The 230,686-nt window shown below is 71.0% G+C and carries 201 protein-coding genes, 2 tRNA genes, 1 other RNA gene and 1 pseudogene (1 of these 205 only partly in view); 80 read left to right on the top strand and 125 right to left on the bottom strand.

Features of this window, described 5'->3' with window-relative positions; genetic code table 11:
• Positions 1–61: 61 nt before the first annotated feature.
• Positions 62–1,063: a 2-hydroxyacid dehydrogenase gene (locus ACN26Z_RS06895; RefSeq protein ID WP_210939602.1), complete on the top strand. Its 1,002-nt coding sequence runs from the start codon at positions 62–64 to the stop codon at positions 1,061–1,063.
• Positions 1,064–1,072: 9 nt separating this feature from the next.
• Here the strand turns inward: ACN26Z_RS06895 and ACN26Z_RS06890 are convergent, their stop codons facing one another.
• A complete protein-coding gene (locus ACN26Z_RS06890) occupies positions 1,073–1,987 on the bottom strand; it encodes an AraC family transcriptional regulator (protein WP_421460279.1) in 915 nt (304 codons plus the stop codon).
• An 80-nt stretch (positions 1,988–2,067) separates the two neighbouring features.
• Here ACN26Z_RS06890 and ACN26Z_RS06885 point away from each other — a divergent pair, with 80 nt between their 5' ends.
• Positions 2,068–3,039 (top strand): SDR family NAD(P)-dependent oxidoreductase, encoded by a 972-nt coding sequence (locus tag ACN26Z_RS06885; RefSeq protein WP_282239922.1) that lies wholly within the window; start codon positions 2,068–2,070, stop codon positions 3,037–3,039.
• A 67-nt stretch (positions 3,040–3,106) separates the two neighbouring features.
• Here ACN26Z_RS06885 and ACN26Z_RS06880 read toward each other — a convergent pair whose 3' ends face one another.
• Positions 3,107–4,534 (bottom strand): aldehyde dehydrogenase family protein, encoded by a 1,428-nt coding sequence (locus ACN26Z_RS06880; protein ID WP_282239923.1) that lies wholly within the window; start codon positions 4,532–4,534, stop codon positions 3,107–3,109.
• A 207-nt stretch (positions 4,535–4,741) separates the two neighbouring features.
• Here ACN26Z_RS06880 and ACN26Z_RS06875 point away from each other — a divergent pair, with 207 nt between their 5' ends.
• From ACN26Z_RS06875 to ACN26Z_RS06850, 6 genes are all read left to right on the top strand, one after another.
• Positions 4,742–5,578 (top strand): helix-turn-helix transcriptional regulator, encoded by an 837-nt coding sequence (locus tag ACN26Z_RS06875; protein ID WP_421460278.1) that lies wholly within the window; start codon positions 4,742–4,744, stop codon positions 5,576–5,578.
• Between the two features lie 151 nt (positions 5,579–5,729).
• Positions 5,730–6,785 (top strand): trypsin-like serine peptidase, encoded by a 1,056-nt coding sequence (locus ACN26Z_RS06870; RefSeq protein WP_421460276.1) that lies wholly within the window; start codon positions 5,730–5,732, stop codon positions 6,783–6,785.
• A 111-nt stretch (positions 6,786–6,896) separates the two neighbouring features.
• Complete coding sequence (locus ACN26Z_RS06865) at positions 6,897–7,295, top strand: carboxypeptidase-like regulatory domain-containing protein (protein ID WP_282239926.1); 399 nt, start codon at positions 6,897–6,899, stop codon at positions 7,293–7,295.
• A gap of 230 nt (positions 7,296–7,525) precedes the next feature.
• Positions 7,526–11,455, top strand: a complete 3,930-nt coding sequence (locus ACN26Z_RS06860) for a ThuA domain-containing protein (RefSeq protein WP_421460274.1) — start codon at positions 7,526–7,528, stop codon at positions 11,453–11,455.
• Between the two features lie 174 nt (positions 11,456–11,629).
• A complete protein-coding gene (locus ACN26Z_RS06855; protein WP_421460272.1) occupies positions 11,630–12,220 on the top strand; it encodes a TetR/AcrR family transcriptional regulator in 591 nt (196 codons plus the stop codon).
• A 162-nt stretch (positions 12,221–12,382) separates the two neighbouring features.
• On the top strand, positions 12,383–15,541 hold the full coding sequence (locus tag ACN26Z_RS06850) for an AfsR/SARP family transcriptional regulator (RefSeq protein WP_421460270.1): 3,159 nt from the start codon (positions 12,383–12,385) through the stop codon (positions 15,539–15,541).
• 126 nt (positions 15,542–15,667) lie between these two features.
• Here ACN26Z_RS06850 and ACN26Z_RS06845 read toward each other — a convergent pair whose 3' ends face one another.
• The 3 genes from ACN26Z_RS06845 to ACN26Z_RS06835 all read right to left on the bottom strand — a co-directional run bounded on the left by ACN26Z_RS06845 (position 15,668) and on the right by ACN26Z_RS06835 (position 19,251).
• Positions 15,668–16,984, bottom strand: a complete 1,317-nt coding sequence (locus ACN26Z_RS06845; RefSeq protein WP_421460269.1) for an FG-GAP repeat domain-containing protein — start codon at positions 16,982–16,984, stop codon at positions 15,668–15,670.
• 1,514 nt (positions 16,985–18,498) lie between these two features.
• A tRNA-Ala gene (locus ACN26Z_RS06840) sits at positions 18,499–18,571 on the bottom strand.
• Between the two features lie 89 nt (positions 18,572–18,660).
• A complete protein-coding gene (locus ACN26Z_RS06835; protein WP_093406609.1) occupies positions 18,661–19,251 on the bottom strand; it encodes a YqgE/AlgH family protein in 591 nt (196 codons plus the stop codon).
• 280 nt (positions 19,252–19,531) lie between these two features.
• Here ACN26Z_RS06835 and mdlC point away from each other — a divergent pair, with 280 nt between their 5' ends.
• Entirely contained in the window at positions 19,532–21,127 is a 1,596-nt protein-coding gene (mdlC, locus tag ACN26Z_RS06830) for a benzoylformate decarboxylase (RefSeq protein WP_421460268.1), read from the top strand.
• Positions 21,128–21,195: 68 nt separating this feature from the next.
• Here the strand turns inward: mdlC and ACN26Z_RS06825 are convergent, their stop codons facing one another.
• The 8 genes from ACN26Z_RS06825 to pruA all read right to left on the bottom strand — a co-directional run bounded on the left by ACN26Z_RS06825 (position 21,196) and on the right by pruA (position 28,776).
• Complete coding sequence (locus tag ACN26Z_RS06825) at positions 21,196–22,143, bottom strand: hypothetical protein (protein WP_421460267.1); 948 nt, start codon at positions 22,141–22,143, stop codon at positions 21,196–21,198.
• 175 nt (positions 22,144–22,318) lie between these two features.
• Positions 22,319–22,694, bottom strand: a transfer-messenger RNA (tmRNA) gene (gene ssrA, locus ACN26Z_RS06820).
• A 106-nt stretch (positions 22,695–22,800) separates the two neighbouring features.
• Positions 22,801–23,280, bottom strand: coding sequence for an SsrA-binding protein SmpB (gene smpB / locus ACN26Z_RS06815; protein ID WP_093406601.1), 480 nt, complete (start codon positions 23,278–23,280; stop codon positions 22,801–22,803).
• Between the two features lie 131 nt (positions 23,281–23,411).
• Positions 23,412–24,287 (bottom strand): permease-like cell division protein FtsX, encoded by an 876-nt coding sequence (gene ftsX / locus ACN26Z_RS06810; protein WP_093406598.1) that lies wholly within the window; start codon positions 24,285–24,287, stop codon positions 23,412–23,414.
• 68 nt (positions 24,288–24,355) lie between these two features.
• Complete coding sequence (gene ftsE, locus ACN26Z_RS06805; protein ID WP_013731749.1) at positions 24,356–25,036, bottom strand: cell division ATP-binding protein FtsE; 681 nt, start codon at positions 25,034–25,036, stop codon at positions 24,356–24,358.
• A gap of 118 nt (positions 25,037–25,154) precedes the next feature.
• The gene (gene prfB, locus ACN26Z_RS06800; RefSeq protein ID WP_093406593.1) at positions 25,155–26,276 is read right to left on the bottom strand and encodes a peptide chain release factor 2; all 1,122 of its coding nucleotides are present in this window, start codon (positions 26,274–26,276) and stop codon (positions 25,155–25,157) included.
• 142 nt (positions 26,277–26,418) lie between these two features.
• Positions 26,419–26,934: a PadR family transcriptional regulator gene (locus ACN26Z_RS06795; RefSeq protein ID WP_093406591.1), complete on the bottom strand. Its 516-nt coding sequence runs from the start codon at positions 26,932–26,934 to the stop codon at positions 26,419–26,421.
• Between the two features lie 213 nt (positions 26,935–27,147).
• Entirely contained in the window at positions 27,148–28,776 is a 1,629-nt protein-coding gene (pruA, locus tag ACN26Z_RS06790; protein ID WP_421460266.1) for an L-glutamate gamma-semialdehyde dehydrogenase, read from the bottom strand.
• 283 nt (positions 28,777–29,059) lie between these two features.
• Between pruA and ACN26Z_RS06785 the strand changes: the two genes are divergently transcribed.
• Positions 29,060–30,097: a hypothetical protein gene (locus ACN26Z_RS06785; RefSeq protein ID WP_421460265.1), complete on the top strand. Its 1,038-nt coding sequence runs from the start codon at positions 29,060–29,062 to the stop codon at positions 30,095–30,097.
• A gap of 26 nt (positions 30,098–30,123) precedes the next feature.
• On the opposite strand, the gene ACN26Z_RS06780 is transcribed toward ACN26Z_RS06785, so the two are convergent.
• The gene (locus tag ACN26Z_RS06780) at positions 30,124–30,642 is read right to left on the bottom strand and encodes a DUF6912 family protein (protein ID WP_396886213.1); all 519 of its coding nucleotides are present in this window, start codon (positions 30,640–30,642) and stop codon (positions 30,124–30,126) included.
• A gap of 212 nt (positions 30,643–30,854) precedes the next feature.
• On the opposite strand from ACN26Z_RS06780, the gene ACN26Z_RS06775 reads away from it, so the two are divergent.
• Positions 30,855–31,088, top strand: coding sequence for a helix-turn-helix domain-containing protein (locus ACN26Z_RS06775; protein ID WP_210941021.1), 234 nt, complete (start codon positions 30,855–30,857; stop codon positions 31,086–31,088).
• Between the two features lie 103 nt (positions 31,089–31,191).
• The gene (locus ACN26Z_RS06770) at positions 31,192–31,872 is read left to right on the top strand and encodes an Rv3235 family protein (protein ID WP_421460264.1); all 681 of its coding nucleotides are present in this window, start codon (positions 31,192–31,194) and stop codon (positions 31,870–31,872) included.
• A 139-nt stretch (positions 31,873–32,011) separates the two neighbouring features.
• On the opposite strand, the gene secA is transcribed toward ACN26Z_RS06770, so the two are convergent.
• Positions 32,012–34,939: a preprotein translocase subunit SecA gene (gene secA, locus ACN26Z_RS06765; RefSeq protein WP_421460263.1), complete on the bottom strand. Its 2,928-nt coding sequence runs from the start codon at positions 34,937–34,939 to the stop codon at positions 32,012–32,014.
• Positions 34,940–35,108: 169 nt separating this feature from the next.
• Here secA and ACN26Z_RS06760 point away from each other — a divergent pair, with 169 nt between their 5' ends.
• On the top strand, positions 35,109–36,251 hold the full coding sequence (locus ACN26Z_RS06760) for a GNAT family N-acetyltransferase (protein WP_421460262.1): 1,143 nt from the start codon (positions 35,109–35,111) through the stop codon (positions 36,249–36,251).
• Entirely contained in the window at positions 36,251–37,378 is a 1,128-nt protein-coding gene (locus tag ACN26Z_RS06755) for a GNAT family N-acetyltransferase (RefSeq protein WP_421460260.1), read from the top strand. The genes ACN26Z_RS06760 and ACN26Z_RS06755 overlap by 1 nt, the downstream gene beginning before the upstream one ends.
• 73 nt (positions 37,379–37,451) lie before the next feature.
• On the opposite strand, the gene hpf is transcribed toward ACN26Z_RS06755, so the two are convergent.
• The 5 genes from hpf to mtrA form a co-directional block, all read right to left on the bottom strand.
• Positions 37,452–38,102 (bottom strand): ribosome hibernation-promoting factor, HPF/YfiA family, encoded by a 651-nt coding sequence (hpf, locus tag ACN26Z_RS06750; RefSeq protein WP_093406573.1) that lies wholly within the window; start codon positions 38,100–38,102, stop codon positions 37,452–37,454.
• Between the two features lie 248 nt (positions 38,103–38,350).
• Positions 38,351–39,013, bottom strand: coding sequence for a ComF family protein (locus ACN26Z_RS06745; protein WP_093406698.1), 663 nt, complete (start codon positions 39,011–39,013; stop codon positions 38,351–38,353).
• Between the two features lie 43 nt (positions 39,014–39,056).
• A complete protein-coding gene (locus ACN26Z_RS06740) occupies positions 39,057–40,856 on the bottom strand; it encodes an LpqB family beta-propeller domain-containing protein (protein WP_421460259.1) in 1,800 nt (599 codons plus the stop codon).
• Entirely contained in the window at positions 40,853–42,622 is a 1,770-nt protein-coding gene (mtrB, locus tag ACN26Z_RS06735) for an MtrAB system histidine kinase MtrB (RefSeq protein ID WP_170863483.1), read from the bottom strand. The genes ACN26Z_RS06740 and mtrB overlap by 4 nt, the downstream gene beginning before the upstream one ends.
• Before the next feature lie 13 nt (positions 42,623–42,635).
• Positions 42,636–43,325 carry an MtrAB system response regulator MtrA gene (gene mtrA / locus ACN26Z_RS06730; RefSeq protein ID WP_093406568.1) on the bottom strand — a complete coding sequence of 230 codons (690 nt, stop codon included), beginning with the start codon at positions 43,323–43,325 and terminating at the stop codon, positions 42,636–42,638.
• A 209-nt stretch (positions 43,326–43,534) separates the two neighbouring features.
• On the opposite strand from mtrA, the gene ACN26Z_RS06725 reads away from it, so the two are divergent.
• The 5 genes from ACN26Z_RS06725 to ACN26Z_RS06705 are packed head-to-tail and all read left to right on the top strand — an operon-like array spanning position 43,535 to position 48,612.
• A complete protein-coding gene (locus tag ACN26Z_RS06725; protein WP_093406566.1) occupies positions 43,535–44,377 on the top strand; it encodes a hypothetical protein in 843 nt (280 codons plus the stop codon).
• Positions 44,374–44,946, top strand: coding sequence for a DUF4129 domain-containing protein (locus ACN26Z_RS06720; RefSeq protein WP_232511308.1), 573 nt, complete (start codon positions 44,374–44,376; stop codon positions 44,944–44,946). The genes ACN26Z_RS06725 and ACN26Z_RS06720 overlap by 4 nt, the downstream gene beginning before the upstream one ends.
• Positions 44,943–46,322 carry a DUF4350 domain-containing protein gene (locus ACN26Z_RS06715; protein ID WP_421460258.1) on the top strand — a complete coding sequence of 460 codons (1,380 nt, stop codon included), beginning with the start codon at positions 44,943–44,945 and terminating at the stop codon, positions 46,320–46,322. Before ACN26Z_RS06720 ends, ACN26Z_RS06715 begins: the two co-directional genes overlap by 4 nt.
• Positions 46,319–47,305, top strand: a complete 987-nt coding sequence (locus ACN26Z_RS06710; RefSeq protein ID WP_170863482.1) for an AAA family ATPase — start codon at positions 46,319–46,321, stop codon at positions 47,303–47,305. The genes ACN26Z_RS06715 and ACN26Z_RS06710 overlap by 4 nt, the downstream gene beginning before the upstream one ends.
• A complete protein-coding gene (locus ACN26Z_RS06705; RefSeq protein ID WP_093406563.1) occupies positions 47,302–48,612 on the top strand; it encodes a DUF58 domain-containing protein in 1,311 nt (436 codons plus the stop codon). Before ACN26Z_RS06710 ends, ACN26Z_RS06705 begins: the two co-directional genes overlap by 4 nt.
• A gap of 38 nt (positions 48,613–48,650) precedes the next feature.
• On the opposite strand, the gene ACN26Z_RS06700 is transcribed toward ACN26Z_RS06705, so the two are convergent.
• Positions 48,651–49,634: a stage II sporulation protein M gene (locus ACN26Z_RS06700; RefSeq protein ID WP_093406561.1), complete on the bottom strand. Its 984-nt coding sequence runs from the start codon at positions 49,632–49,634 to the stop codon at positions 48,651–48,653.
• Between the two features lie 41 nt (positions 49,635–49,675).
• Here ACN26Z_RS06700 and ACN26Z_RS06695 point away from each other — a divergent pair, with 41 nt between their 5' ends.
• Together ACN26Z_RS06695 and ACN26Z_RS06690 are read left to right on the top strand one after the other, a co-directional pair.
• Complete coding sequence (locus ACN26Z_RS06695; RefSeq protein WP_232511307.1) at positions 49,676–50,569, top strand: RDD family protein; 894 nt, start codon at positions 49,676–49,678, stop codon at positions 50,567–50,569.
• Positions 50,566–50,718 (top strand): hypothetical protein, encoded by a 153-nt coding sequence (locus ACN26Z_RS06690; protein ID WP_282239948.1) that lies wholly within the window; start codon positions 50,566–50,568, stop codon positions 50,716–50,718. Before ACN26Z_RS06695 ends, ACN26Z_RS06690 begins: the two co-directional genes overlap by 4 nt.
• Before the next feature lie 120 nt (positions 50,719–50,838).
• Here the strand turns inward: ACN26Z_RS06690 and ahcY are convergent, their stop codons facing one another.
• The 8 genes from ahcY to ACN26Z_RS06650 all read right to left on the bottom strand — a co-directional run bounded on the left by ahcY (position 50,839) and on the right by ACN26Z_RS06650 (position 59,402).
• Entirely contained in the window at positions 50,839–52,338 is a 1,500-nt protein-coding gene (gene ahcY / locus ACN26Z_RS06685) for an adenosylhomocysteinase (RefSeq protein ID WP_093406556.1), read from the bottom strand.
• 292 nt (positions 52,339–52,630) lie between these two features.
• The gene (manA, locus tag ACN26Z_RS06680) at positions 52,631–53,788 is read right to left on the bottom strand and encodes a mannose-6-phosphate isomerase, class I (protein WP_421460256.1); all 1,158 of its coding nucleotides are present in this window, start codon (positions 53,786–53,788) and stop codon (positions 52,631–52,633) included.
• Positions 53,789–53,791: 3 nt separating this feature from the next.
• Positions 53,792–54,745 (bottom strand): cation diffusion facilitator family transporter, encoded by a 954-nt coding sequence (locus ACN26Z_RS06675; protein ID WP_093406550.1) that lies wholly within the window; start codon positions 54,743–54,745, stop codon positions 53,792–53,794.
• Positions 54,742–55,938, bottom strand: a complete 1,197-nt coding sequence (locus tag ACN26Z_RS06670) for an SIS domain-containing protein (protein ID WP_093406547.1) — start codon at positions 55,936–55,938, stop codon at positions 54,742–54,744. The genes ACN26Z_RS06675 and ACN26Z_RS06670 overlap by 4 nt, the downstream gene beginning before the upstream one ends.
• Positions 55,935–56,117, bottom strand: coding sequence for a Trm112 family protein (locus ACN26Z_RS06665; RefSeq protein WP_093406545.1), 183 nt, complete (start codon positions 56,115–56,117; stop codon positions 55,935–55,937). The genes ACN26Z_RS06670 and ACN26Z_RS06665 overlap by 4 nt, the downstream gene beginning before the upstream one ends.
• Before the next feature lie 62 nt (positions 56,118–56,179).
• A complete protein-coding gene (locus ACN26Z_RS06660) occupies positions 56,180–57,559 on the bottom strand; it encodes a phosphomannomutase/phosphoglucomutase (protein ID WP_093406688.1) in 1,380 nt (459 codons plus the stop codon).
• A gap of 69 nt (positions 57,560–57,628) precedes the next feature.
• Entirely contained in the window at positions 57,629–59,020 is a 1,392-nt protein-coding gene (locus ACN26Z_RS06655) for a hypothetical protein (RefSeq protein WP_421460253.1), read from the bottom strand.
• A gap of 124 nt (positions 59,021–59,144) precedes the next feature.
• Positions 59,145–59,402, bottom strand: a complete 258-nt coding sequence (locus ACN26Z_RS06650; RefSeq protein ID WP_421460252.1) for a hypothetical protein — start codon at positions 59,400–59,402, stop codon at positions 59,145–59,147.
• A gap of 145 nt (positions 59,403–59,547) precedes the next feature.
• On the opposite strand from ACN26Z_RS06650, the gene ACN26Z_RS06645 reads away from it, so the two are divergent.
• Positions 59,548–60,747 carry an SUKH-3 domain-containing protein gene (locus ACN26Z_RS06645; protein ID WP_093406540.1) on the top strand — a complete coding sequence of 400 codons (1,200 nt, stop codon included), beginning with the start codon at positions 59,548–59,550 and terminating at the stop codon, positions 60,745–60,747.
• A 76-nt stretch (positions 60,748–60,823) separates the two neighbouring features.
• On the opposite strand, the gene ACN26Z_RS06640 is transcribed toward ACN26Z_RS06645, so the two are convergent.
• The 15 genes from ACN26Z_RS06640 to ACN26Z_RS06570 form a co-directional block, all read right to left on the bottom strand.
• Positions 60,824–61,501, bottom strand: a complete 678-nt coding sequence (locus ACN26Z_RS06640) for a hypothetical protein (protein ID WP_093406537.1) — start codon at positions 61,499–61,501, stop codon at positions 60,824–60,826.
• A 120-nt stretch (positions 61,502–61,621) separates the two neighbouring features.
• Entirely contained in the window at positions 61,622–62,257 is a 636-nt protein-coding gene (locus tag ACN26Z_RS06635) for a M15 family metallopeptidase (protein WP_421460250.1), read from the bottom strand.
• Positions 62,254–63,378, bottom strand: coding sequence for a D-alanine--D-alanine ligase family protein (locus ACN26Z_RS06630; protein WP_421460249.1), 1,125 nt, complete (start codon positions 63,376–63,378; stop codon positions 62,254–62,256). Before ACN26Z_RS06630 ends, ACN26Z_RS06635 begins: the two co-directional genes overlap by 4 nt.
• Positions 63,375–64,409 carry a threonine ammonia-lyase gene (locus ACN26Z_RS06625; RefSeq protein WP_421460248.1) on the bottom strand — a complete coding sequence of 345 codons (1,035 nt, stop codon included), beginning with the start codon at positions 64,407–64,409 and terminating at the stop codon, positions 63,375–63,377. Before ACN26Z_RS06625 ends, ACN26Z_RS06630 begins: the two co-directional genes overlap by 4 nt.
• A 19-nt stretch (positions 64,410–64,428) precedes the next feature.
• Positions 64,429–65,604, bottom strand: a complete 1,176-nt coding sequence (locus ACN26Z_RS06620) for an acyltransferase family protein (RefSeq protein WP_421460246.1) — start codon at positions 65,602–65,604, stop codon at positions 64,429–64,431.
• A gap of 311 nt (positions 65,605–65,915) precedes the next feature.
• Positions 65,916–66,974, bottom strand: coding sequence for a sensor histidine kinase (locus ACN26Z_RS06615; protein ID WP_093406531.1), 1,059 nt, complete (start codon positions 66,972–66,974; stop codon positions 65,916–65,918).
• Positions 66,971–67,636: a response regulator transcription factor gene (locus tag ACN26Z_RS06610; RefSeq protein ID WP_093406528.1), complete on the bottom strand. Its 666-nt coding sequence runs from the start codon at positions 67,634–67,636 to the stop codon at positions 66,971–66,973. The genes ACN26Z_RS06615 and ACN26Z_RS06610 overlap by 4 nt, the downstream gene beginning before the upstream one ends.
• A 221-nt stretch (positions 67,637–67,857) precedes the next feature.
• Complete coding sequence (locus ACN26Z_RS06605; protein WP_282239961.1) at positions 67,858–68,703, bottom strand: DUF559 domain-containing protein; 846 nt, start codon at positions 68,701–68,703, stop codon at positions 67,858–67,860.
• A 214-nt stretch (positions 68,704–68,917) separates the two neighbouring features.
• Positions 68,918–69,700: an ABC transporter permease gene (locus tag ACN26Z_RS06600; RefSeq protein ID WP_421460245.1), complete on the bottom strand. Its 783-nt coding sequence runs from the start codon at positions 69,698–69,700 to the stop codon at positions 68,918–68,920.
• Entirely contained in the window at positions 69,697–70,596 is a 900-nt protein-coding gene (locus ACN26Z_RS06595; RefSeq protein ID WP_421460244.1) for an ABC transporter permease, read from the bottom strand. The genes ACN26Z_RS06600 and ACN26Z_RS06595 overlap by 4 nt, the downstream gene beginning before the upstream one ends.
• The gene (locus ACN26Z_RS06590) at positions 70,593–71,744 is read right to left on the bottom strand and encodes an ABC transporter ATP-binding protein (RefSeq protein WP_421460242.1); all 1,152 of its coding nucleotides are present in this window, start codon (positions 71,742–71,744) and stop codon (positions 70,593–70,595) included. The genes ACN26Z_RS06595 and ACN26Z_RS06590 overlap by 4 nt, the downstream gene beginning before the upstream one ends.
• A 1-nt stretch (position 71,745) precedes the next feature.
• Positions 71,746–72,930: a polyamine ABC transporter substrate-binding protein gene (locus tag ACN26Z_RS06585; RefSeq protein WP_421460241.1), complete on the bottom strand. Its 1,185-nt coding sequence runs from the start codon at positions 72,928–72,930 to the stop codon at positions 71,746–71,748.
• A gap of 415 nt (positions 72,931–73,345) precedes the next feature.
• Positions 73,346–73,540: a DUF397 domain-containing protein gene (locus ACN26Z_RS06580; protein WP_282239966.1), complete on the bottom strand. Its 195-nt coding sequence runs from the start codon at positions 73,538–73,540 to the stop codon at positions 73,346–73,348.
• The gene (locus ACN26Z_RS06575) at positions 73,531–74,319 is read right to left on the bottom strand and encodes a helix-turn-helix domain-containing protein (RefSeq protein WP_421460240.1); all 789 of its coding nucleotides are present in this window, start codon (positions 74,317–74,319) and stop codon (positions 73,531–73,533) included. The genes ACN26Z_RS06580 and ACN26Z_RS06575 overlap by 10 nt, the downstream gene beginning before the upstream one ends.
• A 320-nt stretch (positions 74,320–74,639) precedes the next feature.
• Complete coding sequence (locus ACN26Z_RS06570) at positions 74,640–75,017, bottom strand: DUF3499 domain-containing protein (protein ID WP_093406506.1); 378 nt, start codon at positions 75,015–75,017, stop codon at positions 74,640–74,642.
• A gap of 152 nt (positions 75,018–75,169) precedes the next feature.
• Between ACN26Z_RS06570 and ACN26Z_RS06565 the strand changes: the two genes are divergently transcribed.
• Positions 75,170–75,619 (top strand): metallopeptidase family protein, encoded by a 450-nt coding sequence (locus ACN26Z_RS06565; RefSeq protein WP_093406503.1) that lies wholly within the window; start codon positions 75,170–75,172, stop codon positions 75,617–75,619.
• Between the two features lie 91 nt (positions 75,620–75,710).
• Here ACN26Z_RS06565 and ACN26Z_RS06560 read toward each other — a convergent pair whose 3' ends face one another.
• The 6 genes from ACN26Z_RS06560 to ACN26Z_RS06535 all read right to left on the bottom strand — a co-directional run bounded on the left by ACN26Z_RS06560 (position 75,711) and on the right by ACN26Z_RS06535 (position 82,583).
• Positions 75,711–75,968 carry a WhiB family transcriptional regulator gene (locus ACN26Z_RS06560; protein ID WP_013731688.1) on the bottom strand — a complete coding sequence of 86 codons (258 nt, stop codon included), beginning with the start codon at positions 75,966–75,968 and terminating at the stop codon, positions 75,711–75,713.
• A 471-nt stretch (positions 75,969–76,439) separates the two neighbouring features.
• The gene (locus ACN26Z_RS06555) at positions 76,440–76,790 is read right to left on the bottom strand and encodes a phospholipase (protein ID WP_282239968.1); all 351 of its coding nucleotides are present in this window, start codon (positions 76,788–76,790) and stop codon (positions 76,440–76,442) included.
• A gap of 16 nt (positions 76,791–76,806) precedes the next feature.
• On the bottom strand, positions 76,807–78,201 hold the full coding sequence (locus ACN26Z_RS06550) for a DUF4331 domain-containing protein (protein WP_093406501.1): 1,395 nt from the start codon (positions 78,199–78,201) through the stop codon (positions 76,807–76,809).
• Between the two features lie 213 nt (positions 78,202–78,414).
• Positions 78,415–78,699: a hypothetical protein gene (locus ACN26Z_RS06545; RefSeq protein ID WP_282239969.1), complete on the bottom strand. Its 285-nt coding sequence runs from the start codon at positions 78,697–78,699 to the stop codon at positions 78,415–78,417.
• A gap of 156 nt (positions 78,700–78,855) precedes the next feature.
• A complete protein-coding gene (locus ACN26Z_RS06540) occupies positions 78,856–81,435 on the bottom strand; it encodes a bifunctional FO biosynthesis protein CofGH (RefSeq protein ID WP_421460238.1) in 2,580 nt (859 codons plus the stop codon).
• Between the two features lie 104 nt (positions 81,436–81,539).
• Positions 81,540–82,583 carry a hypothetical protein gene (locus ACN26Z_RS06535; protein WP_093406493.1) on the bottom strand — a complete coding sequence of 348 codons (1,044 nt, stop codon included), beginning with the start codon at positions 82,581–82,583 and terminating at the stop codon, positions 81,540–81,542.
• Positions 82,584–82,680: 97 nt separating this feature from the next.
• Between ACN26Z_RS06535 and cofD the strand changes: the two genes are divergently transcribed.
• The gene (gene cofD / locus ACN26Z_RS06530; protein ID WP_421460236.1) at positions 82,681–83,628 is read left to right on the top strand and encodes a 2-phospho-L-lactate transferase; all 948 of its coding nucleotides are present in this window, start codon (positions 82,681–82,683) and stop codon (positions 83,626–83,628) included.
• Positions 83,625–84,713, top strand: a complete 1,089-nt coding sequence (locus tag ACN26Z_RS06525; protein WP_421460234.1) for a coenzyme F420-0:L-glutamate ligase — start codon at positions 83,625–83,627, stop codon at positions 84,711–84,713. The genes cofD and ACN26Z_RS06525 overlap by 4 nt, the downstream gene beginning before the upstream one ends.
• Positions 84,714–84,738: 25 nt before the next feature.
• On the opposite strand, the gene ACN26Z_RS06520 is transcribed toward ACN26Z_RS06525, so the two are convergent.
• Positions 84,739–85,731: an ArsR/SmtB family transcription factor gene (locus tag ACN26Z_RS06520; RefSeq protein WP_093406486.1), complete on the bottom strand. Its 993-nt coding sequence runs from the start codon at positions 85,729–85,731 to the stop codon at positions 84,739–84,741.
• A gap of 353 nt (positions 85,732–86,084) precedes the next feature.
• On the opposite strand from ACN26Z_RS06520, the gene ACN26Z_RS06515 reads away from it, so the two are divergent.
• A complete protein-coding gene (locus tag ACN26Z_RS06515; protein WP_421464551.1) occupies positions 86,085–86,684 on the top strand; it encodes an NUDIX hydrolase in 600 nt (199 codons plus the stop codon).
• Here ACN26Z_RS06515 and ACN26Z_RS06510 read toward each other — a convergent pair.
• Together ACN26Z_RS06510 and ACN26Z_RS06505 are read right to left on the bottom strand one after the other, a co-directional pair.
• Positions 86,653–87,744 (bottom strand): mannose-1-phosphate guanylyltransferase, encoded by a 1,092-nt coding sequence (locus ACN26Z_RS06510; RefSeq protein ID WP_421460233.1) that lies wholly within the window; start codon positions 87,742–87,744, stop codon positions 86,653–86,655. The genes ACN26Z_RS06515 and ACN26Z_RS06510 overlap by 32 nt on opposite strands.
• Positions 87,745–87,793: 49 nt before the next feature.
• Entirely contained in the window at positions 87,794–88,939 is a 1,146-nt protein-coding gene (locus tag ACN26Z_RS06505) for a glycosyltransferase family 4 protein (protein ID WP_093406479.1), read from the bottom strand.
• A gap of 150 nt (positions 88,940–89,089) precedes the next feature.
• Between ACN26Z_RS06505 and ACN26Z_RS06500 the strand changes: the two genes are divergently transcribed.
• Positions 89,090–89,800, top strand: a complete 711-nt coding sequence (locus tag ACN26Z_RS06500) for a TIGR03089 family protein (protein ID WP_282239974.1) — start codon at positions 89,090–89,092, stop codon at positions 89,798–89,800.
• A 627-nt stretch (positions 89,801–90,427) separates the two neighbouring features.
• Here ACN26Z_RS06500 and ACN26Z_RS06495 read toward each other — a convergent pair.
• A complete protein-coding gene (locus tag ACN26Z_RS06495; protein WP_421460232.1) occupies positions 90,428–92,410 on the bottom strand; it encodes an acetoacetate--CoA ligase in 1,983 nt (660 codons plus the stop codon).
• A gap of 188 nt (positions 92,411–92,598) precedes the next feature.
• Positions 92,599–93,120, bottom strand: a complete 522-nt coding sequence (locus tag ACN26Z_RS06490) for an acyl-CoA thioesterase (RefSeq protein WP_164446051.1) — start codon at positions 93,118–93,120, stop codon at positions 92,599–92,601.
• 23 nt (positions 93,121–93,143) lie between these two features.
• Here ACN26Z_RS06490 and ACN26Z_RS06485 point away from each other — a divergent pair, with 23 nt between their 5' ends.
• The 4 genes from ACN26Z_RS06485 to ACN26Z_RS06470 all read left to right on the top strand — a co-directional run bounded on the left by ACN26Z_RS06485 (position 93,144) and on the right by ACN26Z_RS06470 (position 97,978).
• Positions 93,144–93,797, top strand: a complete 654-nt coding sequence (locus ACN26Z_RS06485) for a hypothetical protein (protein ID WP_421460230.1) — start codon at positions 93,144–93,146, stop codon at positions 93,795–93,797.
• 116 nt (positions 93,798–93,913) lie between these two features.
• Positions 93,914–94,777: a hypothetical protein gene (locus ACN26Z_RS06480; RefSeq protein ID WP_139233161.1), complete on the top strand. Its 864-nt coding sequence runs from the start codon at positions 93,914–93,916 to the stop codon at positions 94,775–94,777.
• 19 nt (positions 94,778–94,796) lie between these two features.
• Positions 94,797–95,708 carry a hypothetical protein gene (locus tag ACN26Z_RS06475; protein ID WP_421460229.1) on the top strand — a complete coding sequence of 304 codons (912 nt, stop codon included), beginning with the start codon at positions 94,797–94,799 and terminating at the stop codon, positions 95,706–95,708.
• On the top strand, positions 95,708–97,978 hold the full coding sequence (locus tag ACN26Z_RS06470) for a BREX system ATP-binding domain-containing protein (RefSeq protein ID WP_282239979.1): 2,271 nt from the start codon (positions 95,708–95,710) through the stop codon (positions 97,976–97,978). Before ACN26Z_RS06475 ends, ACN26Z_RS06470 begins: the two co-directional genes overlap by 1 nt.
• A 30-nt stretch (positions 97,979–98,008) precedes the next feature.
• Here ACN26Z_RS06470 and ACN26Z_RS06465 read toward each other — a convergent pair whose 3' ends face one another.
• The 4 genes from ACN26Z_RS06465 to ACN26Z_RS06450 are packed head-to-tail and all read right to left on the bottom strand — an operon-like array spanning position 98,009 to position 103,106.
• Positions 98,009–99,052: a hypothetical protein gene (locus tag ACN26Z_RS06465; protein WP_093406456.1), complete on the bottom strand. Its 1,044-nt coding sequence runs from the start codon at positions 99,050–99,052 to the stop codon at positions 98,009–98,011.
• Positions 99,049–99,669 (bottom strand): tetratricopeptide repeat protein, encoded by a 621-nt coding sequence (locus ACN26Z_RS06460; protein ID WP_421460227.1) that lies wholly within the window; start codon positions 99,667–99,669, stop codon positions 99,049–99,051. The genes ACN26Z_RS06465 and ACN26Z_RS06460 overlap by 4 nt, the downstream gene beginning before the upstream one ends.
• A gap of 30 nt (positions 99,670–99,699) precedes the next feature.
• Positions 99,700–102,822 carry an FxSxx-COOH system tetratricopeptide repeat protein gene (gene fxsT, locus ACN26Z_RS06455; RefSeq protein WP_421460224.1) on the bottom strand — a complete coding sequence of 1,041 codons (3,123 nt, stop codon included), beginning with the start codon at positions 102,820–102,822 and terminating at the stop codon, positions 99,700–99,702.
• A complete protein-coding gene (locus ACN26Z_RS06450; RefSeq protein ID WP_421460223.1) occupies positions 102,819–103,106 on the bottom strand; it encodes a hypothetical protein in 288 nt (95 codons plus the stop codon). Before ACN26Z_RS06450 ends, fxsT begins: the two co-directional genes overlap by 4 nt.
• 127 nt (positions 103,107–103,233) lie before the next feature.
• On the opposite strand from ACN26Z_RS06450, the gene ACN26Z_RS06445 reads away from it, so the two are divergent.
• Positions 103,234–104,556 carry an aKG-HExxH-type peptide beta-hydroxylase gene (locus ACN26Z_RS06445; protein WP_421460222.1) on the top strand — a complete coding sequence of 441 codons (1,323 nt, stop codon included), beginning with the start codon at positions 103,234–103,236 and terminating at the stop codon, positions 104,554–104,556.
• On the opposite strand, the gene ACN26Z_RS06440 is transcribed toward ACN26Z_RS06445, so the two are convergent.
• Complete coding sequence (locus tag ACN26Z_RS06440) at positions 104,546–105,709, bottom strand: acyl-CoA dehydrogenase family protein (RefSeq protein WP_282239983.1); 1,164 nt, start codon at positions 105,707–105,709, stop codon at positions 104,546–104,548. The genes ACN26Z_RS06445 and ACN26Z_RS06440 overlap by 11 nt on opposite strands.
• 253 nt (positions 105,710–105,962) lie before the next feature.
• On the opposite strand from ACN26Z_RS06440, the gene ACN26Z_RS06435 reads away from it, so the two are divergent.
• Positions 105,963–107,390: a UDP-glucose dehydrogenase family protein gene (locus ACN26Z_RS06435; protein WP_093406450.1), complete on the top strand. Its 1,428-nt coding sequence runs from the start codon at positions 105,963–105,965 to the stop codon at positions 107,388–107,390.
• A 110-nt stretch (positions 107,391–107,500) separates the two neighbouring features.
• A complete protein-coding gene (locus ACN26Z_RS06430; RefSeq protein WP_421460220.1) occupies positions 107,501–112,429 on the top strand; it encodes an SCO7613 C-terminal domain-containing membrane protein in 4,929 nt (1,642 codons plus the stop codon).
• Positions 112,430–112,437: 8 nt separating this feature from the next.
• Here ACN26Z_RS06430 and purE read toward each other — a convergent pair whose 3' ends face one another.
• The 6 genes from purE to mca all read right to left on the bottom strand — a co-directional run bounded on the left by purE (position 112,438) and on the right by mca (position 120,275).
• Complete coding sequence (purE, locus tag ACN26Z_RS06425; protein ID WP_093406682.1) at positions 112,438–112,929, bottom strand: 5-(carboxyamino)imidazole ribonucleotide mutase; 492 nt, start codon at positions 112,927–112,929, stop codon at positions 112,438–112,440.
• A gap of 5 nt (positions 112,930–112,934) precedes the next feature.
• Positions 112,935–114,122, bottom strand: a complete 1,188-nt coding sequence (locus tag ACN26Z_RS06420) for a 5-(carboxyamino)imidazole ribonucleotide synthase (protein ID WP_421460219.1) — start codon at positions 114,120–114,122, stop codon at positions 112,935–112,937.
• A gap of 51 nt (positions 114,123–114,173) precedes the next feature.
• A complete protein-coding gene (locus ACN26Z_RS06415; protein ID WP_421460218.1) occupies positions 114,174–116,213 on the bottom strand; it encodes a thioredoxin domain-containing protein in 2,040 nt (679 codons plus the stop codon).
• A 127-nt stretch (positions 116,214–116,340) separates the two neighbouring features.
• Positions 116,341–118,815, bottom strand: a complete 2,475-nt coding sequence (locus tag ACN26Z_RS06410) for a putative bifunctional diguanylate cyclase/phosphodiesterase (RefSeq protein WP_421464549.1) — start codon at positions 118,813–118,815, stop codon at positions 116,341–116,343.
• A 234-nt stretch (positions 118,816–119,049) separates the two neighbouring features.
• The gene (locus ACN26Z_RS06405; RefSeq protein WP_282239987.1) at positions 119,050–119,346 is read right to left on the bottom strand and encodes a hypothetical protein; all 297 of its coding nucleotides are present in this window, start codon (positions 119,344–119,346) and stop codon (positions 119,050–119,052) included.
• Positions 119,347–119,393: 47 nt separating this feature from the next.
• Positions 119,394–120,275, bottom strand: a complete 882-nt coding sequence (gene mca, locus ACN26Z_RS06400; protein ID WP_093406437.1) for a mycothiol conjugate amidase Mca — start codon at positions 120,273–120,275, stop codon at positions 119,394–119,396.
• 220 nt (positions 120,276–120,495) lie between these two features.
• Here mca and ACN26Z_RS06395 point away from each other — a divergent pair, with 220 nt between their 5' ends.
• Both ACN26Z_RS06395 and greA read left to right on the top strand, forming a co-directional pair.
• Positions 120,496–120,930 (top strand): DUF4307 domain-containing protein, encoded by a 435-nt coding sequence (locus tag ACN26Z_RS06395; RefSeq protein WP_093406434.1) that lies wholly within the window; start codon positions 120,496–120,498, stop codon positions 120,928–120,930.
• 111 nt (positions 120,931–121,041) lie between these two features.
• Positions 121,042–121,539: a transcription elongation factor GreA gene (greA, locus tag ACN26Z_RS06390; protein ID WP_164446063.1), complete on the top strand. Its 498-nt coding sequence runs from the start codon at positions 121,042–121,044 to the stop codon at positions 121,537–121,539.
• Between the two features lie 130 nt (positions 121,540–121,669).
• Here the strand turns inward: greA and ilvA are convergent, their stop codons facing one another.
• Genes ilvA through ACN26Z_RS06370 form a run of 4 tightly spaced genes read right to left on the bottom strand, consistent with a single transcriptional unit; the run spans position 121,670 to position 126,416 of the window.
• A complete protein-coding gene (gene ilvA, locus ACN26Z_RS06385) occupies positions 121,670–122,890 on the bottom strand; it encodes a threonine ammonia-lyase (RefSeq protein ID WP_421460217.1) in 1,221 nt (406 codons plus the stop codon).
• A 2-nt stretch (positions 122,891–122,892) separates the two neighbouring features.
• Positions 122,893–123,804 carry a DUF4328 domain-containing protein gene (locus tag ACN26Z_RS06380; RefSeq protein WP_421460215.1) on the bottom strand — a complete coding sequence of 304 codons (912 nt, stop codon included), beginning with the start codon at positions 123,802–123,804 and terminating at the stop codon, positions 122,893–122,895.
• A gap of 43 nt (positions 123,805–123,847) precedes the next feature.
• Entirely contained in the window at positions 123,848–125,257 is a 1,410-nt protein-coding gene (locus ACN26Z_RS06375; protein ID WP_421460214.1) for an amidase, read from the bottom strand.
• 16 nt (positions 125,258–125,273) lie between these two features.
• Positions 125,274–126,416, bottom strand: coding sequence for a cystathionine gamma-synthase (locus ACN26Z_RS06370; RefSeq protein WP_282239991.1), 1,143 nt, complete (start codon positions 126,414–126,416; stop codon positions 125,274–125,276).
• A 95-nt stretch (positions 126,417–126,511) separates the two neighbouring features.
• Between ACN26Z_RS06370 and ACN26Z_RS06365 the strand changes: the two genes are divergently transcribed.
• The 9 genes from ACN26Z_RS06365 (at position 126,512) to ACN26Z_RS06325 (ending at position 135,664) form a co-directional block, all read left to right on the top strand.
• The gene (locus tag ACN26Z_RS06365) at positions 126,512–126,841 is read left to right on the top strand and encodes a hypothetical protein (protein WP_282239992.1); all 330 of its coding nucleotides are present in this window, start codon (positions 126,512–126,514) and stop codon (positions 126,839–126,841) included.
• Entirely contained in the window at positions 126,841–127,533 is a 693-nt protein-coding gene (locus tag ACN26Z_RS06360; protein WP_396886264.1) for a nucleotidyl transferase AbiEii/AbiGii toxin family protein, read from the top strand. Before ACN26Z_RS06365 ends, ACN26Z_RS06360 begins: the two co-directional genes overlap by 1 nt.
• A 53-nt stretch (positions 127,534–127,586) precedes the next feature.
• Positions 127,587–128,003, top strand: a complete 417-nt coding sequence (locus ACN26Z_RS06355) for an HIT family protein (RefSeq protein WP_421460212.1) — start codon at positions 127,587–127,589, stop codon at positions 128,001–128,003.
• 74 nt (positions 128,004–128,077) lie between these two features.
• The gene (gene msrA / locus ACN26Z_RS06350) at positions 128,078–128,740 is read left to right on the top strand and encodes a peptide-methionine (S)-S-oxide reductase MsrA (RefSeq protein ID WP_421460211.1); all 663 of its coding nucleotides are present in this window, start codon (positions 128,078–128,080) and stop codon (positions 128,738–128,740) included.
• 301 nt (positions 128,741–129,041) lie between these two features.
• Entirely contained in the window at positions 129,042–130,826 is a 1,785-nt protein-coding gene (locus ACN26Z_RS06345; RefSeq protein WP_282239995.1) for an N-acetylglutaminylglutamine amidotransferase, read from the top strand.
• 2 nt (positions 130,827–130,828) lie between these two features.
• Entirely contained in the window at positions 130,829–132,721 is a 1,893-nt protein-coding gene (gene ngg, locus ACN26Z_RS06340; RefSeq protein WP_421460210.1) for an N-acetylglutaminylglutamine synthetase, read from the top strand.
• Complete coding sequence (locus tag ACN26Z_RS06335) at positions 132,718–133,911, top strand: osmoprotectant NAGGN system M42 family peptidase (protein WP_421460209.1); 1,194 nt, start codon at positions 132,718–132,720, stop codon at positions 133,909–133,911. Before ngg ends, ACN26Z_RS06335 begins: the two co-directional genes overlap by 4 nt.
• A 317-nt stretch (positions 133,912–134,228) precedes the next feature.
• Entirely contained in the window at positions 134,229–135,158 is a 930-nt protein-coding gene (locus ACN26Z_RS06330) for a ribonuclease Z (RefSeq protein ID WP_421460207.1), read from the top strand.
• Positions 135,155–135,664: a GNAT family N-acetyltransferase gene (locus tag ACN26Z_RS06325; RefSeq protein ID WP_093406399.1), complete on the top strand. Its 510-nt coding sequence runs from the start codon at positions 135,155–135,157 to the stop codon at positions 135,662–135,664. Before ACN26Z_RS06330 ends, ACN26Z_RS06325 begins: the two co-directional genes overlap by 4 nt.
• Before the next feature lie 85 nt (positions 135,665–135,749).
• Here ACN26Z_RS06325 and ACN26Z_RS06320 read toward each other — a convergent pair whose 3' ends face one another.
• Positions 135,750–137,120 carry a cystathionine beta-synthase gene (locus ACN26Z_RS06320; RefSeq protein WP_421460205.1) on the bottom strand — a complete coding sequence of 457 codons (1,371 nt, stop codon included), beginning with the start codon at positions 137,118–137,120 and terminating at the stop codon, positions 135,750–135,752.
• Between the two features lie 82 nt (positions 137,121–137,202).
• The gene (locus ACN26Z_RS06315; protein WP_093406678.1) at positions 137,203–137,559 is read right to left on the bottom strand and encodes a YkvA family protein; all 357 of its coding nucleotides are present in this window, start codon (positions 137,557–137,559) and stop codon (positions 137,203–137,205) included.
• Positions 137,560–137,698: 139 nt separating this feature from the next.
• Between ACN26Z_RS06315 and ACN26Z_RS06310 the strand changes: the two genes are divergently transcribed.
• The 3 genes from ACN26Z_RS06310 to ACN26Z_RS06300 all read left to right on the top strand — a co-directional run bounded on the left by ACN26Z_RS06310 (position 137,699) and on the right by ACN26Z_RS06300 (position 140,949).
• The gene (locus tag ACN26Z_RS06310; RefSeq protein ID WP_093406394.1) at positions 137,699–138,751 is read left to right on the top strand and encodes an SGNH/GDSL hydrolase family protein; all 1,053 of its coding nucleotides are present in this window, start codon (positions 137,699–137,701) and stop codon (positions 138,749–138,751) included.
• A gap of 46 nt (positions 138,752–138,797) precedes the next feature.
• Complete coding sequence (locus ACN26Z_RS06305) at positions 138,798–139,601, top strand: SGNH/GDSL hydrolase family protein (RefSeq protein WP_282239999.1); 804 nt, start codon at positions 138,798–138,800, stop codon at positions 139,599–139,601.
• A gap of 85 nt (positions 139,602–139,686) precedes the next feature.
• Positions 139,687–140,949 carry an acetyl-CoA C-acetyltransferase gene (locus ACN26Z_RS06300; protein ID WP_093406389.1) on the top strand — a complete coding sequence of 421 codons (1,263 nt, stop codon included), beginning with the start codon at positions 139,687–139,689 and terminating at the stop codon, positions 140,947–140,949.
• Between the two features lie 148 nt (positions 140,950–141,097).
• Here ACN26Z_RS06300 and ACN26Z_RS06295 read toward each other — a convergent pair whose 3' ends face one another.
• The 3 genes from ACN26Z_RS06295 to ACN26Z_RS06285 form a co-directional block, all read right to left on the bottom strand.
• Positions 141,098–141,427, bottom strand: a complete 330-nt coding sequence (locus ACN26Z_RS06295) for a hypothetical protein (RefSeq protein WP_282240608.1) — start codon at positions 141,425–141,427, stop codon at positions 141,098–141,100.
• A 204-nt stretch (positions 141,428–141,631) separates the two neighbouring features.
• Positions 141,632–142,465, bottom strand: coding sequence for a Bax inhibitor-1/YccA family protein (locus ACN26Z_RS06290; protein WP_093406384.1), 834 nt, complete (start codon positions 142,463–142,465; stop codon positions 141,632–141,634).
• A gap of 214 nt (positions 142,466–142,679) precedes the next feature.
• A tRNA-Leu gene (locus ACN26Z_RS06285) sits at positions 142,680–142,763 on the bottom strand.
• A gap of 101 nt (positions 142,764–142,864) precedes the next feature.
• Here ACN26Z_RS06285 and ACN26Z_RS06280 point away from each other — a divergent pair.
• On the top strand, positions 142,865–144,721 hold the full coding sequence (locus tag ACN26Z_RS06280) for a hypothetical protein (protein WP_421460204.1): 1,857 nt from the start codon (positions 142,865–142,867) through the stop codon (positions 144,719–144,721).
• A gap of 33 nt (positions 144,722–144,754) precedes the next feature.
• Here the strand turns inward: ACN26Z_RS06280 and ACN26Z_RS06275 are convergent, their stop codons facing one another.
• The 13 genes from ACN26Z_RS06275 to eno form a co-directional block, all read right to left on the bottom strand.
• A complete protein-coding gene (locus ACN26Z_RS06275; RefSeq protein ID WP_093406382.1) occupies positions 144,755–146,080 on the bottom strand; it encodes an NAD(P)/FAD-dependent oxidoreductase in 1,326 nt (441 codons plus the stop codon).
• Between the two features lie 155 nt (positions 146,081–146,235).
• Entirely contained in the window at positions 146,236–146,799 is a 564-nt protein-coding gene (locus tag ACN26Z_RS06270; RefSeq protein ID WP_421460203.1) for a hypothetical protein, read from the bottom strand.
• Positions 146,799–148,190 (bottom strand): DUF58 domain-containing protein, encoded by a 1,392-nt coding sequence (locus ACN26Z_RS06265; RefSeq protein ID WP_421460201.1) that lies wholly within the window; start codon positions 148,188–148,190, stop codon positions 146,799–146,801. The genes ACN26Z_RS06270 and ACN26Z_RS06265 overlap by 1 nt, the downstream gene beginning before the upstream one ends.
• 6 nt (positions 148,191–148,196) lie before the next feature.
• Entirely contained in the window at positions 148,197–149,204 is a 1,008-nt protein-coding gene (locus tag ACN26Z_RS06260; RefSeq protein WP_093406374.1) for an AAA family ATPase, read from the bottom strand.
• Entirely contained in the window at positions 149,204–149,791 is a 588-nt protein-coding gene (locus ACN26Z_RS06255) for a hypothetical protein (protein WP_093406372.1), read from the bottom strand. Before ACN26Z_RS06255 ends, ACN26Z_RS06260 begins: the two co-directional genes overlap by 1 nt.
• Positions 149,788–150,516 carry a DUF4129 domain-containing protein gene (locus ACN26Z_RS06250; protein ID WP_282240003.1) on the bottom strand — a complete coding sequence of 243 codons (729 nt, stop codon included), beginning with the start codon at positions 150,514–150,516 and terminating at the stop codon, positions 149,788–149,790. Before ACN26Z_RS06250 ends, ACN26Z_RS06255 begins: the two co-directional genes overlap by 4 nt.
• A 75-nt stretch (positions 150,517–150,591) precedes the next feature.
• Positions 150,592–151,332 (bottom strand): uracil-DNA glycosylase, encoded by a 741-nt coding sequence (locus ACN26Z_RS06245; protein WP_093406367.1) that lies wholly within the window; start codon positions 151,330–151,332, stop codon positions 150,592–150,594.
• The gene (locus ACN26Z_RS06240) at positions 151,325–152,011 is read right to left on the bottom strand and encodes a dienelactone hydrolase family protein (RefSeq protein ID WP_093406364.1); all 687 of its coding nucleotides are present in this window, start codon (positions 152,009–152,011) and stop codon (positions 151,325–151,327) included. The genes ACN26Z_RS06245 and ACN26Z_RS06240 overlap by 8 nt, the downstream gene beginning before the upstream one ends.
• 127 nt (positions 152,012–152,138) lie before the next feature.
• Positions 152,139–153,092 carry a Ppx/GppA phosphatase family protein gene (locus ACN26Z_RS06235; RefSeq protein ID WP_282240609.1) on the bottom strand — a complete coding sequence of 318 codons (954 nt, stop codon included), beginning with the start codon at positions 153,090–153,092 and terminating at the stop codon, positions 152,139–152,141.
• Positions 153,093–153,431: 339 nt separating this feature from the next.
• A complete protein-coding gene (locus ACN26Z_RS06230) occupies positions 153,432–153,944 on the bottom strand; it encodes an amino-acid N-acetyltransferase (protein WP_282240004.1) in 513 nt (170 codons plus the stop codon).
• Entirely contained in the window at positions 153,941–154,498 is a 558-nt protein-coding gene (locus ACN26Z_RS06225) for a DUF501 domain-containing protein (RefSeq protein WP_421460200.1), read from the bottom strand. The genes ACN26Z_RS06230 and ACN26Z_RS06225 overlap by 4 nt, the downstream gene beginning before the upstream one ends.
• A gap of 22 nt (positions 154,499–154,520) precedes the next feature.
• Positions 154,521–155,141 (bottom strand): FtsB family cell division protein, encoded by a 621-nt coding sequence (locus tag ACN26Z_RS06220; RefSeq protein WP_282240005.1) that lies wholly within the window; start codon positions 155,139–155,141, stop codon positions 154,521–154,523.
• Positions 155,142–155,170: 29 nt separating this feature from the next.
• Complete coding sequence (eno, locus tag ACN26Z_RS06215; protein WP_093406354.1) at positions 155,171–156,454, bottom strand: phosphopyruvate hydratase; 1,284 nt, start codon at positions 156,452–156,454, stop codon at positions 155,171–155,173.
• Positions 156,455–156,675: 221 nt separating this feature from the next.
• On the opposite strand from eno, the gene ACN26Z_RS06210 reads away from it, so the two are divergent.
• Positions 156,676–157,368 carry a hypothetical protein gene (locus tag ACN26Z_RS06210; RefSeq protein WP_421460198.1) on the top strand — a complete coding sequence of 231 codons (693 nt, stop codon included), beginning with the start codon at positions 156,676–156,678 and terminating at the stop codon, positions 157,366–157,368.
• 31 nt (positions 157,369–157,399) lie between these two features.
• On the opposite strand, the gene ACN26Z_RS06205 is transcribed toward ACN26Z_RS06210, so the two are convergent.
• The 4 genes from ACN26Z_RS06205 to mfd all read right to left on the bottom strand — a co-directional run bounded on the left by ACN26Z_RS06205 (position 157,400) and on the right by mfd (position 164,608).
• Positions 157,400–159,019, bottom strand: coding sequence for a DUF885 domain-containing protein (locus tag ACN26Z_RS06205; RefSeq protein WP_421460197.1), 1,620 nt, complete (start codon positions 159,017–159,019; stop codon positions 157,400–157,402).
• A 90-nt stretch (positions 159,020–159,109) separates the two neighbouring features.
• The gene (locus ACN26Z_RS06200; protein WP_421460196.1) at positions 159,110–160,126 is read right to left on the bottom strand and encodes a nucleoside triphosphate pyrophosphohydrolase; all 1,017 of its coding nucleotides are present in this window, start codon (positions 160,124–160,126) and stop codon (positions 159,110–159,112) included.
• A gap of 2 nt (positions 160,127–160,128) precedes the next feature.
• On the bottom strand, positions 160,129–160,896 hold the full coding sequence (locus ACN26Z_RS06195; protein WP_093406344.1) for a hypothetical protein: 768 nt from the start codon (positions 160,894–160,896) through the stop codon (positions 160,129–160,131).
• A gap of 22 nt (positions 160,897–160,918) precedes the next feature.
• The gene (gene mfd / locus ACN26Z_RS06190; protein WP_421460194.1) at positions 160,919–164,608 is read right to left on the bottom strand and encodes a transcription-repair coupling factor; all 3,690 of its coding nucleotides are present in this window, start codon (positions 164,606–164,608) and stop codon (positions 160,919–160,921) included.
• A gap of 264 nt (positions 164,609–164,872) precedes the next feature.
• Here mfd and ACN26Z_RS06185 point away from each other — a divergent pair, with 264 nt between their 5' ends.
• The 4 genes from ACN26Z_RS06185 to ACN26Z_RS06170 all read left to right on the top strand — a co-directional run bounded on the left by ACN26Z_RS06185 (position 164,873) and on the right by ACN26Z_RS06170 (position 173,759).
• Positions 164,873–165,787, top strand: coding sequence for a cyclase family protein (locus ACN26Z_RS06185; RefSeq protein ID WP_421460193.1), 915 nt, complete (start codon positions 164,873–164,875; stop codon positions 165,785–165,787).
• A 403-nt stretch (positions 165,788–166,190) separates the two neighbouring features.
• A complete protein-coding gene (ppc, locus tag ACN26Z_RS06180; RefSeq protein WP_093406668.1) occupies positions 166,191–168,977 on the top strand; it encodes a phosphoenolpyruvate carboxylase in 2,787 nt (928 codons plus the stop codon).
• A 183-nt stretch (positions 168,978–169,160) separates the two neighbouring features.
• On the top strand, positions 169,161–170,330 hold the full coding sequence (locus ACN26Z_RS06175) for a DNA recombination protein RmuC (protein WP_421460192.1): 1,170 nt from the start codon (positions 169,161–169,163) through the stop codon (positions 170,328–170,330).
• A 162-nt stretch (positions 170,331–170,492) separates the two neighbouring features.
• Positions 170,493–173,759, top strand: coding sequence for a S8 family serine peptidase (locus ACN26Z_RS06170; protein ID WP_421460191.1), 3,267 nt, complete (start codon positions 170,493–170,495; stop codon positions 173,757–173,759).
• A gap of 76 nt (positions 173,760–173,835) precedes the next feature.
• Here the strand turns inward: ACN26Z_RS06170 and ACN26Z_RS06165 are convergent, their stop codons facing one another.
• From ACN26Z_RS06165 to ACN26Z_RS06155, 3 genes are all read right to left on the bottom strand, one after another.
• Positions 173,836–174,780: a hypothetical protein gene (locus ACN26Z_RS06165; RefSeq protein WP_421460190.1), complete on the bottom strand. Its 945-nt coding sequence runs from the start codon at positions 174,778–174,780 to the stop codon at positions 173,836–173,838.
• A 145-nt stretch (positions 174,781–174,925) separates the two neighbouring features.
• The gene (locus ACN26Z_RS06160; RefSeq protein ID WP_093406332.1) at positions 174,926–175,378 is read right to left on the bottom strand and encodes a hypothetical protein; all 453 of its coding nucleotides are present in this window, start codon (positions 175,376–175,378) and stop codon (positions 174,926–174,928) included.
• A 76-nt stretch (positions 175,379–175,454) separates the two neighbouring features.
• Positions 175,455–176,447 (bottom strand): 4-hydroxy-3-methylbut-2-enyl diphosphate reductase, encoded by a 993-nt coding sequence (locus tag ACN26Z_RS06155; protein WP_093406329.1) that lies wholly within the window; start codon positions 176,445–176,447, stop codon positions 175,455–175,457.
• A gap of 134 nt (positions 176,448–176,581) precedes the next feature.
• Between ACN26Z_RS06155 and xseA the strand changes: the two genes are divergently transcribed.
• Entirely contained in the window at positions 176,582–177,802 is a 1,221-nt protein-coding gene (xseA, locus tag ACN26Z_RS06150) for an exodeoxyribonuclease VII large subunit (RefSeq protein ID WP_282240610.1), read from the top strand.
• Between the two features lie 177 nt (positions 177,803–177,979).
• The gene (locus tag ACN26Z_RS06145) at positions 177,980–178,210 is read left to right on the top strand and encodes an exodeoxyribonuclease VII small subunit (RefSeq protein WP_373870664.1); all 231 of its coding nucleotides are present in this window, start codon (positions 177,980–177,982) and stop codon (positions 178,208–178,210) included.
• A gap of 156 nt (positions 178,211–178,366) precedes the next feature.
• On the opposite strand, the gene ACN26Z_RS06140 is transcribed toward ACN26Z_RS06145, so the two are convergent.
• From ACN26Z_RS06140 to ACN26Z_RS06130, 3 genes are all read right to left on the bottom strand, one after another.
• Positions 178,367–179,209, bottom strand: coding sequence for a hypothetical protein (locus ACN26Z_RS06140; protein ID WP_421460188.1), 843 nt, complete (start codon positions 179,207–179,209; stop codon positions 178,367–178,369).
• Positions 179,210–179,435: 226 nt separating this feature from the next.
• Positions 179,436–180,218, bottom strand: coding sequence for a hypothetical protein (locus ACN26Z_RS06135; RefSeq protein WP_421460187.1), 783 nt, complete (start codon positions 180,216–180,218; stop codon positions 179,436–179,438).
• Positions 180,219–180,413: 195 nt separating this feature from the next.
• Positions 180,414–180,989 carry a DUF4245 domain-containing protein gene (locus ACN26Z_RS06130; protein ID WP_093406319.1) on the bottom strand — a complete coding sequence of 192 codons (576 nt, stop codon included), beginning with the start codon at positions 180,987–180,989 and terminating at the stop codon, positions 180,414–180,416.
• Between the two features lie 144 nt (positions 180,990–181,133).
• Between ACN26Z_RS06130 and glpX the strand changes: the two genes are divergently transcribed.
• Both glpX and ACN26Z_RS06120 read left to right on the top strand, forming a co-directional pair.
• Entirely contained in the window at positions 181,134–182,165 is a 1,032-nt protein-coding gene (gene glpX / locus ACN26Z_RS06125) for a class II fructose-bisphosphatase (protein WP_093406317.1), read from the top strand.
• Positions 182,166–182,176: 11 nt separating this feature from the next.
• Positions 182,177–183,190, top strand: coding sequence for a DMT family transporter (locus tag ACN26Z_RS06120; RefSeq protein ID WP_421464546.1), 1,014 nt, complete (start codon positions 182,177–182,179; stop codon positions 183,188–183,190).
• On the opposite strand, the gene ACN26Z_RS06115 is transcribed toward ACN26Z_RS06120, so the two are convergent.
• The 5 genes from ACN26Z_RS06115 to ACN26Z_RS06095 all read right to left on the bottom strand — a co-directional run bounded on the left by ACN26Z_RS06115 (position 183,120) and on the right by ACN26Z_RS06095 (position 187,434).
• A complete protein-coding gene (locus ACN26Z_RS06115; protein WP_093406314.1) occupies positions 183,120–183,773 on the bottom strand; it encodes a rhomboid family intramembrane serine protease in 654 nt (217 codons plus the stop codon). The genes ACN26Z_RS06120 and ACN26Z_RS06115 overlap by 71 nt on opposite strands.
• 102 nt (positions 183,774–183,875) lie before the next feature.
• Positions 183,876–184,550, bottom strand: a complete 675-nt coding sequence (locus tag ACN26Z_RS06110) for a lytic transglycosylase domain-containing protein (protein ID WP_093406312.1) — start codon at positions 184,548–184,550, stop codon at positions 183,876–183,878.
• Between the two features lie 286 nt (positions 184,551–184,836).
• Positions 184,837–186,252 carry a PhoH family protein gene (locus ACN26Z_RS06105; RefSeq protein WP_093406309.1) on the bottom strand — a complete coding sequence of 472 codons (1,416 nt, stop codon included), beginning with the start codon at positions 186,250–186,252 and terminating at the stop codon, positions 184,837–184,839.
• Between the two features lie 380 nt (positions 186,253–186,632).
• Positions 186,633–187,061 carry a hypothetical protein gene (locus ACN26Z_RS06100; RefSeq protein WP_282240017.1) on the bottom strand — a complete coding sequence of 143 codons (429 nt, stop codon included), beginning with the start codon at positions 187,059–187,061 and terminating at the stop codon, positions 186,633–186,635.
• A 28-nt stretch (positions 187,062–187,089) separates the two neighbouring features.
• A complete protein-coding gene (locus ACN26Z_RS06095) occupies positions 187,090–187,434 on the bottom strand; it encodes a hypothetical protein (RefSeq protein WP_093406661.1) in 345 nt (114 codons plus the stop codon).
• A gap of 264 nt (positions 187,435–187,698) precedes the next feature.
• On the opposite strand from ACN26Z_RS06095, the gene ACN26Z_RS06090 reads away from it, so the two are divergent.
• The 3 genes from ACN26Z_RS06090 (at position 187,699) to otsB (ending at position 189,557) form a co-directional block, all read left to right on the top strand.
• Positions 187,699–188,139: a helix-turn-helix domain-containing protein gene (locus ACN26Z_RS06090; RefSeq protein WP_210941464.1), complete on the top strand. Its 441-nt coding sequence runs from the start codon at positions 187,699–187,701 to the stop codon at positions 188,137–188,139.
• A gap of 160 nt (positions 188,140–188,299) precedes the next feature.
• Positions 188,300–188,653, top strand: a complete 354-nt coding sequence (locus ACN26Z_RS06085) for a hypothetical protein (RefSeq protein WP_093406304.1) — start codon at positions 188,300–188,302, stop codon at positions 188,651–188,653.
• Between the two features lie 79 nt (positions 188,654–188,732).
• The gene (otsB, locus tag ACN26Z_RS06080) at positions 188,733–189,557 is read left to right on the top strand and encodes a trehalose-phosphatase (RefSeq protein ID WP_093406302.1); all 825 of its coding nucleotides are present in this window, start codon (positions 188,733–188,735) and stop codon (positions 189,555–189,557) included.
• 21 nt (positions 189,558–189,578) lie between these two features.
• Here otsB and ACN26Z_RS06075 read toward each other — a convergent pair whose 3' ends face one another.
• The 4 genes from ACN26Z_RS06075 to ACN26Z_RS06060 form a co-directional block, all read right to left on the bottom strand.
• Positions 189,579–190,349, bottom strand: a complete 771-nt coding sequence (locus tag ACN26Z_RS06075) for an isoprenyl transferase (RefSeq protein ID WP_093406300.1) — start codon at positions 190,347–190,349, stop codon at positions 189,579–189,581.
• Between the two features lie 31 nt (positions 190,350–190,380).
• On the bottom strand, positions 190,381–191,550 hold the full coding sequence (locus ACN26Z_RS06070) for an NAD(P)/FAD-dependent oxidoreductase (RefSeq protein WP_282240018.1): 1,170 nt from the start codon (positions 191,548–191,550) through the stop codon (positions 190,381–190,383).
• A 366-nt stretch (positions 191,551–191,916) separates the two neighbouring features.
• Positions 191,917–192,765 (bottom strand): hypothetical protein, encoded by an 849-nt coding sequence (locus ACN26Z_RS06065; RefSeq protein WP_421460185.1) that lies wholly within the window; start codon positions 192,763–192,765, stop codon positions 191,917–191,919.
• A 31-nt stretch (positions 192,766–192,796) separates the two neighbouring features.
• Positions 192,797–194,647, bottom strand: a complete 1,851-nt coding sequence (locus ACN26Z_RS06060; protein WP_093406294.1) for a phosphoenolpyruvate carboxykinase (GTP) — start codon at positions 194,645–194,647, stop codon at positions 192,797–192,799.
• A gap of 417 nt (positions 194,648–195,064) precedes the next feature.
• Here ACN26Z_RS06060 and ACN26Z_RS06055 point away from each other — a divergent pair, with 417 nt between their 5' ends.
• Positions 195,065–195,592 (top strand): GtrA family protein, encoded by a 528-nt coding sequence (locus tag ACN26Z_RS06055; protein ID WP_093406654.1) that lies wholly within the window; start codon positions 195,065–195,067, stop codon positions 195,590–195,592.
• A gap of 63 nt (positions 195,593–195,655) precedes the next feature.
• The gene (locus ACN26Z_RS06050) at positions 195,656–196,372 is read left to right on the top strand and encodes a GtrA family protein (protein ID WP_093406292.1); all 717 of its coding nucleotides are present in this window, start codon (positions 195,656–195,658) and stop codon (positions 196,370–196,372) included.
• A 38-nt stretch (positions 196,373–196,410) separates the two neighbouring features.
• Here the strand turns inward: ACN26Z_RS06050 and ACN26Z_RS06045 are convergent, their stop codons facing one another.
• Together ACN26Z_RS06045 and ACN26Z_RS06040 are read right to left on the bottom strand one after the other, a co-directional pair.
• Positions 196,411–196,968 carry a PH domain-containing protein gene (locus ACN26Z_RS06045; protein WP_093406289.1) on the bottom strand — a complete coding sequence of 186 codons (558 nt, stop codon included), beginning with the start codon at positions 196,966–196,968 and terminating at the stop codon, positions 196,411–196,413.
• Between the two features lie 111 nt (positions 196,969–197,079).
• Positions 197,080–197,955, bottom strand: a complete 876-nt coding sequence (locus ACN26Z_RS06040) for a biotin--[acetyl-CoA-carboxylase] ligase (RefSeq protein WP_282240022.1) — start codon at positions 197,953–197,955, stop codon at positions 197,080–197,082.
• A 75-nt stretch (positions 197,956–198,030) separates the two neighbouring features.
• Between ACN26Z_RS06040 and ACN26Z_RS06035 the strand changes: the two genes are divergently transcribed.
• Positions 198,031–199,614 (top strand): acyl-CoA carboxylase subunit beta, encoded by a 1,584-nt coding sequence (locus ACN26Z_RS06035; RefSeq protein WP_421460182.1) that lies wholly within the window; start codon positions 198,031–198,033, stop codon positions 199,612–199,614.
• A 50-nt stretch (positions 199,615–199,664) separates the two neighbouring features.
• Here the strand turns inward: ACN26Z_RS06035 and ACN26Z_RS06030 are convergent, their stop codons facing one another.
• From ACN26Z_RS06030 to ACN26Z_RS06020, 3 genes are all read right to left on the bottom strand, one after another.
• The gene (locus ACN26Z_RS06030; protein WP_421460181.1) at positions 199,665–200,516 is read right to left on the bottom strand and encodes a hypothetical protein; all 852 of its coding nucleotides are present in this window, start codon (positions 200,514–200,516) and stop codon (positions 199,665–199,667) included.
• Complete coding sequence (locus ACN26Z_RS06025) at positions 200,509–201,009, bottom strand: SigE family RNA polymerase sigma factor (protein WP_093406651.1); 501 nt, start codon at positions 201,007–201,009, stop codon at positions 200,509–200,511. The genes ACN26Z_RS06030 and ACN26Z_RS06025 overlap by 8 nt, the downstream gene beginning before the upstream one ends.
• Positions 201,010–201,079: 70 nt before the next feature.
• A complete protein-coding gene (locus tag ACN26Z_RS06020; protein WP_093406278.1) occupies positions 201,080–201,820 on the bottom strand; it encodes a M50 family metallopeptidase in 741 nt (246 codons plus the stop codon).
• Between the two features lie 132 nt (positions 201,821–201,952).
• Here ACN26Z_RS06020 and ACN26Z_RS06015 point away from each other — a divergent pair, with 132 nt between their 5' ends.
• A complete protein-coding gene (locus tag ACN26Z_RS06015; protein ID WP_232511302.1) occupies positions 201,953–202,504 on the top strand; it encodes a Uma2 family endonuclease in 552 nt (183 codons plus the stop codon).
• Positions 202,505–202,622: 118 nt separating this feature from the next.
• Positions 202,623–203,372 carry a GH25 family lysozyme gene (locus tag ACN26Z_RS06010; protein WP_204004703.1) on the top strand — a complete coding sequence of 250 codons (750 nt, stop codon included), beginning with the start codon at positions 202,623–202,625 and terminating at the stop codon, positions 203,370–203,372.
• A gap of 106 nt (positions 203,373–203,478) precedes the next feature.
• On the opposite strand, the gene ACN26Z_RS06005 is transcribed toward ACN26Z_RS06010, so the two are convergent.
• Positions 203,479–203,715, bottom strand: a complete 237-nt coding sequence (locus ACN26Z_RS06005; protein WP_282240026.1) for a hypothetical protein — start codon at positions 203,713–203,715, stop codon at positions 203,479–203,481.
• A gap of 922 nt (positions 203,716–204,637) precedes the next feature.
• Positions 204,638–206,164: pseudogene (locus tag ACN26Z_RS06000) on the bottom strand (serine/threonine-protein kinase); the annotation flags it as partial.
• A gap of 91 nt (positions 206,165–206,255) precedes the next feature.
• Here ACN26Z_RS06000 and ACN26Z_RS05995 point away from each other — a divergent pair.
• From ACN26Z_RS05995 to ACN26Z_RS05970, 6 genes are all read left to right on the top strand, one after another.
• A complete protein-coding gene (locus ACN26Z_RS05995) occupies positions 206,256–206,468 on the top strand; it encodes an acyl-CoA carboxylase subunit epsilon (protein ID WP_421460179.1) in 213 nt (70 codons plus the stop codon).
• A gap of 111 nt (positions 206,469–206,579) precedes the next feature.
• A complete protein-coding gene (locus ACN26Z_RS05990) occupies positions 206,580–207,086 on the top strand; it encodes a hypothetical protein (protein ID WP_421460178.1) in 507 nt (168 codons plus the stop codon).
• Complete coding sequence (locus tag ACN26Z_RS05985; protein WP_421460177.1) at positions 207,083–208,450, top strand: hypothetical protein; 1,368 nt, start codon at positions 207,083–207,085, stop codon at positions 208,448–208,450. The genes ACN26Z_RS05990 and ACN26Z_RS05985 overlap by 4 nt, the downstream gene beginning before the upstream one ends.
• Positions 208,451–208,491: 41 nt before the next feature.
• Positions 208,492–209,619, top strand: a complete 1,128-nt coding sequence (mycP, locus tag ACN26Z_RS05980; protein WP_421464544.1) for a type VII secretion-associated serine protease mycosin — start codon at positions 208,492–208,494, stop codon at positions 209,617–209,619.
• A 104-nt stretch (positions 209,620–209,723) separates the two neighbouring features.
• Complete coding sequence (locus ACN26Z_RS05975) at positions 209,724–210,380, top strand: Maf family protein (protein ID WP_421460175.1); 657 nt, start codon at positions 209,724–209,726, stop codon at positions 210,378–210,380.
• A 9-nt stretch (positions 210,381–210,389) separates the two neighbouring features.
• A complete protein-coding gene (locus tag ACN26Z_RS05970) occupies positions 210,390–211,043 on the top strand; it encodes an O-methyltransferase (RefSeq protein WP_093406257.1) in 654 nt (217 codons plus the stop codon).
• Positions 211,044–211,195: 152 nt separating this feature from the next.
• On the opposite strand, the gene ACN26Z_RS05965 is transcribed toward ACN26Z_RS05970, so the two are convergent.
• Together ACN26Z_RS05965 and ACN26Z_RS05960 are read right to left on the bottom strand one after the other, a co-directional pair.
• The gene (locus ACN26Z_RS05965) at positions 211,196–211,951 is read right to left on the bottom strand and encodes an ABC transporter permease (RefSeq protein ID WP_421460174.1); all 756 of its coding nucleotides are present in this window, start codon (positions 211,949–211,951) and stop codon (positions 211,196–211,198) included.
• Positions 211,952–211,968: 17 nt separating this feature from the next.
• Positions 211,969–212,928, bottom strand: coding sequence for an ATP-binding cassette domain-containing protein (locus ACN26Z_RS05960; RefSeq protein WP_421460172.1), 960 nt, complete (start codon positions 212,926–212,928; stop codon positions 211,969–211,971).
• 185 nt (positions 212,929–213,113) lie between these two features.
• Here ACN26Z_RS05960 and ACN26Z_RS05955 point away from each other — a divergent pair, with 185 nt between their 5' ends.
• Positions 213,114–214,865 carry an acetyl/propionyl/methylcrotonyl-CoA carboxylase subunit alpha gene (locus tag ACN26Z_RS05955; protein WP_282240031.1) on the top strand — a complete coding sequence of 584 codons (1,752 nt, stop codon included), beginning with the start codon at positions 213,114–213,116 and terminating at the stop codon, positions 214,863–214,865.
• 17 nt (positions 214,866–214,882) lie between these two features.
• On the opposite strand, the gene ACN26Z_RS05950 is transcribed toward ACN26Z_RS05955, so the two are convergent.
• The gene (locus ACN26Z_RS05950) at positions 214,883–215,779 is read right to left on the bottom strand and encodes a LysR family transcriptional regulator ArgP (RefSeq protein WP_282240032.1); all 897 of its coding nucleotides are present in this window, start codon (positions 215,777–215,779) and stop codon (positions 214,883–214,885) included.
• Positions 215,780–215,850: 71 nt separating this feature from the next.
• On the opposite strand from ACN26Z_RS05950, the gene ACN26Z_RS05945 reads away from it, so the two are divergent.
• Both ACN26Z_RS05945 and ACN26Z_RS05940 read left to right on the top strand, forming a co-directional pair.
• Positions 215,851–216,447 carry a LysE/ArgO family amino acid transporter gene (locus tag ACN26Z_RS05945; RefSeq protein ID WP_421460171.1) on the top strand — a complete coding sequence of 199 codons (597 nt, stop codon included), beginning with the start codon at positions 215,851–215,853 and terminating at the stop codon, positions 216,445–216,447.
• A 14-nt stretch (positions 216,448–216,461) separates the two neighbouring features.
• Positions 216,462–217,901, top strand: a complete 1,440-nt coding sequence (locus ACN26Z_RS05940) for a GuaB1 family IMP dehydrogenase-related protein (RefSeq protein WP_093406243.1) — start codon at positions 216,462–216,464, stop codon at positions 217,899–217,901.
• Between the two features lie 29 nt (positions 217,902–217,930).
• Here ACN26Z_RS05940 and ACN26Z_RS05935 read toward each other — a convergent pair whose 3' ends face one another.
• Entirely contained in the window at positions 217,931–218,515 is a 585-nt protein-coding gene (locus ACN26Z_RS05935; RefSeq protein WP_421460169.1) for a TetR/AcrR family transcriptional regulator, read from the bottom strand.
• A gap of 85 nt (positions 218,516–218,600) precedes the next feature.
• Here ACN26Z_RS05935 and ACN26Z_RS05930 point away from each other — a divergent pair, with 85 nt between their 5' ends.
• Positions 218,601–219,047: a DoxX family protein gene (locus ACN26Z_RS05930; RefSeq protein ID WP_421460168.1), complete on the top strand. Its 447-nt coding sequence runs from the start codon at positions 218,601–218,603 to the stop codon at positions 219,045–219,047.
• 73 nt (positions 219,048–219,120) lie between these two features.
• Here ACN26Z_RS05930 and thrS read toward each other — a convergent pair whose 3' ends face one another.
• Positions 219,121–220,341, bottom strand: a complete 1,221-nt coding sequence (gene thrS, locus ACN26Z_RS05925) for a threonine--tRNA ligase (protein ID WP_421460167.1) — start codon at positions 220,339–220,341, stop codon at positions 219,121–219,123.
• A gap of 485 nt (positions 220,342–220,826) precedes the next feature.
• Between thrS and ACN26Z_RS05920 the strand changes: the two genes are divergently transcribed.
• Both ACN26Z_RS05920 and ACN26Z_RS05915 read left to right on the top strand, forming a co-directional pair.
• The gene (locus tag ACN26Z_RS05920; RefSeq protein WP_282240037.1) at positions 220,827–221,441 is read left to right on the top strand and encodes a DedA family protein; all 615 of its coding nucleotides are present in this window, start codon (positions 220,827–220,829) and stop codon (positions 221,439–221,441) included.
• A 106-nt stretch (positions 221,442–221,547) separates the two neighbouring features.
• On the top strand, positions 221,548–222,234 hold the full coding sequence (locus ACN26Z_RS05915; protein WP_421460165.1) for a DUF998 domain-containing protein: 687 nt from the start codon (positions 221,548–221,550) through the stop codon (positions 222,232–222,234).
• On the opposite strand, the gene ACN26Z_RS05910 is transcribed toward ACN26Z_RS05915, so the two are convergent.
• A complete protein-coding gene (locus tag ACN26Z_RS05910; protein WP_282240612.1) occupies positions 222,168–223,571 on the bottom strand; it encodes an NAD(P)H-quinone dehydrogenase in 1,404 nt (467 codons plus the stop codon). The two genes, ACN26Z_RS05915 and ACN26Z_RS05910, sit on opposite strands and share 67 nt — an antisense overlap.
• Before the next feature lie 106 nt (positions 223,572–223,677).
• Here ACN26Z_RS05910 and ACN26Z_RS05905 point away from each other — a divergent pair, with 106 nt between their 5' ends.
• Positions 223,678–224,133, top strand: a complete 456-nt coding sequence (locus ACN26Z_RS05905; RefSeq protein ID WP_093406228.1) for a gamma-glutamylcyclotransferase — start codon at positions 223,678–223,680, stop codon at positions 224,131–224,133.
• A gap of 92 nt (positions 224,134–224,225) precedes the next feature.
• Here the strand turns inward: ACN26Z_RS05905 and ACN26Z_RS05900 are convergent, their stop codons facing one another.
• The 3 genes from ACN26Z_RS05900 to ACN26Z_RS05890 form a co-directional block, all read right to left on the bottom strand.
• Positions 224,226–224,963, bottom strand: coding sequence for an SCO6745 family protein (locus ACN26Z_RS05900; protein ID WP_421460164.1), 738 nt, complete (start codon positions 224,961–224,963; stop codon positions 224,226–224,228).
• Between the two features lie 86 nt (positions 224,964–225,049).
• Complete coding sequence (locus ACN26Z_RS05895) at positions 225,050–225,973, bottom strand: hypothetical protein (RefSeq protein WP_282240040.1); 924 nt, start codon at positions 225,971–225,973, stop codon at positions 225,050–225,052.
• Between the two features lie 4 nt (positions 225,974–225,977).
• Positions 225,978–226,610 carry an MBL fold metallo-hydrolase gene (locus ACN26Z_RS05890; protein ID WP_282240041.1) on the bottom strand — a complete coding sequence of 211 codons (633 nt, stop codon included), beginning with the start codon at positions 226,608–226,610 and terminating at the stop codon, positions 225,978–225,980.
• A 114-nt stretch (positions 226,611–226,724) separates the two neighbouring features.
• On the opposite strand from ACN26Z_RS05890, the gene ACN26Z_RS05885 reads away from it, so the two are divergent.
• Positions 226,725–227,711: a DUF4349 domain-containing protein gene (locus ACN26Z_RS05885; RefSeq protein ID WP_093406221.1), complete on the top strand. Its 987-nt coding sequence runs from the start codon at positions 226,725–226,727 to the stop codon at positions 227,709–227,711.
• Here the strand turns inward: ACN26Z_RS05885 and ACN26Z_RS05880 are convergent.
• A complete protein-coding gene (locus ACN26Z_RS05880) occupies positions 227,668–228,927 on the bottom strand; it encodes an amidohydrolase (protein ID WP_282240043.1) in 1,260 nt (419 codons plus the stop codon). The two genes, ACN26Z_RS05885 and ACN26Z_RS05880, sit on opposite strands and share 44 nt — an antisense overlap.
• 523 nt (positions 228,928–229,450) lie before the next feature.
• Positions 229,451–230,686, bottom strand: partial view of an acyl-CoA mutase large subunit family protein gene (locus ACN26Z_RS05875; RefSeq protein WP_093406216.1) — the 3' portion only. Its footprint extends 348 nt past the window's final position; the window shows 1,236 of its 1,584 coding nt (coding positions 349–1,584); its start codon lies off the right edge, out of view; it ends in the stop codon at positions 229,451–229,453.

Below are 230,686 nucleotides of genomic sequence, written 5' to 3'. Positions count from 1 at the left end.
GGTCGTCGGACCCTGTCCCTGGGCCGGTGTCCGGCCTTAGCGTGGACGGTGGAGGTGGCCCATGCGAGTGGCAGTGTTCAGCACCAAGCCGTACGACCGGACGTTCCTCACCGAGGCGAACGCCGCAGCCGGTCATGAGCTGACCTTCCTGGAGCCGAGGCTCACCGCACAGACCGCCCGGCTCGCCGAGGGGTCGGACGCGGTCTGCGCCTTCGTCAACGACGACCTCTGCGCCGAGGTGCTCGACCAGCTCGCCGAGGTCGGCGTCCGGGTGGTGGCGCTGCGCTCGGCCGGTTTCAACAACGTCGACGTGGTCACCGCCCGCAAACTGGGCCTGACCGTGGTGCGGGTGCCGGAGTACTCGCCGCACGCGGTGGCCGAGCACACCGCCGGCCTGATCCTCGCCCTGAACCGCAAGATCCACCGGGCCTACAACCGGGTACGCGAACACAACTTCGCCCTCGCCGGCCTGCTCGGCTTCGACCTGCACGGCCGTACGGTGGGCATCGTCGGCACCGGGCGGATCGGTGTCTGCGTCGCCCAGATCATGGCGGGTTTCGGTTGCCGGGTGCTGGCCAGCGACCCGTACCCGAACGACGCGGCCCGCGCCGCCGGCGTGGAGTACGTGCCGCTGGAGCAGTTGCTCGCCGAGTCGCACATCGTCACCCTGCACTGCCCGCTCACTCCGGACACCCGACACCTGATCGACGCCGAACGCATCGCCCTGCTCCGCGAGGGCGTCATGCTGATCAACACGGGCCGGGGCGCGCTGGTCGACACCCGGGCCGTGATCAACGGCCTCAAGAGCGGCCGGATCGGCTACCTCGGCCTCGACGTGTACGAGGAGGAGAGCGACCTGTTCTTCGAGGACCGCTCCGAACGGGTCCTCGGTGACGACGACTTCGCCCGTCTCACCACCTTCCCCAACGTGCTCATCACCGGGCACCAGGCGTTCTTCACCGAGGACGGCCTGCACAACATCGCCGAGACCACCCTCACCAACCTCTGCGCCGTCGAACAGGACGGCCCGGACGCCGTCCCCACCGCAGCTCGGGTCTGCTGACTCCCGGCGTCAGCGGGGCCGAGCGAGGCGGCGGTAGGCACGCGGCGGTTGGCCGGTGACGCGCTTGAAGGCGACGCTGAGGGCGCTCTCGGAGCCGTAGCCCACGAGTTGCGCGATGCGGGCCAGGGTGTCGTCGGTCCGGCGGAGCCGGTCGGCGGCGAGTTCCACCCGCCAATCGGTGAGGTACTCCAGCGGGGCTCGGCCGACCACCGCCCTGAACCGTGCCGCCAGGGTCGAGCGGGAGACCGAAGCGGCCCGGGCCAGCTCCGCCACCGTCCACTGGTGTGCCGGCCGCTGGTGCAGCTCCCGCAGCGCCACGGCGACCACCGGGTCACCGAGGCCGGCCAGCCAGCCGGTGGCCGATCCGGCGGCACCGGCGAGATGGTGGCGGAGCATCTGGATCAGCATGACGAGAGCGAGGTGCTCGGCGACGAGGCCGGCGGCGACCCGCTGCTGTCGTAGTTCCCGGTCGACCTGGTCGATGGCCCAGTGCAGGGTGGCGGCCTCGGCGGCCGTCCCGGGCACGTGGACCACCGGGGGCAGGGCGTCGAGCAGCAGCGGGCGGGCCCGTTCGCCGAAGTGGAACGCACCGCCGACGGCTGCGAAGTCGTCGCCCGTCCCGGCCCGGGCCACCCCGCCCGTCGCCGCCAGGAAGATCGGTCCCGCCGGCACCGGGACCGCCTCCGGGTCACTGAAGAGGGTGTACGGCCGGGCACGGGTCAGCAGGTAGCAGTCGCCGGCCACGAGGGGCAGCGAGTCGGCGGACCCGTCGAGGCGAAGCCAGCAACGCCCCCGGCGGACCGCGTTGAACTTGATTCCCGCAGGTGCCTCAAACTCGACCGCCCAGCTGCCGCCCGCCTCCATACTGGCGGAGAGGTGGCCGGTGGCGCCGACAAGAGTCAGCACGTCGTGCAGCGGGTCCACCCTACCCCCTGGACTTACACTAAAGATAACTGGACGTAAAACCATAGTACGTCCGACCTGGGGAACCTAACGTTGCCGTCATGGACGACAACACGAAGACCCGCTCCCGGGTCGTCACCCCGTTCGGGCCCCGGACGACAGCTGCGGAGGTACTGGACGGCGTCGACCTCACCGACCGCCGGATCATCGTCACCGGCGGCGCCTCCGGCCTCGGCACCGAGACCGTACGCGCCCTGGTCGGCGCCGGGGCGGAGGTGACCATCGCCATCCGTCGCCCCGCCGCCGCAGCCGACCTGGTCGAGGAGATCTCAGCCCGCTCGGGCTCGGCCCACGCCGCCCCGCTGGACCTGTCCGACCTGACCTCGGTCGCCGCCTTCGTGGCGGACTGGCAGGGACCCGTGGATGCCGTCATCGCCAACGCCGGGATCATGGCCGTGCCGAACCGTGAACTCACCGCTCAGGGCTGGGAGGCGCAACTCGCCACCAACCACCTCGGGCACTTCGCGCTCGTCACCGGCCTGCACGACAACCTCCGCGCCGCCGGTTCGGCCCGTGTCGTCCTGGTCAGTTCGGGTGCGCACCTGCGGGCACCCTTCGACTTCGCCGATCCGCACTTCGAGCAGCGCGCGTACGACCGTTGGTCGGCGTACGGCCAGTCGAAGACCGCGACGGTGCTGTTCGCCGTCGGCATCGCCAACCGTTGGGCGGACGACGGAATCGTCGCCAACGCCGCCAATCCCGGCTACATCCTGACCAACCTCCAGCGGCATCTCGACGACGAGACGATGCGAGCCTTCGGGGTGCTCGACGAGGCCGGCAACCGCGTGCCGTTGGACTACTACAAGACGCCCGAGCAGGGCGCCTCGACCTCGGTCCTGCTGGCCGCCTCGCCCCTCGTCGAGGGCGTCACCGGGCGGTACTTCGAGGACAACCAGGAGGCCGAGGTGACGCCGGTGCCGGAGGAGGCCGAGGCGGGGGTCGCCCCGCACGCCCTCGACCCGGCGGCGGCGGAGCGCCTGTGGAGGTACTCGGAGCAGGCCGTCGCCGCCTGAACCACCGTTGTCACCCTGTCGTGGCCGGGAGAAACACGACGTTCCTCCCGGCCACGGCGGCCCCCGGTCAGCGCTGGATGGACTTGGTCTCCAGGAACTCCTCCAGACCGGCCCGGCCGAACTCACGGCCGTTGCCGGACTGCTTGTAGCCACCGAACGGGGCGTACGGGTTCCAGTGGCCACCGTTGACGTCGACCTGACCGGCCCGCAGTCGACGGGCGACGGCGAGCGCGTGCCCGGGCTCGCCGAAGACGCCGGCAGTGAGGCCGTACATCGTGCCGTTGGCGATCTCCACGGCCTCGTCCTCGTCGGCGTACCCGATGATGGTCAGGACCGGGCCGAAGATCTCCTCCTGGGCGACGGTGGAGTTCGGGTCGACCTCGGCGAAGATGGTCGGCCGCACGTAGGCCCCCTGCTCCAGCCCGTCGGGCCGGCCGGGACCACCGAACACGAGTTTCGCCCCGTCGGCGACACCCCGCTCGATGTAGCTGTTGACCTTGCGCCGGTGGGCCTCGTACGCCATCGGGCCGATCCGGGTGGTCTCGTCGCGCGGATCCCCGACCGGGTACTGGGCCGCGGCAGCCACCGCCAGGCGCACGACCTCGTCCTGGCGCGACGCCGGCACCAGCATCCGTGGCCACGCGCCGCAGACCTGGCCGCCGTTGGCGAACGCCATCATCACCCCGGTCTCCACCGCCCGGGGCAGGTCGGCGTCGCCGAGGATCACGAGAGCACCCTTGCCACCGAGTTCGAGCGCGACCCGCTTGACGGTCTCGGCGGCGACGGCCGAGATGCGCCGCCCGGCCCTGGTGGAGCCGGTGAAGGAGATCATGTCGATGTCCGGATGCGCCGAGATCGCCTCACCGACGACGTCGCCCGTGCCGTAGACCACGTTGAACACGCCGGCCGGCAGACCCGCCTCGGCGGTCACCTCGGCGAGGATCCGCGCGGTCAGCGGCGCCACCTCCGACGGCTTGAACACCACCGTGTCGCCCGCGATCAGGGCGGGCGCCAGCTTCGACACGATCTGCTGCAACGGGAAGTTCCAGGGAGTGATCGCCCCCACCACACCGATCGGCTCGCGGACGATCAGCGAGTTGCCGACCTCCTCGGTCCACTCGAAGTCTCCGGCCAACGTGGCGAACGAATCGGCGACCGCGATCGGGAAGCCGACCTGGGCGGTCCGGGACATGCTCAGCGGCGAACCCATCTCGGCGGTGATCGCCGCGGCGATCTCCTCGCTCCGCTCGCGCAGGCCCGCGCTGATGCGTCGCAGCACGGCGGCGCGCTCGACGGGTGGGGTGGCCGACCAGCCGGGGAAGGCGGCCCGCGCTGCGGCGACCGCCCGGTCCACGTCTGCGGCGGTGCCGGCGGGCACCTCGGCGACGATCTCCCCGGTGGCGGGGTTGCTGACGGTGATGGTCTGGACGGATCCGGCGGAGGCCACCCCACCGTTGATCCAGTGTCCGGTGGGCGTGTGGGTGTTGGTCGTCATGGATCCGAGTCTTGGCTGGTCACCCGGGGCCAACCAGGCACAGCCGATCCGTGGCTGGCAGGTCGCCGGTCGGCTGCCCCGATCCCCGGACAACCAGCACCTGGCTGCCCCGTGCCAGCTCGTGCCAGCCTGGGAAACAGCCCCGGACCTGCGGTTGTTGGGCAGTTGGAGACCGCGCACCGGCGGTGGGAAGCAGAAGGAGCCGTCATGGACCGCGCTCGACTCGCCGAGTTCCTGCGGAGCCGACGCGAGGCACTACAGCCCGAGGACGTCGGGTTGCCCCGTGGGCACCGCCGACGGCGTACCGGCGGGCTTCGCCGCGAGGAGGTCGCCGCCCTCAGCGACATGTCGGCCGACTACTACAGCCGGATCGAGCAGCAGCGCGGCCCGCGCCCGTCGGAGCAGATGCTCGCCTCGATCGCCCGAGGACTGCGGCTGTCCGTGGCGGAACGGGATCACCTGTTCCGGCTCGGTGGATACCCCGCGCCGCAGCGGATCCGGCGCAACGACCACGTCAACCCCGGCATGATGCGCGTCTTCGACGGCCTCGGCGACGTCGCCGCCCAGGTGGTGAGCGACCTCGGTGAGACCCTGACACAGACCCGGCTGGCCAGCGCGCTGCTCGGCGACGAGACCCGGCACACCGGGCTGGCCCGCAGCCTGCACTACCGCTGGTTCACCGATCCGGACACCCGACGCCTCCACCCCGACCAGGATCATCCCGCGCAGAGCCGCACCATCGCCGCTGACCTGCATCGCGCGTACACCCGTGACGGTCGCGACTCGCGAGCCGGTGAGATCGTGCACGCCCTGCTCACCCGGAGCCCCGAGTTCGCCGAGCTGTGGCGCGCGCATCCCGTCGCCGGGGCGTACTGCGCGCCCAAGCGCATCCAGCACCCGGAGGTCGGGCTGCTCGAACTGCACTGCCAGGTCCTCGTCGACCCCGACCAGTCGCAGCTGTTGCAGGTCTTCACCGCCGTCCCGGGCAGCGAGAGCCACCACAAGCTCCGGCTCCTGTCGGTCGTCGCCGGCCAGTCGATCTGACTCGCCCGGCGGTGCGCCACGCCGGTACGTTGCGCAATCTGTCCGAAACTGAACGTAGCGGTGTCGACGGACAGACACACACGAGTGTGGATCAACCTGGTCGATATAGCTTGCCCATCGGAAGCGTCCAGCTTCGATGAGGAGGGCTCTCGTGACGTCCACACCGCCCAGCAGAACCCGACCGAGGAGCATCCTCGCGATCGGGATCACCGCCGTCCTGGCGTCGGCGCTCGCCGCCGCACCGGCCACCGCCGCGCCGACCGGCCAAGCCCCGACCGCAACCGCCCGCGCCGACGTGCACGGCGCGGTCGCCGACTCGGGCGCCGTACCCGCCGCCGTCGCGCTGCCCACCGTGCAGCGCGGCATCGATGGGGTACGGGGTTCCGGCGCCTCCGGATCGATCGGCACCGGCAAGGCCGGGCCGGGCGGCAGCCGGTTCGATGCCGGCGGCCGTCCCGCCGCGCCCGACGGGGACTCGATCGGCATCCAGAGCGTCATCGGCACCGACAACCGGGTCAGGGTCGACCCGACCACCGTCTTCCCGTCCAGCGCCATCGTGCAGATCGTCCGCACCACCAACGGCAGCACCTGGGGCTGCACCGGCTGGCTCTACGGCCCGAGCATCATCGCCACCGCCGGGCACTGCGTGCACCCGGGCGGCGGCCAGAACGGCGGCGGAGGCAACAACTTCTACCCACGCGGGGACTTCCAGATCATCCCGGGCCGCAACGGGGCGTCGACGCCGTACGGCACGTGCACCGCCACCCAGCTCCTCTCGGTCACCGGCTGGACCCAGAGCGGCGACGAGACGTACGACTACGGGGCCATCCGGCTGAGCTGCGCCGCCGGCAACAGCACCGGCTGGTTCGGCATGTGGTGGCAGAGCGCCTCGCTCACCGGCACCGCGACCACCGTCAGCGGCTACCCGTGCGACAAGACCTTCGGCCAGCAGTGGCGGCACGCCGGGCAGACCGTCGCGGTCACCCACGCTCGGCAGGTGTTCTACCAGAACGACACGTTCGGCTGCCAGAGCGGCAGTCCGGTCTACCAGACCCGGGCCGCCGGCAGTTCGTGGTGCGTCGGGCAGTGTGTGATGGCGATCCACGCGTACGGCCTGCACGGCTCCTCGCCACACTCCACAAACAACCACGGCACCCGCATCACGGAGAGCGTGTTCAACAATCTGATCACCTGGCGCAACAGCTGACCCGAATTGCCCGTGCGGGTGGGCCGGCGAGCAGCCGCCCACCCGCACGGAACCGTCACCACCTGGGGTGCGTCCCAGTTACTGTCCGTCATCGCCAGTGAGGAGGCAGTCATGAGCCGTAAGCGCCTCGGGGTGCTCGCACTGCTGATCGCCGCCCCGTTGCTGATCGGGGCGAGCCTGCTGGCGTTCGGCGGAGACGACCCGGTCTCCGACGACGGGCCACCGCCCCCGCCGGGTCGCACCAACCCGGCCGGCACCGTGACCGGCACCGTCACCACCCCGGCGGGTGACCCGGTGCGTCAAGCGTCCGTGCAGGTCACTCCCCTTGACGAGCCGGCACCGGCGATCCCCGAGATCGGCGTCCTGACCGGGGACGCCGGCCGCTACGAGTGGCGACTTCCGCCGGGCCGGTACGAGATCGTGGTCAGCAGCGGCGAGCAGCACAGCGCGCCACAGACCGCGACCGTGACCGCCGACCAGGTCACCCGCCTGGACTTCACCCTTCCCTGAACGGGCCCCGCGACGGGATTCGCCAGTCAGCCCTGACCTGCCGAGATAACGCTCTCACGAAGTTGGCTGGAGAGCTTGACGCGCCCGTGACGCAGCCGCAACGATGTATGTACATGCCTCACGCTCGCACCGGCGACGGCGCGTTGAGCGGGCCGCGAGCATGCTCGGCTCCACCACCTCCACCCCACCAGGCGTGATCGGCGCACGCCGTCCTCGAAAGGACGACCACCGTGCGCAGATCTCTGAGATCGTGGCTCGGCGCCGTACTGAGCGCGGTCCTCGTGGCCGGCGGCATCGTCGCGGTGCCACCCGCGGCCAGCGCCGCACCGTTCACCGTGCTGGTATTCAGCAAGACCGCCGGATTCCGGCACGGATCCATCGTCCCCGGCATCGCCGCCATCCAGCAGCTCGGCGCGGCCAACGGGTTCACCGTCGAGACCACCGAGGACGCGGCCCAGTTCACCGACGCCAACCTGGACCGGTTCGCCGCGGTGATCTGGCTGTCCACCACCGGTGACGTGCTCAACGCCAGCCAGCAGGCCGCGTTCGAGCGGTACATCCAGGGCGGCGGCGGGTACGTGGGCGTGCACGCGGCCGCCGACACCGAGTACGAGTGGCCCTGGTACGGCGGGCTGGTCGGGGCGTACTTCGCCTCGCATCCGGCCAACCAGACCGCGACCATCAAGGTCGCCGACCAGGTCCACCCGTCCACCGCCACGCTGCCGCAGCGCTGGACCCGGTTGGACGAGTGGTACAACTACCGCACCAACCCCCGCGGCAGCGTGCACGTGCTCGCCACCCTGGACGAGAGCACCTACACCGGCGGCGGCAACGGGTACGACCACCCGATCTCCTGGTGCCACAACTACTCCGGCGGCCGGGCCTGGTACACCGGCCTCGGGCACACCGACGAGTCGTACGCCGAACCGAACTTCCGTACCCACCTGCTCGGCGGCATCATGAGCGCGGCCGGCGCGGCCGAGGCCGACTGTGGCGGCACCGTGACCAGCAACTTCCAGCAGGTCGAGCTGGCAAAGGGCGCAGCCGAGACGGGCGAGCCGATGAGCCTCACCGTGCTGCCGGACCGGGGCGTGTTCCACACCTCCCGTAACGGCGTCATCCGGCACACCGACGCGGCCGGCAACACAAAGGTCGCCGCCACGCTGCCGGTCTATACCGGCGACGAGGAGGGCCTGCAGGGCATCAAGGTCGACCCGAACTTCGCCACCAACCGCTGGGTGTACGTCTTCTACGCGCCACCGCTGGACACCCCAGGTGGCGGGGCGCCGACCACCGGTACGCCAGCGGACTTCGCCCGGTGGGACGGCGTCAACCGGCTGTCCCGGTTCACCGCAAACGCGGACAACACCATCAACCTGGCCAGCGAGACCCTGATCCTGGACGTGCCGACCAGCCGGGGCATGTGCTGCCACGTCGGCGGCGACATGGACTTCGACGCGGCCGGCAACCTGTACCTGTCCACCGGCGACGACACCAACCCGTTCGAGTCGAGCGGCTTCACCCCGATCGACGAGCGGGCCGGCCGCAACCCGGCCTTCGACGCCCAACGCACCGCGGGCAACACCAACGACCTGCGCGGCAAGGTGCTGCGGATCAGGCCGAGTGCGGCCGGCGGGTACACCATCCCGGCCGGGAACATGTTCGCGCCGGGCACCGCGCGGACCCGCCCGGAGATCTACGCGATGGGCTTCCGGAACCCGTTCCGGATGAGCGTGGACAAGGAGACCGGCGTCGTCTACCTGGGCGACTACGGTCCGGACGCGGGAACCGCCGACCCGAACCGGGGCCCGGCGGGCAACGTGGAGTTCGCCCGGATCGACAAGCCCGGCTTCTACGGCTGGCCGTACTGCACCGCCCGCAACGACGCCTACAACGACTACACCTTCCCGTCCGGCCCGTCCGGCCCGAAGTTCGACTGCGCCAACGGGCCGGTGAACAACTCGCCGAACAACACAGGTCTCACCCAGTTGCCGCCGGCCGTCCCGGCCTGGCTGCCGTACGGCGGTTCCGGCTCCCCGCCGGAGTTCACCAGTGGCGGTCTGTCCCCCATGGGCGGCCCGGTGTACCGGTTCGACCCGGACAACACCTCCGACGTGGCGTTCCCGGAGTACTACGACGGGACGTACTTCGCCGGTGAGTTCGGCCGCCGCTGGATCAAGAACATCAAGCTCGACTCGGCCGGCCAGCCGTTGAAGATCAACCCGTTCCCGTGGACCGGCACCCAGGTCATGGACCTGGAGTTCGGCCCGGACGGCGCGCTCTACGTGCTCGACTACGGCACCGGCTGGTTCAACGGCGACGCCAACTCGGCCCTCTACCGGATCGAGTACGCCCGCGAGGGCAGAGCCCCACGGGCGATCGTCTCGGCCACCCCGACCAGCGGCGTCGCACCGCTGACCGTGCGGTTCTCGTCGGCCGGCACGCTCGACCCGGACGGCGACCCGTTCACCTACGCCTGGGACTTCGACAACAACGGCACCACCGACTCGACCACGGCGAACCCCACGTTCACCTACACCGCGAACGGCACCTTCCGACCGACCCTGACGGTTCGGGACAGCACCGGCAAGGTCGGTACCGCGAGCACCGTCATCACTGTCGGCAACAGCGCCCCGGTGGTCACCGTGAACACGCCGCTGAACGGGTCCACGTTCTCCTTCGGGGACGCCATACCGTTCTCCGTCACGGTCACCGACGCGCAGGACGGTCCGATCGACTGCGCCCGGGTGAAGGTGAACTACGTTCTCGGCCACGACTCACACGGCCACCAGATCAGCAGCGTGCAGGGCTGTTCCGGGGTCATCCAGACCTCGGTCGACGGCGAGCACGACACCGCGGCGAACATCTTCGGCATCATCGACGCCGAGTACACCGACCTCGGTGGCGCCGGTCAGCCACCGCTCACCACACACACCCAGGCCGTCCTCCAGCCCCGGGTGCGCCAGGCCGAGCACTTCGGCGATTCGTCCGGCATCCAGGTCGTCACCCCGGGCAGCGCCCACGGCGGCGCGGCGATCGGGTACATCGACAACAACGACTGGATCTCGTTCCACCCGTACAACCTGACCGGCATCCAGTCGTTCAGCGCCCGGGTCGGCGCCCCGGCGGACGGCGGCGGCACCCTCGAACTGCGGGTCGACTCCCCCACCGGACCGCTTGTCGGCCAAGCGACGGTGGTGCCGACCGGCGGGTACGCCACGTTCGCCACGATCACCGGCGGGATCACCGCCCCGACCGGTACCCGCACCCTCTTCCTGGTCTTCAAGGGCACCGGACCGTACTTCGACATCGACGAGTTCACCCTCTCGACCAGCCCCGGCGGCGGGCCCGGACCCGACCCGGAACCGGGCGCCAACCTGGCTCAGGGCAAGCCGGCCCGCGCCTCCAGCGTGCAGGACGCCTTCGTCGCCGCCAACGCGTTCGACGGCGCGCTCGGCACCCGGTGGTCAAGCGCGTTCAGCGACCCGCAGTGGATCGACGTGGACCTCGGTGCCACGTACGACATCAACCGGGTCAAGCTGACCTGGGAGGCGGCGTACGGCAGCGGGTACCAGATCCAGACCTCGCCGGACGGGGTCAACTTCACCACCATCCGCACCGTGACCGGCGGCGACGGTGGCGTGGACGACCTCACCGGGCTGACCGGTTCCGGCCGGTACGTCCGGCTCACCGGCACCACCCGGGGCACCGGCTGGGGCTACTCACTGTTCGAGTTCGAGGTGTACGGCGGCACCAGCGGGCCGCAGCCGGGCACCAACCTGCTGCTGAACAAACCGACGCTGACGTCCAGCAGCGAGGGGGCCGGCATGTCCGGCGCCCAGGCGGTGGACGGCAGCCTCACCACCCGCTGGTCGTCGGCGTTCTCCGACCCGCAGTGGATCCGGGTCGACCTCGGCAGCCCGACCGCGATCGGTCGGGTCAAGCTGAGCTGGGAGGCGGCGTACAGCAGTTCGTACCGCATCCAGACCTCGAACGACGGCACCACCTGGGTCGACGTGAAGACGGTGACCGGGGCCGACGGCGGCGTGGACGAGCACACCGCACTCGGCGCCAATGGCCGCTACCTACGGATCTACGGCACCGCCCGGGGCACCGCCTGGGGTCACTCGCTCTGGGAACTGGAGGCGTACGCCAGCTGAACCGAACCACCACCGACGTGGCCGGCACGGGGCAACCCGTGCCGGCCACGGCAGGTCCGGCCCCTGGGGCACAGCAGCTCGTCGTCACGATCGAGCAATCCACGCCGACCAAAATGCGACATCGGTGTCGCAGAAAGCAGTAGCATTGTCGCAGAAGCATGCTAGTGTCCGGATGTGCAGTCAGACCCCGATGTGCCATCACCGGCACGTCGCCGCACGCGTCAGACGATCATCGAGGCGGCAATCGCCGTGTGGATCCGCGACCGCGACGCCACCCTGAGCGAGATCGCCGACCGCGCGGAGACCCATCGGGCCACGCTGCACCGTCATTTCCCAGGCCGGGCCGATCTACTGGTTGCCGCGATCCGGCACAGCATCGGCGAGATCGTCAGTGCGACAGAGGCCGCCGCCATCACCCAGGGACCGCCGCTCGACGCCCTGAACCGACTCGTGGCCGCCTACCTGGCGGTCGGCGACCGCGTCAGGTTCCTGTTCGAGGACCACGCCGTCGCCAACCACCCCGCCGTCGCAGAGTTCGCCGCAGCCGACGGCCCGGTCATCGAGCTCATCCGTCGGGGCCAGGCGGACGGCACCATCGACCCTACCGCCCCATCGGCCTGGATCGAGCGATCGATTTGGGCGTTGGTCTACGCGGCCTCCGAGGCCGTCGATGACGGGACACTGGCGGCCCACGAAGCCTTGCCCGTGCTCCTGCGAACTGTCAGTGATGGTGTCGTCCGTCATCCTCGGCGCGATTCATCCTAGATCTTTGTATTGCCGGTCCTGGCGGCGCGGCCAATCGAAATGCGGCCATGACGGCTCTTTTGCTCGTGGCCGTCCGTGCACTGCTCCTCGCGGCGTAGACGCCAATGCAGGTCCTCCGGGGGAGTGTGCCTCAATGGAGTGGGTGTTCCCTTGCATGAATCTGTGGACGTCGGGGTGGACGGTGCGGCCGTACGGGCTCCCGCACACGAATTCCGCCTTCTGGGGCCGGTCGAGGTGGTCAAAGGCCACGAGCACGTCAAGGTTGGTGGCCCCCGCGAGCGGGGCATACTTGCGATGCTGCTGTTGAATGCCGGCCGCGTGGTCCAGATTGATCAGCTCGTGGAGGCAGTGTGGTTCGATCAGTCACCGCCGTCGACGGTACGTAAACAGGTACAGAACCGAGTGAGTTCGCTGCGGCGGATTCTTTGCTCCGCCGAGGCGGATGCCGGACGCATTGTGGCGAACGGCAGCGGATACGTCTTGCACGTTGATACTGCGCAGCTCGACCTGGCTCGATTTCGTGAGGGGCTTCGGCAGGCGGATTCACTCACCCGTCGGGGCGAGTATCGCACGGCAGCCGACAATCTACGGCAGGCGCTAGGGCTGTGGCGAGGGCGGGCGTTGGACGGCCTACGCGGCCCCTCGTTCCAGTTTCAGGCACGTCGGCTGGAGGAGATGCAGGCCCAGGCGCTTGAGCGACGACTCATCCTCGACATGACGCTCGGCCGGCACCGAGAGCTGATCCCGGAACTTGTCTCCGCGACCGCGACGGCACCATTCAACGAAAATCTGTATCAACTGCTGATTGTCGCCCTGTACCTCGCGGACCGAAAGGGCGAGGCGCTAGAGGTCTACCGGCGGGCACGGACGACGTTATCTCACGAGTTGGGGATCGAACCGGGCAAAGCCCTCCAGGAACTCCATCGCTGCGTCTTGGACGGTGCCGATGTGCTGGGCTGGTTCACCACCAGCCATGTTGTCTCCGGTACGGTTCCTCAACCTCGACACGGATCGACGAGCGCGGCCACAACCCAGTCTCCGGCACCCCGACAGTTGCCGCCGCCCGCTCCCGGATTCGTTGGCCGTGCGCACGAGATCCGCATTCTCGACGGCATGCTCAACGCGGCCACCGACCCGCCGGTCGTCGTGATTTGCGGAACGGCGGGTATCGGCAAGACTGCCCTGGCGCTGCACTGGTCCCACCATGTCGCCGACCGGTTTCCCGACGGCCACCTCTACCTCAACCTCCGCGGGCACCGCCCCTCGACGACAATGACCACAGTCGAGGCGCTAGGCCAGATGTTACGCTCGCTCGGCCTTTCACCGACCTCCGTGCCGGAAGATCTCGACGAGGCGGCTGCCCTCCTGCGGTCGATCCTCGCCGACCGACGGGCTCTGGTCGTCCTGGACGACGCCGCCTCGGTCGAGCAGGTACGGCCGCTGCTGCCCGGTGGCCCTGGCGCCTTCACGATCGTCACCAGCCGCATTCGGCTGGCCGGCCTCGTCGCGCGAGACGGCGCCAACCTCATGTCGATCGACATCCTCGCCGAGGACGAAGCGCAGTCACTCCTGGCGTCCACAATCGGCACGCAGGCTACCTACGAGCCCTCCGAGATGGCCCATCTGGCACGGCTGTGCGCCTATCTCCCGCTGGCCCTTCGCATCGCCGCCGCGAACATCGCCACCCGCCACGGCACCGTCGGCAGCTTCCTCGCCGCCCTGACCGATGGCAGCCCGCTGAGCGCGCTGGTCGTTGAGGGCGATCCGGACACCGCCGCACGTACCGCTTTCTCGTCCTCCTACCGGCTCGTGCCGGTCGCTGCCCAACGCATGTTCCGCCTGCTCGGAACCATGCCCGGCGACGACTACACCGTCGGCGCGGCTGCCGCCATCGCCGACGTCTCCGACGAGGAGTCCGCGCGCCTGCTCAACGTCCTGCACACCGCCAGCTTGGTCAACAAAGGCAGCCCGTCCCGGTACCGCCTCCATGACCTGTTACGACACTTCGCGACAGAGCTGGCGGCAGCCGACGAGAGCGACGCGGCCTTCGAGCGCCTCGCCACGTGGTACCTGTCCCGAGCCAGGGCAGCAGCCAGGGCACTCTATCCCCAACACACGCGCCTGCCACCATCCGCCGACGAGGTCGCTGACCAGAGCTTCACCTTCGCTGGCAACGCAGCCGCCCTGGCGTGGTTCCACATGGAGTGGGCGAACATCACCTCGGCGATATCGACCGCCGCGCAGCGCGGTCATCCCATCGCGTGGTACCTCGCCGACCCACTGCGGGGATACCTCGCCCGGCAACTCCATATCCCCCAGTGGCGGGCGATGTGCGAGACGGTCAGGCAAGCCGCCGCCCAGGCGGGTGACGTCGCGGCCCAGGCAATGGCTCACCTCGGGCTGTCTCACCTGCACCACTGCCTCGGGCGACCACGGCACGCTGTTCGTGAGCTGGAAGAGGCGGCGGCACTGGCAACTCGGGCCGGCTGGCGCGACGGGCTGGAAACCGCGCTGAACAACCTCGGCATCGTCCACGCCGAGTGGGGCAAGCTCGTCAAGTCCATCGAGTATCAGGTTGAGGCCGTCCGCCTGAGCGGGACCCGTCCCAACCGACCTCAGTACGCACGCGTTCTCAACAACCTCGGCGTCTCCCAGCGACTCCGAGGGCGGCCCGACCTTGCGATCCGGTATCTGCGACAGGCGGAAACCATCTACGGCCGCTTCGACGCCGAAGACGGGTTGGCGAACACGTTGGAAAGCCTGGGACGGTCCTTCCTGGACCTCGGCGACACCCATACAGCCGAGCAGGCGCTGCGCCGCGGGCTAACCAGCAGCCGGGCGTGCGGAAACCGACATCTCGACACCGACTGCCTCGTCGGCCTGGCGCTCGTACGACTGCAAACCGGCGACCTCGATCGTGCGGAGTCGCATGCAGCGGAGGCGCTAGGGATCGCGACCGAGTTGGCAGAACCAAAGCGGATCGCCGACACCTGCAACACTCTCGCCGCAGTGCTCCTGGCGCGGTCCGACCGGCACGGCGCACTGGCCCTGCACCAACGCGCGCTAAACATCGCTGTTCAGGCAGACGCCCGGTACCAGACGGTCGTCGCGATGGCCGGAATCGCGGCGACCCGACACGCGCTCGGCGAGATGGACGACGCCCGCGAGGAAGCGCTGAAAGCCCTCGCCGCAGCCACCGAGACGGGCTATGACGTCTTGCTCGGCCAGATCCGGGCTCAACTCGCCGCGTTCGACCACGTCCAAGCGCCTGCTCATCGCCGACCGTCCGCCGGCGACGCGACGAAATCGAGTGTCAGGTAGCCGTTGGGTGGCATCAATCTGCGGTGGTGCAGGCTGCGAGGGTCGATGCCGGAACAAGCGGCGGCTCCTCGGACCGGACGGCTCCGGGAGGCGTGGATCATCCCACGCCCCCCGGGGCTGGTGTGGTTAGAGGTAGATGCCGGTGAGGACCAGCCGGTTGTTGGACCAGGAGAAGTTGGGGTTCCCGCCCGAGTTCCAGAAGACGACGACGTTGCCGTTGTCGCGGACTTGGCTCACGTCGCCGAGGCCGTCGTTGTTGAAGTCACCGACGCCGATCTGTCGAGGACTGGGGATGCCAGTGAGAACCAACCGGTTGTTCGACCAGGAGAAGTTCGGATTCCCACCCGAGTTCCAGAACACCACCACGTCACCGTTGTCCCGGACCTGAAGCAGATCAGCAAGGCCATCGCCGTTGAAATCACCGACCCGAACCTGGCCGGCGTTTGTGATACCGGTGAGGACCAGCCGATTGTTGGACCAGGAGAAGTTGGGGTTCCCACCCGAGTTCCAGAACACCACCACGTCACCGTTGTCCCGGACCTGAAGCAGATCAGCGAGGCCATCGCCGTTGAAATCACCGACCCGAACCTGGCCGGCGTTTGTGATACCGGTGAGGACCAGCCGATTGTTGGACCAGGAGAAGTTGGGGTTCCCACCCGAGTTCCAGAACACCACCACGTCACCGTTGTCCCGGACCTGAAGCAGATCAGCGAGGCCATCGCCGTTGAAATCACCAACCCGAACCTGGTCGACGTTGGGGATACCGGTGAGGACCAACCGGTTGTTCGACCAGGAGAAGTTCGGGTTCCCACCCGAGTTCCAGAACACCACCACGTCACCGTTGTCCCGGACCTGAAGCAGATCAGCAAGGCCATCGCCGTTGAAGTCGCCGTATTGAATGCGATCCGCACCGATGCTGTGGCCGCCGCTCCACCAGGAGGTTTCCTTACGGGCACCCGGCCAGCTGAAGCTGAAGTGGATGTGATCGGTATGGCAATCGCTTGCATCACCGGGCGTGCAATCGTATGGCCGCCAGCCCTCAGATGCGCGACTGGCACTCCAGATCCGCTTGTTCCAGATCAGGTACATGATGCCGAAGCGCCGGGCGAGAGCGTGAGCGTTTCCGTGCCGGTCGGTAGCGAGTAGCCAGTTGAGGATCTCATTGGCGCGTGCGTTCTGGGTCGAGTTGTTCGCGTTCAGCGCGAAGTCGAGTGCCCGACCTTCCTTGTGCTCGCTGGTACCTCCCCAACTACACGGCCTGTCAATGTTCCAGTTGTGGTGGCCATAGTGTCCAACAAGCAGATCCTTGAAGCCCACCACACCTGGCTTCGCGGTCGGATCGCAGGTGGACTGGCTCACCAGTGGCGCTAATGGCTCGATGGCAGGTCCGAAGTCCGGGGTGGGCGGCGGTGCCGCCCACGCGGGCCCGCTGACACCGAGCAACGAACCCGTCGCGACAAGCACGGCTGCCAAACCGGTCAGCAGTACCTTGCGAGCCCCGCGACTACGAGTGCGAGATAACACGCTAGCTTTCTCCTTCTCTTCGGTGGCACGAGCGAATGACGGCAGACGTTGAGGACCCCGCCCGATTTCCGGACGACATCACCTGTTGTCACGGACTTGGCCGCCGTAGTTGAAGGAATTGCATACGGTCTGTCGCACGTCCACTTCGAAGCCTGGTCACGTGACGCCCTCGTCTGCTCGTTCGCCATGAAGGCGGTGCCGGTAGAGACACTCGCAGCCGCGATCCCTGGACCGTCACCGATCCGTCACCACTCCCATCACGAGAACGTCCCACGCCCGTCCGACGATCATGGGCCACTGGGCTTGGACCGAGGCCCTACCTCCGTGACTCGCTCTGGCCGACCGGCAGCCCACGTCGCTCACGGATTGCCTGCATCTCGTCCTTGAACCCACGGCGCTTCTCCTGCTCACGCGCGCCGTCCCCGCTCAGCTATGTCGGCGTGGCTGGGGAGCGCCGGGGCAAGGGCATCGAGGACCGTCTCACGGTCTACCACCGGGCAAGGCCGCCGTCAGCGGACTCGGCGAGGCAGCCCTCGACTGGGCCCTCGCTGACGTCGAGTGGCTACGTGAGCGAGTGGCTGAGGTAGAGGCGGGACACCCCCGGAGGGCGACCTCCTGGGCTCAAGAGGCCATCCATCACGCCGACCTTCACATCAGCTGGGCAACAACGCCTGACAGAGAAACCGCCGTCGCTGATCGTCGTCGACATCGAAGCCTTTACGTCCTCTACCCAGGCATGATTTGATGCTCGTGCCGAGCTGGTTACATCTTGAGTGAGCCCTTCACCGCACGACGCACTGGCGAGGACTGGCTGTTTCATCTGCTACCGCTCGGCCACACATCGGTTACTAGACCCTGGCGGAGTGGAAATGCGTCGCGCTGCAACGACACTGAGTGCTGCCCTGCTGATGTCGTTCGCTCTACTTGTTCCTTCATCCGCAGCACAAGCCGACCCCTGTGGGGCCAGCAGCTGGACTGTCGGAGAAACCCAGTACCTCACCTACCGGAACTGCGGCTCAAGTTATACGTGGCGCAAGGGCCACATCGCCGGCTCGTGGGGCAGCTGCTTTTACATTGCCCCTGGCACAACCGACTACCTCAAGATTAAATACGCGCCCGACGGAAAGCTCCAATCCTGGGGCGTCGCTTGGTGCTGACCGGCCAGCACGGACAACGATGCAGGACATCGCCTCACCGCCGACGCGAACTCCGTCAGTACGCTCGACAGGACCAAGTCGGTCCCGGCGAAACTGAGACCACAAGCGGAACGCCCGGCCGGCCCTGACGGACCGACCGGGCGTTCTCGCTGTCAGGAGCGGTGGCGGCGGGATTTGAACCCGCGGAGATAGCTGTGGCTACTGCTTGGCTACTCTCCTCTACCGGAACGACGAAGGGCGCCCGCCATGTCCGACGAACGCCCTGATCGTGAAGGGTGGAGCCGAGGGGACTCGAACCCCTGACCCCCACACTGCCAGTGTGGTGCGCTACCAGCTGCGCCACGGCCCCTTGCTGTCGCACCCGGCTGCCCGGGCACTGGGAGAACTATACACACGCCCGCCGGCATGGTCATCTCGCGGGGTGCCCGCAACGGCCGGTCAGTTCAACGCCACGTCCGGTGGGAAGTGCGCGACCGCGGCCATCATGCCGCCCTGTCGGCGCAGCACCATCGGCCACAGATCATCAGGTCTGTCGACGAACGCGTCACCGGGCAGCGCGTCCAGCACGAACCAGGACCCGTCCTCGATCTCCTGTTCCAGTTGGCCGGTACCCCAGCCCGCGTACCCGGCGAAGACCCGGATGCTCTGCACGTTCTCCCGTAGCCGCTGCGGGTCGACCGACAGGTCGAGCGTGCCCACCGCGCCGGAGACCTGGTGGAAGCCCTTGAGGCGGCGCACCGGCGGCCGCATGCGGGCCAGGCAGATCGCGGAGTCGGGCTGCACGGGGCCGCCCTCGAACAGCACCGCCGGGTGGCGTGCCAGGTCACCCCAGTCGCGCAGCACGTCGGCCACCGGCACCTCGGTGGCCCGGTTGAGCACCACACCGAGCGCGCCGCCGGGCTCGTGCGCGACCAGCAGCACGACGGTACGGTCGAAGTTCGGGTCTTTCAGCGCCGGTGTCGCCACCAGCAGCTTCCCGGTCATCGACTCCGTCGCCCGCCCGCCGATCGCCTGCCCCTCTCCCTGCATCACACGCACCCGTCAGTCGTGCACGGAAAGGCGGAACCGGTGACACTCGTCGACGGTGGGACCAACCGGTGACATCTGCGCTGTCATCGCCATGCCTGGCACCATAGCTTGCGCCCCCGATCCAGGCGAAGGTCTGACAGTCGGGTGATCGACAGACGGTCGGCTGGGCCGGGCGACGCGTCACCACCGAGGCGACCACGGCCAGTGCCGCCACGAAGCTGAGTCGCAGCAGCGGCGAAAAGCTCTTTACTCCCGAGTTGCCCCGATACATTCAGAAGTGATGGCAACGGTCCGCGACACCACCTACGACCTGCTCCGGGCCCTGGGCATGACCACCGTCTTCGGCAACCCCGGCTCCACCGAGGAGCCGTTCCTGCACGCCTTTCCCGACGACTTCCACTACGTGCTCGCGCTGCACGAGGCGTCGGCGGTGGGCATGGCCGATGGGTACGCGCAGGTCACCGGGGCGCCGGCGCACGTCAACCTGCACACGGCACCGGGTACCGGCAATGCCATGGGCAACATCGTCACCGCCTGGCACAACCGGACCCCACTGATCGTCACCGCCGGCCAGCAGACCCGGGAGATGCTGCTGCTCGAACCCCGACTCACCGCCCGCCATCCCACCGAGCTTCCCCAGCCCTACGTCAAGTGGGCCCACGAGCCGGTCCGGGCCCAGGACGTCCCGGCGGCGCTCATGCGGGCGTACGCGACCGCGATCCAGCCGCCGACCGGGCCCGTCTTCCTCTCGCTTCCGCTGGACGACTGGGCACAGCCCGCCGATCCGCCTCCGCAGGCCCGCACGGTGGCCACCCGGTTCGCTCCCGACCCGGAGCGGCTGCGCGAATTTGCCGCGGCACTGGCGACGAGCCGATCACCGGCCCTGGTGTTCGGAGCCGCCGTGGACCGGGCCGGCGCCTGGGCGGCCGGGGTTGCGCTCGCGGAGCGGCTGGTCGCCCCGGTCTGGTCGGCGCCCGCACCCGAGCGGACCGCCTTTCCCGAGAATCATCCGCATTTCCAGGGGGTGCTGCCCTTCGCGATCGGCCCGTTGGCCGAGCAGCTCCGGGGGCACGACACCGTACTGGTGGTCGGTGCCCCGGTGTTCCGGTACTACCCGCACGTGCCCGGTGAGACCTTGCCGGACGGTGCCCGGCTGCTGCACGTCACCGACGATCCCGAGGAGGCGGCCCGGGCACCGATCGGCGACAGCCTCCTCGGCGATGCCGGCCTCACCCTGGCCGCGCTTACCGAGCTCATGCCACCGGCGGACCGGCCGCCACCGCCCGCCCGGGCAGCACCGTCGCCGGTGGAGGATTCGGTTCCGCTCAGCGCCGACGCACTCTTCGCCGCACTGGCCCGGCACTGGCCTACGGACGGCGTGCTGGTGCAGGAGTCTCCGTCCAACCTGTCGGCGTTGCGTCGCCGGCTGCGGTTCGACACCCCCGGGTCGTACTTCACGATGGCCAGCGGAGGTCTCGGCTACGGCCTGCCGGCGGCCGTCGGCATCGCCTTGGCGCAGCGGGACACCGGCCGGCACCGGCCGGTGATCGCGGTGATCGGCGACGGCTCGTTCCACTACTCGGTCCAGGCGCTCTGGACCGCCAGCCAGTTGCGGTTGCCGCTGGTGGTAGTCGTACCGGTCAACCAGCAGTACGCGATCCTCAAGGCGTTCGCCGAACTCAAGCAGACGCCGGGGGTACCCGGGCTGGATCTGCCCGGCATCGACGTCACGGCGATAGCCCGCGGTTACGGGTGCGCCACCACGGTGGTCGACGGTCCCGATCAGCTCGGCGAGGCGCTGGCCATCGCGCTCCGGGCCGACGGGCCGACGGTGCTGCCGGCGCCGATCCGCACCGACGTGCCGCCGATCCTCTGAACCCGGGTGAGAGACGAGACAGCGTAGGCCGACGCCGTCCCGGGACCGGACGGCGTCGGCCGGCACGGTCAGCCAGCGGCGAAGCGCAGCGGCGTCGCGTTGACCACGTCGAGGACCGGACGGGCACCCAGTGGCGCTCGCAGTGTCACCGCGACCGGTTCCAGCCTGAGCATGTCGTCGCAGACGCCGGTGCTCCGCACCACCGTGCCGCCGACCACGACCACGTGGTCGTGTTCCTGTACCAGCGGGGTGATCCCGGTGTCGCAGCTACCGACACCGAGCCGGAAGTTCAGCGTCGTACCGTCGACCGATTCGATGTCCTGCGCGCTGACCAGGTCCTGCGGCGCGGGCGCGGACGGCGCGACCGGCTCGGGCAGTGCGCCGACGGCCTCGGGTGCGACCGCGACCCGGGCCACCACGGCGTCGATCTCCTCGATGGTGAACAGCCACGCTGGCACCTGCGCCTCACCCCGGCTGGTGTGCACCGGCGCGGAACCCAGTTCGACGTTGGTGACGGTGAGTGGGATGCAGGCGGCCTGTGGCTCGCTGCTCACCGGGGCGTCCGGCCCGTCCGGCGGGTTGGCCGGAGGCGGCGTACCCGGGTCCTTCGGCCGCCCGGCGCAGGGCGGCGGGTCGCCCTGGTCGAGCTGCCGGTACGCCTCGGCCGCGGTGATCAGTGGTACCCGCAGTTCGTCATCGGGGAAGCGGATGCTGCCGTCGTCTGGCCGCCGAGGTGGCAACGGCACCTGCTCCCGGTACCAGCCGGCATTGAAGGCGAGCTTGGTCTCGTCGGTGAACTCGGGGTCGCCGACGAGCACCGTGGGCTCCTGAAGCGGCACGTAGCCGGTGCTCCACGCCGCGCCCGGGCGCCATGCCTGCGCGACCGCCGTGGCGCGCTGCTCGAACACCTCGTGATGGTCGGTCGGTAGACCCGGGCCGGTCGGCTCGGTGCCCGCCTCGGCACAACCGGCCATCATCAGCAGTGGCAGACCCAACAGGGCGAGAACGCGACGCATACCGATTTGACGGCGTTGTCCCCCGGCTGGTTCCCGTGCCCCGCGATGCCGGCGGTCAACCTCGCCGGCCTCCGCGTCGCCCGGCGGGCCGTCCCGGGCACCGCCGACGCCGACCGACCGGGGTCGGGCACAACGACTGCGCGCCCCGGTCGAGTGACCGGGGCGCGCAGTCAGGTGGTGGAGGTGCCGGGAATCGAACCCGGGTCCTTCGCCGCCTTGTCAGGGCTTCTCCGAGCGCAGCTCGCTGTGCCTCTACTCGGCCCCTCCGATCACGCGAGCGAGTCGGTGTGACGGGCCCAGTCGCTGATTGATCTCGCCGCACGGACCCCGCGACCGGGTCCGGTTGGCCAGCCTTCTAGCTGATGCCGGCTAACTGGGTCGAAGGCGCTCCCAGGCCGACAGACTTGCTACTCGCCTCAGGCGGCGAGAGCGAAGTCAGCGCGATTGTTCTTGGCGCTTATTGGTTTCCGACGAACGATTCTCGAGACGACGTCGGCTTCCTCGGCTCGCTTCCCCTGCCGCAACGTACGAAGTCGAAACCAGTCACCCCCTCGGCAGGCCACCGATCTCCGGCGGCTCTGACAAGACTAACGCCTGCCGCAATCGGATTCATCCCGAGCCCGGAGCGGCGCGCCGGATGGGACAATCTGGGATAAATCAGTCGTTCATCCCCTTACCTCGCCGACCCACCGCCCGTTGAATCTCCCGGTCGGCGTCCCGCTTGGCGAGGTCCTGACGCTTGTCGTACGCCTTCTTACCCTTGGCGAGGCCGATCTCCACCTTGGCCCAGCCGTCGGAGAAGTAGACCTGGAGCGGCACCAGGGTCAGCCCGCTCTCCCGGAGCTTGCCGATCAGCCGGTCGATCTCCAGCCGCTTGAGCAGCAGTTTCCGGGTACGCCGGGGCTCATGGTTGGTCCAGGTGCCCTGCACGTACTCGGGGATGTGCATGCTGTGCAGGTAGAGTTCGCCGTCCCGTTCCTGAGCGAACGCGTCGACGAGTGAGGCCCGCCCGGCCCGCAGCGACTTCACTTCGGTGCCGGTCAGCGCCATGCCCGCCTCGTACGTGTCGAGGATGGCGTAGTCGTGACGCGCCTTCTTGTTGGAGGCGACGACCTTGCGCCCCTTTTCCCGTGGCATCGCCGCGCCACCTCCTTTCCTTGCCGCTCGTGGCCGACCTGGCCGGCCGCCGAGCGGAGATCATGCTACCCGAACGACAAGGGCCCTTCCGCGCCGTTTATTCCGGCGTGGAAGGGCCCCTGCCCGACGAGCTAGACCCGCAGGTAGAAGCGGAGCGTGACCCAGGCGGTGACCGCGCTGATCAGACCGCCGACGCCGGCCATCACCGGGAAGGTCAGGAACACCTCGCCCCAACTGACCGGCGCGAAGAGACCCTGTAGGGCGCTGAGCGCACCGTCGAAGAGGAATATCTTGAGCGCGATCAGCGCGCCGAGGCCCAGGATCGAGCCGATCAGGCCGGCGACCACCGCCTCCAGCACGAACGGCGCCTGGATGAACCAGTTCGACGCGCCGACCAGCTTCATGACCGCGACCTCACGCCGCTTGCTGTACGCGGCGACCTGGATGGTGTTGGCGACCAGCAGCAGCGCGGCGATCGCCATCGCGACCGCGGCGACCAGCGCGATGTTCTGCCCGGCGGTGAAGAGGTTGAAGATCTTGTCGAGCACCTGACTCTGGTCGACGACCTGGTCGACCCCCTCGACCGAGGTGTACTGGTCGGAGATGGTCTTGTACTCCTCCGGGTTCACCAGCTTGAGCCGGTACGACTCCGGCAGCTGGTCCGCCTTGACCGCGCTGAGCAGGTCCGGCGAGTCCCGGAACATCTCCTGGAAGCGCTGGAAGGCCTCGTCCTTGTTGACGTACGTGACCTGCGAGACCAGCGGATCGGACTCCAACTGCGTGGCGAGCGCGCTGCGCTGCTCGTCCGTCACCTCGGCGTCCAGGAAGATCGAGACCTCGATGTTCTCGAAGTACAGCTGCTTCATGTCGGCGACCTTGGTGTAGATCAGGCCGCTGGCACCGAGCATGGTCAGCGAGACCGCCATCGTGATGATCATCGCGATGGTCATGGTCACGTTGCGCCACAGTCCGACCAGTACCTCGGACATGACGTATTTCATCCGCATCGGGATTTCCTCCGGCTCTCCGGCGTGAGGTGTTCGTCGTCAGATCGGGGTGCGATGGGTAGGTACCGTCACCCGTAGACGCCGCGGGCCTGGTCGCGAACGATACGGCCGCTCTCGATCTCGATGACGCGGCGGCGCATCTGGTTCACGATGTTGGAGTCGTGCGTGACCATCACGACGGTGGTGCCGGTGCGGTTGATCCGGTCCAGCAGGCGCATGATCTCGATGGAGGTGTCCGGGTCCAGGTTTCCGGTCGGCTCGTCCGCCAGCAGGATCAGCGGACGGTTCACGAACGCCCGGGCCACCGCGACGCGCTGCTGCTCACCACCGGAGAGCTCGTGCGGGTAGCGGTGCTCCTTGCCACCGAGGCCGACCAGTTCCAGCACCTCCGGCACGACCCGGCGGGCCACCGCCTTGGTCTTGCCGATCACCTCCAGCGCGAAGGCCACGTTCTCGTACGCGGTGCGGTTGGGCAGCAGCCGGAAGTCCTGGAAGACACAGCCGATCGAGCGGCGGAAGTGCGGGCGCTTCCAGGACCGCATCGACGTGACGTCCTTGCCGTTGACGACGACGCGTCCCTTGTTGGGGGTCACCTCGTGCAGCAGCATCTTGATGATCGTGGACTTGCCGGAGCCGGATGGGCCGATGAAGAAGACGAACTCGCCCTTGTCGATCGACACGGACACGTTGTCGAGCGAAGGCCGCGACGCCTTCGGGTACGTCTTCGTCACTTGCTCAAGCTGAATCACGGGTGGTGAGTCTACGCCGTGTAACTGTCGTGCCAAGTCCCACGCCCCGCCGTTGCGCGGCAAGTCATCAAATCAGCACGTCAGGTGGAGATCGACGGCGCACTCCGCCCACGATCGATCACGCACGGTCGCCGGCCAGTTGCTGCTGCTTGCGCCACCGGATGCCCGCCTCGATGAAGGAGTCCAGGTCACCGTCGAAGACGGACGACGGGTTGCCGGTCTCCTGCTCGGTCCGCAGATCCTTCACCATCTGATAGGGGTGCAGCACGTACGAACGCATCTGGTCGCCCCAGGACCCGGCGGCGTCCGTCTTGAGCCCCTGAAGCTTGGCCTGCTCCTCCTGGCGCTTGCGCTCCAGCAGCCGGGCCTGGAGCACCCGCAGAGCGGAGGCCTTGTTCTGCAACTGCGACTTCTCGTTCTGGCAGGTCACCACGATGCCGGTCGGAATGTGGGTGATCCGCACCGCCGAGTCGGTGGTGTTGACGCTCTGCCCGCCCGGGCCCGAGGAGCGGTAGACGTCGACCCGCATCTCGTTCTCGGGGATGTCGATGTGGTCGGTCTGCTCCACCACCGGCAGCACCTCGACCCCGGCGAAGCTGGTCTGCCGCCGCCCCTGGTTGTCGAACGGGCTGATCCGCACCAGCCGGTGGGTGCCGGATTCCACGCTGAGCGTGCCGTACGCGTACGGGACCTTGACCGTGAAGGTGGCCGACTTCAGACCGGCCTCCTCGGCGTACGAGGTCTCGTATACCTCGGTCGGGTAGCCGTGCCGCTCCGCCCAGCGCAGGTACATCCGCAGCAGCATCTCGGCGAAGTCGGCCGCGTCCACGCCGCCGGCACCGGCCCGGATGGCCACCAGCGCCTCCCGGGAGTCGTACTCGCCGGACAGGAGCGTGCGGACCTCCATCTCCTGGATGGCCTTGGTCAGCCCGGCGATCTCGGTCTCGACCTCGGTGAGCACCCCCGAGTCGGACTCCGCCTCGGCCAGTTCCAGCAGCACATGCGCGTCGTCCAGCCGCGAGCGCAGGCTGCCGAGCTTGTCGATCTCGCCGTTGACGTACGACAGCTGCGAGGTCACCTGTTGGGCGCGGGCCTGGTCGTCCCAGAGATCCGGGGCGGACGCCTCCTGCTCCAGGCGGGCCTTGTCCGCGCGGAGACGGTCGAGGTCGAGCACCGCCTCGATGTTGCGCAGGGTGGCGTCGAGTTCCTTGAGCTGTTCGGCGAAGTCGGCAGCGGTCACGACAGACAAGGGTACTGCTCGGACGAGGAGTGAGCTTGCGAGCCCCGCAGTCCGATGCCAAACAAACCCAGCTCGGACGAGGAGTGAGCTTGCGAGCCCCGCACTCCGAGCCAAACAAACCCAGCTCGGGACCGGCCCAGGGTCAGCCGGTGGCGGCGCTCTTGAGCCAGGACAGGGCGGCCCGGTGGTACGCCACGGCGAACTCCAGCGCGCTCGCGTCGTACGTGTCGCCTTCCTTCTTGGCGTTCTTGACCTGCTCGCGGACCCGGGCCAACGCGTCGGTGTGGTACTCGTTGGCTGCTGCCTGGAGGTTCTTCAGCTGGCTCGGGGAGTGCAGGTTCCCGAAGGCGATGCGCAGGGCGATCGGGTTGCGGATGGTGTCCCGCCCCGGATCCTCGGCCAACCAGCGGGAAAATGTCCGTTTCCCGGCTGCCGTGATCGCGTACGGCTGACTCATCCGCGGCCCGGGCTTACCCAATCGGACGAAACCTCGCTCGGCCAACACCGGCAACTCGCGGTAGACCTGGCTTCGGGTCATCGACCAGTACGGCGCCAGCCGGCGCTCGGCGGCGGCCATCAACTGGCCACCTGTCATGGGGCCCTCATGGAGCAGCCCGAGCAGGGCCGCCGCAGTGGGGTTCACTCCGGATTCCGCCATGCCCCTTACGCTGCCACTTTGTCGGGCCAGCGTCCAGGATTTCCCCTTTTCGCCACCGATTGGGGTTTCCTATGTGCACTGTCGGCGCGCGACGGTCCACCGAAGCCACCCACCTGCCGGAGCGCGAGGAAGGATCCCCTCCTGTCCGCCAGGCGTCAGAAGGGGCCCCCTCCTACCCACGAGGCGTCGGGAGGGGCCCCTTCCGTTACATCTTCAGCCCATGTGGGGGTAGGTGTGGTCGGTCGGGGGGACGAAGGTTTCCTTGATCGTCCGGGGGGACATCCAGCGGACCAGGTTGTGCCAGGAGCCGGCCTTGTCGTTGGTGCCGCTGGCCCGGGCGCCGCCGAACGGCTGCTGACCGACGACGGCACCGGTCGGCTTGTCGTTGATGTAGAAGTTGCCGGCCGCGTACCGCATCTTCTCGGCCACCGCGTCGACCACCCGCCGGTCGGTGGCGAAGATCGACCCGGTGAGTGCGTACGGAGCGATGGCCTCGGCCTGCGTGACCACCTCGTCGAAGCGGGCGTCGTCGAATACGTGCACGCCGAGGATCGGGCCGAAGTACTCGGTGGTGAACGTCTCGTGTGCGGGGTCGCCACACTCGAAGATGGTCGGGCGGACGAACCAGCCGACCGAGTCGTCGGCGGTGCCACCGGCGATGATCCGGCAACTGTCGTCGGAGGAGATCAGCTCCAGTGCGGCGGTGTGCCGGGCGTACGCCTTGTCGTCGATGACCGCGCCGCCGAAGTTGCGGAAGTCGGTGACGTCGCCGTAGGCCAGCCCGTCGGCGGTCGCGGCGAGCCGGTCACGCAGGCCCCCCTCCCAGAGCGAGCGCGGGACGTACGCGCGGGAGGCCGCCGAGCACTTCTGCCCCTGGTACTCGAAGGCACCCCGGATCAGCGCCGTGTGCAGCGCGTCGACGTCGGCGCTGGTGTGCGCGACCACGAAGTCCTTGCCGCCGGTCTCGCCGACCAGCCTGGGGTAGCCCCGGTAGCCGGCGATGTTCTCCCCGACCGTGCGCCAGAGGTGCTGGAAGACCTTGGTGGACCCGGTGAAGTGGATACCGGCCAGGTCGGGGTCGGCCAGCACCACGTCGGAGACCTCTTCGCCCCGGCCGGTCACCATGTTGATCACGCCGGGCGGTAGGCCGGCCGCCTCGAACAGGCGCATTGTGAAGTGTGCGGCGAACTGCTGGGTCGGGCCCGGCTTCCAGACCACCGTGTTGCCCAGCAGGGCCGGCGCCGAGGGCAGGTTTCCGGCGATGGCGGTGAAGTTGAACGGGGTGACCGCGTAGACGAAACCCTCAAGCGGCCGGTGGTCGAAGCGGTTCCACACGCCGGGCGACGACATCGGCTGCTCGGCCAGCAGCTTGCGGGCGAAGTGCACGTTGAAGCGCAGGAAGTCGATGAACTCGCAGGCCGAGTCGATCTCGGCCTGCACGGCGGTCTTCGACTGGCCGAGCATGGTGGCCGCGTTCAGGGTGTCCCGCCACGGTCCGGAGAGCAGTTCGGCGGCGCGAAGGAAGATCGCGGCACGCTCTTCGAAGGGCAGCGTGCGCCAGCCCGGCGCGGCGTCCTTGGCGGCCTTGACGGCCGCCCGCGCGTCGTCGTGGGTGGCGTGCCCGGTCATCCCGAGCACGTGCGCGTGCCGATGCGGCTGCACCACCTGGATCGGGTCACCGCCGGCCATCCGCTGCTCGCCCGCGATGGTCATCGGCAGGTCGATGCGCTCGGCGGCCAGTTCGGTGAGCCTGCGCTGAAGACGTTCACGATCGGTGCTGCCCGGCTCGTAGCTGCGCACCGGTTCGTTACGTGGCTCGGGTACGGAGAACACGGCGTCCATCAGGGCTCCTGGCGATCTCGACGGCGGTGGCGAAACCGGCCCCGGGGTGGCGGGACCTGCGCCAATCCTCCCACGCCCAGCATCGGTCGAGCACACCCCGGCCACTCCCCGACCATTGATCACGAGGCAGTTCACGTTCCCCGGGATGGATTCGTACCCGAACGAGATATCTGACCGAAGAAATGCAGGCCGTGCAGGCTTCGGGCGCACGCCTGTTCCGGCCGCGTACGCTGGGTTGCCGTGACGTTCCGGCCCGGTCGGGCCCGGCGGCGAGAGGGAGACCATGAGCAACGAGCCCGGTGGGCCGACCGCTGCGCAGCCCGACCAGTCCGACGCCGTCGACCCGGGCGCGGACGACCGGTCCAAGGCCACCGGCCCCGACGCGGACGACCAGTCCGGAGCTGCCGGCAACCATCTCGATGCCGGCCGCCCGGCACCCGCACCGGCGACGACGGCGCTGGCGCTGTTGGCGACCGGTTGGCTGGCCGCGATGCTCTGGTCGACCCGGGAGGCGATCAGTTCGGCGACCGCCGGGGTCACCGCGGTCAGTCTCTCCGCCTTCGCGCTGCCCGGCGTGATCTCGGCCGCGTTGGTGGCCGGCGCCGCCGTCGGGTTGGCAGCCGGGGAGCCGGTTGCCCGCCGGACCGAACGGGTGACGCTGCGCTTCGCGGTGGCGATCGGCGCCGGCCTGCTCATCGGGCTGCTCGCCGCGCTCGCGATCGATCTCAGCTACGCGGGTGACGTCACCACCCGCACGATCGCCGGCACCACGGCCGCCGCGGCCGTCATCGGCGGCGCGCTCGCCGGGGCCCGCAACGGTGCCGTAGTGGGTGCCGTGGCCGCCGCCGCGCTGGGCACCCTGATCTTCGTGGTGGCCTTCAGCGTGGCCCGGGATCCGCTGTTCAACCTCTTCGGCGCCGGCGACAGCCAACAGTCGCTGGTCAACGCGGCCAGCTGGGTCTCCCGGACCGAGTCCCTGCTGGCCGGGCTCATCGCCGGTGGACTGGCCTTCGGCTACCTCACCTGGGCCCGGCGACGAGCCGTACGCGACGGCGGTGCGGCGGAACCGCGCTGGCCGGCGTACCTGGTGGCGGGTGCGGGACCGGGTCTCCTGCTCCTGCTCAGCGAAGTGATCATCCGGATCGGTGGACGGTCGCTGATCGACCTGGCCGCCGCACTCAGCGAGGCGGACGCGGTCGCGCAGACCTCACTCGGCACCTCACGGGTGGACAACGCCATCTGGGTGCTGTTCGTCGGCGCGCTGACCGCCGTGGTCAGTTTCGGCCGTACGCTCGGCGCGCCGGCCGACGACGAGGCGTAGCCGGGGCCGGGTGCCCCGGACAGCGGTCAGCCTTCCGTGGCCGTGGCGCGCAGCAGCGACTCCAGTTCGCTGGGGTCGTACCACTCCAGTTCATGGTCCTCGGCACCGTCGACGGTGAACTGGGCGTCGGGGTCGCCGGCCAACGCCTCCAGCACCACCTGGACGGCGGCGGCGACGTCGGTGGCGGCGTCCACCCCGTCCACGTGCACGGCCGCGACGGCCGCGACCGGCACCGGGGCCCGCAGCTCGACCACGCTGGAGCCAAGTTCTCCGTCGCCCCGGCCGATCGCCGTCGCGGGCAGGTCCGCCGAGACGACCACCCGTCGACGGGGTGCGGCCGGGTCGTGCCGGATCAGTTGCAGGGCGTCCTGGGCGGCGCGGGTGAAGGCGACGTACTCCAACTCCTCCTCGTCGCCTTCCGCATACCACTCGCGTAGCGTCGGGGTCACCGCGTGCGCCTGCGTCGCGGCGAGGCCGTGCTCCGGCAGCCTGGCCAGCATCGGCACGGTCGCCGGCACGTAGACCCGGACAAGCTCGTCGGTCACCGTGGTCTCCCCCGCTCTGCTCCGCCCGGCGACGACACGCCGGGCCCGGCGTCCGGCCCTGCCCGTCCGCCCTGACCGTCATACACCCCGCATCGCCTTCGTGGAAGTTCCGTCGACCGGCCGGTGTGTCCCGCCGGGTCGCCGGGCGGATTGGTCGGGAGGCGGCTGCCGGTGGCAAACTGAGGCGAACGACGTCAACCCGGGGAGTTTCGGTGGAACCGAGGTTCCTGCTCCTGTCCGACGTGGCCACCGAGCTGAACGTGTCGGACTCGCAGGTCTACCACATGGTACGCAGCGGCGAGCTGCCCGCGATCAAGATCGGCGGCCGGGGGCAGTGGCGCGTGGAGCGGGCCCGCCTGGAGGAGTACATCCAGCGCAAGTACGCCGAGACCGCCGAGTGGGTACGCGGCAACCCGTTGGCGGAACGCGACCCCGACGAACGGTAGGACAAGGGCACGGCATTGACCGCCGGCTCTGCCATGCCCGACAATCAAAGCTGTCGAAGGCAAACGAAGGCAAACGCAAGCTTTCATGGCAGGGGGCAGCGCGATGACCGACCTCCGGCGACCCGGGCCGGCGCGCCCACCCGTGCGGCTGCGGCCGGCGCCCGCCTTCGAGCCGCCCTCCGTCGACGAGGACACCACCGGTTGGCCCCGACCGACCGACGGCCAACTGGCCCTCGACCTCTTCGCCGCCGCCCGGCACTGGCCCGGTGGCCGTGGCCCGGACCGGCCACCGCCGCCGTGGGCGGCCTCGCGCTCCGGCAGCCGGCCGGTCGCGCCGGGGGTGCCGTGGTCGGCTGAGCCCGCCCTGCCCACCGGATCCGGGCCGGCCGGGCCCGGCCACGCGTCGGTCCGGCACCTACCGGCCGGGGCCCTGACCACAGCCACCCCGGCGGCCACCCGGGTCGCCCACCGCTTCGTCGCCACCTGCCTGGAGGTGTTCAACGGCTTCCGGCCGCCGGTGCAGCTACGGCGTCAGCTTGACCCGGCTCGGGTCGCCGTGCTGCTGCCCGAGCTGGCCCGGGCCACCGCTCACGGGGCACCGGCCCGACGGCGTTCCGCGCGACCCGGGATACGGCTGCGTCGACTGCGCGTCTGCGAGCCCCGCTCCAGCGCCATCGAGGCCGCCGCCGTGCTCACCGCTGCCGGTGGTCGCAGTTGGGCGATGGCGCTGCGCCTGGAGCAGCGGCGCGGCAACTGGCTCTGCACCGACCTGCGGGTTCTCTGAATGACCCGCCCCACGACCTGACCGTCGCGGACGGGAGGCCGGACGAGAACGCGCCCGATTCCCGAGCGAGTGGCCGTGTCCGCGGTGCGAGGCCACTCGATCAAGGATCGGGCGCGATCTTTCGGAGTCGGGTGGATTCCTAGCCGGCCGAGGTGCCACCGGGCGCGCCGTGGCAGCGCTTGTACTTACGACCCGAGCCGCAGGGGCACGGCGCGTTGCGGGACGGTCCGTTGCTGGCGGTCGCCTGCCCCGGTGCGGGCTGGCGGGAGTTGCCGACCGGTACCGCCGGACCGCGCAGACCACCGGCAGGACGCTGCGGCGCGGTCGGTGCCGTGCGCCCCGGTGCCGCCGGGGCGGCCTGGTCCGGACGGCCGATGCCGAGCGCGGGAGCCCGCTGCTCCTCACGCTGCACGGCGACGCCACCGGCACCGGCCTCACCGTCGATGGTGGGCGCGGAGTACTGAAGCCCCTGCTGCTGCGGCGCACGACCCAGGCCCTTGGCCCGGATCTCCACCGGCTTCTCCAGCAGCTGGACCTCCTCGGCCTCCGGCTCCGGCTCGTTGACCTGCACCTCAAGGTTGTAGAGGAAACCGACGGTCTCCTCCTTGATGCCGTCCATCATGGTGGCGAACATGTCGAAGCCCTCGCGCTGGTACTCCACCACGGGGTCGCGCTGGGCGTACGCCCGCAGCGAGATGCCCTCCTGGAGGTAGTCCATCTCGTAGAGGTGCTCACGCCACTTGCGGTCGATGACCTGGAGCAGCACCATCCGTTCCAGCTGCCGGGTGCCCTCGGCGCCGAGTTGCTCCTCACGCCTGTCGTACGCGGCGTTCGCGTCATCCTTGAGCCGGGCGAGCAGGAAGTCGGCGTCGATGCTGGCCCGGGACCCGCCAGCCTCTTCCTCCAACTCCTCGATGGTGATGCCCACCGGGTAGAGCTGCTTGAGGCTGGACCACAACTGCTCGAGATCCCAGTCCTCGGCGTAGCTGTCCGAGGTGGCCCCCCGGACATACGCCTCGATGGTGTCGTTGATCATGTTGCGTACCTGGTCGGAGAGATCCTCGCCGTTGAGTACGCGCAGCCGCTCGGCGTAGATCACCTGGCGCTGCTTGTTCATGACCTCGTCGTACTTGAGGACGTTCTTGCGGATCTCGGCGTTCTGCCCCTCGATCTGAGCCTGGGCGCTCTTGATCTGGCGGGTGACCATCTTCGACTCGATGGGCACGTCCTCCGGGATGTTGAAGCGGTCCATGACCGCCTCCACCGCACCGGAGCGGAACCGCTTCATCAGCTCGTCCTGCAGGGACAGGTAGAACCGCGACTCGCCCGGGTCGCCCTGCCGGCCGGACCGGCCACGCAGCTGGTTGTCGATCCGCCGGGACTCGTGCCGCTCGGTGCCGAGCACGTAGAGCCCACCGGCGGAGGCGACCTCCTCGGCCTCCGCGTCGCAGGCCTGCTTCCACTTCGGCAGGACCTCTTCGAGGGCCTTGTCGTACTCCTCGGCGTTCTCCAGTGGGTCCAGCCCGCGCTGGCGTAGCTCGTTGGCCGCGAGGAACTCGGGGTTGCCGCCGAGCAGGATGTCGGTGCCCCGGCCGGCCATGTTGGTGGCCACCGTGACCGCGCCCTTGCGACCGGCCTGGGCGACGATCTCCGCCTCCCGGGCGTGGAACTTCGCGTTCAGCACCGAGTGCGGGATGCCCCGGCGGCGCAGCAGCTGGGACAGGATCTCGGAATTCTCCACCGAGACCGTGCCGACCAGCACCGGCTGACCTGCCTGGTGCCGCTCGGCGATGTCCTCGATCACCGCGTTGAACTTGGCCTGCTCGGTCTTGTAGATGACGTCGGCCCGGTCCTCGCGGATCATCGGCCGGTGGGTCGGGATGGTCACCACGCCGACCTTGTAGACCTTGTTGAACTCGCCCGCCTCGGTCTGGGCGGTACCGGTCATGCCGGCGAGCTTGTCGTAGAGGCGGAAGTAGTTCTGCAGGGTGATGGTGGCCAGGGTCTGGTTCTCCTGCTTGATCTCCACCCCCTCCTTGGCCTCGATCGCCTGGTGCATGCCCTCGTTGTAGCGGCGACCGTGCAGGATGCGGCCGGTGAACTCGTCGACGATCAGGACCTCGCCGTCGCTGACGATGTAGTCCTTGTCGCGCTTGTACAGCTCCTTGGCCTTGATCGCGTTGTTCAGGTAGCCGACCAGCGGAGTGTTCACCGATTCGTAGAGGTTGTCGATGCCGAGCCGGTCCTCGACCTTCGCCACACCCCGCTCGGTGACCGCGATGGTGCGCTTGGCGTAGTCGACCTCGTAGTCGCCCTCGCCGTCCTTGCCCGACTGGAGACGCGCCACCACGGCGGCGAACTCGCCGTACCAGCGGGCGGAGTGCTCGGCCGGACCGGAGATGATCAACGGGGTCCGGGCCTCGTCGATCAGGATGGAGTCGACCTCGTCGACCACGGCGAAGTTGTGGCCGCGCTGGACCAGCTCGTCCTTCGACCAGGCCATGTTGTCGCGCAGGTAGTCGAAACCGAACTCGTTGTTCGTGCCGTAGGTGATGTCGCACTCGTACGCCGCGCGGTGCTCGGTCGCCGGCCGGTTGGGCAGCACCACACCGACGGTCAGACCGAGGAACTCGTGCACCCGCCCCATCCAGGCGGCGTCCCGCTGGGCCAGGTAGTCGTTGACCGTGACCACGTGCACGCCCTTGCCGGAGAGCGCGTTGAGATAGACCGGCATCACCGAGGTCAGGGTCTTGCCCTCACCGGTCTTCATCTCGGCGATGTTGCCGAAGTGCAACGCCGCGCCGCCCATCACCTGCACGTCGTACGGCCGCTGGCCGAGCACCCGGGCCGCCGCCTCCCGGCAGACCGCGAACGCCTCGGGCAGCAGGTCGTCCAGGGTCTCGCCGTCGGCGAGACGTTCCCTGAACTGCTCGGTCATGTCGCGCAGCTCATCATCGGTGAGGTTGACGTAGTCGTCCTCGATCGAGTTGACGGCGGCGGCGATCGCCTTGAGGCGGCGCACCATGCGCCCCTCGCCCGCACGGAGGACCTTTTCCAGAATCGACACGGATCAACGCTCCCCTAGACAGTCTCGAACCATCGTAGGCGTTCCATCGGGCCGATGGTCACTGGTGGCGGTGGTCGGCCGCCGCGAAACCGACATAACACTCCCCGCTCCCGTCCGCGTCCCGGTTATCCGGTTACGCCGTGCGCGAACGATCCGGCACGATGGCCCGGTGGAGCCCGTGGAGATCACCGAGGACGGCCTGCTGCTGCGGCCATGGCAGGCGACCGACGCCGACGCCGTCTACCGTGCCTGCCAGGATCCGGACATCCAGCGCTGGACCACCGTACCTCGCCCATACCGGCACGAACACGCGCAGAGCTTCGTCGCGGACCGGGCCCGCCAGTGGGAACTCGGCACCGGCGCGGCCTTCGCGGTCTGCGACGCCGCCAGCGGCGAGGTGCTCGGTGCCTGCGGGCTCAACACCATCGACCGCAACCACGAACTCAGCGAGATCGGGTACTGGACCGCGCCGTGGGCGCGGGGCCAGCGGGTCGCCGTCCGCGCCGTCCGGGCCGTCGCCCGGTGGTCCTTCGACGAGCTGAAACTGCGCCGACTGCTCTGGGGAGCCGAGGTGGGCAACCACGCCTCCCGGCTGGTCGCCCTGCGGTCCGGCATCCGGATCGAGGGACGGCTACGGGCCGCCGACCCGGCCGGCGGCACCCACGAGTGGTTCGGCACGTTGCTGCCCGGTGACGTACCGGCACCCGGCGAGGTCGGCCCGGCCGGTCCGGGCACCCTGGACGCCCGACGCGCGGCCGTCTTCGGCCGGCCCCAACCGACCCTGTTCGCCACCACCGGCACACACGAGCTGAGCCTGCGTCCCATGGACGAGCGCGACCTCGACGCGATCGTCACCACCTGCCAGGACCCGGATACGCTGCGCTGGACGACCGTGCCGGAGGGTTACACGCGGACGGACGCCGAGGATTTCCTACGGTTCGTGCGAGCCACCTGGGCCGCCGGCACCAGCGTCAACTTCGTCTTCACCGATGCTGCGGACCGGTACGCCGGCTCCATCGACCTGCGGCTGTCGGCCACCGACCCGCTGCTGGCCGACGTCGGCTTCATGACCGCGCCGCACGCCCGCGGACGGGGGTACCAGCCGGCTGCGTTGGCGGCCCTGTGCACCTGGGGCTTCACCACCCTGGGGCTGGCCCGGATCGAATGGCGGGCCAACGTAGGCAACGTCGCCTCCCGGCGAGCCGCCGAGAAAGCCGGTTTCGCGATGGAGGGCACCGCGCGCGGAGCCCTCCACCACCGTGGCACCCGGGTCGACGCCTGGGTCGGTGCACTCCTCGCCGAGGACCTGTGATGACCGCGCCGCACCGCAGCACGCAGCGGATCGAGGCGTACGGGGTGCGGCTTCGGCCGTTCCGCCTCGACGACGTCGAGGACGTCGCGGCCGGTTGCGCCGACCCGCTCACCCAGCACTTCCTCGACGGCCTGCCCGATCCGTACACCGAGGCCGATGCGCGCCTGTGGATCACGCAGGACGCGCCCGCTGCCTTCGCCGGTGGCGGCGCCGCTTACGCCGTCGCCGACCCGACGACCGACCGGCTGCTCGGCACCGTGGGTCTGAGCCATGTGGTGCCGCAGCGGGGCCAGGCCGAGATCGGCTACTGGGTGGCACCGTGGGCGCGCGGCCGAGGGGTGGCCACCGCCGCCACCCGCGCCCTCTCCGAGCACGCGTTCGCCACCGGCACCGCACGGTTGGAGTTGCTCACCCGGGTGGAGAACACGGCCAGCCAACGGGTCGCGCTGGCCGCCGGCTTCCGTCCCGAGGGGGTACGCCGAGCCGCGTTGGCAGTTCGAGGCGGCGGCCGGCGGGACCGGATGGTGTGGGTACGGCTCGCCGACGACCCGCCCGGACCGGCGGAGCGCCCGCTGCCGGACCTGCCCGACGGTCGACTCACCGACGGGCTGGTCGTGCTGCGTCGGCTCGGGCCGGACGACAACGAGCAGATGTACCGCCTGCACAGCGACCCGGAGGTGGTGGCCAGTCGGGTGCCCCCGGAGGCGCCGACCCGGGATGAGATCGAGCGACGCTGCCACGGTGCGGAGAGCCAGTGGCTGGTCGGCAGCGCCGCGGCGATGACCATCCTCGACGCCGCCTCCGGGGAGTTCGCCGGCAGCTGCATGCTCCTGCCCGACCAGCCCGCCAGCGGCCAGGCGATGCTCGGTTACAGCCTGCTGCCGGGATGGCGCGGACGCGGCTACGCCACCCGCGCGGTACGGCTACTCGCCCGGTGGGGGTTCGACCACGTCGGCCTGTCCCGGCTGTGGGCCGGCACTCTGCCGGAGAACGCCGCCTCCCAGCGGGTGCTGCAGAAGGCCGGATTCCGGCGAGAGGGGCTGTTGCGCGGTCGGCTACCCGGCGCGGCGGGTAGCCGGGCCGACTCGACGGTCTACGGCCTGCTGACGACGGATCCGTTGGGCTGATCCGGAGACCCGACGGCCCAGGTCCGCGACGGCGCCCGGGTCGGGTGGGTTCCGACCCGGGCCGCCGTCACGGTCAGATGTCCAGCGAGATGATGCCGTAGTCGTAGGCGTGCCGCCGGTAGACCACGCTCGGGCGGCCGGATTCCTTGTCCTGGAAGAGATAGAAGTCGTGGCCCACCAGTTCCATCTGGAACAGGGCGTCGTCGATGGTCATCGGCTCGGCGGGGTGCACCTTCTCCCGGGCGATGTGCCACGGCTGGTCGTCGGCGTACTCCTCCTCGGGCCGCTCGGCCAGCGCGGTGGCGGTGCTGGTCTCCGCGGCGGCGCTGCTGGTCTCCGCGGGGGCGGACAGCGCGGGAAGGTCGGTCACCGGCAGGCCGGCGGTCGCGGCCGCGACCGACAGCGGCGCGTGCCGGCCCCGGTGTACCCGACGCCGGTCGGCTGCGCGACGCAGCCGGGAGTCGAGCTTGGCGATCGCCGAGTCCAGAGCGCTGTAGAAGTCGCTGGTGCAGGCCTCGGCCCGAATCACCGGGCCACGTGAATAGCAGGTGATCTCCACCCGCTGGCAGTGATCGGCCTGGCGCGGATTGCGCTCGTGGAACAGTTCGACATCGACACGAATGAGCTTGTGGTCGTAGCGTTCGATCTTCGCAAGCTTGTCTGCTACGTGCACCCGGTAATGGTCCGGCACTTCGACGTTACGGCCCTTGACCACGATGTCCACGTGACCTCCCTCGTTCGGACGGTCTTCGATCCGGAACTCCGGTCGCGCCCGGGGGACGGCCCCATTCGGCGTCGACCGGTCAATACGGCTACGCCTCCTCTCACCGCCGGGAGCGGGTGGGATGGCCTTCCTACCCCCGACAGCCAAACGCTAACTCCTGTTAGCCCGACAGTCACCCCCGGTCGCCAAGACCGCCCGGAGAATTTCCACACCTCATACACGAAGGGGTGAAACGGAAACACGATCGGTCACTGTTGGTGCCTTTTCCGTGTCGCGGCCAGCACCGCCGCCCCGTACGGCGACAACCCGCGCACGGTCAGTACCCGGCTGACCGCCGCGAGGGTCGCCCCGGTGGTGACGATGTCGTCCAGCAGGACCACCCTCGCCCCCGCGATGGCCGGATCGCGGCTCGAACGGGCCCGGAAGGCAGCCGTGGCCGCCGCCGCCCGCCCGGCGCTGTCCAGCGTCACCGAGTCCGGTCGAGGTGCGGCACGTACCGCGTTGTGCACCCGGACCGGCCAGCCTGCCGCCCGCAGCCGGCGGGCGCAGTGCCGGGTCAACCGGCTCAGGTGATCGCCGTAGCGGGCCCGGGCCGCCGCCGGGGTGTCCGGCACCGGCACCAGCAGCACCGGCCCCACCGAACCGACCGCCGCAGCGACGACCTCGGCGAGCAGCGCACCGAGTGGCCGGGCAAGACCGTGCCGGCCGTGTTCCTTGTACGCCAGCAGCGTCTCCCGCAGCGGCCCGCCGTACGCACCCAGGGCGTGACAGGGCGGCAGACCCGGCGGGGCCGGGACAGGTCGCACCGGCCCCGGGCGCAGCGCCCGCAGGACGGTGACGCAGTCGGGGCAGACCCCGTGCCGCAGGCCGGGACGGCGTTCCCGACAGCCGGCGCACTCGGTGGGCAGCACCAGGTCGGCCAGGTCCGCCCAGAGCCCGCCCGTCACGGCCTGCTCAGTAGAGGAAGACGGGGGCGGTGGGGTTGCCCGGACGCACCCCCGCCGGCGGCGGTGTCACGTCCTGGACCTGGTCGCGGTTGATCCGGTCGAACGGGTTGCTGCGGTACGCCACCCCGTTCGCCTCGTACATGAACGAGCCGGCCAGCGGGGACCGCTCGGCGGTGGCCGGGTACGCGGCGAGGTGGTCGACCTGGCTGCCGGTGTCCTCCCGCAGCGGGGTCTCCAGGGCACCGTCGACGGTCACGTCGTAGATCGCCGGGCGACCCGCCGAGCCCGCCACCAGCAGGCGGTTCGCCGCCGACCAGTCCACTGCGGTGGCGTCGGTAAGCGAGCTGACCAGCCGTCGGGCCGGGCCCACTGTGGGTACGCCGCCCTCCCAGTTGATCGCGGCGACGTGCAGCGTGCCGTCGACGATCAGCGCCAGCCGGTGCCCGTCCAGGGCTGGGGCCACCGCGGTGACCCGGCCCGGCAGGCTGAGCTGCACCTGCCGCGTCGCCGCCTGGTCGTCGAAGCGGTAGAGCCGGCCGTCGGCGACCACCAGGCCGGTCGGGCGGGCGCCGTCGCTGCGAATCCAGACCGGGCGGCTCATCTCGGCGTACCTGCTGGGACCGGTGGTGAGGGTTTCCACCACGCCGCCGCTCCGCCCGACGGCCAGCCGCTGCCGCCCGTCCTCACCGGCCATCACGACGGCGACCAGGACGTCAGCGTCGACGCGACGCAGTCCGGCCGAGACGATGTCGTGGTTGACCTCGGGCGCCACCGGTACCGAGCCGGCGGCCTCGCCGGCAACCGTCAGCGAGTGGATCGCCCCCTCGTAGACGCAGTATCGCCGTGCGTTGACCTCGATCAGGTCCAGCGGGTTCAGCCGGCGCTGCTCCGCAAGGTCGATCACCTTACGGGACTGGTTGAGGATCTTCACCTCAACGGTGCCGTGCAGCTCCCGCAGGGACCACGCCAACTGGGTACCGAGCTGCTCCAGCCGCCGCTCGTCAGCGCCCGGCATGTCCAAGTTGACCTCCCACCGGCCGTCTGAACCGGTGGCATTGTTGATCATCTCGGTGCGGTCGGGCAGACCGGAGACACCGATCCGCAGCCAGTCCGACGGGCCGGCGGTCAACCACCGGACGACCTCGCTCACCCGCCGCTGCGGTGGTACGGCCGAGGAGAGGTACCGCTGGTCCGGCACGAGCTGGGTGCGGTCGGAGTTCCAGAAGTAGATCGCCTCCGCCTGGTAGTACCGGCGCAGCGCGTCGTCGCTGAGCAGCAGCACGTTCGGCGGGTCGCTGACGTAGTAGCCGGCGTCGTCCTCACCCACCGGGCCGGCACTGATCAGCCGGAACTCGTACGTCGACTCGGTGGCCACCGGCGGCACCAGCATCCCGTTGGCCCGCAGCAGCCCGACCTGCTGCACGCTGATGGTGACCTTCATGCTGTCCACGTCCGGTTCGATCACCGGATCGTCGGTGAGCCGCACCACCGACAGCGCCACCTCGCTGCCCTGCTTGTCCGGCAGCCCGTTGCGGTCCGCGGTCGCGATGAACCGCTTCACCCGCTCGTACGCCCGGTCGGGCTCGCCGGCCGCCGCGGCCAGGAAGTTGCGCACGAACGCCTCGGCGTCGCTGCCGCTGGCCTCCCGCGTCGGTGGCTCGGTACCGCGTCCCAACGACCAGTTCGTCTCCGCGGCCGGCCCACGCTGCTCGATCTGCACCTCGCTGCGGTCGGGGATCCCGCAGCCGGCGGCGACACCCAGCACCAGCACACCGGTGAGGACCCCGGTCAACAACCGTCGCCTCACGAGCCCACCTCCGCGCGCGGCTGTTCGGCCGGCGGCACCGCGTCCGGAGCCGGGCCGACGGCGAGCGCGCCGGCCGGGCCGGGCCCGATGGCCAGCAGCCCACCGGCAGGCGCGCCACCGAACGGCAGCGTGGCGTCGGCCGGCACCAGCCGCAGCGGCGAGGTGGTGAGCCGATCGCCGGCGCGCGCCGGCAGGGTGAGCCGGAACTGCGCGCCCTGCCCCGGTGCACCCCACGCTTCCAGCCAGCCGCCGTGCAGGCGGGCGTCCTCCAGGCTGATCGACAGGCCCAGGCCGGTCCCGCCGGTCTGCCGGGCCCGCGACGGATCAGCCCGCCAGAACCGGTTGAAGACCAGCTTCTCCTCGCCCGGCTTGAGCCCGACGCCGTGGTCGCGGACGGTAAGCGCGACGGCGGTCTCGTCCATGCCCAGTGTGATCCGCACCGGCCGACCCTCGCCGTGCTCGACAGCGTTGCCGACCAGGTTGCGCAGCACCCGTTCGACCCGTCGTGGGTCGATCTCGGCGATCACCGGGGCGGTCGGGACGTCAAGCTCGATGGCCACCCCGACCCGCTCGGCCAGCCCGGCCAGCCGGTCGGCCACCCGGTGGACCACCGGCACCAGATCGGTCGGCTCGGCGTCGAGCACCGCGAATCCCGCGTCGAACCGGCTGATCTCCAGCAGGTCTGTCAGCAGTTCCTCGAAGCGGTCCAGCTCGGCCTGGAGCAGCTCGGCGCTGCGTGCCACCGCCGGATCGAACTCGTCGCGTTCGGCGAAGATCAGATCAGCGGCCATCCGTACCGTGGTCAGCGGGGTCCGCAGTTCGTGCGACACGTCGGAGGTGAACCGACGTTGCAGTCGGGACATTTCCTCCAGTCGCAGGATCTGCCGTTGCAGGTTGGTGGCCATCTGGTTGAACGAAGCCGCGAGCAGCGCCAGGTCGTCCTCGCCGTTGACGGCCATCCGCTGGTCGAGCAGGCCGGCCGAGAGTCGCTGGGCGGTCCGGGCGGCGACCCGTACCGGGATCACCACCAGCCGGGTCACCAGGGCGGCGAGCAGCCCGAGCAGCAGCACCAGGGCGACTCCGGTGGCCACCACGGTGGCCCGCGCCTGCGCCGCCGTGGTGTCCTGCAGGGTCAGCGGCACGAAGTAGTAGAGCTCCACCTGGCCGAAGCGGGTCGGCACCGGCGAGCCGTAGACGAGGTACTTCGCCTCGGCGTCTCCGGTGAGCCGGCCGGTGCGGATCTGGTTGGCCACGTTCCCGTCGGCCACCGCGGCGCGCAGCTCGGGGCTGATCAGGGGCCGGACGTTCGCCGACGGTGAGGTGCGCGCCTCGATCACTCCGGGCCAGTTGTCCGCGGTCAGGGCCACCACCACGCCGCTGTTCTGCTGGGGGTCGCCACCGGCGAGGTAGTTGACCGTGCCGTCGATCGTCTCCTGGAGCTGCGCCTCCTGCGGCTGGCTGTAGAGGCTGAACTGCTTGGCCGCGTACTCCGCGCCGTTGAGCAGCCGCAACTGGACGTCGGTCTTGGCATTGTCCAGCAGAATGCTCGTGATCTTGTCGGCGATCAGGTAGGCGAACCCGCCGACCAGCAGGCTGGAGGTCACCAACGTGATGGTCACCACCCGCACCTGCAACGACCGGCGCCAGGTCTGGTGCAGCCTCGCCAGTGATCGGGCCAGTCGCCCGCTCACCCCACGCCACAACTCCCGCGCGGCACCGCGCCGGCGGGAGGTCGGGTCGAGATCGGGGATCGGGGAGGTGGTCACAGTGCGACCAAGGCTATCCGGTGCCCGCCTTGTAGCCCACGCCACGAACGGTGAGGATGATTTCGGGGCGCTCCGGATCCGGCTCGATCTTGGCTCGTAGCCGCTGCACGTGCACGTTGACCAGCCGGGTGTCCGCCGCGTGCCGGTATCCCCAGACCTGCTCGAGCAGCACCTCCCGGGTGAAGACCTGACGCGGTTTGCGGGCGAGCGCGACCAGCAGGTCGAACTCCAGCGGCGTCAGCTTCACCTCCTCGCCGTTGCGACTGACGGTGTGTGCCGGTACGTCTATGGCGATCTGGTTGCCGGGCGGGCCGATGGTGAGCAGCTCCGGCGCGGCGTCCTCGCCGCGACGCAACCGCGCCCGCATCCGGGCCACCAGTTCCTTCGGCTTGAACGGCTTGACCACGTAGTCGTCGGCACCCGACTCCAGACCGAGCACGACGTCGACCGTGTCGCTCTTGGCGGTCAGCATCACGATCGGCACTCCGGACTCGCCCCGGATCGCCCGCGCCACGTCGATACCGCTCATTCCGGGCAGCATCAGGTCAAGCAGGACGATGTCGGGCCGATTGTCGCGGAACGCGGCCAATGCCCGTTCCCCGTCCGCCACGAACGAGGGCATGAAGCCTTCGCTGCGCAGCACGATGCCGAGCATCTCGGCGAGCGCGGGGTCGTCGTCGACCACCAGTACCCGGGCTCTCATGGGGTTAATGGTTCCATCCCGTCAGTTCGGTGGGCTCGGCGTCACCCGCACGCTACTGCCGTCAGGTGGGCCGTGCCCAGCACCGCTCGGTTCTACCGCCCGCACGTGCCACCCCGGGGGGCGGGTCTGCACCCCGGGCGACCGCGCGTGTCAACATGATCCCCGGGTGCGCCGCAGCGCGCCACCATCACCGCCTCCCAGGAGTACGCGTGCCCGAAACAGGCCCGACCGTCGTACTCCCCGGTCGCCCGCTCACCAGCGGGGAACTGCTCGACTCCGCGGTGCTGCTGCTACGCGGCCAGGCAGCGGTCCTGCTGCCCCTCGCCGCCGTGCTGGCCGCCGGTGAACAACTCCTGCTGCTGCCCCTACGGACCGCCATGGGTGCCACCGGGCCGCTGTGGTGGCCGTCCGGCCTGAGCGAGTTCGGCATCTTCTGGTTCCTGCTCGCCCTCGGCGCGGCAACCGAAGCAATGATCATTCTGCTGCTCGGCAACCCCGCCGCCCACGCCGCCGCCGGCGCGCTGGTCGACGGGCGCTCCGCCGCCACGGACGCATGGGGGCCCGGCGGCCGCTGGGGCGCCACCGTCCTGCTCTGTCCCGCCGTCGGCGCGGTCATGCTGCTCGCGTCCCTGCTCGGCCCCGTCTGGTTCATCGGATTCGCTCTGTTGGGTGCGGTGGCACCGGCGCTGGTGGTCGACCGGGTCGCACCGGTACGCGCGATCAACCGCTCCGTCGCAATGGCGCTGCGCCTGACCGGGCGGGCCGCCGCGCTGCGGGTACTCGGCTACCTCGTCTGGTGGATCATCCGGGTCGGGCTCGGCTGGGGGTTGTTCACCGGGGTGACCGCACTCGATCTGGTCACCGAGGGCTGGGCCGATGCCGTGGCGATGCTGGTCTGGGCGGCCGTGAACACGGTCGCCTTCGCCGCCTTGGCCTGCCTGGACGCGGTCGTGCATCTGGAGACCCGGATCCGCACCGAGGGCCTGGACATCCGGCTCGCCCGGGTGCCCGCCGCACCGCGTACCAAGGACCTGCTGGCGGTCGGCGGATGAGCATCAGCCGCTGGTGGACCGAAACCACCGCAGCCCTCGGCGACCACCTGCCGCTGCCGCTGGCCACGCTGCTGCTGGTGCTGGCCACGGCGCTTACCGCGACGGCCTGGTACACCTTCCCCGCCTGGCTGCCCCGCCGGCTGCCCCGGCTGCACCGACGCCGCCGCACCGAGGGCACGGCGCGGAAGCCCGAGACCCCGCCGGTGACCGTCGCTTCACCGCCGTCGGCCGGCCCGGTCGGCACCGAAGTGATGGCCGACCGGCTGGCCGCCGAGGGCCGCTACGACGAGGCGGTCCGCGAGCGGTTGCGCGGCATGCTCCACCAGCTCACCGATCGGCGCGTGGTGCAGGTCCGGCCCGGTATGACCGTCGCCGAGGTGGTCACCGAGGCCGGTGCCCACCATCCACCGGCCGAACCGCCGCTGAGCGCCGCCGCCGCCATCTTCTCGGAGGTGTGGTACGCGCAGCGCCCGGCCACCGCCGAGCACGATCACCGGATGCGCGACCACGCCGGTCGGCTGGGAGACCTGCTCGCCGCGGCCCCGCCAGCGAAGGACGACGACCGGTGAGCGCACCCGGGCGCCGTCACCGGATCATCGTTCCGGTGCTGGTGGGGGTACTACTGATCGCCGTCACACTCGTCACCCGCGAAATCGACCAGCCGGACCAGACCGACCGGGGCTTCCTCTCCCCGGTGGTGACCGAGGACCACGGTGGCAGCCGGCTCGCCGCGATCCTGGGCGAGCGCGGGGTGACGGTGCACCGGGAGACCGACACCCTCCGGGCGTTGCTGGCCACCCGACCCGCCCCGACCACCCTGTTCGTTCCGGCGCCCGAGCTGCTGCACCCGCGCACCGTCGGCTACCTGGGTCTGTTGCCCGGAGGCACCCGGCTGGTACTGGTCGACCCGCCCCGGCGGGTGCTGGCCGCCGCCGGGCTGCCGCTGCGCCCGGCAGGCCGACGGTGGGCGACCCGGGCCGTGTCGCCGCACGGCGTCGACGGCTCCTGCCCACTGGCCGAGGTCACGCCCGCCGCCACCGCCGCCGTCGCCCGCCAGCGGTACGCATCGACCGGCGCTCCCGGCGGCGTCGATCTCTGCTACGCCGGCGGGCTGGCCCGCCTGCCCGGCGCTGCCGAGAGCGTGGTGGTGGGCGCCAGTGACCCGTTCCGCAACGGCCGGATCGACGAATGGGACAACCTCGTCTTCGCCACCGGGCTGCTCGGCACCTCCGGCCGGGTGGTCTGGCTCGACCTGGACGGCCCGGCGCCGCCGCCACCCGAACCCAGCCCGGCACCCACCCGGCCGCTGCCGGAGCGCGACGACGACATCGACGACCCAGGCGACCCGGAGGACCTGGACAGCGGGGAGAGCGGCGAGACGGCACCGGGTGGCCGTCCGGGCGGTGAGGCGTCCGGCCCCGGCTCACGGGGCTCCTCCGGGGAGCCCAACCCGCTCTGGTCGGCCTTCCCGCCGTGGTTCTGGGCGCTGCTGCTGCAACTCGGCCTGGCGGCGCTGCTGATCGCCATCGGCCGGGCCCGCCGGCTCGGCCCGCCCACGCCGGAACCGCTGCCGGTGTCCGTGCCCGCCGCCGAGACGGTCCTCGGCCGGGGTCGGCTCTACCAACGGGCGCGAGCCCGCGAGAGCACCGCCCGACTGCTCCGGACCGCGACGCTCGCCCGGCTGGCACGACGGGTGCACCTGCCCGCCGAGGCGCCGCCCGCCACGGTCGCCGCCACCGTCGCCGCCCGCACCGGCGACCGGCCCGACAGCATCCACGAGCTGCTCTACGGCGACGCGCCCCCAACCGACCGGGACCTGCTGGAGCTGGCCGGTGAGCTGGACCGCGTGACGCGTGCCGGCGGGCCGAGCCCCGCGCAGCCCGTCGCCGACCCGCCGGCCCCGCCCCGGCTGCCGAAGCCCCGATCCGAAGGAGACCACCGGTGACCCGACCCGCGACGACCGTGGACCAGCTCGCCGCCGATCCCACCCGGGCCGCGCTGCACCGGCTCCGCGCCGAGGTGGCCAAGGCGGTCGTGGGTCAGGAGGGCGTGGTCACGGGGCTGATCGTCGCCCTGCTCTGCCGTGGTCACGTGCTGCTGGAGGGCGTGCCGGGGGTAGCAAAGACGCTGCTGGTGCGTACCGTGGCCGCCGCACTGGACCTGACCTCGCGGCGGGTGCAGTTCACCCCTGACCTGATGCCCGGCGACGTCACCGGCTCGATGGTCTTCGACGCGCGGACCGCGGCGTTCACCTTCCGGGAGGGGCCGGTCTTCACCAACCTGCTGCTCGCCGACGAGATCAACCGCACGCCACCGAAGACCCAGTCCGCGCTGCTGGAGGTGATGGAGGAACGGCAGGTCACCGTCGAGGGCGAGCAACGCGTGCTGCCCGATCCGTTCATCGTCGCCGCCACCCAGAACCCGGTGGAGTACGAGGGCACCTATCCGCTGCCGGAAGCCCAGCTCGACCGGTTCCTGCTCAAACTCACCGTGCCGCTGCCCAGCCGGGACGAGGAACTGGGTGTGCTCCGGGCCCACCACGCCGGTTTCGATCCCAGGGATCTGACCGCAGCCGGCGTACGCCCGGTGGCGGACGCGGCCGACCTCGCCGCCGCACGTGCGGCGGTGGGCCGCGTGCACGTCGCCGAACCGCTGCTCGGCTACGTCGTCGACCTGTGCCGGGCCACCCGCGCCACCCCGGCGCTTGAGTTGGGCGCCTCGCCGCGCGGTGCGACGGCCCTGCTCGGCACCGCGAAGGCGTGGGCGTGGCTGAACGGACGCGATCACGTGGTGCCGGACGACGTCAAGGCGATGGCGCGACCGACCCTGCGGCACCGGCTGCGCCTGCGGCCGGAGGCCGAACTTGAGGGTGTCGGGGTGGATCCGGTCCTGGACACGGTGCTGGCCACCGTGCCGACTCCGCGATGACCTGGCGGGTGGCGGCGCTGCTGGCGGCAGGGGCGCTGACCCTGCCGGTGTGGCCGGCACCCTTCGTCGGGGTGGCGGTGATGGTCGGCGTGGTGCTGCTGCTGGTCGGGCTCGACCTTGCGCTCGCCGCGCCGCTGCGGGCGTTGACCGCCGAACGGACCGGTGAGCGGGCCGTACGGCTCGGTGGCACCGCCACGGTCACCCTGTACCTGCGCAACGCCTCCGGTCGGCTGCTGCGGGCCCGGGTCCGCGACGCCTGGGTGCCCTCGGCCGGGGCCCGGCCGGAGGTGCCGCCGACCCGGGTGGTGCGGGCCGCACCCGGTGAGGTGCTGACACTGCCCAGCCACCTCACCCCCACCCGTCGGGGCGACCGACCCGCCGTGGCCCTGACCGTCCGCTCGTTCGGGCCGCTCGGGCTGGCGTTCCGCCAGTGGGGTGGCCGGCCGGGCACGCCACCGTGGACCCTACGGGTGCTGCCCCGCTTCGACTCGCGCCGACACCTGCCGGAGCGGCTGTCGCGGCTGCGCGTCATCGACGGCACACAGGTCGGTCGGGGACGCGGACCGGGCACCGAGTTCGACGCGCTGCGGGAGTACGTGTCCGGCGACGACGTACGGTCCATCGACTGGCGAGCCAGCGCCCGGCGGGCCGAGGTGCTGGTCCGCACCTGGCGGCCGGAGCGGGACCGGCGGCTGGTCTGCGTGCTGGACACCGGGCGCACCTCGGCGGTGCGGGTGGGCGACGAGCCGCGCTTGGACGCCTCGATCGAGGCGGCGCTGCTACTCAGCGCGTTGGCGGCGCGGGCCGGTGACCGGGTGGACGTGCTCGCGGCGGACGCCGTACCCCGGGCCTCGGTCGGTGGTGCCGAACGGCCCGGGCAGTGGAACCGGCTGGCCCACGCGCTTGCTCCGTTGCAACCCACGCTTGTCGAGACCGACTTCCGGCTGATCGCCGGCGAGTTGCTCCGGCGGCACCGCCCGCGCAGCCTGGTGGTGCTGCTCACTGCCCTGGAACCCGGCGCGCTCGGCGACGGTCTGCTGCCGGTGCTGCCCCGGCTGGCCGCCCGGCACCGGGTGTTGGTGGCGGCGGCCCAGGATCCGGTGCTGACCCGACTCACCGCCGCGCCCCCGCGACGTCCGGCGGACGCGTACGCCGCAGCTGCCGCCTGGCGCACGCTCGCCGAACGCGACCGCCTCACCCAGGCACTCACCCGCCACAACGTCACAGTGGTGGACGCCCCCGCCACCCACCTGGCCCCCGCCCTGGCCGACACCTACCTGGCCCTGAAATCCCAAGCCCAACTCTGATCCACCCACCCCCGCTCCGCCCCGCGTTGATCACGAGGTTAGCGGGGAAGTTGATCTCCATGAATGCCGTCAACTTCATGATCAACGGGGTGGGTGCGGGGGCCGAGGAGGAGGACGTAGGTGAGGAAGGCGAGCCAGATGGTGGCGCCTGTGGCGATGCGTAGGGGGGTCGGCAGGGGGGCGGGGGTGATGAAGGCCTCGATCAGCGCTGCGACGGCGAAGAGGGCGACCAGGCCGACGGCGACCAGCACGCCGTCGCGTCCCGCCCGGGCCACCGCCTGCCCCCGGGTCAACTGCTCCGGCGGCGCGATCCACGCCCACCCGATGCGCAGGCCCACCCCGGCGGCGACGAACACGCCGGTCAGCTCCAGCAGGCCGTGCGGAGTGATCAGGCCGAAGAAGACGTCCGCCCGGCCGTAGGAGACCATCACCCCGCCGACCACGCCGATGTTTATCGCGTTCTGCCAGAGCAGGTAGCCGACGGGCACGATCAGCACCCCCGCCGCCAGACACTTCGCCGCCAACCAGGCGTTGTGCGTCCACAGGTGGAAGGCGAACGTCGGCGCGGAGAACTCCGTGTAGTAGCCGGCGAAGCCGGACTCGACCAGGTTGGCGGCCTCGTCGTCGCCGATGAATGCCGCCGCCGTCTCCGGGTTGTCCGCCACGAACCACATCAGGGTGAAGGTGAGCAGGGTGAAGGCGGTCGCCACCGCGCACCACCACGGCGCCGCCCGCCAGATCGCGCCCGGCAGGCCGACCAGCAGGAATCGCCGTACGGCCGACCAGGAGGGTCGGGGCCGACCGGTGAGCCGCGCCCGCGCCCGCAGCACCACCTGGGACAGCTCGCTGACCAGCGCCGGGTCCGGCGAGCGGCTACGCAGTACCGACAGTTGAGTGGTGGCCCGCTGGTAGAGCGCGACCAGTTCGTCGACCTCGGCCGGGTCGAGCCGCCGCTGACCACAGAGCTGATTCAGCCGGCGCCACTGCCCACCGTGCTCTGCCACGTACGCGTCGACATCCACCGGCCACCTCCGACCGCGCGATCATAGTGTTCACTGTCGGGGTGAGCACAGCGGCGCGAGCGTGGACCGCCCCGGGTTGGGGCGACGCCGGGCTGGTCAGCGGCGAGGCCGTCGAGTTGGACGTGCGGGCCGCGCGGGTCGGCTCCCGGGTGCTCGCACTCCTGCTCGACGTGCTGGTGCAACTGGTGGCCGGGCTGCTGCTCGCCGCGCTGGCCGGGCTGGCCCTGGCCGCCCTGCCGTACGGGATGCTCGACGCGGCGATGGAACGCGCCCTGCTCACCGTCGGGCTCGTCCTGCTCCTGGTCGGCTATCCGGTGCTCTGTGAACGGTTCAACGACGGCCGGACGCCGGGCAAGGCGGTGGTCGGGCTGCGGGTGGTGAGCCTCGACGGCGCTCCCGTCGGGTTCCGGCAGTCGCTGACCCGGGCGCTGGTCGGGGTCGCCGTGGAATGGCCGGGTCTGGTGCTGCCGCTGCTCTCCTGGGCGGTCGGGCTGACCGTGATGCTCAGCGACACTCGTGGCCGACGTCTCGGCGACCTGGCGGCGGGCACCCTGGTGGTGCACACCCGGCCCGCGACGAGGTGGCGGCCGGTTCCGGCGACGGTGCCGGAGCTGGCCGGTTGGGCGTACTCGCTGGATCTGAGCCGGCTGGACGCGGGGCTGGCGCTGGCCGTCCGGCAGTACCTTGCCCGGGCCCACGGGTTCAGCGAGCCGGCGCGCGGCGAGTTGGCCCGGCTGCTGTGGGGGCAGGTCGCCGCGGTTACCAGCCCGCCGCCACCGGCCGGGCGATCGGAGGTGGCCTGTCTGGCCGCCGTCATCGCCGAGCGGCACCGGCGGGCCCGTCGCCTCCTCGCCGGTGAACGCACGCTCACCGAGGCGCTGTGGCAGCAGTTCCGGGCCACTCCCACCGATGATCCACCTGGGCGGTCGGCATGAAGGGTTTCGGGCCTTGGCTCGCGGTGCTCGCGGTGGTGGTGCTACTCAGCGCACTGCGGCTGCGCACCCTGGCGGCACTGGTGTCGGTGGCCTGGCTGCTCTGGTGTGTATGGACGTGGATCCGCCCCACCCGCCGCCGTACCCGCTGACCACCGCTCACCGGCCCGGATGATCAGGCGGCAGGCCGTGACGTCGGCCGCCGCGCCGCGACCCGGACGGCCACCTCCGGGGTCGACCGGTGCGGTCGGCCCCGGAGGTGACGTCGATGCTCAGTAGCGGTAGTGGTCCGGCTTGAACGGGCCTTCCACGGCGACGCCGAGGTAGGCGGCCTGCTCCTTGGAGAGCGTGGTCAGCTTGGCGCCGAGCGCGTCCAGGTGCAGCCGGGCGACCTTCTCGTCGAGGTGCTTGGGCAGCACGTACACGCCGATCGGGTACTCGTCGGTCTTGGTGTACAGCTCGATCTGGGCGATCGTCTGGTTGGCGAACGAGTTCGACATGACGAAGCTGGGGTGGCCGGTGGCGTTGCCCAGGTTCAGCAGGCGACCCTCGGAGAGCACGATGATCGCGTGGCCGTCGTCGAACTTCCAGAGGTCGACCTGCGGCTTGATGTTCTCCCGGGTGACATCCGAGCGCTTCGCCAGGCCGGCCATGTCGATCTCGTTGTCGAAGTGGCCGATGTTGCCGACGATGGCCTGGTGCTTCATCCGGGCCATGTGCTCGTTGGTGATGACGTCATAGCAGCCGGTGGCGGTGATGAAGATGTCAGCCTGCTCGACCACGTCTTCCATGGTGGCCACCTGGTAGCCGTCCATCGCCGCCTGGAGCGCACAGATCGGGTCGACCTCGGTCACCACGACCCGGGCACCCTGGCCGCGCAGCGACTCAGCGCAGCCCTTGCCCACGTCGCCGTAGCCGAACACGACTGCCATCTTGCCGCCGATCAGCGTGTCGGTGGCCCGGTTGATGCCGTCGATGAGCGAGTGGCGGCAGCCGTACTTGTTGTCGAACTTGCTCTTGGTCACCGAGTCGTTGACGTTGATGGCCGGGAAGAGCAGCGTGCCGGCGCGGTGCATCTCGTAGAGCCGGTGCACGCCGGTGGTGGTCTCCTCGGTGACGCCCTTGATGCCGGCGGCGATCCGCGTCCACCGCTGGCCGCTCGCGGCCAGCGAGCGGTGCAGCAGGCCGAGGATGACCGCGTACTCCTCGGAGTCGGCGGACTCGACCGGCGGCACGGCGCCGGCCTTCTCGAACTCGGCACCCTTGTGGACGAGCAGCGTGGCGTCGCCACCGTCGTCCAGGATCATGTTCGGGCCGTCCCCGTCGGGCCAGTCGAGCACCTGCTCGGTGCACCACCAGTACTCCTCAAGGGTCTCGCCCTTCCAGGCGTACACCGGGACACCTGACGGCGCGTCGACGGTGCCCTCGGGGCCGACGACGATCGCGGCGGCGGCGTGGTCCTGGGTGGAGAAGATGTTGCAGGACGCCCAGCGGACCTGCGCGCCGAGCGCGACCAGGGTCTCGATCAGGACGGCGGTCTGGATCGTCATGTGCAGCGACCCGGTGATCCTCGCTCCCGCGAGCGGCTGCGCGTCGGCGAACTCACGCCGGATCGCCATCAGGCCGGGCATCTCGTGCTCGGCGAGGCGGATCTCCTTGCGCCCGAACTCGGCGAGCGACAGATCCGCCACCTTGTAGTCGCCCTCGGCGACAGTACGCGGCCGGACCTCGGACGACGTGCCAGTGGCGGACGCCGGGAGGGTGCTGGTCATGAAAGCTCCTGTCGGACGATGGTGCTGCGCAACCTCCCACCTTACGCGGGTTGACGGCGCGCGGTCGGGGTGGTTACGGACAGCGCACGGGGCGGCCGGTGTGGACGTGTGCCGCCCATCTCCGTCCGCCCCGTGCATCCCCCCGGTTTGGTTCCCCCGCGCGTTCTCGGACCATCGTCGCGATAACGCTACGCACCTATAGAGTCACACTGAGCAAGGGCCGAGTCAAGCTATTCCGGGAAAGTCGGACTTGTCGGTCGCCAGCTGACCTCACCCAAGAACCGAAGCCGACTCAGACCTGACCGGTGGAGGCGACGTACGTCTCACCCTCACCGGTGACCGTGAGTGAACTGCCAGCGGCTGGTCCCACCGCCGCCCGGCCGGAGCCGAGAGTCACTGGCGCCACCCCGTCGGTCACGGTGACCCGGCCGGCGGTGCAGAGCACCACCCGGGGGCCCGGCACCGCCAACGTCACCTCGGACCGACCGTCGCCGACGGTCACCCGGTGCAGCGCGAAGTCGTCCACCGGCACCGGCCAGGTGACCACCCCGTCGGCGACCTCCCGGGGCGCGACCACCGGCCGGTCGAGCACCTCGAAACGGAGCACCCGCAGCAGTTCGGCCACGTCAACGTGCTTCGGGGTCAACCCGCCCCGCAGCACGTTGTCGCTGGCGGCCATCACCTCCACCCCGGTGCCGCGCAGGTAGGCGTGCAGGTTGCCGGCCGGCATCCAGATCGCCTCACCGGCGGCCAGCCGCACCCGGTTGAGCAGCAGGGCCACCAGCACTCCGGGGTCGGCCGGGTACGCATCGGCCAGCAGGGCCACCAGGTCCGCGTCCGGGCCGTCCGCCGCCCGGGCCGCCGCCACCAGGTCGGCCCGCTCCGCCGTCGGCCACTCCAGGAGCCGGCGTACGGCCTCGGCCAGTCCCGCCGGCCCGGCGGCCAACGCGTCGAGCACCGGACGCAGCTGCGGTACGCCCAGCGCGGCGAGCGCCCGCGCCGAGGCGGCGGGATCCCGGAACCCGCACAGCGCCTCCATCGGCCCGAGCGCCACCAGCAACTCCGGCTTGTGGAACGGGTCGACATAGTTGCGGTGCCCACCGGAGCGGGCCTGCTCGGCGGCGTGACCGGCCCGCGCCTGTTCGGCGTCCGGATGGGCCTGAAGGCTCAGCGGGGCCGCTGCGGCCAGCACCTTGAGCAGAAACGGCAGCCGGGGCCCGAACCGGTCGAGCACCGGGCGGCCGAGCCACTGGACGGGCTCGGCGGCGAGTACCTCGGTGAGCGCGATCCGCCCGCCGTCACGCTCGACGGCGGCCGGCGCGCCCGGATGCGCACCGAGCCACAGCTCCGCCTCGGGTACCGCGCTGGGCGCCGGCCGTCCCTGAAGTTCGGCGATCGCCGAGCGGGAGCCCCAGGCGTAGTCCTTGATCGGCCCGTACAGCGGTTCCACCGGTCAGCTCCCAGCGTGCCCGGAGGTGGTGGATGACCCGGCCGGGAGCCGGTAGATGTCCGGTTCGAGGTAGATGACCCGAGCGACCGGCACGGCGGCCCGGATCCGCTCCTCCACCGCGTCGATGCCCTGGGCCACCTCCTCGGCGCTCTCGCACCGCGACACCGCGACCTTCGCGGCCACCATCAACTCCTCCGGACCGAGGTACAGCGTCTTCATGTGGATGATCCGCTCCACCTCGGGGCCGGCGGTGACCGCCTGCTCGATGGCCGAGATGTCCGCCGGCTCGGCCCCCTCCCCCAGCAGCAGGCTCTTGGTCTCCACGGCAAGCACGATCGCGATGGTCACCAACAGCAGGCCGATCATCGCGGTGCCGGCCGCGTCCCAGCGGCCGTTGCCGGTGGCCAGGGTCATGCCCACCCCGAGCAGGGCGAAGACCAGGCCGACAAGTGCGCCGAAATCCTCCAGCAGCACCACCGGCAGCTCCGGCGCCTTCGACCGGCGAATGAACCTGGTCCACGACTCACGGCCCCGGACCAGGTTCGACTCCCTGATCGCGGTGCGGAAGGAGAACGACTCCATCACGATCGCCGCGAGCAGCACGGTCACCGGCACCCACTGCCAACTGGTGATGCCGTGCGGATCGGACCACTTGTGCCACGCCTCGTAGAGCGCGAACAGACCGCCCAGGCTGAACAGCACGATCGCGACGATGAAGGCGTAGACGTAGCGCTCCCGCCCGTAGCCGAACGGGTGTTGCGGGGTGGCGGCCCGCCGGGCCCGCTTGCCGCCGAGCAGCAGCAAGGCCTGGTTGCCCGAGTCGGCGACCGAGTGGATGGACTCGGCGAGCATCGACGACGAGCTGGTCAACAGGAAGGCCACGAACTTCGTCACGGCGATGCCGACGTTGGCCAGCAGCGCCGCGATGATCGCCTTGCTGCCACCCTGGGTGCTCACTGGTTGGCCAGTTCCTTCATCTCGGTGATCGCCGGGACCGCCATCGGGTCCAGGCCGTGCGCCAACGCCAAATAGATCGACGCGAAGTCCGGCACCGCCACCAGGGAGGCGAGCCGCTCCAGCGCCGAACCGCCCTCGGCGGTGACCACGTCGCACCGTACGCCCCGCCGCTCGGCGAGGGTCTGCACCGCGTCCGCGCGCCGCTCCTCGACGGCCAGTGGCTCGTCGGCGTCGTCCTCGGCGTTCAGGCCACCGTCGCGCAACAGCACCAACCGCAGTCGGGTGCCCGCGCCGTCCGACTCGTCGGGATCGGCGAAGATGTCCCGCTCCCCCTCGGCCAGGCCACCGAAAACGCCGTCGAGCAGCCCGACCCGGCCCCGACCCGCCTCGCCGAGCGCACCGGTGACCACCGGGTACCGGGCGTTGGCCGACAGGGTGTCGCCGAAGCGACGCGCGGCGACCGCCGCCAGCGGAGACGAGCCCCACACGATCGGGATCGACCCGGCCAGCCCGAGGGCGAGAGATTTCGCCGGATTGACGAAGGATTCGGCGGTGGGGCGACTGCGGTCCGCGTCGGCGTCCAGCCGGGCCGCCGTCTCCGCCAGGTCCGCCTCGTTGACCTTGACCAGGCCCAGGGCCCGGGCGGCGAGCAGGACCGGCACGGTGAGGCCCCAGAGGCTGGCCCGGGCCGGTGCCCGCCGGGGTACCGGGATGAACGGGGCGCGGGCCCGCTCGGCGACCGAGTGCAGTTGCGAGTCCGCCGGACCCACCGCGACCAGCCGGGCACCCCGCCGGTGAGCGGCCTCGGCGGCACCCAGCGCCTCCGGGCTGCGGCCGGAGGCGCTGACCGCGATCACCACGTCCGCCGCGCCGACCCAGCCGGGCACGCCGGCAAGGCGGTGCGCGATTACCGGCACCGGGCAGCGCGGCCCGGCGACCGTGGCCAGCACGTCACCGGTCCGTCCGGCGGTGCCGATGCCGGCGATCACCACCGCCCGGGGACGTCCGTCGTCGGCGAGTACGGAGAGGTTCGCCTCGGCGGCCAGGGCGGCCGACTCGCGTACCTGTGCCCCCGCCGAGGCGGTGTGCCGCAGCATGCCCCCCGGATCGCGCTCGGCGAGCGCCTGCGGGTCGTCGAGCAGTCGTTCGTCGGCGTTGCGGTGCCCGCTGACGCCGGCGGTTCCGTCGATCACGATCCCTCCGCAGGGCCGCGCGCCTCGTCCAGCAGCAGCACCGGCACATCGTCGCGGACCTCGAAGATCCGGCCGCACTCGGTGCACGTCAGCGTCTGGACCTGCGCGTCGTAGGTCAGCGGGGCATGGTGTGTGTCCGGGCAGGCAAGGATTTCCAGCAACTGCGGGTCGAGGGCCACTGCGCGGCTCCTTCCACGTGTGCGGCTTCACCGGCCGGAGGTGCCGACCGGCGCGAGCGATCTTATCGGCGAACCAGGTCGAGCACCTCGTCGCGCAGTGCGGTCATCCGCTCGGCGGTCGGTGCCTCGACATTGAGCCGCAGCAGCGGCTCGGTGTTCGAGGCGCGCAGGTTGAACCACGCCCCATCGGCAAAGCGCAGGGTGAGACCGTCCATCTCGTCGGCTTCGGCCTCCGGGTACGCGGCACGCACCTCGGTGACCTTGGCCGCCTGGTCCGCCACCGTGGAGTTGATCTCACCCGAGGCGACGTACCGCTCGTACTCGGCGGCCAGCGTGGACAGCGGCAGCGGCTGCTCGCCGAGCGCCGCCAGGGTGTGCATCGCCGCCAGCATGCCGGTGTCGGCGAACCAGAAGTCCCGGAAGTAGTAGTGCGCCGAGTGCTCCCCACCGAAGACCGCGTTGGTACGCGCCATCTCGGCCTTGATGAACGAGTGACCCACCCGGGCCACCACCGGCTCACCGCCGTGCTCCCGAATGATCTCGGGCACCGCGCTGGAGGTGATCAGGTTGTGGATCACCGTCGAGCCAGGGTGCTTGGCCAACTCCCGAGCGGCCACCAACGCCGTGATAGCCGACGGGGAGACCGGCTCGCCGCGCTCGTCCACCACGAAGCAGCGGTCGGCGTCTCCGTCGAACGCCAGGCCGATGTCCGCGCCGTGCGCCACCACCGCGCGTTGCAGGTCGACCAGGTTGGCCGGATCCAACGGGTTGGCCTCGTGGTTGGGGAACGTCCCGTCCAGTTCGAAGTACAGCGGCACGATCCGCAACGGCAGGGCCGCCAGAGCGGCGTCGCCGAGCACGCTCGGCACCGTGTGCCCGCCCATCCCGTTGCCGGCGTCGACCACCACGGTCAGCGGCCGGATGCCGGAGAGGTCCACAAGCGTGCGCAGGTGTGCCGCGTAGTCGGGCAGCAGGTCGCGCCGCTGCGTCGGCGCGGTCGGCTCACCGATCGGCTCGTCCTTGTCGAGCAGGGCCTGCGCCCGGTCGCGGACCTCGGCCAACCCGCTGTCCTGCCCGACCGGGCGGGCGCCGGCGTGACAGAGCTTGATGCCGTTGTACTGCGCCGGATTGTGGCTGGCGGTGAACATCGCGCCGGGCAGTCCGAGCGAACCGGAGGCGTAGTAGACCATGTCGGTCGAGGCGAGCCCGATCTCGATGACCGGGCGGCCCTCGGCGCGTACCCCGGTGGCGAAGGCGGCGGCCAGCCCGGGCCCGGAGGCCCGCATGTCGTGCCCGATGAGCACCGCCTGCCCCGGCTCACCGGCGGCGTCGAGCATCTGGGCGAAGGCGACGCCGAGGGCACCGGCGACACGCTCGTCCCACTGGTCCGGCACCGTCCCACGGACGTCGTACGCCTTCACGATCCGGGACAGATCAGACACCGGTTCCACTCCTCGCCTGCGGGACGTCAACGAACCTGAGCGTATCGGAGCGGCGGCACCCGCCCCGGCTCAGCCGCCGAGCCCGCGTCCGTACTCCGGCTCGTCACCCGTCCCGGCACCCGGCGACCGGTCCGGGCGCCCCGACACCCCGCCCTGACCAGGCTCCACCGGCGGCACCGAGGTCGGCGCGGCCGGCGGGCCCGAGGTCGGCGCGGCCGGGCCCGGAGGCGGTACGGGTGACCGGCCCGGGGGCGGTACGGCCAGGCCGGGCGTCGACGGTGCCGGCGGGGCGGAGGTGGGCGGTACGATCCGCGCCGGTGACACCGCTGCACGGGCGGACGTGACGGGTGGGACCGGGCCGGTCGGCGCCACCGGTCCACCCGGCCGAGTCGCCTCGGTCGGGTCGGCCGGCCGGGCACCGTACACCCCGCCGGTCGGCCGGGGCGCTGCGGTGCCGCCGGTCGGCCTGGGCTCTGCCGTGCCGCCGTAGACCCGGGGCGTGCCGGGCCGACTCGCCCCGTACGCCTGACCGGGCGTTGCCGGCGGCACGTTGCCCAGGCCGGGCGGCGATGCCGGTGCGGCATTCGGGCCCGGTGGGACCGGCAGGGCACCCGGGACGGATGCGACCGGCGCGGCGCCTTGGCCGCCGGACCGGTACGTGGTGCCACCCGGGTTGCGCGACGGTGGAATCACGAACCCGTCGGCCGGTTGTCCGCGATCCCTGCGGTCCTTGCGGGAGCGGTGGATCAACAGCCCGATGAGCAGTGCGCCAGCGGCGACCATGGCGATACCGAAGTACATCACCGGCGACCCGCCGGAGGACTCACCGGCCGTCTGGGCGAGATCGTCCGTCGTCTCGGCGGCAAGCGCCACGGTGGGCGTGGCCTCGACGGTCGGTTCCTCGGCCACCTCCTCGCTGGGCGACGGCGACGGGGAGGGCGACGGGGAGGGCGACGCCGAGGCACGCCCGCCAACCACCCGCGACGACGCGGCGGCCCGGCCCAGCACGGCACCGCGCGCCGTGGTCGCCTCACCGGTCACCACCAGTCGGCCGCCGGGGGCATCCGCGGCGAAGGCGACGCGGTACCGCATCGCCAGACCCTTGCCCTTGCAGAGCTCGTCCCGGGCCGGGGCGACCGGCGCGGTGGTGACCAGCCCCGTCGCACCGGAGATCCCGACCGGCACCCAACGGCCTCCCACGTTGGCCTGCACCGCCACCTGGTCGGCTCGTACGTCGGGCAGGCTCAGACCCAGCGCGGTGCGCACCCGCACGCATCCGTCGGTGCGCTTGCGCACCTCGACGGTCACACCCTGGGCGGAACGGCCCGCGGTGAAGCTGCCTGCCGAACGCACCCGCACCCGGTCCTCGTCGGCGTGCGCGGGAGCGCCACCGAGCGCCACCAGGGCACCCAGGAACACGCAGACCGTCGCGAGTCGCGCCGTGTGCCGACGTACCGACATGATCAACCACCGTTCCTCCCCCGACGGGGGAACGCCGGTCAGGCTACTACCGGGGCCTGACCTCGGCTGGCCATCGAGCACCCCGCATGTGCGCCGCACCACGTCGCGACGGGCCGCTCGGCGGTCATGCCGGACGGTCCGGACCCTCCCCGGAGCCGGACCCGCCAGCGCCGCCCTCGCCGCCCTCGCCGCCCTCGCCGCTCGCGCCGTCCTCGCCACCCGTCGCGCCAAGTGCCAGCGCAAAGGCCACACCGAGGGCCACACCGACGCCGATGCCGGCAGCACCATCCAGGGCCGCCACCCCGATCACCATGCCGAGCAGGATGCCCGCCGGCCAGGCCCAGAGCCGCCGGTCACCGTCCTTCTTCTCCGGAGCTGCCATTCCGCGAGCGTATTGCCCCCCGTCGAGGCCCGCAGCGGGTGCCGCGCGGGCCGCTCGGCGCGGCAGAACGACCGCTCACCTCACGATGAGTAGGCTCCACCGCACACAAAGCCACGCAGCGACGTAGTCCGATAGGTTACCGGTTGTGATCGACCGCGAACAGGCAGAACAGCTCGCCGCGGTGTGGGCCCGCCGCGACTCGCTGCGCCTGGGGCACGAGTGCCGACCGACGGTCGTCGAGTTCGACCTCGGGTACGTCATCACCTCCACGGCAGCCACACAGGTCAGGCCACTTGCCGGCGATCTGCCCACGACCGTGGTCGACAAGCGGACCGGTGAGGTGAGCACCTGGCCGCGGGTCTCGCCCGACGTGGTGGCGCGGCTCTACCGTCGCAGCCGGGCCACCCGCCCATCGGCCCCGCGTACCGTGGATCCGGCCGGTCAGCTGCTACGCGAGATCCGCCGGTTGCCCGCACCGACCACCACCGCACGTCTCACCGTCGAGGGGCGGATCTTCACCGCCCAGGGCGCCAAGGGTGACGTGGAACTCAACCACCACCCGCTGATCCGCGCGTACCTCGACCGGCAGCCCGCCGGCCACCTGGTACGCGGCGGTTCCCGGCACGCGGAGTTCGTCGTGGTCTCCGACGTCCTGCACGAGTACGACCACCGCCGCACTGCCGAAGGCATCACCGCCATGAGCATGGGCGACGCGAAGGAGCTGCTGACGTCCGCCCGCATCGAGGTGTTTCAGGTCCGGGCGCCGGGCGATCCGCACGGCGGGCCAGCCGAACGACCCTGCGACTCCTGTCTGAACATGCTTGTCGAGTTCAGCGTTCTGCCCCCTGCTGAACGAGCCCACACCGAGCCCTGGCTTCCACAACCGGCTGCCGACCCGGCACCCGGCCGGTTTCCTGCAGAGGTGGCGCGGGCGCTGGTCGCCGCCGGTTGGCGGCCCGACGCCGACGCAGCGACCTCGGCAGGTCACCCGGTCGTCAGCAGCGGCAGGGCGCACGGGCACGCTGCCCTCAACGCCCTACCCCGACTGTTCAGCCGGCGGCGCGGCCCCGGTGAGCAGGTGTGGATCTCCCGCTTCGACATTCACCCCCGTGGGGTCGCCCAATCCGCCGAATCGCTGCATGACTTCGCGGCGGTGATCGGCACCCGGCTGATCCCGATCGGCACCGAGAGCCGGCACAGCATGATCGCAGCTGACGAACGGGGTCGGATATTCGCGCTGGACCAGGCCGGTGAGTGGTTCCTCGGGGCCGACTTCGACGCCGCGCTCATCACCCTGCTGCTCGGCCGCGCCCCGGCCCGGGTACGCGACGACGGCGGTTGGTGACACCGCCGATCGTCGCGCCGTCGCGCCGGGCGGCGTGCGTGACGGCCGCGACGTCTGGCGACAGTGGACCTGCGGCTCAGCCCAGCACCTCGACGATGTTGTTGCGTACCAGGTTCTTGCCTGGCTCCCGGACCTGCTCCATCGCGGCGGAGTTCAGCAGCACACAGCTGCCGGAAGGGCCGGTGACGGTGACCGTGGTCGCCCTGTTGTTGTCCAGGTTGGTCACCCGCAGCCGGGTACCGACCGGGAAGCGGTCACTCGTCGCGGCCGGTCCTGCGTCCTCCTCGAAGAAGGTGATCGCGCCCTGGCAGGCCGATCCGGCGACCGGGCGGGCCGCCGGCGGTGAGGCCGACCCCGGCCGGTCACCGATCACGCCCGGCTGTCCCGCGCCCGGCTGCGCGGCGGCACCGATACGCTCGACCACGTTGTTCCGGATCACGTTCTTGCCGGGCTCACGGACGAGTTCCATCGCGGTGGCGTTGAGCAGCACGCAACTGCCCGACGGACCGACCACGGTCACCTCCGCCGATTTGTCGTTGTCGAGGTTCGTCACCCGCAGCCGGGTACCGACCGGGAACTGGTTGCTGGTGGCGGCCGGTGCGCCCGCCTCGGCCGAGAACGTGATCGATCCCGCGCAGACGCTCTGCCGGCTCGGTGCGCTGTCAGCGAACCCCAGACCGGTGCCCACCGCCACCGTCGCCGCGGCGACCACCGCCACCCCCGCCGCCAGCACGTGCTTCCGCTGCAGCTTCACCTGTTTCTCCCGTCCTCACATCCTTGTGTTCGCGGGCTGGTACGGCGTGGGAGCGCTTTCCAGTTCATCGCCGTGACACTTATCGAAACAATGCTTCGAGTTAGCCGGTGAAGGCATCGGTCATACCGGCCCGTAACGGGTGTGTGGCACACCGGTCAGCAACGCCCAGTAGCGATCTCCGTACGACCAGTGCCACCACTCGGTGGGGTAGTTCACCAGGCCGGCCCCACGCAGGGCGGCAACCATGATCTGCCGGTGCCGGCGAGCGTCGGGGCCTATCGACGACGCGGCGGTGAAGCAGGCGTTGTCGCTCGCCTCCGGGGTGGCGTCCACAGCGGTGCCCATGTCCAGCTCGACGCCGTCCGCTGTGCACAACGTCAGGTCCACCGCGCCTCCGGTGCTGTGCGGCGCCACCTCCACCGGGGAGACGAACTTGGTGGTCTCCCGGTACAGCCGCTCCGGCGACCAGTCCGGGTGGGCCCGCCGCAGTTCCTCCTGGTAGCCGGTGAAGATGTCAAGCTGTGCCTGGTAGGGCCGGTACCCCTCGACGATCAGCAGGCGCAACCCGTCGGGCAGTGCGCGCTGCGCCGTCAGCAACCGGTCCACCACCGGCTGACGCAACCGGGCGTACGCGCCGGCCGGATCGGCCGCCCGAGAATCCAGCCGCAGCTCGGGGAGATCGCGCAGGTCGACGAGCGGCTCACCGTCGTCGACGCCGGGTACCGCCGCGACCCGCGGATCGCAGAGCAGGATCATCGCTCGTCTCCCCCGCGGGGCCGCTCGGCGTGCCGGGCGAAGGCCAGCGCGACGAGACGGTCCAGGATCTCCCGGTAGCCGACGCCGGCCGCCGCCCACACCTTCGGGTACATCGAGTGGGCGGTGAAGCCCGGCATCGTGTTCAACTCGTTGACGTACAACTCGCCCGCGGCCTCGTCGTAGAGGAAGTCGACCCGGGCCAGGCCCCAGCCACCGATCGCGGCGAACGCCCGCACCGACAGCTCCCTGATCCGCTCGCTCACCTCCCGCGACAGCGGAGCCGGGACGACCATCGGATCGGTGTCGCCGAAGTACTTCTGGCGGTAGTCGAACCAGCCACCGCTGACCCGTACCTCGCCGACCGCTGAAGCGTCCGGACGGGCACCGCCGAGCACCCCGCACTCCAGTTCCCGGCCGCTGACTCCCTGCTCCACCACGACCACCGTGTCGTGTCGCAGCGCCTCCTCGATCGCCGCCGCCAGATCGTCGCCCTCGGCCACCCGGGAGATGCCGATCGAGGAGCCCATCCGGGCCGGCTTGACGAACAGCGGGCGACGCAGCCCCAGCACCAGCTTCTCCGGATCCTCAATGGTCCGGTACGTGGTCGCGTCGAAGGAGACGTGCGGGGTGATCGGCACCCCCTCGGCCCGCAACGCCCGCTTCATCGCCACCTTGTCCATCCCGACGGCGGAGGCGAGGATGCCGCACCCGACGTACGGCACGCCCAGGGATTCGAGCACCCCCTGCACCACCCCGTCCTCACCGAACGGGCCGTGCAGCACCGGGAAGACCACGTCCAACTCGGCGTGCACCGCGCCGGGCGCGTCCATCGCGGTCACCACCGCCGTACCGGCACGCGGCCCGGCCCGCAGCTCCACGGCCGGCCCGATCACCGTCAGCCGGTCGTCGATGGCCCGCTCCGATGTGGTGCTGGCCAGAAATCCGGACAGCGCCGCGTCCGGGACGAGCCGCAGCCCACCGGCGCGAGTGACCCCGATGGCGACGATGCGGTAGCCGCCGCCGGCCAGCGCCCGGGCCACACCGAGCGCGGAGGCGCAGGACACGTCGTGTTCCGCCGACGGACCACCGAACAGAATTCCAATGCGTACGGGCGCACTCATGCCGCTGCCACCTCTTCCTCAAGTCGGGCGGCTGCCGCCAGTCGGGCGACCAGGTCCGCCTCCACGTTTCCGCCGGTCAGCACCACGCCGACCGTGCGCCGCCGCGCCCCGTCGTTGCCCAGCGCGCCAGCGGCGGCGAGCCGTAGCGCACCGGCCAGACCGGCCGCCCCCGACGGCTCGGCCAGCATCTTCAGCTCCAGCAGGAGCAGCCGGAACGCCTCGGCGATCTCGTCGTCGTCCACCCGGACCACGCCGCGCAGCCGGGTGCGCAGGATGGCGAAGGGCAGCTCACCGACACAGGTCGGGCGCAGTCCGTCGGCGATCGTCGGTGCCGGTGTGACCGGAACGGGCCGACCGGCCGCCAGGCTGCGAGCCAGCGAGTCGCAGCCATGCGGCTCCACCCCGTACACCTCGATCGGCCGACCGGCCGCGGCCAGGCAGGCACCGGCGGCACCGCCACCGCCACCGACCGGCACCACGAGGGCGTCGAGCGGGGTGCCGGCCCGTTCGGCCTCCTCGATCAGTTCGAGGCTGGCACTGCCCTGGCCGGCGATGACGTCCGGATGGTCGTACGCGTCGACGATCGGGTGGCCGGTCTCGTCACGCACCCGGCGGGCCACGGCCAGCCGCTCCTCGACCGTCGTACCGGCGAGCACCACCCGCGCTCCTGCCGCGCGGGCCCGAGCCACCTTCGTCGCTGCCGCGTCGACCGGAAGCACCACCGTGGCGGCCAGTTCGAACCGCCGAGCCGCGAGCGCCACCGCCACCGCGTGGTTACCGGTGCTCTGGGCGACCACCCCACCGTGCCCGGCCGCTGCCAGCCGGCTCACCGCGTAAAGCCCGCCGCGCATCTTGTACGAGCCACCGGCCTGAAGGTTCTCCGCCTTCAGCAGCACCCGGGCACCGGCCAACCGGTCGATGGCCGGTGCCCGCAGCACCGGGGTACGCAACACCCGGCCGGCCAGCCACCGGGCTGCCTCCGGCACGTCGATCGGAACCGGACCGGCTCCGGACGGATCAGTGTGTGACATGTCCTCTCCTTCAAATCGATCAGTGGGATGCCGTTTGTGCGAGCGGTTCTGCCGCCGACGGCGCGGACGGTCGTGAGGTCGGCCGCCGGGCGGCGTTGCCCCGGACCGGCAGGTCGAACAGCCACGACGCCCGGACCGCCAGCAACAGCCGGTGCAGGCCGAGGCTGATCGCCAGCACGGCGACGGTGAGCGAGAACGGGAAGCCGAGGGCCAACGCGAACCGGACAGGTTCGTCCAGACCAGCGATCGGCTCGGCGATCAGTCGATGCAGCAGCGCCAGCACCGGCATGTGGAGCACATAGATCGGCAGCGTCTGTCGGCCGAGGGCGGCGAGTGGCTCGCCCACCACCGGCCTTCGGGCCAGCCGGACCGCCACGGCGATGCCGAACAGCACCGCGAGGACGGAGACCAGCGGCGCCACGCCGGGCAGCCGAGCGGTGCCGGTCGCCGCCACGGCAGCCAGCGCGACGGCGTACGCCGCTCCGGCCAGCAGCAATCGTCGGCCGGTGACGGCGTCGGCGAACCGAAGGACGTGCCCGCGCAGGTGCAGCCCGGCCAGGAAGAACACCAGGTTCTGGTACAGACCACCCCGGTTGCCGGGGGTGTCGAGCAGCCCCGCCGCGGCTACGGCGCTCAGCGTGCCGGCGGCGACCAGCAGCACCGCCGGATGGCACCGTCGCAGTGCCTTCGCCAGTACGAAGTACAGCGCCAGCGCGTACAGGTACCAGAGGTTGGACGGGGTGACCGTCAGCTGTGCCAACAGGCCACCGAGGTCGCTCGCCCGGTCGGTCGGGAAGTCCGGGGCGAGAGCCAGAACGGCAGTGTGGATCATCAGCCAGACGCCGTACAGGTAGAGGAAGCGGGCGGCCCGAGGCCGGGCGACCGACCGCCAGGGCGGCTGCACGGCGGTCGCCGCGAGCATGCCGGAGATGGTGAAGAACAGCGGCATCCGCATGGGTAGCAGCAGTTCGCCGAAGGTCCCCCAGGCACCCAGGACCGGCACGTCCAGCCGCCAGTCGATCTGGAGATAGTCCTTGACGATCACGTGCCAGAGCAGGACCAGCAGGATGCAGCCGCCCTTGGCGACATCCACCCAGGTCAACCTGGTGCCGGCTGAGACCGGCCCGGTGCCGGCACCGCCGGGGACGGGCCGGCCGACGGCCGACTCGACCACGGCGTGTTCGCGGGTGGTCATGGGTCTCTCCTCTCCGTCTCTGTCAGGCCGCCAGGCGACTGGCACGCCGCTGCTGTCCGCTGGCCCGCGGCTCAGGTGAAGCTGCCGCCGACCCGTCGCTGGCTGCTCGGCCGGTCTCCGGCCCACCCAGCGAGGTCGCGCGCACGCCGGTCAGGTCACCGGCACGCGGGCCGGGTCGGTTCCCGGGCACGGCGGAAGCGCACGTCTTCCGGGCCTGCCGACGTCGTTTCGCGGGCACGCTGAGGGTCGGGGTGCCGCGGATGCGGCCCCGTACGTCGGGTGGTGGCTCGGCTGCCGGCGGGGCAGCCGGGTCAGGGTGCGGTGGGTAGTTGGACGTCCACCCGCAGCCCGCCGTACTCGGCCGGGCGGGCGGCGATCAGGCCGTCGTGGGCCTGCGTGATCGAGCGAGCGATGGCCAGGCCGAGGCCGGCGCCACCGCTGTGATTCGTCCGGTCCCGGGCCAGGCGCCGGAACGGTTCGAAGAGACCGGCGACCGCCTCGGCCGGCACCACCTGGCCCGTGTTGACCACCGTCAGGGCCGGGTTGCGACCGACCGCGACGGTGAGGGTGCCGCCCGGCCGGTTGTACTTGATCGCGTTTTCCACGAGGTTCGTCACCAGGCGCTCCAGCAGCACCCGCTCGCCCATCACCCTCCGGGGTTCCAGATGGCTCTGCACCGTCAACCCGGCCTCGGTGATCCGGTCCTGGTGCGCGGCCAGGACCCCGGTGACGATCTCGTCGAGCCGCTGGGGGGTACGGGATCGCAGTCCCTGGTCGCTCTCACTGAGCGCGAGCAGCCCCTCGATCAGCCGCTCGTTGCGTTCGTTGGTCTCCAGCAACTGCCCGGTCAGCAGTTCCAGCTGTTCACCGGTCAGCGAGCGGGCCATGCCGACCTCGATCAACGTCCGCTGCACCGCCAACGGCGTGCGCAGCTCGTGGGAGGCGTTCGCGGCGAACCGCCGCTGCCCCTCGTAGCCGGCGGCGATGCGCTCCATCATCTCGTCGATGGACCGGGCCAGCCGGGCAAGTTCGTCGCTGCCGCGCGGCCGGAGCCGGTGACCGAGATTCTGCGGCCCGACCTGCGCGATCGGCCCGGCCAGATCCCGCACCGGCCGCAGGCACCACAGCGCGGCAGCCCAGATCCCGGCGACCGAGAGCACGAGGAGCACCAGCCCGGTGAGCGGGACGGCCAGGCCGGCGAGGTCCCGCGCCGGCTGGCACACCAGACCCACGCCGGGCAGCCCGGTGTGGCAGAGCCTGCTGACACTCACCCACAACTCGCCGAGCACCGACGTCGTCAGGCCGGGCAGGGCGTACCCGACGAGCAGGGCGAGCACGCCGACCAGCACGACCCGCCAGCGCGGCGTCACTCGGCACCACCGATCCGGTACCCGGCCCGGGGCACCGTGTGAATGACCTGGGGCTCACCGAGCTTCTTCCGCAACGTCATCACGGTGACCCGGACCACGTTTGTGAACGGGTCGGCGAACTCGTCCCAAGCCTGTTCCAGCAGTTCCTCGGCGCTGACCACCCGGCCCTCGGCGCGGAGCAGCACGTGCAGCACGGCGAACTCCTTCGGGCTCAGGCTGACCGGCCGACCGCTGCGGGTGACGGTGTGCCGGGCCACGTCCAGGACGACGTCATGCGCCTCCAGCACCGGCGGGACGGCCGGGGCGGAGCGCCGACCCAACGCCTGCACCCGGGCGACCAGTTCGGCGAAGGCGAACGGCTTGGTCAGGTAGTCGTCGGCGCCCAGCCCCAGGCCCTCCACCCGGTCCCTGATACCGGCGGCAGCGGTGAGCAGCAGCACCCGCGTACCGGAGCCGGACGCCGCCAGGCTGCGGCACACCTCGTCGCCGGTATGTCCCGGCATGTCCCGGTCCAGCACCGCGACGTCGTACCGGTTCACCCCGACCCGCTCCAACGCTCCGTCACCGTCGTAGCAGACGTCCACCGCCATCGAGAGGCGACGCAGCCCCTCCGCGACGGTGTCCGCCAACAACCGCTCGTCGTCCGCCACCAGCACCCGCACGCTTCCGCTCCCCGTGGTCCTCGCTGTCGGGCCTACGTTCTCAGGCAGGAGTTAAGGGTTCTGTAAGTGCCCGCCGCAGCAATACTCCACGTAACCGCGCCAACTCCGCCCCCACCCCCGCCCGTCCACTCCCGCGATCTTGCGCTTTTGGTCGCCGAAATGTCCCTTAAAGCGCTTATGCACCGATAGGAATTGCAAGATCGCGGGAGCGGGTGCGGGCGTCAGGAGAGGGCGGTTCGGATGGTGGCGATGATGTGGTTGGGGCGACGGTAGAGGTCACGATCGGTGAAGTACCGCATCCGCCAGCCCTGGGCGTCGAGCCAGTTGACACGTTCCCGGTCGTACCTGAGGCTCTCGCGACTGAGATGGGAGACACCGTCGTACTCGATGCCGACCCTGCGTTCGCGGTAGCCGAGGTCTAGGCGATAACGCTGGAAGCCGTCGGCGTCATGCACCCAGAGTTGCGGCTCAGGTGGCGGTAGCCGCCCGTCGACCAGCACCAACCGCAACTGACTCTCCTGGCGGCATTCCGCCCGGCCGTCGGCCAGTGACACCAACTCGCGCGCCTGCCGCACCCCGCGCAATGCCCGATGCCTGCACACCTCAGCGATCAGATCGTCGGGGGTCACGACACCGGACCTGAGAGCGCAATCCAACACGGGAAGTGCGTCAAGCCGCCGCACCGTACGCGCCAGGTCGATCGCGCAGCGCGCCGCCGGCACACAGGGCAGCCCACCGACGAGGACCGGCTCCACTGGCAGCACGGACCGATGCACGACCAGCCCGGGTAGCCGGGGTTTCGGCGCGATGGCCGGTAGTTGGACGTGCACGAGGTCGTCACGCAGGACGCCGAAGCCATAGCGTCGCGCTGCCGTCTGTCGGGTCAGCATGGCGCCCTCCGGCAGACACAGCAGCAGTGCCCGCAGCTCGTCATCATCGTCGAGGGGTTGATCGGCATAGACACCCCTCCGCACGCGGCGCAGTTCCTCCCGGCCCAGCCGGGTACGAAGTCGTCGGGCGCTGAGCGTCCGCAGCAGAGTTTCCACTCGCCACAGTTGAGCAGTCATGCGGACACCCTCCCCGCCCGACGCCCACCGTTCCGTCCCACCAACTCTCCCTGTGGACAGCCTCCCCTCCTGTGGAAAACCACCCCCCACCCCCACCCTCGTGCTACCCACCCCGCCTCCTCCGCGATCTTGCACTTTTCGACGCCACATTTCGGATTCAAATCCTCATAACGGCGACCGAAACTGCAAGATCGCGGGGTGACAGCGCGTGGGGTCACGGGCGGGCGCGCAGCGAAGTGGCCAGCACCAGTAGCAGCGCGACTCCGAACATGGCCGTCCCTATGACGTTGACCTGCGGTGGGATGCCCCGCTGGGCGGCACCCCAGACATACATCGGGAACGTGACGGTGGTGCCCGAGTTGAAGTTCGTGACGATGAAGTCGTCGAAGCTGAGCGAGAACGCCAGGAGGGCGGCGGCCCCGATGCCGGGCAGCACCAGCGGCAGGGTGATCCGCCGGAACGTCTGCCACTCACCGGCGTACAGATCCATCGCGGCTTCCTCCAACCGCCTGTCCATCCCGGTCAACCGCGCCTTGACGGTCACCACCACGAACGACACGCAGAACATGACGTGGGCGACGACGATGGTCCAGAAGCCGAGCGGCACCCCGCCGGAGACGAAGAGGGCGAGCAGCGAGGTGCCCATCACCAGCTCCGGCGTCGCCATCGGCAGGAAGATCAGCACGTTGAGCCCGGACCGACCCCGGAACCGGTGCCGGGCCAGGGCGAAGGCCATCAGCGTCCCGAGCACGGTCGCCGCCACGGTGGCGAGGAACCCGATCTGTACGCTGCGCAGCACCGCGTCGCACATCTCCGAACTGGCGCACGGGTCACGCCAGTTGTCGAGGGTGAACTCGTTGAAGTCGTACGACAGCCGGTTGGACGGGCGGTTGAACGACAGCGCGGCGACCACGGCGATCGGCAGGAACAGGTAGCCGAGCACCAGCAGCGCCACGCCCAGCACCCAGTGCTCGGCGAACCAACGGGAGATCCTCACAGGATTTCCTCCGTGCCGGTGCGGCGCAGGTAGCCGAAGACCACTGCGAGGATCGCCGACATCAGCAGGAACGACAGCGCCGCACCCTGCGGGTAGTCGAGGCGGACCAGGAAAGCGGAGTCGATGACATTGCCGATCATGTACTCGTTCGGGGTGCCGAGCAGTTCGGCGTTGATGTAGTCGCCGGTCGCCGGGATGAAGAAGAGCAGGGTGCCGGCGATCAGCCCGGGCATCGACAGCGGCAGGGTGACCCGGCGGAACGTCGTCAGCGGGCTCGCGTACAGGTCGCTGGACGCCTCCAGCAGCCGACGGTCGAGCCGTTCCAGGCTCGCGTACAGCGGCAGCACCAGGAGCGGCAGGAAGTTGTACGTCAGGCCGAGCACCACCGCGACCGGGGTGGCCAGCAGTCGACCGTCCGGACCGAGCAGGTGCACGTCGCGCAGCAGCCCGACCAGCGCGCCGTTGTCCGACAGGATCGTCTTCCAGGCCAACGTACGCACCAGGAAGCTGGTGAACATCGGCGCGATCACGCAGACCAGCAGCAGGTTCTTCCAACGGCCGGCCTTCAACGCGATCGCGTACGCCAAGGGGTAGCCCATCAGCAGCGCCAGCACCAACGCGATGCCGGCGTACAGAAAGGACCGTCCGAACTGCGGCCAGTACGCCTGCAACGCCGTCGGATAGTTGCCGAAAGCCCAGGTCAGCGCGTACCCGGTGGAGAGCGAGCCGGTGGGGTCGTAGAGGCTGGCCGCGGCAAGCTGCGCCAACGGCACGACGAAGAAGAGGAACAGCCAGGCGGCACCCGGCAGCAACAGCAGGTACGGCAGGAGCCGGTACCGACCCGATCGGGCAGCCGGGGGCGATGCCGGCCGCCCGGCCTCGCCTCGCGGGCTCACGGGGACGCGCCGACCGGCTCGTTCCGGACCGGCATGGTGCCGTCCGCCTCGTCGGCGCGGCGGCCGAGCAGAAAGGCGTGCTGCGGATGCCAGTACGCCACGGCCCGCTCGCCGACCGCGAAGCGCTGCTGGGCGCCACTGTTGGCGACGAAGACGCTCAGCTCGGTGCCCCAGCCGGTACGCAGCAGGTACTGAGTGCTCACCCCGAGGTAGGAGGCGTCGATGATCGTTCCTTCCAGGTACTGGTTGCCGACGGGCACCTGCACGGCCGCCCCGGCCAGGTGCAGCTTCTCGGGACGTACGCCCAGAAAGACCGGACCCTGGTCGGTGCGGGACCGCGCCGACGGCACGGAGAACCGCGTGCCGTGCGCGGTGACCAGCAGGTCGTTCCCGCTGCCGCCGGATACGTCACCGGCGATCAGGTTGGACTGGCCGAGGAAGTCGGCCACGAAGGCGGTCGCCGGGAACTCGTAGATCTCGGCCGGCGCGCCGAGTTGCTCGATCCGGCCGGCATTCATCACCGCGACCGTGTCCGCCATGGTCATGGCTTCCTCTTGGTCGTGAGTGACGTGCACGAAGGTGATGCCCACCTCGGTCTGGATCCGCTTGAGTTCGATCTGCATCTGGCGACGCAGCTTGACGTCGAGCGCACCGAGCGGCTCGTCGAGCAGCAGCACCTGCGGGTGGTTGATCAGTGCCCGGGCCAACGCGACGCGCTGCTGCTGGCCGCCGGAGAGTTGGGCGGGGCGGTGCCGTTCGTACCCGTCGAGCTGCACCAAGGTCAGCATCTGCCGCACCGGGCCGGCGACCGAGCGGATGCCGCGCCGCCGCAGCCCGAAGGCGACGTTCTCGAAGACGTCCAGGTGCGGGAAGAGCGCGTAGCTCTGGAACACCGTGTTGACAGGTCGTTTGTACGGCCGCAACCGGGAGACGTCGCGGTCATTGAGCAGGACCTGCCCGCTGGTCGGCTCCTCCAGGCCGGCGACCATCCGCAGCGTGGTGGTCTTGCCGCAGCCCGACGCGCCGAGCAGAGCGAAGAACGAGCCCTGCGGAACGGTCAGACTGAGGTCGTCGACCGCGGTGAAGGTGCCGAAGGTCTTGGTGAGGTTGGCCAGCGTCAGGTCGCCGGCCGGAGTCTCCCGCGCCATCTCACGCCCCGATAACCTGCTGGAACTTGCTCTCGTACTCGCGCTCCTGCTGCTCGTCCAGCGCCATGAAGACCCGGGACCTGGCGAGCATGGTCTCGTCCGGGAAGATCAGCGGGTTCGCGGCCAGCTCCGGATCGATCTTCTCCATCTCTGCCTGCGCCCCCTGCACCGGGCAGATGTAGTTGACAGACGCGGCGAGCTGAGCGGCGACCGCCGGGTCGTAGTAGTAGTTGATCAGCTCTTCGGCGTTGGCCTTGTGGCTGGCCTGGTTCGGCACCAGCATGTTGTCCGACCAGAGCAGCACCCCGGAATCCGGCACCACGAACCTGATCCGTTCGTCTTCGAAGCCAAGTTGGATGATGTCGCCGGACCAGCCGACGCACGCCGCGATGTCGCCCTTGGCCAGGTCCGGGGCGTAGTCGTTGCCGGTGAACCGGCGGATCTGCCCGGAGTCCACGGCCCGCTTGAGCTTGTTTAGCGCGTCGTCGAACTGGGCGGCGGTGAAATCCGCCGGATCGTGGCCGTTGGACATCAGCAGCAGACCCATGGTGTCCCGCATCTCGCTGAGCGCGGTCACCTTGCCCTTGAGGTCGGGACGGGTGAGCAGTTCATCGACGGTACGGATCTCCCCGGTGACCCGGCCGTTGTAGGCCAGTCCGGCGAGGCCGGACTGCCACGGGACGGCGAACTGGTTCTCGGCGTCGAAGGGGCGGTTCCGCAGCGACGGCAGCAGGTTGGCCTCGACGTTCGGCAGCTTCGACCGGTCGAGCTTCTGGATCCAGCCGAGCCGGATCATCCGGGCGGCCATCCAGTCGGTGAGCACCATGATGTCCCGCCCGGTGCTCTGGCAGGCGGCGAGCTGATTCTGCACCTTGCCGAAGAACTCGTTGTTGTCGTTGATGTCCTCGGTATAGGTCACCTGGATGCCGGTCCTGCTGACGAACCCGTCCAGGCTGGGACGCTTCGACTCGTCGTCCTCGTCGACGTCCATGTACTGCGGCCAGTTGGAGAAAGCCAGCGTCTTCTCCGTGCCGGACAGATCCTCGCTGACGCATCCCTCCTCGGTCTGCTGCGCGGCGGGGGTGCCGCAGCCGGTGAGAGTGCCGCCGGCCGTGAGCAGCGCAGCCGAGCCGAGGGTGCCGGTGAGCAGGCCACGCCGGGTGAAGGGCCGGTGGGCACTACGCATGTGACCGTTCCTATCGATGATCGTCGGCGAGGCCGGGGGGTGGGCGTGCCGGCTGAGGTGTGAAAGTCAGCGGCGATGGACGAATGATCCTGACATGAGGCGCGGGTGCCAGCCACGCCCCGGGGCATCGCCTGACTCGCCCTGGCCCGCCACCGGCTGCCTGCTCCCCCAGGCCGCTTGCTCCACCCAGGCCGCTTCACCCACCAGGCCGCTCGACCACCAGGCCGCTTGATCACCCAGGCCGCCTGACCCGCTCAGGCCGCTTGATCCACTCGACATGCCGCATCCCGCGCCAACCAGGTCGCCTAAGACCGCAAGATGCCGCAACTCGGGACGACCGAGCCGGACGACCGAGCAGGGCGAGGCACAGGGCGACCGAGCAGGGGGCTGCCGGTAGGCCGAGCAGGCTGGTTGGTCAGACCGTACTGCGTACGGTGGTGTCGACGAAGGCGCGCCAGGCGGTCGGGGTGAAGGCCAGGGTGCCGCCGTTCCGATCCTTGCTGTCGCGCACCAGGACCCGGCCGGGCAGATTGTCGGCCACCTCGACACAGTCGCCGCCGTTGTTGCTGCTGCGGGTGGCGGTGCGCCAGCGGGCGTCGGTCAACTCCATGTCGTCGCCACTTCCCTGATCAGCTCGATGGACCGTCGGCGGGGCAGCGCCTCACCGGTGACGCTCTCCCACCTCGCGCCCAGGCTAGCAAGATCAGCACTGTCGGTCACCACCTGACCGCGCAGTTGATTGTCGAGATAGGCCGCCTCGGCGCCGTCCGGCATCCGGGCCAGCACGAACGGCCCGGCCAGGCCGGTGTGCCACGGGTTCTCCGCCGGAATCACCCGGACCTGCACGTGCTCCCGCTCACCCAGCGCGGCCAGCTGGGCCAACTGTCCCGCCATCACGCTCGGATCGTGGCCGACCGGTCGCCGCAGCACCACCTCGTCGATCACCGCGACGAACTGGAGCGGGGATTCCCGCTCCAGCACCCGCTGCCGCGCCAGCCGCGCCGCCACGATCTCGTCGACCTCCGTCGGCGACAGCAGGCCGCCGGTGGCCAGCACCGCCCGGGCGTACGCCTCGGTCTGGAGCAGCCCCGGCACGAGCAGTGGCTGGTACGACCGGATGGACCCGGCGTCCTGTTCCAGTTCCGCCCACGCCCGGAACCAGGGCAGGTCCCGTCGGCGGAACGGTTCCGGCCAGAGTTCGGCGGCCTTGCGCCCGAGGAGGTTGGCGACGGCGATCCGGGTCCGTGGATGCGGGATCCGCCCGTCCGCCATCCAGCGAGCCGCCGTCTTCGGGTCGACGCCCACCTTTCCGGCCAGGGACTCGGCAGTCTCGCCCTTGTCCGCCATCGCCACCCGCAACGCCTCGTTGCCCACTGCCTCGTTGCCCATCGCAGCCTCCCGACTCGCGTCACACTCCGGCGCACGCTAGTCACCGCAAGTGGCGATGTCCGCCGGCTGTCGGCGTGTTGCGGCCAGGACTGTTTCGCGCATCCGAAATGCGCCCCGAATGCCCCCGAGATGCCCTGCCGACCCCGCCCCCACGGCCCGCCTCCGGCGGCCACCCGCACCCCCACACCCGTCCCCGCGCCCGTCCCCGCCACCGTCCCCGCGATCAAGAGGTTTTGGTCGCCTCAGGGCTCGGATTGCGACCAAAACTTCTTGATCAACGCCAGCCTGCCAGCCCGGGTGGGGTGGGTGGGGTGGGTGGGTTAGTGGGTGGGGGGGATTACGCGGAGGTGGCCGCGGCGGGAGGTGGGGGAGCCAGCGGAAGGTGCGGGCGGGTGGTTCTGGTCGTCCTGGGGCGGGCGGGGGGCAGGGCGGGCGGCCTCGCGGACCGCCTCGGCCAACGCCACCAGGTCGTCTGTGGTGGGCGGCGGCGGCTCGAACTCGCCCTCGTGCCGGACCACCTCCCATCCGCGCGGAGCGGTCAGGCTGCGGGCGTGCGGCTCACAGAGGTCGTATGTGTGCGGCTCGGCGAAGGCGGCCAGCGGGCCCACCACGGCGGTCGACTCGTTGTAGACATAGGTCAGCGTGGCGACCGCTTGCCGGGGGCAGCCGTTGCGGGAGCAGCGCCGTGGTGACCTCACCGGCGCAGGGTATCTCCATTACCGGCTCCGGCGCACCGCTTCGCGTTACGACACGCCCGTCTTGGTGATCACATTTCTCGTCCGTGGCCGCAACGCGCCACGTGTTCGGCGCTGACGCGGCCAGCAGCGGGCTGGAAGCTACTCTTTGGCTCATGACGAGCCCGGAGAACCGCCGCCCCGGTACCGGCCGGCGGGCGCACCGCGACCGGCACGGCCGCGGTCTGCGTGGGCGGCTGGTGCCGGCCACCGTGCCGCTGGCACGGACCAAGGCGGAGATCTTCGATGATCTGGTGCTGGACACCGTCGAGACGCTGGAGCGTCGGTTCGCCAAGGAACTGGCCGGGGTGGAGTTCGCCGTCGAGGACGTCCCGCCCGACCTGAACGTCTACGACTCCGACGTGCTGGAGGATGGCGAGGTGCCGCTGGCCCGGCTGTTGCCCGGGCGACCCGGCCGCCAGGAGGTGCCGCCGCGGATCGTGCTGTACCGGCGACCGCTGGAATTCCGGGCGATGGACCGGGAGGATCTCGCCGACCTGGTCCACGACGTCATCATCGAACAGGTGGCGAACCTGCTCGGCGTCGACCCGGACGAGTTGGCCTGACCGCGTCCGGAGCCCCCGCCGACCTTATCCAGCGCCGGCAGGGCAGCCGCGCCGGGTGGGACGGCCCCCAACCGTCCCGCCCCACGTCGACCTAGGCCGCCCGGCGCTTGAGCTTGCGCCGCTCCCTTTCGGAGAGCCCACCCCAGATCCCGAACCGCTCGTCGTGGCCGAGAGCGTATTCGAGGCACTCCGTCTTGACCTCGCACCGCGAGCAGATGCGCTTCGCCTCGCGGGTCGAGCCGCCCTTCTCGGGGAAGAACGCCTCCGGGTCGGTCTGCGAGCACAGGGCCCGCTCCTGCCACTCCGGCGCGTTTCCGAGCAGGTCGGCCGCCTCGAGCTGGCCGTCCATTCAGTTGCCTCCTTGTCGCGCACCGGCGTCGTCGCCGCTGCAACCCCCCACGCGAAAGGCGTGCTTTTGTCCGTCCGGTCCGGTTATCGTGCGTTCCGTGCGAACAACCCCATTCAAATTACACGCGTGTAATGCGTGCGCCGTCAAGCCAAACTTGATAATGGAGTCACCCTCCCGACACGCGTCCCGGACGGCCGTCCGTACCACCCGGTCTCGCCCTGCCCTATCGATTCAGACCCCGGCCGAGTAACGCCCTCCCCGGCGAGTTGCCCGAGTTTTCTCCCGTGGCGCACCGAGCGCCGCCGAAGCGATAGGCCTTCGCGTCCACGCCGAGGAGGCCGCCATCAAGATCCGTTGATCTTGACGCGCAAGGTTATCCCGACTTCGCCAACCCTGCCCGCCGAGCGGGTGAACGACGACCGCGTCCCGCCCACAATGTGGACGGGACGCGGTGGGCGGAGGCGCCGGCGGTCAGTCGCTAGACGCGTCCAAGCTGGTCGGTAAGGCGAATTCGGCGACCACGCCGCCGGTCACGGTGACCGATCCGACGGGCGTTTCGCTGTCCCACCAAACGGTATAGACACCCGCCGGGAGGTCCGGGTAGACGGCGCTGTGGAAGGTGCCGTCCCGGACCCGCCGCTCCCGTACGGCGGAGTGCGTACGCGGGTCACCGTCCCGATCCGCACGGCTCACCTCGATCTCCCGACCAAGCAGTTGCCGTCCGGTGTAGATGATCAGGGCACCGGTGTCCCCGCCCAGGTCGAGGACAACCGTCCCGGTACCCGAGGGGCCGTACGTGTGGGCGTGCTCGTGTCCGCTCATCTGCCTCACCTTCGACTCAGGACTCCGTCGACGGGTTGTTGAACCCGTCGTAGGGCGTACCGAGGAACGGGAACTTGCGCAGGAACGGCGCGGTCACGTCCGCCGCGCTGAGCCCCGGCGTCACCGCTCCCGCCGCCTCGTCCGGCTGGAACTTCCGGTCCACCAACGGCACCGTCAGCCCCGCGATTGCGCGCAGCGCGATGGTCACCACGTCGTCGGTCACCCGCCGGCCGTTCGGGAAGCCCGCGAGATCGCCGCCGAGCACACCGAAGCGGTTGGGCCGACGGGCCGGCGGGATCGCCGTGTTCAGCCGGAGCATGTCCGCCTGGACGTCCCCGGTGGTGTTGGTGAAGCCGTCGATCAGGCCCTCCGGGATGCCGGTGAGCAGAATGGCGACCAGGTCAGCGCGGGCCTTCTTCGACCTGTTCAGTTTGTCCAGGTTGGGGAAGACATCGGGGTAGAGCACCGGCAGCAGGGCGGCCAGTTCGGGCCGCTCGACGAACTCGGCGAACCGCTTGTCCTCCGACGGGGGCAGGGTGTTCCACAGGTCCTTCTGCGCCATCGGCACGATGACCTCGTTGAACAACGGGTTGCCCAACCTGGACACCTGCGTGAACGGCCCGGCGTTGGTGTCGGCCGCCACCCGGTCGCCGAGCACTCGCACCTGCCGACGGGAGGCCGAGGTCCACACCCCGATGACCGAGGCGGGTTCCTGCCAGTGGTACCGGTCGGCGCGGCGGCGCAGCCGCTCCACCGGCACCTGCAACGCCAGGCTGTGCACGTTCAACCGGTCGGTGGCGTTGACCGGCTCACCGGCCTCCTTGAAGATCTTCTTACCGGCGACGTGCAACTGCTGGAACGGCCGAAGCGTACCGAGGTCGAAGATCGCGCCCAGGTCGACGAAGAAGCCGTCGGCCCGCTGACCGGCGAAGACCCTCTCGCCGGTGGAGAGCTTGAAGGTCGCCTGGCGGACCAGATCCCCGTAGTCCGGTGTGGACAGCGGGCCCACGTTGCACGGTGGGCAGGGCAGCTTGCGGGCCAGCCGCTGCTCCCGGCCGCCGACGATCCGGGTCAGGCTGTAGAACTGCCTGCGGTTCCAGTTCTCGCTGTCCAGCGCGTCGATCGGCCCGGTGTTGTAAAGAAAGCTGTTCGGATTGGTGATCTCGGTGGTGAATTCGAAGCGGTAGGTGACGTCCGGCTGTCCGTCACCGTCATTGTCGATGTGGATCTCGTACCGCACGTCGTCGCCGAACTCGAAGAAGTTGGGGCCGCCCGAGGGCAACTGCAACGGCACGTAGTTGGCGATCAGCGTCACCGTGTCCGGGCGGTCCGGGGTGACGAACGCGTACAGGTCAGATGAATCAGCGACCGGATCTTTGGCGATTTCCGGTGCCTCGCGATGTGAAGACATGACGGACCCACCTCACTGGGCGAAAGAGTCAATCGGGATGGTCGGCCGGCACCGGGCCTGCCGGGAACACCGCATCCGCGTACCGCGACGGGCGGCAGGAACGCTCAGCGTCGACGGCGAGGCACGACGCGCGGGTCGCCACGCCCGGTGCGGGTGTGCGGGTCGGTGACGGGCGAAGCGGCCGGCACGGCGCGCGGCCGGGTCGACCCGGGCTCAGCGCCGGGCGGCGGCGCGACGCAGCCGATCCGCCAGGCCACGGTCCCGAACCTCGATGCGGGACTGGCCGACGAAGACGTCCATGGTACCGGACCGGGCGTCCCGCAGGTGTACGACGATCGTCTCGTCGGGGCCGGCCGCCGTCTTGTCGTCGCCGTCACCGGCCAGGGAAAGCCCCGGTACCGCGAGCGCGGCGGCACCGAGGGTGGCACTGGCCGCGGCGGTGATTGTCTGCCGGCGGGTCAGTTTCGGCAAACGCCGCCTTCGCTTCTCAGTGATCATGACCAACCTTTCCGGCGGCGGCGCGCAGGCGCCCGCGGTGACGGACGGGGGTCACGACAAACCGCGCCGGGCCCCCGGGAGGGGTGCCGGCGGCGGTCCTCGCCGTGCCGCCGCCGGCATCGACAGGTACGTCCGGCGGCGGGCGAAGGTTCGACGCTAGGCCGCGATGTGACCGTACGCAGTCGTACGCCTACGCGCCGGCCGGCCGGCGGTCGCCGCGATGGCCCGCAACTGCTCCTCGGTACGCGCCGACCCGTTGCCGGACCCGGCCATCCGCGAGATGGTCTCCTCCATCAGCGTGCCGCCCAGGTCGTTGCAGCCGCTGCGCAGCAGCTCCGCGGTGCCGGCGTCGCCCAGCTTCACCCAGGAGCACTGGATGTTGTCGATCCGGCCGTGCAACAGCACCCGCGCCATCGCGTGCACCACCCGGTTCTCCCGCCACGTCGGACCGGGTCGGGCGATGCCGGCGAGGTAGATCGGGGCGTTCGTGTGCACGAACGGCAGCGCCACGAACTCGGTGAACCCGCCGGTGCGGTCCTGCACCCCGGCAAGCACCCGGAAGTGCGCCAGCCAGTGCGCGGGATGGTCGACGTGGCCGTACATCATCGTGGAGCTGGATCGGATGCCCAGCTCGTGGGCCGTGCTGACCACCTCCACCCAGGCGGCGGTCGGCAACTTGCCCTTGGTGAGCACCCAGCGCACCTCGTCGTCGAGGATCTCCGCCGCGGTGCCCGGGATGGTGTCAAGTCCCGCCTCGCGCAGCCCGGCCAACCACTCCCGCACCGACACACCGGCCTTGGCGGCGGCGGTGACGATCTCCATCGGCGAGAAGGCGTGCACGTGCATCTGCGGCACCCGGGCCTTGATCGCCCGGACCAGGTCGGCGTAGATCGTCACCGGCAGCTTCGGGTCGATGCCGCCCTGTAGGCAGACCTCGCCGGCTCCGGCCGCCCACGCCTCCTGCGCCCGGTCCGCGACCTGCTCCACCGAGAGCCGGTACGCGTCGGCGTCCCGTTCCCGCTGCGCGAAGGCACAGAACCGGCAGCCCACATAGCAGACGTTGGAGAAGTTGATGTTGCGGTTGACCACGTAGGTCACGTCGTCACCCACGGCGGAGCGGCGCAGCTCGTCGGCGATGCGGCACAACTCGTCCAGGGCCGGACCGTCCGCGCCGAACAGCGCCAGCGCGGCCTCGGCGTGCCGGGGCTCCAGCAGCGCCGCCGGATCCTCGGCGGCCAACCGCAACCCGGTCCGCAGGTCGGCGTCGCCCGAGCCGGCGGTGGCCTGCCGGCCGGCCCCGGCACGGTGCACCGCCTCGGGTGCCGGGCCAGCGTCGACACCGGCTCCTCCCGGCGGCACGGCCGCCTTCGCGGCGACCTCCGCCCAGTCGCCGTAGACGTGGTCGAAGTCGCCCCGGCGGTCGTCCGTACGCCCCGCGGTGTCGATTGTGGCGTGCAGGTCGGTCCGTCCGCCGAAGGTCTCGTCGGGCTCCTGCCACGGCCGGCCCACCGGGCGGGCCGCCTCGACCGCCAGCCCGGTCGTCGGGTCGGCAAGCGCGGTCACGTGCGGCAGCAGCCGGGCGTCCAGCCACGGCTCGCCGGCCTGGACGTACTCCGGGTAGACGGTCAACCGTTCCCGGAGCGTGAAGCCAGCCGCCGCGGTACGGGCCGCCAGTACGTCGAGTTGCGGCCAGGGACGCTCCGGGTTGACGTGGTCCGGGGTCACCGGTGAGACGCCGCCCCAGTCGTCGATACCCGCCCGCAGCAGCAGGTCGTACTCGCCGGCGATGAGGTTCGGTGGGGCCTGGATGCGGGCCTTCGGGCCCAACAGCACCCGGGCCACCGCCACGGTGGCCGCGAGATCGTGCAGCTCGGCGTCGGGCATGCCCCGCATCGCCGTGTCCGGCTTCGCCCGGAAATTCTGCACGATCACCTCCTGGAGGTGGCCGTATTCGCGGTGGGTACGCCGGATCGCGAAGATCGCGTCGACCCGTTCGGCGAGGGTCTCGCCGATGCCGATCAGGATGCCGGTGGTGAACGGAACGCCGACCCGCCCGGCGTCGTCGAGCACCCGCAACCGCACCGCCGGCTCCTTGTCCGGTGAGCCGTAGTGCGGACCGCCGGGCTCGGACCACAGCCGGGTGGCCGTGGTCTCCAGCATCATCCCCATGCTCGGCGCCACCGGCTTGAGCCGCTGCAGTTCCGCCCAGGAGAGCACGCCCGGGTTCAGGTGCGGCAGCAGGCCGGTCTCCTCCAGCACCGCGACGGCGCAGGCCCGTACGTAATCCAGAGTGGACCCGTAGCCGCGTTCGTCCAGCCACTGTCGGGCGGCCGGCCAACGCTCCTCCGGTCGGTCACCGAGGGTGAACAGGGCCTCCTTGCAGCCCTGTGCCGCACCGGCCCGGGCGATGGCCAGCACCTCGTCGCGGTCGAGGAAGGCCGCCGGCAGCCGGTGCGGCACCGTGGCGAACGTGCAGTAGTGGCAACGGTCCCGGCAGAGCCGGGTCAGCGGAATGAAGACCTTCTTCGAGTACGTCACCACGCCGGGCCGGCCGGCGTCCCGCAGACCCGCGTCACGGATCGCACCGGCGATGCCGAGCAGTTCCTCCAGGGCCGTGCCCCGGGCGGTCAGCAGGGTCGACGCCTCGTCGACGTCGAGCGCCCGCCCGGTGGCGGCGCGACGTAGTGCCCGCCGTACGCCCCCGTCACCCGACCCGGGCTCGCTCTGATCAACCATCCGCTCAGCCTATGCGCTGCGGCCCGGTCCGGCCCCGGCCCGTGGGCAACCGCACGTGGCCCCGAGGGCAGCGGGGCCTGGCGCGGCCCGATCCCTGCGGTCGCTCAGCCGGGCTGGTCGCCCGGGTCGATCCGCTGGGTGCGGTCGGCCTCTCCGTCGCCCGGCCGAGGAACCGACGGGCCGGCGTCACCGTCGCCCGGTCGCGGAATCGCCTGAGTCGGCTCGGCGCTCTGGTGCGGGATCGCCTGGGTCGGCTCGGCACCCTCGCGCGGGGAGTTTCCGGCCGGATCGCCCTGGCGCGGAATGCTCTGCGTCGGGTCGGCCGAGGCGGGCTGCCCGAACGGCGGTGCGGCCGGCGAGGACGGCGCGGCCGACTGCGGTGGCACCGCCGGCTGACCGTGCGGCGGCCAGGTGTGCGGGGACTCCGGCGGACCTCCGGCGGAGGGTGCCTGGCCAGCCATTGGCCAGCCCGGCTGGCCGGAGCCGGGGTAGCCGGCCGGATAGCCGGCGGGCCGTTCGGCACCCGGCCAACCACCCGACTGGCCGGGCGGCGTCCAACCACCGCCCTGGTGACCGGGCTGGCCACCGAACTGGCCCGGGCCGCCAGGCTGCGGCCAGCCCTGCTGCGGCGTGCCGTACAGGCCGGGCTCGGGCTTGGGCCGGGGCACGTGGTAGAGCCGCTGCCACACACTCCACACCACGTATGCGGCCGCCGCGAACAAGGCCACCCACGCGACCCGGGTGAGCAGGCCGGTCATCGCGTCGAAGAGCTGCGCTTCGGCCAGCCGACCGACCACCCAGATCAGCATGGTCAGACCGCCGAGCACGGCACTGACCGCGTACTCGATCAGCGCCACCTGCGTGATCAGTTTCGCCCGACCGACGGTCGGGGCGAGATGCGTGGCCAGCAGTACCGCCAGCACCGGAAGGACGACGGCCTCGACGCCGATGAAGGCGAAGAACGAGCTGGCGGCCCGGCCGGTCACCGTGCTGTAGGCGCCCTGCGGGGTGAGCAGCCGGATCAGCCCCACGAAGAGGAAGACGGCGTTCGCCCCCAGGAGCACGAGGGCGACGAGTTCACGCAGCGGCCCGGTCACCTGGCGGGCCGGGGTCGGGTCGGTGGGTGGGGGCTCGGCGGGGCTGGTCACGAACTCTCCCTGGGGCGAAAGCGGACAGATGCCGACGTGAGCCTAGTCTCCCGGGGCAGTCGCCTGCCGGAGGCATCACGTAGGCGAGGATGGGCGGATGCGCATCGTGGTTCTGACCGGCGGAATCGGCGGTGCCCGGTTCCTGCTGGGAGTGCGGGCGTACGCCCGCGAGGTGGGCGCCGAGGTGACCGCGGTGGTCAACGTCGGCGACGACCTGCGGCTGCACGGGCTCCGGATCTGCCCGGACCTGGACAGCGTGCTTTACACGCTCGGCGGCGGCGCCGACCCGCAGCGGGGCTGGGGGCGCGTCGACGAGAGCTGGACGGTCAAGGACGAGCTGGCGGCGTACGGTGCCGAGCCGAGCTGGTTCGGGCTGGGTGACCGGGACATCGCCACCCATCTGGTGCGCACCACCATGCTCGACGCCGGCTACCCGCTGCATCAGGTCACCGAGGCGCTGGCGGCACGCTGGCAGCCCGGCGTACGGCTGCTGCCGGCGACCGACGACCGCCTGGAGACGCATGCGGTCGTCGACGTCGGCGGTGGCCAGCGGGCGATCCACTTCCAGGAGTGGTGGGTACGGTACCGGGCGCAGATCCCGACTCACCGGTTCGTCTTCGTGGGGGCGGAGTCGGCGAAGCCGGCACCCGGCGTGACCGAGGCGGTCGCCGGCGCCGATGTAGTGCTCGTGGCACCGAGCAACCCGGTGGTCAGTATCGCGCCGATCCTGGCCGTACCGGGTCTGCGCGAGGCGGTGGCGGGCGCTTCCGCCCCGGTGGTGGGCGTGTCGCCGATCATCGGTGGCGCGCCGGTACGCGGCATGGCCGACCGTTGCCTGGCGGTCGTCGGCGTGGAGTGCACCGCTGGCGGCGTCGGCGGGCTGTACGGCGGCCGGGCCGGCGGCGGGCTGCTCGACGGTTGGTTGGTGGCCGAGGAAGACGCCGCGACGGTGGTGCCGGACGTGACGGTACGCGCGGTGCCGCTGCGGATGACCGACGAGGCGGCGACGGCGGCGATGGTCCGCGCTGCGGTGGAGTTGACGTGAGACTGGAGATCCTGCCGGTGCCCGGCATCGGGCACGTGACCGAGGGTGACGACCTGGCGGTCCTGATCGGAAGCGCGGCGCCCTGGCTACGCGACGGGGACGTGCTGGTGGTGACCAGCAAGATCATCTCGAAGGCCGAGGGTCGGCTGGTGGATGTACCCGCCGACGGCCCCGATCGGCAGGCCGTCCGCGACGAGGTGCTGGCGGCGGAGACGGTACGGGTGGTGGCATCGCGCGGCTCGACCCGGATCGTGCAGACCCGCCACGGCTTCGTGATGGCCGCCGCCGGGATCGACGCGTCGAACGTCGACAAGACCCGGCTGGTGCTGCTGCCCGAGGACCCGGACGCCTCGGCCCGCGCACTCCGCGCCGGCCTGCGCGACCGGTACGGCGTGGACGTCGCGGTCGTGGTCAGCGACACCATGGGTCGCCCCTGGCGCAACGGGCTGACCGATGTTGCCCTCGGCGTCGCGGGAATGGAGGCCATCCGCGACCACCGGGGCGAGGTCGACCCGTACGGCAACGAGCTTGTGCTGACGCAGATGGCGGTGATCGACGAGCTGGCCGCGGCGGGCGAACTGATCAAGGGCAAGTGCGATCAGATGCCGGTCGCGGTCATCCGCGGTTATCTGACGTCGCCGCTGTCAGGTGACGGCGACGGCGCCCGGGTCCTGGTCCGGGACGCCTCGATGGACCTGTTCTCGCTCGGCACGGCCGAGGCTAGGGCGGCCGGGTTGACGGCCGCCGCCACCCTGCCGGACCAGCCGGGCGAAGCCGCACCCGACCCGGCCGCTGTCGAGCTGGCGATCGCCTCGGTCGCCGATGTGATCGCGCCCGGCACGGTCTTCACCCAGGTCACCGACGATGAGGTACGCGCTGCGCTGATCCCCATCGTGCCGGGTTGGCCGGCCCACGCGACCGGCCTGGTGCTCTGTTCCCCACCCACCCCCGTGGGCCCGTTTCAGTTGGTCCGCTTCGGCACCGATGTGCAACGCCTGCGCACCGCCCTCGCGGCGGCAGACGTCCCCACCCGACTCCTCCCCCCACCCAACGGCACCACCGCCGCCGCCACCCTCGCCCTCTGACAGCCTGCCTCGCGGGTGGGCGAGGTCAGGGGTTGAGGACGGCGCGGCCGAGGGGGGTGAGGGTGTGCAGGACGGTGTTGCGGTCGCGGTGGCTGACCAGGAGGCCCGCGTTCCGCAGCACGGTGGTGTGCTGGCTGGCGGCAGCCGCCGAGATGTGCAGCCGACGGGCCAGCTCGCCGGTGGTGCAGCCGTCGTCACTGGCGGCGAGGACCGCCGCGCGGGTACGACCGAGCAACGCGGCAAGCGCCTCCCGGCCGGTGTCGCCCGCCCCGACCGCGTCCGCAGTCAACCCGCCCAGCTTGTCGACCGGATAGACCAGCACCGGCGGTAGTTCCGGGTCGAGCAGCGCGACAGGCGTGTTCGCACAGAAGAACGACGGCACCAGCAGCAGCCCTCGCCCCTCCAGGTGCAGTTCCCGGCTCCGCGGATAGGCGGGGATCTCCAACACCCCCGACTCCCAGCGCAGGCCCGGCCGCAGCGTGGTCAGCAACCCTTCGACACCGCCGTCGAGCATGGCCCGCGCCCGGCGGGCGCGGTCGGCCTCCACCGCCCCCTGAACCCGCGTCCAGTACGGGCCGAGGGCAAGCTCGCGGTAGCGGCCCATCGTCTCCGTCAGGTGGGTCAGGGCCTCCGGCTCGCCCCGGGCGATGGCGGCCACACCGACGGGCAGGTTCCGGTTGCTGTTGGCGAGCAGCGTCAGGTCGCGTTGCAACAACGCCACGGGGGTACGCCGCAACGCCTCCATTCCCGCCTCGAAACCGTGCACGCTCTCGTACGGGGTGAGGAAATCCGGAAAGTAGCCGCGCGGCGGGCTCAACGTGGACAGCAACCGCAGCGCCTCGGCATCCACCTGTCGACGCAACCCCCGGGAGACCTCGCGGCGCCAGCCGGCGAGCAACGGGTCACGGCTGCGCCCAGGCAGCAGGTGCAGGCTCAGCACCACTTCCCAGACCGGATCGGCCGCCGGAGCCACCCGGGTCCGGAGGATGTCCTCGCCGGAGAAATGGATCTTCAGCATGGGTACTCCCATCGCCCGGCGAAGGGGGCACCCGGCGACCTTCGAACTCTACCCGGCCACGTCAGCCTCGGGCAGTTAAGCCTGAGCTAAAAGACCTCGACGCCCGTCACATGAATCCGCCATGCTTCCCGTGCCACAGAGGGCGACGCACGTTCAACGTGTCGACCCCGCTGGGTGCCCGAGATCGGGCGGCCCCCTACGAGGGTCTGCGGCTCAGGTTCCGCAGGGGGTGCCGCCCGATCTCCCTGGCCCAGCTACGGCACACCCCCGGCTCCCACGCACCACACCGGCGCGTCCACCAGCACCCCGTACGCTGGCACGGACGAGAGGAGCGGCCGTTGTCGACGCCCCGAATGGTGGCCGAATCCCCGCGCGGCGACGCGGACGACTGGACGGCGCTGCATGCCGACGCGGTGGCGGTGCTCAGTGGCTGGGCACCGACCAGCCCGGACGCGGCGGCGGCCCGGTCCCGTACCCTCGGCCTGCTCGACGCCGGGCCGATCGCGATGGCCCGCGAGCATCGGGCCGGTCACGTCACCGCGAGTGCGTTGGTGTTCGACGCGACCGGCACCCAGGTGCTGCTCTGCCTGCACGGGAAGTTCCACAAGTGGGTGCAGTTGGGCGGGCACTGCGAGCCCGGCGACCGGACGCTGGCCGGCGCGGCGTTGCGGGAGGCCACCGAGGAGTCGGGCGTCACCGGTCTGCGGATCGATCCGACGCCGATCGACGTGGACGTGCATCCGGTGGCCTGCCAGGGCGGTTCGCTGCACCACGACGTGCGCTTCGCCGTGTTCGCCCCCGCAGGGGCCACGGAACGGGTCAGCGCGGAGTCCGAGGCGCTCGGCTGGTTCCCACCGGATCGCCTGCCGCATCCGCTGGCCGGCGGCACGGCCCGGCTCGTCACACCGGGCCTGGCAGCCTTCAGACGAGTTTGTCCTCACCCCGCCTCTTGAGCTCGTCCACGATCGACTTCACGTCCTGAGCGCGGTCGCGCGGGCAGACCAGCAACGCGTCCTCGGTGTCGACCACGATCAGGTCCCGTACGCCGACGGCGGCCACCAGCCGGCCGGCCTGCGGCGCCACCACCATGCCGCTGCTGTCGTGCAGCAGCACCTCGGGCTTGGCGTCGCCGGTGAGCACCACGTTGCCGTCGGTGTCCGCCGGCAGCACCTCGCCGAGGGTGTGGAAGTCGCCCACGTCGTTCCACCGGAAGTCACCGGGTACGGTCGCCACCCGACCGGCCGCGGCAGCGCCCTCCATCACCGCGTAGTCCACGGAGATCTTCGTCAGCGTGGGCCAGACCGCCCCGAGCACGTCGTCCTGCTCGTCAGTGCCCCACGCCGCCGCGATCGCGGTGACTCCGCCGTGCAGGTCGGGCTGCTGACGTGCCAGCTCGGTGAGGAACGCCGACACCCGCCAGACGAACATGCCGGCGTTCCAGAGGTAGTGGCCGGACCGCACGTACGTCTCGGCCACCTCCGCGCTCGGCTTCTCCTTGAACTCGACCACGGGGCGCATCGGGCCGCCCTCGACGGGCTCACCGGTCCGCAGGTACCCGTAGCCGGTCTCCGGCCGGGTCGGGGTGATCCCGACCGTCATCAGCAGCCCCTGCTCCGCACCTCGAACCGCTTCCCGGACGGTGTCCACCCAACGCTGCGGGTCGCCGATCAGGTGGTCGGCGGCGAACGATCCCATGACGGCGTCCGGATCCCGTACGGCGATGACCGCCGCGGCCAGCGCGATGGCGGCGCAGGAGTCCCGTGGCGACGGTTCGACCAGAATGTTCTCCTCTGGCAGACCGGTCAGTTGGCGGGCCACGGCCGCAGCGTGCGCGGCCCCGGTGACCACCATTGTGCGTTCGGGGGTGGTCAGCGGCCCCAGCCGATCGACCGTCGCCTGGAGCAGCGACGCGGACGTACCCGTGAACGGGTGGAGAAACTTGGGATGGCCGGCGCGGGACAGCGGCCACAACCTTGTGCCGCTGCCACCGGCCGGAATGACGACATAGATCACCAGGACATCATGCCCGAACCACCCGGACCGGGCGCCTCGGTTGCCGGGCTCAGGCCCGCGCCCTGGTCCACGCCGCGATGTGCACCTCGGCGCTGGACCCCCAGGTGAACTCCTTCGCCCGGTCGAAGCCGGCCTTGGCCAGCGACAACCGGCGCGGCTCGTCGTCGAGCAGCGCGGCCAGGTCGGTGGCGATCTGGTCCGGATCCTCGCTGGTGTACGCGACCGCGTCGCCGCCGACCTCGGGCAGCGACAGCCGGGGGGTGGTGAGCACCGGAGCTGCGCACGCCATCGCCTCCAGGATGGGCAACCCGAACCCCTCGCCGTAGGAGGGGTACGCGGCGACCAGGGCCCCGCCGAGGAAGCCCGGCAGGTCGCCGTAGCGCAGGTAGCCGGGACGCAGCAGCCGCAGATGTGAGGGCACCTCGGCCACCGCGCGGTCGATGTCGTCGTCGTGTCCCTGCCCGCCGGCTACCACCAGCGCCGGCGGATCCTGCCGGTCGGCGACCGCCCGGACCCAGCCCCGGATGAGGTTCGGCACGTTCTTGCGGGGCTCCTTGGCGCCGAGGAATGCCACGTAACTGCCGGCACCGAGCCCCAGGCGAGCACGGACCCTGGCCTTCTCCTCGTCGCCGGGCGCATGGAAGGCGTCATGGTCCACGCCGTGGTAGGCCACGTCGATCCGGGTCGGGTCGGCGTCCAGCAGCCGGATCAACTCGTCGCGGGTGGCCTTGCTCGGCACGATCACCCGGTCCGCCCGCCGCAGTGAGGTCTTGATGGCGCTGCGGAAGAACGTCCGGCGGGACTTGTCGTAGTGCTCAGGCTCGGTGAAGAACGTCGCATCGTGCACCGTCACGGTCACCGGACAGCCGGCCCGCAGCGGGCAGGTGTAGAAGGGCGAGTGCAGCACCTCGGCACCGACCTGTTGGGCGAGCAGCGGCAGACCGGTCTGCTCCCAGGCGAGCCGGGCCGGTCGGTGCGCCACCGCGGCCGGCGCCGGGATGATCTCCGCGCCGGGCAGCTTCCGGCGGTAACGATCCAGATCGGTGCGGAGGCTGACCACCACCAGGTCCACCGCCGATCCGCACACCTTGCCGAGGGCGCCGAGCAGGCCATCGACGTATCTACCGACGCCGCCGCGATCGGCGGGAACACTCGTGGCGTCGATGAGCACGCGGGGCGGGCGACCGGCGGTCACGGGGCGACTCCTTGCGGTGGCGGGACTGTGGGGAACGACACTCCGGCAAGCCTACGCCGGAGCCGGGCACGGACGCTGACTGCGACCCGACGGTACGCCGACTTGTCGCTGCCATCGAGTACGGCCGCCGGGCGCGTATCGTTCGCGCCGATGGCCGACAACATTGCCCGGGTCTTCGCCGACGCGATCGCGACCGACCCGAACCGCCCATTGCTGACCTGGTACGACGACGCGTCCGGCGAGCGCACCGAGCTTTCCGGAGCGACACTTGCGAACTGGGTGGCCAAGACCGCCAATTTGCTCGTCGACGAACTGGCGCTCGGGCCGGGCGGCACCGCTGCGGTGCTGCTGCCGCCGCACTGGCAGAGCGCTGCCGTGCTGCTCGGCTGCTGGTCGGCCGGGTTGACGGTGCGGCCGGCCGGATCGCCGGACACCGAGCCGCCGGGCGAGGTGGACGTGCTTTTCGCCGCCATCGACCGCGTCGCCGAGGCCGACGCCTGGTCGGCAACCGACCGGTACGCGCTGGCGTTGCACCCGTTCGCGCTGCCGCTACGCGAGGTGCCGGCCGGGTTCGCCGACTACGTCACCGAGGTACGCGCGCACGGCGACCACTTCACGGCGTACCCCCCGGGCGGCCCGGACCACACCACGCTGCGTGCCCGGGCCGCGACCCGCGCCGCAGAACTCGGCATCTCCCCGGGCGACCGGCTCCTCGTGGACGTCGACCGGTACCCGGACCCGCTCGACTGGCTGCTGGCCCCGCTCAGCGCGGGTGCCACCCTGGTGCTCTGCGCCCACCCGGACCAGGCCCGCCTGACCGACCGCCAATCGACGGAACGCATCACCCACACGCTGCCCTGACCTGCCCACCCGGCTCTCGCCGGGCCCGGCCCGGCTCGCCCCGCCCGGCCCGGCCCGGCTCGCCCCGCCCGGCCCGGCCCGGCTCGCCCCGCCCGGCCCGGCCCGGCTCGCCCCGCCCGGCCCGGCTCGCCCGGCCCGGCCCGGCTCGCCCGGCCCGGCCCGGCTCGCCCGAACCTTGCGAGGACGCTCCGCGAGGCGAGCGATCAATCCATCGAGCCGGTCCTCACCCTCTGCGTTGTTACCCTCCGTGGCTGCACCGGCGCCGGGAGATGTGACCCCCTCCCGCCCTTTGCTCTGCTTCAACCGACGCACAACCGCCTGACCTGCGACGACGCGGTAATGGTCCGGGGTCACTCAGGCTTCAGGCGCTACGGAAAGCAACTGTTGCGTGGGTTGAAGCAGAGCAAAGGATGGTGAAGGTATTGGTTGGTCGAGCTGCGAAAGCACGCTGAGTGAGGAAAGGTGCCAGCTCGTGTATCGCCCTTGACCGCTGAAGCGCGGCTGTGGCTACCAGCGCCCAGCCCGTACGCCCCAGCCCGAGCCCCCAGCCCGAGTCACAGCCGGAGCCGGCTGGGCGGTGCTGGGGGCTCGGGGTCGAGGGGTCGAGGGCCGGCGTCCGGGGTCGGGTCAGGCGGTGGGGCGGTCCGGGGTGCGATGTTGGGCCAGGGTGGCGAAGGCGGCCAGGGAGTCGGGGTTGGCCAGAGCGCCCTTGGCGGCGGCCTGGTCGACCGGGGTACCGGTGAGGATCTTCTTGACCGGCACCTCGAGCTTCTTCGCCGACAGGGTGCGTGGCACCGCGCGGACCTGGTGGATCTCGTCGGGCACGTGCCGGGGGGACAACGCGGTGCGCAACTCGCGGCAGATCGTCCGACGCAACTCGTCGTCCAGCGTCACCCCATCGGCGAGCACCACGAACAACAGCAGCTCACCGGCGCCGCCCTCGTCGTCCTCCAGGTGCACCACCACCGAGTCGACGACCTCGTCAAGCCCCTCCACGACGGAGTAGAACTCGGCGGTGCCGAGCCGTACGCCGCCCCGGTTCAGGGTGGCATCGGAGCGGCCGGTGATGACGCACCCACCCCGGGAGTTGATGGTGATCCAGTCCCCGTGCCGCCACACTCCGGGATAGACGTCGAAGTACGCCTCCCGGTAGCGGACCCCGTCCGGGTCGTTCCAGAAACCTACCGGCATGCTCGGCATCGGCTCGGTGATCACCAACTCGCCCAGTTCCCCGATTACCGGGGTGCCATCCGGAGAACGGGCCTCCACCTTGGCGCCCAAGGCCCGGCAGGCGATCTCACCGGCGTGCACCGGCAGCAGCGGTACGCCGCCGACGAAACCGGTGCAGACGTCAGTGCCGCCGGACAGCGACTGGAGCTGAAGATCGCTGCCGACCGTCTCGTACACCCAGGTGAAGCCCTCGGCGGGCAGTGGCGCACCGGTGGAGCCGAGGCCACGCAGCGCGGAGAGGTCGGCGATCTCGCGCGGGATCAGCCCGGCCTTGCGGCAGGCCAGCAGGAAGGGCGCGGAGGTGCCGAAGTACGTGGTGCCGGTCTGCTCGGCCAGCCGCCACATCGCGCCCAGGTCGGGGTGGCCGGGGTTGCCGTCGAACAGCACGATCGCCGCGCCCACCGCCGGCCCGGAGACCAGGAAGTTCCACATCATCCAGCCGGTGGTGGTGAACCAGAAGAACCGGTCGGCCGGACCGAGGTCGTGATGCAGGGCGAGCATCTTGAGGTGTTCCAGCAGGATGCCGCCGTGTCCGTGCACGATCGGCTTGGGCAGCCCGGTGGTGCCGGAGGAGTAGAGCACGTACAGCGGATGGTCGAACGGCACCGGGGTGAAGGCCAGCGGTTCGTCGGTCTCAGCCGCCAGCTCCGCCCAGGCCAGTGCCCCGTCCGCCGCCGAACCGTCGGGGTCGAGGTAGGGAATCGAGACGGTGTGCCGCAGCGACGGCAACGCGGCCCGGATCGCGGCCACCTCGGCGCGCCGGTCCACCGGCTTGTCGCCGTAGCGGTAGCCGTCCACGGCGACCAGGATCTTCGGCTCGATCTGCTGCCACCGGTCGGTGACGCTGCGGGTGCCGAACTCCGGCGCGCAGGAGGAGAAGATGGCACCGAGGCTGGCGGTGGCCAGCATCAGCACGTACGTCTCGGGGATGTTCGGTGCGTACGCGGCCACCCGGTCGCCGGTGGTGACGCCGAGCCGGCGCAGCCCGGCTGCGACCCGGCGGACCTGCTCGCGCAGTTGCCCGGCAGTCAGGGTGACCGGCGCCCGGGTCTGCCCGTGTGCCACGACCACCGGCTCGTCCTCGGCCCGGCCCGGCATCCGCAGCACGTTCTCGGCGTAGTTGAGGGTGGCGTCGGGAAACCACCGGGTGCCTGGCATGTCCCGGTCGGTCAGGGTGGCCGTCGGCGGGGTGTGCGCGACGACGCCGAAGTGGTCCCAGATCGACCGCCAGAACGCGTCAAGGTCGGTGACCGACCACCGCCACAGCGCGTCGTAGTCAGTGAACGTCAGCCCCCGGTGCTCGGCGAGCCAACGCAGGTAAGCCCCGATCCGTGACCGCTGGAGCACGTCCGCCGGTGGCGTCCACAGCACGTCCGTCACTGGTCCACTCCTCCCCTGGCCCGGCACGACGCTGTGCGGTGGGCCGTGGCGCCATCTTGCCCTACCTCGAAGCGCCATTCTCCGCACCCGCACCCTGCGGGCGCATGTACCCGCCCCACATCCCCCGGGCACGACAAGTGTGGCTACGGCGCACGTAGGGATGCCGCAGCGTGAGCCTGCCGAGGGCCTCAGGGTTCGCTGCGGGCCGCCTGGATGGCCTGGCGGCGGGCCAGTCGGTGGGCGCGGCGGATCTCCGCCTCCCGCCAGCGACGCTCGTCCTCCGGCGTCTCCGGCAACACCGGACGTACCGGCCGGGGCGCGCCACCAACCTCGACCCCGACAAAGACGAGGTACGCGGTGGCCACCCGCACCGGCACCTCATCGGCCGAGTCCCAGCGCTCCGCCATCACCCGTACGCCGACCTCCATCGAGGTCTGCCCGGTCCAGTTCACCTGGGCGTACGCGTGTACCAGGTCGCCCACCCGGACCGCCTCCGAGAAGACGATCTCGTCGATCGCGGCGGTCACCGCCGTACCGCCGCTGTGCCGCGCCGCCGCCGCGCCGGCCACGTCGTCGACGAACTTCATCAGCACCCCGCCGTGCACCGTTCCGTACAGGTTCACATCCACTGCGGTCATGATCCGACTCAGGGTTACCCGGGAGTACGAGGTCGGCTTGCCCGGCAGGGCGGTGGCGGGGTGCTCGGTCATGTCGGAAACGGTACGGTGCGCGGATGCGACATCTGTGGAGCTTCCTCGCAGGGCTGGTGGTGGTGCCGGTCACCTGGGTGCTGATCACCCTCGGTCAGGACGGGTCGGCCGGCACCGTCGACCGGTGGGTGGAAATCGGCACTTCCAACACGGCCAACCTCATCGAACCGGCCGTGTACCTCGCTGTCGGCGGCATCGTGCTGGGCCTGCTCGGCACGCTGCGCATCTCACCGCTCGGCCCGCTGGTGGCCGGGCTGCTGCTGGTGACCCCGTACATCGGGTTGTTCATCGCGCCCTTCCAGGTGCGCGAACGCATCCCGTCCGGCTGGGAGTTTCTCGGCGACCCGCTGCCGCTGGGGCTGCCGGTGGAGAACGGCACACTCTTCCTGATCGGCATGCTGCTGCTGGTCGCGACGTTCAGTGGGCAACGCTGGCGGCGGTGGCCAGCCCCGGTGCCGCAGCCAGCGTCGGCGACACCGGACGCGCCGGCAACGGACCCGACGTTGACCGACTGGTCACCGAACCCGTCGGCGGACCGGGACACCACGCCGCTGAGCCTGGGTTATCCGGATCCGGATTCGACGCCGACCGAGCCGCTACCCCGACGTACCGGAGGTGGGTCGCCCTGGTCGGCGCCGCCGGGCAACCTGCCCCGACGCGACGACGCCACCAGCTGACCGGAGCCCGGACGGCCACAAAGTCGTCAGCTGTGGCGCTCGATGGCCGTCCGGGCGGACATCCGCCCCATTCGTCCCTACCACCACCTCGACACCGGTCACTACAGTCAGCGGCTATGCGAGTGCGTCTCGTCACGCTTGCCCGCCTCGCGGTCGTGGCGGCGGTCGTCTTCCTGGTCGTCCTGCTCGTCACCGGCTGGCTGTGGCGCCGCTCCGGGGCCCGGCCCACCGTGGACGACGGGGCCGTGGTCCACTGTCTGGCCGCGGCACGTCGGCCCGCCCTGGTGGACGCGGCCCGCAGCCTCGGCCTGGTCTCGCCCGAATCGACTGTGGACACGCTACGTTGGCCCGGAGGCGAGGGTGACCTGGTGGCGTGGCGGTCGGCCCAACCGGCGGACTTCGACCGGACCTGCCTGGCCCTCATCGCCGCCGGCAAGCAGGGTGGCGCCGGGTCCGGTGGAACGTCGCCGTGGTCCACGCTCGCCCCCTCTCTGGTGGTAACGCTCGTCAGCGGCACCCTCGCCGTCGTCACCGGCGTGCTCGCGGCGTACTTCACCCGCCGGCTGGCCACCGCCGGCGCCCGGCGGATGGAGGCCGAACGGCTCCGCGACGCCATGCGGGCGTACCGTCTGGCGGTCGAGCAATTGCTGCGCGAGCTGGCGCAGCCCGGCCCTGGGCTGGCACCCGACGACGAGGCCGTCGTCGACCGGCGGTTGGAGCTGGCCGCCCGGCTGAACGCCGTAGCGGCGGCGCATCCCGCCTGGGACCTGCCGGTGCAGATCAGCACGGCACTGGACGCCGCGCCGCACGGCGAGTCGCTGGCCGCCGGCTGGCACGCCCAGCGCCCGCCGGACCGGCGGGGCTGGACGTCCGACGTCCGCGCAGCGCTACTGCGGTTGGAGTCCGACGTCGAACGGGTCGCCCAGGCGATCCAAGAACCGGGGCTGTTCCGGGACCGGCCGCCGGTGACCGCGCGATGACGACGGGGGGTCTTCACCGGTGACCACGGTGCCGGAAAATCCGTTCGCCTTACCGGGCGAGGTACGCGACAACGCTCCGCTGAATCCGCTGCGGCACGAGACCCACCTCGGGCTGTACGTGCCGGTGGACAACACCCAGGGGGCCTTCGAGGAGTTCTGCGATCGGTTCACCGATCCCGGGTACCTGCGCCTCGACGGGCGGCTGGTGGTGACCGCTGGTGGTCGAGGGTGTGGGAAGTCGTCGCTGATCAACCGTTGTGCGCACTGGCTGCAGGATCAGATGCGCACCGAGGCGCAACTGACCGCAGTGGTCGTCGACGTCACTCGGGGCAGTACCATCGCCGAGTCGATGGCTGCGCGCCGGGCCAGGGTCTACGCCGCGCTGCTCGACAAGCTGTACGCGAACAAGACGCTCATCCACGATCTCGCCTACCAGCAGCGGCACAGCCCGGACGAGGCGCTGCGGACGTTGCCGAACTGCCTCGACGAGCACTGCGCGCTTATCGTTCTGTTGCCGTCGACCGAACTGGTCGACGAACTCGTCCAGTACACCCAGGACGTCGGCCAGCGGATGGTCTTCTTCGCCGAGACGACCGCCGAGTTGTCCAACGACCACCGGTTGCGGATGGACCAGGCCGGCGCGATCCCGCCGGTACACCTACAGGTGGGCCGCCTCGATTCGGCCGATGCCGGAGTCTTCGCCAGCGAGCGCCTGCACCCGTTGCGGGACGTGCTGCCGCCGGTGGCGAAGACCGCGTTGGAGGAACTGATCAGTCGTCGGCTTGTCTCCATCGGCGAGGTGCAGCGGCTACTGTACGGCGTGTACGCGCAACTCCGCGTACAAAGTGTCCTTCCGAAGGAAGTCACCTATCAACACATCTCTGATCATTATGTGAAGCACGCCGCCGACCTGCTGGAGACGCGACCCTGATGGACGCCGAAGACCTGGATCTGACCGGTGAGGTGAACCCCTTCCCCTCAAGCGCGGTCGCGCAGATCGCCGACGGCGCTTCCACAGTGTTCACCATCGAGACACCGGCGATCCGCAGGGCCCTGCGGGCGATGGACACCTACCTCGCCGGCCGCGCCGATGACCCGCGGGTGCCCTCCGGGCAGGTGGTGGCAGTGGTCGGTGACTACGGCACCGGCAAGACCCACCTCGCGGCGCACCTGATCCGGTACGCCACCGAGCAACGCTCCGGCGGGGTGCAGTCGATGCACCTCAACGCGCCGCCGGACACCTTCATCTCGTTGTACCGGGCGTTCGCCGACCGGCTGGCCCAACGGCGGGAGTTGGTGCACGACCGGGTCCGCCGCTACTACGCCGAGATCGTCGCCGACGAGTTGCGGGCCTCCGAGGCGACCCTGCCGCTGGCGGAGAAGCTGGCCGCGGGTCACATCGACCCGGTCCGGGCCGTCGACCGGCTCAGCCTGTTCGAGAGCGAGTTCCTGCTTCAGCTGCGCGAACGACTGCGGCAGGTGACCGGGAACGCCGAGTTCTCTCAGGCACTCACCCTGCTGTTGCGAGGCGGTTTCGAGGACGCGGTGTGGGAGTGGTTCAGCGGCCGCCCCCCCGCCGACGTACTGCGCGAACGCGGCATCACCGGCACGATCACCAGCAGCGAGACGACCGCCCTTCAGGCGATGGGGGTGTTCGCCCTGTTGATCGGGCACGGCTCACATCCCTTCGTCGTGGTCATCGACGAGCTGGACCAGTTGCTCACCGCCGCCGGTCGGCACGAGGACGAGGCGCTCGACGCGTTCAAGGAGATGCTGCGGGTCTTCGCCGCGTCCAACACCTTTCTGCTCCTGGCCGGCCTGCCGGATCTGCTCAGCAACATGCGGCGTGACGTGCGGGACCGCATTGACGAGCAGATCGTCATGTCACCGCTCACCGCCGTCGAGGTGCAGGCGTACGTACGCAATCGGCAGCGCGGACGGCTGGCACCGTTCACCGAGCAGACCCTGGCGTACGTGGCCGAGCTGGCCAACGGGGTGCCGCGCGGCATCATCTCGCTGTGCCATCGGCTGTGGCGTCGTGCCCGTGACCAGCGTTCCACCGTCACCCATCCGATGGTGCGGCAGGAGGCTCGGGAGCTGTACGACTCGGACGGCACCGTCAACGTCCGGGACGAGATCCGCCAGGTCCTGGTGGCCTCGGGATACGACAACTACGTGCCCGGATACTTCGTGGGCGGTACGGAGGACACCCGGGTCGACTACTGGGTGCCGGTCGGGAGCCAGGGCGCTGGCTGCGGCGTCCTGCTCGCCGAGCCGATGCTCGACGAGTTCGACTTGGCGACGGTGCAGCAGCGGGGCCGGGCCGTCAGGTCCCAAACCGACTGCGAACTCCTGCTGGTCGTCCTCGGCCCGTTTCCAGACCGGTTCCGTGAGCAGTTGCTCGACGCCATCGGCCGGGAACCTTTGGCCTACCGGCAGCGGTCCTTTCCCGATCATTTCGCTGTCGAGTTCAAGGCGATGGCGGCCCGGCTGGAGGAGCGCTACACGGCGGAGGGCCCGCTCGCGACGCTGTCCCCGCAGTTGGCCCGGCTGGATCGCCGCCAGTCCGCGACTCAGCACATGATCACCCTGCTGACCGGTTCGCTCGACGACCTACGCGGACACTACGACCAGCAGCTCACCGCGATCCAGCGGGAGCTACACGAGATCCAGCGTGGTGGGATCGGAGACCGGCAGGGGCACGCCAGCGTGGTCACCACGCTGCCGCAGCCAGTGGTGCAACTCTTCGACGACGCGTTCGGCTCGGTGGACCTGATGACGTCCACACGGGAACTGCTGCGCCGTACGTTCCACGAGGGCGAGAGTGGCCGGACGGCCCGCCAATCGGTACGCGCTCGGATCGGCACCTCACAGGTGCAGGCCGCGACCGGCGTGACCGCCCTGCTGAACGCGCTGATCGAGGCGTTCGGTCACGCCCTGGTCGACTGGTATCGGACCGCGACGTCCACCACCGACGGCCGGCTGGCGATGTCTCATCGCGAGCGCCTCGATGACCTGTGCAAGGTCTTCGACGTCGTCTACGGCTACCTTCCGCTCTACGAGCTGCGCGCCTTGCGCGAGATGGTCGGCTATCCGGGCGTCGGCAGTCAGCAGCAGCAGGAGGCCGAGGAGGTCCTGAGCGACTTCAGCGCCCGGGTCCATCACGAGCTCCTGGCACCGTTCGGCACAGCCGAGCACTGACCGTCGTCGCCCGCTCTGCCGTGCGGCAGATCAGGGCAGCGCCCGCCGAAGCGCCAGGGCCTGCTTCTCGGCGGTCTGCACCCGATGCTGATCGAGGGTGACCGCGAGCAGGTACCGATCGACCGACAGCGGCAGACAGTAGATCTCGCCCTGCTCGACGTCGAGCACCAGCCGGTGCACCCGCGCGCCGAGCGCCGGGTGCGCGGCCCGGATCAGTGCCCGCAGCTGCACGTCGAGCCGCTGGCCGAACAGGGTGTAGAAGTCCCGGCGGGCCTCCGCCGAGGTGCCGTCGAAGAACCGCTCCAGCCGGGGGCTGTCAAGCACGTCCGCCGTGGCGAGCACCTCCCCTGGTCGGCAGACCGCGACGAAATGCAGACCGTCCACGCTCAAATGGCGGCGGCAGATGGTGGCCAGCGACTCCGCTGCGGCGGTACGCGCCCACACCCGGGCCGGCATTCCGTCCGCGTCGACCGAGGTGGCCTCGGACACCGCAGCGGCCCGAACGATCGAGGCCCGTTCCTCGTCGCTGAGTTCGAGCCAGCCGCCGTAGTCGGCAGGTCGCTGGCTGACGGCTCGGCGCAACTGGTTGGCCAGGCCCGACAGCTCCGCATCGACCTGGCGGACCGCTTCGGCGGCCTCCCCGGACACGCCGAGCGTCTCGTCCGGCCAGGTGAGCGCGACCAGGTACTGCTCCCGCAGGACGGCGAGACCGATCAGCGCACCGCGGTCCGTGTGCAGCAGCAGGCGCACCAGGTCACCGCTGCGGGCACCGCGCAACTGCGCGTCGAGACCGACCATCGCGTACACCACGTCGCGCCCGATCAGCTGACGCTGGGCCGGTGACGGACTCGCGCCGGCCAGGTCCACCGCGAAGTCCCCGGTGCCGGCGGTGTAGCGGGCCAGGTGCGCCAGCGCCGGCAACCGGGCGACCAGTTCCTCGCACAGCCGCATCGCTGGCGGTGGGCGGTCGCCGAGATGGGCACCCACCGTGACGGTTACCTGCGTCGTCGGGCTGCCTTTCGGTACCGCTGGGGTCGGCGATTGCGCCGCGTCGGCCGGGGTGTCCGCGCTCATGTCTCCGGCACCTCCACATCGATGAAGCCGAACGAGACCATGCCGGAGTCGGACGCGCCGCCGACCTCGCCTTGGCTGATCACCTCGGCCAACGTCCGGCGTGCGGCCCGCAGATAGGGGTGGTGGTGCCCCAGGAACGTGCGGCCCTGTTCCAGCGCGTCGCGCAGCAGTTGCTCCGCCGAGTCGGGCTCGCCTGCGACGGACAGGTTGCCGGCCTGGTTGATCAGCCCGGCGACCACCCACGGGTGGCCGGATCCCAGCGTGCTGTCCAGACCGGCCACTGCCTTGTTGCCTTCCACCACTGCCTCACCGGCCTGCGTCGGCCGCAGCAGCACCGACCGCAGGCTGCGGCAGACGTGGGTGAACGGGTGCGCCGCCCCCAGGTCACGCTCGTAGCCGGTGAGGCTCTGCTCGACGAGCCGCACCGCGTCGCCGATCTCACCGGTGAGGTGGTAGTCGACGGCGAGGCTCGCCCGGCAGCTGCGGGTCAGCGGGCCGTCCGCGCCCTGCATCCGGCGTAGCGCCACGTATGCCTGACCGTTGATCTCTTTTGCCCGGGTGAACCGGCGCTGCCGGCGCGCGGTCACCGCCAGGTTGCGGATGATGCGCAGCAGCAACTCGTCGTCGTCCCGGTGACCCAGGTCGTGCTAACGGCGCTGTTGTGCGTCCTGAAGCAACCGCCGGGCCTGGTCGACCTCACCCAACTCGCAAAGGTACCGGCCGATATCGTTGATCAGTCGGAGGGTGCTCGGATGGTGATTGCCGAGCAGCCGCTGCCGCCGCACGAGCGTGCGACGCGCTTCCGCCAGCGCTTCGTCGGCCCGACCGGCAAGGTAGAACGACAGGGTCAGGTTGTGTGCCGCGACCAGCGTCTCGGGATGGTCGTTGCCCAACTGGTCCCGGAAGCCGCGCCAGGTGGTCTGGTCCTCCACCAGCGCGGCCCGGAATTCACCCAACCCGCGCAGGTCCCCGGCGAGGCCGCGCCGGGTCACCAGGACCCGGGGATGCTCCGGTCCGAACAGCGCCAGCCCCTCCCGCAGCGTATCGACGCTGATCCGGTGCGCCTCGGCGTACCGACCGAGGATGCGGTGTCCGTCGGCCAGCCGGGTGGCGAGCCGCAGCGTCAACCGGTCACTCCAGCCGTAGGTGTCCAACCACCGCTGCAGCACCGGCTGCCAACTCCGCAGCGCCTCGGGCGTCTCGTGGCTGCCGCGCACCAGCAGGTGTTCGAGCTGTTCGACGATGAGCCGGCGGACCTCGTCCGGACCGTCCGCGTCGAGCCCTCCGGAGCTGTGCAGGTGCCGGTGCAACTCACGGCGCTCGGCCGATTCGGCGGCCACGGACGGCTGGGCGCTGTCGGCCAGGCCGCGCAGGAACTGGTCCCGCCGCTCCTCGCGCTCGGCCTCGGACATCTCGGCAAGCAGCACCCCCTGAACCACCGGGTGCATCCGCAGCCGGCCGCCCCGGCCCCAGTCGACGTCCAGCAGCCGGTACCGGGCGGCGGTCGCCAGCGCCCGGTCCATCTCCCAGCCGTCGAGTCGGAGCATCTCCGCGTCCGCGTCCGGCAACGCGGCGGCGAGTTGCACCCGCATCTCCCGCGACCGGGCCAGCCGCAGCGACATGCCCAAGGGGGAGGTGAAGGCGCAGGCCTGGGCCAGCACCACCGCCATCCGGCCGCTCAGCTCCTCACCCATCAGGGCCAGTGCGACCTGGACGATCCGGGTGGACGAACTGGCCGCTGGATCACGCTCGGCGAACGCCGCGCAGAACGCCGGTACGACGCTGTCGGCGGCCCGCGACTCCGCCGCGCCCTGCCGCTGATTGAGCAGGATGCCGGCCTGCCCGAGCAGGCCCGAGGTCAGTCGCAGATCCAGCGGAAGGCCACCGACGGTCTGCACCACGGTCGCCGCCGAGGCGGGGGACAGCCCCGGCACCCGGCTGGTCAGCAGTTGCGCAGCCTCATCGTCGGTAAGCTGGCCGAGCTGGACCACTGCGGCGGCCTGCTCGTCGTCGGCTCCGTTGCGGCGGGTGACCACCACGTGGCCGGTGCCCTCGGGCAGCAGCCCGGTGAGATCCTCCTCGTCGGCGCCGTCGTAGATCAGCAACCACTGCCCCGGGCGTCGACCAAGCTCCCGCAGTACCTCCTGAACCGGGTTGCCCTTCGGCTCCACCCCCAGATCGGCGGCGAGGTCGGTCAGCGAGCTGCGCACGTCGTAGCGGCTGTCGGCGGCGATCCAGGCGATCAGCTGATAGTCGTGGCGGAAGCGGTGGGCGTACTCACACAGGAGGCTGGTCTTGCCGACCGCAGCCGGCCCGCGCAGTTCCAGGACGTGTCCGGCCGGACCGGACAGCAGCAGATCGCGCAACTCCTCCAGGCTCCGGTCACGGCCGACGAACCGGCGTCGACGCCGGGGCAGCCGGAACATGGTCGCTGGCTCCCGAGTGCCGGGCAGAGCAGGGCTCCAGTCCCGGCCGTCGTCGTCCACCGGCGGCAGCCCGGCCAGCCCCAGCGCGCCAGCCAGGCGCCGCCGGGCCGTCTCCGGCGAACAGCCGGCGAGGTCGATCTGACCGGTCCGCCCGGCTGGTGGGCCACCCGTCGGCAGTTCGCCGGTACGCACCACCAGGATCTCCGCGCAGCCCGCCGCGCGAGCCTGATCGTCCTGCTCGGACAGCCAGTCGTCGGCGGAACCGTCCCACGGCACCACGGCCAGTAGCGTGGCCGGTGCCGGACCCGGCCCCTCCGGCCCGGGAGCCGGCCAGGGCCGCATCGTCACCCCCAGGCCGGCCAGTGCCGTCCGCAGCCAGTCAACCCAGGGCCGCTGCGCCACTGGATAGCTGACCGCGACCGGCCCGGGACCGTCGGGCAGCAGGTGGTTCAGCGCGTACTGGTAGCGCAGGCGGGCCGGCTCCGCTTCCTCCGGCACCGATCCCAGCCGGCCGTCGGTGACCGCCGACAGCAAGCCGCCGTACGCGTCGAGCAGCCTGGTCTGATGGGCGGAGCGGTCCAGCAACGGCACCAGGGCCGGCCCGCTGGCCACCGCCGGCAGCTCGACCGTGACCAGCTCATCGCTGCCGGCCGGCAGGGCGAGGGCCTCGGCGAAGCGGCTAGCCGCCGACCGGCGGTGCCGGGCAACTCCGTCCGGATCCCCCTCGGGCAGCCCGGTGGCCACCGAGACGACGCGCACCCCGGCCGGGGCCGCCCCGTGCACCTGGCGGCCCAGCTCCACCGCCTCGGTCAGCCCCGCCCGGTCGTACGGGAAACACACCGCCACCGTGTCGCAGAGCACCGCGACCCACTGGGCCACCCAGCCGGCGGCCACCCGGGGCACCAGCAAGACCGTGTCGTACTCGGTGAAGCGCAGTTGCCGGCGCAGCTCGCTGCGGGAGGCCTCCCCCGCCCCGTTCGGGTCGGAGGGAGTCGGGTCGGCGATCCAGACGACGTCCAGCCGGCCGGGTGTCGCCGCGTACCGCCGCAGGGCCGGCTCCGTACCGCTGGCCGCGGCCGGTGCGGCGAACAGCAACCGGGTGAGATCTGGCGGCAACTGCTCGGCGACCGGCCACTGCTCGACGTGGAACATCCGCAGGTGTTCGTGCACCCGGCCGGCACCGCGCCCGGCGTCGACCACAAGCACCCGCTGCCCGGCACGGGCCAGCATCCAACCCAGGTTGCTGACGATGCGCGTCCGTCCCACCTGGCCGGCGGGCGCCAGGAACGCCACCACCTGCGTGCCTGCGATGGTGGAATTCACCACCCGAACCGGCCCGGTCACCGGCGCTCCGGTCGGCCGTCGTCGTCCATGCCGCCTTCCCCCATCTCCGCCGTCCCAGCCTCCTCGGCCGGACGGCGGTCGCGCCGATCGAACCCCGGGTTGCCGGTGTTGACGTTGTCGAACCACAGGAAGTCGCCGGCCCACTCGTCGCGCTCGGACAGCAGCCGCCGCAGAGAGCGGTGGAGCAGACTTCGGGGCAGGGCTTCCAGCTCATTCTGCGTGAGACCGTCCACATCGATCAGCTCGGAGATCAGTGGTCGGGGCTCGCCTTCCATCCCCGGCATGGTCCGCCTCACCTTCGACCCCCGCCCAGGTAGCCCGACGAGCACAGCCAGCGCTTCGACAGTAACCTATCGTAGCCTTCACAGTTATTCATCGTCCCCGCCGTCGACCGACGTCAACGGAGGCACCATGCGCACCCCGCGGCATCGGATGCCGGCCGAGTCCTTCCTGGCGGTGGCGCGCGGTGGCGGCGGGTCGACCACCATCGACCGGTTGCTCGCCGCCCGACACAGCCGGAACCTGCTGAGCCTGCGCGCAGTGGTGGACCTGGCCGTCCGGCAGCGCCACCCGGACGCAGCCCCGGCCCTGCATGCCTGGCAGCAGCTGGGGGTTCTGCGGGCGGCTCACCCGGCGGCGGCGCGGCGAATCCTGCTCTATCCCACGGTCGGGGTCTGGCTCGCCGACACCTTCGCCGCGCTGCGTTCGACGGACCCGGCGCGCGCCCGGCCGGCGGCCCTGGCGCAAATCGCGGCTGCCGTCGCCATGGCAGCCGGGGCATCGGTGCGTGTCGAGTTCCCGACACGGTCCAGCATGCCGGGACGCCTCGCGCTGCCCGCACTGGGGCACGTCCTGCTGCCGCCGGCAACCAGCGCGATCCGGCTGGAGGTCGCCGCGGGGGCGGTGACTGTCGACGACGGGCCGGCGGACGGCACGTCCTGGTCGTCGTTGCCCCGGCTGCACGCTGGCGGCGGGCTCGACGTCCGCCTCGACCAGCTGTGGTCGCTGGTCGATCCGGCGCTCGCCGGGCCGGTCTCCCGCGCCGAGACCACGGCGCTGCACACGTCCCTCGCCGCCGCATGGCGGGTACTCACCACCAACCACCGGCGACACGCCCGAGCGTTGGCCGCCGCGATCACCATGATCATGCCGGTGCCGGCTCGATCACCCACAACCGACGACACGGACGGTTTGGTCAGCGGAACCCATCCGGACGGGGCGGGCTGTGTCGCGCTCTCCGCCGGTGGCGATCCACCCTCGGTGGCGGCGGCGCTGGTGCATGAACTTCAGCACAGCAAGCTCGCCGCCCTGGCCGATCTTTTCCCGCTCGTCCGGAGCGGGCACGACCTGCGCCTGCACGCCCCGTGGCGGCCGGATCCGCGTCCGTTGCCCGCCCTGGTGCAGGGTCTGTACGCGCACGCGGGCGTACTGGGCTTCTGGTACCGGCAGTGGCACCGCGAGCCGCACTCGCCGGGGGTCCTGCACGCTCAGGTCGAATTCGGTCGCCTGCGCTCGGCCTGCCGCCGGACGGCCGAAGCGCTGCTGGCCACCGACGGGCTCACCGTCCACGGACGGCTGCTGGTGACCGAGATCCGGCGGGCCGTCGCCCACTGGCAGCGGGTGCCGGTGCCACGGACCGCGCTGGCGATCGCACGGCGGGCGGGCGAACGGCCGGGCCCAGGCGGTCGCCCACCCGAGAGCCGGACGGGCGACCCGGTTCCGGTCAGTCCTTGAGCAGTTGGCGGGCCATCACGATGCGCTGCACCTGGTTGGTGCCCTCGTAGATCTGCGTGATCTTGGCGTCCCGCATCATCCGCTCGACCGGGTAGTCACGGGTGTAGCCGTAGCCGCCGAGCAGTTGCACCGCGTCGGTGGTGATCTCCATGGCCGCGTCCGAGGCGAAGCACTTGGCTGCCGCGCCGAAGTAGGTCAGGTCGGCGTCGCCGCGCTCGGAGCGGCCGGCCGCCGCGTACGTCAGCTGCCGGGCCGCCTCCAGCTTCATGCCCATGTCGGCGAGCATGAACTGCACGCCCTGGAACTCGGCGACCGCCTTGCCGAACTGCTTGCGCTCGGCGACGTACCCCTTGGCGTAGTCGAGCGCGCCCTGCGCGATGCCGACGGCCTGCGCGGCGATGGTGACCCGGGTGTGGTCCAGGGTCTTCATCGCGGTGGCGAAGCCGGTGCCCTCGGCGCCGATCATCCGGTCCGCCGGGATCCGGACGTTGTCCAGGTAGACCTCGCGGGTCGGGGAGCCCTTGATGCCCAGCTTCTTCTCGGGCGCGCCGAAGCTGACCCCCGGATCGGACTTCTCGACCACGAAGGCGGAAATGCCCCGGGAGCGGGCGGTGGGGTCGGTCGTCGCGAAGACGGTGTAGAACTCCGAGACACCGGCGTTTGTGATCCAGCGCTTCACACCGTTGAGCACCCAGTGATCGCCGTCACGTACCGCCCGGGTGGTCATCGCGGCCGCGTCGCTGCCCGCCTCCGGCTCGGAGAGGCAGTACGAGAACATCGCCTCGCCGCTGGCGACCGGCGTCAGGTAGCGGCGCTTGATCTCGTCGGAGCCGGCCAGCAGCAGTGGCATCGTGCCCAGCTTGTTCACCGCCGGGATCAGCGAGGACGAGGCGCAGGCCCGCGCGACCTCCTCGATCACGATCGCCGTGGCCAGCGCGTCCGCTCCGGCCCCGCCGTACTCGACCGGGATGTGCGGTGCGTGGAAGTCGGCGGCACGTAGCGCGTCGTACGACGCCTTCGGGAACTCACCTGTCTCATCGGCCTCGGCCGCGTGCGGAGCCACCTTGGCCGCACAGACCTCACGGACCGCTTCCCGGATCGCCTCGTGCTCCTCCGGCAGGCGGTACGCGTCGAACGACTGCTCTGCGGCCATGTCAGCCCCTCCCCTTCACCGCTATCATGCGCAGTCTGTAGCGTCACCTGGACACCCACCGCGCAGACTGAAGGATAACGACCACAGTTCAGGCGATGTTACCGGCGCGTAGGCTGGGGCAAGACGAAACCCTGAAGCCGCTCGGCGATGATGGAACCCAGCAGACGACCACCACCTCTCCGGCGCCCCGCCGTGGCGCCGCAAAGGAATGCGACGCAGCCACGCGGCGCCAGTGTGAGCGGAGAAGACAGGCGTGACCATCCCGTACCCGAACACCCAGCCGGTGCCCGCCATCGCGGCGGTCACGCCCCCCTCGGGTGCCTCCCGCCCTCGGGTGACCTTCCTGGGCACCGGCTACCTCGGCGCGACCTACGCCATCTGCTACGCCGAGCTCGGCTACGAGGTGCTCGGGTTCGACGTCGACGCGGACAAGATCGCCAAGCTGAACGCGGGTGAGGTGCCGATCCACGAACCCGGCCTGGACGAGCTGCTGCGGCGTAACCTGGCCGCCGGTCGGCTGCGGTTCAGCACCAACATCGCCGAGACCGCCGAGTTCGGTGACGTGCACTTCATCTGCGTGGGCACCCCCCAGCGGGCCGACGGGATGGGCGCCGACCTGTCCTACGTCGAGGCGTCGGTCACCGGCCTGGCCCAGCACCTGACCCGCAAGGCGCTGATCGTCGGCAAGTCCACCGTCCCGGTCGGCACCGCCGAATGGGTGGAGCAACTCGTCGGCAAACACACCCCCGCCGACCTCGGCGTCGAGGTGGCATGGAGCCCCGAGTTCCTTCAGGAGGGCTTCGCCGTCGACGACGTGCTGCGCCCCAACCGGATCGTCGTCGGGGTCAAGAGCGAGTGGGCCAACGGCATGCTCTACGCCGCCCACAAGGGCGTGTTCGACCTCGCCGCCACCGAGGACCGCGAAGTACCCCTGGTGGTCACCGACTTCGCCACCGCCGAACTGGTCAAGGTCGCCGCGAACGCCTTCCTCGCCACCAAGATCTCCTTCATCAACGCCATGGCCGAGGTCTGCGAAGCCTCCGGCGGCGACGTCACCCAACTCGCCAAGGCCATCGGCTACGACCCCCGCATCGGCAACCGCTTCCTCCAGGCCGGCCTCGGCTTCGGCGGCGCCTGCCTGCCCAAGGACATCCGCGCCTTCCAGGCCCGCGCCCAGGAACTCGGCGCCGGCGAGGCCCTACGCTTCCTGCACGAAGTCGACCTGATCAACCTGCGCCGCCGTACCCGCGTCCTGCAACTCGCCGCCGACCTGCTCGGCCGCCGCTCCGGCCCCGCCGGCCCCGACCTGTCCGGCACCCGCATCGCCGTGCTCGGCGCCACCTTCAAACCCAACACCGACGACGTACGCGACGCACCCGCCCTCGCCGTCGCCGCCCTGCTCCACAAGGCCGGCGCCAACGTCCACGTCTACGACCCCCAAGGCATGGAGAACGCCCGCCGGGCCGTACCGGAACTGACCTACGAGCCCGACATGGCCGAGGCGGTCACCGGCGCAGACCTGGTCTGCGTCCTCACCGAATGGGCCGACTTCCGCAACGCCGACCCCAGCCACCTCGGCGACCTCGTCGCCGGCCGCCGAATCGTCGACGCCCGCAACTGCCTCGACCCCGCACTGTGGACCCAGGCCGGCTGGGAGTACCGCGGCATGGGGCGACCGTGATCGCGCCTTTCGGTGATGTTGGCGCTTGACCCGCCGACAACTGTCGAATTCCCGGCCCGCTTTGGGCATGCTGCGACAGTGGGAATCCACAGTGCGGGTGGAGGGGTGTCGTGGCGAACTTTCAGTGCCCTTCGTGCGGCCGGGAGATCAAGCCGGCGGTTCGCTGCCCGCACTGCGGCGCGCACCAGCCACAATGGGCCGATCACCTGGCGGAGATCGAACGATCCATCGCGGAGCTGAAGGCCCGCGAGGCCGCCATCGCCCGCGAGCAACGGCAGCTCGCCGCGAAGATGCAGGCCGCGCTCTTTCAGCGGGACATCCTCTCGCACGCCGGCAGTCAGGGTGACGAGCGGCTCCGGCAGGCCACCCGCCCCCGCCGCGTACTCCGTCGTCGGCCGCCGCGGCGCCCCACGTCCGAGGATGCCTCGCCACCCCGCGACGGCGCGACTCCGCCGCCCCGGGTCCCCCGGCAGGGCGCCGGTACCCAGGGGCCACCGCCACCGACCGAACCCGTCTGGCTGGACGCCGACGACCCTGAGCATCCACCGGAAGCCTCCTCACGGGAGGTCCAGAACATCCCCCTCGGCCTCGGCGCGCTGCTGCTCGGCGTCGCCGCCGTGGTCTTCGCCGTGGTCGCCACCAGCTCGATGGACGCGTTGGCCCGACTCGGCATCCTGCTGCTCGCGACGGTACTGATGCTGCTCGCCCCGCCGGTACTGGTCCGGCGCGGGTTGACCTCCACGGCCGAGACCATCGCCGCGGTGGGTCTGCTCCTGGTGCCGCTCGCGGGGTACGCGTTGTGGGCCGTGGACCGGATCGGCAACGGCGGTGCCTCCGGTGCCGTCTTCGCTGGAGTGATCTTCGCGGTCACCGCTGCCGTCTCGGTCGGCTACGCCGGGTGGACCAGGCTGCGCGCACCCCGGTTCGCCACCGTGCTGGCCGCGCAGCCGGTGGTGCCGCTGCTGGCGTACGACCGGATCACCGGCCCGGCGGGCTGGGCGCTGGTGCTGACCGTGGTCGCGCTGCTCGACCTGTGGCTGGCCCGTTCACCGGTCACCGTGGAGCAGCCGCTCACCGATGGCGTGGCCGACTCCGGCGGGTCGGCAGCGCCCCGGCAGCGGTCGGCCGGGGAGAGCCAGGCCGACCGCAGGCCGGAGGCGGCGCCGGAGGAGGGCGGCGAACTGCTGGACCTCACCGTCGGCGGCACCGCGACCGGAGCGACCCGACCGGTGCCCGGGCTGCGCGGACTGACCTGGGTGCTGCACGGGGTGGCGGTCGCCGTCGCCCTGGCGTACGCGGTGACCGCCCTGCTGCGGACGACCACCGTGCCGGGCGCGACCGGCGCCGGCCTGGTGCTTCTCCTCGCCGCCGCGGTCTGCCTGGCCGGGACGCTGGTGCTCCGCCGACCGCCCCTGCCCGACCTGGGCGCGGGCGTGTTCACCCTCGCTGTCATCGGCGCACTGGGGCGGATCGCCTCGGTGGCGCTGCCCGGCCGGGCCCTGCTGCTGATCGCGGCGGTCATCACGGTCACCGGTCTGGCGGTCCGGGCGGTACCCGAGTCCGCCCGCCGGGGACCGCAGCTGGCCTCCGCGGTGGCGCTCACGGTCAGCGGGGTGGTGGTCGCCGGCAGTGCGCTGCGGGCCGGAATCGCCCCCGTCCAGGCGGCGCTGCCGGCCTGGGCCGCGGACCTCGACCGGTACCCGGTCGAACTGGCCGCCGCCGTGGGACCGGCCGCCTGGCAGCTCGCGGCCAGCGCCTTCCTGCTGACCGTGGCCGCTGTGCTGGCGCTGCCGCCGGAGATCCGCCGCGAGTTCGCGGTGACCGGTGCGGCGCTCACCGCGCTTGCCGTACCGGCCTCCTTCGGGCTGGCCTGGACGTTGGCGCCGTGGCCGATGGTGCTGGCCGCGATCGGCATCGGGGCAGCTGGCCTCTCCGCGCGTACGCCCCGCGCTGCGCTGGCGCACGCGGTGGCCGCCGCCGTGGTCGGGCTGGTCGGCGCGGGCGCGGCCCTCACCCGGCCGGCGTTGACCGCCGCCGTGCTGACCACCCTCGTCGTGGCCGGTGCGCTGATCGCCGCCGCTCCGCGGATCCGGCTCGCCCCGGCAGCCGCGGACACCGTCTCCGCCTGGGCCGCCGGAGGTGCCGCCTTCGCCCTGCCCGGAGCGGTGGCCGCCTTCGTGTCGGCCACCCTGCCGGTGGACACCACGCCGACCCCGGCGAGCCTGCGTGAAGCGACCGTACCGGTGCTCGCGGCCAGCTTCCTCGCCTGCTGCGTCACGCTCGGCTACGCCGCCGTCGTGCAGGTGTCGCAACGCCAGATCCCGGTGCCGCTGTCGGTGGGCACCGGTCTGGGCGCGTTGGTGGTCGCTGCGGCCGGTTTCGGCTCGCCAGGCGCCACCGTCGCGGACGCCTGGGTCGGCGCACTGCTGCTGGTCTCCGCGGTGCTGCTCTTCCTGGCTCCCTCGATCGACACCGGTCGCCGCTCCGATCTCACCCTGGACGGCTCCGACCTTGCGGCCGCTGCGGTGACCGCCACGCTTGTCGCCACCCTGCTACGGATCGGCACCGTGCTCGCGCCCAGCGGGCAGCTCGCCGTCGCCGCCGCGCTGGTCCTGGTGGTCGCCGTGGCGGCCCGGGCGATGCCCGAGGAGTGGCGACGCGGGCCGGTGCTCGGCCTCACGGTCGGTGGGTTGCTGATCGGGCTGCTGGCCGGCTGGATGGCGCTGCGCGGCGGCGTCGGCGTGCTGGCCACACCCGGCCCGATCTGGAACGGTGACCTGAGTGGTTGGCCGGCCGCGCCGACCGGCGGTACGACCTGGCAGGGACCGATCGCCCTGGTGCTGCTCGCGGTCGCGGCCGGCATCCTGCTGCCCCCGCCCTGGCGCTGGGACGTGGCCGGCGTGGCGGTGGTGCTCGCCACCATCGGCGCTCCCGCCGCGTTCGAGCTTCCCTGGTGGTCGCCGGTCCTGATCGGCGGCATGGTCGCCACCATCTTCGGGATGGCCGCGGTCGCCACGGTCGATCCCCGGGCGGCGCTGTCCCGGATCACCGTGGCCGGGGTGGTCGCGCTGCACGCGGCCGGCGCCGGGCTGGTGCGGCCGTGGACGACCGCGCTGGCCCTGGGCAGCATCGTCCTGATCGGCGCGGTGGTGGCCGCGCTGGCCCGGAACATGGCCGAGCCACTCGTCGAGGACATCGAGGCGGAGGGCATGCCGCCGCACCTGGCGCAGATCGGTGGCGCGGGTCTGTGCGCGGCACTGTTGGCGCTGCCGGGTGCCACCGCCGCCCTCGCCGTCGAGTTCGGTCACACCCCGCAGGTGGTGCTCACCGCTGGCCTGGCCGCATCCAGTCTCGGCCTGGCCGCGGTGGCCGCAGCCCGTCGGCAGGTTCCCCAGTACCTGCCCTGGGCCAGCGCCGGCGTGGTCGGCGGGGCGAGCGTGACCGCGCTCGCCGCCGTACCGATCGCCCTGCCCGTCGGGGTCTACGCCGCAGCGGCGGCGCTGCTCGGTGTGCTCGCCGAGCTCGTCCGAGGGGCGACGGAGCCGCCGGTCGGCGCGGCCCAACCGGTACGCCGTTGGACCGTGCTGCTCGACGGGGCGCTGCGCCGGCTGCCCGACGACAACCGGCGCCGATGGCGGGTGAACCCGGCCGCTGGCGCGCTGGCCGCCGCCGCCCTGCCGACCGTACTGGCCCTGGTCTCCATCGCCCCGGCGCTGATCGCGGCCCTCGTCGATCCGCATCGCACCGTCGGCCGAATCTGGCAGGGGCCACCGGCGGCCCTGCTCGACCCGCCGCCGGCAGCGGTCAACCCGACCCATGTGCTCACCGCGCTGCTGCTCACCGCTACGGCGGCCCTGGCCGCCACCGGGTTCAGCGGTGGCCGTCGGTCCCGGGCCGTGCCGGTGGTGCTGCCCGGCGCCGCAGTCACCCTGCTCATCGCCCCGATCGCGCTGGGCGGCGGCTGGCCGGCGAGCACCCTGTCGGCGCTGGCGGTGTTCACCATCTCGATGCTGGGGCTGGCGCTGACGCCGCCGCCGGCCCTGGTGGAACGGGCCCGCTCGTTGCGACTGGCCCGGGTCCTGGTCTTCGTGATCGGGCTGGCGGCCGGCGGGGCCGGCCTCGCCGGCAGTCTCGCCACCCGGGAGCTGACCCTGTTCACCCTCGGCGGTGCGGTCGGGGTCGGGCTGGTGGCCGCCCTCTACGGCCTCACTTCCCGGGCCCGTCTGCTCGGCTGGTTGTTCGCCTCGCTGATGGCGCAACTGTTCGTGCTCACCGCCGGCCTGGTGGCCGGGCTCGCCCCGGTCTGGTCGGCGTTCGGAGTGCTGGCGGTCGGTGCCGCGTTGCAGGTCTTCTCCGCCACTCTCCCCCGGCTCCGCCGTCCGGAGGCTCGTCGCGAGGCGGCGACCGTGGAGTGGAGCGGCCACGCCGCCGCGCTGATCGCGCTGGCGCTGGCCTTCGACTCGCCTCGGCACATCGCCGCACTGCTCGCCGCCTGGGGTGCGGTCCTCGGCCTCGCGGCGACCCGGCCCGGCCGCCGGCCGACGGAGCGACGGGTGCTGTTCTGGGCGGTGGTGCTCTGCGAGATCACCGCCTGGTGGATCCTGATGCGGGTCGCCGACGTGGCCCTGCCCGAGGCGTACACCCTGCCGTTCGCGGCGCTGGCCCTGCTGGTGGGGGTGCTGGAGCTGCGCCAGCGCAGCGACCTGAGCAGCTGGGTGGCGTACGGACCGGCGCTGCTCGCCGCCTTCGTGCCGACCCTGGCGATCGTGCTGGCCACCGATTCGAGCACGATGCGTCAGGTGCTGCTGCTGCTCGGCGCGGTCGCGGTGCTGGTCTTCGGCTCGATGACCCAGCAGCAGGCACCGGTCATCGTCGGTGCGGTGGTCACCGCCATCGCGGCCGTGCACGCGCTGTTCAGCCTCGGTCCGTGGCTGGCACTGATCCCGGTCGGCTTCCTGCTGCTCATCCTCGGTGCCAGCAACGAACGCCGACGCCGCGCCCAGGAACGCCTGCAGACCGCGCTACGCGGCATGCGGTGAGTGCGGCATTAGGCCAGGGAGGCGCGGAGCGCGGCGTCCTTCTCGGCGACCAGCTGCTCCAGGTCGGCCTGGTACGCCGACATCCGGTCGAGCAGGGCGCGGTCGGCGGTGGCGAGGATGCGGACGGCGAGCAGCCCGGCATTGCGGGCGTTGCCGATGGACACGGTCGCCACCGGCACGCCGGCCGGCATCTGCACGATGGACAACAGCGAGTCGATGCCGTCGAGGTGCTTCAACGGCACCGGTACGCCGATCACCGGCAACGGAGTCACCGACGCGACCATGCCGGGCAGCGCCGCCGCGCCACCGGCCCCGGCGATGATCACTTTGAGCCCACGGTCGGCGGCAGCCCGACCGTAGTCGATCATCTTGACCGGAGTGCGGTGCGCCGAGACCACCTCGACCTCGTACGGCACCTCGAACTCGGTGAGCACCTCGGCGGCGGCCTTCATCGTCGGCCAGTCCGAGTCGCTTCCCATGATCACACCGACCGTGCTCACGCTGCTCATTCCTCCGGTGTTCCGTCCCGCAGCCAGCGGGCGGCCCGGGCGGCCCGGGCGCGTACCTCGTCCAGATCGTCGCCGAGCACCGTGACATGACCGATCTTGCGCCCCGGCCGCACCTGCTTGCCGTACAGGTGGACCCGGGCGGCCGGCTCGGCGGCGAAGAGGTGGTGCAACCGCTCGTCGACCGACATGCCGCCGGGTTGACCACCGAGCACGTTCGCCATCACCACCACCGGAGCGGTCAACGAGGTGTCGCCCATCGGGTAGTCCAGCACGGCACGCAGGTGCTGCTCGAACTGCGACGTCCGGGCACCCTCGATGGTCCAGTGCCCCGAGTTGTGCGGGCGCATGGCCAGTTCGTTGACCACGAGCCGACCACCGCCCGGTGCCGCAGGGTCGGCCACCTCGAACAGTTCCACCGCCAGCAGGCCCACCACGCCAAGCGCGGTGGCCAGGTCGATGGCGAGCTGCTGCGCGGCGACCGCCAGTTCCTCGGCCAGGCCGGGCGCCGGCGCCAGCACCTCGACGCAGATCCCGTCACGCTGGACCGTCTCGACGACCGGGTAGACCGCTACCTGGCCGAACGGCGAGCGCGCCACCTGCACCGCCAACTCCCGGCGCAGCGTCACCCGCTCCTCGACGATCAGCTTCGTGCCGCCGGCGAGCAGCGTCTGCGCCAGGTCGGTCGCGGACGCCGGGTCGGTGGCCGGCCACACGCCCCGTCCGTCGTACCCACCACGGGCGGCCTTGAGCACGACCGGCCAGCCGACCTCGTCGCCGAAGGTGACCAGATCGGTGGGGGACGCGACCTGTCGCCAGCGCGGGTTCGGCGCGCCTAGGGTGCCGAGCCGTTCCCGCATCACCTGCTTGTCCTGGGCGTGCACCAGGGCGTCGGCGGGCGGGAACAGCTTCACCCCCTCGCCGGCCAGGGTGCGGATGTGTTCGGTCGGGACGTGCTCGTGGTCGAAGGTGACCACCTCACAGCCCTTGGCGAAGGTGCGCAGCGCGGCGAGGTCGGTGTGGTCGCCGTACTGGACGTCGGCGGCGACCAGGGCCGCCCCGTCATCCGGGGTGAGCGCGAGCACACGCAGTGACTGGCCGAGGGAGATGGCAGCCTGGTGGGTCATCCGGGCCAGCTGGCCGCCGCCCACCATGCCGACAACGGGCAGACCGGTACGGGAATCCATAGCGGCGTCAGCCTAACCGGGCCGGTCGCGGCACCGAGCGGCGGATCCGGCTCAACGCAGCTGCCCCACCAGCTCCTCGACCCCGGTCACCGGCCGCTGGCAGACGAAACCCCGACAGACGTACGCGGCGGCCCGCCCGTCGACCAGCGGACGGCCGGCCAGCAGCGGAACCCCCGGCTGGTCCGGGGCGCCCGCCACGATCACCGCACCGGGTGGAGCGTGCCGGTACGCCGCGGCCACCAGCGGGTCACCCGCCACGTCTCCGGTCGCCACCGCGATCTCGTACGGCCCGGAGAGGAGCGCCTCGCCGACGGTCGCCGCGTACCCGGTGAAGCGGGCGTGCCGCCCCACGATCGGCGCGACGGTGGACAGGGCCGCCTCGGCGGCCTCGCGGTAGCGGCTCTCCCCGGTCAGCGCCGCGTACGCGACCAGGCCGGCGACGATCGCGGACCGGCCGGAAGGGGTGGCATTGTCCGTCGGGTCGGCGGGCCGGGCGACAAGCTGCTCCGCGTCGTCTGCGGTGTCGTGGAACGCCCCACCCGGCGCGGCGAAATGTGCCAGCGCGACGTCGACCAGCTGACCGGCCAGTTCCAGCCAACGACCTTCACCGGTGACCTGGTGCATGGCGCAGAACGCCTCGGCCACGCAGCCGTAGTCCTCAAGCACTCCGGCCGGATCGCCGACCCGGCCGTCGCGGGAGGCACGGCGCAGCCGCCCGTCGACGACGTGCACCCGGGCGAGGTACTCGGCGGCGTCCCGCATCGCCCCGTCGGCGACGATGGTGACCCCCTCCAGCAGGTTCGCCTCACCCTCGGTGCCGATCCGGCCGGTGGTCTCGACCAGCCGGACGAACTCGGCCAGCGCGGTGATCGCCAGCCCGTTCCAGGCGGCCACCACCTTGTCGTCACGCGCGGGCTGGGGACGGGCGTCCCGGGCGGCCAGCAGTCGTCGGACCACCACCTGCCAGCGCTCCCGCACCGCCGGATCCGCGTCGTCGACGTCCCGAGCCAGCCGGAGCACGCTCGTGCCCTTCTCGAAGCTGCCGGCGTCGGTCACCGTGAACAGGTCGGCGGCCCAGCGGCCGTCCTCCTCGCCCAGCACCTCGACCAGCTGGGCCGGCGTCCAGACGTAGGTCAGGCCCTCGACGCCCTCGGTGTCCGCGTCCAGTGCGGAGGCGAAGCCCTGCCCGGGCCGGTGCAGTTCGTCGGCGAGGAACCGGGCGGTGTCCCGGGCCACCCGCAACGCCAACGCGTCACCGGTGAGCCGCCACAGCTGGGTGTAGACCCGCAGCAGCAGGGCGTTGTCGTACAGCATCTTCTCGAAGTGCGGCACGGTCCAGTGACCGTCCACCGAGTACCGGGCGAAGCCGCCGGCCAACTGGTCGTGGATGCCGCCGCGGGCCATCGCCTCGCAGGTGTGCCGGACGATCTCCAGGCTGCGCGCCGAGCCGGTGCGCTGGTGGTGCCGCAGCAGGAAAAGCAGGTTCATGTGCGGCGGGAACTTCGGTGCGCCGCCGAAACCACCGTTCACCTCGTCGTACTCGCTGGCAAGTTGGTCTGCGGCGGCGTCGAGCAGCTCGGCGGTGAGCGGGGCGGTGGGGCCGCCGACGGCCTGGGCCCCGCCGATCGCCTCCACCACCGCGGCGCCCTGGCGCAGCACGGCGTCGCGCTGCTCCCGCCAGGCGGTCCCGACCGACTCCAGCAGCCGGACGAAGTTCGGCCGGGGGAAGTACGTGCCGCAGAAGAACGGGGTGCCGTCCGGGGTGGCGAAGACCGTCATCGGCCAGCCGCCCTGACCGGTCATGGCCTGGGTGGCGGTCATGTAGACCGCGTCGACGTCGGGCCGCTCCTCGCGGTCCACCTTGATCGATACGAAGCCCTCGTTCAGCAGCTTGCCGACGCCGTCGTCCTCGAACGACTCGTGCGCCATCACGTGACACCAGTGGCAGGCCGAGTATCCGACCGAGATGAGCACCGGCACGTCCCGCCGTTTCGCCTCGGCGAACGCTTCCTCGCACCAGGGCCACCAGTCGACCGGGTTGTCGGCGTGCTGGAGCAGGTACGGGCTGGTCGCCTCCGCAAGTCGATTCACCCGACGACCATATCCAGCCGGGCCCACCCCGCCTGTGTTGACCAAGAGGTTTGCGTCGGCGGGAGCGTCCTCCTCCGACGCAAACCTCTTGATCAACCGGGTGGGGCCGGGGGTGGGGGGTGGGGTGTCAGGAGGCGCCGTCGGCGCGGAGGGGGAGGACGTTGTTGGGGGCGGTGTCGCGTAGTGAGCCGAGGACGGCGGCGATCTTGTCGGCGGGCATCGGCTTGAAGAAGTGGTAGCCCTGGGCGGCGGTGCAACCCAGCTCGGCCAGGGCGGAACGCTGCGCGGCCGTCTCCACCCCCTCGGCCACCACCCGCAGGCCCAACTGGTGGGCCAGCCCCACGGTGCTGCGTACGATGGCCGCCGCCTGCGGCGAATCCGCCATCTGGAGCACGAAGGAGCGGTCCACCTTCAGCTCGTCCACGGCGACCCGGGTGAGGAACGCAAGTGACGAGAAGCCGGTACCGAAGTCGTCCACGGCCAGCTGCACGCCCATCGACCGCAACGAGGTGAGCACCTGGTCGATGACTTCCAGCTCGCTCATCACCACCGTCTCGGTGATCTCCAGGACCAGCCGGTCGGCGGGCACCTGGTGCCGGCGCAGCGCGTCGGCGATCTCCGCCGGCAGTCTCGGATTCAGCAGGCTACGCGCGGACAGGTTGACCGAGATGGGTACGTCCAGGCCCTCCCGGGCCCAGTCGGCGGCCACGGCGAGCGCCTTGTCGAGCACGTAGCGGGTGAAGGCGCCGAGCTGCTCGCTGTTCTCCACCGGCCGGATGAAGTCGGACGGCCCCAACCAGCCGCGCCTCGGGTGCCGCCACCGGATCAACGCCTCCACACCGGTCGGCGCCCCGGTCACCAGGTCCACGGCCGGCTGCAACACGAGCACCAACTGGTCGTCGGCCTGCAACGCCTCCCGCAACTCTGCGAGCAGGGCCAGCTGGTCGGTGCTGGCCGCGTCACGTGAGGTGTCGTACGCGGCCACGCTGACGCCACCCGACTTGGCCTGGTACATCGCGATGTCGGCGCGGCGCAGCAGCTCGGTCAGGTCGGCGGTGCCGGCCGGGGCCACCACCACCCCGACGGAGACCTCGACGGACATCCGCACCCCGGCCACCTCGGTGGGCGCGGCCAGCCGCTCGGCGATGTCCCGGGCCTGACGCAGCGCGTACGCCATGGGCGCGGCGCGGTCACCGACCACCGGGACCGAACTCAGCAGCAGGGCGAACTCGTCACCACCGAGCCGGGCCAGCAGGTCGCCCGAGCGGGCCAGGGCACCCAGCCGGTTCGCGGTCAACCGCAGCAGCTGATCACCGGCGGCGTGCCCGAGCGTGTCGTTGACCTCCTTGAACTGGTCGATGTCCAGCAGCAGCAGGGCGACCGGATGGTCATGGGCCAACTGCCGCAACGCCTGGTCGCCCTTGCCGAGCATGGCCGCCCGGTTGGCCAGGCCGGTCAGCGGGTCGTGCACCGCCTCGTACGACGAGCGAGCCGTGACCAGGCGTAGCTCCCGGTGGGCGGCGGCATCGTGCAGCGCCGCGGCGAGGGCGTCGGCGAAGGCCGCGTGAGCGTCGCGTTCCCGGCCGGTGGCCGGCGCCGTACGGGGGAATCGCACCCGCAAGCGACCCACGCGGGTCTCACCGACCGACAGGTCGCGGACCAGTTCCCCCGGTCCGGGTTCGTCGTCGCCTGGCGGGGCGATCTCCCGGTCGACCACCTGACCGCCCGGGTCACCCCGGTAGCGACGCCACCGTCCGTCGCCCCGGGCCACCTCCACGTCGACCAGTTCCGCCTCGAACAGCGCCAGTGCCCCGGTGACTCCCGCCGTCGCCACGCCCCGCTCGTCGAGTTGGTTGAGCGCCTTCGTGGCCTCGGCGAATGATCGCCAGGTGCGCCGATCGCGGTCCTGGAGCAGCCGTTGCCGGTAGGTCTGCTGTAGCAGCCACAGCGGAGCGGGCAGCAACAGCAGCCAGCGTGGGTCGATCTCGATCAGCACCACCACCAGCAGGCCGACCACCACGTTGCCGACGATCATCAGCAGCTTGCCGCGTAGCGCGGCGAGCAACGGACGCCCGATGGGCATGCCGTGCCGCAGCGCCAGCATCACCCCGCCCAGCCAGGCGCTCGCCAGGAGGTAGGCGACGGCACCGGCGGCCACCGCAAGGGTGAGTGCGGGGGTCGGGACGGCAAGCGTCGGCTGCCCCAGGGCGGTGGTGACCGCCACCGCCAGCGCGGTGGCGGCGGTGTGCGCGCCCGCGACGCGGATCACGTCCCAGGTGGTGCGGCCGTCATCCACCACCGAGAGCGCCGTCCAGGCGAGTGTGACGCCGAGCAGCGCGGCCGCCGGCAGCCAACCGGGGGGTACGAGGTAGAGGCAGACGATCAAGGCAGCTTCGGCCCAGGTGACACTGACCACGCCGGCCGCAGCGCGGAACCGGAGCCGGGCCAACTGGGACAGGGCGAATAGGGCGACCGCGAAGCCGAAGCGGGCGGGCCCGCCAAGCGGGTCGTCGGCCGGCAGCCCCGCCGGCAGGCTCAGCCCCACCACTGCGGCAACCAGCGCGGTGGCCACGACGGCGGCGGTGAGCAGGTGCAGCCCCATCGGCGTACCACGGCCCGTGGGCCGGTCGAGCGGTTGACCGGCCCGGCCGGAGGTCACCGACCCCCTCCCGCCGACCTGAAAGAGGCCACGCGGCGGGCGGACATGACTGCGGTGGTCATCGGCGCCCCCTCCCGCGCAGCTTGAGGACTTTCGGTCCCCCCGGCGGAAGGCTAAGCCAAACCCGATGGTCGCAACAGGGGTCGACCATCCGGTTCGACGTGAATCATGCTCCGATCAGCCCTCGCGGCGCTGCTGGTGCCCGTTGGGAGCATCCGTGGATGAATCCTCCGTCACGATCCCACCTGTCGGATCACCGACCGAACGCTCCATCGACTCCGTGCCTGGTGCCGCCGGCCCCTCACCGGGGAACCGGTCCGGAAGCCGGCGCAGCCGGGCGTTCATGTTCCGGATCAGCAGCACGGTGGCGGCACCGAGGACGAGGATGAGGAACAGGCCCATCGGCCCGGCCAGCCCACCCGTGCGGGTGTCACCGAAGTTGTTCTGGGCGAGCACCTGAGCAGCGGTCAGCATGGGATTCCTCCGGTTCGCGGTGTGCGACCAGGGTAGCCGGTGCCCGCTCAGCGGGCATGGCCCGTGCCCCGCACCCCGGCGAACAGGTCGGACTCCGGCATGGGACTGTCGACCGACGACCGGACCAACTCGAAATCCTCCGTCGGCCAGGCACGCTGTTGCAGCTCCATCGGCACCTGGAACCAGAAGCCGTCCGGATCCACCTGGGTGGCGTGCGCCCGCAGCGCGTCGTCGCGGACCGGGAAGTAGTCGGCGCACGGCACCCGGGTGGTGATCCGAGGCCCCTTGTCCGGCCGGTCCTCCCAGCGGGTCAGCCACTCCGCGTACGGCGACTCGGCACCTGTCGCGAGGACGGCCTCGTGCAGCGCCAGGATCTTGCCCTTGGAGAAGCCGATGTCGTAGTAGAGCTTGAGCGGCTGCCACGGCTCGCCCAGTTCCGGGTAGCGCTCGGCGTCGCCGGCCGCGTCGAAGGCCGCCACGCTGATCTTGTGGCACATGATGTGGTCCGGGTGCGGGTAGCCACCCTCCTCGTCGTACGTGGTGACCACGTGCGGACGGAACTCGCGCATCAGTCGCACCAGCGGACCGGCGGCCACGTCCACGTCCTGAAGGGCGAAGCAGCCCTCGGGCAGCGGCGGCAGCGGGTCGCCCTCGGGCAGGCCGGAGTCGACGAAACCCAACCACGCCTGCTCGATGCCGAGGATGGCCCGCGCCGCGTCCATCTCGGCGCGACGGATCTCGCCGATGTTCGCCCAGACGTCGGGCCGGTCGAGCTTGGGGTTGAGCACGCTGCCCCGCTCGCCGCCCGTACACGTCACGACCAGTACGTCCACCCCCTCGGCGACGTACTTCGCCATCGTCGCGGCGCCCTTGCTCGACTCGTCGTCGGGGTGCGCGTGAACGGCCATGAGTCGAAGTTGCTCTGCCAAGGTCGGCGCTCCTCGTCTCTGCCCACCGGCGACCCACCCCGGGCCCCCGTTGACCTGCCGAATTCCTCCCCGTAGCGGCACCGGACCGCGCCGGCCTGTCATATTTGACCCCAGCCGTACGCGACGCTGAGCCAGATCTGGCGACCGAGTCGAACAGGAATGGCGGACTCTGCCATTCTTGCCGATACCGCTGACAACAACGCCAGGGAGATACCCGACGGTGACCGAGACGCACGCCACACTTGGACCGAACGCGCCGGTCTTCCCGCCCGGCCGGTACGGCCACCGTCGCGCGCCCAGGCGCCGCCGGCCGGTGCTGGCCGCGCTGCTGGCCGTAGTCGTGGTCGCGACGCTCACCGTCGTCTCGGTCCGGCTCTACCGGCAGTACGGCGATCCGGCGTACGACGCCCAGGTGATCAGCTACGGCGACATCACCGACAACCAGGTGGTGGTCGACTTCCGGGTCAACCTGCCGGACGGCGGCGCGGCGGTGTGCGTGCTGCGCGCCCGGGACCACGCCGGCGCCGAGGTGGCCCGCGAGGAGGTGCCGGTGACCGCCGCCGCCGGGCAGCGTCACGTCACCGTCCGGCACCGACTCGTCACCACCGCACGGCCGTTCATCGGTGAGGTCGTCCGCTGCCGGCCACCCGCCTGAGGCTCGGCGAGGTCGTCCGAGCGGCGTGATCGCCGACACTCCTTGTCGTAGGGCACTGGTAACTTGGAGGTTCACCTGTCAGCCAGCACGCACAACCGAGGAGGACCGCCTGTGTCCAATGGCAACGAGGCGCCCGCCACCTGGCTGTCCCAGGACGCGTACGACCGCCTGAAGGGCGAGCTCGACGAGTTGATCGCGAACCGGCCGGTCATCGCCGCCGAGATCAACGCCCGGCGTGAGGAAGGCGACCTGCGCGAGAACGGCGGCTACCACGCCGCCCGCGAGGAGCAGGGCAAGGCCGAGGGACGCATCCTCTATCTGAAGGAGCTGCTCCGCACGGCCCAGGTCGGCGAGGCGCCGACCGTCGACGCCGTGGCACCCGGGATGGTCGTGACGATCTACTTCGACGACGACGCCGACGACACAGAGACGTTCCTGCTCGGCTCGCGTGAGATCGCCTCGACCACGGACCTGACGGTCTACAGCCCCGAGTCGGCCCTCGGCCAAGCGATCCTGGGCGGCAAGGCAGGCCAGGCCTGCACCTACACCGCACCGAGCGGCGCCGACATCAAGGTGACAGTGGTCAGCTTCGAGCCGTTCTCCGGCTGACCGTCGTCCGCCGGCCGGGCCGGCGATCCGATCGACAACCGTGCCACCACCCCGAGCCGGCGATCCGATCGAGTTTCATTCCGCCACCCGGGCCATTAGTCAGTTCGTCCAGAGGCGTGACGCCACCGCGTCACGCCTCTGGTGCGATCGTCACCTGATAGCCGCTGGCCCGCAGGGCGCTGATCAGCATGTCGGAGTGTTCGACACCACGGGTTTCCACCGACAGCGCCACCTCCACCTCACCGAGGCGCAGGTGCGGGTTGGCCCGCTGGTGCACCACGTCCACCACGTTCGCCCGGTGCTCGGCGATCTCACTCAACAACGAGGCCAGCTGTCCGGGCCGGTCCGAGCAGCGCACCGTGACCCGCAGGTAGCGCCCCGCCGCTGCCAGTCCGTGCTCGATCACGCGCAGCATCAGCAGCGGGTCGATGTTGCCACCGGAGAGCACCACCACCGCTGGCGTGGTCACCTCGACAGCGCCGGCCAGCAGGGCGGCGACGCCGACCGCCCCGGCCGGCTCCACCACCTGCTTGCCGCGTTCGAGCAGCATGAGCAGCGCCCGGGAGATGTCCTCCTCGGAGACGGTGACCATGTCGTCGACCAGCTTGCGGACGTGGCTGAAGGTGACGTCGCCCGGCCGACCGACAGCGATGCCGTCCGCGATGGTGGTGAAGGCCGGCAGCCGGACCGGCTCGCCCGCCACCAGTGACGGCGGGAAGGCCGCCGCGCCGGCCGCCTGCACCCCGATCACCCGAACGTCCGGCCGGAGCGCCTTGGCTGCCACCGCCAGCCCGGAGATCAGTCCTCCCCCGCCGACGCCGGTGACGATCGTGGTGACCTCCGGGCACTGCTCCAGGATCTCCAGCGCCACCGTGCCCTGCCCGGCGATCACGTCCCGGTGGTCGAATGGATGGATCAGCACCGCGCCGGTGCGCTCCGCGAACGTCTGTGCCGCGACCAGCGACTCGTCGACCGTGGCACCGACCAGCTCGACCTGGGCGCCGTACCCCTTCGTGGCCGCCACCTTCGGCAGTGGCGCGTTCACCGGCATGAAGACTGTGGCGTGGGTGCCGACCAGGCCGGCGGCGAGCGCCACGCCCTGCGCGTGGTTGCCGGCGCTGGCCGCGACCACGCCCCGGGCCCGCTCCGGCGCCGACAACCGCGAGATCCGCACGTACGCCCCGCGCACCTTGTACGACCCCGCTCGCTGAAGGTTCTCGCACTTGAGCCAGACCGGCCCACCGAGCGCGGCGCTGAGCGGACGGGACGGCTCCATCGGGGTGGTCCGGATGACCCCGTCGAGCAGTTCCCGTGCCGCGCGCACCTCGTCCAGGCTGACCAGTTCCGTCATGCCTAGATCGTGCCACCCGGCCCGTCCGGCACCGCCGACGCCCGGGCCGGTCCGACCGACGGCGGGCTGCCCGGCGCAGCCGCCGCAGCCTGGTCCGGCGCGGCCGGGTCCGCCGTTGCCGCGATCGTCATGCCGGGCAGGATCGGACCGGTGGGCATCGACCGGGCGATCCGGGCGGTCTGCGCCGCCGAGATGCTCTGGATCAGCACGATCAACGAGCCGCCCGCCACCGCACAGAACACCGCCGGCACCAGGTACTCACCGGTCGCCGTCAGGTAATGATCCACGTACGCCTGAAAGTCCGTCGAGGTCTGCGGGTACGGCAGCGCCTCGTACTCGGCGGCGGAGGAGCGAGCGCTGAACCGCTCCGCGAAGAGGAACACCAGCCAGGATCCCCACCAGACGTGCACCAGCACCGGGGTGCTCAACCGCCAGAGACTCTCCCGGGCGATGCTGGCCACCACCCGGTGCGGCATCACGAAGTTGACGAACGGCACCAGCCACCCGGCGATCGCCCACCCGTCGGAGTTGGTGGGCCCGGCCCCCGGGAAAGCGTCCAGGTTCGTCCGGGCCCGCCACGTCCAGATGATGACGAGCACGATCGCGACCAGGAACGCGACCTGGTAGAGCAGCGCCGCCGACAGTTCCAGCACCCCTGCGGTGAGCAGGAAGGTCTCGGTGTCACGGGAGTCGGCCGCCCGCTCGGCGAGCAGCGCGTTGACCGCCTGCACCGCCACCGTCAGCAGCAGGAACGCGGCGGTCGCGGCCACGGCGGCCGAGGCGGCCCGGCCGACACCTCGCACCGGGCGAACCCGGGCACCCGGGTACAGCGTCGGCGAACCGACCGGCGTACGGCAGGTCGGGCATTCCCTGGTGCGTGCGTCGGTCTCGGTGTCGCAGGTGTGGCAACGCATGCTCGACGGACCTCCCGTGTGATGGCACGGGGAGCGTAGATGATCAAGCGTTGGCTGGCCAGCCCGTTCCGACGCGCGGGTAACCAGGGGCGTGCCGAGGCCACGGGCTCGCCATCTCGAACTGACCGGCAACACCGAGCAGCAGCAGTTCCGACCCGGGCGGTCCGACCAGTTGCACGGCGAGCGGCAGTCCGTCCGGGCGGCGGCCCACCGGCACCACCAGTGCGGGCAGCCCGGCGATGTTCCAGGGTGCGGCGTACGGGGCGTACCGGATGCTGGCCAGCAGGTTGGCCTGCCAGGAGCGGGTCGACCAACTGGTCGCCGGTGGCGGCGCGCTGGCCAGCGCCGGGGTGAGCAGCAGATCCACCGAGTGGTCGGTGAAGAAGCCGATCGACCGTTCGCGCCAGGCCAGCCGGTCGGCCTCCCGGACGTACCCGCGCCGCCACGCCCACTCGCCGAGCGCGACGTGCCGGCGACTACGGCGTTGCAGGGCGCGCCGGTCGACCCCGGCGGCGCGCACGTCCGCCGCCGCGGCGGCGAACCAGGTGGCGATGCCCTTCAGGCCCAGCGCGGTCGGGTAGACCGGGTCGGCCGGCACGGTGTCGTGCCCGGCACCGGCGAGCAGCCGACCGGCGGCGGCGACCGCGTCCCGGTTCGGCGCGTCGGGCGAGACGCCTCGCACGGGCGACCGTAGCGACACGCCGACCCGCAGGCGCTCCGGCGGAACGAGCTTGCCCTGGGCCCGGCCGGCGAGCACCTGGAAGCCGACCGCCGCGTCGGCGACGGTGGTGCTGAGCATGCCGTGCTCGACCAGACCGAACCAGTCCTCCGCGCCGAGTTGGCAGGGCACCACGCCACGACCGGGTTTCAGCCCGACCAACCCGCAGCAGGCGGCGGGGATGCGGATCGAGCCGAGACCATCGTTGCCGTGGGCGATCGGGACCAGCCCGGCGGCCACCGCAGCGGCCGCGCCGCCGGAGGAACCACCGGGGGTGCGGGACAGGTCCCACGGATTGCGGGTGACCGCCGTCTCGTCGTCGGTGATGCCCCACAACCCCAGCTCGGGCATCCGGGTGACGCCGAGGATCACCGCACCGGCCCCGCGCAGCCGGCGGACCACCTCGTGATCGGCCTCCGCCACGCCGGTACGGACGGCGGCGGAGCCGTTCCAGGTGGGTACGCCGGCCACCGGGGTGTTCTCCTTGACCGCGATCGGCACCCCGGCCAGCGGCAGGTTCGCCAGGTCCTCCTGCTCGTCCACCTTCTCCGCCTCGGTGACCGCCTCCCCGCCGCGTACCGCGCGGAACGCGGCGAGGTCGACGTCGGCCTTGGCGACGTGGTCAAGGTGGTCGGCGAGCACCTGGGTGGCGGAGACGTCGCCCCGGCGTACGCCCCGGGCGATCTGTTTGGCGGTCGCCCCGACCCAGGTCGGCATGATGTCCTGCACGGCCACCCTCCCAAGCCAGCGGTCAGCCCAGCGCCTGCTCCAGATCGGCGAGCAGGTCTTCGACCGTCTCGATGCCGACAGACAGTCGCACGAGATCGGAGGGAACTTCAAGCGGCGAGCCGGCAGCACTCGCGTGTGTCATCCGACCCGGGTGCTCGATCAGGGATTCCACCCCGCCGAGGGACTCGGCGAGCACGAAGAGCCGGGCCCGGTTGCAGATCTCGACGGCGTGCTCCTCGCCCCCGGCGGCGCGGAAGGAGATCATGCCGCCGAACCGCCGCATCTGCTTGGCCGCCACCTCGTGCCCGGGGTGTGTCGGCAGGCCCGGGTAGAGCACCTGACCGACCTTGGCGTGCCCGTCCAGGTACGCCACGATCCGCTCGGCGTTGTCGCAGTGCCGGTCCATGCGTACCCCGAGGGTCTTGATGCCGCGCAGGGTCAGCCAGGCGTCGAACGGGCCGTTGACCGCGCCCATCGCGTTCTGGTGGTAGCGCAACCGCTCGCCGAGGTCGGCGTCGGCCGTCACCAGCGCGCCGCCGACCACGTCGGAGTGCCCACCGACGTACTTGGTGGTCGAGTGCACGACCACGTCCGCGCCGAGGGTGATCGGCTGTTGCAGGTACGGCGAGGCGAAGGTGTTGTCGACCACCAGCAGCGCCCCGGCGTCGTGCGCCACGGCGGCGAGGGTGGCGATGTCGGCGATGCCGAGCAGCGGGTTGGTCGGGGTCTCCACCCAGACCACCTTCGTGACACCGGGCCGGATCGCGGCCCGCACGGCGTCGGTGTCGGAGACCTTGGCCGGGGTGTACGCCAGCCCCCACCGCTCGGCGACCTTGGCGAAGAGCCGGTACGTGCCGCCGTAGGCGTCGTCGGGGATGACCACGTGGTCACCCGGTCCGCAGACGGTACGCAGCAGCGTGTCCTCGGCGGCCAGGCCGCTGGCGAAGGCCAGGCCGACCTGGCCGGCCTCCAGCGCGGCCAGGCATTCCTGGAGCGCGTCCCGGGTGGGGTTGCCCGAGCGGCTGTACTCGTAGCCCAGCCGTGGCGCGCCGACGGCATCCTGGGCGTACGTGCTGGTCTGGTAGATCGGAGGGATCACCGCGCCGGTACGGGCCTCGGGGTCCTGGCCGGCGTGGATGGCGAGCGTCTCGAAGCCGTGCGTCATTCCGCAGACGTTAGTCCTCCCGCCCGTCCCACCGATTCCAACCCGGCCCGGCTCGCCTCCGATGTTCCGTCGGAACACTGAGCGATACTTGCCGAGTGAGCCCGACCAAGAGCCTTCCTTCCCGTCTGATCGGAGCAGCCGACCGCATCCCGGCTTCGCTTGATGTGCTCGCCGGTCCCGATCACGGACGCGTCGTCCTGCCACTACGGCTGGCCTGGTCCGGTCTAACCGAGTTCGACGTCGAAGACGCTCGTGAGCGGTTGACACTGTATTGCCTACTTTTGGATTGCGGGCAGCATGACGACGTCGTGCGCTACGTCAACGCGGAGTTGCTGCGGCACGACTGGTCACGGATTCGAAGACTGACAGCACGCCGAATGATCGCTCTGTGGGAAAGCCGCGTGCCCGAGCTGGCCGCTGCCTGATGCAGCCCTTGCACCGGCAACTGCTCGAAGTTGGCTTCAGTGCCGGCGACGACCTTGGTCTGGTACTGGCGGGCGGGTACGCGATGGCAGCCCACGAACTAGTGGATCGTCCATCCCAGGACATCGACTTCGCGACCGCTACCGCGCTGCCCTTGGCGACAGTGGTCGATCGCCTGGTTGGCACCTATCGAGCTGCCGGTTATCAGACGGAGATCATCGAAGTCACGCCACGGATGGCCCGGATGCTGGTCTCGGACGCGACCATGTCGTGCGAAGTCGACCTACTCAAGGAGGGACTCGGGCCGCCGGCCAGGTTGGCCATCGGTCCGGTCCTGTCATTCGAGGACGCGGTTGGCCTGAAGATGCGCGCGCTACACGACCGCGCAGCGCACCGCGACTACATCGACGTCCACGCCGCGAACGACCGCCTGAGCTGGCACGAGATCGAGAACCTGGGCGCTCGGCACACTGCTGGTTTCTCCTTGGAGGAGTTGGCCGATCGCCTCGGCTCGGTCAACGAACGCGACCCCCGCACCTTTCGGTCCTACGGCCTCAGTGAAGACGACATTGCGACGCTCTGCCGATGGGCCCTTGCCTGGGAGGCGGATATCCGGTCCCGCCTGGCGAACGGAGAGAGCGGTCCGGTCCCGGTAGCCGGCGACGAGTGGGACGCGTACCTCGATCGGCTGTGACCGGCGGTGCGGCGCGGGCGGCGGTGGCACCTGCCCCGGCTTAATCTGACCGGATGGCGGGGTGCGTGTTCTGCGGGATCGTGGCCGGTGAGGTGCCCGCGTTCCAGGTGACCGACGAGCCGGACGGGGTGGCGTTCCTGGACACCCGGCCGGTGTTCAAGGGGCACGTGCTGGTGGTGCCGCGCACCCATCTGGTCACCCTCGCCGACCTGCCGCCGGAGTCGCTGCCCGGCTACTTCGGATTGGTGCAGCGGATCGCCGTGGCGGTCGAGTCCGGTCTCGGCGCGGGCGGCACGTTCGTGGCGATGAACAACCGGGTGTCCCAGTCGGTGCCGCACCTGCACACCCATGTGGTGCCACGGACGAAGGGCGACGGGCTGCGTGGCTTCTTCTGGCCGCGTACCCGCTACGCCGACGACGCCGAGGCCGCCTCCTACGCGGCCCGGGTCCAGGCGACGCTGGCGGCCTGACGGAGCGCGACGCGGGTAAGGAAGCGGGGTCCACCGGTGTTGCACGCGGGGAAGGGTACGAAAGGAGTCCCACCGTGTTCCTCCGCCGCATGAAGGCCGAGATGATCTCACCCGACCGGGCCCTGCCCGGCCGTCCCATCGCGATGCCGGTGGCCGACCGGCACGAGGTGCTCGGGACCCCGCTGAAGGGCCCGTTCCCCGAGGGCTACCAGGTCGCCGTCTTCGGTATGGGCTGTTTCTGGGGGGCCGAGCGCCTGTTCTGGACCCTGCCCGGGGTCTTCACCACCTCTGCGGGTTACGCGGGTGGTTACAGCCCCAACCCGACCTACGAGGAGGTCTGCTCCGGGATGACCGGGCACACCGAGGTGGTCGAGGTGGTGTACGACCCCACGAAGATCAGCTACGAGGATCTGCTGAAGGTCTTCTGGGAGAACCACGACCCGACCCAGGGCATGCGCCAGGGCAACGACGTGGGCACCCAGTACCGGTCCGCGATCTACGCCAGCACGGACGAGCAGCTGGCGATCGCCGAGGCGTCGCGGAAGGCGTTCGCGCCGATCGTGGCCCGCGCCGGAAAGGGCGAGATCACCACGGAGATCGCCCGGCTCGGCGACTACTACCTGGCCGAGGACTACCACCAGCAGTACCTCGCCCCGACCAAGAACCCGAACGGCTACTGCAACCACGGCCCGAACGGGCTGAGCTGCCCGGTCGGCGTGGCACGTACCGCTGGCTGAGCAGCGCAACACACCCAAGCGCCCCTTGACGGCCGGCCCGCCGATTTCGGCGGGCCGGCCGCGCGTGTGCGTGGGACGGCCGGCCTGTGACCGAGTCGATGCGACACGTATTGCGGCATTCGTCACACTCACCAGTGCTACCCAAACGCCACAAGTGCTACGAGGCGGGCACGAAACAGCACGCCGCTCGACCCCGAATGACAATGTCTTGATCGTGGGGCGCGGATTCTAGCAATGCTGTTACACGACCGTCATGGTCTCAACAGGCTAATCGCAACATCCTCTGGCAGCATGGGCTCACATGTGCGGACTGGCTGGGGAGTTCCGACGGGACGCGACGCGTGCCGACGTCGCAGCGGTGGAACGGATGGCCGCCACCATGTGCGATCGGGGGCCTGACGGCAGCGGGGTGTGGTCACAGGGGCCGGTCGCCCTCGGCCACCGTCGACTGAAAATCATCGACCTGTCGGCGGCCAGCGGCCAGCCGATCGTCGACTCCGCCGCCGGCCTCACCGGCGTCTTCAACGGCTGCATCTACAACTACCGCGAGCTGCGCGCCGAGTTGCAGGCCAAGGGCCACCACTTCTTCTCCAGCGGAGACAGCGAGGTCGTCGTCAAGGCGTACGCCGAGTGGGGGCTGGACTTCGTCGACCACCTGGTCGGCATGTTCGCGGTGGCGATCAGCGAGCGGGACACCGGCCGCCTGGTGCTGGCCCGGGACCGGCTCGGCATCAAGCCGCTCTACCTCGCCGAGTCCGCCGGCGTGGTGCGCTTCGCCAGCACCCTGCCGGCGCTGGTGGCCGGCGGCGGGGTGGACACCAGCATCGACCCGGTCGCGCTGGGTCACTACCTCAGCTTCCACAGCATCGTGCCGCCGCCGCGCACCATCCTGCGCGGGGTGGCCAAGCTCCCGCCGGCCACCGTCCGGGTGTACGAGGCCGACGGCCGCAGCCACGAGCGGGTCTACTGGGACCCGCCGTTCCTCCGCCGCGACGAGCACGCCGGCTGGTCCGAACGGGACTGGCAGGACGCGCTGCACGAGTCGCTCACCACCGCCGTACGCCGGCGGATGGTCGCCGACGTGCCGGTCGGCGTACTGCTCTCCGGTGGCCTTGACTCCAGCCTGGTGGTGGCCCTGTTGGCCGGGGAGGGGCAGCGCGGGCTGTCCACCTTCTCGATCGGCTTCGACGCCGTCGGTGGCCGGGAGGGCGACGAGTTCCGCTACTCCGACGTGGTCGCCAAGACCTTCGACACCGACCACCACCAGATCCGGGTCGCCGCACAGGATCTGGTCCCGCCGCTGGAGGCGGCCGTCGCGGCCATGAGCGAGCCCATGGTCAGCCACGACTGCGTCGCCTTCTACCTGCTCAGTCAGGAGGTGTCCCGGCACGTCAAGGTGGTGCAGTCCGGCCAGGGTGCCGACGAGATCCTGGGTGGCTACCACTGGTACCCGCCGCTGGCTCAGGTCGGCCGGGAACAGGCCCTCGACACGTACGCCCGGGCCTTCTTCGACCGGGACGGCGCCGGCCTGGCCCGGGTGCTCAACCCCGCCTGGCTCGCCGACGGCGACCCGGCGCGGGAGTTCGTCGCCGCGCACCTGGCGCGGCCGGGCGCGCAGACCGCGGTCGACGCCGGCCTGCGCATCGACACACAGATCATGCTCACCGACGACCCGGTCAAGCGGGTCGACAACATGACCATGGCGCACGGGCTGGAGGCCCGGGTGCCTTTCCTGGATCACGAGTTCGTGGAACTGGCCGCCGCCTGCCCGCCGGAGCTGAAGCTGGCGCAGGGCGGTAAGGGTGTGCTGAAGGAGATCGGCCGTCGTGTGCTGCCACACGAGGTCATCGACCGGCCCAAGGGTTACTTCCCGGTGCCGGGCCTGACTCACCTGGAGGGCAAGCTCCTCGACCGGGTGCGCGACGCGCTGTCCGCTCCCGAGGCCCGCCGCCGCGACCTGTTCCGCACCGATTACGTCAACGCCCTGCTCGACGCGCCCAACGCCGAACTGACCCCGTTGAACGGAAACAAGCTGTGGCAACTCGGACTCCTGGAAATGTGGCTCCAGAGCCACGGAATCGACTGACCGTGACGGACACCCTGGCCACCGGCGTCGCCCGGACAGACCGGGGCCGCGGCACGGGCAGACGGTACGAGCGGGTCGGGCCGGGCGGTGATCCGATCGCGACCGGCGGCGCCGACCCGACCGCCGACGAACGCCCGAGCACCGGTGCGGATGTCATTCTCGACTGCGGTTGGGGGCGGCTGGTCTTCGGCCAGACCTTCGCCGACCAGTCCGCGGTCGCCGACGTCCTGCGTTCCGAGGCGGCCGGCGCCCGGGACATCTGCATCTACCTGCGGGATCCGCACGTGCTGGTCTCCCGGTTGCCCGACGAACTGTTCATCGACCCGTCGCTGACGTTCCGGTTGCCGCTCGGCGGGGACCGTCGCGGGCCCCGTCCCGGTGCCGGCACCACCGAGGAGGCCGGCAGCGCCGAGACGCCGGCACCGCTCGACGGTCGCAACGAGCTGCCCGGGGTACGCATCCGTCGGTTGCGCGACGCGGCCGACGCCGACGCGGTCAACCGGATCTACGCGGCCAACGGCATGGTCACCGCCCCGGTCGACGTGCTTGTCGACAACGCCGCCACCGACCGGTTCCTGCACCTGGTGGCCGAGGCGGTCACCGGCGAGATCGTCGGCACCATCACCGGCATCGACCATGTGGCGGTCTTCGACGACCCGGACAACGGCGCCAGCCTGTGGTGCCTGACCGTCGACTTCAATCAGGCCCCGCCCGGCACCGGGCAGGCCCTCATCACCGAGCTGGCCAGCCGGTTGGTCGCCCGGGGCCGCGCGTACGTCGACCTGTCCGTGCTCGCCGAGAACGCCGGTGCGATCCGGCTGTACGAACGGCTCGGTTTCTACCGCACCGCCACGCTCTGCGTGAAGCGGAAGAACCCGATCAACGAACGGTTGTTCCTGCCGGCCATGCCGGTCGGCTACGACGGGCTCAACCCGTACGCGCGGATCGTCGCCGACGAGGCGATGCGGCGGGGTATCCGGGTGGAGGTGACCGACCCGGAGTGGGGTGAGCTGCGGCTGACCAGCGGCGGCCGGACCATCCTCACCCGGGAGTCGCTGTCCGAGCTGACCTCGGCGGTGGCGATGAGCCGCTGCGACGACAAGCGGGTCACCCGCCGGATCCTGACCGAAGCCGGCCTGTCGGTGCCGCGCGGGCGCACCGCCACCGGCGACGCCGCCGACGCGGAGTTCCTGACCGAGGTGGGCCAGCTGGTGGTCAAGCCGGCGCGGGGCGAGCAGGGCAACGGCATCACCGTCGGCGTACACACCCCGGAGGCGCTGACCGCCGCCGTCGAACTGGCCGCCCGGTTCTGCCCGGAGGTGCTGCTGGAGGAGCTGTGCTCCGGCGAGGACCTGCGAGTCGTCATGATCGATCACGAGGTGGTGGCCGCCGCCGTACGCCGGCCCGCCTCGATCACCGGCGACGGCGTGCACGACATCGCCGAGCTGATCGAGCGGCAGAGCCGTCGTCGGGCCGCCGCCACCGGCGGCGAGTCCCGCATCCCGCTGGACGACATGACCCGGGACGTGGTCACCGAGGCCGGGTACGAGCTGCACGACGTACTGCCGGAGGGGCAGGTGCTGGCCGTGCGACGCACCGCGAACCTGCACACCGGCGGCACCATCCACGACGTGACCGGAGAACTGCACCCGGCTATCGCCGAGGCGTGCGTCGCCGCCAGCCGCGCCATCGACATCCCGGTCACCGGGCTCGACCTGCTGGTGCCGGCGCCGGACCAGCCCGAGCACGTCTTCATCGAGGCCAACGAGCGGCCCGGGCTGGCCAACCACGAGCCACAACCCACCGCCGAACGCTTCGTGGATCTGCTCTTTCCCGGGACTCGGGCACCGCAGAAGCTCTGGACGCCGGCGGGTGCGGCACCATCTGGGGCATGACCGTACGCAAGACCACTCCGCTCCCCATCGACCTGGACTATCTCCGTCAGGTGCTGGTCGAGCTGCTCGACATACCGAGCCCGTCGGGGCGCACCGACCATGTGCAGCAGTACGTGGGCGAGCGCCTCTCGGCGCTCGGCATCCCCTCGACGCTGACCCGCCGGGGCGCGCTTAGCGCCTGCCTGCCCGGCCCCCGGGAGACCGGCGCGGACCGGGCCATCGTGGTACACACCGACACCATCGGCGGGATGGTCAAGCGGCTGAAGGAGAACGGCCGGCTGGAACTGAAGCCGATCGGCACGCACAGCGCCCGGTTCGCCGAGGGCGCCCACGTACGGATCTTCACCGACGACCTGGATCGGGTGGTCACCGGTCAGGTGCTGCCGCTCAAGGCCAGTGGTCACCGTTACAACGAGGGCGTCGACCTGCAGGGCTTCGGCTGGGAGCAGGTGGAGGTACGCGTCGACGAGCCGGTGGAGGACATCGCCGGGCTGCGGGCTCTCGGCATCGACGCGGGCGACTTCGTGGCGTTCCTGCCCAACCCGACGGTCACCCCCAGCGGGTACGTCAAGTCCCGCCACCTGGACGACAAGGCCGGCGTGGCCGCGGTGCTCGCCGCCCTGAAGGCGATGGTCGACGCCGGGGTGAAGCCGGCCGTGACCGCACACCTGCTGGTCACCGTGACCGAGGAGATCGGCCACGGCGCGTCCCACGGCCTCGACCCCGACGTGGCCGAGATCGTCTCGGTGGACGCGGCGGTGGTCGCCCCCGGGCAGCAGTCCCGGGAGCACTCGGCCACCCTGGCGATGGGCGACGGCGTGGGGCCGTTCGACTACCACCTCACCCGCAACCTGGCGACGATCGCCCGGGAACACGACGTGGATCTCGTCCGGGACGTCTTCGACTACTACCGCTCGGACGTGGCGGCGGCGGTGGAGGCGGGGGCGCACGCCCGGGTGGCGCTGCTCGGCTTCGGCGTCGACGCAACCCACGGGCACGAGCGCACCCACCTGGAAGGGCTGCGCCACCTGGCCCAGTTGATCTGCCTCTACCTCCAGAGCGACCTGGTGTTCCCCGAATGGGACGCCGAGCCGGAGGGCGACCTGGCCGACTTCCCGTCGCTGGCGGTGCAGCCGGCCAGCGCGGACGGCCCCCGCGAAGGCCCGATAGGCATCGCCCAGACCGCCTGAGAACCGGGGCCGACGGCAGTGTGATCGAAATCCGTTGCCGGTCGGCCGGCGGCTGGATAGCGTGGCGGTACACGGGAAAGGAGGTGGTCCAGACTTGTATAGCAATCGGACTCGTGAGGTGGCTGTCCGCTAGCCGCTGTCCTCGACAGTGACAGTCCGTCCCTCGGGACGGGCACGGTAAGAATCGTCGAGACCGTGTGGCAGCGGTGCGGCGAAACCACGACAGCCACCCGACCCCCGGGGTGCCGGCCCAGTCCAGTCGGCCCGCGCGCCAGCGCGGAAGCCCCGGGGGTCGCTTCATTTCACCGGAGGCGGCCGTGTCCATGCGCGAGCTGGTGGTGCTCGGCACGGCAAGTCAGGCGCCCACCCGGGACCGCAACCACAACGGGTACGTGCTGCGGTGGGACGACGAGGTGATCCTCTTCGACCCCGGTGAGGGCAGCCAGCGGCAACTGCTGCACACCGGCGTCACCGCCACCGACCTGACCCGGATCTGTGTCACCCATTTCCACGGCGATCACTGTCTCGGCCTGCCCGGCACCATTCAGCGCCTGTCCCTGGACCGGGTGCCGCATCCGGTGGCGGTGCACTTCCCGGCCGAGGGGGCCGACTACTTCGCCCGGCTGCGGCACGCCAGTTCCTTCCACGAGACCGCCGAGCTGGCCGTCACCCCGATCGAGGCGGACGGACAACGGATAGTGCTGCGGAACGGGACGTTGGAGGCACGCCGGCTGCGGCACCCCATCCAGACGTACGGCTATCGGCTGGTGGAGCCCGACGGGTGCCGGATGCTGCCGGAGCGGCTGGCCGCGTACGGCATCGCCGGGCCCGCGGTGGGTGAGCTGCAACGCGTCGGCCACCTCGATCTGGACGGGCGTCGCGTCACCCGCGACGAGGTGAGCACGCCACGACCGGGGCAGCGGTTCGCCTTCGTGATGGACACCGGCCTCTGCGACGGGGTGTACGCGCTGGCCGAGCAGGCCGATCTGCTGGTCATCGAGTCGACGTTCCTGGAGTCGGAGGCCGCGCTCGCCGCCGAGGTCGGGCACCTGACGGCCGGCCAGGCCGCGCGGGTGGCGGCCGAGTCAGGGGTACGCCGACTCGTGCTCACCCACTTCTCCCAGCGCTACGCCGACCCGACCCGCTTCGCCGACGAGGCCCGCCGACACTTCGACGGCGATCTGGTGATCGCCGAGGATCTGGCCACGATTCAGGTACCGCCCCGACGGGTACCCTCGGTCGAGTGACCGTCACGCTGCGTCCGGCCGGGTCCGCTGATCTCCTGCCGGTGGGCGCCCTGCATCAACGTTCCCGGGTCGCCGCGTACTCCTCGTTCCTGCCGGCGGAGGCGCTGGCCGACCCGACCCCGGAGGCGATGGGCGAATACTGGGTGCAGCGATGGACCTGGGAGCGCGCCGACCACGTGATGACGGTGGCCGAGCGGAACGGCACCTTGGCCGGCTTCAGCTACCTGGGCCCCGACGACGAGGGCGACCCGGCGACCGGCCTGCTCAACGCCATCCACCTGGAGCCGACCGAGCGTGGTCGCGGCGTCGGCCGGGCGCTGATGGTCGACGCCCTGAACAACATGCGGACCCGCGGCTGGCGCCGCGCGGTCCTCTGGGTACTGCGCGACAACACCCCCGCCCGCCACTTCTACGAACGCGGCGGCTGGCACCCCACCGGCCAGCAGCGCGACGAGATGATCGGCCGGACGCACACCCCCCAACTCCGCTACACCCGCCCCCTCTGACTCCCCCCATCAACCCCGTTGATCAGGGGGTAGCGGCATCGTGGAGATCGAAGACTGCCGCTACCCCCTGATCGACACAGTTGGGCTAGCGGGCGCCCAGGTGGGCTAGGAGGTCCTGACGGGTGAGGACACCCTTGGGTTTACCGTCGATCAGGACCAGGGCGGCGTCGGACTTCTCCAGCAGGTTCACCGCCTCGCTGACCGGCTGGCCACCGCCGACCATCGGCAGCGGCGGCCCCATGTGCCGCTCGATGGTGTCGTGCAGGTGCGCCTGGCCGGTGAAGAGCGCGTCGAGCAGATCCTTCTCGGCGATCGAGCCCGCCACCTCGCCGGTCACCACCGGCGGCTCGGCCTTGAGCACCGGCAACTGCGAGACGCCGTACTCGCGCATGTAGTCGATGGCGTCGCGGACCGTCTCGGTCGGGTGCACGTGGACCAGTTCGGGCAGGCCACCCGGCTTACCAGCGATGGCCTCGGACACGGTGGGTTCCGAACCGGAGGCGTCGAGGAATCCGTAGCGCGCCATCCAGGCGTCGTTGAAGATCTTGGAAAGGTAGCCCCGACCGCCGTCCGGCAACAGCACCACGATCACGTCGTCCGGGCCGGCGGCGCGCGCCACCTCCAACGCCGCGACCGCCGCCATCCCGCAGGAGCCGCCGACCAGCAGCCCCTCCTCGCGGGCCAACCGCCGGGTCATCTCGAAGGACTGCTTGTCCGAGACCTCGATGATCTGGTCGGCCACGTTCCGGTCGTACGTCTCCGGCCAGAAGTCCTCGCCGACCCCCTCGACCAGGTACGGCCGACCGGTGCCACCGGAGTAGACCGAACCCTCCGGGTCGGCACCGATGATCTTCACGGTGCCGTTGGAGGCTTCCTTCAGGTAACGCCCGATGCCGGAGATGGTGCCGCCGGTGCCCACTCCGGCCACGAAGTGGGTGATCCGTCCCTCGGTCTGCTTCCACAGCTCCGGGCCGGTGGTCTCGTAGTGCGAGCGCGGGTTCGCCGGGTTGGCGTACTGGTTGGGCTTCCACGCTCCGGGGATCTCCCGGGCCAGCCGGTCGGAGACGTTGTAGTACGAGCGCGGGTCCTCCGGCGCGACGGCGGTCGGGCAGACCACCACCTCGGCGCCGTACGCCCGCAGCACGTCCTGCTTGTCCTGGCTGACCTTGTCGGGGCAGACGAACACACAGCGGTAGCCCCTGAGCTGGGCCACCAGGGCCAGCCCGACGCCGGTGTTGCCGCTGGTCGGCTCGACGATGGTGCCGCCCGGGCGGAGGATCCCCGCCGCCTCGGCGTCCTCCACCATGCGCAGCGCGATCCGGTCCTTCACCGACCCGCCGGGGTTGAGGTACTCCACCTTCGCCAGCACCGTCGCCTGAATGCCCTCGGCGACGTTGCGTAGCCGTACCAGCGGCGTGTTGCCGATCATTTCGACGACGTTGTCGTAGTACTGCACCTCGTTGTGCCCTTTCGCTCCGGCACCGGCACGCCAGGCCGGGCGGGTGAACCAGGTGGAATTCCCGCCCAGAGTACGTCGGTCAGGGCACCACGTGGCCGGGGACCACGGTGCTGCGACGTGCCTCCCACTCCAGGAAGCGCTCGGTCTCGGCAAGCACCGAACCGGCCAGCCAGGTGACCATCACCGCGTCGTCGATCAGCCCGAACACGGCGAGGAACATTTCCGGTACCGCGTCGATCGGCGAGACGATGTACGCCGTGGCGGCGGTCATCATGGCCAGCCGCAGCCCGCCGTCGTACTGGCCACGGGCGGTGGCCGCGATCATCCTGGGCAGCGCACCGATCCGGGCGCCGAGCGACGGCCCGCCCCGGGCACCTGCGGTCATCGCCCGTGCCAGGGCCACGAACGCGGCACCTCGTTTCAACGTCTTAGCCATCGTCGTGCTCCTCTCCACGTGCAGCGTGACGCCCCGCCGCAACACTGTCCATCCAAGTACCCAGCGCGGTCGTTTTCCAGGCACCGGAGCGCCGCGACGATGACAGCGGGGCGTCAGACAGGCGCGCTAGTGTCACGGTATGGGGGTCGCTGGTTCCGTCGTACCGGATCGTCCGCGCTGGCAGCGTGCCCTGCGGGTGGCCCGTCTGGCGGCCATCGGCACGGGCGCCACGGTGGCCGCCGCCGCGGCGACGACAGGTGTGCTCTTCGGTCAGGCCCGGCAGGCCCGGCGCACCATCCCGATGGCCGAGGCGCCGCCACCACGCTGCGACGGCGTCTATGGCGCGAAGTTTCCCGGGCCCGCGATCACCATGGTCGTTCTGGGTGACTCGTCGGCCGCCGGTTACGGGGTGCACCGACGCCGTGAGACGCCTGGCGCGTTGTTGGCCACCGGCCTGTCCCGGCGTCTCCAGCGTCCCGTCCGGTTGCACCGCTTCGCGGTGGTGGGCGCCATATCGGCCGGCTTGAAGTTCCAGGTGGAGGCGGCCCTGGAGTGCGACCCCGAGGTCGCGGTCATCCTGATCGGCGGCAACGACGTCACCAACCGCACCCCGCCGGCCCTGGCCGTGCGCTACCTCGTCGAGGGGGTTCGGGCACTGCGCGCGGCCGGCGCCGAGGTGGTCGTCGGGACCTGCCCGGACCTGGGCGCGATCCGCCCCATTCAGCCACCGCTGCGCTGGTTGGCCCGCCGGTGGAGCCGGCAGCTCGCCGCGGCGCAGACGGTCGCGGTGGTGTCGGCCGGTGGTTGGACGGTCTCCCTCGGCGACCTGCTCGGTCCCCGGTTCACCGCCGAGCCGGGGCGGATGTTCGCCTGGGATCGGTTCCACCCCTCCGCCGAGGGCTACGCGGCGGCTGCCGCCGCCCTGTTGCCGACGGTGCTCTCCGCTCTGGGCCAGGGTGCCGAACGCAGGCCTTCGCCAACCCGGCTCGAAGGCGTACGGTCGTTGCCTAAGGCCGCACAGGAGGCGGCTCGGCACCCGGGGACGGAGGTCAGCGGTACGCAGGTCCGGGGCAGCGAGAGCGGTCCGGCCGGCCGTTGGGCGCAGTTGCGCCGGCGGGGATTCTTCGGTGTCGGTCCGACGCCGCAGCCAGCCCGCACCGTCGACACACCCGCAGTGGAAGGATTCTCATGACCGAGCGGATCAGGGGCCGGTCCGGTTCCGGCGCGAGGGCAGCGTCATGACCAACCTCTCTGCCGGCACCCAGGTCGCCGCGCGGGTCGCCCGTACTGCCGCATTTTCCCTGCTCGCGGGCGCGCTCGGCGGAGCCGCGGTGCTCGCCGGCGAGGCCGTGGTGGCGCGCAACCGTCGCTACGCCCAGCCAGAGCTCGGCCTGGCACTGCGGGCGACCGTCGGTCGGGCCGGTGCCCCACCGCTGCGCCTGGTGCTGCTCGGTGACTCCGCCGCCCTCGGCGTCGGCGTGGACCGGCTCGGCGACACCATCGGCGGGCAGTTGGCGGAGTTGCTCGCCGAAGGGCCGGGCGGGCGTCAGGTCCACCTGTCCAGCGTCGGTGTCTCCGGCTCGCGCTCAACCGACCTGGCCACCCAGGTGGCGCGAGCGCTGCTCGGCGAGCGGCCGGACGTGGCGGTAGTGCTGGTCGGCGCCAACGACGTCACCAGCATGCGCCGGCCGACCGAGGCCGCCGCCTATCTCGGCGCGGCCGTGCACCGGCTGCGCCAGGCCGGCGTCGAAGTCGTGGTCGGCACCTGCCCGGATCTCGGCGCCGTACGCGCGATCGCGTCGCCGCTGCGGCAGGTCGTCGGTTGGATGGGGCGTCGGGTCGCCCGGGCACAGACCGGTGCGGTGCTCGACGCCGGAGGGACGGTGGTCGACCTGGCCATCGAAACGGGCCCGGTGTTCCGGGCCGACGCCGGCACCTTCTGCCACGACGGCTACCACCCCTCCGCCGACGGTTACCGGGTCTGGGCCCACGCCCTCCTGCCCGCGGTGGCCGCCGCCGCGGCCGTCACCCCACACCACTGAACGGGTCTGCTCATCCGACACGGGGTGACATTTCCCGCCGGACGGAAACTTCCGCCGCAAGTTACCGGCGAGTTAACGTGTCGGTATGCCGATTGAGTCGTCCCGCGACGCCGTCATCGTCGCCACCGCCCGCTCCCCCATCGGCCGGGCTCACAAGGGCTCCCTACGTGATCTCCGCCCGGACGATCTGGCCGCCACCATCGTGCAGGCGGCCCTGGCCAAGGTGCCGCAGCTCGACCCGCGACAGATAGACGACCTCTATCTCGGGTGCGGGCTGCCCGGCGGCGAGCAGGGTTTCAACATGGCTCGCGTGGTCGCCGTGCTGATGGGCCTCGACGGCCTGCCCGGCGCGACCCTCACCCGCTACTGCGCATCCTCCTTGCAGACGACGCGAATGGCCATGCATGCGATCCGGGCCGGTGAGGGCGACGTCTTCATCTCCGCCGGCGTCGAAATGGTCTCCCGTTACGCACGCGGCAGCTCCGACGGCCTGCCGCCCGAAGCTCAGGCCCTGGTCGGCGGCGGCTGGGAGAATCCACGCTTCGCGTCGGCACGCGAACGGTCCCAGGCTCGCGCCGAGGCCGGCGCGCCGGTCTGGACGGACCCGCGTGAGAAGGACGCGCTACCCGACGTCTATCTGGCCATGGGACAGACCGCCGAAAATCTCGCCCAGGTGTACGACGTGAGCCGCGCGGACATGGACGCTTTCGGCGTACGCAGCCAGAACCTGGCCGAGAAGGCGATCGCCGACGGCTTCTGGTCCCGTGAGATCACCCCGGTCACCACGCCCGACGGCACAGTGGTCGCCACCGACGACGGCCCCCGCGCCGGGGTCACCTTGGCGGCGGTCTCCGAGCTGAAGCCGGTCTTCCGCCCGGACGGCCGGATCACCGCCGGCAACTGCTGCCCGCTCAACGACGGGGCCGCCGCCGTGGTCGTGATGAGTGCTCAGCGGGCCGATGAACTGGGCATCACTCCACTGGCGCGGATCGTTTCCACAGGTGTCACCGCGCTGTCACCCGAGATCATGGGCCTCGGCCCGGTGGAGGCGAGCCGGCAGGCACTCGAACGCGCCGGTATGACCATCGACGACGTCGACCTGGTCGAGATCAACGAGGCGTTCGCCGCCCAGGTGATCCCGTCGTACCGCCAACTGGGCATCCCGGAGGAGAAGCTGAACGTGATGGGCGGCGCGATCGCCGTCGGTCACCCGTTCGGGATGACCGGCGCCCGGATCACCGGCACACTGCTCAACGCCCTGCAATGGCATGACGCGACCATCGGCCTGGAGACCATGTGCGTCGGTGGCGGCCAGGGCATGGCAATGGTCGTCGAGCGCCTGAGCTGACTGAGCGCCGGTGTCCGGCCGGCAGCCACCTCGGCCGGACGCCAACGCCGCCGGCGATCAGCGCAGTCGCGACATGCGGCAACTCGGGCCATCAGCTCGGCGGAAGACCCCGGCTTGCCGCATGTCGGGCCGCTTGAGAACCCGGTGGTCAGAGCGCGGTCCGGGTCGCGGTGACCTCGGTGGCGGCCCGGGCCAGGGCCTCCTCGCTCGGGTCCGCGGCGAGCAGGTCCGCGGTGACCACCCGAAGCTGGTCGGGCAGAGCCAGGTCGTTGTCGAGCCGGGGTACGACTCGTCGTGGCTGCCCCTCCGCGTCCGCAGCGAGGTTGGCGATCTCCTGCACCAGCCGGTGCACCAGATCCGCCCGGGACACGTTGCCGACCGACGCGGCGGCTGACCACCGTGGCTGCTGCCAGTGGCTGACCTGCCGCACCAACAGCTCCACCCCCCGCGCGACCTCCAGCACCGCCGCTGCCTCCATCCCCACCCCCCGCACTCTACGCACCCACCCCACCGTCTCGTCGACCATGGATTTGTGGTTGTCGACCAGCCCCTTCCGCCCGTTATGGCGCGACCACAAGTGCATGATCGACGAGACGGGGGCGGGAGGGGGTGGGCTGGGGAGAGAGACGACGGCGCCCGCCCCGGGTGGGGGCGGGCGCCGGTCGGTCGTTGGGCGGCGAGGTCAGTCGTCGCCCTGGAAGTAGCTCAGCAGGCGCAGCATCTCGATGTAGAGCCAGATCAGGCTGACCAGGATGCCGAACGCGGCCACCCAGGAGTAGCGCTGCGGCAGGCCCATCCGGACGCCGTCCTCGACCTCCTTGAAGCTCAGCACAAAGCTCAGCGAAGCGACCACGATGCAGACGATGCTGAAGCCGATGGCCAGCGGGCTGCCGTCACGCAGGCCGGTGTTGACGCCGAAGAGCGCCAGCACCAGGTTGATCAGCATGACGGCGAACAGACCCGCCATCACCGCGATCATGCCCTTGACGAACTTCGGCGTCGCCCGGATGACCCGCGCCTTGTAGAGCATGGCCATCACGAAGAAGACACCGAAGGTCGCGGTCACCGCCTGGAGCACGATGCCGTCGTACAGCGATTCGAAGAACTTGCTCACGGCGCCGACGAGGACACCCTCGACGACGGCGTACGCGACGACGAGCGCCGGGTTCGCCATCCGGGAGAAGGAGATGATCAGGCCGAGCACCAGGCCGACGATTGCCGCACCGATCCAGGCGACGCCGAGCAGCGCGTCGGGCACCAGCGCCCACGCCGCCGCGGCGGCGACGCCGACGATGGCCAGGAGGGTGACCGTCTTGACCACCACGTCGTCGATCGACATGGGGGTGACCGCCGGTGGGGCCGACGGAAAGCCGGGCGCGCCGGGATAGCCGGCCTGCGGCGGAACCTGCTGGGGGTAACCGGGCTGTCCGTACGGCCCGGACGGGGCGTACCCGGCGGCCCGCTCCCGCTCGGCCGCCTGACCGAGCCGGGCGAGCACCGGGTTCGAAGTCTTCACTGTCTCTGGCCTCCCTCAGGGGGTCTCATTGCACGTCAACGTGCAACACAAGAGTAAACGTCCCGACCAGCCCTTGGAGATCGCCAAGCTGAGGGAAAGCTGAGAGCTGAGCCGAACCGGCACTTGAGCACAGGTTCACCGGCGAGCACGGCGGCGCCCAGTGCGGTCGAGCGCGTCGCAGCGCGATTCCGCTCCTGAACGGATCTTCGCGGGGTGGTGCCCGGGGCGGGGGTCGAACCCGCACGCCTTGCGGCAGCCGCTTTTAAGGCGGCCGTGTCTGCCTTTCCACCACCCGGGCGGGTGACACCGGCGTGCCGGCACGTACGGTGCAGTGCCACGGTAGCGGGTTCGTCGCCACTGCGGCGTCCCCCGGCGAGCACCGCCAGTAGGGTCGAGGCCGTGAGCAGCCGCGCGCCCCTCGCCCCCACCGACGACGTGGCAACGCAGGCGGGTCGCCCCCTCGCCCGGGTACGCCGGCAGCGGCTCACCCGGTTGGCCCGGACAGCGGCCCAGTATCGGATCGACCTGCTGGTAGGGCTCTTCTTCGCGGCGCTCGCCGGTGCGCTCACCCACCGGCTCTGGGCCGACCCGACCGGTCTGGTTCTCGCCCTCAATCCTGAGGACCAGGTGCTCTACGAGTGGTTCCTGGCCGTCGACGCCCGGGCCCTGCTGGGCGACTTCGGCCTGTCCACCGACCGGCTCAACGCCCCGGTCGGGGTCAACCTGATGGCCAACACGTCGGTCATCGCCCTCGGTGTGCTGTGCGCCCCGGTAACCCTGCTGTTCGGCGCTCCGGTCACCTTCGCCCTGCTGGTGACGCTCAACCTCGCCGGCACCGCAACCGCCTGGTACCTGCTGTTCAGCCGTACGCTGCGGGCCCGCCGGGCCGCCGCGACGCTGGGCGGTGCACTGTGTGGCTTCGCCCCCGGCATGGTGTCCCAGAGCAACAGCCACCTGCACATGACGGCGCAGTGGCTGTTGCCGGTCATCGTCTGGCTGGTCGTACGCCTGCTGCGGGCGGCCGACCCCGCCGCCCGGTCCGACCCGGGCGGCCGGGTGTCGACCGGCGTTCCGGACCGGCGTCGGCTGACCACCTCCGCGCTGGGGCTCGCCGCCGCTGTCGCCGCTCAGGTGTTCATCGGCGAGGAGGTGCTGTTTCTCGCCGCGCTCACCCTGCTGGTGATGGCGGTGACGATGATCCTCACAGACCGCGATCTCGCCCGGCGGGCGCTGCCCGCCTTCGCCGGCGCAATGGTCCTCGCCGCCGGTACGGCCCTGCTGGTGCTCGCCCGCCCGTTGTGGTTCCAGTTCGCCGGGCCCCTCGGCGTCGCCGACGGCATGTTCAGCCCGCACTACTTCTCGGCCGACCTGCGCAGTTGGTGGGCGATCTCACCGCTCTCGCTGCTCGGCGACGACCGCTCCGCCCAGTTGAGCACCGGCCCGGCCGAGTACAACACCTTCCTGGGCTGGCCGCTGCTGGTCGTCACCACCGGCTGCGCCGTCTGGCTGGGCCGCCGCCCGCTGGTGCTGGCCTGCACCGCCGGGATTCTCGTGATGGCTGCGCTGTCGCTCGGCCCCGAGCTGGTCTTCGACCGCGAAGGCTCCGGACTGCCCGGGCCGTACGCACTGCTCGGCGGAGTGCCGGTGGTCGACGGCGCGCTACCGATGCGGTTCGCCCTGGCCGTACCGCCGCTGATCGCGACACTGCTGGTGCTGGCGGTCGACCGGGCGCTGCGCAGCACGGGCCGTGCCCGCCGGCTCACGCTGGTCGCGGTCGCCGTGGCGGTCGTACCACTGCTCCCCGCGCCGCTGCCCACCGCACAACGCCCGCCGGTTCCGGAGTTCATCACCGCCGGCCACTGGCGGACCTGTGTCGAGCCGGGCGGCGTCCTGGTACCGGTGCCGCTGGCCACGCCCAAGGAGCCCTGGCCGATGCGGTGGGCGACCGCGGCCGACGCCGAGTTCAGCATGCCGCAGGGCTTCTTCATCGGGCCGCACGGCCGTGGCGGCAGCGCCGCGATGGGCGTCGCCCCGCGACCCACCTCCGCCCTCCTGGCAGACGTGGCCCGCAGCGGCCTCCGGCCCGTCGTCGGGGACGAGCAGCGCCGCCGCGCCGCGGCGGACGTCGCGTACTGGGGTGCCTCGTGCGTGGTGCTGGCCGCCGACACCGCGCACGCCGACAGTCTGCGGCTGACGTTGGAGGCGCTCTACGGACCGTCGACCCGACTCACCGACGCCTGGTACTGGCGGGTCTGAGCACGTGGGGCGCCAACGGCACCCCACGTGCACTCACACCTTCGACGGTGGCTGGGACGCCTCGGCGAACTCCTCGCGCGGGTCGTGCAGCTGGCCGAGGGCCACCACCTCACGCTTGAGCACGAACGCCAGCGTCCAGTCGACCACGACCCGGACCTTCCGGTTCAGCGACGGGATCCGGCTCATGTGGTACGTCCGGTGCATGAACCACGCCGGCCAGCCGGTCATCTTGATGCCGTAGACCTGGGCCACTCCCTTGTGCAGACCGAGGCTGGCCACGCTGCCGGCGTGCTTGTGCTTGTAGGGCACCGGCGCGCGGCCCCTGATCACGGCGACGATGTTGTCGGCCATCCGCTGCGCCTGGCGTACCGCGTGCTGGGCGCTCGGCGAGCAGTAGTTGCCCGGCGGCTTGGTCAGGTCAGGTACGGCGGCGCAGTCACCGGCGCTCCAGGCACCCTCGACCACGCGGTCACCGTCGACCACCTGCAACGTCGGCAGGCAGGTGACCCGGCGGCGCTCCTCGCGGGGGAAGTCGGTCGCGTCCAGCATCGGTGACGGCTTCACCCCGGCGGTCCAGACGATGGTGTCCGCGCTGAAGCTGTCCCCGTCGGAGAGCTTGACCACCCCGTCGACGCAGGACTCGAGCCGGGTGTCGAGCCGGATGTCCATGTCCCGCTTCAGCAGCTGCTGCACCGTGTAGGCGCCCATGTCCCGGTCGACCTCCGGCAGCACCCGCTGGGTGGCCTCGACCAGTACCCACCGCATGTCCGACGTGTTCAGCTCCGGGTAGTACTTCAACGCGTGGCGGGCCATGTCCTCCATCTCCGCCAGCGCCTCGATGCCGGCGTACCCGCCGCCGACGAAGACGAAGGTCAGCGCCCGACGGCGTACCTCCGGGTCGGTGGTGGCGGCGGCCACGTCGAGCTGTTCGAGCACGTGGTTGCGCAGGTAGATGGCCTCACCGATGGTCTTGAAGCCGATGCCGTGCTCGTGCAGTCCGGGGATCGGCAGGGTTCGGGAGACCGAGCCGGGGGCGACCACCACGTGGTCGTAGGTGATCTCGCGGGGCGGGCCGATGATCGGCTGCACCGTGGCGGTCTTACTCGCGTGGTCGATCCGGGTGACGGCACCCGCCACCACCTTGCACCGGCGCAACTCCCGACGCAGCGGCACCACGGAGTGCCGTGGGGAGATGTTTCCCGCCGAAGCCTCGGGCAGGAAAGGCTGGTACGTCATGTGCGGCTGAGGATCGACGACGACGACCTCAGCCTCACGGGGACTCAGCTTCTTCGACAGGCGCAGCGCCGCGTAGAGACCGACGTGCCCGGCGCCCACCACAAGGATCCGCTTCGGATTCACGCCTACCATCTTTCCCCCACCGCCAGCGGTAATCCCGCGTGCGGCCCCCTTCTGTGACCGAGCACAAGGCGACTGTGACGGCGGTAACGACGGCCATCGCCAGCACCTCGACGCCCCGACATCAGCTGTCGCGACAGACCCCGAGAATCCCGGGATCACCTGCGTCGCAGCAGCCCAGCCAGCAACGCGGTCACCCCGACAGCCAGCAGCAGACCGGCCAGCGTGACCGCCTGCCAGCCGCCACCTCCGGGCCGGGCACCGGAGAGTTCGAGCAGCAGCACGCCGAGCACCGACGTGGCGAGCAACACTCCGGCGGCCCGGGTGAGCCAACGCACTATCACGTCCGGGTCCACCACGGCGTCGTACGGCAGCACCGCCACCAGCGCGCAGAGCGTGTGGGTCAGGTAGAGCGCCACGGCCACCGCCATCAGCCGCCACAACGCGATAGGTCGGTGGTACCCGTCGGTGGCGAGCAACCACCCGCCGACCGTGACCAGGGCGGCGAAGGTCGGCCAGAGCCGACGCGGCAGCACCGCCGGCAGCACCGCGACCGCCACCAGCGGACCCAGCGCCTCCCCCGCCACGACCTCGGCGGGATACGCCAGCAGCAACCCCACCAGTGCGCTGAGGAAGATCCCCATCCGGACCAGCACGGGAGCCAGGGAGATCCGTGCCGCAGCGGTCCGCAACGCCCGAACCCGCCCGATGACCGCCCCCATCACCGGCCACCCACCCGGGGTGCGGCGGCCAGCCTCGCCACGTCGCGTAGCACCTGGTCGAGGCTGCCGGCGCCGGCCCACGGCACCACCGGCACCCCGTGCTCACGCAACTGCGCGATCATCGTGTCCCGGTCGAGTCGCCACAGCCGGTACGCCACCTCTGCCCAGCCCCGGTCCTTCGGTGGTGACAGGTCGGCCGGGAGCGTGTCGACGGCCACCACGAACCGCCCCGAACGGGCCAACCGGGCCAACATCTGCGCCGACCGCTCCTCCAGCAACGGGGTGAGCACCACCACCAGCGCGTCCGCGGAGAGCAACTGCGGGCCGAACACGTGGTCGTACGGCTCGTGTGGCGAGGACTGGGCCTTGACGTCCAGCAGCCACTCCAGCACGGTCAGGTACTGCCGTCGTCCGGTCGCCGGGCGCAGCCGCCGGGCACTCGGGCCGTACTCCAGCAGCGCCACCCGGTCACCCCGGTGCAGGTAGTGCTCGGCGATGGCGGCGGCCGCCCGAACCGTGGTGTCCAGCACCGACGCCGTACCGGTGACCCCACCGGAGCGACCCGCCTCGGCCAGCACGTCGAGCAGCACGACCACTTCGGCGTCCCGGTCGGAGAGGGTGGCCGCCACGTGCAGTTGCCGGGCCCGCAGCGACACCCGCCAGTCGATGCGACGCAACCGGTCACCGGGGGCGAAGACCCGCACCCCGGCGAGTTCGCCTCCCTCACCGGGACGACGCGAGTGGTGGGCACCGACCAGGCCGGCGGCCCGGGGCATCACCTCGACCGCCTCGAACGGCTCGGTCTTCGGGTACACCTTCGACCGGACCGGTTCGACGACCACCGCGCGCGAGACGAGCAGGCCCTGCGCGGCGGCGACCCGGGCGCCCGCCGGGCCCAGCGGATGCCGGCCCCAGCGCAGCGCGGTACCGGCCAACTCCAGGTCGACGGCGGTGTCCGGCGCGACCGACGTGACGAAGGGGCGGTCCGCCACGGTCGGTTGACCGGCACCGGCGGATCGGCCGGTGCCGACCACCGCGCTGCCGGCGAGACCCGCGCGTTCGACGCGCAGCCACGGTGAGACCCGGGTACGCAGCACCGCCACGTCGTAGGGGACCGCCCCCGGGTTGCCGACGGTGACCGTCCCGGCCATCGCACCGCCCTCCACCAGGGGGTCCTCGTCGGCGCTGAGCCACACTCGGGGCAGTTCGACGGGTCGGCGTCGCAACGCGTACGCGGTGCCGAGCGCGAACGGGACGGCCAGCACGATCAGATCCACCCGTCCCAGCAGCACCGCGGCGACCAGAAGCAGGCCGGTGAGCAGCACCGCCCGACCGAACGCCCAGGTGGGCGTCCAGTTGGTGGGTGCCGTTCGATCGCTCCGCTCACTCACGCCGGGTCAGTCTCCCGGCCGGCCGGCGGCGTAGCTGGGCAGCGCGCCACTGGCCGGCGCCGGGGTGCCGTCGAGAACCTCACCGACCACGAAGGACGGGTCGACCCGACGCAGCCACATCTCCGGCCGCAACGTGATCCGGTGGGCCAGCGCCGGGGCCGCGACGTCCTTGACGTCCTCGGGCACCACGTAGTCCCGCCCGGAGAGCACCGCCCGTACCCGGGACAGCAGCATCAGCGCCAGCGAACCCCGCGGCGACGCGCCTACCAGCACCGACGGGTGCTCACGGGTGGCCGCGGTCAGTGCCACGATGTACCGGCCCACCGAGTCCTCCACCACGACGTCCTCCAACGCCGCCTGCATGGCGCGCAGGGTGCCGGCGTCGACCACCGGCTTGATCTCGGCCTCCTCGCGGCGGCGCGCCATCCGCCGACGCAGCACCTCCCACTCCTCGTCCTGCGCCGGGTAGCCGAACGACACCCGCAGCAGGAACCGGTCCAGTTGCGCCTCCGGCAACGGATAGGTGCCCTCGTACTCGATGGGGTTGGCGGTGGCGAGCACGTGGAACGGCTCGTCCAGCCGGTACGTCACGCCCTCCACCGAGACCTGCTTCTCCTGCATCGCCTCCAGCAGGGCCGACTGGGTCTTCGGCGGAGTCCGGTTGATCTCGTCGGCGAGCAACAGGTTGGTGAAGACCGGCCCGGCCCGGAAGGTGAAGTCACCGCTGCGCTGGTCGTAGAGGAACGAGCCGGTGACGTCGGCGGGCAGCAGGTCGGGGGTGAACTGTAGGCGCCGGAAGTCCAGGCCCAGTGCCTGGGCGAAGGACCGCGCGGTAAGCGTCTTGCCCAGCCCCGGCAGGTCTTCGAGCAGCACGTGGCCGCCGGCGAGGATGCCGGCGAGCACCAGCTCCAGGGCGTCCCGTTTGCCGACCACGACCTGGCCCACCGCGTCCAGTACGGCCCGGGCGAGGCGACCTACCTCGGTGGGGGGCATCGTCCGGCCGACGTCGTTCATCAGATCTTCTCCAGTTCGGCGACGATCGCCGCGAGGTCGCGCGGCGAGGGGGTGCGGCGGGGTGGGGTTTCCAGAAACGTCGACAGGTCATCGCCCAGGAGGGCGCGGGCCCGGGCCGGATCCGACTCACGGGTGACGCCGTGCTTCAGGCGCATCCGCTCGTCCGCCAGCTCGGCCAGGCGGGGCAGGATCACGGTGGTGAACCGTTCGGGACGGGTCTTGGACCACTCCAGGGGAGTCGCCCAGCCGTTGATCGCGCCTCGCAGCGCGTCCCGGGCGTCCCAGTTGTAGGTGCCGGGCTCCTCGCCGCCCCGCGACGACGAACCGCCCTGGCCGGACTTCGGTGGTGGGGCGAGGGTGGCGACGATCCGGCGTACCACCAGCAGCGCTACCACGGCGGCGACCAGCACCAGCAACGACACTCGCAGCCCGACCGCGCGCAGCCCGGCGACGGCCACCACGGTCACCACCGCGGTGATACCCAGCACGCCGGCGACGGTACGCAGCCGCCCGCCCCGGCGCGGCTCGGACTGGACCGGCCGCTCCTCGGAGAAGCTGAGCAGGTCGTCGATACTCGTACTGCTCACGCCGGCTCCCGCTCGGCCAGTTCGGTCAGTTCGCCGCGCAACCGGCGCAGCGCCGCCCGGGCCTGGTCCCTGGTCCGTTCGTCCACCGGGCGGGTGGCGTACCTGGCCTCGCGGTAGACGTGCGCGAACTCGGCCAGCACGTCGGCACTCACGATCGCCGGCACGCCGGTGGACGGATCACCGCGAAGCAGCCGGGTGACCAGGTCGGTGGGGGTGTCGCCGGTCAGCCGGGGCACCCCGGCGACGGCTGCGGCCTCTTCGAGGCGTACCCAGCAGGCGATCACCGCGGTCCGCGGGTCGGTGGCGCGGTCGTCCAGGTCGACCAGGCCGGCGTCGACGGCCGCCACCACCTCCGCGGCGGTACCTTCGGCGCTGCGCCGGGTCGGCTGCGCGGGCAGCGCCCGGGTGACCCGCCGCGCCACCCCCCGCGCCACGGTCCAGATCAGATAGCTGAGGGCGGCCAGCAGCGCCAGCCCGAGCACCGCCACCGCCACAGTGCCGAGCCAGGACGGGATCCGGGTCCGGGTCTCCTCGGCGGCCTCGCGGGGCTCGGCCGGGATCGACGGACGCGGCTCCCCGCTCGGGTACTCCAACACGAAGGGCGCATCCTTGACGGCGGGCGGTATCCGGCTCGCGCCGATCGACGAGTGCGCGGTGGCAAGGGTAACGGCTGCGAGCAGGGCAATCACCGCCGTCACCGGCCACCAGCTGCGAAGCACGTCCATCGGTTACCTCCGGGCCATCGGGGCGTACGGCGGGACGGCACCCGTACCGTCCGCCATCGTCATCGCCCCGCCGCCTCAGTCCACCCCGGCCAGCAGTTTCGCCCGGGCGAACACATCGTCCAGCATCTCTGGTGTCAGCCGACCGGTGAAGGTGTTCTGCTGGCTGACGTGGTAGCAACCGAGCAGTTCCGGTCCGGCCGTGCCGGACCAGTGTGCCCCATGCCCGAACGACGGTCGCGGGCTGGGCGGAGGGACGCCGTACCCGGCACGTAACGCCGGCCACCACGCGGCCCAGGCGAAGGCACCCAGCGCCACCACCACCCGCAGTGTCGGCCGGATCAGCTCGACCTCACGATGCAGCCAGGGCGCGCAGGTGTCCCGCTCGCCCGGGGTGGGCTTGTTGTCCGGGGGAGCGCAGCGTACGGCGGCGAAGATCCTCGTCTCCCGCAGCGCCAGTCCGTCGTCGGCGGCCACACTCGTCGGCTGGTTGGCCAGGCCGGCCCGGTGCAGGGCGGCGAAGAGCACGTCACCGGACCGGTCGCCGGTGAAGATCCGGCCGGTGCGGTTGCCGCCGTGCGCGGCCGGGGCCAGCCCGAGGATGGCGATCCGGGCCGCCGGATCGCCGAAGCCGGGCACCGGCCGTCCCCAGTACTCCTGATCGCGGAAGGCCGCCCGCTTCGTGCGGGCCACCTCCTCCCGCCAGTCGACCAGCCGGGGGCAGGCAAAACAGTCGGCAACGTACGCGTCCAGGTCGGCCAGATCCGTCGCCCGCGCGGCGCGGGCGACGACCTCGACGGGGGTACGCGACTCAGCCAAGCTTGGCCCGGAAGAGTTCCAGGGTGCGCGCCCAGGCGCTGGTGGCGGCCCGCTGGTCGAACTTCTCCGGCCGATCCTCATTGAAGAAGGCGTGCGCGGTGCCCGGGTAGTCGTGCAGTTGGCAGCTGCCGCCGGAGTTCTCGATAGCCCGGCGTACCGCCTGGACACCCGGGTCGGCAGAGGTGCCGTCCGCCTCGGAGCAGTGCACCAGCGCCTCCTTGCCCGCGTAGTCGGTCCACTCGGTACGCATGCCTTCCCAGGGCAACTGGGGGTAGAAGGCGGCGGTGGCGACGATCCGATCGGAGAAGTTCGCGGCCCACAGCGCCAGGCTGGCCCCGGCGCAGAACCCGGCGCACCCCACCTTGCCGGTGACCTCGACCCGGCCGGCGAGGTAGTCGGCGGCGGCGGCGATCTCCCGTGCCGTCTCGTCCATCTGCGGTCCGTTGAGTAGCCGCCGCGGCTCACTCGGCTTCCCGGCCGGCTCGCCGTGCCGGAAATCGGGGGCGAGGGCGACGAAGCCCGCCTCGGCGAAACGGTCAACCACCGACCTGATGTGCGGCACGAGGCCCCACCAGTCCTGAATCACGATCACTGCCGGGCTTGCCGCGCCGGTGGCAGGTATCGCGAGATATCCCTCACCCGTGCCGCCATCACCACGGTAGGTCACCATCTCGCCCATCGGCCCGTCCTCCTAGCGGTCAGTCATCGTTGGCTGGTCGCCCAGTGGTCCTACGTGCGGGTAGCCTGCCACGCGGTGACCGCCGCCGGGAAGATGCCGGAACAGTGGCATTCACCTCCTGTTCGCGCTAGCGCCGATACCTCCCGTTCGCGTTTGCCAGACTCCAGGCGATGCCGTCGAGGATGTCGTGCTCGGAGGCGACCACGGCGGCCATGCCGGCCCGCTCCATGGCGACGCGGAGCACCAGTGCGCCGGCACCGATCACGTCGGCGCGGCCGGGATGCATCACCGGGATGGCCAGCCGCTGCTCGCGCGTCATGGCCAGCAGCTCGGCGGTCACCTCCGCCACCCGGTCGTACGACACTCGGGCGTGGTGGATGCGGGCTGGGTCGTACCCGGTGAGGCCCTCGGCGATCGCGACGACGGTGGTGACCGACCCGGCGAGCCCGACCAGCGTGGCCGCCTGCCGTCCCGGCACGGCCGTCAGCGCCCGATCCACCGCGACCGCGATGTCGGCCTGGGCGGCGGCGATCTCGTCCAGCGCTGGCGGGTCGCCGTGCAGGTGTCGCTCGGTCATCCGGACGCAGCCGATGTCCATGGAGATCGCGGCGTCGACCCCACCGTCCCGGGTGCCGACGACGAACTCGGTCGAGCCGCCACCGATGTCCAGCACCAGGTACGGCGACGGCGCGTCGGCGGGCAGGCCGCGCACCGCTCCGGTGAACGACAGCCGCGCCTCCTCGTCCCCGCTGACCACCTCCGGCGCGACGCCGAGCGTCTGCTCGACCATGGCGCGGAAGTCGGCCGCGTTCTCCGCGTCCCGGCTGGCCGACGTGGCGCACATCCGCACCCGCTCGACACCCAGTTTCTCGATCTCGGCGGCGTAGTCGGCGAGCGCGACCCGGGTCCGCTCGATCGCCTCCGGAGCGAGCCGGCCGGTGGCGTCCACACCCTGACCGAGCCGGACGATCTCCATCCGCCGGCTCCGGTCGACTAGCGGTGCGGCCGGTCCCGCCGACGGGTCGGGCAGGTCGGCAACCAGCAACCGGATGGAGTTGGTGCCACAGTCGATGGCGGCCACACGCGTCGTCACGACGAAACCCTACCGCCACCGCCGACCCACTCCTCCGGGCACCGCATTCACGGAATGTAGCCACACCGATGGTGACTCTCCGGAGTCGAACAGCCGCACCCCCGTCCTACCCATCGCCCCCTTTGCTCTGCTTACCTATACGCAACCCCCTCATGAACAGGGGTTCCTTGAAAGCCCAGACCGAGCCATGCCCAGCCAACCATCACCGAAAGTAAACCTGTGCGTATGGGTAAGCAGAGCAAAGGGGCCAAGGTGGTAAGTGGACCAGCGGGGAGTCGGACACAGCGAGTGACAGCGCAACCCGGGTGACGGGGCCGAGCGGGGCGGTCAGAGGCGTAGCAGCATGCGGGTGTTGCCGAGGGTGTTCGGCTTGACCCGTTCCAGGTCGAGGAACTCGGCGACACCCTCGTCGTACGAACGCAGCAGCTGCTCGTAGACCGGGTGCGGTACCGGGGCGCCGTCGATCTCATTGAAACCGAACGAACCGAAGAAACGGGTCTCGAAGGTCAGCACGAAGATGCGGGCCACCCCCAGCTCCCGTGCCGCGTCGATCAGCTCCGTAACGATCCGGTGGCCGATCCGCTGGCCCCGACAGCGGGGATCGACCGCCACCGTACGGATCTCGGCCAGGTCCTCCCACATGACGTGCAGCGCGCCGCAGCCCACCACCGCACCGTCGGAGACCCGGCTGGCGACCCGGAACTCCTGCACGTCCTCGTACAGGGTGACCGTGGCCTTGCTGAGCAGACGACGGTCGTCGGTGTAGGTGTCGACCAGTCGTCGGATCGCCCGCACATCGGCGGTGCGGGCCCGCCGAACCACGACGTCGCCCTCGCTCACCCGGCCTCCGGGACATCGACACAGCGTCCGGTCGTCCACCACGGTTCGACCAGGTCGAGCGTTTCGTCACCGAACGGGTTCACCCCCGGCCCGGCGGCGAGCGCGTGACCGAGCTGAACGTGCAGGCACTTGACCCGTCCGGGCATCCCGCCGGCGGAGATGCCGGCGATCTCGGGCACCTCGGCGATGGCGTCCCGGCGGGCCAGATAGTCCTCGTGCGCCGCGCGGTACCGGGCGGCCAACTCCGGGTCGGTGGCCAGCCGCTCCGCCATCTCCTTCATCAGCCCGGCCGACTCCAGCCGGCTGCACGCCGCGGTCGCCCGGGGGCAGGTCAGGTAGAACAGCGTCGGGAAGGGAGTGCCGTCGGCCAGCCGGGGAGTCGTCTCCACCACGTCGGGCAGGCCGCACGGGCACCGGTGGGCCACCGCCCGGGTGCCGCGGGGCGGGCGTCCGAGCTGCGCGGCCACCGCGGCCAGGTCGGCCTCCGCGGCCGGCTCCCGCTTCGGCGGGGGTACGGAGGCCGCCGCCGGCTCCTGCGGTGGTACGACAGTCACGATGCCATCTCTCGTCGGGTGCTCAGTCTTCGGTCTGGTGGGCGTCGGCGGCCCGCACACTGGACCAGAGAGTGTCGTACCAGGGGTCGGGGGTGACCGGCGTTGCCGGGGCCTCGGCGGTGCCCGCCTCGCGGGCCGCACCGGCCGGGTCGTCGAGCAGGATCAGCATCTTCTCACCGGGCCGCCGCATGAAGAACCGCTCCCGGGCCTGGGTCTCGATGTACGCCTCGTCCTGCCACTTCTCCGCCTGGGTGGTCAGCTCGGCGATCAGCTTCCGCTGGGCCGCCTGCGCAGCCTCCATCCGCTCGATGTCGGCCTGCTGATCCAAATAGACCCGGACCGGATAGGTGTAGGCGAGCGCGAGCGCGATCAGCACCGCGAAGAGCACTGTGGCCCGGCCGGTGAGACCTCGGGATCGGGGTGCGGACAGCCGCGTCACCGCACCGCCGGCAGCCGTGCGCCGGGCGGCGGCGGGGCGCTTGGCGGAGCGTACGCCCTCGGCACCGCGGGCGGCCGACGGCGCCCGGCCGGCGGCGGACCGCGACTCGGCACGGACACCGCCGTCGCGGGCCGTGCCGGGCCGGCCGGCGCGGGCCGGTCGACGGACCGGACGCTGACCACCCGGCGTACGGCGCTGCTGCATCACACCCCTCCCCCGAGGTACGGCATCCGTCAGGCGGAACGGTAGCGCGGGAAGGCGCCCGCCCCGGCGTACCGCGCCGCGTCGGCCAGCTCCTCCTCGATCCGCAGCAGCTGGTTGTACTTCGCGACCCGGTCCGACCGCGCCGGCGCACCGGTCTTGATCTGACCGCAGCCGGTGGCCACCGCGAGGTCGGCGATGGTGGTGTCCTCGGTCTCGCCGGAGCGGTGGCTCATCATGCACTTGAAGCCGGCCCGGTGGGCCAGGTCCACCGCGTCCAGCGTCTCCGTGAGCGAACCGATCTGGTTGACCTTGACCAGCACCGCGTTCGCCGCCTTCTCGGCGATGCCCCGGGCGATGCGCTGCGGGTTGGTGACGAACAGGTCGTCGCCGACGATCTGGACCCGGTCACCGATCGCCGCGGTCAGCGTCTGCCAGCCGGTCCAGTCGTCCTCGGCCAGCGGGTCCTCGATGGAGACGATCGGGTACGCGTCGGCAAGCTTGGTGTAGTACTCGCTCATCTCCGCGGCGCTCTTGGCCGCGCCCTCGAAGGTGTAGCTGCCGTCGGCGAAGAACTCGGTGGCGGCGACGTCGAGGGCGAAGACGATGTCGGTGCCGAGCCGGTAGCCGGCCTTTTCCACCGCCTCTGCGATCAGGTCCAGCGCGGCGGCGTTGGTGGGCAGGTTCGGCGCGAAGCCGCCCTCGTCACCGAGCCCGGTGGACAGATCCTTCTTCTTCAGCACCGACTTGAGCGCGTGGTACACCTCGGCGCCGGAACGCAGCGCCTCCCGGAAGCTCGGCGCGCCGATCGGCGCGATCATGAACTCCTGGATGTCGACGTTGCTGTCGGCGTGTGCCCCACCGTTGAGGATGTTCATCATCGGCACCGGCAGCAGGTGCGCGTTCGGCCCACCCAGGTAGCGGAAGAGGCTCAGGTCGGCGCTGCCGGCCGCGGCCTTCGCCACCGCCAGGGAGACTCCGAGGATCGCGTTGGCGCCCAGCTCGGCCTTGTTGTCGGTGCCGTCGATGTCGAGCATCTTCTGGTCGATCGCCCGCTGCTCGCTGGCTTCGTAGCCGATGAGCTGGTCGACGATCCGGTCCTCGATGTTGGCGACCGCCTTCTCCACTCCCTTGCCCAGGTAGCGGCCCTTGTCACCGTCGCGCAGCTCGATCGCCTCGAAGGCGCCGGTCGAGGCGCCGGAGGGCACCGCCGCCCGGGAGATCGTGCCGTCGTCGAGCCCGACCTCGACCTCGACCGTCGGGTTGCCCCGCGAGTCCAGGATCTCCCGAGCCTCGATTACCTCGATGGTTGCCACTGAGTCGCTCCTCGTTCGTGTGGTCTCGTCCGGTTTGGGCCGCGACGGTGCGGCAGCGGCAGGTGTTGAACGCAGCGTATCGGTCCCCGCTCCCCGGCACGGCGACCGGGCGGGTCAACGACCACGCTCCGGTACCCGACGGGTCGGACATTCCCGGATTCTCGTGCCTCAACCGGCAACCGGTTTGCACGAGTGGGACCCGATCGACAAGGCTGGTCGCCATGCCCGCCGCCTCGACCACTCTCCGTACGCTCGCTGTGTCGGTCATCGCGTTGCTCACCGTCACCGGCTGTCAGGCGCTGGACGACGCCGGACGAGCCATGGGTCGATCCGACATCGTCAACGATCTCGCCGCGCGGATGGACCGGGCGCTGGAGCTGACCTACTCGGCGGAGTACCAGCTTCCCGGCGGGCGGAGCGCCTCCTTCGTCCAGTCGCAGGACCCGGCCCGGTCCAGCTACACCTGGCCCGGCGGAAAGGTGACAGTCACCGACGAGGCGACCACCCGATGCGACACCGACGGCGACCGGACCGTCTGCACGCTTGAGGAACCGCCCGCGCCCAACAGCAAGCCCTCGGTCGTGGTCTTCGCCGAGGCCGAGCTACAGGGGCTGGTCACCCCTCCGATGGTGATGGGTCGGCTGACCGCCGCGGCGTTGGATCCGGATGCGGTCATCAACGAGCGCAGCAGCACGGTCGTCGGCCACCACTCGACCTGTGTCGACGTACGCCAGGACTCGGAGAGCTTCACCGCCTGCGTGACCGGCGAGGGCGCGCTGGGCAGCTTCACCGGCCAGGTCGACGGGCAACCTGTCGAGCTGGCGCTGAGCCGCTTCCGCGATCAGGTCGACGGCGGCGCCTTCGACCTGCCGGCGGGTGCCGACGTGGTGGACCGGCGCACCGAGGGCCCCTGAGCCGACGCCCGGCAGCCGGGCGAGGCGCGGCCTACAGGTCGAGCAGGGTACGCAGGTGGCGCGGGGGTGGACTGCCGTGGGCGAGCATCCGGTCGTGCCAGTCCCGCAGCGACACGTGCGGTGGCCGGGCGGCGGCGATCTCGGCCACCTCGCTGTAGCCGACGAAGTACGTCGACAGCTGAGCCGAGGTCAGCAGCGCGCGGCGCCATTTGCCCGCCGCCTCGCCCTCCTCCTGGAAGCCGCGTCCGGTCAGCAGCGCCATCGCCTCGGCCTCGGGCAGGTCCTCGGCGTGCGTCAGCTGGTCGAGCAGCGCGTTGAGGGTCATCCGTAGCTGCATCTTCAGCTGCTGCAACCGCACCGGCAGGCCACCGAAGCCACAGCCGACCATCAGCTCCTCGGCGTAGACCGCCCACCCCTCGACGAACGGGCCGGAGCGGGTCAACGACCGTACCCTGGTGGAGCCGGCGTAACGCCGGGCGTGGGCGAGTTGAAGGAAGTGGCCCGGCATCGCCTCGTGCACGGTGAGGTTGCGGATCATGTGGTCGTTGTACTCGCGGTAGAACGACTCCACGCGGTGGGCGGGCCAGTCCACCGGCGTCGGTGCGATGCAGTAGAACGTCGGCACGGCGGCTGTCTCCAAGCCGCCGGGCGCGTCGCAGTAGGCCACCGCCACGCCCCGGGCGAACTGCGGCATCACCTGGATGGCGCACGGGTCCTCCGGCACGGTCACCAGGTCGTTGGCCCGGACGAAATCACTCGTCTCGTCCAGGGTGATCGAGGCCAGGTCCACGATGGTGTGGTCGTCGGGATGTTCGGCGGCGAGCAGGTCGAGGGCTCGGCGTACGGTCTCGTCGTCGGCCGGACCACCGACCAGCTCGACCGCCGCCGCGCGGATCTCGTCGGTGACCCGGTCGAGGTTCGCCCAGGCCCGGCGCTGGATCTCGGCGGCACCCAACTCGGTGTCGAGTTCGTGCCACAGGCGTGCCTCCCAGCGCCGCCGGCCCAGCCGGGGATCGCGCCCCGGGCCGGCGTCGGCCGCCAGGCCGGTGCGTAGCCAGGCGACGAACTCGTCGAGCGCGGCCAGCGCCGCGGTGGCGGCCGGCTCGATCCGGTCGATGCCGGCAGGCGCCTGCGCGAGCAGCGCGGGTACCTCGTCGCGGATCAGCGCCGCCACACCGGTGAACTGCCCGACCGCCGTCTCGGCGTGCACCCGGGGCATGTCACGCAAGGTCGCGCGCGCGGTCGCGAACGAATCCGGTACGGCGGCGAGGCGGCCGGCGAGGGCGGTCAACCGCACCTCCACCGGCGCGTACGGGCGGGACAGCAGGGCGTGCAGCAGTGGACCGGGGTTGTGCACGAGCGGATCCCACTCGTGCCCTCGGATCTCGGTCAGCTCGAACAGTTCCCGGTCGACTAGGGCGGAGAGCAGGGCCTGGTCGACCCGCTCCTCGATGTCGAGGTCGTCGGGGTCGATCTCGACAAGCGCGCTGGCCGCGTCGACAAGCATCGCCCGGTCCCCCGCGACCGCGTCGGCCGAGAAGTCCGGCAGCCGGTCGTCGACCCGATGATCCCCCGCCGTCCCGGCGAGCCCTGGCCGACTCCCCAGCAACGCCTCGACAACCCGCTCCCCCACCACCTGAAACCGCTCCACCCCCCGACCCTAACCACCCGCCCCCGACACGCCAGTTGATCAAGAAGTTCTGGTCGGCCCAAGGCCGGTCAGCAGACGCAAACTTCTTGATCAACCGGTGGTGTGGGGGGCGGTGGGGGTGGGGGGTGGGGGTGGGGGTGGGGTTGATTCGGTGGTGCGGATGGTTCGGGCGTGCGCCAGGGTGGTGCGGCGGAGGGCGGCTTCGGGGTCAAGGTCGGCGGCGTGGGCCTGGGCGACGGCGGCGAGCAGGTGGGCGCCGAGGGCGGTTTCCGGATCGGGTTGTGCCTCCGGTGCCGGCAGCGGCGCGGTGATGCCGACGCGGGCGGCACGCTCCAGGATCTTCGCTGCCAGGGCGAGCGCCGGCTGGCTCAACGCGATGCCGTCGAGGACGGAGCCGCGGGCCTTCTCCGCCTGCTTGATCCGCTCCCAGTTGGCGGTGATCTCCTCCAGGGTGCCCGCCTCGGCACCCGCGAAGACGTGCGGGTTACGCCGGATCATCTTGTCCACCAGCCCACCGGCCACGTCGTCGATGCTCCAGCGCTCGTCCTCGGGCAGCTCCTCGGCCAGCCGGGCGTGCAGCACCACCTGAAGCAGCACGTCGCCCAGCTCCTCGCGCAACGCGTCGGTGTCCCCGGCGCTTATCGCGTCGTACGCCTCGTAGCTCTCCTCCAGCAGGAACCCGGCCAGGCTACGGTGGGTCTGCGCCCGCTTCCACGGATCCCCGCCGGGCGAGAGCAGCCGGTCGAGCACGGCCACCGCGTCCAGCAGCCGCGCACCCGGCGGATCCCACGAGCCGTACATCAGCTCCAGCTCCGCCAGCCCCGGCTCGCGGGCCAGGCGCAGCCCCAGCTCCCGGGCCAGCGACTCGTCCCCGGCCGGGCCGGCCAGCCAGACCACCGTGTCCTGCGCCGCCGCCGCGTCCAGCAGCGACGGCACCGGCGGCCCGTCGAGAACCCGCACCTCGGCGCCCGCCGACCGCAGCGCCGTGGTCAGCTCGCTCTCCTCGGCGGCCAGCACCGGAGCCGCGCGTACGACGTCCCAGGCGGCTGCCGTCAACAGCCCGGCCGGCAACCGGGGCGAGGTCACCAGCAGGACGATCCGGGGCATGCTCAGCCGTCGGTCGGCACGGCCGGCTCGGGCCGCGGCCTCGGGGTGGAGATGTCGTTTACCGCGTCGGAGGCCGGCTCACCCAGCGGCACGCCCACCGCGACGGCCTGCCCGGTGAAGCTCAGCACCGGGAACACCAACGGCCGGTACCGGGGGTTGACCGTCACGTCGTACGTCTCGACCGCCTCCCGCAGCGAGTTGCGGTTGGCCAGGGCCTGGCGCAGCTGCTCCCCGTCGAGCTGGGAGGCGGCCTGCTCGACGGTCACCTCGGGCGGCACCGCGCCGGCCCGCTTGCCCGCCTCGACCAGGTCGGTCAGCTCCTGCTCGGTGGGGGCCACCGGAGCGCCGATCGGAATGCCGGACAGGCAGGTGTACAGCTCGGCGACCTGCCGCACGTACCCGGTCTCCGGGCTCAGACCGATGCCCTGTGCCACCTGCGCGGGGTCGACCTGGCTCTGCGGCCGGTAACCCTCGTCGGCGGAGATCCGCTCGCAGACCTCGCTGAGCACCAGGGTGCTCACCACCTGGCTGCGCCCGGGCAACTGGGGCTCCTGGCCGGGCAGCTGTGGCTCCTCGCCGAGCGGCGCCTCAGCCCCCTCGGTCGGGGTCGGGTTCTTCGCCTGAGCGTCGTCGATGACCTCGGTGACCGCGTCCTCGGTGATCCGGTGGTCACCGACGTACGCGGCGACACCAGGCTCGGAACGGCAACCGGCGAGGGCGACGAGGCCGACCGCCACGCTGGCGACGGCGACAAGACGGCGAGCACGCATGTCCGTCACTCTCTCATGCCCCTTACCCACCGCTGACACCGGCGGGTACGCCGAGCACGTCGGAGAGCAACTGGGCGCACCACTCCAGCAGGGCCTGGTCGCGCAGTGGCTCGCCACCGACCCGGCGGGTGGTCGGGCGGGGGACGCTTACCTGGTCCAGGGCCGCCTTGTAGACCGAGTCGGGGTGGTAGCGCTTGAGCCGCAGCTGCTTGGAGTCCGGCAACGGCAGCGGGCCGAGCCGGATGTGCTTGCCCTGCATGCTGACGTCGGTGAGGCCGTAGGACCGGGCCAGCAGCCGGAACCGGGCCACCGCGATCAGGTTCTGCACCGGCGCGGGTGGCTCGCCGTACCGGTCGGTCATCTCGGCGGCCACCTCCCGCAGCCGCTCGGAGTCGCGGGCCTCGGCGAGCTTGCGGTACATCTCCAGGCGCAGCCGCTCCACCCCCACGTAGTCGTGCGGCAGGTGCGCGTCCACCGGGAGATCGATCTTGATGTCGGCCTCCTCCTCCGGACGCTCGCCCTTGAACGCCTGCACCGCCTCGCCGACCATCCGCACGTACAGGTCGAACCCGACGCCCTCGATGTGCCCGGACTGCTCGCCGCCGAGCAGGTTGCCGGCCCCCCGGATCTCCAGGTCCTTCATGGCCACGTACATGCCGGCGCCCAGCTCGGTGTGCTGGGCGATGGTGGCCAGCCGCTCGTGGGCGTGCTCGGTGAGCGGCTTGTCCCCCGGATAGAGGAAGTACGCGTACGCCCGCTCCCGACCGCGGCCCACCCGGCCCCGGATCTGGTGCAGCTGGGCCAGGCCGAGCAGGTCGGCCCGCTCCACGATCAGCGTGTTGGCGTTCGGGATGTCGATGCCGGACTCCACGATCGTGGTGCAGACCAGGACGTCGTACTCCTTCTCCCAGAAGCCGACCATCACCTTCTCCAAGGCGTCCTCGCCCAGCTGCCCGTGCGCCACCGCCACCCGGGCCTCGGGCACCAGCTCGCGCAGGCGTCGGGCCGCCCGTTCGATCGACTCCACCCGGTTGTGCAGGTAGAAGACCTGCCCGTCGCGGAGCAGCTCGCGGTGGATCGCGGCGGCCACCTGCCGGTCGTCCTGCGCACCGACGGCGGTGAGCACCGGGTGCCGCTCTTCCGGTGGGGTGGCGATTGTGGACATCTCCCGGATGCCGGTGATCGCCATCTCCAGGGTGCGCGGGATCGGGGTGGCCGACATGCTCAGCACGTCGACCGCCGCCCGCATCGACTTGAGGTGCTCCTTGTGCTCGACGCCGAAGCGCTGCTCCTCGTCGACGATGACCAACCCGAGCGACTTGAACCGGGTGGCCGACGCCAGCAGCCGGTGGGTGCCGATGACGATGTCGGCGGTGCCGTCGGCGACCATGGCGAGGGTCTGCTCGGCCTCCTTCGGCGTCTGGAAGCGGGACAGCTGCCGGATGGTCACCGGGAACTGACTCATCCGCTCGGCGAAGGTGTTGTAGTGCTGCTGCACCAGCAGGGTGGTCGGCACCAGCACGGCGACCTGCTTGCCGTCCTGCACCGCCTTGAACGCCGCCCGTACCGCGATCTCGGTCTTGCCGTAGCCGACGTCGCCGCAGATCAGCCGGTCCATCGGGATGCTCTGCTCCATGTCCCGCTTGACCTCTTCGATGGCGGCGAGCTGGTCGGGCGTCTCCTGCCAGGGGAAGGCATCCTCCAATTCCCGCTGCCACGGGGTGTCCGGGCCGAAGTTGTGCCCCTTGGACGCCTGGCGGGCGGCGTAGAGCTGGATCAGCTGGGCGGCGATCTCGCGGACCGCCTTGCGGGCCCGGGCCTTGGACTTCTGCCAGTCCGAGCCGCCCATCTTGTGCAGGGTCGGCTGCTCGCCGCCGACGTAGCGGCTCAGCTGGTCGAGCTGGTCGGTGGGGACGAAGAGCCGGTCACCGGGCTGACCGCGCTTGCTCGGGGCGTACTCGATGACGAGGTATTCCCGGGAGGCGCCGTTCACGGTCCGCTGCACCAGCTCGACGTACCGGCCGATGCCGTGCTGCTCGTGCACCACGTGGTCACCGGCGCGCAGCTCCAGCGGGTCGATGGTGTTGCGCCGCCGGCTCGGCATCTTCCGCATGTCACGGGTGGACACCCCCCGACCACCGGTCACGTCGCTGCCGGTGAGCAGCACGAACCGGGCCGCCTCGTCGACGAAGCCACCGGTCAGGCTGCCGCAGGTGACAAGCAGCTCACCCGGGGCGGGCGCGGCCGGCACCTCCTCGGTCAGCCGGGCACCGAGACCGCCGTCGCGGAGCACCTCGACGGCCCGCTGGGCGGGGCCGTGGCCCTCGAAGACCAGCGCGATCGACCAGCCCTCGCCGGCCCACCGCTTCAGGTCGTCGACCACCCGGGCGGTCTCCCCGTGGTAGAGCGGTGCGGGCTGGGCGGTCAGCGCCACCGCGATGGCGTCATCGGGAGTGACGTCGACCGTCTCCGGCTCGTCCTCCCACGGCTGCCGGGTCGCGGCCGGGCCGACCGGCTCGGCCAGGCCGAACGGGGACAGCGTCCACCAGGGCTGGCGCAGGGTCGCGGCGTGCGCGCGTACGTCGGCGAGGGTGTGGAAGGCGGCGGCGCCGAGGTCGACCGGGGCCTGGCCACCGACGGCGGCCGCGGCCCAGCTGGCCTGAAGGAACTCCTCCGAGGTACGCACCAGGTCGTGCGCCCGGGTGCGGATCCGCTCCGGGTCGCAGAGGAGTACGTGGGTGCCGGCTGGCATGCAGTCGAGCAGCAACTCCATCGAGTCGTTGCCGATCAGCGCCGGGGCCAGGGACTCCATGCCCTCCACCGGCACCCCGCCGGCCAGCTTGTCCAGGATCTCGGCCAGCTCCGGGTGCTGCTGCGCGAGCGTGGCGGCCCGGTCCCGGATCTCGGGGGTGAGCAGCAGTTCCCGGCAGGGCGGGGCCCAGAGCTGGGCGACCTGCTCGATGGTGCGCTGGTCGGCGACGGCGAAGGTGCGGATCTCCTCCACCTCGTCGCCCCAGAACTCGACCCGGGACGGGTACTCGTCGGTGGGCGGGAAGACGTCGAGGATACCGCCGCGTACGGCGAACTCGCCCCGCTTGGTGACCAGGTCGACCCGGGCGTACGCCATGTCGGTCAGCCGGCGGGCGATCTGCTCCAGGTCGGCCTCGTCACCGGCGGCCAGCCGGACAGGTTCCAGATCGCCGAGCCCCTTGAGCTGGGGTTGCAGCACCGAGCGGACGGGGGCCACCACCACCCGCAGCGGGCCGGTGCGCCCGTGCGCGTCCGTCGAGTCCGGATGCGCGAGCCGACGCAGCACGGCCAACCGCCGGCCGACGGTGTCGGAGCGCGGTGAGAGCCGCTCGTGCGGCAGCGTCTCCCAGCTCGGGAAGATCGCCACCTGCTCGGGCGGCAGCAGGCTGCCCAGCGCGGCGACGAGGTCCTCGGCCTCGCGGCTGGTGGCGGTGACCGCCAGCACCGGCCGACCCGCTCCGCCAGCGATCGCGTCGCCACCCGGGCTTCCGCCGCTAACCGGGCCGCCGGCCCGGTGGTCGGGATCCGCCGCCACCGCGGCGACCGCGAACGGGCGCAGCGCCGGCGGGGCGGTCAGGTCGAGCCCGTCGACCTGGGCCGCACCGGAGCGCGCCAGGTCACGGACGCGGGCCAGGCCCGGGTCGGCCAGGGCGGCGGCGAACAGTCCGGTGAGCGCAGTCATGATCACTTCCGAGGTGGGGACACGACGATCACCCCGCGTCCGGCCGGACGGGGGGTGTACGGATGCCAGCCTAGCTCCGCCCCCCGACCGCCTCCCCGTTTACCACCCCACCCACCCCCACCCCGCGAGCGTGCGCAACTTCGGGGAAGGTGCAGGCTGCGGTGCGAGGGAGGCTGCGCTTTCCCCGAAGTTGTCGCCTCGCCCGGGGGCGGCAGGGCGGGAGTGAATCTTGACTGGTCGGGCGGGGGGTGATCGGGTGTAGGCGTGAGTGGGCAGTGGCGGGCACAGTTCGACGCGGAGGTCGCGTTCGCCAACGGCGGCGGCCTGAGCACCGAGGGATTCCGGCTGGACATCCCGGGCGACACGATCGACGACGCCGACCTGGCGGCGCTGTTCGTCCGGCATCTCGGCCTGCTGATGGTCTCCGAGGTACGGATCACCAACAAAACGGTCATCGAGGAACCGCACAAGGGCGGTCGCGCCGTCCGAGGTGCCCCGGGCGGCGTCCACGGGCGGCGGCTGATCGAGCTGAGTCACCTGGTCACCGACGGGATGACCACCCTGCCCGGCTGGCCGGCCCCGAAGATCACCGAGTGGCTGACCCGCGAGGCGTCCCGGAAGCACTACGCCCCGGGCACCGAGTTCCACGTGGCCCGGATCGACATGATCGCCAACACCGGCACCTACCTGGACACCCCCGCCCACCGGTACGCCGACGGTGCCGACCTGTCCGGTTTCCCGCTGGACCGGCTCGCCGACCTGCCCGGGCTCGTCGTCCGGCTGCCCGCCGACGCCCGCGCGGTGGACCGGCTGCTGCTGGCACCGTACGACGTAGCCGGCAAGGCGGTGCTGCTGCACACCGGCTGGGACGCGCACTTCGGCACCCCCGGGTACGGCGCCCCGGAAGCGCCCCACCTGACCGGTGACGGCGCGCAGGCGCTGGTCGACGCGGGCGCCGCCCTGGTCGGCATCGACTCGATCAACATTGACGACATGGGTCCGGCGGCCGGTGGAGAGCGGCCCGCGCACAGCCTCCTGCTGGCCGCCGGCATCCCGATCGTGGAGCACCTGACCGGGCTGGACGCCCTGCCGCCGGAGGGCTTCCGATTCACCGCCGCCCCGCCGAGGGTGGCCGGTATGGGCACCTTCCCCGTCCGCGCCTTCGCCGTCGTCGGCTGAGGGGCGTCGTCAACCGAGCGTCGTGGGCTCAGGGGCAAGGTCAACTCCGGATACGGGATGTCGCGGCTTCCGTCGGCGCGCATACCGCGACATCCCGCATGTCGAGTGGATGTCGCGCACCGGGCAGGCCGGCGGAGGGTGAGACGATCGCCACTCGATCTTCACGTCGGGGCTTCGGGGGCTGAGCCAACGACCTCGTGTCCCGACGCTACCGGCGGTGACCAGCGGTTTTCGACTGCCGGAAGCCCTCGGCCGGCGCACCTCGGCAGCGTCGAAGTCTGAGCAGGGTCCCCCTGAAACGAAGGGCGTTATCAAGGGGCCCTTCCTTCCGGGCGGGTTCGCGTGGATACGATCGGGGGAGTCGGACAGCGCTGTCCTTCGTACTTGACGTGAGGAGCGCATGGTGACCGACCAGCACGATCACGACGGCCCCGACGCCGCCCTGCGCGCCGACATCCGCAGGTTGGGCACGTTGCTCGGGCAGACCCTGGCCCGCCAGGAGGGACGCCCGCTACTCGACCTCGTGGAGGAGATCCGGGCCCAGGTCCGCACCGACGCCCCGGCCGCCGCCCGGCGGCTCGGCGGGCTGGATGTGACCACCGGCACCAAGCTGGCCCGCGCCTTCTCCACCTACTTCCACCTGGCCAACATCACCGAGCAGGTGCACCGGGCCCGCGACCTGCGCCGCCGGCGCGCCGTCCAGGGCGGCTGGCTGGATCAGGCGGCCAAGATGATCGCCGAGCGCGGGGTGCCGGCCGAGGAGATCGCCTCGGTGGCCCGCCGGTTGGCGGTACGTCCGGTCTTCACCGCCCACCCGACCGAGGCGGCCCGCCGCTCGATACTGTCGAAGCTGCGCGCGATCGCCGACGAGTTGGACGCCGAGACGGCCAACGCGATCCTCTACGGCGCCAGCGACGAGGGCCCGGCGAACCGGCGGCTGGCCGAGCTGCTGGACCTGATGTGGCAGACCGACGAGCTGCGGTTGGACCGGCCGGACCCGACCGACGAGGCGCGAAACGCCATCTACTACCTGCGTGACCTGTACGCCGAGGCGGCTCCGCAGGTGCTCGACGACCTCGCCGAGACGCTCCGTACGCTCGGCGTGGAGACCTCGCCGACGGCCCGGCCGCTGACCTTCGGCACCTGGATCGGCGGTGACCGGGACGGCAACCCGTTCGTCACCCCCACGGTGACCCGCGAGGTGCTGGCCATTCAGCACGAGCATGGCCTGACCGCCACCGAGGCGGCGATGGAAGAACTGATCAACGAGGTGTCGGTGTCCCGCCGGCTGCGCGGGGTGTCGCTCGACCTGTCCGCCAGCCTCGCCGCCGACCTCGACGCGCTGCCCGAGGTGGCGCCCCGGTTCCGCCGGGTCAACGCCGAGGAGCCGTACCGGCTCAAGGCCCGTTGTGTCCGGGCCAAGCTCGCCAACACCCGGGCCCGGCTGCGCCAGGGCACCCCGCACGTGCCGGGGCGCGACTACCGTGGATCGGCCGAGCTGATCGCCGACCTGGATCTGCTGCGCGCCTCGCTGGCCCGCAACTCCGGCCAGCTCACCGCCGTCGGCCGGCTCGCCTCGACCATCCGTACCGTCTCCGCGTTCGGCCTGCACCTGGCGACCATGGACGTACGTGAGCACGCCGAGAAGCACCACGAGGTGCTGACCCAGCTGTACGCGGCGGTGGGTGAGGTCGACGACTACCCGTCGCTGAGCCGGTTGGAGCGCACCAAGCTGCTCGCTGACGAGCTGACCGGCCGCCGGCCGCTGTCGACGGCGGACACCCCGCTGAGCGAGTCGGCCCGTAAGACCTTCGACGTGTTCAGCACCATCCGTGAGGCGCAGGACCGGTTCGGCTCCGAGGTGATCGAGTCGTACATCATCTCGATGACCCTCGGCGTGGACGACGTGCTCGCCGCGGTGGTGCTCGCCCGCGAGGCCGGCCTGGTCGACGTGCACAGCGGCCGGGCCCGGATCGGCATCGTGCCGCTGCTGGAGACGCCGGCCGAGCTGAACTCCGGCGGGGAACTGCTCGACGAGCTGCTGTCGCTGCCGGCGTACCGGGCGCTGGTGGCGGCCCGGGGCGACGTGCAGGAGGTGATGCTCGGTTACTCCGACTCCAACAAGGAGGCCGGCATCACCACCAGCCAGTGGTCCATCCACCGGGCCCAGCGCGCGCTGCGCGACGTGGCTGCCCGGCACGGGGTGCACCTGCGCCTCTTCCACGGTCGCGGCGGCACGGTCGGGCGCGGTGGTGGCCCCACCCACGACGCGATCCTGGCCCAGCCGTACGGCACCCTGGACGGGGCGATCAAGGTGACCGAGCAGGGCGAGGTCATCTCCGACAAGTACACCCTGCCCGCCCTGGCCCGGGAGAACCTGGAGCTGAGCGTGGCCGCGGTGCTCCAGGCGACGCTGCTGCACACCGGGCCTCGGCAACCCGCCGAGATGTTGGAACGCTGGGACGCGGCGATGGACGTGGTGTCCGAGTCGGCGTTCCGGTCGTACCGCTCGCTGGTGGAGGATCCGGACCTGCCCGCGTACTTCTGGGCTTCCACCCCGACCGAGCTGCTCGGTGCGCTGAACATCGGCTCCCGGCCGGCGAAGCGGCCGAACACCGGTGCCGGGCTGTCCGGGCTGCGGGCCATCCCGTGGGTGTTCGGCTGGACCCAGACCCGGCAGATCGTGCCCGGCTGGTTCGGCGTCGGCTCCGGCCTGGCCGCCGCCCGCGAGGCCGGGCTCTCCGACGTGCTGGCCGAGATGCACCGCAACTGGCACTTCTTCCGCACGTTCCTGTCCAACGTGGAGATGATGCTGACCAAGACCGACCTCGGCATCGCCCGGCGGTACGTGGAGACCCTGGTCCCGAAGAAGCTGCACCCGATCTTCGACAAGATCGAGCAGGAGTACGAGCTGACCCGACGTGAGGTGCTCGCGGTCACCGACTCACCGGACCTGCTGGAGAACTCCCCGGTGCTGCAACGCACCCTCGCCGTACGCGACACCTACCTGGAGCCGTTGCACCACCTTCAGGTGGCGCTGCTGCGGCAGTACCGCGACTCGGGTGCGGCCGGACGGGCAGTGGCCACCGCTCCGGGTGGCCGACGCGCCCCCAGCGACGGCACGGCCCTGGAACGGGCCCTGCTCACCACGGTCAACGGCATCGCGGCCGGCATGCGCAACACCGGCTGAGCCAGCGGATCTTGCCCCAAGATCCGCACAGTTTCAGGGATGTTGCTGCCTCAACTCTGGGGCGTCGTCGAGGCAGCAGTATCAGGCGAGTTGCGTGGAGCCCGCTGCGACGAGCCTGGTGCTGCGGAAATCGCTGCGCGCCCGGACGGGTGCGCAGCGCCCGTCTTTGGCAAGCTGCTGAGGATGGAGTTCTCGACCCTTGCGGTTGTCGTCGTCTGCCTCGGTGCCGGCGGCGCGGTCGGCTGGTTCGCCGCCCGGGCCCGCTCGGCTACCGACATCGCCCGGCTGGACGCCACGCTGCGCGCCACCCGCGAGGGTGAGGGTCGGCTGGAGCAGTCGATGCGGGCGCTGAGCTACGAGGCGACGGCCCAGTCGCAGGAGGCGGTCGCCCGGGCGGTGGCCCCGCTGCACGAGACGCTGCGGCGTTACGAGCAGCGGGTCGCCGACCTCGAACGCGAGCGGGTCGACGCGTACGCCGAACTGCGCGAGCAGGTCCGCGCCATGAGCACGGTCTCGGGTGAGCTGCGCACGGAGACGAAACAGCTGGTCGCGGCCTTGCGCGCGCCCCAGGTACGCGGCCGGTGGGGCGAGCATCAGTTGCGCCGCATCGTCGAGGCCGCCGGCATGTTGGAGCACTGCGACTTCGCCGAGCAGGTGACCGCCGCCACCGACCAGCAGACGGTACGCCCCGACCTGGTGGTTCGGCTGCACGGCGGCCGGAGCGTGGTGGTGGACGCCAAGGCGCCGTTCGACGCGTACCTCACCGCGATGGAGGCGCGCGACGAGCGGGGCCGGGACACCCACCTGGACGCCCACGCCAGACACCTTCGGGCGCACGTCGACGCGTTGGCCGCCAAGTCGTACTGGGCCGCGTTCGAGTCCACTCCGGAATTCGTGGTGCTGTTCGTGCCGGCCGACCCTTTCCTGGACGTCGCCCTGCAACGCGATCCGACGCTGTTGGAGCACGCATTCGCCCGCAACGTGGTGCTGGCCACCCCGGCCACCCTGGTCGCGCTGCTGCGTACCGTGGCCTGGTCGTGGCGGCAGGAGCAGCTGACCCGCAACGCGATGGCCGTGCACACGGTGGCGCGGGAGCTGTACGGACGGTTGTCGACCCTCGGTGACCACGTCGGCAAGCTCGGCGCCTCGCTCGGTGGTGCGGTCACCGCGTACAACCGGGCGGTGGGCTCGCTGGAGGCGCGGGTGCTGGTGAGTGCCAGGAAACTGGCCGAGCTGGGCGTGTCGGATCAGGAACTGCCCACCCCGGGGCAGGTGGAGCTGGCTCCCCGGCAGCCTCAAGCGCCGGAGCTGCTCATTGATTCCACTTCAGATGATCGAACTCGGTCTAACTGAAATTAGCCCTTACCATCTTCGATGTGACAATGAGCGTCTCGCATATCACGAGATGGTCACAACGTACCCAACGGTAGTGACATCGACGGTCGGCACCACGAAGGATTTCGCTCACGCGTGCCCTGCATCTGAGGGCGCCCTGTTCTCTGGAGGAAAGAGAACGTGAGTAAACCCCGAAACCTGAGCCGGCGTACCTCGGCCGCGCTCTTCGCCTCGGTGATGGCCGCCAGCGCCGTGACCGTGGCGGGCGGTGCCGCCACCGCGAGCGCCGCTCCTGCCGGACCGGACGCCGCGCAGGCCACCCCCGCCGAGGCGATGGACCAGCACGACGCCAAGCTGCTCGCTGAAGCGGAGGCGAAGAAGGCCCCCACCGTCACGATGATCGTCGCCACCGACAAGGGCAAGGCGAGGGACGTCGCCGACGACCTCAAGGACCTCGGCGCGGCCGTCACCGAGCGCTTCGACACCATCGGTTACGTGCTCGCCAAGGTGCCGACCGGCAAGGCGGTCAAGGCCGCCAAGCTGCCGGGCGTGGCCGCCATCGACCTGGACGAGAAGATCCAGCTCCCGGACCCGAAGCCCGAGGTCGCCCCCGGCGGCAAGAAGGGCAGCAAGCAGGGCGGCACGCTCAGCGGACCTGGCACCAAGACCAAGGCCGACAACCCCTACATGCCGACGAACGAGACCGGTGCGGTCAAGTTCGTCAAGCAGCACAAGAAGTGGGACGGCCGCGGCGTCACCATCGGCATCATGGACTCCGGTGTGGACCTGGAGCACCCGGCACTGCAGGAGACCACCACCGGTGAGCGCAAGATCGTCGACTGGGTGACCGCGACCGACCCGTTCGAGGACCCCACCTGGCGGCCGATGATCAACCAGGTGACCGGCCCTACGTTCGCCCTGGCCGGCCGCACCTGGACCGCGCCGGCCGGCAGCTACCGGTTCAACCTGTTCAGCGAGAACATCACAAACAACAGCGACCCGGCCGGTGACGTCAACCGCGACGGCGACAACACCGACCAGTTCGGCATCCTGTTCGACCCGACGACCAACAACATCTGGGTCGACTCCGACCAGGACGGCGACTTCACCGACGAGGCCGTGATGCGGCCGTACAAGGAGAAGTTCGACGTCGGCCACTTCGGCACCGACAACCCGGCGACCCCGGTCACCGAGCGGATGTCGTTCGTCGTCGAGTACCGCAAGAACGTCGACACCACCCCGGTCGGCGGTCCCGGCCTGGTGGACTACGTAAACATCGGCATCATCGAGAGCGCCCACGGTACGCACGTCGCCGGCATCACCGCCGCGAACGACATGCTCGGCAACGGCGCCTTCGACGGTGCCGCCCCCGGCGCCAAGATCGTTTCCTCCCGTGCCTGCTCCTGGGGCGGTGGCTGCACTGCCGCCGCGCTCACCACCGGCATGGCCGATCTGGTGATCAACCGCGGGGTCGACGTGATCAACATGTCGATCGGTGGCCTGCCCGCGCTCAACGACGGCAACAACGCCCGCGCCACCCTCTACAACAACCTGATCACCACGTACGGGGTGCAGATGTTCATCTCGGCCGGCAACTCCGGCCCGGGTGTGAACACCATCGGCGACCCGTCGGCGTCGACAAACGTGGTGAGCGTCGCCGCCAGCGTCAGCAAGGACACCTGGCTGGCCAACTACGGCTCGGTGGTCAAGAAGAAGAACGCCCTGTTCAACTTCTCCTCGCGCGGCCCGCGTGAGGACGGTGGCGCCAAGCCGAACATCGCCGCGCCGGGTTCGGCCATCTCCACCACCCCGGTGTGGCAGCCCGGCAGCCCCGTCGCCGAGGCCGGCTACTCGCTGCCGCCGGGCTACGGCATGTTCAACGGCACGTCGATGGCCTCCCCGCAGGCCGCCGGTGCCGCCGCACTGCTGCTCTCGGCCGCTCGGGCGACCGACAAGGGCATCACCCCGGAGATGCTGCGCCGGGCGATCTACACCTCGGCCAAGCCGATCGCCGACACCCCGACCTACGGGCAGGGTTACGGCATGTTCAACGTGCCGGGTGCCTGGAAGCTGCTGAAGAAGGGTGTGCAGACCCGCTCGTACACCTCCGACGCCCCGGTCTGCACGGTGCTCTCCGGCCTGCTGGCCACTCCGCACCAGGGCACCGGCGTCTACAACCGCTGCGGCTCCGCCGACGGCGGCCACAAGGTCAACCAGTCGAAGTCGTACCAGGTCACGCTGACCCGGACCAGCGGCCCGGCCGGCAACGTCAAGCACAACGTGGGTCTGCGCGGCAACGACGGCACCTTCTCGGCGCCGAAGAACGTCAGGCTGCCGCTGAACACGCCCGTCACCATCACGATCATCGCCAAGCCGAAGACCGTCGGCGCGCACAGCACGATCGTGACCGTCGACGACCCGGCCACCAACACGATCGACTTCGAGGTCTCCGCCGTCGTGGTGGCCTCGAACGACGTCAGCAAGCCCAACTTCGCCTACTCGGCGCAAGGTTCGGTGGACCGGAACAACACCACGTCGTACTTCGTGACGGTGCCCCCGGGCGCCGGTGCGCTGCAGGTGAACCTCTCCGGCATCGCCACCGGGTCGCAGACGCGCTTCATCGCGTTCAACCCGTGGGGTGTGCCGGTGGAGAGCACCTCCAGCCTGGCCTGCTTCACCAACCACGTCAGCACGGTCGTCTGCAACGCCTTCGAGCGCGACTACCAGAACCCGATGCCGGGTGTCTGGGAGATCGAGGTCGAGTCCCGGCGTACCTCGCCGTCGCTGAACAACCCGTACCAGATCCAGGCACGGGTGCAGGGCGTCGCGGTCGAGCCGGCCGTGGTCGAGCTGCCGTCGGTCACCGCCGGCGCCCCGACCCCGGTCACCTGGTCGCTGAAGAACACCTTCGGCCCGGTCACGGTGACCGGCCAGGGCGGCGCGCTGGCCAGCTCGCACGCGGAGCGGCCGACCATCGTCGAGTACGCGACGCAGGAGTTCACCGTGGATGTGCCGGCGGGCGCCACCAGCTTCACCGCCCGCATCGGTAACACGTCGGACGCCGGTGCCGACCTCGACCTGTTCGTCTACCGGGGCGGCAGCCTGATCGCGTACAACGCGGACGGGGACTCGGAGGAGTTCGTGACCCTCAACAACCCGGCTGCGGGCACCTACACCGTCGTCGTCGAGGCGTACTCGGTCGACGGTGCCGGTGGCAGCACCGAGTACGACTACCGGGACTCGTTCTCCTCTCCGGCGCTCGGCACCCTCTCGGCGTCGAGCACGCCGCTCAACCTGGCCCACGGTGCCACCGGCACCATCTCGGGCACGGTGACGGCCCAGTCCGCCCCGTCCGCGGGCCGGAGCCTCTACGGTGAGCTGACCGTGGTGACCACCGAAGGCGCGGTCGTCGGCCGCGGCGCGGTCTCCATCGGCGCGGTGAACTGACACCACCCGCACCACCAAGGAAGCCCGTCTCCGGTTCTCCGGAGACGGGCTTCCGTCTGTCCACGGGCCGGGCCGATCAGCTGACCGGCCCGGCCCGTTGCGGACGACGGGCACGCAGACCCACCACGAGCAGCAGGTACGCGGCCAGCTCCAGGGCGACTACCACGGCCGGTCCGGGCGCGTCGAGACCGGGCGCGGCCTGGGAGGCGGCCGTGAACAGGCTGCCCCGACCAAGCAGATGCAGTGGCAGCGGCAACGAATCGCAGACCACGTCGATCCGGGTCAGAGCGATCAGCACCAGCAGTACGGCACCGCTCGTCGCTAGCCGTCGCCGCTGCGCGTGAAGCAGGACCACCAGGACGATCGCGCCGAGCGCCAGCGCAAGGGGCACCAACGCCGCCACCCCGGTGGCGACGATCCGTTCGCCGGAGTCGTCGCCGAGCCCGGGCCGCTGTCGCCGAGCCGCCGCCAGTTCCAGGTGGACTCCGATCAGGCGGGCGGCCGCGTACCCGGTCACCAGCACTCCGGCCAGCACCGCCGCCACGCGCACCGGCCGACCGAGGCGGACAGGCCGATTCGGTCCGAGCAGCACCGTCAACACCAACACCATGACGAAGGCCAGGGCCGCCCAGTTCGCCACGAGTGCGGCGATTACCTCCTGGAACGGGTCAGGCCGGCCCGCTTCCATGAACGCCCAGTGCCCGGGGCCGGCGGTGGGCATGGTGATCCACGCGTCGACCACCAACGCGGCGAGCGCCACCGCCACCCCAAAGTGCGAGACCGGCATCCCGAAGGCAGCGCTCGGCATGGGCGACTCGCCCGGCAGGGCCGGGTTGTCCGGCGCGTCGGCTGACATCTCCGGGCCCAGCCCGGCCCGGAGGCCGGTCAACGCGTACGCCGCCAGCAGCAGCAGCGCGAGCACCTCGGCCTGGCGCAGCAGGGCGACACCGGTGAGAGTGCCGAGGACGTGGACGGTGGCGAGGATGCCGGCCGCCGTAGGAAGGATCGCTCGGTACCGCACCCGGGCATCCTGCCATCGATTGATCCACATCGTCGGCCCGTGCTGTCGCCGAGGCCGACCCGGAGCCGCGCGTCGGCACGCCCGGCGGCCGGTCTGTTTACACGCCTGGCGGCTGGGGCTGCTTGGCGCGCCTGGCGGCCGGGTCTCAGCCGCGCTTGGCGGAGGCCACGACGAACGGGGTGCCCTGCTGGCAGGTGGACATCATGGTCGGGTCGGGACGGCCGGTCACCGTCACCGACGCACCCGCGGTGAGCACGTCACGGGGACCACCGAGCAGCAGGTAACCGTCGAGCAGCAGACAGCCGGGCTCGACGCCGGACTCGATCCGGCCGGTCACCGTGATCTCACCGGTCACGGGTGGCTTCGACGGGGCGGTCGGCCTGACCGTCGGCCGGGTGGTGGGTACGGTCGGGTCCACCGGATCGGAGGGCGAGGGCACCGGTGCGGACCCGGTCGGGTCGGGGGTGGGCAGCTCGGTCACCGGTGACGCTCCCGTCGGGGTCGGGGTGGCGGTGCCGTCCCCCGCGTCCTGGCCCGCACAGGCGGCGAGCGCCGTGCAGACGATCAGCGCGGTCGCGGCGATCCGAATGGTCCTCATACCAAGCTTTGACGCACCGGGCCGGTGAACAGTTCCACCGCGCCTGCCTGGCATGCTCACGGGCCTGCTCGGCGGCTCAGTCGCGGGCCGCCGCCGCAGCGGCCTTCATGTCGCGCTTGAGTTCCTGCGGCAGTGAGAAGGTGAGCCGTTCGTTCGCGGTCACCACCTCCTCCACGTCGGTGAAGCCGCGCTCGGCGAGGTGAGCCAGCACCTCCTGCACCAGTTCCTCCGGCACGCTGGCACCCGAGGTCAGACCCACCGTCCGCGCGTCGGCCAGCCAGGCGTCCTCGATCTCGTGGGCGAAGTCGACCAGGTGGCCGCCACGGGCACCACCGTCCAGGGCCACCTCGACCAGGCGTACGGAGTTGGACGAGTTGCGTGAGCCGACGACGATCACCACGTCGCACTCCGACGCGATCTCCTTGATCACGTGCTGCCGGTTGCTTGTGGCGTAGCAGATGTCGTCGCTGGGCGGTGACTGGAGCATCGGCAGCCGCTTCTTGAGCCGGGCGACGGTCTCCATCGTCTCGTCCACCGACAGCGTGGTCTGCGACAGCCAGACCACCTTGTTCGGATCCCGCACGGTGATCCGGTCGGCGTCCTCCGGGCCATCCACCAGCTGGATGTGCTCCGGCGCCTCGCCGGAGGTGCCGATGACCTCCTCGTGCCCCTCGTGACCGATGAGCAGGATGTCGTAGTCCTCGGCGGCGAACCGCTTCGCCTCGTGGTGCACCTTAGTCACCAGCGGGCAGGTGGCGTCGATCGCCTTCAGCGACCGCTGCTTCGCCTGCTCGTAGACCTCGGGAGCCACGCCGTGCGCGGAGAAGATCACCGTGGCGCCCTCGGGCACCTCCTCGTTCTCCTCCACGAAGATCGCACCCTGAGCCTCAAGCGTCCGCACCACGTGCTTGTTGTGCACGATCTGCTTTCGGACGTAGATGGGGGCACCGTAGAGCTTGAGCGCCTCCTCGACGGTCTGCACCGCCCGGTCCACGCCCGCGCAGTAGCCGCGGGGCTTGGCCAGGAGCACGCGCTTGCCGGTCCGGGGAGTCGCCTCAACCTCAGTCACCCCTGCATCCTACGTGCCATCCCCACACCCGGCAGCGGGCCGCAGCGACGCCCCGCCGCCAACGACACGCCGCCGGCACAACCTTCATGATCAACCTTCAGCGGGGCGAAGGGTCGTAGGGTGGGCGGGTGGGTGTGGGTGAAGGGGCTGAGGGGAAAAGCAGCTCGGAGGAACCGTGGCCGGTACGCGTGGTCAGTCAGAAGATCGGCGCCTGGGTCGCCCGGCTCGGATGGGTGTGGGTCGACGGGCAGGTGGCGCAGATCAGCCGACGACCCGGCGCCAGCACCGTGTTCCTGACACTGCGTGACCCGTCCGCCGACCTGAGTCTCACGGTCACCACCAACCGCGACGTGCTCGACCTCGGCGCGCCGGAACTGCGCGAGGGTGCCCGGGTGGTGCTGCACGCCAAGCCCGAGTTCTACGCCGCCCGGGGCACGCTCAGCCTGCGCGCCGACGAGATCCGCCAGGTCGGCCTCGGCGAGCTCCTCGCCCGGCTGGAAAAGCTCAAGAAGCTGCTGGCCGCCGAAGGGCTGTTCGACCGGGCGCGGAAGCGCCGCCCACCGTTCCTGCCCCAGCGGATCGGGCTGATCACCGGTCGGGCCAGCGCAGCCGAGCGGGACGTCCTGACAAACGCCCGCCGACGCTGGCCGGCGGTGGAGTTCCGGACGGTGAACGTGGCCGTGCAGGGCCCGGCGGCCGTCCCGCAGATCGTGGACGCGCTCAAGGCGCTGGACGCGGACCCGAGCATCGACGTGATCATCCTGGCCCGTGGTGGGGGCGGCATCGAGGACCTGCTGCCCTTCTCCGACGAGGCGCTGTGCCGGGCCGTCTTCGCCTGTCGTACGCCGGTGGTCAGCGCCATCGGCCACGAGACGGACGCACCGCTTGTCGACTACGTGGCCGACGTCCGGGCGTCGACCCCCACCGACGCGGCCAAACGGGTGGTGCCCGACCTGGCCGAGGAGGTACGCCTGATCAAGCAGGCCCGGCACCGGCTGCACCGGGCCGTGCACAATCTCGTCGACCGGGAGTCCCACCGCATCGACGCGCTCCGCTCCCGACCGGTGCTGGCCCGGCCCCAGGTGATGCTGGAGCAGCGGGCCGCCGAGGTGGTCGCCCTCCGCCAGCGCGCCGGCCGCTGTCTGGACCACCGCCTCGCCGCCGCTGGCGAGGACCTTCGGCACACCGTGGCCCGGCTGCGCGCTCTCTCCCCGGCCGCCACCCTTGACCGCGGGTACGCCATCGTGCAACGCGCCGACGGCCATGTCGTACGCGCGGCCACCGAGGTGGCTCCCGGCGACCCGCTGCGGGTACGCCTCGCCGAAGGCGAACTGTCCGCCACGGTCGACACCTGACCCGCGCGGGACCGCCCCGGCGCATGATGGCACCCGATCCCGGGCCGGGTGCGGACCGGGAGGCCACTCGGTCCCGGATCCGGTGGCCGGGCTGCGTGGCCGGCCAGAGCACGGCCTTGACGCCCGACGTGTCGAACGGTGGTGCGGTCGACGGCGGCGTCGGACGGTTGTGCTGAGATGGGTGCGATGACTGACGAGAAGACCAACGGGTCGGACGAGCGGCTCAGCTACGAACAGGCCCGCGCCGAGCTCGCGTCGGTGGTGGAGCGGCTGGAGGCCGGCGGCACGTCGCTGGAGGAGTCGTTGGCGCTGTGGGAGCGCGGCGAGGCGCTGGCGGTCATCTGCCAGCGATGGCTCGACGGCGCCCGCGCCCGGATCGACGCCGCCCGACCTGATCCGGCCACCTGACCATTCCGGGAGCATGCCGATCCGGCCGGGACACGCGGCACGGTCAGCTCGCGGGCGAGCGGCACGCCAACACGGCGCGGCGGGAGCCGGTGGGCTCCCGCCGCGGTGCGTGCGGTTTCTGACGGGCGAGGCGTACGGTCCGACCGCGCCCCGCGCTCAGTCGAACAGGTTGTACAGCTCCGGCGGCGCCTCGACGACCTGGTCGGCCGAGGGCTTGGTCGCCGCGGTCGCGTTGCCGTAGTCGGAGTAGGTCACCTTGATCTCCTGCCCGGCGGGCCGGCTGCCCTCGGGCAGTTGAATGACCATCTCGGTGAGTCGCCCCTGGGCGTCGGTCTTCGCGGTGAACGGCACCGACTTCGCCTCCGGGCCGAGCGCGGTGATCACGCTCGGGTCGAGGGATCCGGCGTCGGCCGCCTTCGACAGGTCGAGGGTGCCGGCGTACGCCCCGTCGCCGGTACGGCGGACCTCGGTGACGGCCTGAGTCAACGCCTCACTGCCGGCGGGGTCGACCTTGTCGAAGTCGAAGCCAAGGCTGCGGTTGCCCTTGATCCGGCTCTGATCGAGGTGGTGGTACTTGCCGAGGTTGAGTCGGTCCGCCCCGGGCACGCTGGTGGCCGCCTGGCCCTGAAGGTCCAGCTTCACCCAGCTGTCCGGTTTGGCGTGGATGAGGTCGAGGCTGATCGCCAGGTCATCGGTCGACTCGCCGAGGCGTACCTTGATCTCAGCGCTCTGGCTCGGCTGGTGCACCTGGCCCTCCGCCACCGAGCCGGCACCGGTCATGCTGAACCTGAAGTTGCCGTTGCTGATCTCCCGGGTCGAGTCCAGTAGCGCCTGCTTCGCGTCGGTGTCGACCTCGGGTGCGGCACCGGTGGCGCTGGCGGTGGCGGTGGCGGTGGGTGTGGCACTCGGCCCGGCGTCGCCGGTGGTGGTGCAGGCGGCGACTCCGGGCGTGAAGAGGGCGACGGCCACGAGGCCGGCGCTCAGTCGTCGAACGGTCATCGGTGTCTCCCAGCAGGGTCATCCGGTGCGTTCTCGCGCCGGAGGCTCCCCTTCTCTGTTCCCTGCCGGCCGCTCGCGCAATCACCCGAAACCGACCAGATCCCCCGGACCATCGTCGCCGGTCCGACCGGCCGTCCGGCGCGGGCCACCCGCAGCCCGGTGGAACGGCCAGCCGGAACGCGAACGGGGGCGGGCTCAGCCCACCCCCGCAGCAGTGCCGCTCGACCTACTTGAACATCTCGTAGGTCTGCTCGCTCGCCTCGATGACCTGGTCCGCCGGCGGCTTCTGCACGGCGGTCGCCGCACCGTAGTCGGCGTAGGTGACCTTGATGTCCTGGGCCTTGGTCTCGCCCGCCGCCGGGACGGACATGACCAGCTCGCTCAGCCGGCCCTCGGCGTCCAGCTTCGCGGTGAACGGGATCGCCTTGGCCTGGTCACCAAGCGCCTTGAGCATGTCCTCGTCGGCCGCCACCGAGTCCTTCACCGAGGTGAGGTCGAAGGTGCCGCTGTAGGTGCCCTCGCCGGTCTTCTGCACCTCGGCGAGACCCTCGAACATGCCGGCGGCGTCGGCCGGGTCGGTGCCCTCCTTGAAGATGTCGAGGTTCTTCGCGTCCTTGGCCTTGGCGGCGTCGAGGTGCTGGTACTTGTCCTTGATCGCCTCCATCCCCGGAACGCCGGCGAACAGGTCACCCAGGTCGACCTTCACCCAGGTGTCCGGCTGGATCTGGATCAGGTCGAAATCCATGGTGAAGTCTTCGTCGCCCACGGTCATCGTCATCTGAGCGCTGTTGCTGGGCTTGTGGAACGTGCCCTTGCCGGTCATCGAGTCAGCCGCGATGGTGAAGGTGAAGTTGCCCTCGGCCAGCCCCTTGGTGGAGGCGACAAGCGCCGCCTTCGGGTCGGCCGGGATGCCCGACTCGGTCGAGGAGCCCGCGGCAGGCGAGTCACTGCTGGAGTTGTTGCAGGCAGCGAGCCCGGGAACGAGCAGCGTGGCGGCGATGAGGCCCACGCTCCACCGTCGAATGTTCACAGATCGTCTCTCTTCAAGCAGGAAAACCCGACCGACAGCAGCCGGTCAGGCATCGAACCCGGGGAGCGTAACGGATCGCACCGACATGCAGGGGGCACTTGATGCGACGCTACGCCCGCGCCGTCGGCCGGCACGCACCGGCGTCGCCGACACTCCCGACCGGATCGAGGGCGTTCAGTCCACGGCGGTGGCCAGCGCCCGCAGTTCGTTGTCCCGGGCGTCGCCGACGACGATCACCGTGCGCTCGGGCTGGAGCAGCACCAACGCCTGCTCGTTACCGCGTGCCGTGTACCGCTGCCAGGTGCCGGACCCGAGATCGGTCCGCCCCTGTGGCCGACCCGCGTCGGTCAGCTCGGCCGGCAGCAGCCGGTCCGGCGGCACGTTGCTCTGCACCAGTTGCAGGCCCCGCCCCTCCGGGGTGACATATCCCACCCGGAGGATCGCCCCGTCCTCGGCCGTGCGGTAGGTGGCGCGCACGGCCCGCCACCCGTCACCCAGCTCGGCCGGTTCGCTCACCGGAAACGCGCCGGCCGATTTCGCCTGTTCGAAGGCGGGTGCCGGATCGACAGTGTTCGGCTCGTCCCCGCCGAGGAAGCCCCGGTAGAAGGCGAGTAGCAGGGCGATCGGGATCAGCAGCACCAGCAGCGAGATGGCCATGTCCCGGGGCGACCGCTCGGACCTTGCGGCGGCGGCGGGCGGCGGCACGGGCTCGTCGGCGGGTGCGCGGTCATCAGGCTGTGCAGGCTCCACCTCGCCATTGTCTCAGCAGCCCGACCGGCGGTATCCGTGCCATCACCGCCCCGCCCCGGCTGCGCGTCCGCCATCGTGTGAGGATCAGGAACGAAGCCGGCAGCGCCGGCCCGCCCCGCACCGCCGCGAGGAGGAGCCGTTTTCATGACGACCATCAGGACGCGAATTCCACAGAATCTCGACCGCAACCTCGCCCTCGATCTGGTCAGGGTCACCGAGGCGGCGGCGATGGCCGCCGGCCGGTGGGTCGGCCGGGGCGACAAGGAGGGTGGCGACGGCGCCGCCGTCGACGCGATGCGCAAGTTGATCAACTCGATCCCGATGAAGGGGATCGTGGTGATCGGCGAGGGCGAGAAGGACAACGCCCCGATGCTGTTCAACGGCGAGGAGGTCGGCGACGGCGACGGCCCCGAGGTGGACGTCGCGGTGGACCCGATCGACGGCACCACCCTGATGAGCAAGGGGATGCCGAACGCGCTCGCGGTGCTGGCGGTGGCCGAACGGGGCGCGATGTTCGACCCGAGCGCGGTCTTCTACATGGAGAAGCTCGCCGTCGGCCCCGCCTACGCCGACGTGGTGGACATCGAGGCCGGCACGGTCGAAAATCTGCGTCGCATCGCGAAGGCCAAGGGCACAAGCGTCTCCGAGGTCACGGTCTGTGTGCTCGACCGTTCCCGGCACGACGGCCTGGTCGACGAGATCCGCCGCGCCGGGGCCGGCATCCGCTTCATCTCCGACGGCGACATCGCCGGTGCGATCGCCGCCGCACGCGGCGAGTCGGACGTCGACGTGCTGATGGGCATCGGCGGCACCCCGGAGGGCATCACCGCCGCCTGCGCCCTGAAGTGCATGGGCGGGATGATGCAGGCCAAGCTCTGGCCACGGGACGACGCCGAGCGTGAGAAGGCGGTCGCGGCCGGCCACGACCTGGACCGGGTGCTCACCACCGACGACCTGGTGACCGGCGACAACTGCTTCTTCGTGGCGACCGGCATCACCTCCGGGGACCTGCTGCGCGGCGTGCGGTACCGGGCCGGCGGTGCGTACACCCAGTCGATCGTGATGCGCTCCAAGAGCGGCACCATTCGAGTGATCGACTCGTACCACCGGTTGGAGAAGCTGGCGCTGTACTCGGCGGTGGACTTCGACGGCCGGCCACTGGACGAACAGGCTTGAGTGCCCCGACGGTGACCCGGCCGGCGGTGTCGGCGGGTCGCCGATTCGGCGCGGTGGCGCTGGCCACCCTGGCCGGGGTCGCCGTGGCGACGCAGTCACGAATCAACGGCGAGTTGGGCGTACGCCTCGGCGACGGGGTGACCGCCGCGGTCATCTCGTTCGGTTCGGGCCTGCTACTGCTGTTGGTGTTGGTTCCGGCCACGGGTGCCGGGCGACGCGGGTTGACGACACTGCGTACCGCCCTCGGTCGGGGGACGCTTCGGCCGTGGCAGTGCCTCGGCGGTGCCTGCGGCGCATTCCTGGTGTTCACCCAGAGCGCCACCGTCGGCACCCTGGGAGTCGCGGTGTTCACGGTGGCGGTCGTGGCCGGCCAGTCCGCCAGCAGCCTGCTCGTCGACCGGGCGGGGATCGGCCCGAGCGGCCGGCGACCGGTGACCGGCGCCCGGCTGGCCGGTGCGGCGCTGACCGTGGTCGCGGTGCTGCTGGCGGTCAGCGACCGGTTCCGCGAGCCGGCGACTCTCGGGCTGGCTGTGCTGCCGCTGCTGGCCGGGGTGGCGGTGGCCTGGCAGCAGGCGGTGAACGGATGGGTCCGGGTGGTCAGCGAGAGCACGCTTACCGCCACGCTCGTCAACTTCGCCGCCGGTACGGCGGTGCTGCTGGTCGCGTTCGTCGTCAGCCTCGCGCTGCGGGGTCTGCCTCCGGGCGGGCTGCCCGCCGATCCCTGGCTCTACCTCGGTGGGCCGATCGGTGTCACGTTCATCGCGGTGGCCGCTGCGGTGGTCCGCCTCACCGGTGTGTTGCTGCTCGGCCTGGCCACCGTCGCCGGTCAGGTGGTCGGTGCGGTGCTGCTGGACGTGCTGATGCCCTCCGCCGCCTCGCATCCCGACCCGACCACCCTGCTCGGTGCCGTGCTGACCCTGGTCGCCGTGGCGGTAGCCGCGCTCGGTGGACGGGTCAGGGCATGGTCATCGGCGACTCGGAGCGGTACGGCCCGTCGAGGTCGGACCGACGACGACGGAAGATGATCGCCGCCACGATGCCGCCGAGCAGCCCGAACAGGTGCCCCTGCCAGGAGATCCGCTCGTCGGTGGGCAGCACGCCGACCAGTTGGCCGCCGTAGAGCAGCCCGACCAACAGGAACACGGCGAAGTTCCACCAGCTCCGCTCGAAGATGCCCCGGGTGAGCAGGATGCCGAGGTACCCGAAGATCACCCCGCTGGCACCGACCACGATCGTGCTGGACGAGCCGGTGAACCACACGCCGAGCCCGCTTACCAGGACGATCACCAGGGTGGACCAGAGGAAGCGCCGAGCACCCGCCGCCAGCACGAACGTGCCGAGGAGGATCAACGGGATGCTGTTGCTGTAGAGGTGGTCGAAGCCGTGGTGCAGGAACGGCGAGAAGAAGATGCCGTCCAGCCCGTCGATGCGCTGCGGGATGATCCCGGCGGCGGCGTCGAACCCGGCACCGAGCCAGACGTCGAGGCCCTCGATCAGGAAGAGCACCGGAACCACCGCGCACATGGCGACGAACGCCCGGCCGATGGACGCGTAGAAGGCCACGGTGCCGAAGCGGTGGGCATCGCCGTTTCCTGGGAGCAGGGTCACCTGTCAACAGCTATCAGCAAACGTCGGTGGCCGCCACTTTTCCCGACCCGAGACACACGGCGGCGGGGTGCGGTCACCCGCCCCCGCCGCCCGTGGTGCAGCTCAGTAGTAACCCTTGGCCTGCGAGTGGTTCCAGGCTGCGCAGGGTGTGCTGTAGCGGCCCTTGATGTAGCCGAGCCCCCACTTGATCTGGGTGACCGGGTTGGTCTCCCAGTCGTCGCCGACCGAGGACATCTTGTTCCCCGGGTACGCCTGCGGGATGCCGTACGCCCCGGAGGACGGGTTGCGGGCCTTGTGGTTCCAGCCGCTCTCCTTGTTCCAGAGCTTGTCCAGACAGGGGAACTGGTCGATCTTGAAACCCGCATCCATCATGAGCGCGCAGCCGACCTTCCGGTTGCCGCTGTATTCCTCGCAGGACTCGGGGATCGGGCCGTCGTACGGCTTCGCGGCGCGGGCCGCGGCCTCCTTGGCGGCCTTCTCCGCGGCCTTCCGGCGGGCCGCCTCCTCCGCCTTGCGCGCCTTCTCGGCGGCGGCCTTGGCCTGCTTCCGCACCTCGCTGGCCTGCTGTCGGGCGGTGCGGACCTGACGGGAGACCGTCTCTTTCTGCCGGTACTCGACGTTGACGTCGATTTCGCTGACGCTGCCGGCCACCTGAGCGCCGGGGCCTGAGCGCTGGGACTGGCGGTCCTCACTGAGGTAGAAACCGCCGGCCACGCCCACCGAGAGCAGCGCGACGGCTGCGGTGCGGGCGGCGAACCGGCTCCACGGCCGACTCACGAAGTGATCCCTTCGTCGGGTTCAGGGACGTGGCGTGCCGCGACCGCGAGCGGTCTTGGCGCGCCACGGGCGCCCGTGGCCGGCGTGCCGGCCACCGTGGACGCACCGCGTCGCCTCCCGGCGTCGCCCGCTCCGGTGTCGGAGTGACGAACGATCACCAACGATGCGTCGGGTGCATGGGCGCCCGTGGGAAACCATCGCGCACAGTGAGGCCGATGGGAAACCACGAACCCCAATTGTGACGTGCGTCACGCAAAAAATCAACGCGAAGCACTTAAAACGGTCGTCAGGTCGGGACATCCTCCAACAGGTCCGTCACCATCGCGGCGATCGGCGACCGCTCCGAGCGGCTGAGCGTCACGTGTGCGAAAAGCTGATGGCCCTTCAACGCCTCGATCACCGCGGTGACCCCGTCGTGCCGCCCGACTCGCAGATTGTCCCGCTGAGCGACGTCGTGGGTGAGTACCACCCGGGAGCCCTGGCCGATCCGGGAGAGCACCGTCAGCAGCACGCCGCGCTCCAACGACTGCGCCTCGTCGACGATGACGAAGGCATCATGCAGGCTGCGGCCCCGGATGTGGGTCAGCGGCAGCACCTCGAGCAGACCACGCGAGGTGACCTCCTCCAGCACGTTCTCGTGCACCACCGCGCCGAGGGTGTCGAAGACCGCCTGCGCCCAGGGCGACATCTTCTCCGACTCCGAACCGGGTAGATAGCCCAGTTCCTGCCCGCCGACGGCGTACAGCGGGCGGAAGACGATCACCTTCTTGTGCCGGCGACGCTCCATCACCGCCTCCAGCCCCGCACACAGCGCCAGGGCGGACTTGCCGGTGCCGGCCCGACCGCCGAGCGAGACGATGCCGATCGACTCGTCGAGCAGGAGATCCAGCGCGACCCGCTGCTCGGCCGAGCGCCCGTGCACGCCGAACGCCTCCCGGTCGCCCCGGACCAGCCGCACGGTCTTGTCCGGCAGCACCCGGCCAAGCGCCGAGCCACGGGACGAGTGCAGCACCAGTCCGGTGTGGCAGGGCAGGCCGGCCGCCGCGTCCACGTCGATGACCTCTCCCGCGTAGAGCCGGGCGATCTCGTCCTCGGCGAGATCCAGCTCGGCCATCCCGGTCCAGGTCGGGTCGCTGGCCTGGCCGTGCCGGTACTCGTCGGCGCGCAGCCCCACGGAGGCGGCCTTGACCCGCAACGGCATGTCCTTGCTGACCAGGGTCACCTCCCGCCCTTCGGCGGCGAGGTTCAGCGCGACGGAGAGGATCCGAGCGTCGTTGGACTCGTTGCGGAAGCCCGGCGGCAGCACCCCGTCATCGGTGTGGTTCAGCTCCACGCGCAGCGTGCCGCCGACATCGTTGGCGGGTACCGGCCGGTCGAGCCGGCCGTGGCGCACCCGCAGCTCGTCCAGCATGCGCAGCGACTGGCGGGCGAACCAGCCCAGTTCCGGGTGTTGCCGCTTGCCCTCCAGCTCGGAGATCACCACCAGCGGAAGCACCACCTCGTGCTCGGCGAAGCGGTGGAACGCCGCCGGGTCGCTGAGCAGTACCGAGGTGTCCAGAACGAAGGACTGGCCCGCTGGTCGGGGCTCCCTGGGGTCGGCCGGACCGGCGGCCGCCGTACGGCGGCTCCGGGTGCTGCGGCGGGTCGTGGTAGTCGCGGCCGGGCCCTGGTCGGCACCGGCGGTCGTACGGCGAGTCGTCACAGGCCTGCTCCGGCGGATGGGCACCCGGCCACCCGCGGTCCGCCTCCTCCGGATGCCCGGCTGACACGGGGTCGGATGCGGGCCCCGTGCGCGAGGTCGCAGGCCGGGCGGGCCGGCTGGCTCGGGACAACCCCGCGCCATGCCTAGACGCTAGCTCCCCGCACCCGTCCCGGCTAGAGGTCGTTCATGAACGGCCGCTGGCAGGGGGCACGAGGTCAGCTAGCCGCCAGGGCCCAGAACATGAACCGGCCGGGATGCATGCCCCCTGCGCGCATCCCGGCCGGTGGGACCACCGCCACCGGTCTGACGTGGCCCCGGCGGCGCCACCCACGAGGGGTACGCGCCGCGCCTGTGGACGGGCCCGGAGCCCGTCGACCGGTTCAGCCGGTCCGTCGGACGAGGGTGCCGGTCGGGTGCCGCCCGGTGACCGAGGCGGCCGGCTCCGCGAAGGACGACCCGGTGTACGTGGTGCCCGGGCGAGCCGTGGCGGCCTTCTCGATCTCCCCCGGTGGCCCTTCGGCGCGCAGTGCCGGAGGGGGTGCGCACGCGCCCCGTGGCGGCAGTGGGTTCACGGTTGCCGAGACCCGAGCGGGAGACGACGAGGGTGACGTGACGGCGAGGGCGGAGGCGATGGCCGCCTGAGCCTCCCGACGACGTCGGTTCCACGCCCCACGGTCCCCGTCGAAGTAGCCCTGCCGGTAGCCGAAGCGGTAACCGATCCGGTAACTGAGCTGCCCGTGCAGCCGCCCAGCGGCGTAGCTCGTGGCGGCAAGTACGAGCACCAGAAAGATCGCCAGGAATGGGCTCATCCGGCGGCTCCGGTGTGCCGCGCGGCCCTCATCGTTCCTCCGGTTCGACAGTGGTGGGGTCGGCGACCAGCAGCCGGTCGAGGTCGTCGGTGCCGATCTCCTCCACCAGTTCCACACTGATCCGGCAGCCGTCCATGACCACCTCGGCCATGGAGGAGCGGCGGATCTCGCCGCCGGCGTCGTAGACCCGGACACTCAGTTCCGGGCAGCCGAGATGGGTCCGCCAGGCGTTCCACTCGGCCCGGTCGCCGACGCTGAGCGACAGGTAGCGGCAGCCGCGGGCGAGGTAGAGGCGCCACGGCGCGCTCAGCCCGGCGGCGACCCCCTCGGCCACCAGGCTGAACGCCTGAGCACGGGTTGCGAGTTCGGTCACCGCGTCCACCTCGCACCGGGCGCGTGACGCAGGTGAGCACTGATCGTCTCATGCACGTGACACACCGTAGGTTGTCCCATGAACGTGACAGTATCAGCTTTTCGTTCGTTTGCCTCCACACCTACGTACATCTATCCTGCCCAGGTGACACCCCTCAGAAAGAGTGCCGGACCCCCTTCCGGCCGCACGCCAAAGTCGTCACGCAAGCGTGACAGACGCGTGGCAGGCACCGTCACCCAGACTCAACGGTCGTACGGTCACGAGGTGACCGAGACGGCCAACGCGCGGAAGATCGCCTTCGCCACCTTCGTCCGGCGCGCCCTCGACGAGGCCCGGGCGACCCGTGCGTGGAGCGGCACCGAGGTCTCCCGGCGTACCGGCGTCTCCCGGCAGACCATCAACCGATGGGTACGTGGCGACTGGGCCAGCGACCCGGAAGCCGAGCGGGTGGTGGCCTTCTGCGAGGGCCTCGGGCTGGACCCGGCGGTGGCCTTCGCGGCGCTGGGCTGGGACCGGACCGCCTCCCGCCGAACCGCACCGGCACCACCACCGATGGACCCCGACGTCGAGGCACTGCTGCGCCGCCTGGTCGACCCCGACGTCTCGGACGCGGAGAAGTTCCACATCCGAGAAACCATTCGTTACCTCGCATATCGCCCGACGTTGCCGCTCGATGTCCGAAAACGAGGCGACGCCGCCAGCTAGTTCCTCAGATGGCGAAAGAACGCCAGGTCAGCCTCATTCGTTTCGCTACGGGGCGGGATCGGGCGCGCTAGCGTCCGTGTTTGTACTGCTTGGGCTCGTCGTCGGCGGGGGGACGGGACAAGGCCGAACCCAGCCCTGCGGGACAGAAAGGGGTCTCTCCATGACCCTGAAATGGTTGGCTGTCGTGGTCGCGACGGTCTCGGTGACGCTGTGCATCACCGGCAACGCAGTGACCCTGACCCTGAACGGCGGGCAGCTTCCGCTGCTCGTCAACCTCTTCGCGCTCGCCACCGCGGGCACCGCGATCGTCCTGGCCGTCGTCGCCGAACTGCACGACCGGCTCAACGACCGGCTCACCGCGCTCACCGAGTTCCTGGTGGAGCGGCTGCGGGAGATCGAGGCGAACACCGGCGACCGGAACTCCGGCTTCGTGGAGGGCTACCTGCTGAGCCACGGTCAGGAGGCGGCGGTGGTGCCGTTCGGACGCCGGGGACGTGGGGCCGCCGAACGCTGAATCACGCTGAATCACACCTGTCGCCCACACCGGATTCACGTCAGGATTGACCGGTCGAACCCGGGGTACGCTGTCGCGCGTGCCGCCGTTGAATCTGGGCAACCAGCAGCCGAAGACCCCGCTGAACGCCGACCAGGCCTGGCGGGCAACCGCCGACCGGGCGGCCGAGACCGTCCTCTTCTTCGACTTCGACGGCACCCTCGCGCCGGTCGCCGACGATCCGACACAGGTACAGCCCGCGCCGAAGGTGCTGGCCGCCATCGAGACACTGGCCCCGATCGTGCGGCGCATCGCGATCGTCTCGGCCCGGCCGGTGGAGTTCCTGCGCGAACATTTCGGCGGGCTCACCGGGGTCGACCTGTACGGCCTCTACGGCCTGGAACACAGCCACTCCGGCGGTGCCACGGTCACCGAGCCGGCCGCGCTGCCGTGGGTGCCCACCATGGCCGAACTCGCCGAACGTGGCCGCGCCGAACTGCCACCCGGCACCCTTGTGGAGTACAAGCGGCTGTCGGTGGCCCTGCACTGGCGTACCGCACCGCAACTCGCCGCCACCGTCGAGCAGTGGGGCCGGGATCAGGCCGAGCACCTCGGCCTGCGGGTACAGGTCGGGCGGATGGTCCTGGAGATCAAGCCGCCGGTCGACCGGGACAAGGGCATGGTGATCGACGAACTGGTGCAGGGGGTACGCGGGGCCTGGTACTTCGGCGACGACGTCTCCGACATCAAGGCCTTCGCCGCGCTCCGGGCCCGGGCCGCCGGCGACCCGGATTTCCTCGGTGTCTGCGTCGCCGTCGCCAACCCGGAGACCGGCGACGAGGTCGCCGAGGCCGCCGACCTCACCATCGACTCCCCCGCCGCCCTGGGCGACTTCCTCACCGAGGCCACCCACCGTCTCGCCTGAGCGGTCGGTTCGCTCCGGCTTTCAAACCCCGTAGCGACGCTGACGGGTGGCGTACGAGCGCAGTGCGCGGAGGAAGTCGACGCGGCGGAAATCGGGCCAGTTCAACTCGCAGAAGTAGAACTCCGAGTGCGCCGACTGCCAGAGCATGAAGCCGGAGAGGCGCTGCTCGCCACTGGTCCGGATGATCAGATCCGGATCCGGCAGGCCCCGGGTGTAAAGGTGCTCGGAGATGTCGTCCACGTCGAGCGACCCGGCGAGTTCCTCAAGCGTGCCGCCGTTCGCCGCGTGCTCCAACAGCAGGGAGCGCACCGCGTCGGCGATCTCCCGCCGCCCGCCGTACCCGACAGCGATGTTGACCTGGGCGCTGCCGGCGCGTTCCCGGGTCCGCTCCTCGGCGGCCTTGAGCGCCGTGGCCAGGCGCGTCGGCAGCACGTCGAGCGCGCCGACCATCCGCAGCCGCCAGGGATTACCCTCCTCGGCCAGCTCGGTGGTGAGGTCCTCGATGATCTGGAGCAGTGGATCCAGCTCCGCCGCCGGGCGTGAGAGATTGTCGGTGGAGAGCAGCCACAGGGTCACGTGCCCCACGCCTGCGGCGTCACACCAACGCAGCAGCTCCTTTATCCGCTCGGCACCCATCCGGTGCCCGTCGTTCGGATCGACGAAGCCCATCTCCCGGGCCCATCTGCGGTTGCCGTCACACATCACGCCCACGTGGCGGGGCACCGGCCGACCCGCGAGCTTGGCCGTGAGCCGCCGCTCGTAAACGGAGTAGAGAAGTTTCCGCAGACTCATCACCTAGCAGGGTAGCGAGCCGCCGTACGGATCAGTGTGCCGGTGGCCGATGCCGCACCGACAGGCCGAGGGCGATCAGGCCGAGCGTCCGCCCGTCCAGCAGACCATCGCCCAGTCCCAGCTCGGTCACCCTGCCGAAAACGCGTCCGTCACGACCGGCCGCCCGCACCGCCGCGTCCACCACCCACCGACGCCGGGCCAGCCAGGCCGCCGTCGAGCTGTGCCGAAGGTGCGTGCCGAGCCGGCGACGCAGCGCGGTCGCGTACCGTCGCGCCGCGTGCTCCGGTGGCCCGACCGCGGCGTACCCGGCCAGCGCGCCGGAGCGCAACGCGTAGAAGATCCCTTCGCCGGTGAGCGGGTTGATCAGCGAGAACGCGTCACCGGCGAGCATCACCCGGCCCCGCCCCGGCACCGGCCGGAAGGTGGAGAGCGGCAGATGATGGGCGCGCAGCGAGCTGACCGCCGCCGGATCCGTGCCCGGCAACAGCGCGGCCAGTCGGTCGAGCAGGTGCGCGCGGGTCAGCGACTCGCCCCGCAGGACCTCGCCGTACCCGACGTTCGCGCGGCCGTCCCCGATCGGGAACGACCAGGCGTACGCCGGCCAACGGGCCGCCGAGGTGACGATGAGCTGCGCGGGTGGGCCGGGCGGCGCGGGCGCGTACCCCCGGATGGCCAACGCCAGGTGACGGTCCGGATTGCTCGGCTCACCGAGCGCACGACGGACGATGGACCCGGCGCCGTCGGCACCCACCACCACCCCGGCGGAGATCTCCCCGTCCAGCACCACCCGGTCGGCACGCACCTCGACCCGCCGCACCGCCCGGCGGCCCAGCGGCACGCCGTCCCGGACCGCCGCCGCCACCAGCCGCGCGTCGAACACCTGCCGCGGCACCGTGTACGCGGGCCTGGGCAACGCCCGCGCCACGGCACCGCCGTCCGGCGCCACCAGCCGCAGCGCCGGCACCGGCGCAAAATCGGCCACCGCGTCACGCACGCCCAGTTCGGCGAGTACGTCCAACGCGTGCGCGGCGATCCCGTCACCGCAGGCCTTGTCCCGGGGAAACTCGGCCCGGTCCAACAGCAACACCTCGGCACCCGCCCGTCGGGCCGCCAACGCGGCAGCCGCCCCCGCCGGCCCCGCCCCGACCACCACCACGTCGAACTCGTCCCGCACGGCCCCTCCTTCCGCATCACCCACCACCCGCACCCCCACCGCCCTGGTGGGACAACCTCACCCGTCCGCCTCCCGCACCCGGCGACACGGCGAGGCCGCAGTGGCCACCACGTACCCGCCCCGCCGCACACCGGCCACGCTTGCTCTGCTTCACCCAACGCACTGCGATCGTCGCGGATCCTGTGCGCCAGGTGAAGCAGAGCAAGCGGGTGGGCCGTTCCGGCAGGGCCTGACGCGCCTGACGCGCCTGACGCGTTCAAGATCCGGGCAACTTCCCTGTTGCTGCCGCTTCGGGCCCGGCTGAGGCAGCAGTAACCCTGAAGTTGCCCGGATCTTGGCGCGGGGGCGCGGGGGGCGCGGGGGCGCGGGGGTGCGGAGGGGGGCGGGGAGGGATCAGGTGGGGGTGGGGTGGGTGGCGCGGCGGATGCCGTAGACGGTGAGCACGGCGGCGACGATCAGGGGTGCACCGTCGCGGATCAGGCCGTCGAGGCCGAGCAGCCACCAGCACAACGGAAGGTCCACGGCGAGCACAGCGACGGTGACCACGATGAGCAGGGTGCCCGCCCAACTCCGGCCGCGGAGGAGGAACGCCGTGCAGAACAGCACCAGATAGCTGGTCGCGATGCCGGCTCCCAGCCAGAGCAGCACGGCGGGCACGGCGAGCAGTTGGCCGTCCAGGATCGCGGCGGTGGCGACCAGGGCCGGCACCAGCATCAGCGGGCTGTAGGTGAAGGCCGCTACCCGGGCGGTCAGCAGCCAGGCGCTCGCCTCCGGTCGGCGCGGTGGCGTTTCCCGCCAGGAGATGCCGGAGCGGTCGATCACCAGCCGGGAGCGGTGCCGCACTAGGTGCCCGGCGAGCGCCGGCGACCGGTACAGCAGCCAGACAACTGTCGCGCAGAGCGCGGTGAGCAGGGCGAAGCCGAGCAGGCCGGGCAGCGGCGGTACGCCCTGGCGGGGCACGATCAGCCGACCGAGCGCGAAGACCGTGGTGACGGCGAGGATCAGGCCGAACGGGCGGGCCACCGTCCGGCCGCGCCGCACATGCCCGATGAGCAGCAGGAAGCCGAACGAGCGCAGCATCGCCCAGCCGGTGCGTACGGCGAGCCCGAAGCCCTGCTCCGGGGCGTACCACCAGTTGAGCACCTCGACCACGACGGTGGCCGCGGCCGTCACCGCCAACAGTGCGGTCAGCGCCCGGACGGCGGACGGCCGCCGGACCTCGGTCTCGGCGGCCGTCCTCATGGGATCCGATGATGCCCGGATCCGTCGTCGATCACACTCCCTGCTGCGGCTGCTCCGCATCGAGTCGAGCCCGCAGGGCGTCCAGCTCGGCCCAGAGGACACCGGGCAGCTTGTCGCCGAACTTCTCGAACCACTCGGTGACCAGCGGCAGCTCGTTGCGCCACTCGTCCGGGTCCACCTTCAGCGCGATCCGGACGTCCTCCGGCGTCATGTCCAGCCCCTCGACGTCCAGGGAGTCCAGGGTCGGCACCATGCCGATCGGGGTCTCCACGGCGTCCGCCCGGCCCTCGATCCGCTCGACGATCCACTTGAGCACCCGCGAGTTCTCGCCGAAGCCCGGCCAGAGGAAACCGCCCTCCGGATCCTTGCGGAACCAGTTGACGTAGTAGACCTTGGGCAGCTTCGACTCGTCGCCGTCGGCACCCTTACCCATCTCGATCCAGTGCCGGAAGTAGTCGCCACCGTGGTAGCCGATGAAGGGCAGCATCGCCATCGGGTCGCGACGGACCACACCGACCGCACCGGAGGCGGCGGCCGTGGTCTCCGAGGAGAGTGTGGCGCCCATGTAGACGCCGTGCACCCAGTCGCGGGCCTCGGTGACCAGCGGTACGGTGTCGCGCCGCCGGCCACCGAACAGGATCGCGTCGATCGGTACGCCGTTGGGGTCGTAGTAGTCCTCGGCCAGGATCGGGCACTGGGTGATCGGGGTGCAGAAGCGGCTGTTCGCGTGCGAGGAGAGGTTCTCGCTCTCCGGCGTCCAGTCGTTGCCCTTCCAGTCGATCAGGTGGGCCGGCGGTTCGCCCATGCCCTCCCACCAGATGTCACCGTCGTCGGTAAGGGCAACGTTTGTGAAGATGGAATTGCCCCGGTCCAACGTACGCATGGCGTTGGCGTTGGTCTTCCAGTCGGTGCCCGGGGCGACGCCGAACAGGCCGTACTCCGGGTTGACCGCGTAGAGCCGCCCGTCCGGGCCGAACCGCATCCAGGCGATGTCGTCGCCGATCGTCTCGACCTTCCAGCCGGGGATGGTCGGCTCCAGCATGGCCAGGTTGGTCTTGCCGCAGGCCGACGGGAAGGCGCCGGCGATGTGGTAGACCTTCCCCTCCGGCGAGGTGATCTTCAGGATCAGCATGTGCTCGGCGAGCCAGCCCTCGTCGCGTCCCATCACGCTGGCGATCCGCAGCGAGTAGCACTTCTTGCCGAGCAGCGAGTTTCCGCCGTACCCGGAGCCGTAGGACCAGATCTCGCGGGTCTCCGGGAAGTGGGAGATGTACTTGGTGTCGTTGCACGGCCAGGCCACGTCCTGCTGCCCGGGGGCCAGCGGCGCGCCGATCGAGTGCAGGGCGTGCACGAAGTCGGCGTCGTCACCCATGGCCTGAAGGACGGAGGCGCCCATCCGAGTCATGATCCGCATCGAGGCGACCACGTACGGGCTGTCGGTGATCTCGACGCCGAACATCGGGTTCTCGGCCTCGACCGGGCCCATGCAGAACGGGATGACGTACATCGTCCGGCCGCGCATCGAGCCGCGGTAGAGCTCCGTCATGGTCCGCTTCATCTCGGCCGGCGCCATCCAGTTGTTGGTGGGCCCGGCGTCCGCTTCGTCCACGGAACAGATGAAGGTGCGCTCCTCGACCCGGGCGACGTCCGTCGGGTCGGTACGCGCGTAGAAGGAGTTGGGCTTCTTCTCGGGGTTCAGTCGGATGAGCGTGCCGGCTTCGACAAGTTCGTCGGTGAGGCGACGCCATTCCTGGTCGGACCCGTCCACCCAGACGACCTGGTCAGGGGTGGTCAGTTCAGCGACCTCACGGACCCAGGCGAGAAGTTTCGGGTGGGACGTAGGGGCCTGATCGATACCCCGAACGGTAGCCGGAGCAACCATGACACATCTCCTTGTGGTCGACGCTGACCGGTCTATGGAGTGCACGAGTCTCGGCGGCGCGATGCGCGTCGCCTTCGTGGAAACCTGGGATTGGCCTCAGCGTAAACCGAGGGACCTCTCCAGTCAGTGGGACTGGTTGTGAAGAACTGCACAAGGTGCGGTCACGCTGCGGCATCACGAGCCTTTACCCGCTTTCACGCGCAGTTTCACGCAAATCCTTCGGTGGACCTCCTGCTGGCGGCACCCACACCGGCGATTTCCAACCGGGAGCACCGCAGCGATTAACAACACCCGATTGCACCGATCCGGTTACGCTCCGTTCGTGCCCGTCCGTGCCGCAGCGCCGGTGCACCCTGACGCCCGTTGCTACCCGCTCCCGAGGCCGCCAACCGGTAGGCTCGCACGGTGGCCGCCACGATGACCGGGGAGCCAGGCTCCCGGCAGACCCGTCCGGGTCTGGTTCACTCCCTGATCGACCGTTTTGGTCACCTCGTTCGGGAGATGAGCAAGTTCGCGACCGTCGGCGGGGTCGCCTTCCTCATCGACTTCGCCCTGTTCAACTACCTGATCGGCCCACAGGGCGTGGAGCAGATCACCGCCAAGACGATCGCGACGGTCATCGCCGCGACCTTCGCCTTCCTGGGGAACCGGTTCTGGACCTGGCGGCACCGCAAGCGCTCCCACCCGGCCCGGGAGTACGCCCTGTTCTTCTTCTTCAACGCGGTGGGGCTGGGCATCGCGGTGGCCTGCCTCGCCATCAGCCACTACGGGCTCGGCAGCATCTGGCCGTCGGTCTTCCAGACCCGGCTGGCCGACAACATCGCCAGCTTCATCGTTGGCACCGGGTTCGGCACGCTGTTCCGATTCTGGTCGTACCGACGGTTCGTCTTCGTCGAAGCGGGAACGCCACCCGTCGCGGAAGCGAACCAGGACCGCCGGGCGTGACCTGCCGCCCACTCGTTCGGTCGGAGCCAGCCGACCCCGACCCACTGTCTTAAGGTGTTGCGCATGCCTCTCGTCCGTCTGCTGCCTGAGCGCTGGCAGAAGTTCATCCACGAGGCACTCAAATTCGGCCTGGTCGGTGGCATCAACACGGTCATCAATTACGCCGTGTTCAACGCACTCGCACTGACGGTTTTCGTCGACGGTCAACTGAAGGCGACAGTCGTCGCCACGATCGTTGCCACGATCACGTCGTATCTGATGAATCGGCACTGGACGTACCGTGATCGTCCGAAATCTGCCATGCAGCGGGAATACGCCCTGTTTTTCCTTTTCAACGGCGCTGGCCTGCTGATCGAACTCGGCGTGCTCGCCGCCGCCAAGTACGGGCTGGGCGTCACCGGGTTGCTCGCGCTGAACATCGCGAAGACCGGTGGCGTGGTGCTGGCGACGCTGTTCCGCTTCTGGTCGTACCGGACGTTCGTCTTCCAGCCCGCCGCCCCGGTCGAGGCCACGCAACGGTGGCACGGCCTGCCCCGCGACGAGTGGGACACGATGGCCGGAATGGACCCGGTGGCCGAACTTGCCGAGTCGGTGACGGAACTGGAGGAGGAGCAGCCGCCCGCAGCCCGGCCCGGCGTGACCCCTCGTCCGCTCCAGCCGAGGCCCGCGTCGCTGCCCGAGGAGACCCGACTGACCGCGGAGTTGGACGCCGAGCTGGAGGCCGAGTTGGCTGCCCAGTTGCAGCCCGCCCCGGCCCCCCGCCGTCCTCGCCGCCGCTGACCGGTCGCCCGTACGGGCAGGCCGATCGGGCCCGGCGGTTACGCTCCGGCGCTCTTGTCCCGCTCGCCGAGAATCTCGCGTAGTTCACCGTCGCCGAGCGAGTGCCGGTCGTGGAACGCTTCCACCAGTTCGTAGAGCTTCGTCTGGACCCGGTCGACCTTGGGCACGTCGTGCAGCACGGACTGCCCGCGCTCGCCGGCCGACTCGATGGTGAGGGTGCCGTAGCCCAGCACCCGCCCGGCGAACTGCTGGCTCATCGAGTGGTCGTTGACCCGGCTCAGCGGGATGTCCCGCCGCTCCCGGGAGAACACGCCGTGCTGAAGCACGACCCGCTCGTTCGTGAAGAGGTAGTGCGTGGTGCGCCAGGAGACGTACGGCCACACCGCCAGCACCAGCACGGCCAGCAGGGCCAGCCCGCCGATCACCGCGAGCGTCACGGAACCGCCCCCGCCCGAGGGGAGGAACAGCACGCCGACCACCACTGCGGCGACGGCGAGCACCAGCACCGCCACCGGCCGGAGAAGCGCCTTCCAGTGCGGGTGCAGGTGCAGCACGACGTGCTCATCCTCGCTGAGCACGTCTTCGGGGAACGCCACGGAAACCTCCTCGCAGGAACGGACGCGCAGACCGTAACCCCCCACCCCCACCGCCCCACATCCGCCACGCGGCTCGATACCCCCAACCCCCGCGCGGGGTGTGGGCTGTGGTCAGCGGAGGTGGTGGAGGTCGGCGGCGGCCAGGGGGCGCTGGCCGGTGGGGGTGGTGAGGAGGAGTTGGCCGTCGGGGTCGACGCCGCTGGCGGTGCCGGTGAGGGTGGTGCCGTCGGGGAGCAGGGCGCGGACCTCGCGGCCGATGGTGCCGCATGCCGCCAGGTACGCCTCCCGCAGACCGCTGGCGACCGCGTCCCCGCCGGCGTCACGCCATCGGGCGTACCAATCGGCGACCGAGCGCAGCAGGGCCCGCAGCAGCGGATCCCGGTCGGTGGCGGCCGCGCCGGCCAGTTGCAGCGACGTGGCCGGCAGACCACTCGGAAGCTCCGGCAGTTCGTCGGCACGCAACGTCACGTTCAGCCCGATACCGACAACGACCGCAGGGGGGTCGCTCAGCCCCGGCCCGGGCACCCCCTCGGCGAGGATCCCGGCGCACTTGGCACCCCCGACGAGCAGGTCGTTCGGCCACTTCAGAGTGGCATCCAGCTCGGCCAGCAGCGCCACCGCCTCGACCAGCGCCACCCCGGCCAGCAAGGGCAGCCAGCCGTACCCTGCCGGTGGTGCCGGCGACCAGCCACGGGCCGGCACAGCCTCGCCGGGCCGCAGCAGCACGCTTGTGGCGATGCCGGCGCGCGGCGGCGACTGCCAGACCCGCCCGCGTCTGCCCCGTCCGGCGGTCTGCCGCTCGGCCACCACGACCAGGCCCTCCGGTTCCCCGGCTCGCGCCGCCTCGGCGACGTCGGCGTTTGTGGAGCCGGTCTCCGTCCGCAGCTCCAGCCGGGACCACGGACCGTACGGCGCGACAAGCGCCCGACGCAGCCGGGCCGCCGACAGCGGCGGGCGGTCCAGATCGGTGTACGGCGAACCCGGCACGCCACCAGCCTACGGGTAGCCCGGTGAGGCGAAGTGCACAGCAGCGGTGACCTGAACCATCGTTATATTCCAAGGGTGACTACCGAGACCGGGACCAACATCCACAGCACCGCGGGCAAGCTGGCGGACCTGGCCAGACGAGTCGACGAGGCGGTGCACGCCGGGTCGGCCCGCGCCGTGGAGAAGCAGCACGCTCGCGGCAAGAAGACCGCCCGGGAGCGCATCGAGATGCTGCTCGACGAGGGGTCGTTCGTCGAGCTGGACGAGTTCGCCCGGCACCGGTCCACAAACTTCGGGCTGGACCGGACCCGCCCGTACGGCGACGGCGTGATCACCGGGTACGGCACCATCGACGGCCGACAGGTATGCGTCTTCGCCCAGGACTTCACGGTCTTCGGCGGCTCCCTCGGCGAGGTCTTCGGCGAGAAGATGGTCAAGGTTATGGACCTGGCCATGAAGATCGGCTGCCCGGTCATCGGCATCAACGACTCCGGCGGCGCCCGGATCCAGGAGGGCGTGGCCTCACTCGGCCTCTACGGCGAGATCTTCTTCCGCAACGTCCGGGCCAGCGGCGTCATCCCGCAGATCTCGCTCATCATGGGCCCGTGCGCCGGTGGCGCGGTCTACTCCCCCGCGGTCACCGACTTCACCGTGATGGTCGACCAGACCTCGCACATGTTCATCACCGGCCCGGACGTCATCAAGACCGTCACCGGCGAGGACGTCGGCATGGAGGAACTGGGTGGCGCCCGCACCCACAACAGCCGCAGCGGCAACGCGCACTACCTCGCCACCGACGAGGCCGACGCGATCGACTACGTCAAGGCGCTGCTGTCCCACCTGCCCTCGAACAACCTGGACGAGCCACCGGTCTTCGACGCACCGGCCGACCTGGAGATCAGCGACGCGGACCGGGAACTGGACACGGTCATCCCCGACTCGGCCAACCAGCCGTACGACATGCACCGGGTGATCGAGCACGTGCTCGACGACGGGGAGTTCCTGGAGGTCCAGCCGCTCTACGCGCAGAACATGGTGGTCGGCTTCGGTCGGGTCGAGGGCCGGCCGGTGGGCGTGGTGGCCAACCAGCCGATGCACTTCGCCGGCACCCTGGACATCGCGGCCAGCGAGAAGGCGGCCCGATTCGTCCGCACCTGCGACGCCTTCAACATTCCGGTGCTCACCTTCGTGGACGTGCCCGGGTTCCTACCCGGCACCGGCCAGGAGTGGGACGGCATCATCCGCCGGGGCGCCAAGCTCATCTACGCGTACGCCGAGGCCACCGTCCCGAAGGTCACCGTCATCACCCGCAAGGCGTACGGCGGGGCGTACGACGTGATGGGCTCCAAGCACCTGGGGGCCGATCTCAACTTCGCCTGGCCGACCGCCCAGATCGCGGTGATGGGCGCGCAGGGCGCGGTGAACATCCTCTACCGGCAGGAGTTGGCCGCCGCCGAGGATCCGGCCGCGGTCCGCGCCGAGCGGATCGCCGAGTACGAGGACACCCTCGCCAACCCGTACGTGGCCGCCGAGCGCGGCTACGTCGACGCGGTGATCCCGCCGCACGAGACCCGTGCCCAGATAGTCCGGGCGCTGCGGGTGCTGCGGACCAAGCGGGAGACGCTACCGCCCAAGAAGCACGGCAACATTCCGCTGTAGTCGCCGCTGATCGGCCCCTCCCCGCCTGCCAGCGCGTCGACAGGGGCCGGTCAGCACGGCGGGTTGGCGGCGACGCAGAGACGGTCGGCTGCCACGGCAGCCAGCCGGCGCAGCTCTCGTTCCGTACCGTCCCGGCCCAGACCCAGCACCGTGACCAGGTCGCCGACCCGCACCACCGCGGTCCGTTCAAGCTGGCCCGGATCCCGGCTCTCGCCGGTCTCCAGATTCCGTACCTCCGTGATGCTGTGCTGGATCACCATCGCCTGATCGCCGACGAAGTCGCGGGCGGTCACCTCCCACCGATGGTCGGCCTCGGCCGCAACGACCTGATCGTCCCAGAGAACGTCCCCTATGGACCGCCAGCTCGCGCACGGGGCGAGCAACGCATCGATCCGGGCGAAGATGCGGTCGGCTACCTGCGGAGCGAGCCGGTAGACGGCCTGGCTGAACACCTCGTCGGCCGGGAGCTGCCCGGTAGGTGCCCGCAGCAGTGTCTGTGAGCGCGAGTAGCGCGACGGTTCCCAGTCGGCGCTCAGACCCTGCTGCTGATGACAGGCGAGCAGCACGTAATCGATCTGCACCGGTTCGTCCAGGCCGGACTGGCCGAGCGGAGGGCCGGTCTCGACGGGGAGGTCGCCCGGTTGCACCATGGCCTGCCGGGGGATCTCGGCGGACGGGACCGAGGTGGTCGGCGCGGCCAGCGGGGCCACCGGTGGTGGTCCGGCGAGATTCTTCGTGACGACGACGGAGACGGCGGCCACCATCAGCACGGCGACGGCCGATCCCACCGCCGCACGCCTGCGGCGACGGGTGCCCTGCTTACGCAGCTCCGCCGGCTCAGCCCAGCGGACCTCCCGCAGGTCCTGGTGCATCCGCTCAAGGAACCGCATCTCGTCAGGCACCGGGAGCCTCCTCAAGATCAGAGACGGCGAGCAGCCCGGCGAGCGCGGCACGCCCGCGGGACAGTCGGGCCTTGACCGTGCCGACGGGGGCCGCGGTCTGCCGCGCCACCTCCGCGACCGGCAGTCCGGCGAGGTAGTACAGCGCGATCGCGACGCGCTGTTCCTCGGGGAGCTGGCGCAGGGCGGCGACCACCTCGACGGTGTCGGTGGTCGGTTCCGGCACGCTGTCGACCGCGCCGTGTCGCAGGTAGGCCCGGGCCCGGCTGCGCAGACTGCGCCAGCGGCTGACCGCGATCCGGGCCGCCACCACGCGTACCCACGCCTCCGGGTCGTCGTAGCTGCCCACGCTGGACCAGCGCTGCCAGGCCCGGATGAACGCCTCCTGCACGGCGTCCTGCGCCTCGGTGAGGTCACCGGTCAGCACGTAGACGTACCCGAGCAGCCGCTGCCGGCTGCCCCGGTAGAACTCGTCGAAGCCCTCGACGTCCGCCACCCGCACCTCCCCGTACCTGACAGAGCACACGCACCGGAGGGTGGGGCAGGTTGCCGCCCGGCCGACGAAATCAGGTGAGGCCGGCCTCGGCGAGCAGCGGGCCGGCCAGCATCAGGCCGCCGGCCGCCAGCACGGCGAGGTTGACCAGACCGAAGAGGACCACCCAGAAGAACGCCGGCAGCGGGGTGATCCCGGCCAACTGGTCGGCGTCGGAGGCCGGCATGCCGCGCCGCGCGCGCAACCGCTGCAACTCCACCACCGGGCGTACGCCGCCGAGCAGCAGGAACCACACCCCGGTCCACGCGAAGGCGGCCTGCACCTGCGGGCTGGCGTACCAGGAGACGGCGAGGACCGCGCCCCCGACGATCACCAGAGTCAACGCGCCGTAGAGGTTGCGGATCATCACCAGCATGGCCAGCAGCAGGACCACCGCGATCCACAGCAGCAGGGTGATCCGGTTGCCGGCGAGCAGCCATGCCCCACCAAGGCCCACCAGGGGCGGGGCCAGGTATCCGGCGAGCAGGGTGAGCACCATGCCGGGGCCGGTGGGCCGACCGGCGGAGAGGGTCAGGCCGGAGGTGTCCGAGTGCAGCCGGATGCCCTGCAGCTTGCGTCCGGTGAGTACGGCGACAAGCGCGTGACCGCCCTCGTGGGCGATGGTGATCGCGTTGCGGGCGATCCGCCACGGCAACCGGGTGACCACGACGAGCAGCGCGACCAGCCCGGTGAGCACCACCAGCAGCGGAGGCGGATCGGGCTGCGCGCCGAGCAGGCGGTCCCAGAACTCGGTCATGCCCTCGATCGACACCATGAGGCGGGAGCCTACCGCCCACGTTCCGCCGTCGGCGCCGAGCCGGGTGAGCGTTCCGGTGTCGGTCCCGGGCCGACCGGTCGTATCGTGTGAGACTGACCGGGTGGCGATCGGAGCGGGAGGTGAACGCCGGTGAGCGCGGCCCCCCTGGAACCCCACGTCGGCCTCTGGACGGAGGCCGAATACCTCGCCATGGGCGAAACCCGTGACCGGATCGAATTGCTCGACGGGAGCCTGATCGTGAGCCCTGCCCCGAGCCTGAGGCATCAGAGAGTGGCCCGGAGGCTGGCGAACAGTATCGAGGCCGCCGCAGAAAGCAGCGGCCTCCTGGTATACGACGCGATCAACGTTCGGCTGGGCGACGACCGCATCGTCATCCCCGACCTCGTGGTGACCGATGCCGATGATGAGGGAACCGTGCTTGACGCGGACCGGATCTTCCTCGTCGGAGAGATCGTGTCGCCGGGTAACGCCGCCGCTGACCGGGTGCTCAAGATGCAGCTCTACGCGATCGCCCGGATTCCCTGGTACCTGCTGGTCGAGCAGGACGGCGACACCCAGTCGCTGCGGCTGTACCGGCTCGACGACGGGCACTACGTCGAGGAACGGGTGGCCAAGGCCGGCGAGACGCTCACCCTCACCGACCCGTTCCGCTGGCAGGTGGATCCGGCCACCCTGCGCTGATGACCAGGTGGGTCGCCACCACAACCCGTACATCGAATGTTGTCTTGATCCCTCTTGCCCTGACCGACGATCGCCTTCAAAGATGTCTGTCTATCGACAGTCGTCTCAGGAGGACGCCATGGGTCGGACCAGATCGCTGCGTCGGCTGACCGCCGCCGCACTCGCCGTACTCGCCACCGCCGCCGCCGGGCTCGTCGCCACCGCGACCCCGGCCGCCGCCGCCACCGTGCCGGGCATCGACGTCTCGCGCTACCAGGGCACCATCAACTGGACGAGCGTCCGCAACTCCGGCATCCAGTTCGCCTTCATCAAGGCCACCGAGGGTACGAGCTACCGGGACCCGAACTTCAACACCAACTACGTGAACGCGTACTACGCGGGAGTGATCCGCGGCGCGTACCACTTCGCCCGGCCCAACATCTCCTCCGGCGCGGTCCAGGCGAACTTCCTGGCCTCCAACGGCGGCGCCTGGTCCGCCGACAGCCGCACCCTGCCTGCCGCGCTGGACCTGGAGGCGAACCCGTACAGCGGCGGCTACTGCTACGGCCTGAGCACCACCGGCATGCGCAACTGGGTGCAGGACTTCCTCAACACCTACCGATCCCGCACCGGCCGGTACGCGGTCATCTACACCACCACCAGCTTCTGGAACCAGTGCACCGGTTCCTGGAGCGGGCCGTGGAACAACCACCCGCTGTGGGTGGCCCGCTGGTCGTCCTCCGTCGGCGCGCTGCCGGCCGGCGCGCCGTTCTGGAGCTTCTGGCAGTACACCGACTCCGGCAGCGTCCCCGGCATCAGCGGCGGCGTCGACCGCAACTACTGGAACGGCGACCGCAGCCGGCTGATCGCCCTGGCCAACAACACCTGACGTACGCCGCGACGGCGGGCCGACGTCCTTCGCTCGGAGCGGACGTCAGCCTGCCGTCGCGCCGCACCCGGACCGCTGTCGTCGCGCCGGGTGTCACCGGGAAATCTCAGGCCCGCCGCCGCGCGGTCATCGCGACCGGCACGCTCATTCCCGCGCTACGGGACACACTGCCCCGGCGGGTGAGGTGCCAGCCGGCGAACGCGGCCCCGGCGAGCGTCACGAGGCTCAACATGGTCGCCAGCACCGCGACCCCGACAGTGGCGACAAGCAGTACGACGTTGCCCAGCACCACGGCCGTCCACAGTGCCAGCCGGGGCCGGGCGTCCCTTCCTCGGTAACCCATCTCGGGCCTCCCTTCCGTCGTCGGAGATCAGATACCCCGGACGGCCGGAGGCCATGCCTGTCGATCAGTCCTGACGGTCCGGCACGAACTCGCGGAAGATCATCTCGAAGTTCTCCAACTGCTCGTCCCAATCGCGGTCCGCGACCTCCCAGCGCAGCGCGAAGCCCCGGTTGCTGGCGGGGACAAAGGCCCGGTTACGGACCCGGATCCGGGTGCCGTCGCGGGTTTCCCGCCAGTCCCAGTCGGCGCAGGTCCGCCACTTGCAGTCGAACGAGGAGATGTCGATGTACTCGTAGTTGCGGACCAGGTTCTTCCGGTTCGGCTCCTGCGATCGCCAGTCGGCTTCGGCGTCCCGCTTCGGCGTGTCGGTGCGGTCGATGAGCAGTTCCCGTACCCCGTCCGGCTCCCGGTAGATAACCGAAGTGCCGCTGGTGCTGCGTCGCCAGCCGTCGGGTACCGGCACCTTGAAGCCCACCGGGTCGGTCCGCAGCGTCCACCCCTCCGGCAGGCCACCGGCCGTTTTCGAGGGGCTGGGCGAGGCCGACGGGCTGGACGACGCCGACGGGCTGGCCGGCGGGTCGCTCGGCGCCGGGGCGGCCGGTTCCGAGCTGGCTGGCGGCGGTGCGCTGCTGGTGCCGCCCGCGGCCGGCGGAGTCCCGCCGTCCTCGTCGCCACCGTTGAGCAGCGGAATCGCCACCACCACGCCGAGTAGCAGCAGCGCGACCACGGCACCGACGAGCACCGCACGCCGGGTCCGCTCCGAACGGAACTGCCCGGCCTTGAAGACGTGGCCGCGTGCCGGTGCCGGGCTGACCGGTGCCGCCGGCATGACCGAGGTCGGCTGCGACGGACGCCGCGTACCCTCGACCGCCGGCCGCTCCGCCCGCGCGGCCCCGCCACCGGCCGTGCCGGCCTCCGTCGCGGTAGGCGTCGCTGCGGCGGACTCGCCTGCGGTGCCGGTGCTCTCCGTGGCGTCGGTGTTCGTCGCGGCCGGGCCTGCCGACGCGGCGTCCCCAGGGTGAGCCTCGCCAGCCGTTACGCCGGTCTCCGTCGCGTCGACGCCCGGGCCCGTCGGGCTCGGGTCGGTCCGGTCGCCGGCTGTGGCGTCCGATCCGGTGTGGTCGTTCGGGGGCACGGCCTGCCCGTCGGCGGTGCCTTCCCCCGGCCCTCCGGCTGCTGCACCAGCGGTCGAGGCGGTACCCGCAGCGGCGGCCAGGGCGGTGTCCCGTTCGCCGGCCGGGTTCGACGTGGCGGTACCGGACCGGCCGCTGTCCAGGTCGTCCGGAGCGGTGTCCACCGGGCTGGTCGGCGAGACCTTCGCCGTCGGGTCGGCATCGTCGCCGGCGACCTTGGCCGTCGGCGCGGCATCGGCACCGGCGACCTTCGTCGTCGGGTCGGCGTCCGAGCCGGGCTGGGTACCTGTCGAACTGTCGGCTGCGGCGCCGGTTGCCGCCGCACCACCGGCCAGTAGCCCTGACGTGGGTGGCGTGCGAGGCGCGGGTGGGGTTACCGGGGTCGACGGCCGCTCACCGGAGGGGCGTGGCGCAGGGACCAGCGGTGGGCGCGGCTCGCGCGGTCCGTTCGGCCCCGGCCGGCGTACGCCGTCGAGAAGTGAGATGCCCCGGGCCCGGCGGCCGCTGGCCCGGCGCAGCATGCGCTCGGCGGACTCGGCGGTGATCCGCTCCTGTGGGTCCTTGCGCAGCAGCCCGGCGAGCACCTGCTTGAGCGGGCCGGCGTTACGGGCCGGAGGCACCGGCTCGGTGGCCAGCGCGGCCAGGGTGCTGATCGCCGAGGGTCGCGCGAAGGGGGATTTGCCCTCCACGGCGGCGTACAGGGTGGCACCGAGCGACCAGAGGTCGGCCTCCGGGCCGAAGGTGCCGTCGCGGGCGCGCTCCGGCGCGATGTACGCGGGCGAGCCGAGCACCATGCCGGTACGGGTGACGTTCGGGTCGCCCGGAATCGTGGCCAGGCCGAAGTCGGTCAGCACCACCCGACCGTCGGTGCCGAGCAACACGTTGCCGGGCTTGACGTCGCGGTGCATGATGCCGGCCTTGTGTGCGGCCTTCAACGCGTTCAGCACGCCCAGACCGATCTCCACGGCACGCGCCGATGACACCGGACCGTCCTCGGCGATGGTGTCCTGCAACGACCGGGACGCCACGTACTCCATGACGATCCACGGGTCACCGTCGGTGCGGAGCACGTCGAAGATGCGTACCACGTTGATGTTGTTGAGCCGGGCGATGGCGCGTGCCTCGCGCAGTGAACGTTCGCGCATCTCGCGGCGCTCGTCGCTGGTCAGGCCCGGCGGCGGAACCAGCTCCTTGATCGCGACGTCGCGGTGCAGCACCTCGTCGCGTGCCTTCCATACCCGACCCATGCCGCCCTGACCGAGCGGCGAGAGCAGCCGGTACCGGTCGGCGACGAGTTGGGGGGCAGCTTCTGACATCGCTGAGACGGTACCCGGCAGCGCAGACGGTCACACCGCCGGCACGCCACTGTGCGACGAAGGTCGGCTTCTCCCCGCGTACCCTGAGGTCATGTCTGTCGAAGAGCCGCTGTTCCGGGTCGTGCGTGGCGTGCCGACCGCCGAGGAACTGGCCGCGTTGGTCGGCGTGATCGCCGTGCGGTCGCGCCCGACGGTCTGGCGCGCGCCGACCCCGGCGTCCGCCTGGACGCGCAGCGGCCGTCCGGCGGTTGCGGCGCTGACGCCCGGTGCCGGCGCGTGGCGCAACTCCGGCCTGCCTCGCTGAACCCACCTCTGGTCAGCGGCAGCGCTGCTGGACGCGGCAGGGCTGCCGGAGGGGGCGTTCACCGTCTAACCTCACTCAGGGGAGCGAGCCCGTGACAGATTGGGAGGGCCGATGATCCCTGAGGAGGATCGACAAGCGTCCTGGCTACGCGGTTCCGCAGGCGTCGAGGCCGACATCCGTCAGCTACGAGACTTCGCCGAGCAACTCCGCGCCGAGGTGGAAGGCAGTTACGCACCGTACCTGCGGTACATCGCAGACGACATGCTCACCACCGTGCCCAACCCGGCCGACGCGTTCGTCGAGCTGGTGCACTTCATGCGTACCCATTGGGAAACCCAACAGGCGACGACCAACGCGGTCTGGGGCGTCGGTGACGCCACCGGCCACCTCGCGGAAGCCGCCAAGCTCGTGGCCGAGCAGTACGCCGACACCGACGCCCTCTCCGCCGCCCGGGTCGCCGACGTCCACCGAGCACTCGAGCAGCACGGTTTGCCGCTTGCACCGAACATCGACGAGACGCACAGGCAGACCGACGCGCCGCCACCGGCAGCCGTGGCGTCGCCATCGCTCGCCGACCCGACCGGCACCGACAACACTGGCCCGGTGGTGGTGCCGTGAGGGAACCGGGCGTCGGCCGCAGCGGCGGCCTGACGGAGTGGCAGCTGATGAACGTGGCAGACATGTGGGCCTGCCTCCAGGGCCACCACACCGACAACCACTGGCGACACGTCGCCGGCTGGCGCAAAATCGCCGAGCTGGCCGGCCAGCATCTCGGCCGGCTGAGAACGTACCGCGAACGCCTGGCCCAGGCATGGCCGCCCGAGACCAACGCCGCCTCCCACGCCTACCTCGTCAAACTCGACGAGCTGATCAGTCAGGTCCACCGCACCCACGACGCCGCCACCGCCAACCAGACCGCACTGTCCGCCGCCACCCAGGCCCTCACCAGCAGCCGAAGCAAACTACAAAAGATCCACGAAGAGTACGCCGACAAGCTGCAACAGAAGCGATCCTGGGAACAAACCGCCGCCGACCCAAAAGCCGCCGCCGCCAGCCGAGCCATCCACCCCCCGGTGAGTGAATCCGACCTGGAGCGGCTGAACGCACAAGCCCGCACCATAATGTACGGCCTCAGCACCGAACTCCAACAAGCCCAAACCCAACTCCGCCACCCACCCCCCACCAAAGCGATTGCTCTCGATGACGCCGCCCCTGATACCTACGGCGGCGGTACGGCACCAATCATTCCGCCCATCGCGCCTTTCTCGCCGTCACGCCGGCAGACTTCATTGAGAGAGCAGAGTTTCCCGCCGACAAAATCACTTCCCAACTCGGCGACGCCTACTATCGGGCCAGTTCTCGGCGGAGTCGACTCCCATCTGACTCCCTCGCCACCCCAACTCTCGCCACCCGGAACCACGCCACCTAGCCCGATATCACCAACATCCATTGCCGAGGTTCCGCCGACGTCAGGATTGGTTATCCGACCGAGCCTTGGCGGCCCCGGCCAGGAGACTAAAACGACCGGCAAGGTAACCAGCAGTTCGACCAGCAAGAGTTTATCGTCGTCAAAAACCCCGCAAAGTGGATGGATCGGAGGGCCAACAGGACGCAGTGCCAGCCATTCCGGGGCTAGCAACGCTCAGCCGCGCCCGATAAATCCCTTCGGTGGGCTCATCGGTGGGGGAGCAGCAGGAACTGCACCGTCCGGGGGTGCAGGATCGCGACCAGGCGGAAAAAGCGGCTTCGGGCTTATCCAAACGCCCTTCGGCGGCTCACCGAGTTTCGCTCCAGCCAGTGACACGGACCCCAGCAAGACCTGTTCGGCCTCTAGCCGCCAAGACCTCGTACATGGCAACGAAGCGCCTAGGTGGGATCCGGACAACCCTTGGGCAGTAGATACGGGGATCAGCCCAATTATCCGTCCACCAAGCGAAGAGGGACCAATTGACCCAGGCCCCGCCATCGGCCTTACGCGGTGATACCAATCGCAAGTGGCAAACGGCTTCCGGCAGTCGCGCTATTGTTGTTCATCCTTTCACTAGCATCGCCTACCGCAGCTAATCCTCTACAAACGCCCGACGACCCCGACCACGTACGGAAGGATCAATGGCACCTCCCGTACCTGAGAGTCCAGGAGGTCCACAAGGAAACCCAAGGAGAAGGCGTCACCGTGGCAGTAGTCGACACGGGGGTCGATCCCCACCCAGACCTACGCGGGAATCTACTTCCGGGAACCGACCTTTCAAAAGGTGGCGGCAGGGACGGGCGTCGGGACAGTACTGGGCACGGCACTGGAATGGCAGGTCTTATTGCCGCTCATGGCCGAAGCACCAATACCGGCGCCCTAGGCATAGCACCAGAGGCAAAAATTCTTCCCGTCCGCTGTTTGAATAGCGAGTCTGAGGGCAATGTTAATTGCTTGGCCAGTGCTATCGAATATTCGATTCGGGCAGGCGCTGATATAATCAGCATTTCTGCTGGCGGCGAGGCAAGCGCGCAACTTCTCCGCGCCCTCGGCGCAGCACGGTCGTCTGACGTAGTCGTCGTGGCGGCGGCAGGCAACCAGCCCAGAAATTCTGACGTACCGTATCCGGCGGCATCGGATGATGTGATTGCAGTAGGCGGGATTGACCGCAGAGGAAGTATTGCCGAGATTTCCACCGTTGGACCCAGTGTGGACATCGCCGCACCGGCAGTAAATATTTACAGTACGAGCATCCGCAGCCGATACAGAAAGGGCACAGGGACGTCTGGGGCGGCGGCGATTGTGGCGGGGGCGGCAGCTTTGATTCGGGCTAAGTATCCGTATCTGCCGGCTGACGAGGTGGCTCATCGGCTGACTGCGACTGCGATCGACAAGGGGCCGCCGGGGCGGGATGACCAGTACGGCTACGGAGTCATCGATCTGGTGGCGGCGCTGACGGCAGACGTACCGCCGAGGGGTTTCGGGTCGGTGCGGACGGCCGCGCCGGACGCAGCTGGCTCGACCACGGCGGCCGCTGATGGGCCGCCGGCTGACGAGGGGCGGGTGGCGACTGTCCGCGGCCTGGTCACGCTGGGGGTGCTGATCGCGGCGGGCGGCGCTTGGGCGCTGGTGACTCGTCATCGGCGCCGCTCCGATGATCCGCCGCCTCGGATCACCCACTGACACGACGCCGTGGGCGGCTAGGAAGGACCCCACGCGAGCGGACTCCGGGGGTGGGCGGGTGGTGCGTGGGGTGGCGTACGCGGGCAGGCGGTAACGTCGACGGGGTGCTTGATGCCCTGCCGCTTCGCCTTGTGCTCGCGTCGGCGAGCCCTGCCCGCCGCAAGTCTCTCCAGTCTGCCGGGATCGAACCGGACGTGCTGGTCAGCGGAGTCGACGAATCGCTCGTGGTGACCGAACGAGCGGAGGATCTCTGCCTCGAATTGGCTCGGCTCAAGGCGCAGGCCGTACTGGGTCGGCTGCGTCCGACCGACGATGAGCGCACCCTTGTGCTCGGCTGCGACTCGGTGCTCGCCTTCGACGGAGAGATTCTCGGCAAGCCCGACAACGAGGCTGACGCTACCCGGCGGTGGGAGCGGATGCGCGGGCGTAGCGGGGTGTTACACAGCGGCCATTGTCTCGTCGACATCGTGGCCGGGCGACGCGCGGAGGCAGTGGCCTCCACTGTGGTGCATTTTGCCGACATCAGCGACCACGAGATTGCCACCTATGTCGCCACCGGTGAACCGCTGGCGGTGGCCGGCGCGTTCACGATCGACGGATTGGGCGGGCCGTTCGTGGAGCGGATCGAGGGCGATCCAGGGACCGTCGTCGGACTCTCCCTGCCTCTGCTGCGGAATCTGCTGGCCGAATTGGATCTGCGGATCACCGATCTGTGGACCAAGGTCGCGCCTGGTAACCAGATCGTCGAACCTCTCGGTTAGGTTCCGAGCATGACGCTGAAGTCGATTCCGCTCACCGACGACCTGCACCAATACCTCGTGGCGCACGGCGCCCCGCCGGACGAGGTCATCAGCGACCTGGCTCGGGAAACGCTGGCGCTGCTTCCCGAGCACGCGTCGATGCAGGTCGCGCCGGAACAGGCTGCCTTTCTGACGTTTCTGACCCGGCTGCTCGGTGCCCGGCAGGCGGTGGAGGTAGGCACCTTCACGGGGCTGTCGTCGCTGGCGATCGCCCGGGGGCTGGCCGAGGGCGGGCGGTTGACCTGCTTCGACATCTCGGAGGAGTACACGAGCGTTGCCCGCCGGTACTGGGCGCGGGCCGGTGTCGACGACCGGATCGACCTGCGGATCGGTCCAGCCGGTGACACGCTGCGTGAGTTGCCGCACGAACGGTACCTGGACTTCGCATTCATCGACGCCGACAAGACCGGGTACCCGGTCTACTGGGCCGAGTTGGTGCCTCGGATGCGGTCCGGTGGTGTGATCGCCGTGGACAACGTGCTGCGTAACGGTCGGGTGGTGGCACCGCAGAGTGCCGACGACCGGGCGATCGCAGCGTTCAACGAGGACGTGCTGGCCGATGTACGGGTGGATGCCGTGATGCTGCCGATCGCCGACGGGCTGACCCTCGCCCACGTGCACTGACAACCGACGACGGAGGGCGTCAGTGCGCTCCGGTTGCGGCATGTCGGGGCATCCCGCCGGCGGGAGACCCCAACATGCCGCAACCCGCCCGCGGAGCCGGCCGAGCGAGGCCGCCTCCGCCCGCCAGGGTGGGCGGGGCAGGGCGGGCGGGGTCAGCGGACGCTGCGGGCGAACTGGCGGGCGGCCCAGTAGACGCCGGCGGCGGCGAGGATCGCGATGATGCTCAACCCCTGCCAGACCCGGTCGTCGCCGATGTCGCCGTTGAACAGGGCGCGGGTGCCGTCGACCGCCCAGGAGAACGGGTTCCACTTGGCGACGCCCTGCAACCAGCCCGGCGCGAAGGCGAGCGGCAGCAGGATGCCGGAGAGCAGCAGCACCGGCTGCGCCACCGTGTTCATCAGCGGAGCCAGGGCGTCCTCGCTCTTCACCTTCAACGCGACACCGTAGGAGACCGCCGAGGTCATCAGCGCGATCAGGGCGAGCATCAGGTACGCCAGCAGCAGGTCACCGATGAACACGCGCAGGTCGAACAGGAGCGCGAGCAGCGTGATGATGACGGCCTGGGTCATCAGCGACACCACGTCGCGCAGTGACCGGCCGAGCAGCAGGGCGAGCCGGCTGACCGGGGTGACCCGGGAGCGTTCGATGACCCCGGCTCGTAGTTCGGCGATGAGGCCGAAGCCCTGGAACAGGCCACCGAAGATGGCCAGCAGGACCAGCAGACCAGGCACGAAGATCTTGTACGCCTCGGCCTGGGTGGGCGCGCCCAGCGCGGGCTTGAGCAGCGGGGCGAAGAGCAGCAGGTACATCACCGGCTGGAAGACGCCGACGAAGACCCACACGGGGTTGCGCAGCAGCAGATTCAGCTGCCGTTGGAAGATCAGCCAGGTGTCGCGAGCGAGCTTCATGAGATCTCCGGATGGGGTCAGGACTCGCGCAGCGAGCGGCCGGTCTTGGTGAGGAAGACGTCGTCGAGGCTCGGGCGGTGCAGTTCGATCGACCTGAGGTCGAGCCCGGCCGCGTCGACCCGTCGCAGGATCCGCGGAATGGCGGTGGCGCCCTCGTCGACGAAGAGCCGCAGCCCGCCCTCGTCGAGCAGCTCCAACCGGTTCACGTACTCCTCGCCGTCGAGCAGCTTCTCGGCCTCGCCGGTGGCGGTGACGTCCAGGCCGACCTGGACCACGTCGCCGGAGATCTCCCGCTTGAGGTCGGTCGGCGTACCCTCGGCGACCACCTCGCCGTGATCCATGATCGCGATGCGGTCGCAGAGCGCATCGGCCTCGTCGAGGTAGTGCGTGGTGATGAAGACGGTCATCCCGTCGGCGCGCAACCGGCGGATCTCGTCCCACATGTGTGCCCGGCTCTGCGGGTCGAGACCGGTGGTGGGCTCGTCCAGGAAGACGATCTTCGGCTCGTGGATGATGCCGAGCGCGATCTCGACCCGGCGTCGCTGGCCGCCGGAGTACGTCTTGCACTTACGGTCGGCGAACTCGACAAGTTGGAACGCCTCCAGCGCCCGGGCGGCCCGCCGCTGCGCCTCGGTCTTGCGGATGCCGTACATCCTGGCCTGGAGCACCAGTTCCTCGCGGCCGGTGGATTCGTCCCAGGTGCTCCCGCCCTGGGCCACGTAGCCGATCCGGCGACGCACCTCGCCCGGGTCCTTGAGCAGGTCGGCACCGGCGATGGTGGCCTGGCCCCCGTCCGGCTCGATAAGTGTCGCCAGCATCCGCAGCGTGGTGGTCTTGCCGGCACCGTTCGGGCCCAGGAACCCGAAGATCTCACCGGCCGGGACGTCCAGGTCGACACCGCGTACCGCCTCGACGGTCTTCGTCTCCCGACCGGCCCGGCTGCGGAACGACTTCCGCAGCCCTCTGGTCTCGATCATGTCCTGCTCCCCGCTCGTGGCCTTTGTCGGCCATCATCGTCACCGGCACTCGACCACATCGGTACGACACCACGCCGCTCAATTACCGCGCCCGCACAGTGCGCCATCCCACACTGAGCGATCGTTAGGGCCATCGGGGTGCCCGATAAACTCCCGGTCAGTAACCCGCCGGGAGGAGCCACCAGGTGCGCAAGGTACTCATCGCCAACCGAGGCGAGATCGCCGTCCGGGTCATCCGCGCCTGCCGGGACGCGGGCCTGGGCAGCGTCGCGGTGTACGCCGACTCGGACCGGGACGCCCTGCACGCCACGCTCGCCGACGAAGCGTACGCGCTGGGTGGTGACACCGCTGCGGATTCCTACCTGCGCATCGACAAGCTGATCGACATCGCCGGCCGTTCCGGCGCGGACGCGGTGCATCCCGGGTACGGCTTCCTCTCCGAGAACGCCGACTTCGCCCAGGCGGTCATCGATGCCGGCCTGACCTGGATCGGTCCGACTCCGCAGGCGATCCGCGACCTGGGTGACAAGGTGACCGCTCGGCACATCGCCCAGCGGGCCGGCGCCCCGCTGGTCCCCGGCACCGCCGACCCGGTCGGCAGCCCCGACGAGGTGATGGCCTTCGCCGTCGACCACGGCCTGCCGGTGGCGATCAAGGCGGCCTTCGGCGGCGGTGGGCGCGGGCTGAAGGTGGCCCGCACGATGGAGGAGATTCCGCAGCTGTTCGAGTCGGCCACCCGGGAGGCGGTCGCCGCGTTCGGGCGGGGCGAGTGCTTCGTCGAGCGGTACCTCGACCAGCCCCGCCACGTGGAGGCGCAGGTCCTCGCCGACCAGCACGGCAACGTGATCGTGGTGGGCACCCGGGACTGCTCGTTGCAGCGCCGCCACCAGAAGCTGGTCGAGGAGGCTCCGGCACCGTTCCTCACCGCCGCGCAGCGGGCCCAGATCCACGACAGTGCCAGGGCGATCTGCCGGGAGGCCGGCTATCACGGTGCCGGCACCGTCGAGTACCTGGTCGGCAACGACGGCACCATCTCCTTCCTGGAGGTCAACACCCGACTTCAGGTGGAACACCCGGTCACCGAGGAAACCGCCGGCATCGACCTGGTCCGCGAGCAGTTCCGCATCGCCGACGGCGAGAAGCTGCGGTTCACCGAGGACCCGACCCCGCGCGGGCACTCCATCGAGTTCCGGATCAACGGCGAGGATCCCGGCCGCAACTTCCTGCCCGCCCCCGGTACGGTCACCGCGCTGCGGCTGCCCACCGGTCCCGGGGTACGGGTGGACGCCGGCATCTCGGCCGGCGACGTGATCGGCGGCAACTTCGACTCCCTGCTCGCCAAGGTCATCATCACCGGTGAAACCCGGACCGAGGCGTTGGAGCGGGCCCGCCGGGCGCTTGACGAGATGGTGGTCGAGGGGATGGCCACGGCGCTGCCCTTCCACCGTCTGGTGGTGCGCGATCCGGCGTTCACCGCCGAACCGTTCAGCGTGCACACCCGATGGATCGAGACGGAGTTCGACAACACCGTGCCGCCGTTCACCGCCGCAGCCGGGGCTCTTGCGGGCCCGGCGGAGCGCGAGACCGTCGTGGTCGAGGTGGGCGGCAAGCGGTTGGAGGTGAGCCTTCCCGCCGGTCTCGGCGCCGGTACGGTCGCTGCCGCGCCAGCCGCGCGCAAGCCCACCCGTCGGGGTGGCGGGACCACGGCCGGCGCGGCGGCGAGCGGTGATTCGCTCACCTCACCGATGCAGGGCACGATCGTCAAGATCGCCGTCGCCGACGGCGACACGGTCGCCGAGGGTGACCTGGTGGTGGTGCTGGAGGCGATGAAGATGGAGCAGCCGCTGCACGCCCACAAGGCCGGTACGGTGAGCGGACTGTCGGCTGAGGTCGGCGCGGTGATCACCGCCGGTGCGGCGATCTGCACCATCGCCTGAGGTGTGACCGGCGGCGGTCAGCGGAGGGTTTCCGCGGCAACGGCGCAGACGGCGGCGGTCAGCGCGGTCAGCACCGGCGAGTCGAGCCGCCAGTGCTGCCAGTACAGCGGGACGTCCAGCACCCGGCCGGGGGCGATGTCCACGCAGCGCCCGGCGGCCACGTCGGCGTCGGCTAGCTGTTCCGCCATCAGCCCCCAGCCGAGTCCCAGCCGGATCGATTCGTTGAAGGCCGGAACCGACGGCACGTAGTGCACGGGCGGGTCGAGGGCGCGCCCGGTCACCGTACGCAGGAAGCGGTGTTGGATGCGGTCCTTGCGGTCGAAGACCACCACCGGCGCGGCGGCGGCCGACGCCCGGGTCAACCCGTCGGCGAACCAGCGGTCCGCAAGCGCGGGTGCGGCCAGGGCGCGGTAGCGCATCGCGCCGAGCCGGCGTACCCGGCAGCCCTGCACCGCTTCGCGCTGGGCGGTCACCGCGGCGGTGACCGTGCCGGCGCGCAGCAGTTCGGCGGTGTGGTCCTGGTCGTCCTGCCGGATGTCGAAGGACAACTCCGGCTGGTCGGGCAGCCGGGCGAGCGCGGCGGGGAACCAGGTGGCGAGCGAGTCGGCGTTGACCACGATGGCGACCCGGGTGCGTCCCCGGTCGCCGCCGAGCGGCCCCCGGGCGTCGGCCAGCGCCTCCCGTTCCAGCAGCGCGAGCTGGCCGGCCAGGCGCAGCAGTGGGCGACCGGCCTCGGTGGCGTCACAGGGCCGGTGGCGGCGGACGAGCACCTGCCCGACGGTCTCCTCCAGCGCCTTGATCCGTTGACTGACCGCCGAAGGCGTGACGTGCAGCAGCCGGGCCGCCGCCTCGAAGCTGCCCTCCGAGACGATGGTCGCGAGCGTACGGAGCTGGGTGGAGTCGAGACCGTCCATGTAGCTGACCTTAATCAGATGAAGAATCTTTAGCTGGACTCAGGAAACGAGGCGCTTCTACCGTCGGTCACATGCTCACCTCCGTCGTTGCCGGTTTCTCCCTGTCCATCGCCCTCATCGTCGCCATCGGCGCGCAGAACGCCTTCGTGCTGCGTCAGGGCCTGCGCCGGGAGCACGTGGTGCCGGTGGTGTTGACCTGCGCGCTCTCCGACGCGCTGCTGATCGGCGTGGGCATCGCCGGGGTGGGCTCGATCGTGGCCGGACGTCCGGTCCTGCTCACCGCGATCCGTTGGGGTGGGACGGCCTTCCTCCTCGGGTACGCGGCACTCGCCGCCCGCCGGGCGTTGCGTCCCGCCGCACTCGCGCCGGCCGACCGGCCACCGTCCCGGCTCGGCCCGACGCTGCTGGCCTGTCTCGCCTTCACCTACCTCAACCCGCACGTCTACCTCGACACGGTGCTGCTGCTCGGCGGGATCGCCCAGCAGCACCCGCACCGGTGGCTGTTCGGTGTGGGCGCGACAACGGCCAGCGTGCTCTGGTTCGCGGCACTCGGTGCGGGCGCGTACCGGCTCGCGCCACTGCTCGCACGCAGGCGGGTCTGGCAGGTGCTCGACGGCGTGATCGCGGTGGTGATGATCGCAGTGGCGGTGGCACTGGTGCTCGGTTGAGCAATGATGGCCGGGTGCGGTTCCTCAACGGTGTGAATCCCGGCTACGACCTGACCTACAACGACGTCTTCATGGCTCCGGCCCGCTCGGAGGTGGGTTCGCGGCTCGACGTGGATCTGGCCACCGGCGACGGCACGGGTACCACCATCCCGCTGGTGGTGGCGAACATGACGGCGGTCGCCGGCCGGCGGATGGCCGAGACGGTGGCCCGACGCGGCGGCATCGCGGTGATCCCGCAGGACATCCCGATCGACGTGGTGGCGGAGGTGGTCGCCTGGGTCAAGCAGCGACACCTGGTGCACGACACGGCGATCGCGCTGGGCCCGAACGACACCGTCGGTGACGCCATCCACCTGCTCCCCAAGCGGGCGTACGGCGCGGTGATCGTGGTGGACGACGACGGCCGCCCGATGGGGGTGGTGACCGAGGCCGACACCGTCAGCGTGGACCGGTTCACCCAGCTGCGGCACGTGATGTCGACCGAGTTGCACACCGTGCCCGTCGACGCGGATCCGCGTACCGGCTTCGACCGGCTCTCGGCGGGCCGGCGGCGGCTGGCGCCGGTGGTGGACGACGCGGGCCGGCTGGTCGGCGTACTCACCCGCCCCGGTGCGCTGCGGGCGACGCTCTACAGGCCGGCGGTGGACGCCCACGGTCGACTCCGGATCGCGGCGGCGGTGGGCATCAACGGCGACGTGGCGGGCAAGGCGAAGGCCCTGCTGGAGGCGGGGGTGGACACCCTGGTCGTGGACACCGCCCACGGCCACCAGGAGCGGATGATCTCGGCCCTGCGGACGGTACGCGGTCTCGACCCGGCCGTGCCGGTGGCGGCGGGCAACGTGGTCACCGCCGACGGGGTACGCGATCTGGTCGACGCGGGTGCCGACATCATCAAGGTCGGGGTCGGTCCGGGCGCGATGTGCACCACCCGGATGATGACCGGGGTCGGTAGGCCGCAGTTCTCGGCGGTACTGGACTGCGCGGCGGCCGCCCGGGCCCTGGGCCGCCACGTCTGGGCTGACGGCGGGGTGCGGCACCCCCGGGACGTGGCCCTGGCGCTGGCCGCCGGGGCGTCCAACGTGATGATCGGCTCGTGGTTCGCCGGCACCTACGAGTCCCCCGGTGACCTTTTCACCGACGAGGAGGGCCGGCGCTACAAGGAGAGTTTCGGCATGGCCTCGGCACGGGCGGTCAGCGCGCGGACCGGCGACGACAGCCCCTACGACCGCGCCCGCAAGGCGATCTTCGAGGAGGGCATCTCGTCGGCCCGGATGTATCTCGATCCGGTCCGTCCCGGCGTGGAGGACCTGATCGACGAGATCATCTCGGGAGTGCGGAGCGCCTTCACCTACGCCGGTGCGCGCACCCTCGACGAGTTCCACGAGCGGGTGCTGATCGGCGTCCAGAGCACCGCCGGCTACACCGAGGGAATGCCGCTGCCGACCAGTTGGTGAGGTCAAGGCCGGGCACCGACTGAACGTCGTCAGTCGGTGCCCGGGGCCGGTGTGAAGAGATGCCGGATCACCGACCGGGCGGCGTCACCCGGGTCCTCACCCAACCCGGCGGGGAGTGCACCGGCCAGCCAGAGGGTGGCGAAGCCGTGCACGATCGACCAGGCCGCCAGCACGTCTTCCTGCGGCCCGTCGGCGGCCGGCGTGGGACGGCCGGACCGGTGCGCCAGTCCAGCGCGCAGGACGGCGCCGGAGCGTTCCCGGGCGGCCCGCAGTTCGGCGTCGTCGGTCCGGTAGAGATCGGGGTGGAACATCACCTCGAAGTGAGCGCGATGCCCGACGGCGAACTTCACGTACGCCACCCCGAGATCCAGCAGCTCGTCGCCGGCCCCGGCGAGCGCGTCGGCGAGGGTGTCGAAACCCTGCACCGCGATCGCGGTGAACAGGCCGGCACGGTCACCGAAGTGGTGTGCCGGTGCGGCGTGCGAGACGCCGGCCCGGCGGGCCAGATCGCGCAGGCTCAGCGCCGCCGGACCTGACTCCTCGATCGCCTGCACGGCCGCGGTGAGCAGGGTGCGGCGCAGGTCGCCGTGGTGGTAGCCGCGGGTGTCGCTCATCACCCAAGCTTATCTTGTCATTGACAAGATGCGCCCGCCGGGGGCAATCTTGACACCGACAAGATTTGCAGTTGAGGAGGTATCGATGGCTCCGCTGATCGCTCTGGTCGCCGGCACCGCGCTCGCCCGGCTGGCCGGCCTGGCCGGGATCGCCGCGCTCGACGGATGGCATCCGGCGCTGCGGGTCGGGCTGGCGCTCATGTTCGTCATGACCGGGATGGTGCATTTCGTCGGCCCTCGGCGGCAGGACCTGATCGCCATGGTGCCGCCCCGGCTGCCACGCCCGGAGCTGCTGGTCACGGTGACCGGGGTGCTGGAACTCGCGGGGGCGGTCGGGTTGCTCGTGCCGGCCACCGCCCGCTGGGCCGCCGCCGGGCTGACCCTGCTGCTGCTGGCCATGTTCCCGGCGAACGTCTCCGCCGCCCGCCGCCGGCTCACCCTGGCCGGACGCCCGGTCACTCCGCTCGGCGTCCGTACCGCGCTGCAACTGGTGTTCCTCGCCGCCACGGTCGCGGTCGCGGTCGGACCGTGAGCCGGTGCCCACCGCCACCCGCCGCCGCGGTCGCGGTCGGTCCGTCAACTGGGGCCGACCGCGACCGTCGGCCTCAACGGGCCGGCAGCAGGTCTCCGGAACGAGCGGCCACCACCGCGCCGATCAGTCCGATCGCCTCGGCCGCTGGTTGCGGCGGCAAGGAGCGGCCGTCCCGCAACCGCAACGCCACCCGGCCGTCGGCCGCCTCCCGGGCGCCCAGCACGCCGACGTACGGAATCCGGCGGCGCACCGCGTCGCGGACCCGGGCACCGAGCGACCCGCTGTGGTCGACCTCGGCCCGCAGTCCCGCCTCGGTGGCCCGCCGGGTCAGGTCGGCCGCGGCGTCGGCCTGACCGTCGCCGACCGGCAGGACGACCAGTTGCACGGGGGCGTACCAGGGCGGGAAGGCACCCCCGTGCACCTCGATCAGGTACGCGAAGAGTCGCTCCATGCTGCCGGCGAGGCTGCGGTGCACCATCACCGGACGCCGTCGTTCACCATCGGCGTCGGTGTACGACAGGTCGAAACGCTCCGGCTTGTCGAAGTCGAGCTGGACGGTGGAGAGGGTGTACTCGCGCTCGGCCGCGTCCCGCACCTGAATGTCGATCTTCGGGCCGTAGAAGGCGGCCTCCCCCGGCACCTCGGTGTACGGCACGCCGTCGAGGGCGGCGCGGAGCAGATCCTCGGCCCGCGCCCACTGCGCGTCGTCGCCGACGTACTTCTCCCCCGACCCGCGCAGCGACAGCCGTACGCCCGCCGGCCGCACGCCCAGCGCCGCGTGCGCGGCCCGGATCAGCCGCAGGATCTCCGACACCTCCTGGCCGACCTGCTCAAGGGCGCAGAAGTTGTGCGCGTCGTTGAGGGTGATGGCGCGTACCCGGGAGAGTCCGCCGAGCACCCCCGAGCGTTCCGCCCGGTACATGCCCCCGATCTCCGAGACGCGCAGCGGCAGTTCCCGGTAGGAACGCCCACGGGACCGGTAGACCAGGGCGTGGTGCGGGCAGAGCGCCGGACGGAGCATCACCTCGTCGTCGCCCTCCCCCAATCGCATCGCCGGGAACATCTCGGCGGCGAAGTAACCGAGATGCCCGGAGACCTCGAACAGCTCCCGTCGTCCCAGCGGCGGGGTGTACACCTGTTGGTAGCCGGCCCGGCGCTCCAGATCACGCAGGTACTCCTCGACGGCATGCCGGGCGGCGGCACCGGCCGGCAGCCAGATCGGCAGGCCGGCCCCGGAGAGCGGGTCGGTGGCGAACAGGTCCAGGTCCCGGCCCAGCCGGCGGTGGTCGATCATGTCAAGGCTCCTTGGTCGTACGCCCCGACACGACCCCTGCCCCACGACGCACGAGTGCCCCGGGCGGATCGCCCGGGGCACTCGGTAGACGAAGACGTCAGTGCGGCGCGCCAGGCTTCCCCGGCGTCGTCGTCAGCAGCGCACTGCACATGCGCGGAGCGTACGCCCGCCCCGCGCGCCGCCGCACCTCATTTGACCGGGCCGCTGGCACGGGACCTGCCAGCGGCCCGGCGGCGGCCCGGGCGTCAGGAACGGGGGACCCGACGCTCGCCGGGCCGCGCGCCGACAACGGTACGCCGCTGGAGGAGATTTCGGCGACCGCGCCTCGCCGTCAACCTTCATCGATATGCTGCGGTGGGATCGGTGGCCCGCCGCCGCCCGGGCGAGGTGTCAGTGGTCACGGCCGGCCAGGGCCGGTTGCGGGTGACCCCGGACACCGCGTCAGGCTCGGTACGTCCATTCGGAGAATTCCGCGAGGTGGCCCGGTGCCCGAACTGCTCACCCAGGTGGCATCGCCCCAACTGGCGTACCTCGCGCTCTTCACCCTGCTGGCCGTGGACGCCTTCGTGCCGGTGGTACCCACCCAGCTGCTGATGCTCACCGGCGGCGCACTCACCGTGTACGGCGGGCTGAACCTGCCGACGACCGTCGCCGTCGGCGCGCTCGGCGTACTCGCCGGGGATCTGGCCTGCTACCTGCTCGGTCGGTACGCGTCGGGACGCCGGCCGCTGCGGCCGGTGGGGGCTGGCCGAGCCCGCGGCATCGCCGGGCGCCTGACCCGGGGTCTGCGCCGTCCCGGGCCGATGATGATTCTGCTCTGCCGTTTCGTGCCGGGTGGCCGGATGGCCGCCTGCTTCGCCGCCGGCCGCAGTCGGTACCCGGTCCGGCACTTTCTGCCCGCTGCCGGCGTCGCGGCCGGAGGCTGGGCGTCCTACGGCGGGCTGGTGGGGCACCTGGGCGGGGCGGCGTTGACCGGTTCCGGCTGGCGGATGGTGGTCGTCGCGGCGGTGGCCGCCGCCGGCTTCGCGTTGGCCGGCTGGGCGTTGGCGTCCGTCACCGCACGGCTGAACTCGACCCCGGCCGAGACGCCCGTCGACTAGTGCGGACACCCGGGGAAATCCGGATGGGCGGTCGGGGTGGTCCCGGGGTCGGATTTCGGTGCTCGTCCCGGATCCGCCTGAGGTGCCCGCGACGACAGGCTGAAGCATGCCTGCAATCCGGAACAGCGGTGCACTGGCCCTCGGTGGAATCGTCCTCGCGGCGGTGCTCACCGTCATCGGTCATGCCGGGGTCAGCGACCTCGACCCGGTCAGCCTGACCGTCAGCGACTACGCCGTCTCCGACTCGGGCGAGATCATCCACATCGCCATGCTGCTGCTCGCTGCCGCCTCCGCCGTGCTCATCCCGACGCTCGGTCGGCTCAGCCCGCCGGGCGGTCCGCGATCCGTCACCGCCACGACCGACGGTGTCGCGGGCCGCCGGGGTCGGGCCGCCGAGTGGCTGTTGGCGGTCTGGGCGGGTGGGCTGCTGGTCTCGGGCCTGGTGCCGACCAACCCGCCGGGCACCGAGATGGACACAGCCGCCTACGTGCACCGGTACGCCTCGGTGGTCGCGTTCCTGGCGCTGCCGATCGCCGGCTGGTTGCTCGCCGCCCGGCTGCCCGCCGGCACCCGTGCCGGGCGCTGGCTGCGCGCCCTGACCGTGACCAGCCTGCTGCTGGCCGTCGCGATGGCCTGGTCCGCCTACCCGGGCGACCGCGCCTACTACGGCCTGATCGAACGGGCCCTCATCGTCGCCGAGGTGGGCCTGCTCACCGTGGTCGCCGCCTACTCCAGCTCGTGGAGCATCAGTTGGCGACCCGCTTCGGTGACGGAGCCGGAGAGGCTGGGGTAGATGGTGATGGTCTGAGCCAGTTCGTTGACGGTGAGGTTGTTCTCCACCGCCAGCGTGATCGGCATGATCAGTTCGCTGGCCTTCGGTGCGACCACCACTCCGCCGATCACCTGGCCGCTGGCCGGTCGGCAGAACAGCTTCACGAAACCGTCCGGGATCTCGTCCATCTTCGCCCGGGCGTTGCCACCCAGCGGCAGCATCACCTGACGCGCCGGCACCTTGCCGGCGTCCACCTCGTCCTGCGAGACCCCGACCGTGGCCAACTCCGGGTCGGTGAAGACGTTCGCGGAGACGGTACGCAGCCGCAGCGGCCGGACCGCCTCACCGAGCGCGTGCCACATCGCGATCCGGCCCTGCATCGCGGCGACGCTGGCCAACGGCAGCACCCCGGTGCAGTCGCCGGCCGCGTAGATGCCGGGCACGTTGGTCCGGGAGACCCGGTCCACCGTCACGTAGCCGCCCCGGGCCAGCTCGACGCCGTACTCGGCCAGGCCCAGCTCGGCGGTGTTGGGGATCGATCCGACCGCGATCAACGCGTGGGACCCGGAGACCGTCCGGCCGTCGGAGAGCTCGACCTCGACACCGTCGCCGGTGCGCCGGACGCTCTCGGCTCGGGAGTTGTTCAGGATGCTCATGCCCCGGGTCCGGAAGACCCGCTCGATCGCCTGCGCGGCGTCGGCGTCCTCGTGCGGCATCACCCGATCGCGGCTGGAGACCAGGGTCACCTCGACCCCCATCGCGAGGTACGCGCTGGCGAACTCGGCACCGGTGACACCGGAACCAACCACGATCAGATGCTCGGGCAGCTCGGGCAGGTCGTAGACCTGTCGCCAGGTCAGGATGCGCTCGCCGTCGGGCAGCGCGGTGGGCAGTTGGCGCGGGGTGGCACCGGTGGCGATCAGCACGGTGGAGGCGTCGATGGCGTACGCGGCCTCCGCACCGTCCGGCGTGACGATCACCCGGTGGGTGTGCCCGAGCGTGTCCTCGCCGAGGCGGGCGCGCCCGGACACGAAGGTGACTCCGGCCTTGACCAGCTTCGCGTGGATGTCGGCGGACTGTGCCAGAGCGAGCCGCTTGACCCGGTCGTTGACCGCCTGGGCGTCGACGGTGACCGCCTCCAGGCCGTCGGAGTGCACCCCGAACACCTCGGTGTCGCGGTAGCCGGTCACCACCTCGGAGCTGGCGATGAAGGTCTTCGACGGCACGCAGTCCGACAGCACGCAGGCGCCACCGGCGCCCTCGGCCTCCACGACCGTCACGTCGGCGTCCAACTGGGCCGCCACCAGTGCCGCCTCGTAGCCCGCCGGCCCCCCGCCGATGATCACGATCCGGCTCACCACGACCGCCCTTCCTCCATGCTCACAGTGACTTTCTTCTCCCCGACGCGTCCGACACGCACCGTCGTATTCTCCCCCACGCGCCGACCGGGCTATCGTCATCGCCGTGCGTCATTACGCCGCCTACGGCTCGAACCTGGACCCCGCTCGAATGCGCGCCTACTGCCCGCATTCCCCGATGGTGGGCATCGGCTGGCTGGAAGGCTGGCGGCTCACCTTCGCCGGCGAAGACGTCATCGGCTGGGAGGGCGCGGTCAGCACTGTCGTCGAGTCGCCCGGCGACCGGGTGTTCGTGGCGCTCTACGACATCCACCCGTACGACGCGGCTCAGCTGGACGAGATCGAGGGCGTCACCTCCGGCACGTACCGGAAGCTGACCGTCCGCGTCTCGACCCTCGACGGCGACGTGACCGCCTGGGTCTACGTCTTCGACGGCTACGAGGGCGGCCTGCCCACGTCCTGGTATCTCTCCGAGATCGCCAACGCCGCCGAGAAGGCGGGCGCGCCGGACGACTACGTCATCGAGCTGCGGTCCCGACCCACCGGTACCGCCTCGGCGTAGCTCGTCTCCCACCTCCCCAGTCTGCTACCGGGCGTGGTGGCCGCGGGCGGCGACCCCGGGTTGCGGGGAGATCGTCCCAGGATGGGCGGGTCTCAACCCTGCGTGTGGGTCCGCGCCAGGGTCAGCAACTCGACCAGTTCCGCACCGTCGGCCGGGCCGAGCGCCGTGAACGCGGGCGCGACGAGCCGGTCGGTCATCGCCTCGGCCCACAGCCGCCGCCGCACCAACGGTCCGACCGGCGGGTACGGCGGCGGCCAGCCACAGGCCATCGCGCCGCTGGCCCCCTCAGGCCCGGCCAGCACCGCCTCCAGCGGGGTCATCCCGCTGGCGCGTACGGCCACCAGGTGCGCACCGGTGAAATGTTCGCGCAGCAGGCGTAGGCCGGCGGCGGCCCGGGCACCGGTGGTCGCCGCGTCCGACGGCATGGCCCGCCACGCCGCGAACAGTGGCATCGCGCTGGCATCGGCCGCCGCGACGGCCCGTTCCACAAGCACCGCGAGTCGGTCGACGCGGGGCAGGTCACCCAGGACCTCCTCGCCCCACCGGCAACATTCGGCAAGGCTGGCGGTGGCCACCTCGGACGGGCGGACCGCACGGGCGGCGGCGTCCCAGCCGTCGGCCACGGCGTCGGGGGCGATGAAGCCGAGGGCAGCCGCGACTGTCTCGGCCCGCACGTCACCCAGCGCGCCGGCCCGCCCGGTGACGTAGAAGGCCCACCCGGAGATGCCGAGCAGGCGGGCCCGACGCAGCGTGGTGGGGCACCGGGTGTACGCCTCGCCGAGGGCCAGCACCGCGGGTTTGCTCGCCGCCGCGACCTGCTCCGGCGTCATCCCGACCCGCCCGGGAGGGGTCCACCCGAAGGTCCGTACGTGAAGGATCCGCCCGAAGGTCCGTCCATGGGGGACCAGTCTGCCGGTCAACCGTCGGAGTCGGCATCCCCCTCCTCGGCGTCCAACGCCTCCATTGCGGCCTCCACCTCGCCGGCCCGTCGCCGGGCGGTGCTGACCGACCGTTCGGCGGCCCGACGGGCCAGCCGGGACCGGCTGAGTTCCTGCTCGGCGACGGCCCGGCGACGTTCCAGTTCGGCCAGTTCCGCCTCGACGGCGTCCAGCGCGGCCACCCCGTCGCGTTCGGCCGCGACCGCGCCGGCCAGGTCCGTCTCGGCCCGTTCCTGGTCGGAACGCGCCCGGTCCAGCTCCTTCTCCAACGCCTTGCGGCGACGGGAGCGTTCGGCGCGGGCGGCCCGCTGTGCCTGTTCGGCCCGTAACGCTCCCCGGTCCGGCGGACGCTGCCGGACCGGGGCGGCGGGCGGCGGTTCCTCGCCGCCGGTCACCAGACGCAACTGTGGCCGGGGCACCTCGCCGAACCCGGCGTAGTGGGCCGGGCGCAGCAGTCTCCCGGAACGCACCTGCTCGGCCACCTCGACGTCGGAGAGCGCGGCGTTGAGTGTCGCTTCGACCTCGGCCAGCGGCAGCTTCCCGCCCGACGGGGCACCCTCGACGCCGGCGGCGAGCCGGCGTACCTCGGCGACCAGCGCGCCGACCACCGCCCGCCGCTGCGCGGACAGCTCGCGCAGGCGCGGGCCGCGCAGCTCGCGCTGGGCCTCCCGCAGCGCTTCGGCCAGCTCCGCCAGCTCGGCCACCAGCTCCGGTCGCTCCAGCGCCAGCAGGTTGACCAACCAGGCGGCGACGGTGGGCCGGCGCAGCCGGGCGATCTCCCGGGCGGTACGCGGGTCACCGGCCCGGCGGGCCTGCGCGGCGGCGTCGTCCCGGGCGGCGACGAACCGGTCCGGCGGCGTGCGGTACAGCTGCTCGACGAGGTCGGATGGGGGGCCGGGCATCGGCTCAGCCGTCGATCCGGCTGCCCGGCTCCAGCCGCTGGTACTCGCTGCCGGACAGCGCCGTGTACTGCCGGTCGAGCACCGCGTAACCGTTGTCGTTGAGCAGGGCGTCGTGCAGCGCGAAGACCCGGCGCGGGGCCACCGCCCGGATGAAGTCGACCACCTCGGAGAACTTCGACCAGGGGGCGTGGATCGGGGCGAAAAGGGTGTCGACCTGGACGTCGTCCGGGACGAACAGCGCGTCGCCCGGGTGGTAGACGACGTCGTTGAGCAGATAACCGAGGTTGTCGATCACGGGGATGTCGGGATGGATCACCGCGTGCCGGCCGCCCTGGGCGCGTACCGGGATCCCGGCGGCGGTGAAGGACTCCCCCGGGGTCACCGGGCGCAGCACATCGGCCGCGTCGCCGAGCGCGCCGGCCAGCGACGCCGGACCGTGGATGACGAAGGGACGCCGCGCCAACTGCCGGTTCACCGCCGCCACGTCGAGGTGATCCGGGTGCTCGTGGGTGATCAGCACCGCGTCGGCTCCGTCCAACGCCACCGCCGGCTCACTGAACATTCCTGGATCGATGACCAGCACTCCCCCGTCGTGCTCGACCCGCAGGCACGAGTGGGCGTACTTGGTGAGCCGCATCGTGATCCCTCCCATATCGATTCGTGACGTCCTGAGCGCAGTCTGCCGGAACCCGTGCGGTGGTGTGTGGCGTCCGAGCCATTGCCTGTTCGGGCAGCAGAGAGGGGAACGGGGATGGGAATGCGAAGAGCCCGCCGGCACGGGACCACGGCGGTGGCGACACTTGCTGCGCTGCTGATGCTCGCCGCCTGCGGGAGTGGCGGCGGAGACGACTCAGGGGCGGCCGGCACCGCGGCCGACGCCGAGGCACCGGCCCGGGAGGGTGCCGCCGTTGCGCCCGGCGAGGCCGCCGCGCCCGGTAACGCCCAGGGCGGTGCCGGCGCGGCGACGGACACCCGGGTCGACAAGCGGTCCATCATCTACACGGGATCGATCCGGGTGCAGGTGAACGATGTGGACGTCGCCGCCCGGGACGCCGTCGCGGCGGCCACCCGGGCCGGCGGCTTCGTCGGCGGGGACCAACGCCGCAGCTCCGACGCCGACGCGGTGGCCGACCTCGAACTGCGGGTGCCAGCGGAGCGGTTCTACGCGGTCGTGGAGGAACTGGCGGGTCTCGGCACCCAGGAGCGCCGGGAGATCGGTACGCAGGACGTCACCGAGGAGACCATCGACCTCGACGCCCGGATCGCCAGCCAGCGGGCCCGGGTGGAGAGTGCGCGACGACTGCTCGCCCAGGCCAACTCGATAAGCGATCTGGTGAGCATCGAGAACGAACTGGCCCGGCGGGAGGCCGACCTCGCCTCGCTGGAGGCGAAGAAGCGGCGGCTGAGCGACCTCACCGCGCTGTCCACCATCACGGTCACCCTGGTCGGGCCCGGCGTCACGACCCCCGAGGAGGAGACCGAGATCGGTTTCCTGGTGGGGCTCAAGGGCGGCTGGCAGGTCTTCCTGTCCTCGATGACCGTCCTGCTCACCGTGCTGGGTGCGATCCTGCCGTGGCTGCTGGTCTTCGGCGTACCGCTGGGGGCGCTGTGGTGGCTGGCCCGCCGTCGCCGCCGGAACCGACCCGGGGTGCCGGCCCTGGTCGCACCGAGCGGCACCCCGCCACCGCCGGGTGTCAGCGCGCCGCCGCCAGTGCCTGGAGCGCGGTCTGCACCATGAGCCGTACGCCCACCGGGATGGCCCGTTCGTCCACGTCGAACGACGCCCGGTGCAGATCGACGTTCGGCCCGGAGCGGCCGACCCCGAGTCGGGCCAGGGCGCCGGGGACGTACTCCAGATACCAGGAGAAGTCCTCGCCGCCCATGCTCTGCGGGGTCTCCGCGATGCCCTCCGGGCCGAGCGCGGCTGCGGTGGCCGCGTTCAGCACCCCGATGGCCCGTGCGTCGTTGCAGACCGGTGGACGACCGCGCAGGTACTCCAGGTCGACGGTGGCCCCGGTGGGTGCGATGACGTCCCGGACCACCTGAGAAACGATCTTCGGTGCCAGCTCCCAGGTGTCGCGGTCCATCACCCGCAGGGTGCCGGAGGCGGACGCCTCGGACGGGATGACGTTGTACCGGGTGCCCGCGGAGGCGTGACCGAAGACGAGCAGCAGTCCACTGTTCGCCGGCACCCGGCGGCTGACCAGTGCCGGAACCTCGGTGATCAGCCGACCGAGCGCGTCCACCAGGTCCACGGTCAGGTGCGGGCGGGCGGTGTGGCCACCCGGGCCGGTGAGCCGGACGGTGACGTTGTCGGCGGCGGCGGTGATCGGGCCGACCCGCAGACCCACCTGACCGACGGGCAGGTTCGGGTCGCAGTGCAACGCGAAGATCTGCACCACGTCGTCGAGGCCGCCGGCCTCGATCACCTCCAGCGAACCGCAGGGCAGGATCTCCTCGGCGGGCTGGAAGATCAGCCGGACCCGGCCGGGCAGTTCGCCCAGGTCGGCCAGTTGCGCGAGCAGCATGCCGACGCCCAACATGACCGTGGTGTGCACGTCGTGGCCGCAGGCGTGGCAGACCCCGTCGACCGTGGAGCGGTACGGCACGTCCTTGACGTCGGTCAGCGGCAACGCGTCGATGTCGGCGCGCAGCGCGATCACCGGCCCGTCCGGACGGCCGTCGATGTCGCAGATCACCCCGTTGCCCTTGGGCAGCATTCGCGGCTGCAACCCGGCCAGGGAGAGTTCCCGGGCGATGAGGGCCGCGGTCTCGAATTCCGCGCCGGACAGCTCCGGGTGCGAGTGGATGTGACGGCGCGTGGCGATCAGGCCCGGTACCCGGAGGGCGAGCAGGTGGTCCAACTCGAAGGGCAGGGGCTGGGAACCGGTCGGCGCATCCGGCCAGGACGGCGCCAGTTGGTGACCGGTCGGCATCGTCAACGCACTCGTCACGTCGAATTCTCTTCGATCACTAGAAATGGATGGATCATCGGGAACAGCAGACAGCGTAGACCCCCGACGGTAACTCTGCGCAACCTCGTTCCGGTGATGATCGGACCGCGCAGCGTCACGTATGCCCTGCTGAGAGCGTCCGTAGGTGAGCGGGACAGCAGGTAGATCGTGGTCATGAGCCCTCATCCGCCCCTCACCTCCTACAACGCGTAATCGTTCGCCGGACACTGAGAATCTTCCCGAAACCATCGTCGCCGTTCCGAATTGTCGCATTAGTCGCGCCGATGAACTGACCGTACGACAATTACCCGACCACCATCGGCAACGATCACCCGTGGACGTTCACACGCAGGGCAGCCGTCCGACCGCACACCGTGTGCGTCCACGTGATCACCGCGAGCGGAGTACCCGGGCAACGCCGGTTCGACACGCTGCGCGACGACTCGGCCGTGACGTCCCCCGCGACGACTGCCGCACGCCCGGCGGCGGCGGACCGTGCGTTGCCGTGACGACCTGACCGGGGTCAGAACCGGTCAGTAGGCTGGTAGCGGCCCCAGACCTCGCGGAGCGCCCCGCACACCTCACCGACGGTGGCCCGCTCGCGCAGCGCCGCCTTCATCGGGTGGAGCACGTTGCCGGTGCCCGAGGCGGTCTCCCGCAACTCGACAAGCGCCCGCTCCACGGCGGCGGAGTCCCGCTCGGCCCGCAGCTTCGCCAGCCGCTCGGCCTGGGCCGCCTCGATCGCCGGATCGACCCGCAGCGGCTCGTACGGCTCCTCGGCGTCGATCGCGAAGCGGTTGAGCCCGACCACCACCCGCTCGCCCGAGTCGATCTCCTGCGCGATCCGGTACGCGGACTGCTCGATCTCCCGCTTCTGGAAGCCGACCTCGATCGCGTCCACCGCAGACCCGTGCTCGAAGACCCGGGCCATCAGCGCGTCGGCCGCCGTCTCGATCTCGGCGGTCATCGCCTCGACCACGTACGAGCCGGCGAACGGGTCGACAGTGGCGGTGAGATCCGTCTCGTACGCCAGCACCTGCTGGGTACGCAGCGCCAACCGGGCCGCCTTCTCGGTGGGCAGCGCGATCGCCTCGTCGAAGCTGTTGGTGTGCAGCGACTGGGTGCCGCCGAGCACCGCGCCGAGCCCCTGCACCGCCACCCGGACCAGGTTCACCTCGGGCTGCTGGGCGGTCAACTGCACGCCCGCGGTCTGGGTGTGGAAGCGCAGCATCATCGACTTCGGGTTCTTCGCCCCGAACTCGTCGCGCATCAGGCGGGCCCAGATCCGCCGGGCCGCCCGGAACTTGGCCACCTCTTCGAGCAGGGTGGTACGCGCGACGAAGAAGAACGACAGCCGGGGGGCGAAGTCGTCCACGGCCAGCCCGGCGGCGATCGCGGCCCGGACGTACTCCACGCCGTTGGCCAGCGTGAACGCGATCTCCTGCACGGGCGACGCGCCGGCCTCGGCCATGTGGTAGCCGGAGATCGAGATGGTGTTCCACTTCGGCACCTCGCTACGGCAGTAGCCGAAGGTGTCGGCGACCAGCCGCAACGAGGGCTTCGGCGGGAAGATGTACGTCCCCCGGGCGATGTACTCCTTGAGGATGTCGTTCTGGATGGTGCCGTTGAGCGCCGAACCCGGCACGCCGTTCTCCTCGGCGACGAGTTGGTAGAGCAACAGCAGCACCGAGCCGGGCGCGTTGATCGTCATCGAGGTGGAGACCTTGTCCAGCGGGATGCCGTCGAACAGCAGTCGCAT

The organism is Verrucosispora sp. WMMD703 (assembly GCF_049178935.1).
GTDB lineage: Bacteria > Actinomycetota > Actinomycetes > Mycobacteriales > Micromonosporaceae > Micromonospora > Micromonospora sediminimaris.
Note: the sequence above shows the minus strand (reverse complement) of the source record. Positions and strands in the feature narration are given on the sequence as shown.

What these genes read in the sequence shown, in the direction of transcription:
- ACN26Z_RS06895 (WP_210939602.1), top strand. Translation starts at nt 62, where the DNA reads ATGCGAGTGGCAGTGTTCAGCACCAAGCCGTACGACCGGACGTTCCTC.
- ACN26Z_RS06885 (WP_282239922.1), top strand. Translation starts at nt 2,068, where the DNA reads ATGGACGACAACACGAAGACCCGCTCCCGGGTCGTCACCCCGTTCGGG.
- ACN26Z_RS06880 (WP_282239923.1), bottom strand. Translation starts at nt 4,534, where the DNA reads ATGACGACCAACACCCACACGCCCACCGGACACTGGATCAACGGTGGG.
- ACN26Z_RS06875 (WP_421460278.1), top strand. Translation starts at nt 4,742, where the DNA reads ATGGACCGCGCTCGACTCGCCGAGTTCCTGCGGAGCCGACGCGAGGCA.
- ACN26Z_RS06865 (WP_282239926.1), top strand. Translation starts at nt 6,897, where the DNA reads ATGAGCCGTAAGCGCCTCGGGGTGCTCGCACTGCTGATCGCCGCCCCG.
- ACN26Z_RS06835 (WP_093406609.1), bottom strand. Translation starts at nt 19,251, where the DNA reads ATGCAGGGAGAGGGGCAGGCGATCGGCGGGCGGGCGACGGAGTCGATG.
- mdlC (WP_421460268.1), top strand. Translation starts at nt 19,532, where the DNA reads ATGGCAACGGTCCGCGACACCACCTACGACCTGCTCCGGGCCCTGGGC.
- ACN26Z_RS06825 (WP_421460267.1), bottom strand. Translation starts at nt 22,143, where the DNA reads ATGCGTCGCGTTCTCGCCCTGTTGGGTCTGCCACTGCTGATGATGGCC.
- smpB (WP_093406601.1), bottom strand. Translation starts at nt 23,280, where the DNA reads ATGCCACGGGAAAAGGGGCGCAAGGTCGTCGCCTCCAACAAGAAGGCG.
- ftsX (WP_093406598.1), bottom strand. Translation starts at nt 24,287, where the DNA reads ATGCGGATGAAATACGTCATGTCCGAGGTACTGGTCGGACTGTGGCGC.
- ACN26Z_RS06795 (WP_093406591.1), bottom strand. Translation starts at nt 26,934, where the DNA reads ATGGCGGAATCCGGAGTGAACCCCACTGCGGCGGCCCTGCTCGGGCTG.
- pruA (WP_421460266.1), bottom strand. Translation starts at nt 28,776, where the DNA reads ATGGACGCCGTGTTCTCCGTACCCGAGCCACGTAACGAACCGGTGCGC.
- ACN26Z_RS06785 (WP_421460265.1), top strand. Translation starts at nt 29,060, where the DNA reads ATGAGCAACGAGCCCGGTGGGCCGACCGCTGCGCAGCCCGACCAGTCC.
- ACN26Z_RS06770 (WP_421460264.1), top strand. Translation starts at nt 31,192, where the DNA reads ATGACCGACCTCCGGCGACCCGGGCCGGCGCGCCCACCCGTGCGGCTG.
- ACN26Z_RS06755 (WP_421460260.1), top strand. Translation starts at nt 36,251, where the DNA reads ATGACCGCGCCGCACCGCAGCACGCAGCGGATCGAGGCGTACGGGGTG.
- mtrA (WP_093406568.1), bottom strand. Translation starts at nt 43,325, where the DNA reads ATGAGAGCCCGGGTACTGGTGGTCGACGACGACCCCGCGCTCGCCGAG.
- ACN26Z_RS06720 (WP_232511308.1), top strand. Translation starts at nt 44,374, where the DNA reads ATGAGCATCAGCCGCTGGTGGACCGAAACCACCGCAGCCCTCGGCGAC.
- ACN26Z_RS06705 (WP_093406563.1), top strand. Translation starts at nt 47,302, where the DNA reads ATGACCTGGCGGGTGGCGGCGCTGCTGGCGGCAGGGGCGCTGACCCTG.
- ACN26Z_RS06690 (WP_282239948.1), top strand. Translation starts at nt 50,566, where the DNA reads ATGAAGGGTTTCGGGCCTTGGCTCGCGGTGCTCGCGGTGGTGGTGCTA.
- ahcY (WP_093406556.1), bottom strand. Translation starts at nt 52,338, where the DNA reads ATGACCAGCACCCTCCCGGCGTCCGCCACTGGCACGTCGTCCGAGGTC.
- ACN26Z_RS06655 (WP_421460253.1), bottom strand. Translation starts at nt 59,020, where the DNA reads ATGTCGGTACGTCGGCACACGGCGCGACTCGCGACGGTCTGCGTGTTC.
- ACN26Z_RS06650 (WP_421460252.1), bottom strand. Translation starts at nt 59,402, where the DNA reads ATGGCAGCTCCGGAGAAGAAGGACGGTGACCGGCGGCTCTGGGCCTGG.
- ACN26Z_RS06635 (WP_421460250.1), bottom strand. Translation starts at nt 62,257, where the DNA reads ATGATCCTGCTCTGCGATCCGCGGGTCGCGGCGGTACCCGGCGTCGAC.
- ACN26Z_RS06630 (WP_421460249.1), bottom strand. Translation starts at nt 63,378, where the DNA reads ATGAGTGCGCCCGTACGCATTGGAATTCTGTTCGGTGGTCCGTCGGCG.
- ACN26Z_RS06625 (WP_421460248.1), bottom strand. Translation starts at nt 64,409, where the DNA reads ATGTCACACACTGATCCGTCCGGAGCCGGTCCGGTTCCGATCGACGTG.
- ACN26Z_RS06620 (WP_421460246.1), bottom strand. Translation starts at nt 65,604, where the DNA reads ATGACCACCCGCGAACACGCCGTGGTCGAGTCGGCCGTCGGCCGGCCC.
- ACN26Z_RS06605 (WP_282239961.1), bottom strand. Translation starts at nt 68,703, where the DNA reads ATGACTGCTCAACTGTGGCGAGTGGAAACTCTGCTGCGGACGCTCAGC.
- ACN26Z_RS06590 (WP_421460242.1), bottom strand. Translation starts at nt 71,744, where the DNA reads ATGGCGCGGGAGACTCCGGCCGGCGACCTGACGCTGGCCAACCTCACC.
- ACN26Z_RS06585 (WP_421460241.1), bottom strand. Translation starts at nt 72,930, where the DNA reads ATGCGTAGTGCCCACCGGCCCTTCACCCGGCGTGGCCTGCTCACCGGC.
- ACN26Z_RS06580 (WP_282239966.1), bottom strand. Translation starts at nt 73,540, where the DNA reads ATGGAGTTGACCGACGCCCGCTGGCGCACCGCCACCCGCAGCAGCAAC.
- ACN26Z_RS06575 (WP_421460240.1), bottom strand. Translation starts at nt 74,319, where the DNA reads ATGGGCAACGAGGCAGTGGGCAACGAGGCGTTGCGGGTGGCGATGGCG.
- ACN26Z_RS06565 (WP_093406503.1), top strand. Translation starts at nt 75,170, where the DNA reads ATGACGAGCCCGGAGAACCGCCGCCCCGGTACCGGCCGGCGGGCGCAC.
- ACN26Z_RS06560 (WP_013731688.1), bottom strand. Translation starts at nt 75,968, where the DNA reads ATGGACGGCCAGCTCGAGGCGGCCGACCTGCTCGGAAACGCGCCGGAG.
- ACN26Z_RS06555 (WP_282239968.1), bottom strand. Translation starts at nt 76,790, where the DNA reads ATGAGCGGACACGAGCACGCCCACACGTACGGCCCCTCGGGTACCGGG.
- ACN26Z_RS06550 (WP_093406501.1), bottom strand. Translation starts at nt 78,201, where the DNA reads ATGTCTTCACATCGCGAGGCACCGGAAATCGCCAAAGATCCGGTCGCT.
- ACN26Z_RS06545 (WP_282239969.1), bottom strand. Translation starts at nt 78,699, where the DNA reads ATGATCACTGAGAAGCGAAGGCGGCGTTTGCCGAAACTGACCCGCCGG.
- ACN26Z_RS06540 (WP_421460238.1), bottom strand. Translation starts at nt 81,435, where the DNA reads ATGGTTGATCAGAGCGAGCCCGGGTCGGGTGACGGGGGCGTACGGCGG.
- cofD (WP_421460236.1), top strand. Translation starts at nt 82,681, where the DNA reads ATGCGCATCGTGGTTCTGACCGGCGGAATCGGCGGTGCCCGGTTCCTG.
- ACN26Z_RS06520 (WP_093406486.1), bottom strand. Translation starts at nt 85,731, where the DNA reads ATGCTGAAGATCCATTTCTCCGGCGAGGACATCCTCCGGACCCGGGTG.
- ACN26Z_RS06515 (WP_421464551.1), top strand. Translation starts at nt 86,085, where the DNA reads ATGGTGGCCGAATCCCCGCGCGGCGACGCGGACGACTGGACGGCGCTG.
- ACN26Z_RS06500 (WP_282239974.1), top strand. Translation starts at nt 89,090, where the DNA reads ATGGCCGACAACATTGCCCGGGTCTTCGCCGACGCGATCGCGACCGAC.
- ACN26Z_RS06490 (WP_164446051.1), bottom strand. Translation starts at nt 93,120, where the DNA reads ATGACCGAGCACCCCGCCACCGCCCTGCCGGGCAAGCCGACCTCGTAC.
- ACN26Z_RS06485 (WP_421460230.1), top strand. Translation starts at nt 93,144, where the DNA reads ATGCGACATCTGTGGAGCTTCCTCGCAGGGCTGGTGGTGGTGCCGGTC.
- ACN26Z_RS06480 (WP_139233161.1), top strand. Translation starts at nt 93,914, where the DNA reads ATGCGAGTGCGTCTCGTCACGCTTGCCCGCCTCGCGGTCGTGGCGGCG.
- ACN26Z_RS06470 (WP_282239979.1), top strand. Translation starts at nt 95,708, where the DNA reads ATGGACGCCGAAGACCTGGATCTGACCGGTGAGGTGAACCCCTTCCCC.
- ACN26Z_RS06465 (WP_093406456.1), bottom strand. Translation starts at nt 99,052, where the DNA reads ATGAGCGCGGACACCCCGGCCGACGCGGCGCAATCGCCGACCCCAGCG.
- ACN26Z_RS06450 (WP_421460223.1), bottom strand. Translation starts at nt 103,106, where the DNA reads ATGCCGGGGATGGAAGGCGAGCCCCGACCACTGATCTCCGAGCTGATC.
- ACN26Z_RS06445 (WP_421460222.1), top strand. Translation starts at nt 103,234, where the DNA reads ATGCGCACCCCGCGGCATCGGATGCCGGCCGAGTCCTTCCTGGCGGTG.
- ACN26Z_RS06440 (WP_282239983.1), bottom strand. Translation starts at nt 105,709, where the DNA reads ATGGCCGCAGAGCAGTCGTTCGACGCGTACCGCCTGCCGGAGGAGCAC.
- ACN26Z_RS06420 (WP_421460219.1), bottom strand. Translation starts at nt 114,122, where the DNA reads ATGGATTCCCGTACCGGTCTGCCCGTTGTCGGCATGGTGGGCGGCGGC.
- ACN26Z_RS06410 (WP_421464549.1), bottom strand. Translation starts at nt 118,815, where the DNA reads ATGGGGCTGCACCTGCTCACCGCCGCCGTCGTGGCCACCGCGCTGGTT.
- ACN26Z_RS06405 (WP_282239987.1), bottom strand. Translation starts at nt 119,346, where the DNA reads ATGCTGACCGCTGCTCAGGTGCTCGCCCAGAACAACTTCGGTGACACC.
- ilvA (WP_421460217.1), bottom strand. Translation starts at nt 122,890, where the DNA reads ATGACGGAACTGGTCAGCCTGGACGAGGTGCGCGCGGCACGGGAACTG.
- ACN26Z_RS06380 (WP_421460215.1), bottom strand. Translation starts at nt 123,804, where the DNA reads ATGCGTTGCCACACCTGCGACACCGAGACCGACGCACGCACCAGGGAA.
- ACN26Z_RS06370 (WP_282239991.1), bottom strand. Translation starts at nt 126,416, where the DNA reads ATGACGCACGGCTTCGAGACGCTCGCCATCCACGCCGGCCAGGACCCC.
- ACN26Z_RS06360 (WP_396886264.1), top strand. Translation starts at nt 126,841, where the DNA reads ATGCAGCCCTTGCACCGGCAACTGCTCGAAGTTGGCTTCAGTGCCGGC.
- ACN26Z_RS06355 (WP_421460212.1), top strand. Translation starts at nt 127,587, where the DNA reads ATGGCGGGGTGCGTGTTCTGCGGGATCGTGGCCGGTGAGGTGCCCGCG.
- ACN26Z_RS06345 (WP_282239995.1), top strand. Translation starts at nt 129,042, where the DNA reads ATGTGCGGACTGGCTGGGGAGTTCCGACGGGACGCGACGCGTGCCGAC.
- ACN26Z_RS06335 (WP_421460209.1), top strand. Translation starts at nt 132,718, where the DNA reads ATGACCGTACGCAAGACCACTCCGCTCCCCATCGACCTGGACTATCTC.
- ACN26Z_RS06315 (WP_093406678.1), bottom strand. Translation starts at nt 137,559, where the DNA reads ATGGCTAAGACGTTGAAACGAGGTGCCGCGTTCGTGGCCCTGGCACGG.
- ACN26Z_RS06310 (WP_093406394.1), top strand. Translation starts at nt 137,699, where the DNA reads ATGGGGGTCGCTGGTTCCGTCGTACCGGATCGTCCGCGCTGGCAGCGT.
- ACN26Z_RS06305 (WP_282239999.1), top strand. Translation starts at nt 138,798, where the DNA reads ATGACCAACCTCTCTGCCGGCACCCAGGTCGCCGCGCGGGTCGCCCGT.
- ACN26Z_RS06300 (WP_093406389.1), top strand. Translation starts at nt 139,687, where the DNA reads ATGCCGATTGAGTCGTCCCGCGACGCCGTCATCGTCGCCACCGCCCGC.
- ACN26Z_RS06295 (WP_282240608.1), bottom strand. Translation starts at nt 141,427, where the DNA reads ATGGAGGCAGCGGCGGTGCTGGAGGTCGCGCGGGGGGTGGAGCTGTTG.
- ACN26Z_RS06270 (WP_421460203.1), bottom strand. Translation starts at nt 146,799, where the DNA reads ATGGGGGCGGTCATCGGGCGGGTTCGGGCGTTGCGGACCGCTGCGGCA.
- ACN26Z_RS06260 (WP_093406374.1), bottom strand. Translation starts at nt 149,204, where the DNA reads ATGAACGACGTCGGCCGGACGATGCCCCCCACCGAGGTAGGTCGCCTC.
- ACN26Z_RS06250 (WP_282240003.1), bottom strand. Translation starts at nt 150,516, where the DNA reads ATGGACGTGCTTCGCAGCTGGTGGCCGGTGACGGCGGTGATTGCCCTG.
- ACN26Z_RS06240 (WP_093406364.1), bottom strand. Translation starts at nt 152,011, where the DNA reads ATGGGCGAGATGGTGACCTACCGTGGTGATGGCGGCACGGGTGAGGGA.
- ACN26Z_RS06220 (WP_282240005.1), bottom strand. Translation starts at nt 155,141, where the DNA reads ATGCAGCAGCGCCGTACGCCGGGTGGTCAGCGTCCGGTCCGTCGACCG.
- ACN26Z_RS06210 (WP_421460198.1), top strand. Translation starts at nt 156,676, where the DNA reads ATGCCCGCCGCCTCGACCACTCTCCGTACGCTCGCTGTGTCGGTCATC.
- ACN26Z_RS06200 (WP_421460196.1), bottom strand. Translation starts at nt 160,126, where the DNA reads ATGCCCCGGATCGTCCTGCTGGTGACCTCGCCCCGGTTGCCGGCCGGG.
- ACN26Z_RS06195 (WP_093406344.1), bottom strand. Translation starts at nt 160,896, where the DNA reads ATGCGTGCTCGCCGTCTTGTCGCCGTCGCCAGCGTGGCGGTCGGCCTC.
- mfd (WP_421460194.1), bottom strand. Translation starts at nt 164,608, where the DNA reads ATGACTGCGCTCACCGGACTGTTCGCCGCCGCCCTGGCCGACCCGGGC.
- ACN26Z_RS06175 (WP_421460192.1), top strand. Translation starts at nt 169,161, where the DNA reads ATGGAGTTCTCGACCCTTGCGGTTGTCGTCGTCTGCCTCGGTGCCGGC.
- ACN26Z_RS06160 (WP_093406332.1), bottom strand. Translation starts at nt 175,378, where the DNA reads ATGAGGACCATTCGGATCGCCGCGACCGCGCTGATCGTCTGCACGGCG.
- ACN26Z_RS06145 (WP_373870664.1), top strand. Translation starts at nt 177,980, where the DNA reads ATGGGTGCGATGACTGACGAGAAGACCAACGGGTCGGACGAGCGGCTC.
- ACN26Z_RS06140 (WP_421460188.1), bottom strand. Translation starts at nt 179,209, where the DNA reads ATGACCGTTCGACGACTGAGCGCCGGCCTCGTGGCCGTCGCCCTCTTC.
- glpX (WP_093406317.1), top strand. Translation starts at nt 181,134, where the DNA reads ATGACGACCATCAGGACGCGAATTCCACAGAATCTCGACCGCAACCTC.
- ACN26Z_RS06100 (WP_282240017.1), bottom strand. Translation starts at nt 187,061, where the DNA reads ATGAGCCCATTCCTGGCGATCTTTCTGGTGCTCGTACTTGCCGCCACG.
- ACN26Z_RS06085 (WP_093406304.1), top strand. Translation starts at nt 188,300, where the DNA reads ATGACCCTGAAATGGTTGGCTGTCGTGGTCGCGACGGTCTCGGTGACG.
- ACN26Z_RS06075 (WP_093406300.1), bottom strand. Translation starts at nt 190,349, where the DNA reads ATGAGTCTGCGGAAACTTCTCTACTCCGTTTACGAGCGGCGGCTCACG.
- ACN26Z_RS06065 (WP_421460185.1), bottom strand. Translation starts at nt 192,765, where the DNA reads ATGAGGACGGCCGCCGAGACCGAGGTCCGGCGGCCGTCCGCCGTCCGG.
- ACN26Z_RS06060 (WP_093406294.1), bottom strand. Translation starts at nt 194,647, where the DNA reads ATGGTTGCTCCGGCTACCGTTCGGGGTATCGATCAGGCCCCTACGTCC.
- ACN26Z_RS06055 (WP_093406654.1), top strand. Translation starts at nt 195,065, where the DNA reads ATGACCGGGGAGCCAGGCTCCCGGCAGACCCGTCCGGGTCTGGTTCAC.
- ACN26Z_RS06050 (WP_093406292.1), top strand. Translation starts at nt 195,656, where the DNA reads ATGCCTCTCGTCCGTCTGCTGCCTGAGCGCTGGCAGAAGTTCATCCAC.
- ACN26Z_RS06020 (WP_093406278.1), bottom strand. Translation starts at nt 201,820, where the DNA reads ATGGTGTCGATCGAGGGCATGACCGAGTTCTGGGACCGCCTGCTCGGC.
- ACN26Z_RS06010 (WP_204004703.1), top strand. Translation starts at nt 202,623, where the DNA reads ATGGGTCGGACCAGATCGCTGCGTCGGCTGACCGCCGCCGCACTCGCC.
- ACN26Z_RS06005 (WP_282240026.1), bottom strand. Translation starts at nt 203,715, where the DNA reads ATGGGTTACCGAGGAAGGGACGCCCGGCCCCGGCTGGCACTGTGGACG.
- ACN26Z_RS05995 (WP_421460179.1), top strand. Translation starts at nt 206,256, where the DNA reads ATGTCTGTCGAAGAGCCGCTGTTCCGGGTCGTGCGTGGCGTGCCGACC.
- ACN26Z_RS05990 (WP_421460178.1), top strand. Translation starts at nt 206,580, where the DNA reads ATGATCCCTGAGGAGGATCGACAAGCGTCCTGGCTACGCGGTTCCGCA.
- ACN26Z_RS05970 (WP_093406257.1), top strand. Translation starts at nt 210,390, where the DNA reads ATGACGCTGAAGTCGATTCCGCTCACCGACGACCTGCACCAATACCTC.
- ACN26Z_RS05965 (WP_421460174.1), bottom strand. Translation starts at nt 211,951, where the DNA reads ATGAAGCTCGCTCGCGACACCTGGCTGATCTTCCAACGGCAGCTGAAT.
- ACN26Z_RS05960 (WP_421460172.1), bottom strand. Translation starts at nt 212,928, where the DNA reads ATGATCGAGACCAGAGGGCTGCGGAAGTCGTTCCGCAGCCGGGCCGGT.
- ACN26Z_RS05950 (WP_282240032.1), bottom strand. Translation starts at nt 215,779, where the DNA reads ATGGACGGTCTCGACTCCACCCAGCTCCGTACGCTCGCGACCATCGTC.
- ACN26Z_RS05945 (WP_421460171.1), top strand. Translation starts at nt 215,851, where the DNA reads ATGCTCACCTCCGTCGTTGCCGGTTTCTCCCTGTCCATCGCCCTCATC.
- ACN26Z_RS05935 (WP_421460169.1), bottom strand. Translation starts at nt 218,515, where the DNA reads ATGAGCGACACCCGCGGCTACCACCACGGCGACCTGCGCCGCACCCTG.
- ACN26Z_RS05930 (WP_421460168.1), top strand. Translation starts at nt 218,601, where the DNA reads ATGGCTCCGCTGATCGCTCTGGTCGCCGGCACCGCGCTCGCCCGGCTG.
- thrS (WP_421460167.1), bottom strand. Translation starts at nt 220,341, where the DNA reads ATGATCGACCACCGCCGGCTGGGCCGGGACCTGGACCTGTTCGCCACC.
- ACN26Z_RS05915 (WP_421460165.1), top strand. Translation starts at nt 221,548, where the DNA reads ATGCCTGCAATCCGGAACAGCGGTGCACTGGCCCTCGGTGGAATCGTC.
- ACN26Z_RS05900 (WP_421460164.1), bottom strand. Translation starts at nt 224,963, where the DNA reads ATGACGCCGGAGCAGGTCGCGGCGGCGAGCAAACCCGCGGTGCTGGCC.
- ACN26Z_RS05895 (WP_282240040.1), bottom strand. Translation starts at nt 225,973, where the DNA reads ATGCCCGGCCCCCCATCCGACCTCGTCGAGCAGCTGTACCGCACGCCG.
- ACN26Z_RS05890 (WP_282240041.1), bottom strand. Translation starts at nt 226,610, where the DNA reads ATGCGGCTCACCAAGTACGCCCACTCGTGCCTGCGGGTCGAGCACGAC.
- ACN26Z_RS05885 (WP_093406221.1), top strand. Translation starts at nt 226,725, where the DNA reads ATGGGAATGCGAAGAGCCCGCCGGCACGGGACCACGGCGGTGGCGACA.